At 32.3% G+C, this 230,686-nt stretch carries 188 protein-coding genes, 1 tRNA gene and 3 pseudogenes (2 of these 192 running past the window's edge); 77 read left to right on the forward strand and 115 right to left on the reverse strand.

Annotation, left to right across the window (positions count from 1 at the left end; genetic code table 11):
• The 7 genes from RG22_RS06710 to RG22_RS06740 form a co-directional block, all read right to left on the reverse strand.
• A protein-coding gene (locus tag RG22_RS06710) for a TonB-dependent receptor (RefSeq protein WP_034041931.1) crosses the window boundary here: on the reverse strand, positions 1–2,096 show its 5' portion. It extends 94 nt beyond the left edge of the window; only the first 2,096 of its 2,190 coding nucleotides appear in the window; its start codon is at positions 2,094–2,096; its stop codon lies beyond the left edge, outside the window.
• A gap of 292 nt (positions 2,097–2,388) precedes the next feature.
• Positions 2,389–2,796: an alternative ribosome rescue aminoacyl-tRNA hydrolase ArfB gene (arfB, locus tag RG22_RS06715; protein ID WP_034041933.1), complete on the reverse strand. Its 408-nt coding sequence runs from the start codon at positions 2,794–2,796 to the stop codon at positions 2,389–2,391.
• The gene (locus RG22_RS06720) at positions 2,796–4,916 is read right to left on the reverse strand and encodes a DUF4301 family protein (protein ID WP_034041935.1); all 2,121 of its coding nucleotides are present in this window, start codon (positions 4,914–4,916) and stop codon (positions 2,796–2,798) included. Before RG22_RS06720 ends, arfB begins: the two co-directional genes overlap by 1 nt.
• The gene (gene pnuC, locus RG22_RS06725) at positions 4,877–5,509 is read right to left on the reverse strand and encodes a nicotinamide riboside transporter PnuC (RefSeq protein WP_034041937.1); all 633 of its coding nucleotides are present in this window, start codon (positions 5,507–5,509) and stop codon (positions 4,877–4,879) included. The genes RG22_RS06720 and pnuC overlap by 40 nt, the downstream gene beginning before the upstream one ends.
• Positions 5,493–5,753, reverse strand: a complete 261-nt coding sequence (locus RG22_RS06730; RefSeq protein ID WP_034041939.1) for a thiamine-binding protein — start codon at positions 5,751–5,753, stop codon at positions 5,493–5,495. Before RG22_RS06730 ends, pnuC begins: the two co-directional genes overlap by 17 nt.
• A 10-nt stretch (positions 5,754–5,763) precedes the next feature.
• Positions 5,764–6,540, reverse strand: coding sequence for a phosphoglycerol geranylgeranyltransferase (locus tag RG22_RS06735; protein WP_052143667.1), 777 nt, complete (start codon positions 6,538–6,540; stop codon positions 5,764–5,766).
• A gap of 57 nt (positions 6,541–6,597) precedes the next feature.
• Positions 6,598–7,224, reverse strand: coding sequence for a 4'-phosphopantetheinyl transferase family protein (locus RG22_RS06740; RefSeq protein WP_034041941.1), 627 nt, complete (start codon positions 7,222–7,224; stop codon positions 6,598–6,600).
• Positions 7,225–7,354: 130 nt separating this feature from the next.
• Between RG22_RS06740 and ahcY the strand changes: the two genes are divergently transcribed.
• Together ahcY and RG22_RS06750 are read left to right on the forward strand one after the other, a co-directional pair.
• Positions 7,355–8,671, forward strand: coding sequence for an adenosylhomocysteinase (gene ahcY, locus RG22_RS06745; RefSeq protein WP_034041943.1), 1,317 nt, complete (start codon positions 7,355–7,357; stop codon positions 8,669–8,671).
• A gap of 216 nt (positions 8,672–8,887) precedes the next feature.
• Positions 8,888–9,751, forward strand: a complete 864-nt coding sequence (locus tag RG22_RS06750) for a hypothetical protein (RefSeq protein WP_034041945.1) — start codon at positions 8,888–8,890, stop codon at positions 9,749–9,751.
• Here the strand turns inward: RG22_RS06750 and RG22_RS06755 are convergent, their stop codons facing one another.
• Positions 9,752–10,021, reverse strand: a complete 270-nt coding sequence (locus tag RG22_RS06755; protein ID WP_034041947.1) for a hypothetical protein — start codon at positions 10,019–10,021, stop codon at positions 9,752–9,754.
• A gap of 81 nt (positions 10,022–10,102) precedes the next feature.
• Here RG22_RS06755 and RG22_RS06760 point away from each other — a divergent pair, with 81 nt between their 5' ends.
• The gene (locus RG22_RS06760) at positions 10,103–10,576 is read left to right on the forward strand and encodes a DUF1569 domain-containing protein (protein ID WP_034041949.1); all 474 of its coding nucleotides are present in this window, start codon (positions 10,103–10,105) and stop codon (positions 10,574–10,576) included.
• A gap of 56 nt (positions 10,577–10,632) precedes the next feature.
• Here the strand turns inward: RG22_RS06760 and rpmA are convergent, their stop codons facing one another.
• The 4 genes from rpmA to RG22_RS06780 form a co-directional block, all read right to left on the reverse strand.
• Entirely contained in the window at positions 10,633–10,893 is a 261-nt protein-coding gene (gene rpmA, locus RG22_RS06765; protein ID WP_034041951.1) for a 50S ribosomal protein L27, read from the reverse strand.
• Positions 10,894–10,920: 27 nt separating this feature from the next.
• Complete coding sequence (gene rplU / locus RG22_RS06770) at positions 10,921–11,457, reverse strand: 50S ribosomal protein L21 (RefSeq protein ID WP_034041953.1); 537 nt, start codon at positions 11,455–11,457, stop codon at positions 10,921–10,923.
• Positions 11,458–11,532: 75 nt separating this feature from the next.
• The gene (locus RG22_RS06775; protein WP_034041954.1) at positions 11,533–11,985 is read right to left on the reverse strand and encodes a DUF4199 domain-containing protein; all 453 of its coding nucleotides are present in this window, start codon (positions 11,983–11,985) and stop codon (positions 11,533–11,535) included.
• A 248-nt stretch (positions 11,986–12,233) separates the two neighbouring features.
• Positions 12,234–13,112 carry a DMT family transporter gene (locus RG22_RS06780; protein ID WP_034041955.1) on the reverse strand — a complete coding sequence of 293 codons (879 nt, stop codon included), beginning with the start codon at positions 13,110–13,112 and terminating at the stop codon, positions 12,234–12,236.
• A 152-nt stretch (positions 13,113–13,264) separates the two neighbouring features.
• Between RG22_RS06780 and RG22_RS06785 the strand changes: the two genes are divergently transcribed.
• Positions 13,265–13,765, forward strand: a complete 501-nt coding sequence (locus RG22_RS06785) for a heavy-metal-associated domain-containing protein (RefSeq protein WP_034041956.1) — start codon at positions 13,265–13,267, stop codon at positions 13,763–13,765.
• 52 nt (positions 13,766–13,817) lie between these two features.
• Here RG22_RS06785 and gldD read toward each other — a convergent pair whose 3' ends face one another.
• The 4 genes from gldD to mutY all read right to left on the reverse strand — a co-directional run bounded on the left by gldD (position 13,818) and on the right by mutY (position 17,430).
• On the reverse strand, positions 13,818–14,399 hold the full coding sequence (gene gldD, locus RG22_RS06790) for a gliding motility lipoprotein GldD (RefSeq protein WP_034041957.1): 582 nt from the start codon (positions 14,397–14,399) through the stop codon (positions 13,818–13,820).
• Positions 14,399–15,703 (reverse strand): gliding motility-associated protein GldE, encoded by a 1,305-nt coding sequence (locus RG22_RS06795; RefSeq protein ID WP_034041958.1) that lies wholly within the window; start codon positions 15,701–15,703, stop codon positions 14,399–14,401. Before RG22_RS06795 ends, gldD begins: the two co-directional genes overlap by 1 nt.
• Positions 15,704–15,730: 27 nt before the next feature.
• Positions 15,731–16,177: a single-stranded DNA-binding protein gene (locus RG22_RS06800; RefSeq protein ID WP_034041959.1), complete on the reverse strand. Its 447-nt coding sequence runs from the start codon at positions 16,175–16,177 to the stop codon at positions 15,731–15,733.
• A gap of 212 nt (positions 16,178–16,389) precedes the next feature.
• Entirely contained in the window at positions 16,390–17,430 is a 1,041-nt protein-coding gene (gene mutY / locus RG22_RS06805) for an A/G-specific adenine glycosylase (RefSeq protein WP_034041960.1), read from the reverse strand.
• Positions 17,431–17,572: 142 nt separating this feature from the next.
• On the opposite strand from mutY, the gene RG22_RS06810 reads away from it, so the two are divergent.
• From RG22_RS06810 to dcm, 3 genes are all read left to right on the forward strand, one after another.
• Positions 17,573–17,863: an HU family DNA-binding protein gene (locus RG22_RS06810; protein WP_019386001.1), complete on the forward strand. Its 291-nt coding sequence runs from the start codon at positions 17,573–17,575 to the stop codon at positions 17,861–17,863.
• A gap of 406 nt (positions 17,864–18,269) precedes the next feature.
• Complete coding sequence (locus RG22_RS06815; protein WP_034041961.1) at positions 18,270–19,817, forward strand: Rne/Rng family ribonuclease; 1,548 nt, start codon at positions 18,270–18,272, stop codon at positions 19,815–19,817.
• A 328-nt stretch (positions 19,818–20,145) separates the two neighbouring features.
• The gene (dcm, locus tag RG22_RS06820) at positions 20,146–21,420 is read left to right on the forward strand and encodes a DNA (cytosine-5-)-methyltransferase (RefSeq protein WP_034045831.1); all 1,275 of its coding nucleotides are present in this window, start codon (positions 20,146–20,148) and stop codon (positions 21,418–21,420) included.
• Here dcm and RG22_RS06825 read toward each other — a convergent pair.
• The 4 genes from RG22_RS06825 to RG22_RS06840 all read right to left on the reverse strand — a co-directional run bounded on the left by RG22_RS06825 (position 21,366) and on the right by RG22_RS06840 (position 25,338).
• On the reverse strand, positions 21,366–22,076 hold the full coding sequence (locus RG22_RS06825; RefSeq protein WP_034041963.1) for a PmeII family type II restriction endonuclease: 711 nt from the start codon (positions 22,074–22,076) through the stop codon (positions 21,366–21,368). The genes dcm and RG22_RS06825 overlap by 55 nt on opposite strands.
• 40 nt (positions 22,077–22,116) lie before the next feature.
• Positions 22,117–23,154, reverse strand: a complete 1,038-nt coding sequence (locus tag RG22_RS06830) for an aldo/keto reductase (protein ID WP_034045833.1) — start codon at positions 23,152–23,154, stop codon at positions 22,117–22,119.
• Positions 23,155–23,585: 431 nt separating this feature from the next.
• Complete coding sequence (locus RG22_RS06835) at positions 23,586–24,545, reverse strand: OmpA family protein (RefSeq protein ID WP_034041965.1); 960 nt, start codon at positions 24,543–24,545, stop codon at positions 23,586–23,588.
• 31 nt (positions 24,546–24,576) lie between these two features.
• A complete protein-coding gene (locus RG22_RS06840) occupies positions 24,577–25,338 on the reverse strand; it encodes an exodeoxyribonuclease III (protein ID WP_034041966.1) in 762 nt (253 codons plus the stop codon).
• Positions 25,339–25,521: 183 nt separating this feature from the next.
• On the opposite strand from RG22_RS06840, the gene RG22_RS06845 reads away from it, so the two are divergent.
• Positions 25,522–28,920, forward strand: a complete 3,399-nt coding sequence (locus RG22_RS06845) for a hypothetical protein (RefSeq protein ID WP_034041968.1) — start codon at positions 25,522–25,524, stop codon at positions 28,918–28,920.
• 86 nt (positions 28,921–29,006) lie between these two features.
• Here RG22_RS06845 and RG22_RS06850 read toward each other — a convergent pair whose 3' ends face one another.
• From RG22_RS06850 to RG22_RS06875, 6 genes are all read right to left on the reverse strand, one after another.
• The gene (locus RG22_RS06850; protein WP_034041970.1) at positions 29,007–29,747 is read right to left on the reverse strand and encodes a succinate dehydrogenase/fumarate reductase iron-sulfur subunit; all 741 of its coding nucleotides are present in this window, start codon (positions 29,745–29,747) and stop codon (positions 29,007–29,009) included.
• Positions 29,748–29,844: 97 nt separating this feature from the next.
• On the reverse strand, positions 29,845–30,147 hold the full coding sequence (locus RG22_RS06855; protein WP_052143668.1) for a four helix bundle protein: 303 nt from the start codon (positions 30,145–30,147) through the stop codon (positions 29,845–29,847).
• Positions 30,148–30,173: 26 nt separating this feature from the next.
• A complete protein-coding gene (locus tag RG22_RS06860) occupies positions 30,174–32,186 on the reverse strand; it encodes a fumarate reductase/succinate dehydrogenase flavoprotein subunit (RefSeq protein WP_034041972.1) in 2,013 nt (670 codons plus the stop codon).
• 14 nt (positions 32,187–32,200) lie between these two features.
• Positions 32,201–32,860 (reverse strand): succinate dehydrogenase cytochrome b subunit, encoded by a 660-nt coding sequence (locus RG22_RS06865; protein WP_034041973.1) that lies wholly within the window; start codon positions 32,858–32,860, stop codon positions 32,201–32,203.
• 106 nt (positions 32,861–32,966) lie between these two features.
• Positions 32,967–35,810, reverse strand: a complete 2,844-nt coding sequence (locus RG22_RS06870; RefSeq protein WP_034041976.1) for a WD40/YVTN/BNR-like repeat-containing protein — start codon at positions 35,808–35,810, stop codon at positions 32,967–32,969.
• 147 nt (positions 35,811–35,957) lie between these two features.
• Positions 35,958–37,826 carry a T9SS type A sorting domain-containing protein gene (locus tag RG22_RS06875; protein WP_081997688.1) on the reverse strand — a complete coding sequence of 623 codons (1,869 nt, stop codon included), beginning with the start codon at positions 37,824–37,826 and terminating at the stop codon, positions 35,958–35,960.
• A gap of 178 nt (positions 37,827–38,004) precedes the next feature.
• Between RG22_RS06875 and RG22_RS06880 the strand changes: the two genes are divergently transcribed.
• A complete protein-coding gene (locus RG22_RS06880) occupies positions 38,005–39,297 on the forward strand; it encodes an aminopeptidase P family protein (protein ID WP_034041980.1) in 1,293 nt (430 codons plus the stop codon).
• Positions 39,298–39,363: 66 nt separating this feature from the next.
• On the opposite strand, the gene RG22_RS06885 is transcribed toward RG22_RS06880, so the two are convergent.
• The gene (locus RG22_RS06885) at positions 39,364–40,686 is read right to left on the reverse strand and encodes an aspartate kinase (RefSeq protein WP_034045835.1); all 1,323 of its coding nucleotides are present in this window, start codon (positions 40,684–40,686) and stop codon (positions 39,364–39,366) included.
• 100 nt (positions 40,687–40,786) lie between these two features.
• Between RG22_RS06885 and RG22_RS06890 the strand changes: the two genes are divergently transcribed.
• A complete protein-coding gene (locus RG22_RS06890) occupies positions 40,787–41,443 on the forward strand; it encodes a hypothetical protein (protein WP_034041982.1) in 657 nt (218 codons plus the stop codon).
• A gap of 59 nt (positions 41,444–41,502) precedes the next feature.
• Here the strand turns inward: RG22_RS06890 and RG22_RS06895 are convergent, their stop codons facing one another.
• From RG22_RS06895 to brnQ, 4 genes are all read right to left on the reverse strand, one after another.
• On the reverse strand, positions 41,503–41,886 hold the full coding sequence (locus RG22_RS06895; RefSeq protein ID WP_034041983.1) for a cupredoxin domain-containing protein: 384 nt from the start codon (positions 41,884–41,886) through the stop codon (positions 41,503–41,505).
• 31 nt (positions 41,887–41,917) lie between these two features.
• On the reverse strand, positions 41,918–42,478 hold the full coding sequence (locus tag RG22_RS06900) for a carboxymuconolactone decarboxylase family protein (protein ID WP_034041985.1): 561 nt from the start codon (positions 42,476–42,478) through the stop codon (positions 41,918–41,920).
• Between the two features lie 219 nt (positions 42,479–42,697).
• Entirely contained in the window at positions 42,698–43,546 is an 849-nt protein-coding gene (locus tag RG22_RS06905) for a helix-turn-helix domain-containing protein (RefSeq protein ID WP_034041987.1), read from the reverse strand.
• A gap of 8 nt (positions 43,547–43,554) precedes the next feature.
• Entirely contained in the window at positions 43,555–44,841 is a 1,287-nt protein-coding gene (gene brnQ / locus RG22_RS06910; RefSeq protein WP_034041988.1) for a branched-chain amino acid transport system II carrier protein, read from the reverse strand.
• Positions 44,842–44,875: 34 nt separating this feature from the next.
• Here brnQ and RG22_RS06915 point away from each other — a divergent pair, with 34 nt between their 5' ends.
• The 3 genes from RG22_RS06915 to RG22_RS06925 all read left to right on the forward strand — a co-directional run bounded on the left by RG22_RS06915 (position 44,876) and on the right by RG22_RS06925 (position 46,402).
• Positions 44,876–45,652 carry an alpha/beta fold hydrolase gene (locus RG22_RS06915; protein ID WP_034041990.1) on the forward strand — a complete coding sequence of 259 codons (777 nt, stop codon included), beginning with the start codon at positions 44,876–44,878 and terminating at the stop codon, positions 45,650–45,652.
• A gap of 152 nt (positions 45,653–45,804) precedes the next feature.
• Positions 45,805–46,071, forward strand: coding sequence for a hypothetical protein (locus RG22_RS06920; protein ID WP_034041991.1), 267 nt, complete (start codon positions 45,805–45,807; stop codon positions 46,069–46,071).
• Positions 46,072–46,153: 82 nt separating this feature from the next.
• Positions 46,154–46,402, forward strand: a complete 249-nt coding sequence (locus tag RG22_RS06925; protein WP_034041993.1) for a hypothetical protein — start codon at positions 46,154–46,156, stop codon at positions 46,400–46,402.
• Here RG22_RS06925 and thiL read toward each other — a convergent pair.
• A complete protein-coding gene (gene thiL / locus RG22_RS06930) occupies positions 46,392–47,438 on the reverse strand; it encodes a thiamine-phosphate kinase (protein ID WP_034041995.1) in 1,047 nt (348 codons plus the stop codon). The genes RG22_RS06925 and thiL overlap by 11 nt on opposite strands.
• Positions 47,439–47,725: 287 nt before the next feature.
• On the opposite strand from thiL, the gene RG22_RS06935 reads away from it, so the two are divergent.
• The 14 genes from RG22_RS06935 (at position 47,726) to RG22_RS07000 (ending at position 60,433) form a co-directional block, all read left to right on the forward strand.
• Positions 47,726–48,988 carry a choice-of-anchor B family protein gene (locus tag RG22_RS06935; RefSeq protein WP_034041997.1) on the forward strand — a complete coding sequence of 421 codons (1,263 nt, stop codon included), beginning with the start codon at positions 47,726–47,728 and terminating at the stop codon, positions 48,986–48,988.
• Positions 48,989–49,002: 14 nt separating this feature from the next.
• Positions 49,003–50,346, forward strand: coding sequence for a hypothetical protein (locus tag RG22_RS06940; protein ID WP_052143669.1), 1,344 nt, complete (start codon positions 49,003–49,005; stop codon positions 50,344–50,346).
• Entirely contained in the window at positions 50,347–51,111 is a 765-nt protein-coding gene (locus tag RG22_RS06945) for an MbnP family protein (protein ID WP_034041999.1), read from the forward strand.
• 72 nt (positions 51,112–51,183) lie between these two features.
• Positions 51,184–52,182 carry a cytochrome-c peroxidase gene (locus RG22_RS06950; RefSeq protein ID WP_034042001.1) on the forward strand — a complete coding sequence of 333 codons (999 nt, stop codon included), beginning with the start codon at positions 51,184–51,186 and terminating at the stop codon, positions 52,180–52,182.
• A gap of 139 nt (positions 52,183–52,321) precedes the next feature.
• Positions 52,322–52,651 carry a HesB/IscA family protein gene (locus tag RG22_RS06955; RefSeq protein ID WP_034042003.1) on the forward strand — a complete coding sequence of 110 codons (330 nt, stop codon included), beginning with the start codon at positions 52,322–52,324 and terminating at the stop codon, positions 52,649–52,651.
• A gap of 18 nt (positions 52,652–52,669) precedes the next feature.
• Positions 52,670–54,118, forward strand: a complete 1,449-nt coding sequence (gene sufB / locus RG22_RS06960) for a Fe-S cluster assembly protein SufB (RefSeq protein WP_034042004.1) — start codon at positions 52,670–52,672, stop codon at positions 54,116–54,118.
• A gap of 10 nt (positions 54,119–54,128) precedes the next feature.
• Positions 54,129–54,551, forward strand: coding sequence for a hypothetical protein (locus RG22_RS06965; RefSeq protein ID WP_034042005.1), 423 nt, complete (start codon positions 54,129–54,131; stop codon positions 54,549–54,551).
• Positions 54,552–54,553: 2 nt separating this feature from the next.
• The gene (gene sufC, locus RG22_RS06970; protein ID WP_034042006.1) at positions 54,554–55,306 is read left to right on the forward strand and encodes a Fe-S cluster assembly ATPase SufC; all 753 of its coding nucleotides are present in this window, start codon (positions 54,554–54,556) and stop codon (positions 55,304–55,306) included.
• Between the two features lie 143 nt (positions 55,307–55,449).
• Complete coding sequence (gene sufD, locus RG22_RS06975) at positions 55,450–56,763, forward strand: Fe-S cluster assembly protein SufD (protein WP_034042007.1); 1,314 nt, start codon at positions 55,450–55,452, stop codon at positions 56,761–56,763.
• A 91-nt stretch (positions 56,764–56,854) separates the two neighbouring features.
• On the forward strand, positions 56,855–58,069 hold the full coding sequence (locus RG22_RS06980; protein ID WP_034042008.1) for an aminotransferase class V-fold PLP-dependent enzyme: 1,215 nt from the start codon (positions 56,855–56,857) through the stop codon (positions 58,067–58,069).
• 34 nt (positions 58,070–58,103) lie between these two features.
• On the forward strand, positions 58,104–58,526 hold the full coding sequence (locus RG22_RS06985; protein ID WP_034042009.1) for a SufE family protein: 423 nt from the start codon (positions 58,104–58,106) through the stop codon (positions 58,524–58,526).
• A 1-nt stretch (position 58,527) separates the two neighbouring features.
• Positions 58,528–58,854, forward strand: coding sequence for an SUF system Fe-S cluster assembly protein (locus tag RG22_RS06990; RefSeq protein ID WP_034042010.1), 327 nt, complete (start codon positions 58,528–58,530; stop codon positions 58,852–58,854).
• Between the two features lie 71 nt (positions 58,855–58,925).
• The gene (locus RG22_RS06995) at positions 58,926–59,432 is read left to right on the forward strand and encodes a DUF2480 family protein (protein WP_034042012.1); all 507 of its coding nucleotides are present in this window, start codon (positions 58,926–58,928) and stop codon (positions 59,430–59,432) included.
• Positions 59,433–59,503: 71 nt separating this feature from the next.
• The gene (locus tag RG22_RS07000) at positions 59,504–60,433 is read left to right on the forward strand and encodes a DUF3078 domain-containing protein (RefSeq protein ID WP_034042013.1); all 930 of its coding nucleotides are present in this window, start codon (positions 59,504–59,506) and stop codon (positions 60,431–60,433) included.
• A gap of 63 nt (positions 60,434–60,496) precedes the next feature.
• Here RG22_RS07000 and RG22_RS07005 read toward each other — a convergent pair whose 3' ends face one another.
• Both RG22_RS07005 and hflX read right to left on the reverse strand, forming a co-directional pair.
• Complete coding sequence (locus tag RG22_RS07005; protein ID WP_244462121.1) at positions 60,497–62,737, reverse strand: penicillin-binding protein 1A; 2,241 nt, start codon at positions 62,735–62,737, stop codon at positions 60,497–60,499.
• Positions 62,738–62,807: 70 nt separating this feature from the next.
• Positions 62,808–64,019 (reverse strand): GTPase HflX, encoded by a 1,212-nt coding sequence (gene hflX, locus RG22_RS07010; protein WP_034042015.1) that lies wholly within the window; start codon positions 64,017–64,019, stop codon positions 62,808–62,810.
• Between the two features lie 62 nt (positions 64,020–64,081).
• On the opposite strand from hflX, the gene RG22_RS07015 reads away from it, so the two are divergent.
• On the forward strand, positions 64,082–65,050 hold the full coding sequence (locus tag RG22_RS07015) for an endonuclease/exonuclease/phosphatase family protein (protein WP_034042016.1): 969 nt from the start codon (positions 64,082–64,084) through the stop codon (positions 65,048–65,050).
• On the opposite strand, the gene RG22_RS07020 is transcribed toward RG22_RS07015, so the two are convergent.
• The 3 genes from RG22_RS07020 to RG22_RS07030 all read right to left on the reverse strand — a co-directional run bounded on the left by RG22_RS07020 (position 65,051) and on the right by RG22_RS07030 (position 69,772).
• Positions 65,051–65,428, reverse strand: a complete 378-nt coding sequence (locus tag RG22_RS07020) for a hypothetical protein (protein WP_034042018.1) — start codon at positions 65,426–65,428, stop codon at positions 65,051–65,053. It lies immediately after the preceding gene.
• A gap of 43 nt (positions 65,429–65,471) precedes the next feature.
• Positions 65,472–66,908, reverse strand: coding sequence for a DUF5689 domain-containing protein (locus tag RG22_RS07025; protein ID WP_034045839.1), 1,437 nt, complete (start codon positions 66,906–66,908; stop codon positions 65,472–65,474).
• Between the two features lie 62 nt (positions 66,909–66,970).
• Positions 66,971–69,772, reverse strand: coding sequence for a carboxypeptidase regulatory-like domain-containing protein (locus RG22_RS07030; RefSeq protein WP_034042020.1), 2,802 nt, complete (start codon positions 69,770–69,772; stop codon positions 66,971–66,973).
• Between the two features lie 121 nt (positions 69,773–69,893).
• On the opposite strand from RG22_RS07030, the gene RG22_RS07035 reads away from it, so the two are divergent.
• Positions 69,894–70,946: an endonuclease/exonuclease/phosphatase family protein gene (locus tag RG22_RS07035; RefSeq protein WP_034042022.1), complete on the forward strand. Its 1,053-nt coding sequence runs from the start codon at positions 69,894–69,896 to the stop codon at positions 70,944–70,946.
• 49 nt (positions 70,947–70,995) lie between these two features.
• Here RG22_RS07035 and RG22_RS07040 read toward each other — a convergent pair whose 3' ends face one another.
• The 11 genes from RG22_RS07040 to uvrC all read right to left on the reverse strand — a co-directional run bounded on the left by RG22_RS07040 (position 70,996) and on the right by uvrC (position 86,526).
• The gene (locus RG22_RS07040) at positions 70,996–71,433 is read right to left on the reverse strand and encodes a hypothetical protein (RefSeq protein ID WP_034042023.1); all 438 of its coding nucleotides are present in this window, start codon (positions 71,431–71,433) and stop codon (positions 70,996–70,998) included.
• Between the two features lie 103 nt (positions 71,434–71,536).
• Positions 71,537–74,125, reverse strand: coding sequence for a TonB-dependent receptor (locus tag RG22_RS07045; RefSeq protein ID WP_034042025.1), 2,589 nt, complete (start codon positions 74,123–74,125; stop codon positions 71,537–71,539).
• Between the two features lie 184 nt (positions 74,126–74,309).
• Positions 74,310–75,923, reverse strand: coding sequence for a glucose-6-phosphate isomerase (gene pgi / locus RG22_RS07050; protein ID WP_034042027.1), 1,614 nt, complete (start codon positions 75,921–75,923; stop codon positions 74,310–74,312).
• Position 75,924: 1 nt separating this feature from the next.
• A complete protein-coding gene (locus RG22_RS07055; RefSeq protein ID WP_244462122.1) occupies positions 75,925–77,250 on the reverse strand; it encodes a peptidoglycan DD-metalloendopeptidase family protein in 1,326 nt (441 codons plus the stop codon).
• The gene (locus tag RG22_RS07060; protein WP_034045841.1) at positions 77,208–78,125 is read right to left on the reverse strand and encodes a tryptophan 2,3-dioxygenase family protein; all 918 of its coding nucleotides are present in this window, start codon (positions 78,123–78,125) and stop codon (positions 77,208–77,210) included. Before RG22_RS07060 ends, RG22_RS07055 begins: the two co-directional genes overlap by 43 nt.
• Before the next feature lie 7 nt (positions 78,126–78,132).
• Positions 78,133–78,915, reverse strand: a complete 783-nt coding sequence (locus tag RG22_RS07065; RefSeq protein WP_034042031.1) for a DUF3108 domain-containing protein — start codon at positions 78,913–78,915, stop codon at positions 78,133–78,135.
• Positions 78,916–79,116: 201 nt separating this feature from the next.
• Positions 79,117–80,277: a 4-hydroxyphenylpyruvate dioxygenase gene (gene hppD, locus RG22_RS07070; RefSeq protein ID WP_034042033.1), complete on the reverse strand. Its 1,161-nt coding sequence runs from the start codon at positions 80,275–80,277 to the stop codon at positions 79,117–79,119.
• Positions 80,278–80,474: 197 nt separating this feature from the next.
• Positions 80,475–81,629 carry a homogentisate 1,2-dioxygenase gene (locus RG22_RS07075; protein WP_034042034.1) on the reverse strand — a complete coding sequence of 385 codons (1,155 nt, stop codon included), beginning with the start codon at positions 81,627–81,629 and terminating at the stop codon, positions 80,475–80,477.
• Between the two features lie 211 nt (positions 81,630–81,840).
• Positions 81,841–84,078: a patatin-like phospholipase family protein gene (locus tag RG22_RS07080; RefSeq protein ID WP_081997689.1), complete on the reverse strand. Its 2,238-nt coding sequence runs from the start codon at positions 84,076–84,078 to the stop codon at positions 81,841–81,843.
• Positions 84,079–84,098: 20 nt separating this feature from the next.
• Complete coding sequence (locus RG22_RS07085) at positions 84,099–84,719, reverse strand: hypothetical protein (RefSeq protein ID WP_034042035.1); 621 nt, start codon at positions 84,717–84,719, stop codon at positions 84,099–84,101.
• Positions 84,720–84,732: 13 nt separating this feature from the next.
• Entirely contained in the window at positions 84,733–86,526 is a 1,794-nt protein-coding gene (gene uvrC, locus RG22_RS07090; RefSeq protein ID WP_034045845.1) for an excinuclease ABC subunit UvrC, read from the reverse strand.
• Between the two features lie 92 nt (positions 86,527–86,618).
• Between uvrC and RG22_RS07095 the strand changes: the two genes are divergently transcribed.
• The 4 genes from RG22_RS07095 to RG22_RS07110 are packed head-to-tail and all read left to right on the forward strand — an operon-like array spanning position 86,619 to position 89,437.
• Positions 86,619–87,062, forward strand: a complete 444-nt coding sequence (locus RG22_RS07095; protein WP_034042036.1) for an ATP-dependent zinc protease family protein — start codon at positions 86,619–86,621, stop codon at positions 87,060–87,062.
• The gene (gene rimK, locus RG22_RS07100; RefSeq protein WP_034042037.1) at positions 87,037–87,909 is read left to right on the forward strand and encodes a 30S ribosomal protein S6--L-glutamate ligase; all 873 of its coding nucleotides are present in this window, start codon (positions 87,037–87,039) and stop codon (positions 87,907–87,909) included. The genes RG22_RS07095 and rimK overlap by 26 nt, the downstream gene beginning before the upstream one ends.
• Complete coding sequence (locus RG22_RS07105) at positions 87,910–88,881, forward strand: succinylglutamate desuccinylase/aspartoacylase family protein (protein WP_034042038.1); 972 nt, start codon at positions 87,910–87,912, stop codon at positions 88,879–88,881. It begins immediately after the preceding gene.
• Positions 88,874–89,437, forward strand: coding sequence for a 5-formyltetrahydrofolate cyclo-ligase (locus RG22_RS07110; RefSeq protein ID WP_034042040.1), 564 nt, complete (start codon positions 88,874–88,876; stop codon positions 89,435–89,437). The genes RG22_RS07105 and RG22_RS07110 overlap by 8 nt, the downstream gene beginning before the upstream one ends.
• Here the strand turns inward: RG22_RS07110 and RG22_RS07115 are convergent.
• The 4 genes from RG22_RS07115 to ileS form a co-directional block, all read right to left on the reverse strand.
• On the reverse strand, positions 89,391–91,325 hold the full coding sequence (locus tag RG22_RS07115; RefSeq protein ID WP_052143671.1) for a hypothetical protein: 1,935 nt from the start codon (positions 91,323–91,325) through the stop codon (positions 89,391–89,393). The genes RG22_RS07110 and RG22_RS07115 overlap by 47 nt on opposite strands.
• A 90-nt stretch (positions 91,326–91,415) precedes the next feature.
• Entirely contained in the window at positions 91,416–92,042 is a 627-nt protein-coding gene (locus RG22_RS07120) for a lipoprotein signal peptidase (RefSeq protein ID WP_034042042.1), read from the reverse strand.
• 106 nt (positions 92,043–92,148) lie between these two features.
• The gene (locus tag RG22_RS07125) at positions 92,149–92,526 is read right to left on the reverse strand and encodes a TraR/DksA family transcriptional regulator (RefSeq protein ID WP_034042044.1); all 378 of its coding nucleotides are present in this window, start codon (positions 92,524–92,526) and stop codon (positions 92,149–92,151) included.
• Between the two features lie 3 nt (positions 92,527–92,529).
• A complete protein-coding gene (gene ileS, locus RG22_RS07130) occupies positions 92,530–95,997 on the reverse strand; it encodes an isoleucine--tRNA ligase (RefSeq protein ID WP_034042045.1) in 3,468 nt (1,155 codons plus the stop codon).
• Between the two features lie 173 nt (positions 95,998–96,170).
• On the opposite strand from ileS, the gene RG22_RS07135 reads away from it, so the two are divergent.
• Positions 96,171–96,599 (forward strand): PepSY-like domain-containing protein, encoded by a 429-nt coding sequence (locus RG22_RS07135; protein WP_034042047.1) that lies wholly within the window; start codon positions 96,171–96,173, stop codon positions 96,597–96,599.
• On the opposite strand, the gene radA is transcribed toward RG22_RS07135, so the two are convergent.
• From radA to panC, 5 genes are all read right to left on the reverse strand, one after another.
• The gene (gene radA / locus RG22_RS07140) at positions 96,596–97,954 is read right to left on the reverse strand and encodes a DNA repair protein RadA (RefSeq protein ID WP_034042048.1); all 1,359 of its coding nucleotides are present in this window, start codon (positions 97,952–97,954) and stop codon (positions 96,596–96,598) included. The genes RG22_RS07135 and radA overlap by 4 nt on opposite strands.
• Positions 97,954–99,105 carry an alpha/beta hydrolase gene (locus RG22_RS07145; RefSeq protein WP_034042049.1) on the reverse strand — a complete coding sequence of 384 codons (1,152 nt, stop codon included), beginning with the start codon at positions 99,103–99,105 and terminating at the stop codon, positions 97,954–97,956. The genes radA and RG22_RS07145 overlap by 1 nt, the downstream gene beginning before the upstream one ends.
• A 128-nt stretch (positions 99,106–99,233) precedes the next feature.
• Complete coding sequence (locus tag RG22_RS07150; protein WP_034042050.1) at positions 99,234–100,184, reverse strand: lysylphosphatidylglycerol synthase transmembrane domain-containing protein; 951 nt, start codon at positions 100,182–100,184, stop codon at positions 99,234–99,236.
• 3 nt (positions 100,185–100,187) lie between these two features.
• On the reverse strand, positions 100,188–100,538 hold the full coding sequence (panD, locus tag RG22_RS07155) for an aspartate 1-decarboxylase (protein ID WP_034042051.1): 351 nt from the start codon (positions 100,536–100,538) through the stop codon (positions 100,188–100,190).
• A gap of 13 nt (positions 100,539–100,551) precedes the next feature.
• Positions 100,552–101,403, reverse strand: a complete 852-nt coding sequence (gene panC / locus RG22_RS07160; protein WP_034042052.1) for a pantoate--beta-alanine ligase — start codon at positions 101,401–101,403, stop codon at positions 100,552–100,554.
• 143 nt (positions 101,404–101,546) lie between these two features.
• Between panC and RG22_RS07165 the strand changes: the two genes are divergently transcribed.
• The 12 genes from RG22_RS07165 (at position 101,547) to RG22_RS07220 (ending at position 122,179) form a co-directional block, all read left to right on the forward strand.
• Complete coding sequence (locus RG22_RS07165; protein ID WP_034042053.1) at positions 101,547–102,356, forward strand: glycogen/starch synthase; 810 nt, start codon at positions 101,547–101,549, stop codon at positions 102,354–102,356.
• Between the two features lie 26 nt (positions 102,357–102,382).
• Positions 102,383–104,059: a BamH family beta-barrel-assembly machinery protein gene (locus tag RG22_RS07170; RefSeq protein ID WP_034042055.1), complete on the forward strand. Its 1,677-nt coding sequence runs from the start codon at positions 102,383–102,385 to the stop codon at positions 104,057–104,059.
• 166 nt (positions 104,060–104,225) lie between these two features.
• Positions 104,226–106,073, forward strand: a complete 1,848-nt coding sequence (glmS, locus tag RG22_RS07175; RefSeq protein WP_034042057.1) for a glutamine--fructose-6-phosphate transaminase (isomerizing) — start codon at positions 104,226–104,228, stop codon at positions 106,071–106,073.
• Between the two features lie 228 nt (positions 106,074–106,301).
• A complete protein-coding gene (locus RG22_RS07180; protein WP_034042059.1) occupies positions 106,302–109,085 on the forward strand; it encodes a TonB-dependent receptor in 2,784 nt (927 codons plus the stop codon).
• Between the two features lies 1 nt (position 109,086).
• The gene (locus tag RG22_RS07185) at positions 109,087–110,688 is read left to right on the forward strand and encodes an SGNH/GDSL hydrolase family protein (protein ID WP_244462123.1); all 1,602 of its coding nucleotides are present in this window, start codon (positions 109,087–109,089) and stop codon (positions 110,686–110,688) included.
• A gap of 167 nt (positions 110,689–110,855) precedes the next feature.
• The gene (atpD, locus tag RG22_RS07190; protein ID WP_034042060.1) at positions 110,856–112,364 is read left to right on the forward strand and encodes a F0F1 ATP synthase subunit beta; all 1,509 of its coding nucleotides are present in this window, start codon (positions 110,856–110,858) and stop codon (positions 112,362–112,364) included.
• Between the two features lie 23 nt (positions 112,365–112,387).
• Positions 112,388–112,666 carry a F0F1 ATP synthase subunit delta/epsilon gene (locus RG22_RS07195; protein WP_034042061.1) on the forward strand — a complete coding sequence of 93 codons (279 nt, stop codon included), beginning with the start codon at positions 112,388–112,390 and terminating at the stop codon, positions 112,664–112,666.
• A gap of 243 nt (positions 112,667–112,909) precedes the next feature.
• Positions 112,910–113,479 (forward strand): RNA polymerase sigma-70 factor, encoded by a 570-nt coding sequence (locus RG22_RS07200; protein ID WP_081997690.1) that lies wholly within the window; start codon positions 112,910–112,912, stop codon positions 113,477–113,479.
• A gap of 79 nt (positions 113,480–113,558) precedes the next feature.
• Positions 113,559–114,539: a FecR family protein gene (locus RG22_RS07205; RefSeq protein WP_034042062.1), complete on the forward strand. Its 981-nt coding sequence runs from the start codon at positions 113,559–113,561 to the stop codon at positions 114,537–114,539.
• A gap of 152 nt (positions 114,540–114,691) precedes the next feature.
• Positions 114,692–118,015, forward strand: a complete 3,324-nt coding sequence (locus tag RG22_RS07210) for a SusC/RagA family TonB-linked outer membrane protein (RefSeq protein WP_034042063.1) — start codon at positions 114,692–114,694, stop codon at positions 118,013–118,015.
• Positions 118,016–118,025: 10 nt separating this feature from the next.
• Positions 118,026–119,615, forward strand: a complete 1,590-nt coding sequence (locus RG22_RS07215; protein WP_244462124.1) for a RagB/SusD family nutrient uptake outer membrane protein — start codon at positions 118,026–118,028, stop codon at positions 119,613–119,615.
• A gap of 512 nt (positions 119,616–120,127) precedes the next feature.
• Positions 120,128–122,179, forward strand: coding sequence for a beta-N-acetylhexosaminidase (locus RG22_RS07220; protein WP_034042066.1), 2,052 nt, complete (start codon positions 120,128–120,130; stop codon positions 122,177–122,179).
• Positions 122,180–122,182: 3 nt separating this feature from the next.
• On the opposite strand, the gene RG22_RS07225 is transcribed toward RG22_RS07220, so the two are convergent.
• The 5 genes from RG22_RS07225 to RG22_RS07245 all read right to left on the reverse strand — a co-directional run bounded on the left by RG22_RS07225 (position 122,183) and on the right by RG22_RS07245 (position 129,116).
• On the reverse strand, positions 122,183–125,443 hold the full coding sequence (locus tag RG22_RS07225; protein WP_034042067.1) for a VCBS repeat-containing protein: 3,261 nt from the start codon (positions 125,441–125,443) through the stop codon (positions 122,183–122,185).
• A gap of 84 nt (positions 125,444–125,527) precedes the next feature.
• Entirely contained in the window at positions 125,528–125,968 is a 441-nt protein-coding gene (locus RG22_RS07230; protein ID WP_034042069.1) for a LexA family protein, read from the reverse strand.
• 42 nt (positions 125,969–126,010) lie between these two features.
• A complete protein-coding gene (locus RG22_RS07235; RefSeq protein WP_034042072.1) occupies positions 126,011–127,270 on the reverse strand; it encodes a Y-family DNA polymerase in 1,260 nt (419 codons plus the stop codon).
• A 121-nt stretch (positions 127,271–127,391) separates the two neighbouring features.
• Positions 127,392–127,982, reverse strand: coding sequence for a HupE/UreJ family protein (locus tag RG22_RS07240; protein WP_034042074.1), 591 nt, complete (start codon positions 127,980–127,982; stop codon positions 127,392–127,394).
• 171 nt (positions 127,983–128,153) lie between these two features.
• Positions 128,154–129,116, reverse strand: coding sequence for an NAD-dependent epimerase/dehydratase family protein (locus tag RG22_RS07245; protein WP_034042075.1), 963 nt, complete (start codon positions 129,114–129,116; stop codon positions 128,154–128,156).
• Positions 129,117–129,272: 156 nt separating this feature from the next.
• Here RG22_RS07245 and RG22_RS07250 point away from each other — a divergent pair, with 156 nt between their 5' ends.
• Positions 129,273–129,797, forward strand: coding sequence for a hypothetical protein (locus RG22_RS07250; RefSeq protein WP_156113359.1), 525 nt, complete (start codon positions 129,273–129,275; stop codon positions 129,795–129,797).
• Between the two features lie 89 nt (positions 129,798–129,886).
• Here RG22_RS07250 and RG22_RS07255 read toward each other — a convergent pair whose 3' ends face one another.
• Positions 129,887–130,600: a hypothetical protein gene (locus tag RG22_RS07255; RefSeq protein ID WP_034045851.1), complete on the reverse strand. Its 714-nt coding sequence runs from the start codon at positions 130,598–130,600 to the stop codon at positions 129,887–129,889.
• A 177-nt stretch (positions 130,601–130,777) separates the two neighbouring features.
• Here RG22_RS07255 and RG22_RS07260 point away from each other — a divergent pair, with 177 nt between their 5' ends.
• On the forward strand, positions 130,778–131,245 hold the full coding sequence (locus RG22_RS07260) for a CBS domain-containing protein (protein ID WP_034042078.1): 468 nt from the start codon (positions 130,778–130,780) through the stop codon (positions 131,243–131,245).
• 2 nt (positions 131,246–131,247) lie between these two features.
• Here the strand turns inward: RG22_RS07260 and RG22_RS07265 are convergent, their stop codons facing one another.
• The 4 genes from RG22_RS07265 to RG22_RS07280 form a co-directional block, all read right to left on the reverse strand.
• Positions 131,248–131,928, reverse strand: a complete 681-nt coding sequence (locus tag RG22_RS07265; protein ID WP_034042079.1) for a hypothetical protein — start codon at positions 131,926–131,928, stop codon at positions 131,248–131,250.
• 71 nt (positions 131,929–131,999) lie between these two features.
• Positions 132,000–132,350 carry a hypothetical protein gene (locus RG22_RS07270; protein WP_034042080.1) on the reverse strand — a complete coding sequence of 117 codons (351 nt, stop codon included), beginning with the start codon at positions 132,348–132,350 and terminating at the stop codon, positions 132,000–132,002.
• A gap of 2 nt (positions 132,351–132,352) precedes the next feature.
• Complete coding sequence (locus RG22_RS07275; RefSeq protein WP_034042082.1) at positions 132,353–132,883, reverse strand: GNAT family N-acetyltransferase; 531 nt, start codon at positions 132,881–132,883, stop codon at positions 132,353–132,355.
• A gap of 158 nt (positions 132,884–133,041) precedes the next feature.
• On the reverse strand, positions 133,042–133,578 hold the full coding sequence (locus RG22_RS07280) for a hypothetical protein (RefSeq protein ID WP_156113360.1): 537 nt from the start codon (positions 133,576–133,578) through the stop codon (positions 133,042–133,044).
• Positions 133,579–133,743: 165 nt separating this feature from the next.
• On the opposite strand from RG22_RS07280, the gene RG22_RS07285 reads away from it, so the two are divergent.
• The 3 genes from RG22_RS07285 (at position 133,744) to RG22_RS07295 (ending at position 136,333) form a co-directional block, all read left to right on the forward strand.
• Positions 133,744–134,670, forward strand: coding sequence for an IS1595 family transposase (locus tag RG22_RS07285; protein WP_034042086.1), 927 nt, complete (start codon positions 133,744–133,746; stop codon positions 134,668–134,670).
• Positions 134,663–135,649: a KilA-N domain-containing protein gene (locus tag RG22_RS07290; protein WP_034042088.1), complete on the forward strand. Its 987-nt coding sequence runs from the start codon at positions 134,663–134,665 to the stop codon at positions 135,647–135,649. Before RG22_RS07285 ends, RG22_RS07290 begins: the two co-directional genes overlap by 8 nt.
• A 348-nt stretch (positions 135,650–135,997) precedes the next feature.
• Positions 135,998–136,333, forward strand: coding sequence for a single-stranded DNA-binding protein (locus RG22_RS07295; RefSeq protein WP_034042090.1), 336 nt, complete (start codon positions 135,998–136,000; stop codon positions 136,331–136,333).
• Positions 136,334–136,348: 15 nt separating this feature from the next.
• On the opposite strand, the gene nadB is transcribed toward RG22_RS07295, so the two are convergent.
• Genes nadB through RG22_RS07310 form a run of 3 tightly spaced genes read right to left on the reverse strand, consistent with a single transcriptional unit; the run spans position 136,349 to position 140,732 of the window.
• A complete protein-coding gene (gene nadB, locus RG22_RS07300; RefSeq protein ID WP_034042092.1) occupies positions 136,349–137,941 on the reverse strand; it encodes an L-aspartate oxidase in 1,593 nt (530 codons plus the stop codon).
• A gap of 2 nt (positions 137,942–137,943) precedes the next feature.
• The gene (gene nadA, locus RG22_RS07305) at positions 137,944–138,870 is read right to left on the reverse strand and encodes a quinolinate synthase NadA (protein ID WP_034042094.1); all 927 of its coding nucleotides are present in this window, start codon (positions 138,868–138,870) and stop codon (positions 137,944–137,946) included.
• Positions 138,871–138,926: 56 nt separating this feature from the next.
• The gene (locus tag RG22_RS07310; RefSeq protein WP_034042095.1) at positions 138,927–140,732 is read right to left on the reverse strand and encodes a hypothetical protein; all 1,806 of its coding nucleotides are present in this window, start codon (positions 140,730–140,732) and stop codon (positions 138,927–138,929) included.
• Positions 140,733–140,985: 253 nt separating this feature from the next.
• Between RG22_RS07310 and RG22_RS07315 the strand changes: the two genes are divergently transcribed.
• Positions 140,986–143,577: a phosphoenolpyruvate carboxylase gene (locus RG22_RS07315; RefSeq protein ID WP_034042097.1), complete on the forward strand. Its 2,592-nt coding sequence runs from the start codon at positions 140,986–140,988 to the stop codon at positions 143,575–143,577.
• A 468-nt stretch (positions 143,578–144,045) separates the two neighbouring features.
• Here the strand turns inward: RG22_RS07315 and RG22_RS07320 are convergent, their stop codons facing one another.
• Genes RG22_RS07320 through RG22_RS07330 form a run of 3 tightly spaced genes read right to left on the reverse strand, consistent with a single transcriptional unit; the run spans position 144,046 to position 146,690 of the window.
• Positions 144,046–145,287 (reverse strand): ammonium transporter, encoded by a 1,242-nt coding sequence (locus tag RG22_RS07320; protein ID WP_034042099.1) that lies wholly within the window; start codon positions 145,285–145,287, stop codon positions 144,046–144,048.
• A gap of 24 nt (positions 145,288–145,311) precedes the next feature.
• Entirely contained in the window at positions 145,312–145,650 is a 339-nt protein-coding gene (locus RG22_RS07325; protein WP_034042101.1) for a P-II family nitrogen regulator, read from the reverse strand.
• Positions 145,651–145,709: 59 nt separating this feature from the next.
• Positions 145,710–146,690, reverse strand: coding sequence for an outer membrane beta-barrel protein (locus RG22_RS07330; protein WP_034042103.1), 981 nt, complete (start codon positions 146,688–146,690; stop codon positions 145,710–145,712).
• Positions 146,691–147,149: 459 nt separating this feature from the next.
• On the opposite strand from RG22_RS07330, the gene gltB reads away from it, so the two are divergent.
• The 5 genes from gltB (at position 147,150) to RG22_RS07355 (ending at position 156,057) form a co-directional block, all read left to right on the forward strand.
• Complete coding sequence (gene gltB, locus RG22_RS07335; RefSeq protein WP_244462125.1) at positions 147,150–151,661, forward strand: glutamate synthase large subunit; 4,512 nt, start codon at positions 147,150–147,152, stop codon at positions 151,659–151,661.
• 4 nt (positions 151,662–151,665) lie between these two features.
• On the forward strand, positions 151,666–153,129 hold the full coding sequence (locus tag RG22_RS07340) for a glutamate synthase subunit beta (RefSeq protein WP_034042104.1): 1,464 nt from the start codon (positions 151,666–151,668) through the stop codon (positions 153,127–153,129).
• A 239-nt stretch (positions 153,130–153,368) separates the two neighbouring features.
• Positions 153,369–154,247, forward strand: coding sequence for a hypothetical protein (locus RG22_RS07345; protein WP_034042106.1), 879 nt, complete (start codon positions 153,369–153,371; stop codon positions 154,245–154,247).
• A gap of 29 nt (positions 154,248–154,276) precedes the next feature.
• Positions 154,277–155,224, forward strand: coding sequence for an oxidoreductase family protein (locus RG22_RS07350; RefSeq protein ID WP_034042108.1), 948 nt, complete (start codon positions 154,277–154,279; stop codon positions 155,222–155,224).
• Positions 155,225–155,226: 2 nt separating this feature from the next.
• Complete coding sequence (locus tag RG22_RS07355; RefSeq protein ID WP_034042110.1) at positions 155,227–156,057, forward strand: 3'(2'),5'-bisphosphate nucleotidase CysQ family protein; 831 nt, start codon at positions 155,227–155,229, stop codon at positions 156,055–156,057.
• A gap of 26 nt (positions 156,058–156,083) precedes the next feature.
• On the opposite strand, the gene fbp is transcribed toward RG22_RS07355, so the two are convergent.
• Positions 156,084–157,094, reverse strand: coding sequence for a class 1 fructose-bisphosphatase (fbp, locus tag RG22_RS07360; protein WP_034042112.1), 1,011 nt, complete (start codon positions 157,092–157,094; stop codon positions 156,084–156,086).
• 120 nt (positions 157,095–157,214) lie between these two features.
• Between fbp and RG22_RS07365 the strand changes: the two genes are divergently transcribed.
• The 3 genes from RG22_RS07365 to RG22_RS07375 are packed head-to-tail and all read left to right on the forward strand — an operon-like array spanning position 157,215 to position 160,798.
• Positions 157,215–157,694 carry a GNAT family N-acetyltransferase gene (locus RG22_RS07365; protein ID WP_034042114.1) on the forward strand — a complete coding sequence of 160 codons (480 nt, stop codon included), beginning with the start codon at positions 157,215–157,217 and terminating at the stop codon, positions 157,692–157,694.
• Position 157,695: 1 nt separating this feature from the next.
• Positions 157,696–158,946 carry an aspartate kinase gene (locus tag RG22_RS07370; protein WP_034042116.1) on the forward strand — a complete coding sequence of 417 codons (1,251 nt, stop codon included), beginning with the start codon at positions 157,696–157,698 and terminating at the stop codon, positions 158,944–158,946.
• 22 nt (positions 158,947–158,968) lie between these two features.
• Positions 158,969–160,798, forward strand: coding sequence for a GNAT family N-acyltransferase (locus tag RG22_RS07375; protein WP_034042117.1), 1,830 nt, complete (start codon positions 158,969–158,971; stop codon positions 160,796–160,798).
• Positions 160,799–160,820: 22 nt separating this feature from the next.
• On the opposite strand, the gene RG22_RS07380 is transcribed toward RG22_RS07375, so the two are convergent.
• The 23 genes and pseudogenes from RG22_RS07380 to RG22_RS07490 all read right to left on the reverse strand — a co-directional run bounded on the left by RG22_RS07380 (position 160,821) and on the right by RG22_RS07490 (position 179,021).
• Positions 160,821–162,146 (reverse strand): sulfatase family protein, encoded by a 1,326-nt coding sequence (locus RG22_RS07380; RefSeq protein ID WP_034042118.1) that lies wholly within the window; start codon positions 162,144–162,146, stop codon positions 160,821–160,823.
• Positions 162,147–162,266: 120 nt separating this feature from the next.
• Positions 162,267–162,692 carry an arsenate reductase ArsC gene (locus RG22_RS07385; RefSeq protein WP_034042119.1) on the reverse strand — a complete coding sequence of 142 codons (426 nt, stop codon included), beginning with the start codon at positions 162,690–162,692 and terminating at the stop codon, positions 162,267–162,269.
• Between the two features lie 193 nt (positions 162,693–162,885).
• Positions 162,886–163,383, reverse strand: coding sequence for a DUF6428 family protein (locus RG22_RS07390; RefSeq protein WP_034042120.1), 498 nt, complete (start codon positions 163,381–163,383; stop codon positions 162,886–162,888).
• Positions 163,384–163,481: 98 nt separating this feature from the next.
• Positions 163,482–163,805, reverse strand: coding sequence for an ArsR/SmtB family transcription factor (locus RG22_RS07395; RefSeq protein ID WP_034042121.1), 324 nt, complete (start codon positions 163,803–163,805; stop codon positions 163,482–163,484).
• A 105-nt stretch (positions 163,806–163,910) separates the two neighbouring features.
• Positions 163,911–164,357: a TM2 domain-containing protein gene (locus RG22_RS07400; protein WP_034042123.1), complete on the reverse strand. Its 447-nt coding sequence runs from the start codon at positions 164,355–164,357 to the stop codon at positions 163,911–163,913.
• A gap of 137 nt (positions 164,358–164,494) precedes the next feature.
• Positions 164,495–165,259, reverse strand: coding sequence for a sulfite exporter TauE/SafE family protein (locus RG22_RS07405; protein WP_034042125.1), 765 nt, complete (start codon positions 165,257–165,259; stop codon positions 164,495–164,497).
• Between the two features lie 155 nt (positions 165,260–165,414).
• Positions 165,415–165,801, reverse strand: coding sequence for a VOC family protein (locus RG22_RS07410; protein ID WP_034042127.1), 387 nt, complete (start codon positions 165,799–165,801; stop codon positions 165,415–165,417).
• Entirely contained in the window at positions 165,798–166,262 is a 465-nt protein-coding gene (locus RG22_RS07415; protein WP_034042128.1) for a DUF1801 domain-containing protein, read from the reverse strand. The genes RG22_RS07410 and RG22_RS07415 overlap by 4 nt, the downstream gene beginning before the upstream one ends.
• 5 nt (positions 166,263–166,267) lie before the next feature.
• Positions 166,268–166,729: a DUF4199 domain-containing protein gene (locus tag RG22_RS07420; RefSeq protein WP_034042130.1), complete on the reverse strand. Its 462-nt coding sequence runs from the start codon at positions 166,727–166,729 to the stop codon at positions 166,268–166,270.
• Positions 166,730–166,745: 16 nt separating this feature from the next.
• Entirely contained in the window at positions 166,746–167,117 is a 372-nt protein-coding gene (locus RG22_RS07425; RefSeq protein WP_034042132.1) for a VOC family protein, read from the reverse strand.
• A gap of 81 nt (positions 167,118–167,198) precedes the next feature.
• Positions 167,199–167,609 carry a response regulator transcription factor gene (locus tag RG22_RS18230; protein WP_034042134.1) on the reverse strand — a complete coding sequence of 137 codons (411 nt, stop codon included), beginning with the start codon at positions 167,607–167,609 and terminating at the stop codon, positions 167,199–167,201.
• A 9-nt stretch (positions 167,610–167,618) separates the two neighbouring features.
• Positions 167,619–168,554 carry a 2-hydroxyacid dehydrogenase gene (locus tag RG22_RS07435; RefSeq protein ID WP_034042135.1) on the reverse strand — a complete coding sequence of 312 codons (936 nt, stop codon included), beginning with the start codon at positions 168,552–168,554 and terminating at the stop codon, positions 167,619–167,621.
• Between the two features lie 98 nt (positions 168,555–168,652).
• Positions 168,653–168,802, reverse strand: a pseudogene (locus tag RG22_RS07440) (cupin domain-containing protein); the annotation flags it as partial.
• 115 nt (positions 168,803–168,917) lie between these two features.
• Positions 168,918–170,291 (reverse strand): magnesium transporter, encoded by a 1,374-nt coding sequence (gene mgtE, locus RG22_RS07445; RefSeq protein WP_204244179.1) that lies wholly within the window; start codon positions 170,289–170,291, stop codon positions 168,918–168,920.
• A 38-nt stretch (positions 170,292–170,329) separates the two neighbouring features.
• Positions 170,330–171,127: a 16S rRNA (adenine(1518)-N(6)/adenine(1519)-N(6))-dimethyltransferase RsmA gene (gene rsmA, locus RG22_RS07450; protein WP_034042136.1), complete on the reverse strand. Its 798-nt coding sequence runs from the start codon at positions 171,125–171,127 to the stop codon at positions 170,330–170,332.
• Positions 171,128–171,517: 390 nt separating this feature from the next.
• Complete coding sequence (locus RG22_RS07460; protein WP_034042140.1) at positions 171,518–171,841, reverse strand: DUF4286 family protein; 324 nt, start codon at positions 171,839–171,841, stop codon at positions 171,518–171,520.
• 49 nt (positions 171,842–171,890) lie between these two features.
• The gene (locus RG22_RS07465) at positions 171,891–172,403 is read right to left on the reverse strand and encodes a GNAT family N-acetyltransferase (RefSeq protein WP_034042142.1); all 513 of its coding nucleotides are present in this window, start codon (positions 172,401–172,403) and stop codon (positions 171,891–171,893) included.
• Between the two features lie 3 nt (positions 172,404–172,406).
• Complete coding sequence (locus tag RG22_RS07470) at positions 172,407–174,182, reverse strand: tetratricopeptide repeat protein (protein ID WP_034042144.1); 1,776 nt, start codon at positions 174,180–174,182, stop codon at positions 172,407–172,409.
• 305 nt (positions 174,183–174,487) lie between these two features.
• Positions 174,488–174,613 carry a hypothetical protein gene (locus tag RG22_RS18195; RefSeq protein WP_262507877.1) on the reverse strand — a complete coding sequence of 42 codons (126 nt, stop codon included), beginning with the start codon at positions 174,611–174,613 and terminating at the stop codon, positions 174,488–174,490.
• 176 nt (positions 174,614–174,789) lie between these two features.
• Positions 174,790–176,061: a serine--tRNA ligase gene (gene serS, locus RG22_RS07475; RefSeq protein ID WP_034042146.1), complete on the reverse strand. Its 1,272-nt coding sequence runs from the start codon at positions 176,059–176,061 to the stop codon at positions 174,790–174,792.
• A gap of 148 nt (positions 176,062–176,209) precedes the next feature.
• Positions 176,210–177,520, reverse strand: coding sequence for an HTTM domain-containing protein (locus RG22_RS07480; RefSeq protein ID WP_034042148.1), 1,311 nt, complete (start codon positions 177,518–177,520; stop codon positions 176,210–176,212).
• Positions 177,510–178,445: a bifunctional riboflavin kinase/FAD synthetase gene (locus RG22_RS07485; RefSeq protein WP_034042150.1), complete on the reverse strand. Its 936-nt coding sequence runs from the start codon at positions 178,443–178,445 to the stop codon at positions 177,510–177,512. The genes RG22_RS07480 and RG22_RS07485 overlap by 11 nt, the downstream gene beginning before the upstream one ends.
• A 57-nt stretch (positions 178,446–178,502) precedes the next feature.
• Positions 178,503–179,021, reverse strand: a complete 519-nt coding sequence (locus tag RG22_RS07490; protein ID WP_034042152.1) for a hypothetical protein — start codon at positions 179,019–179,021, stop codon at positions 178,503–178,505.
• 102 nt (positions 179,022–179,123) lie between these two features.
• Between RG22_RS07490 and RG22_RS07495 the strand changes: the two genes are divergently transcribed.
• Positions 179,124–182,183, forward strand: a complete 3,060-nt coding sequence (locus RG22_RS07495; protein WP_034042153.1) for a reprolysin-like metallopeptidase — start codon at positions 179,124–179,126, stop codon at positions 182,181–182,183.
• Between the two features lie 31 nt (positions 182,184–182,214).
• On the opposite strand, the gene pth is transcribed toward RG22_RS07495, so the two are convergent.
• The 3 genes from pth to RG22_RS07510 all read right to left on the reverse strand — a co-directional run bounded on the left by pth (position 182,215) and on the right by RG22_RS07510 (position 184,607).
• The gene (pth, locus tag RG22_RS07500; RefSeq protein WP_034042154.1) at positions 182,215–182,841 is read right to left on the reverse strand and encodes an aminoacyl-tRNA hydrolase; all 627 of its coding nucleotides are present in this window, start codon (positions 182,839–182,841) and stop codon (positions 182,215–182,217) included.
• Between the two features lie 80 nt (positions 182,842–182,921).
• Entirely contained in the window at positions 182,922–183,563 is a 642-nt protein-coding gene (locus RG22_RS07505) for a 50S ribosomal protein L25/general stress protein Ctc (RefSeq protein ID WP_034042155.1), read from the reverse strand.
• Positions 183,564–183,665: 102 nt separating this feature from the next.
• Complete coding sequence (locus RG22_RS07510) at positions 183,666–184,607, reverse strand: ribose-phosphate pyrophosphokinase (protein WP_034042156.1); 942 nt, start codon at positions 184,605–184,607, stop codon at positions 183,666–183,668.
• 146 nt (positions 184,608–184,753) lie between these two features.
• Between RG22_RS07510 and RG22_RS07515 the strand changes: the two genes are divergently transcribed.
• The 9 genes and pseudogenes from RG22_RS07515 to RG22_RS18265 all read left to right on the forward strand — a co-directional run.
• A tRNA-Leu gene (locus RG22_RS07515) sits at positions 184,754–184,835 on the forward strand.
• A gap of 260 nt (positions 184,836–185,095) precedes the next feature.
• Entirely contained in the window at positions 185,096–186,370 is a 1,275-nt protein-coding gene (locus RG22_RS07520) for a site-specific integrase (RefSeq protein ID WP_052143672.1), read from the forward strand.
• A 368-nt stretch (positions 186,371–186,738) separates the two neighbouring features.
• Positions 186,739–187,023 carry a helix-turn-helix domain-containing protein gene (locus tag RG22_RS07525; RefSeq protein WP_034042157.1) on the forward strand — a complete coding sequence of 95 codons (285 nt, stop codon included), beginning with the start codon at positions 186,739–186,741 and terminating at the stop codon, positions 187,021–187,023.
• A gap of 63 nt (positions 187,024–187,086) precedes the next feature.
• The gene (locus tag RG22_RS07530) at positions 187,087–188,295 is read left to right on the forward strand and encodes a primase-helicase family protein (RefSeq protein WP_034045861.1); all 1,209 of its coding nucleotides are present in this window, start codon (positions 187,087–187,089) and stop codon (positions 188,293–188,295) included.
• A gap of 204 nt (positions 188,296–188,499) precedes the next feature.
• Positions 188,500–189,366, forward strand: coding sequence for a toprim domain-containing protein (locus RG22_RS07535; protein ID WP_034042158.1), 867 nt, complete (start codon positions 188,500–188,502; stop codon positions 189,364–189,366).
• Positions 189,338–189,853 (forward strand): mobilization protein MbpA, encoded by a 516-nt coding sequence (gene mbpA, locus RG22_RS18095; RefSeq protein WP_244462127.1) that lies wholly within the window; start codon positions 189,338–189,340, stop codon positions 189,851–189,853. The genes RG22_RS07535 and mbpA overlap by 29 nt, the downstream gene beginning before the upstream one ends.
• Positions 189,850–190,707, forward strand: coding sequence for a relaxase/mobilization nuclease domain-containing protein (locus RG22_RS07545; protein WP_034042159.1), 858 nt, complete (start codon positions 189,850–189,852; stop codon positions 190,705–190,707). Before mbpA ends, RG22_RS07545 begins: the two co-directional genes overlap by 4 nt.
• A 13-nt stretch (positions 190,708–190,720) precedes the next feature.
• Positions 190,721–191,038: a DUF6730 family protein gene (locus RG22_RS07550; protein WP_034042160.1), complete on the forward strand. Its 318-nt coding sequence runs from the start codon at positions 190,721–190,723 to the stop codon at positions 191,036–191,038.
• 115 nt (positions 191,039–191,153) lie between these two features.
• A pseudogene (locus tag RG22_RS18265) lies at positions 191,154–191,587 on the forward strand (transposase); the annotation flags it as partial.
• 95 nt (positions 191,588–191,682) lie between these two features.
• On the opposite strand, the gene RG22_RS07555 reads toward RG22_RS18265, so the two are convergent.
• Complete coding sequence (locus RG22_RS07555; protein ID WP_081997692.1) at positions 191,683–192,180, reverse strand: aldose epimerase family protein; 498 nt, start codon at positions 192,178–192,180, stop codon at positions 191,683–191,685.
• Between the two features lie 103 nt (positions 192,181–192,283).
• On the reverse strand, positions 192,284–194,998 hold the full coding sequence (locus RG22_RS07560) for a glycosyl hydrolase family 28-related protein (protein WP_034042162.1): 2,715 nt from the start codon (positions 194,996–194,998) through the stop codon (positions 192,284–192,286).
• Positions 194,999–195,374: 376 nt separating this feature from the next.
• On the opposite strand from RG22_RS07560, the gene RG22_RS07565 reads away from it, so the two are divergent.
• The 5 genes from RG22_RS07565 to RG22_RS07585 all read left to right on the forward strand — a co-directional run bounded on the left by RG22_RS07565 (position 195,375) and on the right by RG22_RS07585 (position 206,567).
• Positions 195,375–196,787: a sulfatase-like hydrolase/transferase gene (locus RG22_RS07565; protein ID WP_052143674.1), complete on the forward strand. Its 1,413-nt coding sequence runs from the start codon at positions 195,375–195,377 to the stop codon at positions 196,785–196,787.
• Between the two features lie 69 nt (positions 196,788–196,856).
• Positions 196,857–199,301, forward strand: a complete 2,445-nt coding sequence (locus RG22_RS07570; RefSeq protein ID WP_034042164.1) for a DUF4982 domain-containing protein — start codon at positions 196,857–196,859, stop codon at positions 199,299–199,301.
• Positions 199,302–199,666: 365 nt separating this feature from the next.
• Positions 199,667–202,861 (forward strand): SusC/RagA family TonB-linked outer membrane protein, encoded by a 3,195-nt coding sequence (locus RG22_RS07575; protein ID WP_052143675.1) that lies wholly within the window; start codon positions 199,667–199,669, stop codon positions 202,859–202,861.
• A gap of 94 nt (positions 202,862–202,955) precedes the next feature.
• Complete coding sequence (locus tag RG22_RS07580; RefSeq protein ID WP_162183643.1) at positions 202,956–204,338, forward strand: RagB/SusD family nutrient uptake outer membrane protein; 1,383 nt, start codon at positions 202,956–202,958, stop codon at positions 204,336–204,338.
• 228 nt (positions 204,339–204,566) lie between these two features.
• Positions 204,567–206,567, forward strand: coding sequence for an alpha-galactosidase (locus RG22_RS07585; protein ID WP_034042168.1), 2,001 nt, complete (start codon positions 204,567–204,569; stop codon positions 206,565–206,567).
• Positions 206,568–206,613: 46 nt separating this feature from the next.
• Here the strand turns inward: RG22_RS07585 and RG22_RS07590 are convergent, their stop codons facing one another.
• The 7 genes from RG22_RS07590 to RG22_RS07620 form a co-directional block, all read right to left on the reverse strand.
• The gene (locus RG22_RS07590; RefSeq protein ID WP_034042170.1) at positions 206,614–207,831 is read right to left on the reverse strand and encodes a glycosyltransferase WbsX family protein; all 1,218 of its coding nucleotides are present in this window, start codon (positions 207,829–207,831) and stop codon (positions 206,614–206,616) included.
• 28 nt (positions 207,832–207,859) lie between these two features.
• Positions 207,860–210,796, reverse strand: a complete 2,937-nt coding sequence (locus RG22_RS07595; RefSeq protein ID WP_034042172.1) for a sulfatase-like hydrolase/transferase — start codon at positions 210,794–210,796, stop codon at positions 207,860–207,862.
• 42 nt (positions 210,797–210,838) lie between these two features.
• Positions 210,839–212,278, reverse strand: a complete 1,440-nt coding sequence (locus tag RG22_RS07600; protein ID WP_052143676.1) for an arylsulfatase — start codon at positions 212,276–212,278, stop codon at positions 210,839–210,841.
• Between the two features lie 27 nt (positions 212,279–212,305).
• On the reverse strand, positions 212,306–213,739 hold the full coding sequence (locus RG22_RS07605; protein ID WP_262507888.1) for a sulfatase family protein: 1,434 nt from the start codon (positions 213,737–213,739) through the stop codon (positions 212,306–212,308).
• Positions 213,740–213,840: 101 nt separating this feature from the next.
• On the reverse strand, positions 213,841–215,196 hold the full coding sequence (locus tag RG22_RS07610; RefSeq protein ID WP_244462128.1) for a sulfatase-like hydrolase/transferase: 1,356 nt from the start codon (positions 215,194–215,196) through the stop codon (positions 213,841–213,843).
• A 134-nt stretch (positions 215,197–215,330) separates the two neighbouring features.
• Positions 215,331–217,604, reverse strand: a complete 2,274-nt coding sequence (locus tag RG22_RS07615) for a glycoside hydrolase family 3 N-terminal domain-containing protein (RefSeq protein ID WP_034042174.1) — start codon at positions 217,602–217,604, stop codon at positions 215,331–215,333.
• Positions 217,605–217,639: 35 nt separating this feature from the next.
• Positions 217,640–219,595 carry a beta-L-arabinofuranosidase domain-containing protein gene (locus RG22_RS07620; RefSeq protein ID WP_034042175.1) on the reverse strand — a complete coding sequence of 652 codons (1,956 nt, stop codon included), beginning with the start codon at positions 219,593–219,595 and terminating at the stop codon, positions 217,640–217,642.
• Between the two features lie 632 nt (positions 219,596–220,227).
• Between RG22_RS07620 and RG22_RS17255 the strand changes: the two genes are divergently transcribed.
• Positions 220,228–221,013 (forward strand): T9SS type A sorting domain-containing protein, encoded by a 786-nt coding sequence (locus RG22_RS17255; RefSeq protein WP_052143677.1) that lies wholly within the window; start codon positions 220,228–220,230, stop codon positions 221,011–221,013.
• 519 nt (positions 221,014–221,532) lie between these two features.
• Here RG22_RS17255 and RG22_RS07630 read toward each other — a convergent pair.
• The 5 genes from RG22_RS07630 to RG22_RS07650 all read right to left on the reverse strand — a co-directional run bounded on the left by RG22_RS07630 (position 221,533) and on the right by RG22_RS07650 (position 228,977).
• On the reverse strand, positions 221,533–222,939 hold the full coding sequence (locus RG22_RS07630; RefSeq protein ID WP_034042176.1) for a purine-cytosine permease family protein: 1,407 nt from the start codon (positions 222,937–222,939) through the stop codon (positions 221,533–221,535).
• A 36-nt stretch (positions 222,940–222,975) separates the two neighbouring features.
• On the reverse strand, positions 222,976–224,124 hold the full coding sequence (locus RG22_RS07635) for an alpha-hydroxy acid oxidase (RefSeq protein WP_034042178.1): 1,149 nt from the start codon (positions 224,122–224,124) through the stop codon (positions 222,976–222,978).
• Positions 224,125–224,128: 4 nt separating this feature from the next.
• Positions 224,129–225,499: an FGGY-family carbohydrate kinase gene (locus tag RG22_RS07640; RefSeq protein WP_034042180.1), complete on the reverse strand. Its 1,371-nt coding sequence runs from the start codon at positions 225,497–225,499 to the stop codon at positions 224,129–224,131.
• Positions 225,500–225,508: 9 nt separating this feature from the next.
• Positions 225,509–226,789, reverse strand: coding sequence for a sugar isomerase (locus RG22_RS07645; protein ID WP_034042182.1), 1,281 nt, complete (start codon positions 226,787–226,789; stop codon positions 225,509–225,511).
• An 82-nt stretch (positions 226,790–226,871) separates the two neighbouring features.
• Positions 226,872–228,977, reverse strand: a complete 2,106-nt coding sequence (locus RG22_RS07650; protein WP_034042184.1) for a bifunctional rhamnulose-1-phosphate aldolase/short-chain dehydrogenase — start codon at positions 228,975–228,977, stop codon at positions 226,872–226,874.
• Positions 228,978–229,220: 243 nt separating this feature from the next.
• Between RG22_RS07650 and RG22_RS07655 the strand changes: the two genes are divergently transcribed.
• Positions 229,221–230,261 (forward strand): GntR family transcriptional regulator, encoded by a 1,041-nt coding sequence (locus RG22_RS07655; RefSeq protein WP_034045877.1) that lies wholly within the window; start codon positions 229,221–229,223, stop codon positions 230,259–230,261.
• Positions 230,262–230,483: 222 nt separating this feature from the next.
• Here RG22_RS07655 and RG22_RS18320 read toward each other — a convergent pair.
• Positions 230,484–230,686 (reverse strand): annotated as a pseudogene (locus RG22_RS18320) (ParB/RepB/Spo0J family partition protein); it runs 247 nt beyond the window's last position.

Here is a 230,686-nt window from a genome sequence, read left to right on the forward strand (position 1 = left end):
CATGTATCATCATAAGTATAATAATAGCCGTTTGAAATATACTTTTCGTTAAAAATATTATTCACTAAACCAGATAATACTATAGATTGAAATATTGATTTCAGTTTAATCTCATAAGTCACATTAAAATCATTTATAAAATAACTTTCTAATTTTGAGGCTTCAGAATCATTATTACCCATAAATTGTTCGCCAACATATTTACTTAAAAACGACATTTGAAAATTATCTGTCGGTTTAAAAACTAAAGCATTTGCTGCAATCAGCTCTGGGGAAAACGAAATATTAGTCTTTCCTAAATTTTCTAAAACACCATCTTTCTGAAAAAATGTTTCCTTATTTTTATTAGAGCTTAAAGTAATATTTGGCTGTATTGCGAATTGCTCTGAGATTTGTATTGCGGCATCAACCTCTAAACCTAACCTGTAACTATCTCCACTATTCGTTCTTATTGGTGTACCTGTATTATCTATCGCTCCTGTTAAAACTAATTGCTCGTTATATAACATATAATAAGCATTTGTGCTAATTCTGAATTTTTCATTGTTATGTCTCCAACCTAATTCAAAATCGTTTAGCTGTTCTGATTTTATATTTGGATTACTTTCAAAATCGCTACGACTTGGTTCGCGGTTAGCCCTTCCATAAGAAAAATAAAGATTGTTTTTGGCGTCAAATTCATAGGTAATTCCTGCTTTTGGATTGAAAAAATTATATTGCTCATCTACTAATAAATTTATCCTATCTGATGTTAAACCCGTGGTTTTATAATTCACAAAACGCATTTGCAAATCGCCATATAAACTCACTTTATTGTTAAGTCTGTAAGTAGCTTTTGTAAATAAACTAAAATCTTTTTTCTTGCCTTGTCCGTTATAATAATTATCCCCTATTTCAGAATCACTTGCAAAACGTGCCCAAATAATTTCTCCAAAATGATCGCCAATATAACTGCTATATGACAATCCGAAATTCATATCTAAAACATTTTTCTTATAATTTGCTCCTGCATTTACTACATAAAAATTATTATCTAACCAACGGCGACGAATTAAATCGGTTTCATCAATCGTTTCGCCACCAATAGTAATTGGGGTTAAATCGTATTCATCAAAAGGTTCATCTTCTTTATACTGCTCAAAATAACCACGCCCTTTAGTATAATTTAACCCTAAATTAGTAGACCAATTGTTGTTGTAACGTTCGTTCCAATGCAATTGATAATGGTCTTGTTTATAATTATCTACTTCATCTTCATGAAATCGTGTTACTCCATTTTCATCGGTATACATACCTGCAGTGTTAAAAGTTCTATTATTTGCCAAAATATCTAAATCTTCTAAACCATTCCATGATTGATAAGTAATTTCGTGTCCACTAAATGTAATGGCTTTAATTAAAGTATTCTCGTCTACGTAAGATCCTTGAAGGAAATAGGATTTTAAATCTGAAGATGCTCTATCTATATAACCATCTGAATTAATTTTAGATAAACGGCCAGCAATTTCAAAGTGATTATTGATTTTTCCAGTGCTAAATTTTACAGTATGTTTTCTGGTGCTATAACTCCCGAAGGCATTAGAAATCTCGCCATTTGCTTTTTCTGAAACGGCATCGGTAAGCACGTTAATACTAGCACCAAAAGCACCCGAACCATTAGTTGATGTACCAACACCACGTTGTAATTGCAAACTCTCTACAGATGAAGCTAAATCACTTAAATTCACCCAGAATGTCCCTAAAGATTCCGCATCATTATACGGAATTCCGTTAATTGTAATATTGGTAGATTGTGCATTAATACCACGAATACGAATCCCCGTATAACCAACTCCCGCACCAGCATCGGTTGTTGTAACCACAGATGGTAAATAGTTTAGTAAAATAGGAATATCTTGTCCTAAATTACGTTTAGCTAATTGCTTTTTAGTTATATTAGAATGTGTAATTGGCGATGTTGCATTTACCCGAACCGCTTTAACTAAAACTTCGTCTAGTTTTTCTGTTTTAGTAGAATCTTGTTGAGTTTGGTTTTGTTGTGCGTTTGTACTGACTGATAACACTAATAGTGTTAAAAAAAGAAATAAGTTTTTCATTACGATTACATTTAAAATCGAATAAAAAGAGGTAATTATTCTTTATTATTAATAATTATTTTTAGAATTAATATCGAAAGATTGCTACGTCGTTAAAAAACTCCTCGCAATGACGGTAAAAATTCAATTTCCTAAACAGCATTACCTGTTCTAGGTTCAATGGGTATGATCTCAGCCAATAATAGGCACCCCTTTTTTGAGAACGCTGCAAAGGTAAAATGAATTATGGAATTATAAAGACTTCTCGATACAATTTTCAAAAAAAGAAAATTACTCGAAGTGACACTTTTTTTTAATCGATATTAGGTTTTTTACGATTTGCCTTTTTTTCTGAACGATTACGCTTATTTTTTAAACGCTTTTTAATAACAGATTTTGGAATTTTAGTAGGAATTCTTTTTTTAGGAATAATTAAAGACGAAGTTATTATCACTAAAAATCGTTTAATGACTAAGTCCTTGTTTTTATGCTGACTTCTGCTTTCATCACATTTCAAAACAAGCATACCATCTTTGGTTAATCGGTGATGGAGTTTATTTTGTAAGCGCTCTTTTTGCTCTTCATTAAAGACTATAGAATTTGATAAATCGAATTGCAATTCCACCTTTGAAGCCACTTTATTTACATGCTGGCCACCAGCGCCAGAACTCCTAACAGATTTAAATGTTAACTCTTGTAATAGTACTTCTTTATTAAACATTATTTTGTTTGATGCTCTGGCTTTAATAAATCGTTTACGGTTTTTACAGGATTAAATGTTTTTACAGGAATTTCAACAAAAATGCTATTCCAATGCGCCATACTTCCATTCCAAAGCCCAGGTAATTCAAGGGCTTTTATATCTACTCCATTTTGTGTTTTCATGGTTATAAAAGCTGCATCAGAGTCAACAAAATTTAAAAGATTAAACTTTTCACCTTTATAGTTTTTAATTCCGCAAACTAAATCTGTTGGATTAAAATGAGTTGCGTTTTTAACTATTTCTGCTTGTTCAACATTATCAATATCTATTTGAGCAAACTCTACTATTTGCAACGATATTTCACCATGTTTATCTTTAACCCAAAATGGGCCACCACCAGGTTCTCCTTCATTTTTAACCATGCCACAAACACGTATTGGTCGATTTAATTTTTCTTTTAAATACTGTTTCTTTTTTTTCGAAGTTAAATCATCAAAGTCATCGCCAATCGAAACATTCATTTTTTTGGATAGAAACATAGCAATGGTTAGCATATCTGCTTCTGAAACAGTTTCTCTGTCCAATTTATGTAAAAACGAAAAGGCTTGTTCTTGAACCTGAATAAGTACACCAGCAATTAGTTTCTTATAGTTAGATAGTTTTTTGTTCTTATTAAAAACCACAATATTATCGATGTTTTTAATAAAAATAAGGTCGCCGTTTAAATCGTTTAAATTTTCTAATAAAGCACCATGACCCGCAGGCCTGAATAAAATAGAACCATCTTTATTTCGGTAAATATCATTCTGGTTGGTTAATGCTACGGTTTCAGTTTCCTCTTTTTGATAAGAAAAAGACACATTAAAAGATGTGTTTGTTTTTTGTTCTAATTGGTTTTTAATTCTGTTTAATTCTGAACTAAAATACCGATGGTGCTTTTCTGAAACTGTAAAATGAAGATTAGCCTTGTTATTTGATGAAGCGTATAAAGTAGATTCTAATAAATGCTCATAAAAAGCTGTAACTGCTCCTCCTTCGTATTTATGAAATGGCAGCAATCCTTTTGGTAGAAAACTATAGTTTAAAGCCTCTTTACTTAACATGGTTTTTACAAACTCTAAATATGCCTCATCTTCACTTAAATTTTCGAAATTAGGATGTATCGTTTTTGCTTCTAATAAAACCGCATTGTAAAACGGAAACCTCTCTAAACCAGAAATAAATGGCTTTATAAGCGTATCGTTTTGCCTTTTAGCATAATTGTCAATAGTTTCTTTTTTAGGATTGAAATGGTTTAAAAACTGAAATAAAAATTTAAACATACGTGTTGCTGCGCCAGAAGCTGGCACAAACTTTACAATATCAAAATTATTTTGTTTGGTTTCATATAAATTAACGAAATCTTGAATTTCAGTTTCATTATAACGTTCAATACCATTTTCAATATTTGCAGCAGCAATTAAGTTAGAATAAGACATCCCTTTTTTTATACGCTCAGCTTGCGCTATAACTTGAGTAGTAGTTATGCCCTTATTTTCTATATACTGGATATCTTTATCTGAAAACATTAATCTTTGGGGTTTAATAATTTGATCAATATGCTTAATTGCTGTTTCTAATCGTTCTTTTTTACTTCCTTTTAGTAAAACGTATGGTCTGTTATTATCTATTAATGCGTTTTCAAAAGCTTGAAACATCTCTTTTCTGTGTTCTGGCTTATCACGCAAATCATCAGCTTCCCAAGGCGTATCAATATACGTTAAAAAGTATAAATCGTAAGTGTTTTCTAAAGCATATTTTTCAAGGATTGGATTGCATGTTCCTAAATAATACGCTTCAGAATATACTTTGGTTTCCAGCAAATCGGTATCACAAATTAAAACAGAGTCTGTTTTTTTAGCCAACTTGTTTTCTAGTTTTATTTGTCCTTCTGCAATGGGTAATAAATCTTTTGGCTCACAAGTTTTTCGTTCGTTATTCCATTTATCTTGCAAATATTCGCGTGCATATTCTGGTACCCAAACCGAATTATAATAACGTGCTAATTGTCTGGATAGTGTTGTTTTTCCAGTAGATTCTGGACCAAACAAAACTACTTTTATGCAGTTTGAAGGCTCTTGTTTATACTTTTTTTCCATGCTAAATAACCAAATATGGCAATAAATGTAAATCCTAAATATTGAAAACTAGTAAATGTAAATCCTTTATAAAAATACAATGGTATGGAAATAAGATCTCCAATAATCCAAAATATCCAATTTTCAAGTTTTCTTCTTGCCATCAACCACATACCAACAAAAAATATAGCTGTAGTAATGGTATCAACATAAGCCACCCAATTAGTCCATTTATCAAAAGTTTTATAAACCAAGTAAACAAATAATAGTGTTGCTATAAATATAGCTGCGCTTATCTTTTTCTCGTTGAGAGTCATTATAGAAATTGGAGTTACGTGTGTTTCATCAACTTTTCTAGTCCAAACATACCAACCGTAAACACTCATTATGAAATAATAACCATTTATCATCATATCACCTAACAACCCCCATTTAAACAGTAAATACACAAAAATAACGGTACTAATCATGCCCGTTGGAAACACTAAAATATTATTTTGTTTTGAAAACCAAACGGAAAGAAATCCGAAAATGATAGCGATAATTTCTAATGCAATATCTACCGTTCCGTAATCTGAATATTGTCCAAAGAAAAAATCAAAAATGAGGCTCATAATCTTGTCTATCGGATTTCACAATTTTCATATATAATAAACCTTTTTCAATTAATTCAAAAGCCTCCTTTATTTCGGTAGTAAGTAAATGCATCACTTCATCATAATCGCCATAAACCTGAGTGCTTAATGGGTTTTCTGAAATTTTAAGATGTGATGCTCTTAACTTTTTTATAAAATGAATGATTGCTGGTTCAAAATCATTCTGTAAGGGTGTTAATGTTAATTCTACTGATATTCGCATAGTTCTTTTTTTATTTTAAATGAGACTTTTCAGCTACTTTCGAAGCGACATTCGGTTTTTCTTTTAATTCTTCAAAAAACGATTCATCTTCTTCAAAAGCAGTACCAATAACAACTAAATCTGCTCCAGACAAATATGCGTTTTCTAATTGTTGCTTATTTTTTATTCCGCCACCAACTATCAATGGAATGTTTATGTTTTTCTTTACTAGACTAATTATTTCAGAAGTCACAGGACGCGACGCTCCACTTCCTGCTTCTAAATACATAAGCTTCATACCTAATAATTCTCCTGCTGTGGCGGTATCAACTATTTTTTGAATGGCATATCTATCTATAGGCTTTGTTTTTGTTACACGCTCAACCGCTGTTTTTTTACCACTTTCAATTAAAACATATCCTGTAGATATTATTTCTAACTGTGTGTTTTTTAATTTCGAAATAGACTCAACATGCTTGCCTATTAAATAGTCTGGGTTTCTGCCAGATATTAATGATAAAAACAAAAGTCCATCGGCTTTATTTGTTATTTGAGAAACTGCTCCAGGAAATAAAATAACTGGTAATTTAGTGTGCTTTTTAATTTCAAAAACTAATGTTTCAGTCGCTTCAACTTCAACAGTACTACCTCCAACAAAAATATGAGTAGCTATAGATTGATTTACTTTTCCAAAGAAATGAGTAACATCCTTAATATGAAATTTATCAGGGTCGATTAAAACGGCTAATAATTTTTCTTTAGCAGAAATTGATTTTATTATGCTTTGATATATCTTTCTATTTGCCACAAATACACGAATGATTTTCTCTACTCTATTCTCTATTTTCTTTATTCTCTTTTCTTATTAAGCCATAGCATACGCACAAGTAAAACCTTCAAACTCCAAGAAGTGAATATTATATCTGTGTTTTGTAGTTTTATAATCAATCCAAGCAACCGTTTCATCATCCTTAATATTAAACGGAATTACCAAACAGTGTTTTTTAAAACTCAATCCTGGCTTTGCATAAAGTTTATATAACGATTCCTTTACACACCAAATAGTGGTTAGTTTTTTTATGTAATTTTTATCGTTTTTATTCAAATAATCGAACTCGTAATCAATAAATTTATGTGCGATAATATTAATTTTATCACGTTGTTTTTCAATATCTATTCCAATAATTAAATCACTTATTATAACTGCTGAAAAATTAAATGAATGTGTTATAGAAATTTGTTTGCCATCTTTTAAGTGAGGTTTTCCATTCTCATCATAAAATAAATCGGCATCGGTGTATCCAAACTCTTCTAATAATTTCCGGACACTTAAAAACCCACGCTGATGCATCTCACTTTTCATACCCAAAACACGCTCTAAACTATTAGATTTTAAAGTAACAGACTGGAATAAATCGGCATAAGACTCAGAAATCTTCCAGATTTTAACAGTAGTTTGTGAGTTTGGAGTAATGGTTTTATACAGCGGCATTTATTATTCTGAAAGTTATTGATTATCTTTGCACAGTCTAAGACATGTAGCAATTTTTGATAAGCGAATTTAACTATTTTTAAGTGCTAAAACAAAGTTGTTATGCTTTTAAAACAATAAGAAAAATACTATGAGTACAAAAACAATTCCTTACGTAGCAAATAAAGTAAAAGATATATCGCTTGCAGAATGGGGACGAAAAGAAATAGAGTTAGCAGAAGCTGAGATGCCAGGATTAATGAGTTTACGCGAAGAATACGGAGATTCACAACCACTTAAAGGCGCACGTATCGCAGGCTGTTTACATATGACTATACAGACTGCAGTTTTAATTGAAACATTACAAGCTTTGGGAGCTGAAGTAACTTGGAGTTCTTGCAACATATTCTCAACACAAGATCAAGCTGCCGCTGCAATTGCTGCTGCTGGAACTGCGGTTTACGCATGGAAAGATATGACCGAAGAAGAATTTGATTGGTGTATCGAGCAAACCTTATTCTTTGGTGAAGATAGAAAACCACTTAACCTAATTCTTGATGATGGCGGAGATTTAACCAATATGGTTTTAGATAAATACCCAGAATTAGCTGAAGGAATTAAAGGTTTATCTGAAGAAACAACAACAGGAGTTCACAGATTATACGAGCGTGTAAAAAACGGAACCTTACCAATGCCAGCCATTAACGTAAACGATTCTGTTACAAAATCTAAATTCGATAATAAATACGGTTGTAAAGAAAGTGCGGTTGATGCCATTCGTCGTGCTACCGATTTAATGTTAGCGGGAAAACGCGTTACCGTTTGTGGTTATGGTGATGTTGGAAAAGGTACAGCAGCCTCTTTTAAAGGTGCAGGAAGTATAGTAACTGTTACAGAGATTGATCCTATTTGTGCGCTTCAGGCTGCCATGGATGGATTTGAAGTTAAAAAACTAGAAACCGTTGTTGCTAATTCTGACATTGTAATTACCACAACAGGGAATAAAGACATTGTTCGTGCAGAGCATTTTAAGGCTATGAAAGACAAAACCATAGTGTGTAATATTGGTCATTTTGATAACGAAATACAAATGGCATGGTTAAATGATAACTACGGCAATACTAAAAACACTATTAAGCCACAAGTTGATAAATATACTATTGACGGAAAAGATATTATCATACTTGCCGAAGGGCGTTTGGTAAATTTAGGATGCGCCACTGGCCACCCAAGTTTTGTAATGAGTAACTCATTCACAAATCAAACTTTAGCGCAAATCGAGCTTTGGAACAACGCTGATGCTTACCAAAATGATGTATACATGTTACCAAAACATTTAGATGAAAAAGTAGCAAAATTACACTTAGAAAAAATTGGGGTGGAGTTAACCGAATTAAAACCATATCAAGCAGAATATATTGGTGTAACAGTTGGTGGTCCTTATAAGCCAGAGCATTATAGATACTAAATTCCTTTGAAAAAAGGAATCTTATAAAACACAAATCCCAAGCAGCAATGTTTGGGATTTTTTCTTGGGCGTTACCACAAGGGTCGGGCTTTCACTACTCGCTCCCTCCTGTGTCGGGGAGCTCAAACAGACCGTTCAATCCCTAGCACGTAAAAACCTACCTATGAATAAAATTTTTCTTAAATTTATAATCTCAAACCTTGTAAAAAAACTACAATGAAATATTTTATTATAACATTAGTCATAGGTGCTATTTTAACATTGTTGGCATTCTTTTTTGATTTTACAAACAATAAAAATGATAAATATTTTTTAATCTTTATTTCTATTATTTTAGTTCTAAGCGGACTATTTTATTCAATAAAATATGAAGTTTCAAAAGACAAAGACGAAACAGATAAAGTTGCTAAGATTGATACAACACTCGTTAACACTGAAAAATTAAAAACAAAAGCAGATTCTATAATTACTAATTTAAATGAAAGTTTAAAAAAATCTGAATCTATAATTAATAATATAAATGAGCAAAACAGAACATTAAATAGAACTCTGACTCAAACTAAAGAATTTGATAAAAAAGTAAAAGAGCAGCTAAAAATTGATAAAAAAAGATTTGAATCCGAAAAACCCACTGTTGATGTATCTGTAAAATTTGCAGTATATGGAGATTCAGATTTTTATAGAATAAATTATAATTTTAGTAATAGTGGAAAACGAGAAGCTATTGATTTAAAATTATCTGGTGTCATTATTTTAGGGAAAGGTAAAATTATTAATAATCATTTGATTTTAGAGCAGACATCCAACGGTCAATTAAATGTCTCTACCAACTCCTCAAGAAGACTACAAATTTATAGTTCTGAAAAATTCACTAGTACTGATATTAATGAAAAATATGAAGCCGCAATCTTAAAAATAAAATATAACTATTATGATAACTTTACAAAAGGTATTATTCAGGACACCGCGACGTTTGCTTGGTTTGGGAAAAAAGAAAGTGGTCTAGTTTTTCATTACGCCAATGAAGAATGGGCTGAAACTATAAATAAATTCATTGAAGGAAACAATATCGAATTCTAGTCAATCCACCATATCCTCTTCAAAATACCACCATAAACTAGAATCGATTGACTGCTTCATTTTATTAATATCTACATCTTCTTTCAAGAAAACCGTAATATTTTCGGGAACTCGATTTTGCCCAATACTTTCGCTTATTTCAATCATTTCAATCTCATTAAAATGCTCTAAATGCTTTTTAATCTTAGCACCTAGAGATTCATCACTCAAAAAAATCTTAATAGTTTGTTGACTTGGAGAATTTCTAATTTCTGATCTAAACGGTAGCATAATCAATAATTTTAAGTAAAACAATATCCAATAGCCTAAGTTAAGAATTTAATCAATATCTTTTTAAATTAAATTTCAACTATGACAAATAAAAAGATTAAGATTTTAAATGAATTATTATCTGAAATAGAAAAAAACATTCTTTTTAAAGATAAAAAAAGTGATTTGATTTCTACATCCAATATTGGCTGGCAACTGGATCATAGCTTAAAAGTTTTTAATGCTGTTTGCGAATGGACTATAAAATCTAATCCAAAAGAATATGAGCGAAAATTTAATTTTTGGCGTGCAGTTTTACTTCCGATAGGTTATATCCCAAGAGGAAAAGTTAAAGCTCCAAAAATGGTACAGCCACCAAATATTATTTTAGATGAAGATTTACACGCTCAAATACAAACTGCAAAAAACCATATTGACGCTTTAGAAGTTTTACCTAAAACGGCTTATTTCAAGCATTTTATTTTTGGAAAATTATCTAAAAAGCAAACGTTACGATTTTTAGAGATGCATACTAAGCATCATTTAAAAATAGTAAGCGATATATTAAAGGCATAAAAAAACCTTCCTGTTGTTATCCAGAAAGGTTTTAAATATCTAAAAGAAATCATTTCTTAAGCTTCAAAAGGCTCAATAGAAACGTAAGATTTGTTATCTTTTTTCTTTGTAAATTTAACAAGACCATCAACTTGTGCATGCAAAGTATGATCTTTTCCTTGGTAAACGTTTTCACCTGGGTGATGTGTATTACCACGTTGTCTTATGATAATGTTTCCTGCAATGGCAGCTTGTCCACCAAAAATCTTAACACCTAAACGTTTCGATTCTGATTCTCTACCATTCTTAGAACTACCTACTCCTTTTTTATGAGCCATTGTCTTAAGTTTTTATATTGTTAATAATTAGCTTAATGCAGCAATTAAATCAGCCTTTTTCATTGAAGAAATACCTTCAACTCCTTTTGCTTTTGCCATCTCTTTTAATTCAGCAACTGTTAATTTGCTTAAATCTTGAGTTGCTTCAGCTTTTGGCGCTGCAGTTTCAACTTTTGCTTTTGGTTCTGCTTTTTTAACTTCTTTACTTGGAGCTGCTTTCTCAGCTTTAGCTGGGGCTGCCTTTTTTGCTCCTGAAGCAGCAATGCTTTCAATTACAATTTCTGTTAAAGATTGACGGTGACCATTTTTAACACGGTAACCTTTACGTCTTTTCTTTTTGAAAACGATTACTTTATCACCTTTAAGGTGCTTTAAGACTTTAGCACTTACTTGTGCTCCGTCTATAGCTGGGGCGCCTACAGTTATTTTGTCACCATCACCAACCAAAAGAACATTATCGAAAGAAACTTTCTTACCTTCTTCAGTTTGTAAACGGTTAACATAAACTCTTTGGTCTTTTTCAACTTTAAATTGATGCCCTGCTATCTCTACAATTGCGTACATAGCGAATTTTTATTAATTAATTTTGTTCAAAAAATGAGTGCAAATATACATCTAATTAATTAAACCACAAACCATTTATCTGTTTTGAAGAATATTTTTGCTATTTTTAAAAAGTTGCATAACTGTAAGCGTAGAAACTACAGATGTAGCAAACCCCATTACTGCAACGACAAAAGTAATCATACCTATATCCAAATTAAATTGTCCATTAAGTTTTTCAAGTAAATTTGGCAAAAAACCAGGATTAATTTCAGTTGCATAAAACAAGAAAAATAGAGTAAAGAATAAGGTAGCTACAAAGCCTGTTACAATACCCGTTTTAAAGCCTTCACCATAAGAAAAAAGTTCAGCATCTCTAAGCTTTTTTAACCGAACGGCTTCATATATACCAAAAACTGTAATAACAGCATTAAAAAAACTAAAAACCGGATTAGTATGTTTATTAAATAATGCTAAAATTAAAAAGTATGCAATAAGTACTGCGCTAGTAACAAGGCCAAACCGAATAGGAAGTGTTATTGTTTTCATCTGCTTAAATCTTTTAATTATTAAACATTAATTAAAAAATTGAGAGCTTCTGTAAAACTTTATGCCCTCATATTAAAAATTTTATCATGTACTATATATAATTTAGGAAGTTTAAAATAGATTTATGCTAAGTTTCAACATGAAACTCACTTGTAAGGCTCTTAAATTTCGTAAAAAAAATTGATTTAAAATAATTTCTGTCAAAGTATTTTTAAATAAATCACTCATTTTAAACGCCTTAAACAAGATTAACTCTTTCGCCTATGTGATAAATAAACTCCAAACAAAATAACCAAACTAGCTATTATTTGCAATAAACTTAAACTTTCACCATCTAAAACACCCCAAAAAATGGCAACTATTGGCATTAAATAGGTTACAGAAGATGCGAAAACCGGAGTTGCTACATGCACCAACTTATTAAACAAAACTTTTGCAACAGCTGTTCCAAAAAGCGATAAAATAACCAAATAAAACAAGGCCGGCTTAAGATTTGGAGATGCCAAAACTTCAGCCTTAAAAAAACCAGAACTAATAAGTATAACAATAGCTGGTATGATTATAACTACAAAGTTTCCAACTGCTATGGTAAGCGCATGCATATTTTGCAAGTATCTTTTTAAAACATTAACACTGGTAGCGTACGAAACAGTTGCCAGAATTATATAAATAGTATATAAATAATTTTGATTTGAATTAATTGAAGCACCATTTGCTATTAGCAATACAGCGCCTAATAAACCTATGAAAACACCCAATATTTGTCTTTTGGTTGATGTTATTTTAAAAACAATAAACCCAATAATAACCGTATTTAAAGGTACTAATGAATTTAAAATAGACGCTATTGAGCTATCAATTTCGGTTTGTGCATAAGCAAAAAAGAAAACAGGAAAGAAAGTACCTAAAACACCTGTAACACTTACCCATTTCCAATCTTTAGGCTTAATGGTTTTTAACTTATTAAACCCAACTATAAAAAGAAAAAAACCTGTAAATAATATTCTTAAAGAACCTAACTGTACTGGTGTTAATCCTATTAACACTTTTTTCATGAGTATAAAAGAGCTGCCCCAAATTATTGAAAGCGCAAAAAGATACACCCATTTTAAATTGACATTGTTCATTTAATATTTATAAGAATAACAAATTCCACTTTTTAACGCAAAGAAACATCAATATTTAGTAGTTTTGTAACCCATAATGAGCATTTAATTATTTTAGGTTTGAAATATTTTAAATCTCATAGATTAAATTTATTAATTTAAAACATATCTAAATGAAAACATTTAAAAATATTATAGCTATTGCATTAATTACATTTATTGCTTTTAGTTGTAAAAATGAAACAAAACCTGAGGTTAAAACTATTGAAGTTGCTTCAGAAACCTCTAAAAAATTAGACCCGAATGCAACATATGCAAAAGCGGAATTCACTATTGATGGTATGACTTGTCAAATTGGTTGCGCTGCAACTATTCAAAAGAAAATTGCTAAAATGGATGGTGTAAAATCTGCTACAGTAGATTTTGATAGAAAACTAGCTATGGTTGAATATAACGAAGCTAAAGTTACTCCAACATCACTTGAAGAAACCGTAACTAAAGTTGCCGACATTTATAAAGTTAGCGATATGAAAACGGTTGAAGGTTTTTCAACAAAAAAAGCATGCACTGCAGATTGCACAAAACCATGTTGCGCTAATAAAACTGATGCTGAGAAAAAAGCATGTGCTGCCGATTGTAAAAAGGCGTGTTGTGCAGAAAAAGCTGAGGCTTAATTTTTAGAATCATATACTTATCAAAAAAGCTTCTCAAAATTGAGAGGCTTTTTTATTTCCACTCCACAGTTTCCATAATATGCTTAATGTCTTTTTGCAAATAGTTTGCTGCAGGAAGAATGGAATCGTAATTGGGTTTCGCATAGAAATATAACGATCCTGTTAAAAAATGATTAATGCTATCTGTTAAATAAAATTGAGATTGCGAAGCCGCATTACCTTCCACTTCATAAAACATACCGTAGGTTTTTTTTTCTGAGTTTTCGTAAACCGTTTCTAAAATACCATCGGCTTTTATATTGTGTTTTTGCGTAAAATTTTGTGCGTCACGCAAAAAATCTATTAAGTTTTTTTTGTTTCCTTCTACGGCTTTGTAAGTTAAAAAAATAGTACCTTTTAATGATGGGTACTCAATGTTAATTCCATAACTCTCGGTAGTTGCATTAACATCATTCATTTTTAGTTTTGTAGCTAGTAAATTAGTTTCAAATGCAAAAGGAACACTAATATTTGATTTCACATAATTAGCTTTCGGGTAATCTAATCTTAAATAGGCCTTTGGTTTTGGCACATAATCTTCTCTACAAGAAATAGAGAAAACAACTATAAGAAATAAACACAAAAAGTTCTTCATTAAGTAATTGTAAGTTTTACAAGTTTTATCCTTTTCTTATCTAAAGCTTCTATAGTGAAAACGTAATTTTTAAAATTTATTTTACTATTTAACTTTGGGAAGCTTTTAGATATTTCTAAAACAAAACCAGCAACGGTTTCTGCTTCACCTTTATATTCTTCAAAAACAGTATCATCTTCAATTTTAATAACTTTATAAAAATCTTTTAAAGCTGTTTTACCTTCAAATACATAATTATTTTCGTCTAGTTTTGAATACATTAAATCTTCATCATCAAACTCATCACTTATATCACCAACAATTTCTTCAATAATATCTTCTAAAGAGATTAACCCTGAAGTACCTCCATATTCATCAACAACAACTGCCAAGTGCACTTTTTTCTCTTGAAATTCTGCCATTAAATCATCTAACTTTTTATTCTCTGGCACAAAAAAGGGTTCGCGTAATAAGGTTGACCAATCAAATTGTTTTCTATCAATATATGGCAATAAATCCTTTACGTATAGAACACCTTCAATAGTATCAATATTATCCTTATAAACAGGTATTCTAGAATAGCCATTTGCAATTATTTCGGGCATAATTTCAGCATATTTTTGCTCTATATTTAGCGCGAAAATATCAATTCTTGGTCGCATAACTTGTTTAGTGTCGGTATTTCCAAAAGACACTATACCTTGCAATATTTTTTGCTCCTCTTTGGTCGTATCGTCTTCACTTGTAAGCTCTAAAGCTTGTGATAATTGGTCGACACTCAAATTCGATTTTTGCTTGCCTAATTTTTTATGAATAGCCAATGTAACACCACGCATGGGCATACTTATAGGCGTTAATAAGACATCTAAAACCCGCAGTGGGTATGCCATAAACGACACAAATTTTAGCTTATTTCTACTAGCATAGATTTTGGGTAATATTTCGCCAAACAATAAAATAAGAAAGGTTACTATAATAACTTCTAATGTGAATTTTAATACGGGAGATGTAATAGCATCAAACATATTACTGCCCAAATAAGCGAATAAAATAACAATAGCTATGTTTATAAAATTATTTGACACTAATATGGTGGCCAATAATTTTTTAGGACGCTCTAAAAGTTTAGCTATAATTTGTATGCGCTTAGAATTATTCTCTAAACCCTCTTCAATATCGGTTCTTGTAAGAGAAAACAACGCCACTTCGGCACCAGAAATAAGTCCAGAGCAAATTAACAGTAAAAACAACAATGTAAACCCACTAACAACTGAAAAATCAATTGCAATAAGTAATACTATAAAACTCGCGGGATCAGGATCCAATTACCATGGTATTAGTTAAACAATAAATTAAAACGGTAGGTCATCATTTCCTTCACCATTAGACTCATTTTTTTCAGATGGTTTTGTTACAGGGTTTTGAGTAACTGGCTTATTTGCTACGTTATTTTCACTTTCTTTTTTAGTGGATAAAAAAGTGAAATCCGAACAATGAATTTCAGTCGAATATCTATCAGCACCTTTATCGTCTTGCCATTTTCTGGTTTTCAATCTGCCTTCTATATAAACCTTATCGCCTTTGCTTAAATACTTTTCGCAAATTTCAGCCCCTTTATTTCGCACAACAATATTATGCCATTCAGTATTTGTAATGCGCTCATTAGTTTGTTTGCTAGTATAGGTTTCGTTTGTAGCCAATGGAAAACGACCTATACAACCTCCACCTTCAAAATAATGCATTTTTACCTCATCTCCTAAATGCCCAATAAGCATTACTTTATTTAGTGTTCCAGACATAACCTTATCTTTTTAATTTAATGCTACAAAATTACTCTTTTGCAATTGATAAACTTAAAATTAATAAAAAAATATGATTGTTTATAATCATACCACAAAAGAATGTTTGTTTGTGTAAGTAAAAAGCTAAAAACGAACATGCTCTTATTTTAAATTACTGTTGACTAGGTCGTGGCAATTTCAATAGAAACTCAAACACTAGTGAGACTAATTTAAAAATTAAAGGCCTCTATAAAATTACCTATAATAATAGGTACAGGAAAATCATGAACTCTTTCAATTGAAACACCTTCAGCCAAAAGACTATCTACATTTACAATCCAGAATTTAGTATATAAATGCTGATGCGATAATTTATGAATAATAGCATCCTTATTATATAGTACTAATTCAAATGGCATACCTGTTAATAAATCATGTGATTTTATAAGTTCTTTAAACACTTCATAGCTTTGCTCTTTGTTAGTTTCTACTAAAGGAAACTGATATAAATTTTGCCAAATGCCTTTGCCTTCTCGTTTTTCTAATAGGGTTTTTTGGTTTTTTGAAATAAATACCAAAAAATTAAAATGCTTTGTTTTTGCTTTCGCGGATTTAATTTTAACTGGTAATTCTGCTATTCTACTTTTATTAAATGCAATGCATCCTTTGTTTAAAGGACAAGCATTACAATCTGGACTTTTAGGTTTGCATTGCACTGCGCCAAATTCCATAATGGCTTGGTTAAATTCTGCAGGATTTTTTTCATCTATTAATTCTTGAGCTAATGCTTTAAACTGCTTAGCTCCTTTTGATGAATTAATAGGCGTATCCATTCCAAAATATCGTGCCAAAACACGATACACATTACCATCAACCACAGCAGAAACTTCATTAAAACAAATAGATGCCATAGCACTAGCCGTATAATCACCAACGCCTTTTAATTTTAATAAATCTTTATAACTGTTCGGGAAAACACCGTTTAATTCACTAGCAATATATTTCGCAGTAGCGTGTAAGTTTCTGGCACGAGAATAATACCCAAGTCCTTGCCATAACTTTAACACATCACTTTCATTGGCATTAGCTAAATCAAAAACTGTTGGATATTTAGTAACAAACGCTTCATAATAAGGTAGCCCTTGTTTAACTTGTGTTTGTTGTAAAATAATTTCTGATAACCATATATAATAAGGAACTTTCGTTTGCCTCCAAGGCAAATCTCTCTTATTATTTGAATACCAACGTATTACTGCTTTTGTAAATCTCATTATTTAGTTAAATAAAGCAAACAAAAATAAACGTTTATATTCTTAAATTTTAATGAATTAGGTTTGAAATATTGAATATTTAATTCCTATATTTGCATCCCTTTTATAATCTATAATAGTAACTAAAAATAATATATTAAAAATGACGAAGGCTGATTTAGTAGCAAAAATTTCTGAGAAATTAGGAATTGAAAAAGGTGATGTTCAAGCAACTGTTGAAACATTTATGGAAGAAGTAAAAACGTCGCTAGAAAGTGGTGATAATGTTTATTTAAGAGGTTTTGGAAGCTTTATTATTAAAACTAGAGCAGAAAAAACTGGCAGAAATATTTCTAAGAATACAACTATTAAAATACCTGCTCATAATATTCCTGCATTTAAGCCTGCAAAAGTTTTTGTAGAAGGCGTTAAAACAAATGTAGACGTAAAGTAATAAAGAGCATCAAACGAATTATTAATTTAAAAAGACACTATTTATGCCAAGTGGTAAAAAACGTAAAAGACATAAGGTAGCGACGCACAAACGTAAAAAACGTAGACGCGCTAACCGTCACAAAAAGAAAAAATAAACCCAAAAAAGTAGTTAGATTAGCTACTTTTTTCGGTTTTAAAAACAACAAGTTCATTGAAATGAGTTCATTAATTTTTTAGCGTCAAATTTGATGTATTTTGAACTCCACGGATTAAAAATCCTGTGATAAAAAATAATGTATAATCCATCTGTATAATTTGGTTACTGGTTTTTAGTTATTAGTTTTTGGTTGTTATTCTAAAAGAATTCAACTATTAACTTTTAATAATTAACGACTAACTAGAGTGTATGGATAAAAATTAACTAAATGGATAAAGAATTAATCATTCGATCTAGTTCCGACGATGTTGATTTTGCCTTATTAAAAGATGGAAAACTTATTGAATTACAGAAAGATGAAGATAGTAACGACTTCTCGGTAGGTGATGTGTTTATAGCCAAAATCCGAAAAGCTGTTCCTGGACTAAATGCTGCATTTGTTAATGTAGGTTACGAGAAAGATGCTTTTTTGCATTATCACGATTTAGGTCCTAAGCTACCTTCGCTTTTAAAATTCACAAAACGTGTAAGCACAGGTAAACTAAACGATTTTTCTTTAAAAAATTTCCCATTTGAAAAAGATATTGATAAAGATGGCAAAATTGCCGATGTCTTAAAATCAAATCAATCGCTATTAGTACAAATAGTAAAAGAACCTATATCAACTAAAGGTCCTAGAATTAGTTCTGAGCTTTCCATAGCTGGTAGATATATTGTTTTAGTTCCTTTTTCTAACCGCATCTCTATTTCACAAAAAATAGAAGACAAAGAAGAAAAAGACAGATTAAAACGATTGGTTAAAAGTATCACACCGCAAGGTTTTGGTATTATTGTTCGTACGGTAGCACAAGGCAAAAAAGTAGCTGAACTAGATAAAGATTTACAAAACTTGCTTAGTCGTTGGACGGCAATGTGTAAAAAGCTACACAAAGCACATCATCCCAGTAAAGTATTAGGAGAAATGAATAAAGCTTCGTCAATTTTACGAGACATATTTAACGACACCTTTACAGGAATTACTGTTGATGATGAAGAGCTTTACTATCAAATTAAAGATTACGTGCAAGAAATTGCACCAAAAAAAGAATCAATAGTTAAATTGTATCAGTCTAACGTTCCAATTTTTGAAAAATTCGGAATTGAAAGACAAATTAAAACCTCCTTTGGCAAAACCGTTTCTATGGCAAAAGGCGCATATTTGGTAATAGAACATACCGAAGCACTGCATGTTATAGATGTAAACAGCGGAAATAGATCTAACAAAGCAAATAACCAAGAGGATACAGCACTTGAAGTTAATTTAATCGCAGCTACCGAAATGGCACGCCAATTACGATTACGTGATATGGGTGGTATTATAGTAGTCGATTTTATTGATTTAACCAGTGCAGAAAATAGGCAAAAGTTGTTTAATCACCTTCGTGATGAAATGAAGGACGATAGAGCAAAACACAAAATATTGCCTCCAAGTAAATTTGGATTGATACAAATAACAAGACAACGTGTTCGACCAGAAATGAACATTAAAACTCGTGAGGAAAATCCTGATGAGATTATTAATGGCTCTGAGGTAGAAGCTCCAATAGGATTGGTGCAAAAAATAAATCACGATCTTGAAAAGCTATTAAAAAAAGACTATAAAAAGCTGACTTTAAACACACATCCTTTTATAGCAGCCTTCTTAACAAAAGGTTTTCCATCAGTGCGTTCAAAATGGTTTTTGGAGCACAAAAAATGGGTTAAAGTTTTACCAAGAGATGCTTACACATACTTAGAATATCATTTTTTCGATAAAGATGGTAAACAAATTAAATAATTAAAAAACGCCTTACTATTTATTTAGTAAGGCGTTTTTGCTTTATATGCCATTACGAAAGCTTTAGGTTGTGACAATCTCATTCTAATAACAAGGTTTAATTATTATTTAGGCGTTACCTAAATAGGTCGGGCTTTCACTACTCGCTTCCTCCTATCGTCGGCGAGCTCAAACATGCCGTTCTATCCCTTACGCGACTAGCCAGTGAGTCTGGTTTTTCATATCACAATTATTAGTCTTTTTAAAATAAATTTACGATTTAGTTAATTTATTTTGACAGTCCTATTTTTTAAATTAAATTTGTAACCAATGTTTAATGTTTAGTAATGTGGTTATAAAAGAATATTTATCCTTAGCTGAAACAGCAGAACTTGTTGGAAAATGCAAAGAAACTCTCAGAAGATGGGATAACGAAGGCATATTAAAAGCTGTAAGAGAACCCGTTTCTAATTATAGAGTTTATCATAAAGAAGATGTTCAACTTCTACTAGGTAATTTATTAAATACAGTTGACAAAGATGAAGTTTCAAATTTCATAAAGCCTCACAATGATTATTCAGTTTTAGAACTTTTTGCCGGGGCTGGCGGGCTAGCTGTGGGAATGGAACAAGCTGGATTGAAATGCGTCGCTCTGAATGAAATTGATAAATGGGCTTGCCAAACTTTAAAAAAAAATCGACCAAATTGGAATGTATTAGAAGGCGATATTAAAGATTTTTCTTTTAAAGAATATAATGGAAAGGTAGATGTAGTAACTGGTGGTTTTCCTTGTCAAGCATTTAGCTATGCGGGAAAAAAACTCGGACTTAATGATGCCAGAGGCACTTTGTTTTATGAATTTGCAAGAGTAGTACGAGAAGTAAATCCTCCTATTTGTATTGGAGAAAATGTTCGAGGATTATTAAGTCATGAAAAAGGAAAAACCTTAGAAGGAATGATTTCAATACTCGATGAAATTGGATATAATGTTGTTCCTGTAAAAGTTTTAAAAGCAATTAATTATAGAGTTCCACAAAAAAGAGAAAGACTAATTTTGGTTGGTGTTAGAAAAGATATTGATGTTAAATATGAATATCCAAAACCTCATAAAAAGATATACAATTTAGTTGACGCACTTAAAAAAGGAGATTTATATAATTGTAAAGCTCCCAAATCAGAAGGGTCAAAATACCCTGAACATAAAAAAGAAATTCTTGATTTAATTCCTCCTAAAGGGTATTGGAGGGATTTGCCAATAGATATTCAGAAAGAATATATGGGAAAAAGCTTTTATTTAGGTGGAGGAAAAACTGGAATGGCAAGAAGAATTGGTTGGGATGAACCTAGTTTAACTTTAACTTGTAGTCCAGCACAAAAACAAACAGAACGATGTCATCCAGATGAAACGAGACCATTTACTGTTAGAGAATACGCCAGAATTCAAACTTTTCCAGATGAATGGAAATTTATTGGATCTGTTTCTCAGCAATATAAGCAAATAGGAAATGCTGTTCCTTGTAATTTGGGACAAGAAATCGGTTATTCAATTATTAAATTTTTGAATAAACTTTACTTGAAATCAAATAAATCTGAATTTTCGATTTCAATAGCCAACTCAATATAACCTCTTTCAAAAAAATTCTCAGTATCTATATTTAAAATCATAGAATCTAAACTTGCTACTAGTTTTTCATAAAAATCAGAGAACCCTGTTAATCTATGCCAAAATTCAGCACCAATTATTACTGGGTAAGTCTCATCAATTTTCCTGTAATGCTGACTTAATTGTTCTTCACTACCATATAAAACACCCAAAATTAAGTCTGTGTTATTTAGATTCATAGCGTTAGTTCTACCCAAGTTTGCAACCTTTGAGAACTTACGCAATAATGGATTTACATCACCAGAGTTAATAGTATTTGGTCCAGATTTCAATTGACACCACTTTCTCCTATTATCTATTTTATCAATAAATTCAATATCCATTTCTGGTATTAAAGAACCATCTGCTAACCCCAATTCAACAAACATTCTCTGAATTCTTGTTCCAAATGAAGTAGTAATCGACGTCCCTAAAACTCTTGGATAATATAAAGCTTTAGCAATTCCAATTGGAGTGTAGTTATTCTCCAATACTTTAGATAAATATTTAACAATAATTGGATTTATTTTATACGATTTCAATTTAGAATGTTCTTTAAGAACATTCTTTTTATGATTCTCTAGAATATTTTCTCTAAAGTATTTCGTAATAATTTGAAGTAACTCATTTTCATTCATATAACAAATATATGTAGATTATTTTCACCTTACGAAATCTTTAAGGCGCAGGATTAGGAATAGTATCATGCACTTCATTAATCTGTGCTAGTACTTCATCATTCAAAACCACATCAACACTATCAATATTTTCTTTAAGCTGCTCTAAATTAGTAGCACCAATAATATTACTGGTTACAAAAGGCTGTTGAGTTACAAATGCTAAACTCATTTGTGCTAAAGTCATGTTATTATCTTCAGCAATCTTTAAATACTTTTTTGTTGCTTCAGTAGCTTGTGGATTGGTATAACGACCAAATCTTGGGAATAGTTTTAAACGTGCGTTATCTGCTGCTGTCCCTTTTATATACTTTCCAGATAGTACACCAAACGCCATTGGCGAATATGCTAACAAGCCTATATTTTCGCGAATAGATACTTCGGCTAAATCACCTTCAAAGGTTCTGCATAATAACGAATATGGGTTTTGAATGGTTGCCATTCTTGGTAAATTATTTAATTTAGATTCCTCTAAATAACGCATAGTTCCCCAAGCCTTTTCGTTTGAAATACCAACATTTCTAATTTTACCTGCTTTAATTATGCCATCAAGTGTATGTAAAACTTCATTAAAATTATCTTCCCACGCATCATTTGGGTTATGTTTATAATCTCTAACTCCAAAATAATTTGTTTCGCGTTCTGGCCAGTGTAATTGGTATAAATCAATATAATCGGTTTGCAAACGTTTTAAACTATCGTTTACTGCTTCTTTAAGAGCCTCTGGAGCAAAACCATTAGTACGAATATGCGCTGTATAATCACCATTGCCGGCAATTTTTGAGGCTAAAATTACTTTATCTCGATTACCAGTTTTAGCAAACCAATTACCAATAATAGTTTCTGTACTACCATAAGTTTCTGGACTAGCTGGAACCGCATACATTTCGGCAGTATCAAAAAAGTTTACGCCTTGATTTAATGCATAATCCATTTGAGCAAAACCATCGTCTTGAGTATTTTGATTTCCCCATGTCATCGTACCTAAACATATTTTACTAACTTTTATATTGGTATTTGGTAATGTTGTGTATTTCATAAATGCTGTATTTGTCATTCCCGAAAAGTTGGGAATATTTTTAATTGAATTTCAAGGTTTGCTGTGGATTCCTGCCTGTACTTCGACTTCACTCAGTATAAACTCTGGAATGACAACTTAGTTATATTTATAACTATTGGATAAAGATAAAAAACCTTTAAAAGCTATTAAGGGTTTTAAAGGTTTTTTATACGTTAGAGATTGCAGCGGCATCCTTTTTTAAAATAAGGAAAATACTTTATTTAAACCTAAACATTTAACAGATAGCCACGTCCTTCGTCCTCGCTATGACGTAAAAAAGATACAGCGGAAAGCGCGACCCTTGTGGTAACGCCCTAACAAAGAAAATCTTTGTTTAGATTCCCGCCTTCGCGAGAATGACAATTTATCTGAAACTTTTAGGAAAACCCAAAAGAGTGTTTTTGCGAATATTAATTCTCGTTTAACAACTTAGAAAGCTCGTCTAACTTAGGCGTTAAAATAACTTCAATACGTCTGTTTTTAGCTTTCCCTTCTGCGGTATCGTTTGTTGCAATTGGCGCAAACTCACCACGTCCAGCGGCTGTTAAATTCTCGGCATTTATAGATGGGTTTTCTCTAAGAATATTTACAATGGCTGTGGCACGTTTAGTTGACAAATCCCAGTTACCACTTAAGTTTCCGCTCCCCTGGTATGGTGCATTATCGGTATGTCCTTCAATTAAAACAGCAATGTCTGGATTAACGCCTAACACACTACCCAATTGCTGAACTGCTCTACGACCTTCTGCTCCTACTGCCCAACTTCCTGAACTAAACAACAACTTATTTTCCATTGAAACATATACTTTTCCGTCTCGCTGTTCAACAGTTAAACCCTTACCTTCAAAATCGGTTAAGGCTTTTGAAATGGCGTTTTTAAGCGCTGTCATTGCAGCATCTTTTGATGCGATAACACTTTCTAATTCTGCTACGCGATCCGAGCGGTCTTGTAGCTCTCTTTTAAGTTTTGCTAATCGTGCATTCTCTGCGGCTAAAGCTTGTTCTTTGGCTTCTAATTGTGCTAATAATTCTCTATTTTTCTTAGAATTTTCGGCAATTGAAGCAGAACTATTTTTCTCTAAAGCATCATAAGAAGCTTTTAAATTATCTAAATTAGATTTTGTAGCATTGTAATCGGCTTGTAATTTATCGCGTTCTGTAACAGCTTCATTATAGGCTGCTGTTAGTTGCTTTAATTCATTTTCAGCTATGTTTTTCGCGTTTAAAAGTGCTTCATTTTCATCTGAAAGGGTTCTGTTTTCTTGTTTTAAATTAGCATATTTTCCTTCTAATTCTTTATATACTTTTGGCGACACACAGCTTACTAAAAGCACTAAAGTAAATACAGTTAATGTGATTTTTTTTATCATGATTTCAGGTTAAATTTATTTTTGTTAAATATTAATTTTCTATTTCTACTAAAATTGGACAATGATCGCTATGCACTGCATCAGAGAGTATAACGGCTCTTTTAATGTTTTCTTGTAATGGTTGCGAAACCATGGCGTAATCTAATCGCCAACCTTTATTATTAGCTCGCGCATTAGCACGATAACTCCACCAACTATATTGCTGAGATTCTTTATTCAAATATCTAAAAGAATCAATAAATCCATTATTAATAAAGCTTCCTATCCACTCACGTTCCACGGGTAAAAACCCTGAAACACCTTTCATTTTAGGGTTGTGAATATCTATTTCTTCATGGCAAATATTATAATCGCCACAAACAACTATATTAGGAATATCTTTTTTTAGCGTATTTATATAATCTTGAAACATATCCATATACTCCAACTTATGGTTTAGCCGTGCATCGTTTGTACCCGATGGTAAGTATAAACTCATCACAGAAACCCCTCCAAAATCTACTCTTAGGTTTCTGCCTTCAAAATCCATAGACTCAATTCCTGTGCCGTATTCTACATGATTTGGCTCTGTTTTACTTAAAATAGCGACACCGCTATATCCTTTTTTCTGGGCACTAAACCAATAGTTGTATCTATAACCAGCTTTTTCAAACAAACTTAAATCCAACTGTTCTTTCATCGCTTTAATTTCTTGCAGACAAATCACATCTGGATTGGCACTTTTTAACCAATCGATAAAGCCTTTATTAATGGCTGCACGAATACCGTTTACGTTATAGGATATAATTTTCATTAATTTTTTTAATTAAAGTTTTAAAAGATCCCGACCTCTGTCGGGACAATACCCTTTTTTTAAAAAGCGTATTGATTTCAGCTAAAATAAATAATGCGTTACATTTACACTATTATTTATATAAGGAGTTTTAACGAAGCTATTAACAAAATATTTTAAGCGTATTGCAGTTTAAGTATCTAAATGAAGTGTTTACTACCCTTTCTTCTCTTTTTTATTAGTTTTTGCTCATTAGCACAAAACAAAAACTCTAATTACAAGACTAAAAAAGTTGCCGTAAAAGATACCATTAGAATTGACAGTGTTAGTATTAATCCCAATTCGTTTTCGATTAAAGTGAAAGACAACTCGATAATAGATTCCACATATTATATTGTAGATTTTCCAAAAGCCATTTTAACTTTTAAAAAGCCTATTCAAGCAGATTCTATCATTATAAATTATTTAAAATTTCCCGATTTTTTAACCAAAACCTATAAGCAATTAGACGAAAACATTATTGTTAAAAACAACAGTAATGCCCAAATATTATATAAGTTATCGCAACCTAACGAGTCCAAAAATTTTATTCCTTTTGATGGTTTAACCACTTCTGGTAGTATTTCTCGTGGAGTTACTATTGGCAACAACCAAAATTCGGTTTTAAAAAGTGAATTAGATTTACAAATTACAGGAAAATTAAACGATAAAGTATCCTTACGAGCCTCTATACAAGATGCTAACATTCCTTTACAAGAAAGTGGTTATAGCCAACGTTTAGATGAATTCGACCAAGTGTTTATTGAACTGTTTAGCGATAATTGGAACATTCGGGCTGGCGATATTGATTTACTAAATACCGATTCTTACTTTGCTAGTTTTTCAAAACGTGTGCAAGGATTATTGATTAATGCGAAATTAGGAAACGACGATGCACAAACCAACCTATTTGCTGCAGGTGCTTTTGTCCGTGGGCAATTTACCAGAAGCGAATTTAATGCGCAAGAAGGCAACCAAGGCCCATATAAATTACAAGGACAAAATGGCGAATTATTTGTGCTTATTGTTTCGGGTAGCGAAACCGTTTATGTAAATGGTGTTGCTGCAAAACGTGGCGAAAACCATGATTATATTATAGATTATAATGCTGGCGAAATCATTTTCAACTCCACATTTCCTATCACTTCCGAAATGCGAATTACGGTCGATTATCAAGTAAGCGAACGCAATTATTCCCGCTTATTAGCTTATGGAGGAGGGCGTTTTGAAAGTGAGAAACTAAAACTTGGCATTTCGGTATATTCTGAAAATGATGCCAAAAACCAACCTTTGCAACAAAACTTATCGACTGAACAAGTTCAAATATTAGCAAATGCTGGAGATGATAGAGCGCAAATGGTTGCACCATCTGAAGTTTTAGAAGCTTTAAACGAGAATAGAATTCTTTATAAAAAAGAACTCATTAGCGGTGTTGAAGCCTTTATCTTTTCAAATAATCCAGATGATGAATTATATCGTGTTACGTTTACGCGAGTTGGTGAAAATCAAGGTGATTATATTTTAAGTAGTATTAATGCCATCAATAACATTTATGAATATGTTGGTGTTAATCAAGGAAATTACGCCCCTATTGTGCAACTTATTGCACCAACAAAACTTCAAATAGCGGTTATTAATGGAAGCTACAATCCCACCGAAAAAACAGCTATTCATTTTGAAGCGGCTGGCAGTAAAAACGATTTAAACTTGTTTTCTGGTTTAAATGATGATAATAATAATGGATTTGCAGGAAAGCTTAAAATCAATCAAAACATTATTAAAAAAGATAGTCTTTGGAATTTAAATGCTTTTATTGATGGTGACTTTATTCAAAATAATTTTAAAACCATTGAGCGTTTATATAATGCTGAATTTTCTCGTGATTGGAATATTGAAAACCCTTTGGGCAATCAACAATTTACAAAAACAGGATTGCAATTGATTTATCTAAAAAAAGGACTTGTAAATTATCAGTTTGAACATTTAGAATTCTCTGAAAACTTTAATGGAAATAGACATGTTACCTATATGAATTTACTTCTTAATAAATTCAATATTAATTCTAATTCAAGTTTTTTAAAAGCGACATCTAACGTAAACATTTCAACATTTTTAAGGTCTTACAATACCATTACTTACGGGATGCAAAACAGTTGGATAGGTACTAAGTTAGCCATTGAAAATAACGAGCAAAAAGATATCTCTACCCAAATTTTAACCCCTTTAAGTCAAAAATTCAAATCGTATGAATTGTTTTTTGGCGTTGGTGATAGTACCAAAGTTTTTGCTGAAATTGGATATAAAAATAGAGTAAACGACAGCGTCAGAAATAACGAATTGCAAAAAGTAAATACATCTAATACATTTTATTTAGATTCAAAACTTATTCAAAACACCAATACAAATCTGTCGCTTTACGCAAATTACAGAACATTGAGAAGTGAAGACGATACGATTGACGACGAGCAGTCTATAAACTCTAGATTACAATTCAATCAAAAGCTCTTCAAACAAATATTATTATGGAATACCGTTTTTGAAACCAATTCTGGAACCTTACCGCAACAAGATTTTACTTATGTGGAAGTTGAAACTGGACAAGGCAATTATACTTGGATTGATTATAACACCAATGGTATTCAAGAGTTAGAGGAATTTGAAATTGCTCAATTTCAAGATCAAGGTAAATACATTCGTGTGTTGCTGCCAAATCGTATTTATATAAAAACGCACCAAAATAGGTTGAGTCAAACGGTGACTATTAATCCATCCCAATGGTCGGTTAGCGACAATAAATCACGGAAATTTTGGTCGCATTTTTATAATCAAACCAGTTATTTAATAGATAGAAAAATTAAGCGCGAAGGCAATAGTTTCAATCTCAATCCTTTTGAAAATGATGCAGATAATCAATTGGGCTTACAATTAAACTTTAGAAATGTATTATTTTTTAATCGCGGAAAACAGCGTTACACAACATCGTATACCTATTTATCAAACCAATCTCGGAATGTTTTATCTGTTGGTTTTATTGCCAATAGCTTAAAAAGTCATCAGTTTAATTTTAACCATAAAATTGAAGAAAGCTGGCTACTATCATTTCAATCTGCTTTTGATAAAAATGAAAGCATCAGTGAGAATTTTACAAGCAAAAATTACAATTTTGATGAAACGCTTTTCAATCCTAAAATCTCTTATTTATTTAATGATAATTCGCGTTTCGATATCTTTTATCAACACACAAAAAAAGAGAATACTGTTGGTGGTTTAGAATCTTTAAAACAGCATAAATATGGTGTCTCGTTTGCCTTTTCAAATAAAGATAAAAATGCTATAAATGGGGAGTTTAATTATTTTTCTAATGCTTTTAACGGAAATGCAAATACACCTGTTTCTTATCAAATGCTAGAGGGTTTACAACCGGGAAAAAACTTTACATGGAGTTTGTTAGCACAAAAAAAACTGACTGCTTTTTTAGATTTGAATTTAAACTACTTCGGCAGAAAAACAGAAACTAGTAAAACGATTCATACGGGAACCATTCAATTAAGAGCTTATTTTTAAACCATAAAAAAACTCCTAAAAATGAATTATTTAGGAGTTTTTATTTCTATAATGAGATGCTGAATCAAGTTCAGCATGACAAAGTATTATATATTAGCCTTCATCAATTCTCTATTCATTCGAGCGATGTTATCTAACGAAATCCCTTTAGGGCATTCAATCTCACATGCTCCTGTATTAGTACAGTTTCCAAAACCTTCTAAATCCATTTGAGCCACCATGTTTTTAACACGATCGGCAGCTTCAATTTGTCCTTGTGGCAATAATGCATATTGAGATACTTTTGCACCAACAAATAACATAGCTGATGAATTTTTACAAGTAGCTACACATGCCCCACAACCAATACAAGTTGCAGCATCCATAGCTTCATCGGCTGAGTGCTTAGAAATTGGAATAGAATTCGCATCTTGTGTGTTTCCTGATGTATTTACAGAAATATAACCCCCAGCCTGTTGAATCCTTTCAAACGCCATTCTATCTACAACTAAATCTTTAATTACAGGAAACGCTGCTGCTCTAAATGGCTCGATAGTAATCGTATCCCCATCTTTAAACATACGCATATGTAATTGACACGTAGTAATGCCTCTATCTGGTCCGTGAGCTTCGCCGTTTATATACATGGAGCACATTCCACAAATACCTTCACGACAATCGTGATCGAATGCTACGGGTTCTTCGCCTGCGTTTACTAATTGTTCATTCAAAACATCCATCATTTCTAAGAAAGACATATGCTCTGAAATATCAGTAACTTTATAATCGACCATTTGACCCTTTGCATTTGAGTCTTTTTGTCTCCAAATTTTAAGTGTTAGATTCATTGTTTTAGTTTATTAGCCAAAAGTCATTAGGCAAAAGCTATTTGTCTATTGATTTAATGAAGGCATTTAACATTTTACTCTCTTCGGTTATTAAACCTTAAATTTTATTAAAACTTTCTGTTGAAATAAAATCTAATTCCTTTGCTATTATTATTTGAGTTTCTAGTTCTAGTAAAGAGCCTCTTGAATATTTTAAAAATTGAATATAATTTTTAGTATAATTTCGACCCCAACCTTCAGCTATATTTGATGATATAGAAACAGACGAACGTTTAATTTGATTCTGTAATCCATACAATTCCTCATTTGGAATTTCTTTACATACTAAATAAGTTTCTTTAACAATTTCAATACCTTTTTGCCAAATCAACAAATCTTTATATGATTTTACTTTAGTCATCTTATTGCTTTTGCCTAATGGCTATACTACTTATAACTCCTCTGCTTCAACTCAATATCTTTAAATTCTAATTCTTCTTTATGTAAAACCGCTTCAGCAGGCTCTCCTTTATATTCCCATGCTGCTACAAAAGCAAAGTCTTTATCATTACGTTTTGCTTCTCCTTTTTGTGGTCCAGATTCTTCTGCAGACTCTTCTCTAAAATGGCCGCCACAAGACTCTTCGCGCATTAAAGCATCTTTGGCAAATAATTCTCCAAGCTCTAAGAAATCGGCAACACGACCTGCTTTTTCAAGTTCTGGATTCATTTCATTTGCCGTTCCTGGAACTGAAACTTCTTTCCAGAATTCTTCTCGAATCGCTTTAATTTCAGCCATAGCCTCTTTTAAACCTGTTGCATTTCTAGACATTCCTGCCTTATCCCACATTACTTTTCCTAACTTCTTATGGAAATAATCTACAGATTTTGTTCCTTTATTATTTACAAAGAAATTAATTCTATCGCTTACTTCTTTTTCTGCTTCATCAAATTCCTTAGTATCCGTTGGAATTTTTCCTGTTCGAATATCATCGGATAAATAATCTCCAATAGTATACGGTAATACAAAATAACCATCGGCTAAACCTTGCATTAAAGCAGATGCACCTAAGCGGTTAGCTCCATGATCTGAGAAATTTGCTTCCCCAATACAGTAACAACCAGGAATAGTTGTCATTAAATTATAATCAACCCAAACACCTCCCATAGTATAATGTACCGCTGGATAAATCATCATTGGTGTTTTGTATGGATTTTGATCTACAATCTTCTCATACATTTGGAATAGGTTACCATACTTAGCTTCTACTATAGCTTGACCTAATTCGTATATTTTTTCGGCAGATGCATTCTCTATATTATGAATTTTAGCTTGTTCTTTTCCATAACGTTCAAAAGCTGCAGCAAAATCTAAATACACCGCTTCCCCAGTAGCATTAACACCATAACCCGCATCGCAGCGTTCTTTTGCTGCACGAGATGCTACATCACGAGGCACTAAATTTCCAAAAGCTGGATAACGGCGTTCTAAGTAATAATCACGTTCGTCTTCAGATAAATCGGTTGGCTTTTTGCGACCTTCACGGATTGCCATAACATCTTCCATATTTTTAGGCACCCAAATACGTCCATCGTTACGAAGTGATTCAGACATCAATGTTAATTTAGACTGATAATCTCCACTTCGAGGAATACATGTTGGGTGAATCTGTGTATAACAAGGGTTTGCGAAATACGCTCCTTTTTTATGAATTTTCCAAGCTGCAGTAGCGTTAGAACCCATTGCGTTTGTCGATAAGAAATAAACATTTCCGTACCCGCCAGAACCCACAACTACGGCGTGAGCCGAATGTCTTTCTATTTCGCCAGTAATTAAATTACGTGCAATAATTCCACGTGCTTTTCCATCAACAATAACAACATCAAGCATTTCGTGACGGTTAAACATTTCTATTTTACCACGAGCAATCTGACGGTTCATAGCTGAATATGCACCTAATAATAATTGTTGTCCTGTTTGACCTTTGGCGTAAAATGTTCTTGAAACTAATACACCACCAAACGAACGGTTATCTAATAATCCGCCATAATCACGTGCAAAAGGAACACCTTGAGCTACGCATTGATCTATAATATTAGCTGAAACTTCGGCTAAACGATACACATTAGCTTCACGCGAACGGTAATCGCCACCTTTTACAGTATCGTAAAATAATCTATGAGTTGAATCGCCGTCACCTTGATAATTTTTTGCTGCATTTATTCCGCCTTGAGCGGCAATAGAGTGTGCACGACGCGGAGAATCTTGATAAGCAAATGCCTTTACGTTATACCCTAACTCAGCTAACGTTGCAGCTGCTGAACCACCAGCTAAACCTGTACCAACAACAATAACATCGATATGACGTTTATTGGCAGGATTTACAAGGTCAATTTTATTTTTATAATCTGTCCATTTATCTTTAATTGGACCTTTTGGTACTTTTGAATCTAAAGCCATAATATTTTTTTAGATTAATGGTTAAGATGATGGAAAAGTGCAATAATTATAAATCCTAAAGGAATAATAATCGAATATGCCTTACCTATATTTTGAAGCGTTTTTTTACGCCCAACCGTTGAACCCATAGATTGAAAAGCTGAGGTAAACCCATGTGCCAAATGCAAGCCTAACAACACAAAAGAAACCACATAAGCAGCAACTCTCCAGGCAGGAACAAACTTTTCTTGTAACTCGTGAAAATATCGTGTTGGCTCTTCTGGTTGAACATTAACGTATTTTACATTGATTTCATGAACCCAAAAATCAGCAAAATGTAAAACAAGAAAAGCTAAAATAACCAATCCGCTATAAATCATATTCCTACTCATCCAAGTAGAATTTGCAGCACCGTTATTTCTAGCATAACTTACACCGTTTGCTTTTTTGTTTTTTAATTCTAATATGAATCCCATAACAAAATGAAATACCACACCAAAAATTAAAACGGGTTGTAAAGCAAATTGAATTAATGGGTTTGTGCCCATGAAATGGGATAATTCATTAAACAAATCTTCACTAAAAAGTGATGTAATATTTACTGCTAAATGAATAATTAAGAAAAACATAAGGAAGAACGCAGAAAGCGCCATGGCTACTTTTCTTCCAATCGAAGATTTAAAAAATCCGCTCATTATTATGAAGTTATTTATATAGTTACAAAGGTACTTTACAATAAAGTTATAGACAAAAAGTTACGCCTTTAAAATTTGTATTTAGAACCATTTTAATTTAGAAACTTTATTTTATTTGAATAATTGATTTTTCTGAACCAATTCTAACACCATATTCGCCTTTTGGCAAGTAATATTTACCATTTTCGGCTTTATTAATTTTAACACTTGTATTCTCTTTCATTAATGATTTTTGTGCTTTTTCAGAAATGGTTAAATCGTATTCAATAGTATTGAATCCTTTCTCTGCATTTACTTTTATTACATTTAGTTCTGAGTTATTTTCAGATAAGATTTTAATGGTTTGCTCTCCAGTTTTATTTGCATAAAAACTAATATCAATTGAAGGCTCAAAAACCTTAGACCAGGCACTAAAACTACTTCCCCAACGTAAAGAATGCTTAACATCTTCAACGTCAAAAAGCACAATAGATTGATTCATTTTTGATGCATTCATTTTTTGTAAATGTTTAATATTGGTTTTGTAAATGCTTCTCCCGTGTGTTCCTAAAAGTAAATCGTTAGCTTTAGGCTGAATAACCAAATCGTGAACCGCAACACTTGGTAATCCTTTGCTAAAAACGTCCCATTTTTCACCTTTATTAAAAGATACGTATGCGCCATTATCTGTTCCTACATATAAAATATTCTCGTTTTTAGGATCTTCTTTAATCACGTTTACTGGTGATAATGGAATATTTGAACTAATATTTTTCCACGTATTCCCGTAATCATCACTCATATAAACATACACCGAAAAATTATCCCAACGATATCCGTTTAAAGTCACATAAACACGTTCTTTTTTATGCTGCGATGCGATAACGCGTGTTACCCACAAATCCTTTGGCAATTCGTTTGAAATATTCTCCCAACTACCACCAGCGTTTTTAGTGACATAAATTAATCCATCATCGCTTCCTGTATAAATTAACCCAAATTGAAAAGGCGATTCGCTAATGGTTGTTAATGTGCCATAAGCAACATTTCCTGCTTTCCCTCCATTGGTTAAATCGTTACTAATGGCAGTCCAATCATCTCCCTGATTCATAGAACGCATCAATTTATTTCCACCTAAATATAAAATATCTTGATTATGAGGCGACAATAAAATAGGGGTTTGCCAATTAAATCGATACGGATTTTCTCCTAATTCATGTTTTGGTTGAATATATTTTTGTGCTTTAGTTTCTCGATTGATTCTAAAATAATTTCCGAATTGATACCCTGTATAAACAATATTTGAGTTTCTGCTATCAATTTGAATATGCATCCCATCGCCTCCCATAATACTCTCCCAAGGGTTCTGACCACTTTGTTGCCAACGTTTATTAACACCAGCATTATGAGCACCAACCCAAACGCCATTATCTTGTAAACCGCCATAAACATTATATGGTGTTTCGTTATCTACATTTATGGCATAAAATTGACCTACAGAGGTTACATTTAATTTTTCCCAACTCTCGCCATCGTCATAGCTCATATTTAAACCCCCATCATTTCCGTTAATTAAATGTCCTGATTTTTCTGGATTTACCCAAAGCGCTTGATGATCTGCATGTACGTTTTCTTTACTGATGGATGCAAATGTTTTTCCGCCATCTTTAGATTTTAAAATAGGCACCCCCATAATGTAAATACCATCTTTATTTTGAAGGTCAACTCGTATTTCTCCAAAATAATAGCCATAACTATAATACAAATCGTCAATATAGTTTTCGTGTGTTTTTTGCCATGTTTTACCACCATCAATACTTTTATAAACCTCAGCTCCAATTACAGGTGTGTCGAAAAGCATAGTGTTGGCATCTTCTAAGTATTTAGCCAAATCGATTGGTTTTACGTTGCCGCTTCTTACCATTTGTTTTACATTTTCGGCACGATATTTTTCTTGAAATCCGTTAGTTTTTAAAAACCCATTGAGCTTTTTATCTTCAAGGTTTAAAAAAGATTCAACGGTCATGGTTTTAAAATCTTCTTTAGTTAAGCCTTTTTTATCTTCTTCTTTATTTTCTGAAGCCCTTCTAAATTGACTGTCGTGTAAAGCATAAATTATGTTTTCGTTAAAAACAGCTAAACCAATTCTACCAACACCATCGCCAGTAGGAAATCCACTTTTTGGAGTAGATACTTTAGTCCAAGTATTACCAGCATCTGTACTTTTATAAATTGCTGAATTATTTCCACTTCCATTAAAATTCCATGCTTTTCTGTCTTTTGTCCACGATGAAGCAAACATCACATTGTAATTATTTGGCGCATATTGCACATCAATAATACCACTTACGTCATCAACAAAAAGGTTTTGTTTCCAGGTCTTTCCTCCATCAGTAGTTTTATAAATACCACGCTCTTTATTTGGCGAATATAAATGACCTGTTACACCAATTACAACTTCATCAGGGTTATAGGGATTAATAAGAATTCGACCAATGTGATGAGAATCTGGTAACCCAACATTTACCCAAGTTTTTCCATTATCAGAAGATTTCAAAATCCCAATTCCAGCATAACTAGAACGCGATGAATTGTTTTCTCCAGTACCAACCCAAATGGTTCTCGTTTTCCAGTCTACGGCAATATCTCCAACGTTTTGAGTGTTTGAAGTGTCTAAAATTGGCTCAAATGTAGAACCATTATTGGTTGTATGCCAAACACCACCAGAAGCATAACCAACATAAAATTCTGTTGGATTATTAGGGTTTACATCTAAATCTACAACCCTGCCGCTCATTATTGTTGGCCCTATATTATCAAAGGATACGTTTTTAACTAATGAGTTTTGAGCGAGTTCTTGTTTTTGTTGAATCGCTTTTTTCAAAACTTTTACAGATGTTGATGCTTGTTGGCTAAAGCCAAAACAAGAACAGAAAAGGAAGCAAATAATAAGGTGTTTTTGAAGTCTCATATTGATTGATTTTATTGTGATGAAAATTAACTATTCTTAATGTTCTAGCAAAATTTAACTATTCATTTTATTTAAACCTTATAATTTAGTCATAAAAAAAGCCTGTAAAACTGACTCCACAGGCTTTCATATTATTTATCGATTTACTTAATCTAATACTATCTTTTTCGTAATCACTGCAGAATCGGAATGAATATTTACAAAATAAATGCCTTTTGATGCACTTGGTATTTTAATGGTTTTTGTTTTTGAAGTGTTTGAAATATCATGTTCAGAAATCAACCTACCACTAACATCATAAATAACCGCTTTTTGCAAATTAATATATGACGCATTGTTGATATAAAATTGGTCTTTTGCTGGGTTGGGGTATAAGTTAATAGCCGCATTAAGTTCATCTTCTTCAACGCTTAAATTACAAATAGAAGAATCTGTCATTAATGTCTGACTGCAGGCAACTAAAGAAGTGCTTCTGCTATGAACATCATTTGCGCCTGCTATATTATTTGCTGTAAATACACGTTGTTGCTCACCATTAGAAATTGCATAGTGCATTACATCGTCCATATTATCACCGTCAATAACAAGATCATTAGTATGTCCCAACTGATGCCCATGTCCTAGTTCATGCAATGCTACACTTTCAAAATCATACTCTGTGAATGCTGGCAAACCCGCACCAAAGTGCCAGTTAGTTTCATCATCAAAAACAATATCCAATTCTACTACATGCCAATTCCAACTAGATGCATTGCCAAAAGCACCACATCCAGAATACCAACTAGAACACCTTCCTAAAACCCCATCAGGTAAATCATCTGCAGGCACTGCATTGTTATCAAATTTAACCACATTAATCCCATCTGAAGCTACAACATCTGCTCCTGTAGCAGAACCACTTACAGTCCAGTTCACTTTAGTTTCGCAACGCCATTTGTCTAGTGCACTTTCAAAATCTACTTTGGCTCCAGGAAATTCTGAATCGTTAAAGAAGTCTGTTTGCATTGACCATGTATAGCCTCCAACCACATTATCATTTATATGCCTAGTTTGGTATGCATAATCTCCTAGTGGACCATTAGGTCCTGCAGGATTTTGCCCTGTTTCATCATCTGGATCAAAAGTTACATTGAGTTGTGCATAAGTAATTGTTAAAGATGATGCAGATACGCCTGTAGTAGTATCATCATGTGTAATTAAAATTGAACCTGTTCCTGCTCCAGATGGAACTTCAACTGTAATTTGAGTGTCTCCCCAAGATTGCACTTGACTATCTAAAGCATTAACGAAGGTAGCTCCACCATCATCTGCATTACTAAACCCAACTTTCCCTTGTGTACCACCAAAACCAGACCCATTGATTGTTAACAAAAACCCTGTCCCAGCCGTAGCCGTAGTAGGAGTAAAAGTTATAGAAGCTGGGGGTAAGAAAACGTTAGATTTATTCGATTTAGAGAAATTATTTGTTTTAAACTCCAATACTTCTATGTAATCAGATTTTGTGTAATTCATTATTTCATTATAAAACGAATTTGAAATTCCTTTCTTTTTACTAAAAGGATTTACAGCGACATCTTCATATAAATTATACTTATAAAATCCTTGTAACGAACTATATGTTCTATATTTTTTATTTGATGATTTAGCTTCTAATTCTGAGGGAATATTATTATCGTATAAAGTAAATATTCCAATGTCTCCTCTTCTTAACTCTAAACTAGGAGAAACTATTAATGCCTTATCTCCAATTGTGCCACCAATAGTAATAACCTCAACAGTTTCGGATTGTTCTCCTTTAAAAACTTTATATATCTCAACTGTATTTCTCGTATATATGTTGTGATGGTTATCATCCCAAAATGATTTTTTTGCTATAACTTTCCCCTCGACAACCAAACTCGAGTTGTCAATTTGTTGCTCTAAAGGTATTTCTTTAAGCATCTTTTGAGCAAGTAAACTTTCAGTTAAAATCAAACTGAATAATAATGCCATTATTAACGTAATTTTCTTCATCATTTTATGTATTAGTGTTAATGTAAAAAATTGAAAGACTAAATATTTAACTCTTACAACTAAGGCTATGTACTCTTTGATAGTTTTTCAAAAAAAATCTGAGGGATTACCAAATATAATAAATTATACCTAATGATTTGCTTAGAATTATTACATTTATCCCATAAATTCTATATCAATTATGAAATATCATCCTATTAATTCTAAGCTCTTTATAAGAAACAGAAAAAATTTTGCTTCGAACATGAAGCCTAATAGTTTAGCTGTTTTTAATTCAAACGACATCTATCCAATAAGCGCAGATAGCACCATGCCTTTCGAGCAACATCGCGATATTTTTTATTTAAGTGGTGTAGATCAAGAAGAAAGCATCTTAGTTTTATTTCCAGATTGCCCAAAAGAAAGTCATCGTGAAATTCTATTTTTAAAAGAAACTAACGAACATATTGCTGTTTGGGAAGGCGAAAAGCTAACCAAAGAAAAAGCGTTTGAAACCTCAGGAATTAAAACTGTTTACTGGTTACAAGACCTAGAAAAAATTATGTTTGAACTTATGACGCAATGCGATACCGTTTATATAAATACTAACGAGCATTATAGAGCAAATGTTGAAACCGAAACTCGCGAAGATCGTTTTACAAAATGGTTAAAAGATAAATATCCTGCACATGCGGTAGCCAAAAGCAACCCTATTTTACAACGCTTACGCTCAGTTAAAGATCAAATAGAAATTGATTTATTGCAACAAGCTTGTAATATTACCGAAAAAGGATTCCGTCGTATTTTAAACTTTGTAAAACCTGGAGTTTGGGAGTATAATATTGAAGCAGAATTTATGCATGAGTTTTTAAATAATCGCTCAAAAGGATTTGCTTATACACCAATTGTCGCTTCTGGAAACAATGCTAATGTATTACATTATGTTGAAAATAACCAACAATGTAAAACAGGCGATTTAATTTTATTAGATGTTGGAGCTGAATATGCTAACTATTCTAGTGATATGACTCGAACTATTCCCGTTTCTGGTAAGTTTTCTGTAAGACAAAAAGCTGTTTATAATGCTGTTAATCACGTAAAAAATGAAGCAACTAAAATGCTTGTTCCTGGAACTATTTGGGCAGATTACCATGTTGAAGTTGGTAAATTAATGACCTCTGAATTATTAAGTTTAGGTTTACTTGATAAAGCCGATGTACAAAACGAAGACCCAAACTGGCCTGCTTACAAAAAATATTTTATGCACGGTACCAGCCACCACATGGGATTAGACACACATGATTATGGTATTTTAACAGAACCTATGCAAGCTAATATGGTATTTACTGTGGAACCAGGTATTTATATTCCAAAAGAAGGTTTTGGCATTCGATTAGAAGATGATGTTGTTATTCAAAACAATGGAGAGCCTTTTAATTTAATGCGAAATATTCCTATTGAAGCAGATGAGATTGAAGACTTAATGAACTCATAAAAACAAATGAGGGTCGTTAATAAACGACCCTCAAAATACAACACTAAAACTGCAATTTACATATATTTATACTGTGACTAACTCAAATAAATAATTGTTTAGTTTTCTTAGTGTTTTAACTTTATCGTCAGCATTTATTAATAGAGAGATATTATTTTTACTTCCACCGTAAGAAATCATTCTTATTTTTACATCTTTTAAAATTTTAAATAACTTGTAAGTATACTCATGATTTACAACTGAATGCCCTACTAAACAAACAATGCTTTGGTTTTTATCAACCTCAATCAATGCAAATTTTTCGAGTTCAGCAACTATTTTATCTAAATTTCTATCATCATCAATGGTAAGTGAAACGGCAACTTCAGATGTTGTAATCATATCAATAGACGTTTCATAAACCTCAAAAACTTCAAAGACTTTCTTTAAAAACCCATGTGCTTGAAGCATGCGCCCAGATTTAATTTTAATAGCCGTAATATTATCTTTAGCAGCAATGGCTTTAATACCATTTTCTGATGTAATACTAGAAATTAATGTACCATGAGCCTCAGGGTTCATCGTATTTTTTAAGCTTACTGGTATGTTGTATTCTCTAACTGGTGTAACGGTTTGCGGATGTAATATTTTTGCTCCAAAATAGGCTAATTCTGCAGCTTCATCATAAGACAAATTTGAAATTGGTTTGGTGTTTTCAACGTGCCTAGGGTCGTTGTTATGCATCCCATCAATATCTGTCCAAATTTGTACTTCTTCAGCTTTTATCACAGCACCTATTATTGTTGCTGTATAATCGCTACCTCCACGTTGTAAGTTCGATATTTTATCATCAACATCTAAACAAATAAAACCTTGTGTTATATAAACATCTGAAGTTTCGGCAGTATTAAAAACAGTTTCAAAATGTTTTTTTATATAAGGCAAATCAGGTTCTTTAGCAGTATCAATTCGCATAAAATTTAAGGCTGGCAATATTGCAGAACGAATGCCTTCTTGTTTTAAATAGCAGTTGAATATATAGGTTGAAAGCAATTCCCCTTGAGCTAAAATTGTATTTTCTAATATGTTTGAAAACGGTTTGTAAGTTGAGTTTATTAACAAACTAAAAATATCTGAAACATAATTTTTTGTTTCATTATTTAAAGTTTTATCTATTAAAAGCTCATCAATTGTTAGACTGTAAATTTCATGAAGCTTGTGTATTTTATTAATGGCCTCATTTGAGTTTTCATCTTTAATATGGTTTGCAATAGCAACCAGCTCATTTGTGGTTCCTGACATAGCCGATAAAACAACAATTTTCTTATTGCCATCATTAATGATATTCTTAACGTTTGTAATGTTTTTTACAGACCCAACCGATGTACCACCAAACTTTAATACTTTCATTCTTATTGATTTAATCAATGTAAAATTATAACTCATTTCTTCAATAAAGATATTTTTACAAAAAAACGTTTACATTTGCACAAATTGTTATATAATTAACATGAAAACTGTATCAAACTGTGTAGAAGACATACTAATTTCGCAGCCTTATTTAGAAGAAGCTTTATCTAGAAACATCATAAATTTTAGTGCTTTGGCTATAGAGCTTACAAAACCAATTAGCGAAATGCTTAAAAAAGAAGTTAAACCAGGTGCGGTTATGATGGCATTAAGACGTTATAATCCCCCAGTAACATTATCTAATTCTGCAAAAATGAAACGTGTGCTTCAGAATTTAGGTGATATAACGGTCCGTTCAAACTTAACAGACTTTACTGTAAAAAATTCGAATACTTTAATACACAATCATGCCAAAGTATTAGAGAAGATAGATGATGAATCTAAATTATTTTACACCTTTACCAGAGGTATTCACGAGAGTAATATGATTATTTCTAGTAGTTTAAAAGGTTATATTACTACACATTTAAAACACGAAACATTTCTTGCTGTACAAGATAATTTATCGGCAATAACCATAAATTTACCACAAGACAACTCGAAAATTGCAGGATTATATTATCATTTTTTTAAGCGATTAGCATGGGAAGGTGTTGTGCTTTACGAAGTAATTTCTACCACAAACGAGTTTACCATTTTGGTTGAAGATGAATATGTTGACAAAGCTTTTACAGCAATTAAAAGGGTGAAAAATTAGAAAAGGCACTCAAAAAAATGAGCGCCTTTTCAACTACTAATCAATCACCATCAAACCACTTATTTTACAACCAAAGTATATTCTGGAGTTTTATTAAACGGACAGAAATACTTGTACGTTCCTTTTTTAAGTCTTACCTCTTTTGAAGATTCTGTTTTACCATGCTTCACCATTTGAGAAACATAAGCATCAGCAATATGGTTTTCGGGTTTAGATCCATCTTTACCATCTTCAATTAATACCAACCCCACTTCTGGTGCTGCATTGTTATTTGTTACATTAAACACATATGTCCCTTCGGTAAGTGTTAATGCTTTTTGTGTAAACTCACCTTTTGTTTGTTCAAAAGATACCATTTTAACAACTGCCTTATTCATTTTGTCTTGTGCAGTAGCTGTTAATGTAAAGGCTACTAAAAATAATCCTACTATTAAATTTTTCATTTTGATTCTGTTTTGGTTTTTATTTAAATATTTAGTTTGATGTTACTGTAAATTTTCCAGCTTCAACACTTGGGAAATCCACTTCTGTTTCAGCTATATGATTTACATAATTTGTTAATGTATTTGATACTACATTTAAAATAATTTCTAAAATGTCGCCATCATTATAACCAGCTTCTTTTACTGCTTGAATAGCTTCCGAAGAAACTTGACCTCTATTTTTTGTTACTGTTTGAGCAAATTGTAAGCCTGCTTGGGTTTTAGCATCTGTTGCAATTCCTTGCCTGTTTTGCTCTGTTTCCTCAATAGTTAAACCATTCATTTTTCCAATGGTTGTATGAGCAGATAAGCAATAATTACATGCGTTTTCTTCTGCAATTGCTAATGCTAATTGCTCTCTAAATTTGTTGTTAAAGTTTCCGCTTTCAGTTAACTCACCCAAACTCAAATAGGTTTGTAATGTTGCAGGTGAGTTTCCAAATACTTTAATTAAGTTTGGGATAAAACCTAATTTATTTTGAACTGCGTTAAATAATTCTTTTGATTTTCCTGTAGTTGTTTCTGGATTTAATGTTTCAATTCTTGTACTCATAATTTCTACTCTTTAATTATTATTAACTTATTTATTTGTGTTTTTGCATTCGCATAATTGTCTTTCTGGGTAATTGTCATCATATTCTTGATAACCCCAACAATTAGGACATTGCATATTTTCTGTTAGATTCATAATTGTTTCTTTATAATTACAATGCAAATATGCAACAGGGAGTAAGGCGAAAAAATGGACAAAAGTTCCTAATGCTTGGACAGACTAGTTTTTTTGGTCTTTTTTAAACTGAAGTGGTGATTTTGAGGTCGCTTTTTTGAAAAATCTGGTAAAATAAGCCGAATCGTTAAAGCCTAAACCGTAAGCAATTTGCTTTACAGAATTGTTAGAATAAATTAGTTGGCGCTGCGCTTCTAATACAATTCTGTTTTTTATAAAATAGCTTGGTGTTTGTGAGCCTATTTTTTGAAAGTGTTTAGTAAGAGATTTTGGGGAAAGACCTAAACGATTTGCATAATCTGTAACAGAATGCAGCGTTTTAAAATTCTGCTCTACTAATAGACTGAAATCTTTAAAGAGTTTTGTTTCGTCATTATTTTTTATAATATGATGCTCCTTTTTTATGCGAACAGAATGAATTATAAATTGTTTTAAATATGCTTGAAGCATATCGTATTGTGCAGTTACATCCTCTTTTTTAAATTCGTCAATCAAGCTTTCTAAAATAAAATTAAGTTTACTTGTATCGCTTTCACAAGGTTTTATAAAAGGTGTTTCGTATACGTTATTAAAAAGTATACCATTACAAGCCACTTCTTTATCATGCGCTTGAATACAATAGAAATCGCGAACAAAAGTTAGTTTATATGCTTCTTTTATTTTTTCAGATTCAACTGAAAACACTTGCCCTGGAGATAAAAAGAAAAGTACATTATCATCAAAAGCATAACTTTCAAAATCTATATTATAAACACCTTTTCCATCTTTAATCCAATAGATATTATAGGCATCTATTTGTTCAGGATTATTAAATACACAAGCTTTTTCAAATTGAATAACGCTTAGAGAAAATATATCTTTATAAGAATAGATTGAAATATCTTGAACTGCCATACATCAAATTAATTAGATGTAGCTTTAGTCGTAAAAGTTTTAATATTTAACACTAAAAATGTAATTAATGCTGGAAGTATCCAACCCAAATTTTGGCTAGCTAAAGGAATTACACTTTTAACATATTCTAGATGAGTTGAATTAATAATGAATCCTAAAAAATCTGGAATGCTAAAAATAAAAGTGGTTAAAACAACACCTCTAAAAACTAGTTTTGATGCCAATTTTTCTGGAATAACATTCAATAAAATAAGTACAATACACAATGGATAAATAAACATTAAAGCAGGTAGCGCTACATCTATAATATACTTAACTTGCATTTGCCCAACTAATATCCCAACTAAACAACATATAATAGTTGTAATTAAATAAGCCTTTTGAGATTCCTTAAAATAGGTCTTAAAAAAATCTGCAATACTTACAATAATAGCAACAGCTGTAGTAAAACAAGCCAAAGCAACTAACACACTTAAAAATGTAGACCCAACATTTCCTAAAGTTTTTGTAGCCAAACCAGAAAGGAGATTGGTTCTAGAAATACCGCTATCAAATTGCCCATTATAAAACGCTCCAATGGTAATTAAACCTGCATAAATAACAAATAGCCCTGTCATTGCTATAAGTCCAGATTTTGCAACCATCTTTCTTTTTTCAATAAAAGATAACTTGTTTTTAGAGTTGTTTATTGAAACCAATACAACACCCCCCATAATCATACCCGCCATAGCATCATATGTTTGGTAGCCTTCCAACAATCCACTTATTATAGGGAGTTCAAAACTTGAAGGACTCATAGTTGTTTCAGCAGAAAAAACACCAACAACAATAATCGCCAATACTATTAAAACAATTATGGGCGTTAAATATTTACCAAGAATGCTTAATGCTTTGTTCCGATTCATCACAAAAATAAATGCTAATACAAAATAAACAATGCTAGTAAGTAATGCGCTTGTATCAAAAAAAGGTGCAATCGCCATTTCATGAGTCACAGCCGCTGTTCTAGGGCAAGGTAGCGCAATGGTAATGGCATACATGCAAAAGCAAAAAATTAAACTAAAAAGCGGAGATACTTTTTTACCAAAATCAAACATGGTGCCTTGTAATCTGGCATGTGCAAAAATTGCCAATAACGGAATTATAGTTGCCGATGTAATAAAACCCAAAGCAACCAACCACCAATCTGCACCTGAATTAAACCCTAATAACGGTGGCAAAATTAAATTTCCTGCGCCAAAAAATCCAGCAAATAATGCAAAGCCAAATACAAAGGTTTCTTTAGTTTTATTCATGGCATGGTTTATATTTGTCTAATATAGTTTAAAAATGATTTTAGAGTACAAAGGCATCAATATTTTTTATACCGATGAAGGCAAAGGGCAAGCCATTGTTTTGCTTCACGGTTTTTTAGAAAACTCAAATATGTGGCATGATTTTCTGCCAGAATTAACTAAAAAAAACAGAGTTATTTGTATTGATTTATTGGGGCATGGGCAAACAGGTTGCATAGGCTATATACATTCCATGGAACTTATGTCTGAAGCCGTTGAGACCGTTTTAAATCATTTAAAAATTAAACAATCTACTTTTATTGGGCATTCTATGGGTGGTTATGTAGCACTCTCTTTCGCGGAAAAAAATCCAGATGCCATCATAGGTTTATACTTGATGAATTCTACTGCCGAAGAAGATTCAAAAGAAAAAAAAGAAAATAGAGATAGAGCCATTATAACAGTAAAACAAAACCATAAAACATTTATTAGAATAGCAATTAATAATTTATTTAGACCAAAAAACAGAGCTATATTTATTAATGAAATAAAGCAAATAGTTGCTGAAGCTTTACAAACACCTTTACAGGGCATTATTGCTGCTTTAGAAGGCATGAAAATTAGACCGAATAGAGAAGCTGTTTTAAGCTCAAACAAATTTAAGGTAATGATGATAATCAGTAAAAAAGATCCTGTTTTAAATTACAATTCATTGGTATTACAAGCAAAAAAAGCGCGTATAAAAGTAGTAGAATTTCCTGATGGACATATGTGCCATATTGAGAATAAAGACGAATTCTTACATAATATTATGCGTTTCATCGAAAATTAATATCGTTTTGTCGTTTTTATTGATTATTTTCCCTATGTTTATTGTCCCTAAATTTTTAACGCATGAAATGAGCCATAATAATATCTTGATTTCATCCAAGATGTTTAAAGGCGAATTACATCTGACGGAAAAAACCAATAAAATTTAAACAGATGAAAAAAACTACAAGCAAACCTACTTTTATCCCAAAAATGTATTGCAATCTTTTTGGACATGATTATCAAGTCTCTAAAAAAGTAACCTACCATGTTAAAGAATATACTTGCAGACATTGCAAAAAAGAGTTAACAACAAATAGCAACGGCAACTTAACTGAACTTACTCCTAAGTTTAAAGAAATAAATGACATTTTAAGTCGTATACATGCTTCAAGAATGCAACGTTTAAAGAAGAAATCATTCGCTTCGTCGATTTATTAACATCTTGTTGATAACTTTAATGACTTTTTAATACATTTAGTGTCTCTCCTAAAGAAGTAGTAATTATTAATAGTTAAAGTTTATGAAAAACATTCATTGCAAAATGTTTGGGCATGATTTAGAAGTAGCACGAGAGGTTACATATCATGTTAAAGAATATACCTGTAAAAATTGTAGAAAAGAATTTACAACTAGTAGTAATGGTAATTTAACAGAACTCACTTCCAAGTATAAAGAGATAAATAAAGTTTTAGAATATATTCACAAGAAACGTATTTCTAAAATTAATCGCCAAAAGATTAATCCTAATTTACTCGTCTTTAAGCATTAAAATTTTTCCACCCTTGCGCCTTTATTGGTATTTTTGTTTCGGCTCTAGTAATTAAATGTATACCTGCGCTTTCTTCTTTTATATGACCAATTATTGAAAAATTTGGATTCGCTTTAATCTTCGGATAATCCTCCTGAGATATCGTAAATAACAACTCATAATCTTCACCTCCATTTAAAGCAACTGTAGTACTATCAATATTAAATTCTTCGCAAGTAGAAATGACCTGAGGATCTAATGGGATTTTTTCTTCATACAAATCGCAACCCACTTTACTCTGCTTACAAATATGAATAATTTCAGATGACAAACCATCGCTAATATCAATCATTGATGAAGGTTTCAAATTCATATCGCTTAATAGTTTAACAATATCTTTTCTAGCTTCAGGTTTTAATTGACGCTCAATAATATAAGAATAAGGTTCTAAATCTGGTTGATTATTAGGGTTTACTTTATACACTTCTTTTTCGCGTTCTAAAACTTGTAACCCCATATATGCAGCACCCAAATCGCCCGAAACTACAAGTAAATCATTTGGCTTAGCACCGTTTCTGTACACCTCATCATTATTTTCAACTTCACCGATAGCAGTGACAGAAATTAATAATCCCTTAGTCGAAGATGTTGTATCTCCACCTATAACATCTACATTATAAATATTAGCTGCAGTATCAATTCCAGCATACAAATCTTCTAGAGCTTCAAGCGGAAACCTGTTAGACACCGCAATAGATACTGTAATTTGTGTAGCCATAGCATTCATAGCAAACACATCAGATAAATTAACAATTACAGCCTTGTACCCCAAATGTTTAAGCGGCATATAACTTAAATCGAAATGCACGCCTTCAACAAGTAAATCGGTGGTAACAACAATCTTATTATTTTTAACTTCTAAAACCGCTGCATCATCACCAATACCTTTAATGGTCGATTTATGTTTAATTTTAAAATTTTTAGTTAAATGTTCAATAAGTGCAAACTCGCCTAAATCACTTAATTGTGTGCTTTGTTGATTTTTATCTTCTATCATGCTGCAAAAGTAAGAAGCTATTTTTATTAATCAGCATGCTTTTAATATTATAACATTAAAAAGAAGTCATTTTTTCAAGGTTAGAGCATTCAATTTTAACATTAAAATCGATGAGTTGTCAGTCTTTTTAACTAATATTAAACTAACTTTGTTTTTAATATTATTTGCCTAAATTATTATTTATTAGATTTTTAAGATTATAATATATCCTAAAAATAGTTTGTTTTAATATAATGCTATGATATTAAAATAGATATTGAAAAAGAATAATTAAAAAATTTCAAAATATGAACTTGCCTATAAAAAGTACTAATGTTCTAAGAATTTTAATTTTAGGATGCTTTTTGTTCTCAACTACTTTTTCTTGTGATAATGAAGGTGTCAAGTCTGTTGAAGAAACAGATAACGGAGCTATGTCTCCGTGCGAAAATGGTTTTGCAGGCGTTTACCCTTGTAAGGATTACGATTTAATGGCGCATTTACCAATAAATACCTTTGGTGCTTTAGAAGGAAATGATTCTTGGGGTTGGACAGATCCTTCTACGGGTAATGAGTATGTGTTATTAGCCACGGATACAAACGTTGCTTTTATTGATATTACTGAAGCTACAAACCCGATTTACTTAGGCAATGTCCCAACAGAAACCGTTGCTAATTCTTGGCGTGATGTTAAAGTATATAAAGACCATGCCTTTATAGTTGCCGATAATGTTGGTGCTCATGGTATGCAAGTGTTTGATTTAACACGTTTACGCAATGTTGAAAATCCCCCTGAAACGTTTACTACTGATGCGGTTTATACCGGAGTTGGAAGCTGCCATAATATAGTAATTAACGAGGAAGAAGGTTTCGCTTATTTAGTAGGCTGTAACACCTATAGTGGTGGTCCAAACTTTGTTGATATTTCTGATCCGAAAGACCCTGTTGCTGCCGGTGGTTATTCAGCAAATGGTTACTCGCACGATGCACAAGTAATAACATATAATGGTCCTGATACTGATTACACAGGAAAACAAATTTACATAGGCAGTAATGGTAGTACTTCTGGCACAAATAAAGTTGTAATTCTTGATGTTTCAGACAAAGCAAATCCACAATTTATTTCAGATATAACGTATTCAAATTCTGGTTATACGCATCAAGGTTGGTTTACTGAAGACCAACAGTATTTCATTTTAGGAGATGAACTTGATGAACAATTTTTTGGAAACAATACAAAAACATTAGTTTTCGATTTTAATGATTTAGATAATCCTACATTATCTTCTACTTATTTTGGCCCAACATTAGCAATAGACCATAACGGTTATGTAAAAGGAAACACATACTATTTAGCTAATTATAGAGCCGGATTACGAATACTGGATATTACCAATATTGCCGCATCATCAAATGCCATGACCGAAGTTGGTTATTTTGATACTTTTCCATCAAATGATAGCGCAAATTTTAATGGTGTTTGGAATGTATATCCTTATTTCGAAAGCGGAAATATTGTTATTAGCGATATTGAAGGCGGTTTATTTATCGTTAGAAAAAGCGGCACATAATACTATACTATTTCATGCTGAAAAAACCCCTTAAAATATTATGCTTTTTTATCCTTACTTTCTTTTTTGCAAACTGTTCAAAAAACGAAAATGACACAAAAGAAATAATTCCTTTTCAACCTGAAATAGAATTTATAAAATCCTATGGTGGCTCTAAAAATGAAAGCGCAAAAGCAATTGTTAAAACTCCAGATAATGGCTATGCAGTTTTTGGATATACACAAAGTGATGATGGCGATGTTACTAATAAACAAAACGGTTTGTTTGATTATTGGCTACTTAAATTTGATACTGCCAACAACCTACAATGGCAAAAAACATTTGGAGGAAGTGATGACGATAGAGGCACAGATATTATTCAAACAGTAGATGGTGGATTTGCCATTTTTGGTTTCAGCCAAAGTGCAGATGGTGATGTAACCGAAAATGCTGGAGCTAGTGATTTTTGGATTTTAAAATTAGATGATTCAGGTAATATTTCATGGCAAAAATCTTTTGGCTTTTCTGGTGCTGATGATGGCATTTCAATAATACAAACCAATGATAATGGCTTCCTCATAACTGGCGCTTTAGATGTCACTGCTTCTGGGGGCTTAGGCAATAGTAAGTCTTTTGCTAAAAAACACGCAGGTGGCGATTATTGGGCTATTAAACTTAACGCTAATGGCAGCAAACAATGGAGCAAATTTTATGGTGGCACATTTACAGATACCCCCTACGATGTTATTCAAACTAACGATAATGGTTATATTTTAGTAGGCTCTTCAGATAGTAATGATGTCGATATATCAAACAATAAAGGCTCTTACGATTTTTGGGTGATTAAAATATCTGAAACGGGAACTTTAATCTGGGAGAAATCATTTGGAGGCACAGAAATTGATGAAGCTAGGAGTATTACAAATTCAAATGACGGCAATTATATTATAGTTGGAGATACTAGAAGCAATAATTTGGACGTTTCTGAAAACCAAGGTGCAGCCGATTTATGGGTGATTAAAATATCACCATTAGGCAATATAATTTGGGAGAAAACTTTTGGAGGCACCAGTTTTGATGTGGCTCGATCTATCTCAAAAACCCAAAACAATGGGTTCTTAATTTCAGGAAGTTCAAGAAGCAGCGATGGAGATGTTACAAATAACAATGGACAGAATGATGCTTGGATATTAAAAATAGATGCTGATGCAAATTTAGAATGGCAAAAAACTATTGGAGGGAGTGCCATTGATTTCGCTTATGATGCAGTCGAGCTAAACGATAAATCTATAATAGTTGTTGGAGAAACTAACAGTTCGGATATTGATATTCCAGAAAATAAAGGGTTTACCGATGTATTGATTTTTAAAATAAAATAAATGAAAAAATTAGTCTCGATAGTGTTTACTTATTTGCTTATCACATCTTGTAGCAAAGATAATGACGACGTAGCAACCCAAGTCAATACAACTTTCAATTTCACTCATAATTGGGATGGAACATCAGTTTCAAATACAGATTTTAACACCATTCAATATACCAATGCAAATGGAGAACAATTAAGCATTACTAAACTTCGGTATTTAATTTCAAAAATTACCTTTCAAAAATCAAACGGAGAAAAAACCATATTAGATGGTTACCATTTAATTGATGTTACTAACAATTCAAATCTAGAGTTTATTTCAACTTCTACAATTCCTTCGGGAAATTATAGTAACGTATATTTTACCTTTGGATTTGATAACGACGCAAATTATAACAATTACCAAGATTTGAATTCAGCCTCATGGAGTGTTCCAGCAATGCTTGGTGGCGGTTATCATTTTATGCAATTAGAAGGTAAGTTTATCGATAACACCACAACCGAAACAGGTTATACTTATCATACCATTAAAGCGGTTGACAACTCAAAAACACCACAAAAATTTCAAGACACCTTTTTTAAAGTTGATTTAGGTGCGGTTACCATTACAAATAATGCCACTTTTAATATTGAAATGAATATTGCCGAATGGTTTAAAACCCCAAACACTTGGGATTTGAATGCTTTAAACAACATACTAATGCCTAATTTTAATGCCCAAGTTATGATGTTTGAAAACGGACAAAATGTATTTAGTTTAAAATCTGTTACACAATAATTTTTGCAAAAATGGATAATACATATTAGCTGTATATTTATTTTCATCTGCTCGTCTTGTTCAAATGAAAGTATGGAAACCTATATGGCAACGCCAAGTCCGTTACAAATTCCTCGATTATTTGAAGACAATATTTTAAACCCAGTAATTCCAACAAATAATCCACAAACTGTTGAAGGTATAGCTCTAGGAAAAAAATTATTTTTCGATCCTATTTTATCCGCAGATAACACCCAAGCCTGTGCCGATTGTCATACTCCTGAAAATGCTTTTTCTGACGCCGACAGATTTAGCGATGGAATCGATGGTATTCGTGGAAACAGAAACTCGATGTCCTTATTTAATTTAGCATGGAATTATGATGAAAAATTCTTTTGGGATGGTAGTTCCTTTAGTTTAGAACATCAAGCTTTTGTGCCTGTTTCAGACCCTATTGAAATGAAAAGTTCTTGGATTCAATTAGAAACCGAACTTCAGCAACATCCAGAATACCCAAATTTATTTCAACAAGCTTTCGGCACTTCAAAAATCGACTCTACCCTAGTTACAAAAGCTATTGCTCAATTTGAGCGCACTTTAATTTCATCCAATTCAAAATTCGATAAATATCTTTTAGGCGAAGTAACATTAACTCCACAAGAAATCAACGGTTTTAATGTGTTTATGGATGAAGCTAAAGGTGACTGTTTCCATTGTCATGGCAGCGACAAAAACCCGCTTTGGACAGATAATATTTTTCATAACAACGGTTTAGATGCCACTATCACAGATTTAGGCTTAGGTAAAGTAACGGGCGATCCAGCAGATAATGGTAAATTCAAGTCGCCTTCTTTACGCAATCTTGCGTTTACGGCACCCTACATGCATGATGGCAGATTCGAAACACTAGATGATGTTATAAATCATTACAGTGAAGGTTTACAAAACTCTCCAACTATCGATCCTTTAATGAAAAAAGTGGCTCAAGGCGGCGTGCAATTATCAGACCAAGATAAAGCCGATTTAAAAGCCTTTTTACTATCACTTTCTGATTATGAGTTTATAAGCAATCCAAACTTCTTAAATCAATAAAAAAAACCTATAAAACTATATACTAATATAATGTTAGGTTATATGGTAATCCATGACTTATATTGTATATTTGCACTCTATTTAGAAAGTGTCTTAATAAAAAACACTATTAAAGTATTCTAAATCTAATAAAAAAAATATGATAAAAGTTTCTGAAACAGCTAAGAAAAAAGTTATTGAATTAATGACTGACGATGGCTATAACCCAACCGAAGACTTTGTGCGTGTTGGAGTTAAAAGTGGTGGTTGTTCTGGCTTATCTTACGATTTAAAGTTTGATAAAGAAAACCAAGAAGAAGATAAAGTTTTTGAAGACAATGGCGTGAAGATTATTGTTGACAAGAAAAGTTTCTTGTACTTAATAGGCACTACCCTAGAATATTCGGGAGGATTAAACGGAACGGGGTTCGTGTTTAATAACCCTAACGCAAACCGCACTTGTGGTTGTGGCGAATCATTTTCATTATAATAAATTTAAGAAAGCATTATGTCGAAGTATACAGAAGATGACTTACGCGAAGAGCTAAAAACTAAAGAATACGAATACGGCTTTTATACCGATATTGAATCTGATACATTCCCTAATGGTTTAAATGAAGATATTGTACGCGCTATTTCTAAAAAGAAAGACGAACCACAATGGATGACCGATTGGAGATTAGAAGCCTTTCGAGTTTGGAAAGAGATGACCGAACCAGATTGGGCAAATGTTAATTATGTAAAACCAGACTTTCAAGGTATTTCATATTATTCAGCACCAAATAGTAAACCTAAATACGATAGTTTAGATGAAGTTGATCCAGAATTATTGGCAACATTTGCAAAACTAGGTATCTCAATTGACGAACAAAAAAAATTGGCTAATGTCGCTATGGATGTTGTTGTTGATTCGGTTTCAGTAGCAACAACATTTAAGAAAACACTAGGTGAAAAAGGTATTATTTTTATGAGCATTTCTGAGGCTATTAAAGAACATCCAGAACTTGTAAAAAAATATTTAGGAACTGTAGTACCTCAAAAAGATAATTTTTATGCCGCATTAAATTCTGCTGTTTTTAGTGATGGCTCTTTCTGTTACATTCCAAAAGGTGTACGTTGCCCAATGGAACTATCAACCTATTTTAGAATTAATCAAGCAGGAACAGGTCAGTTTGAAAGAACTCTGGTAATTGCTGATGAAGGCAGTTATGTAAGTTACCTTGAAGGTTGTACAGCACCAAGTAGAGATGAAAACCAGTTACACGCAGCAGTTGTTGAGTTGATTGCTTTAGATGATGCTGAAATAAAGTATTCAACAGTACAAAACTGGTATCCAGGAAATGCTGAAGGAAAAGGTGGTGTTTACAACTTTGTAACCAAACGTGGTTTATGTGAGAAAAATGCAAAAATATCTTGGACACAGGTTGAAACTGGCTCTGCAGTAACTTGGAAATACCCATCATGTATTTTAAAAGGTGATAATTCAGTTGGAGAATTTTACTCCATCGCAGTAACAAACAATTATCAGAAAGCCGATACGGGAACGAAAATGATTCATTTGGGCAAAAACACTAAATCGACTATTATATCAAAGGGAATTTCAGCAGGAAAATCTCAAAATAGCTATCGTGGTTTAGTTCAAATAAATTCTAGAGCAGAAAATGCACGTAACTTTTCGCAATGCGATAGTTTACTAATGGGGAATGAGTGTGGGGCACATACCTTCCCATATATAGAAGCAAAAAATAAATCGGCAAAAATAGAGCACGAAGCAACCACTAGTAAAATTGGTGAAGACCAAATTTTTTATTGTAATCAACGAGGCATAGATACTGAAAAAGCCATCGCTTTAATTGTAAATGGTTTTAGTAAAGAGGTTTTAAATAAACTCCCAATGGAATTTGCAGTTGAAGCTCAAAAATTACTAGAAATTAGTTTAGAAGGAAGTGTTGGATAAATTAATAAAAATGAAAAAAGTATTAACTGTTATTTTATGTCTTTCAGCATTTTTAAGCTGTAAAAAAGAAATTAAAAATCAAGAAAGAGAGAAATCTATTGTAACTGAAAATTCGGAACAAACAGCAAAACAAAGTGATGGATTAACACTTTTAAAAGGCGAGTTTGTGTATTATGCTGATGCTGCAGTTTTACAAACACATGCTGAAATTTATGGTGTAATTCTTAACGATAAAGTTGACGAGTTAAACGATAAGGCGAAATCATTTAAAAAAAGACCAACAGACTTTGTTTTAGTTGAGGTTCGCGGAAAAATCACTCAAAAACCCAAAGGAGAAGAAGGTTGGGATAATCAAGTAGAAATAAAAGAAATATTGAGTGTAAAGCCTGCTTCAAATGAAAAAAATAACGTTGTAAAATTAGGAAAAGAATAATTATGTTAAAGATAAACAACTTACACGCAAGTGTTGAAGACAAAGCTATATTAAGAGGCATTAACCTAGAAGTAAAACCAGGAGAAGTACATGCTATAATGGGGCCAAATGGTTCTGGAAAAAGCACATTAGCATCAGTTATCGCAGGAAAAGAAGAGTACGAAGTTGATAAAGGTGAAATCATTTTACTAAACGAAAACATCGACGATCTTTCTGCAGAAGAACGCGCACACAAAGGTATTTTTCTTTCGTTTCAATATCCTGTAGAAATTCCTGGAGTTTCTGTTACTAATTTTATTAAAACCGCTATTAACGAAACACGAAAAGCTAAAGGTTTAGAAGACATGCCTGCAAAAGACATGTTAAAACTTATTCGTGAAAAAGCAGATTTATTAGAAATTGACAGGAAATTTTTATCACGTTCGCTAAACGAAGGGTTTTCTGGTGGTGAGAAAAAACGAAACGAAATTTTTCAAATGGCTATGTTAGAACCAAAATTGGCGATACTTGATGAAACCGATTCGGGATTAGACATTGATGCTTTGCGTATTGTAGCAAATGGTGTAAACAAACTTAAAAGTAAAGATAATGCCGTAATTGTTATAACGCATTATCAACGTTTATTAGATTATATCGTTCCAGATTTTGTGCATGTTTTACATGAAGGTCGTATTGTAAAATCCGGATCTAAAGAACTAGCGCATGAGCTTGAAGAAAAAGGATACGACTGGATTAAAGAAGAAGTTGGCGCGTAGCGCAAGTAAACAATATTCAGTCACAGTTGGCAGTCTGCTCACTCATAACTGAACACTCAAAAAGTTTAAAAAATAGTAAACAGTTTCTTGTTTGGTTCTTAATTATTTGAATACTGAACACTATGACTGAAAACTGAACAAACATGGATTTAAAAGAAAAATTAGTATCATCCTTTCTAGTATTTGAAGACCAAGCAGATGTTGACACTTATGTGCATGATGTTAGAAATGATGCCATAAAAATATTTGAAGAAAAAGGTTTCCCTACCAAAAAAGAAGAAGCCTGGAAATACACATCTTTAAACAAAATATTAAAAGAAGATTACAGTGTATTCCCTAAACAGGAAAACACTATCGATTATAATGACATAAAGAAATATTTTATACATGATATAGACAGTTATAAAGTCGTTTTTATCGATGGTAAATATTCTTCGCACTTATCGCAAACTACGCACGATAGTATAGATGTTTGTTTAATGTCTTCTGCGTTATCAAAACCAAAATATCGTTTAATCATTGAAAATTACTTTAATAAAGCGGCAACAAAAGATAGCTTATCGTCATTAAATACAGCATTTTCTCAAGAAGGTGCTTACATTCATATTCCAAAGAATAAGCTGGTAGAAAAACCAATTCAAATTATTCATTTATCAACAGGAAATGAAGCTGCTACTTTATTGCAGCCTCGCAACTTAATAGTAGTTGATGAGAATTCGCATGTGCAAATTATAGAACGTCACCAAAGTTTAACTAGTAATCCTGTTTTAACCAATAGCGTTACCGAAATTTTTGCAAACAAACGCGCTATTGTAGATTACTATAAAGTACAAAACGATAATGCTAACGCATCGTTAATAGACAATACATTTATTAAACAAAAACGTGAAAGTGTTGCATCTGTACACACCTTTGCTTTTGGAGGCAAATTAACACGTAACAATCTTAATTTCTATCAAGAAGGCGAGCGAATAGATTCTATTCTTAAAGGAGTTACTATTATTGGCGATAAACAACATGTGGATCACAATACATTAGTACATCATATAGAACCAAATTGTGAAAGCCATCAAGATTATAAAGGTGTTTTTGGCGAAAACTCAACTGGTGTTTTTAACGGTAAAATTATTGTTGAAAAAGAAGCACAAAAAACCAATGCCTTTCAATCTAATAACAATATTTTAATTAGCGATAAAGCCACTATAAATACCAAACCACAGCTAGAAATTTTTGCTGATGATGTAAAATGTTCGCACGGTTGTACTATTGGTCAGCTTGACGAAAGCGCTATGTTTTATATGCGTTCTCGAGGTATTCCAGAAAAAGAAGCCAAAGCTCTTTTAATGTATGCTTTTTGCAATAACGTATTAAGTTCGGTTAAAATTCCAGAAATAAAACAACGTATAACCAAAATAATCGCCAATAAATTAGGGGTTAATATTGGGTTCGATTTATAAATTTTATTGAAGCTATTTCCCGCTATCCACTGTATCTTTTTCTCGTACCTCAAAAAAGGATGCCGTTTCTATCGGGGCTAAACATAAAGTAATGTTCAACATAAACGATATAAGACAAGACTTCCCGATACTTTCTAGAAAAGTAAACGGAAAACCTTTGGTCTATTTTGATAATGCAGCAACATCACAAACCCCACAACAGGTCATCGATGTTATTGTAGATTATTATTCAAATTACAACGCCAATATTCATCGTGGTGTACACACTTTAAGTCAAGAAGCAACCGATTTATACGAGCAAGCACGCTTAAAAATACAAGCCCATTTTAATGCAAAATTTTCACACGAAATCATACTAACATCTGGAACTACGCATAGTATTAATTTAGTGGCAAACGGATTTTCATCACTCTTAAAAAAAGGAGACGAGATTATCGTTTCGGCTTTAGAGCATCATAGTAATATTGTGCCATGGCAAATGCTTTGCGAACGTACAGGAGCTGTTTTAAGAGTTATCCCCATGAACGACGATGGCGAACTTATCATGTCGGAATTTGACAAATTGCTTTCAAAAAATACAAAACTTGTTTTTGTAAATCATATTTCAAACGCCTTAGGAACTATAAACCCTATTGAATATATTATTGAAAAAGCACACCAAGTTGGAGCGGCTGTTTTAATAGATGGTGCACAAGCCTGCCCGCACGTAAAACCAGATGTTCAAAAATTAGATGTCGATTTTTATGTTGCTTCAGCACATAAAATGTGTGGACCAACAGGAGTTGGTATCCTTTACGGGAAAGAAGAATGGTTAAACAAATTACCACCCTATCAAGGTGGTGGAGAAATGATTGCCGAAGTTACATTTGAGAAAACTACTTACGCGAGTTTACCACATAAATTTGAAGCAGGCACACCAAATATTTGTGGTGGTATAGCCTTTGGAGCAGCTATCGATTATATGAACACTATTGGTTTCGATACTATTGAAAAATACGAGCATGAATTGTTAATTTATGCTACAGAAAAACTTCTAGAAATTGAAGGTTTAAAAATCTACGGCACATCAAAAAATAAAACATCGGTTATTTCATTCAATTTAGAAAGTATTCATCCTTATGATGTGGGCACTATTTTAGATAAATTGGGAATTGCCGTTCGTACAGGTCATCATTGTGCGCAACCTATCATGGATTTTTATAAGATTCCTGGAACTATTCGAGCTTCTTTTGCATTTTATAATACTAAAGAAGAAATTGACGTTTTAGTTGAAGGTGTTAAAAAGGCTAAAATGATGTTGTCTTAATTTCTTATTGTATTTTTGTTTAAAACTTGTTACTGTGACTATTGAAAATATTCAAAACGAAATAATAGACGAATTCTCAATGTTTGAAGATTGGGAAGAGCGTTATCAATATATGATCGATTTAGGGAAAGATTTACCTTTAATTGACGAACAATATAAAACCGAAAGCAACATTATAAAAGGTTGTCAAAGTAAAGTTTGGGTACATGCCGAAATGAACGACGATAAAATTACATTTACTGCCGATAGCGATGCCATAATTACAAAAGGTATTATCGCTATTTTAATTCGTGTGTTTTCAAATCAAAACCCAAAAGACATTATTGATGCCGATACCAATTTTATTGATAAAATTGGTTTAAAAGAACATTTGTCGCCAACACGTGCAAATGGCTTAGTAAGTATGGTAAAGCAACTTAAAATGTACGCTATTGCGTACCAAACACAATTAAATTAAGATGAGCGATACAACAATAGACACCAACGCTTTAGGCGAAAAAATAGTAAACGTTTTAAAAACCATTTACGATCCAGAAATACCAGTAGATATTTACGAACTAGGATTAATTTACGATGTATTTGTAAACGAAGATTACGACGTTAAAATATTAATGACACTTACAACGCCTAATTGTCCTGTAGCCGAAACATTACCACTAGAAGTTGAAGAAAAAGTAAAATCTTTAAACGACGTGAAAAGTGCCGAAGTTGAAATCACTTTCGACCCACCGTGGACTCAAGATTTAATGAGCGAAGAAGCGAAGTTGGAATTGGGAATGCTGTAAATTCAGCCGACAATATTCAGTCTTCAGTCGCAGTTTCAGCTCAACAACAAACAACCTAACACATTACTTTTTTGAAAGACGAAATAATAAATCGCGTAGCGAATAGTAAATTAATAACCGTAAATCTTGAGGATTATTATCCAGAAGGGAAACGTGTACTTTTTGATATTAAAGATTGGTTATTTGAAGGTTTTGTGTTGCGTGAAAAAGAATTTAGACAAAAAGCCTCAGAACACGATTGGTCACAATATAAGGGTAACTATATAGCGTTAACTTGTAGTACCGATGCTATTGTTCCTGCTTGGGCTTTCATGCTGTTAAGTATTCATTTAGAACATTTTACAAAAAAAACGATTATCGGAAATCTTGATGTTTTAGAAACTTCTATTTATCAAGATGTCATTAATACGCTCGATGTTTTAGAATATACAGATAAACTCATTATTATTAAAGGTTGTTCAAAAAAACCTGTACCACAAAACGCTTATATTATGCTGGCAACTAAACTAAAACCAGTTGTTAAATCTATTATGTATGGCGAAGCTTGTTCTTCGGTTCCTCTATATAAAAACAAATAAATTTTACTGTGACTAAATTGTATATAAGTGTCTAATATTTATATTTGCAAAAATTTTAACTAAAAACTAAAATGAAAAAGACGTTATTATTATTTACTTTTTTTATCGGATTAATTTCAATAAATGCGCAAACTTTAGAAGAATTAAAAGCTACACAAGCTGCAAAAAAAGATTCAATTGCAGCCATTCAAGGACGTGTTAATGCAATTCAAGGTCAAATAGACGCATTACCAGGCTGGAAAAAAGGGGCATTTGGTACTATTGGCGGAAGTATTTCTAGCTTTAAAAATTGGTTTGCTCAAGGCACACCAAATAACAACTCAGGAAACATTGGGTTTACTGTTAATGCATATGCAAATCTTAACCAAGATAAATTCTTTTGGAGAAATGCAGGAAATATAAATCTGTCTTGGGTTAAATTAGATGATAAAGACGACCCAACAGATAGCGATAAGTTTAGAGAAGCTACTGATGTTTTCAATATCAATTCTTTATATGGACGTAAGCTAAGTGAAAAATTTGCTATTTCTGGTTTAGGTGAATACAGAACCACTATTTTAAGCAACTTTAACGACCCTGGCTTTTTAGATTTAGGTGTTGGGGCGACTTGGACACCAGTTAAAGATTTAGTAGTTGTGATTCACCCATTAAACTACAACTTTGTGTTTAGTAGTAATTCAGTAATAGATTTTCAATCGTCTTTAGGAGCAAAAATTCTTGTTGATTATACTAGACAAATTGATGCTGTAAGTTTTAAAACTAACTTATCGATGTTTCAAAGTTATAAATCTGGAGATTTGTCAAACTGGACATGGACCAACTCTTTTGGATACACTCTATGGAAAATGATTGGTGTTGGTTTTGATTTAGGTTTAAGACAGAATAAGCAAGAAGCTTTTAACTATCAACAAAGTCAACCAGGAAGCACTAATGCGCAATTAAAAAATACTGACAATAAATTACAATCGTATTGGATGTTTGGGCTTAATTACAAGTTCTAAAAGCATAGAAAATATATTTACTAAAAAATGCGTTTCCTTTTTTAAGAAGCGCATTTTTTATAGCTATTCATTGTCCTCTTTAAATTTCTTCTTCTTACTTTTTCTTCCAAAAAGCCTTTTTAAAAACCCATCCCGTTTTTCTGGATTACAATCTAAATCGTTAATAACCTCTTGCGAAAAGCTTTCAAAATTACTTTTTGTAATGTCATCAAAATGAGCATCAGCATTCAACTTCTGATAAAATTTAGCGAAAATTGGTAATGCAGAATTAGCACCTTGCCCAATTCCTGTAGATTTGAAGCCAATGCTATGGTTGTCATTCCCAACCCAAGTAACAGTTACCAAGTTTGGAGTGATACCAACAAACCACCCATCTTTATTATTTTGCGTGGTACCTGTTTTTCCAGCAATCTTGTTTTTAAGATAGTATGTTGAGCGTAATCTAGAGGCTGTCCCGCTATTAACAGTAGATTGCATAATTTTCAACAATACCTGTCTTGTATAATTACTGTAGGCAGGTGTTTCCATAATCTGTGGTTCAAAACTCGCAATGGTACGCCCTTCTTTATCTTCAATTTTGGTAATGGCATACGGCGTTACACCTTTACTATTGTTCACATAACTGGCATAGGCACCTGTAAGTTCTCTTAAATTTATTTCTGCTACGCCTAAAGCTAACGAAGGTTGTTTAGGAAGTTCTTTGGAGATGCCTAATTTTTCAGCTTGTTCTATCACATTTTCAATACCCACTTTATTTAAAACTTTTACGGCTATGGTGTTGATTGAATTACTCAAAGCCTTTTCTAAATTATAATTTAAATGTGGATCTTCTTCTTTTCCTCCAGAATTGGTTGGCGTCCAATTATCAAAATCAGTATAAGTGACTTCTTTCAATGAAAAATAAGTGCACGGTTTCATGCCGTTTTCAATAGCCGCCGTATAAACGAAAGGTTTAAAGGTAGAACCAACTTGACGTTCGCTTTGCGACACATGGTCGTATTTAAAATACCGATAATCAATACCACCAATATAGGCTTTTATGGCACCTGTTTGAGGTTCAATAGTAAGCATTCCAGTGTTTAAAAATTTTAAATAGTACTGTAAACTATCTATGGCCGAAATATTTTGAATGATATCACCCGTCCAGTTAAACAATTCCGTTTTTCGTTTTATTGAAAGAGAATCCAATATTTGAACTTCTGTTAATCCTGCTTTTTGATAGGATTTATATTTAGGAAGATTTTTAATAGCAGTTTGAATAATGGTTTTATTTGAATTCCACGGTGCTGTTTTTCCAAAAGATTTTTCGTGAATACTTTGCAAATCCGTGAGATGTTCTTGCATTGCTTTTTCTGCAAGGAATTGCATGGTTGAATCTAATGTAGTATGAACAATCAAACCATCTCTATATAAATCATAAAAGCTCCCATCTGGTTTTTTGATAGAATCCAAAATGGCTGTTAATTCCTTTTTTACTTGAGTACGAAAATAAGGTGCCAAACCCACATCATGATTAAAGGACTTGTAATCTAAAACAACATTTTTATTTTTAAGAACATCTACAGAATCTTGCGAAATATAACCGTATTTAAGCATTTGCTGAAACACAACATTCCGTCGTGATTGGCTACGTTCTAAATTAATTCTTGGATTGAAATAGGTGGTTGCTTTTAAAGTACCAACCAAAGTAGCTGCTTCGGAACAGGTTAATTCTGAAGCTGGTTTATTGAAAAATTTTCGCGCAGCACTTTCAATACCATAAGTATTATCCGGAAACGGAACGGTATTAAAATATAACGTCAAGATTTCGTTTTTAGAGTATAACTCTTCAATACGTTTGGCAATAATTGACTCCTTAAGTTTATTGATTAGCATACTGAACATAAAATAATCTTTACGCCCGAATAAATTTTTGGCTAATTGAAGTGTAATGGTGCTTCCGCCACCGGCTGATTTATCTCGAAGAATAATGCTTTTAACAAACACGCGCATTAAACTCACATTATCGATTCCGTCGTGTTCGTAAAAACGCACATCTTCGGTTGCTACAAGTGCGTCAATTAAGTGTTGCGGAAAATCATGAAACTCTAAAGGTTGCCTATCGTAAATATAATATTTACCAATTAAAGCACCGTCTTTATCCAGCACTTGGGTGGCTTCTTCTTGTTTAATAGAACTCAGTTCGATTGTATTGGGCAGTTTGCCAAAAGCACCGAGATAAATACTTATATAAAGGACAACAAAAAAGGCAATAATAGAAGCAAAACCAATCAAGCTCCATTTTACCCATTTATTTTTTAACATTTTTGAAATCCACTTCATAATTGAAAATCCCGATACATTACATTTGGAGTATTATTCAAAATAGTATATATTAATTATCTTCTTCATAATCGGGATAAAGAAAATGATTATAAGGAAAACGTGTCACGTGAATTTCTCGAACTTCATCATAAACACGTTTTTTAAAATCTTCTAAATTCTGTTTATTTAGTGCAGAGATAAATAAGGCGTTATTGCCTACTTTGTTCATCCAAGTTTTTTTCCACTCTTCTAAACTGTAATGTGCTTCGGTTCTTTCGGCAATTAAATCGGTATCATCAAAAGGTTCAGCCTCGTAAGCATCTATCTTGTTAAACACCATAATAATTGGTTTGTCACCACTTTTTATTTCGCCCAAAATTTTCTCTACAGAAGCGATATGTTCTTCAAAATTAGGGTGTGAAATATCTACAACGTGAAGTAATAAATCGGCTTCTCTAACCTCATCTAAAGTGCTTTTAAAGCTATCAACTAACTGTGTTGGTAGTTTTCTTATAAACCCAACGGTATCGCTTAATAAAAAAGGTAAATTTTGAATAACTACTTTTCTAACGGTAGTATCAAGTGTTGCAAATAGCTTATTTTCAGCAAATACGTCACTCTTACTAATCACATTCATTAAAGTCGATTTCCCAACGTTGGTATAGCCAACAAGAGCTACACGTACCATTTTACCACGATTTCCCCGTTGTACCGCCATTTGTTTATCGATAGTTTTTATGCGTTCTTTTAGTAAAGCGATTTTATCGCGCACAATACGTCTATCAGTCTCAATTTCAGTCTCTCCTGGCCCACGCATTCCAATACCTCCTTTTTGTCGCTCAAGATGTGTCCACATCCCTCTTAATCGAGGCAATAAATATTCACATTGTGCTAATTCTACTTGCGTTCTAGCATAACTTGTTTGGGCGCGTTGTGCAAAAATATCGAGGATTAAATTTGTTCGGTCTAATACTTTACAATTAAGAATTTTACTAATATTTCGTTCTTGCGCTGCAGACAATTCGTCATCAAAAATAGCGGTACCGATATCATTCTCTTCAATAAAAATGCGCACATCTTCCATCTTACCAGTTCCTATAAAGGTTTTAGGATTTGGCATTTCCATTTTTTGAGTAAAGCGTTTTATAGCATATCCACCAGCAGTAAAGGTTAAAAACTCAAGTTCATCTAAATATTCTTTAGACTTTTCTTCGTTTTGGTCTTTAGTAATAACACCTATTAAAACAGCTCTTTCTAAGTTAAGATCTTTCTCTTCTATCATATTGCAAAGTTACGTAATTGCTGTGATTTTAATTTTAATATTTTTAACCCTATTTTTGATGTATGACTGACACTTTTGAAGACATTCCCATAAGACATAATATGCAAACTATTGCCTTTTATAATCTTGAAAATTTATTTGATTTAAACAACAACAAACATACAAACGATAATGATTTTTTACCAACATCAGTTAAAAAATGGACATCAAAGCGCTACAATAATAAGCTTAGAAAATTAGGGTTTGCTATTTCGAATATTGGACGAAAGGAAACAGGGAAACATCCTGCTATTGTTGGATTATGCGAAGTTGAAAATGCTAAAGTTATTGAAGATTTGTTAGCTTCAAAATATTTAGAAAGCCACAATTATAGTTATGTGCATTACGACTCTTTAGACGAACGAGGTATTGATGTGGCTTTACTTTACGATGTTAATATGTTTGAAGTTTCTAATTCTGAAACGTTTACTATTAGCCTAATAGATGATGATGGCTTGCCAGATTATACCCGAGATATTTTGTTAGTTTATGGCTTGCTTGACGGCGAAAAAGTTCATGTTATTGTCAATCATTGGTCATCGAGACGAGAAGGCGAAAAAGAAACAGAATTTAAACGGATGGCATCTTCAAATAAAGTAGGCGAAATTATAACCGCTTTACGATTAGAAAATGATAATGCCAAAATTATTGTCATTGGTGATTTTAATGACGACCCACATAGTAATAGTATTAAGCAGTTAGTTAACGGTTTTAATTTATTTAACCCAATGGAAACATTGCGTTCTTTTACACGAGGGACAACAAAACATAATAGGCAATGGAACTTATTTGATCAAGTTTTGATTTCGACAAACTTTTTTAAAACCTCTGATAATTTCTTTGAATATTATACTGCCAATATTTTTGATGAAGATTTTTTAAAACTTTTTAATGGCAAGTTTAAAGGCTCTCCTTTTAGAACTTATATTGGTAAAAGATATCAAGGTGGTTATAGCGATCATTTTCCTGTGTATGTTGTTTTAAAGAAGTAGTTATACAGCTTGAAACATAACATAAGCCAAACCTAAAGCAACAAAGGGCAAAGTCCAAAGTAGCCAAATATTAGTCTGTGGTTTTTTCTTTTTAACCATTTTTGCGTTTATCATCATACGTTTTTTACCTGTGTATTGTATCCAGTTTTTAAAATGAATCCCAATAGATCCCATAATAAATAATATCCACGCACTTGTACTCGACATCGTATCAGTATGCATTTGATTAAAAAAAGCTGCGAAAAAACAACCCAACAAGAACACTAAACTTATTTGAAGTACAGATACATAAACTAACGCAATGCTATTTGCTTTTTGCCTATATCGCTTTTTATAAAACGAAAATATGGAATAGTAAAATTGATCGAAAACCGTCATTTGGCGAATTTAATGTTTTCTTAATGACTTTCTACTATTTTAATTACTCTTCATAATCCACACTAATATCATCCAATTCATAAACCCCATCAAAAGTATCTTGTCCGCTTCCCGTGTATTTGAATGCGATATGCATAGTGCCCGTTGCACAGGATAAATCGACACTTCCAGAATTAAACCATGGCACAAACGAATCGGTATCTTTCACCACATAAGCCGCAGATAATACACCCCAAGTTGCTGTGGTAATATTAGCTTCATTTCCATCCCAATCAAGCGAATACAGCACCTCCATAAAACTACTATCTGCTAAACTATTTGATGTTTTAAAACGCAATGTTATACCTTCATGCGCATCTAAATTTATAGGTGGGGTTATTAACCAACCAATGCTACTATCATCTCCAGAACTAGCGGGTTGAAACCTCGCAGAACGCCCCAAAGAGGCATTTGATGATGTTGACGAATACCCTTCCCAAGCTACTGTACCTGCTTCAATATAATTTGTCCAACCAACAATTTCTATGGGTTTATTGTTTTTTTGAGGCTCAAAATCTTCCATAAATAAATTTCCTGTCCCTACCGTTGCTGCTAAACCACAAGTTAATTCCATAGGATCGCAACGTTCTGTACTTTCAAAATTAACAGCCTCAGAACTATTAATGATTATCACGCTAAAATCGTCTCTAAAATCTCTACTAAATATTCCTGTTACACTTCCTTTTCCTTGTGGTACAATAAGCGATTTAAAGTCTGAAAACGTACTGGTTTGCATAATCATAGAAATACCCGAATCACAACTTTCTAATAATCGGAATCCGTCAAACTCATCAAAAGATTCACTGGCGTAAGTAGCTCCTAATTCAAACCTATTTAATTGCATGTTTTCTAACTGAATTAAGGTGTTTTCATCAGCTTCAGTTAAATCTGCTAAACCAACAATTTTGGGTGATATTTCGGCAACTTCATTACTTCTAATAACAATCTCTTTATATTCCGAAGCTTGAATCTGTTTTACATCAACCGCATCGCCTTTTCCAATGGTAATAACACCACTAGTTTCACCAATGGTTAATCCGTTCATTTTTACATACACTTTTTGACCAAATTGATAGGTATCTGATAAACTACTTACATTTATATCTACCTTAAAACCGAGTCTGGGGTCATTATCGGGGTTATTATCATCTGTTTTATTTTGAATAATGAGTTCTTCAAAAAAGTTCCCCGATTTATCTGATGACACCACATAGCCTTCAATATAAACATCATCATTTATTATTACTGTTGTGTTGCCACCATTTACAGCTTGTTCATAAAGCGATTTAATAGCTTTAAACGTGGTGATTTTTTCTTGCGGAATATCAGGATTTGTTATTGAAATATCCGGCACACCATAATCGTCGTCTTTTACACAAGACGCTACAGTCAAAAACATCAATATAAAACCAAATACTGTTTTGTTAATATTATTCTTCATCCTTTTTATTTTTAGATTCATTTAGGTTTCGACTGCGCTCAACCTGACAAATCGTTTGCGTTTTAAAACCTTAAATTCAAATTTAAAAAATACGTTGTCCCTCTTCCATACCAGTATTTTGGACCAAAAACTGGAGTTTCCAATGCTTTATCATCACGCAGTTCTCTAAAATTGGCATTTCTACCTTGTTCAAAACCACCTGTTTTATATACTTCATCTAAAAGATTATTAACGCTTGCAAAAAGCCCAACGTAATATTTGCCTATTTTCCATGATTTCCCGCCTACTAAATTCACCACCATATAATCATCAAAACGTTCTTGCTTTAAAAGTGTTCTTGCTAAATCTTCATCATAATCGTTAAAAACATTGCCATCAAAATCGGTTGTAAAGTTTGATGAGCGTGTTAGCGGACTCACATCAATATACGTATTTGAGAAAAAATTTGCCGTGGCACCAAACCACCAAAAATCAGGGTCTCGATACTCAAATCCTACCGAATACGCATTTTGCGGACCAGAAGCTAACTTATAATTCTTTAATTTTGATTGTCCAAAATCTTTAAACCCATCAACAAACCCAGCAGCTATAGCATCGGCATCAGGTTCTGTGGACAAAAACAAATTGGGGTTATTATCATAAGTAAACTGCCCTACAGCAGCAGCGCCTTTTAATTTAATAGTTGATGTCACTTGAGCTTCAACACCAATTTCGGCTCCTAAATGTTTTTTATTTATACCCTGTAAAATTTCCTGTACAAATGCGGTATTATCGCCACCAATACCATCGGCAAAAAAGAATGAAATTTCACTAGCATCAGTAATTTTTGCAAAATATCCTGTTAATTTTGCTTTCACTATAGAAGAACGAAAAATATAGCTCGCATCTACAGAAGCTACTTTTTCTTCTAAGATATTAGGTACTACATTATGATTTTCTCTAGAATTTGAAAAAGTATTTTGAATTGATGGTGCTCTCGAGATATATCCTGCATTAACATCAAACACATGTTTACCTGTTAGCTTATAAGTAGCGCCTGCTTTAGCTCCAAATCCTGTAAATGTAAGCTGTTCGCCTTTACCAAAAGAATTATCTGGGAAACCTCCGTTTTGGTAAATACCTTCTCTTTGGTATTGCGTATTTTTTATACTCCCTGAAACATAAAAATCTAGTGTTTTATAATTAAATTGAGCTTGTGCATAAGCACTTAATTCATTAGCAAAAATGTTGTAATGGTATTTAAATTTATCCCCTTCAGATACCATTCGATTTGGATTTAACAAATCGTTTTGAGCCTCATTTATTTCAGTGGCAAACCCATCAATATCTAAATAGGTTTGTGCGCCTAAGAGATCTAAAACCTCAGCAAAATTCTCGGACTTTAAGCTTTTAAAATTAATACCTGCGTTTATCAGAATGTGGTCGTTAATTTCGGTGTTTAAAATAGAATTTATGGTTAATTGTGAGTCATCCACCCGGTCTTCATAAAGTGCATAAATAGCATTTCCTCCATTTTGAGCATTATTAATATTAGCACTATACATGGCATTCCAATTGATTTGACCTTCATTTTGAAATGTTTTTAAAGCATTGTATGCAAATTGCAAATCATTTGGAAAATTACGTTCAAAATAACTGGGTAATTTTTGATAATACGTAGGGCTTGGGTTTGCACCACCACCTTGCGGAAACCCATTAACCAAATCGGTGCCATTATAATCCAATCGGCTGTTGCCTAATTTTCCAAATTGGTAGCCAATGTTTGTATTTATAGCTGTTTTACTATTCAAATCCCAATAATGATTTAACATCACAATAGCTTCGTTCACCTCCTTAATTCTAGAATTTCGTTTTTCACCGTTTTGCCAACCCCAATATTCATTGTATTTAATATCTTTTAAATCGTAAATTTCTTGGGTGTTAGGTGACGATTTGCCACGTCTGTTTGGCGTGTAAATAGCAGTTACATTCAAACTATGTGCATCATTAATTTTCTTTTCCGCGGAAGCGAAAAATGAATTAGAATTATAGCTTGTTGCATCTTGATAGCCTTCATTACCCCAGCGCCTCCCAATAGAAATAGTATATGCCCAATTGTTTTTTAATAGGCCAGAAGCATAGGTTGCCATGACCCTATTGGTATAACTTCGGTTAGATGACGAGTATGTTATTCTACCTCCAGGTCTTGCTTCGGAAGCTCTTACATTAATATTTGTTGTACCCAAAATACCTCCAAAATTATAGTTTGATGGTCTTAAACCCCATGTAAGCTCTTGATTTCTTAACACATCATTAATTCCTCCCCAATTACTCCATTGCGGTCTTCCGTTGTAAATTTTATTCATTTCTATACCATTAATGAGTATAGATCCATTTTTAGAATCTAAGCCCCTAACCCGAAAAAACGAGGAGCTAAATTCAAACGCTGCAGTACGTTGAAATACATCTAGTGACGATGCCAATAATCCCGAAATATTATCTGCACCACTCGTGTCGTCGTTTAACTCATCATCAGAAAGTGTTATTGTAAATAGGTTTCGTGAAGCGGTATCCACTTCCAAAGTCATATCTGTGATATTCACCGTTTGGTTTTCATTTACAACTATCGGGTAACGCTTTGTAATATATCCCGTTTTAGAAATCCTTAAAATTTGTTCACCTAAAGGCACATTATTATTAAATATAAATTCGCCTAATAAACTTGTTTGTGTAGTTTGATTTGTTTCTTCAATGGTAATCGTTACTTCAGGTATGGGATCAAAAGAAATACCATCCACAACACTCCCCTTAATAATAGTTTGTTGCGAAAAAGCAGTTAAAATTGAAAAAAATCCGAATAAAAAAATGAGGGTTATTCTATTCATAATTATCTTTAAGACACCAATAATAAGAAAAAGTAACTATTTGTTTTTAAATTTTTTACATCGCCATAATAACTTTGGCTTAGGTTTTGTATTATTACAAAGCAACTAGTTAGTTATTAAAATGAATATTATACGTCTTGGATTTTCAGTTTTATTTTTAAGCATTTTTACTATTGTAAATGCTCAAGAAAAGAAATTTAAAATTCACACCATAGCCTTTTACAATTTAGAAAATTTATTTGACACTATAAATGACCCTAATAAATTCGATGAATTTAGCCCGATAATGGAGATAAAAACGAATCGTGCCGAAGCCTATAAAAAGAAAGTAAAAAACATGTCTCGGGTTATTGCTGATATTGGATTTGATGTTACAAAAAACACGCCAGCGATTATAGGAGTTTCTGAAGTTGAAAACAAAGAGGTGTTAGAAGATGTTGTTAACGACTCACTACTTAGAGATAAAAATTATGGTATTGTACATTTTGATTCGCCCGATGCTCGTGGAATAGATGTGGCTCTACTTTATCAGAAAAAAATATTTACGCCTTTAAATACCAGCACTCATGGATTGAAAATTTATGATGACCAAAACCAAAAAAGAATTTACACCCGCGACCAATTATTAGTAAGTGGTAAACTTGAAGATGATTTTGTTCATATCATTGTAAACCATTGGCCATCAAGACGAGGTGGAGAAGCTAGGAGCAGGCCTAAACGTATTGCAGCTGCAAAATTAAACAAGCGTATTGTTGATTCACTTCAATCGATAGACCCATACGTTAAGATTTTTATTATGGGCGATTTAAACGACAACCCAACAAATTCAAGTGTTAAAGAGGTACTAAAAGCAAAAAAAGATAAAAATAAAGTGGGTTTAAAAGGTATTTATAATCCTATGGAAAGTTTTTATGCAAATGGTGTTGGTACTAATGCTTATAGAGATAATTGGAATTTATTCGATCAAATTATGATTTCAAAACCTTTATTGGAAAAAGATTTTTCATCATTTAGGTTTTATAGAGCAGGTATCTTTAACAAACCTTATTTAATTCATAATAAAGGAAGATATAAAGGCTATCCTTTTAGAAGTTTTTCTAATGGAAACTTTACAGATGGCTTTAGCGACCATTTCCCTGTTTATTTATACTTAATCAAGGAGGTTATTGACTAAAAAAAGCCACAAATCGTTTTTGTAGCTTTTTAGTTTTTATCAATCTGTATTAACTCATCCACGTACTCCATGGAATTCTCGATAAAAATAAAACTAAAGCAATAGTGTAAAAAATTGCTATGGTTTTTAATTTTGAAGCAGATGTTAGTTTCTTTTTATGCTTTGAATACCCAATAGTAATTAAAGCAATTGCTATAATGTTTACAAAAGGATGCTCTACAAGATATAAGCGTGCTATTGAATTGCTCATAACTTTCCCTCCTAATTCACTCCAAAGTTCAAATCTTGGAGACACAAAATATAACAGCAACCCAATTAATAATTGAATGTGCGATACAATTAAAGTAAAAAGCGATATTCTGAAATCTTTAGCAGTATATTCTTTATCACCAAATGTTTTAAATAAGGCATTACCTACTGCAATAATTAAAACTATTAAAACAAGGTAAGCCCAATAAGAATGTAAATTTAATATAGTATTATACATAATTTATGTTTGAAAATTTTATTATAGCAAATGTAATAATAAAAGCCATAAAAAAAACCGCTTCGTATGAAGCGGTTTTTTAGGACTAGTCAATCTTAAAAAATTAAAAATTGAAACGCATACTAAAATTCCATGTTCTTCCGTAACCAAATCTTACACGATTTTCAACATTAACACCATTCCAAGCTACATCTCCTGTATCAACATGCTTATTCTCATCAGAATATTCTAAATAAACTTCGCTAAATACATTATTGACGTTTAAGCGAAATTGTATTGAATTCTGGTCATTTTCACCTACTAACCATTTGTATGATAATCCTGCATCTACAGTATCAAATGATGGTAACTCAATAGAACCTCTATTATTAGCAGTTGAAAACTCACTTCCACCATAATTAGCATTACCATATAGCTTATCATATTGATTCCAATTAGCATCCACTTTAAATCTTGGTAAAATTTCATATTTAGCACCAATACCAGCTGTAAATTGAGCTGCATTACCAACTTTCGCGCCATCAATATAACTAGTGTCACCAGTAGTTGTTGTACCACCTCCTTCTACAGTTTCAGTAAGCGTTACATTACCATCATATTGCCAATCACCAATTGATAAAAATCCTTGAAGCTGAAATTTATCTGTTAAACGTGTAAATATTTCTAATTCTCCACCATAGTGCACTTGCTTAATAGCACTTGTAGAGTAAAATACATCTGCAATATTATCATTATCTGTATCTTCAGAATCATAATCAATTCTGTTATCCCATATTGTATAGTATAAGTTTGCATTTACAGAAACTTTATCTCCTAGAAATTTATATCCAGCTTCAATTCCAGTTATATTTTGGTTTTCGTCACTTAACGGATTTAGTTGGTTAGAAGCTCTGTCGTCTATAAATAAATCACTGTGGTAAGGTTGACGAGAATAATATCCTGTATTTAAGAATACAGTATTATTATTATTAATTTGGTATGCTCCACCTAACTTAACATTGAACCCAGGGTTATTAACTTTTTCAGACACTTGTCCTTTACCTTCTACTGAAGAATTTCCATATTCTGTTCTTACATGTGATTGCGTAGAGGCTGACCCTTGGAAATAAGCAGAGAATTTATCTTTATTATATTCTAATTGACCAAATACACCTAAATAGTTAATGTCTTCTTCATAATCATAATAAGGGTGTAAACGTTGCCCATGGTCATCATTTGTATTAAATAAAACATTCCAAGGATTAATTCCTCCAAAGGCTTCAGTTATTTCATAACTACCTCCATTATAAGTGCTAGAATCACTAACAGAATCAACAGAGAAAAATTCGTTTACACTTCTAAAGTGAATCCCGTTATATAAACGCACATCTGCTCCTATGTTAAAACTTAAGTTTTCATTTAATTCGTTATTATAATTAGTTACTAAACCATACCAGTTGTGGTTATTATTTGAACCTCTAGCATAAGTTGCAACACCAGTGTTTCTATCAAACTGTGACTGAACAAAAGCACCTCTACCTAAAGAACCGTATAAAACAGTTGATAAAGATGATTTTTCATTTATATCCCAATCCCAGTTTAAATTCATCACTGGTTTATGATATATATTACGTCCGCCAGGGTAAACACCAGAATTTAAATTATTTGGGCTATCTACACCTGTTGCGTTCCAAGAATTATAACGTCTTCCTCTACCTTCTGCTAAAAAATCTTCTAAATCTGCATTTCCCGCAGCTGCATGCCATTGTGGTGCACCAGTTAACATTAAATTTAAAAGATGGTTATCATTTATTTTATAACCAAAAGATAAGAAATACGTTTGACCCTGACCTTCAGTATGGTCTACATATCCATCACCTCTCCAATGTCCAAACATTGCTGTTACTGCTAATCCATTATCCATTAAACCTGTAGAGTAGGAAGCAGTTGATTTCGTGAAACCATCATTTCCTATCATTTGCTGTACAAATCCACCTTGTGTTTTATCTAGTGTTTTAGTAACGATATTTACCGTACCACCAACAGAAGATATTGCCAATTTAGAAGATCCTAAACCACGTTGTACTTGAACAGCTTGCGCTACATCTAATACACCTGACCAGTTCGACCAGTACATTTTACCATCTTCCATACCATTAATCGGCTGACCATTAAGTAAGAATGCTGTATTAGTTTGATCAAAACCTCTTAAAAATAATTGTCCGTCTCCAAATCCACCACGTTGTGTAGTATGTACTGAAGGTGTTGACTTTAGAAGTTCAGGCAAATCAGAATTACCCGCTTTTTCTTGAATTTGGGTTGCTTTAATAGTAGACACAGCAATTGGTGTTTTTCTACCTTCAGCTAAATCTATAACTCCAGACCCGATGATTACTATTTCTTCTAATGAATTATCTGGTGTTAGCTTAACATTTCCCAAATCAACATCTCCATTAAATGATAAAGTTACAGAAGCATAACCTAGATAAGAAATTACAACTTGACCAGAAGACGCTTGAGTTGTTAAAGTAAACTTGCCGTTAAAATCTGTAGAGGCTCCATTTGTTGTTCCTTTTTCAACAATATTCGCACCTGGTAGTGGCGAATTAAGTTCGGCATCATTAACTGTACCTGTTATAGTACTTTGTGCCGTAATAACTGTAGAAAATAAAAATGCCACAGCTAGCATAAAAAATTGAGTAGTTTTTTTCATAATTTAATTAATTATATTGAAATTAGTCAGTGCAAAAATAAGCATAATATTACATTAAATATTATGCACGCATAAAATAAATGTTAACAAAAAAAAAAAACAGTGAAATATCGAATGTTAATAATATCAATATTTCACTGCCTTTTACAATTATTTTAAATAACTATACACAAGAGAGTTACAATTATCCTTTATAATAATTCAATAAATTATTTGTAGAAGAATCGTGATTATTAACAGAAGTGCTGTTAAATTCTTGTAAAATTTTACTTGCCAATTGCTTTCCTAACTCCACCCCAAACTGATCGTAGCTAAAAATATTCCAAATAATACCTTGAACGAATATTTTATGCTCGTACATGGCAATAAGTTTTCCTAAACTTTCGGGCGTTAGTTTATTTATAAAAATAGTATTTGTTGGTTTATTTCCTTTAAATACCTTAAACGGAATTATTGATTTTTCAGTGCCTTCAGCTATAACTTCAACCTCAGTTTTGCCATTTAAAAGTGCTTCGGTTTGTGCTAAAAAATTAGATGTCAATTTATCTTGATGGTCTTGATTGCCGTGTAATGATTTTACAAACCCGATAAAATCTGCTGGAATTAATTTTGTGCCTTGATGAATAAGTTGAAAAAAGGCGTGTTGCGAATTGGTTCCTGGCTCTCCCCAAATTAAAGTTCCTGTTTCGTAATCTATTGGGTTTCCATTTCTATCAACACTTTTTCCATTACTTTCCATAATACCTTGTTGCAAATAGGTTGCAAACTGATTTAGGTATTGCGAATAGCCTATTACAGCTTCACTTTCAGCTTTAAAAAAGTTATTATACCATACACTTATTAATGCTAAAACTACTGGGATATTGGTTTTAAAATCTTCAGTTTTAAAATGCTCATCCATTTTGTTGGCACCTTTTAATAAGCTATCAAAATTAGTATAACCTACTGCTAAACTTATAGACAAACCTACTGCACTCCATAAAGAAAAACGACCACCAACCCAATCCCACATGGGGAATATATTGTTTTTGTCTATACCAAAATTTTTAACGCTTTCTATATTTGTAGATACTGCAACAAAGTGTTTTGCAATAGCATCTTCTGTAGCCGATTTTAAAAACCATTTTTTAAGCGTGTTTGCATTTGATAAGGTTTCTTGCGTTGTAAACGTTTTTGAAACCACCACAAAAAGCGTAGTTTCTGGATTAAGTTTTTTAATCACTTCGTTTACATGATCGCCATCTACATTACTTACAAAATGTGTAGTTAAATGATTTTTGTAATACTGCAACGATTCAACAACCATAGCTGGCCCTAAGTCCGATCCACCAATACCAATATTTACTATATCGGTAAACGATTTTCCTGTAAATCCTTTTCTTTCACCATTTACAACTTCATTTGTAAATGTTTCAATTTTTTGTTTTACCTGATATATTTCTGGCATTACATTTACACCATCAACATAAAACTCTGCATCTTTAGGTGCTCGTAAAGCAGTATGTAAAACAGCTCTTCCTTCGGTTTTATTTATTTTTTCACCTGAAAACTGACTCTCAATAGCCTCTTTTAATTTAACCTCGCTGGCTAGTTCTAATAAATATTTAAATGTTTCTTCAGTTATTCTATTTTTAGAAAAATCAACATAAAAGTCATCCCATTTAATGGTAAATTTATTTGCTCGTTCACTGTCTTGAGCAAACAAATCTTTCATGTGCGAATTATTAATTTTATTATAATGTTCTTGAAGCTTTTTCCAAGAGTTTGTTGTTGTTGGATTTATATTTGGTAACGGCATGTTATGAATTTGCTTGAATGATTAGGGTTTGATCTGGCTGTTCCTCAATAATTTCAGGTTCAAAAAGAATATTATCTAATTGATATTTTATAGGTTTTATAAAATCTAAATATTTGAATTTTAACGAATCTGAAATTGGTTTAGCTTCAGGAAGTTTTTGTTTAAAAGGATCGACTTGCTTTCCGTTTTTCCAGAATCGATAACACACGTGTGGGCCACCAGTATTTCCTGTCATACCTACTAACCCAATAACGTCACCTTGTTTTACAAAATCACCTACTTTTACTAAACGTTTACTCATGTGTAAATACTGAGTTTCGTAAGTTGCATTATGCCTAATTTTAACATATTTTCCATTACCACCTCTTCTTCTTGATTCGGTTACCGTTCCGTTTGCTGTTGCCATAATTGGCGTACCAATGGCTGCTGCAAAATCGGTGCCTTTATGCGGACGCACTTTATAACCATAAACAGCAATGCGTCTTTTTAAATTATATCTTGAAGAAATACGTTTAAATTTAACTGGTGCTTTTAAAAAGGCGCGACGTAAATTTTTAGCCTCTTCATTAAAATAATCAATAATACCTTTTGTAGAATCAGTTTCAAACTCAAAAGCATAAAAAGGCTCGTTATTATGCTCAAAATAGGCTGCTTTAATATTGTGAACACCTGTATAAATAGTATCGTCAATATACTTATCAGTGTAAATTACTTTAAAACGATCTCCTTTTTGTAGACGTCTAAAATCTATAGTCCACGCATAAATCTCATCGGCCATTTTATAAGCTAATCTCGGACTTAAACCTTGTTCTTCTAAAGTTTCAGAAATATTACTAGTAATAACACCTGTTGCTGTTTTTTCAACATACTTAATAGGTTTTCTGCTTTTAAAAGCGTGAATAGAGTCTTTAAAATTTATAACGACATACTCTTCTTTTGAAGGCTGATAAATAAATGTTTCTGGTAATTCTAAAGAATCTTTAGAACACAATAATGTATAAGGTTTTCCTTGTTGAAAGGATCTAATAATATCGAAAGTATCTTTGGCTTTTTCTGCTATATGAAATATTTTAGGGTAGCCAACTTTGTTTCGTTCTAAAATTTCTCCAAAACTTTCGCCTTTTCTTACCGTATCTCTTTTAACTATATAGTCGTTTAGGTTAAAACCAAACTCCAAAACTTCTTTTGGTTTTTCTACAATGGCAATTTCTTCCTGCGATACTGGTGTCGGCTCTGGTTTGTCTTTTTTGCAAGCAACAATGATTATTGCTAAAACTGCCAATATTAAATATTTGTTCCCCATTCTTGTAATTCTTTTTCTGTCCATAATTCTGGAAAAAATATTCTTTTTTGATATTTTGGATGCATATATTTTACCCATTCACTTCCGCCTGTGGCTTCGGCAGTTTCGCCGCCTATATTTAAATAATGATTTGCTGTATTATAATGCGCCATAACCCATTTTATATTTACCGTATAATCATAATGACGCATCGCTTTTATTAAATTTTCATCTTCTTTAACTGCTTTTGGAAGCTCTCTAAATTTTGACAATAAATTATGTGTATTGTAAAACTTAGTAAATCTAATAAACTCTTCTTTATATTTTTCTTCAAATGCTGTTAAGGTGTAACTTTTTTTACCTGTTTTATAATCTTTTCCTGCAGCTTGCCAATATAAATGCTCGAAAGCATGCTCGTAAGATGTGTTTCTATCAATAGATTTTCTAAACCTGTTATCTATAAGATTAATAAGTTCTGTAGATGCAAATTCTATTTTTCTGTATTGTGCACTTTGAAATCCGCTTGCAGGTGTTAAGGTTGTTCTAAATTTATTGTACTGATCGATATCCATTCCATCTTTCATAATATTAAAAGACGATGTAAGCATATCAAAATAACGACTTATACGCATTAATTTTGAAGTGAATAATTCGGCATCAACGGCATCATGTTTTGCTACTTGCTCAATTTCACCAAGTATCATTTTAAACAACAATTCGTTTATTTGATGATACATAATAAATACCATCTCGTCTGGCAAGGTCGTGCGTTGTATTTGCAGATTTAATAAGGCATCGGTTTGAATATAATCCCAATAATTTATGGGTTTACTGTATAAAAGACCTTCTAAATGAATATCTAAATCTTGGTCTATTGCCTTGTATTTTTCTTTAAGTTGATTGGTTATATTATTACTCAAAATTTCTTTAATTTTCAACAACTATTTTAAAAGGGTGTTTTAATCCTTTAAAAGCCTCAAGGTCTGCTCTTAACGACCCAACAGCTAAATCTGCCTTAATGCGTAAAGGTACTTTATTTTTGTCTTTTGACACCCAAAGCGTTAAACTTTCTTCTTCTTTAAAAACGCGTCCTGCCATAACATAAGGCCTAAATTTTAAAGCTTCAATTTTTCCAAAATCTGTACTAATGGTTTCTTCTCCTAAATATTGCAATTTAAAACCATAGGTTTCTTCATCAAAAAACATATCAACTTTAAATTCATCGCCTACTTTTAATGTTCTAATATCTATATTATTACGTAAATAATAATAAGTTGACACCATATCTTGGATATTAGGTTTGGTATCTATAATCGTTTTTTTCTTGTGTTTTTTATCATTAACGTGAGCTTTATTGTTTTTTTGGTCAAACTCTATTTCAATATCTTTAGTATGCCCGCCTTCATCTATATTTCTAACAAACTTATAAGGCTTGATGGTTTGTTTATCAAAATAGCTTTCATATCTGTCTTTAACTTTAAAAAACCATTTTATCATACCTGTAGTCCATCCTTTACCAACTACATGATACACGTCTTTATTATTTAATTTAGAATCTTTAACAGTAAGTGTTGCATTTCCTGCTTTTAAAAAGCCACTGTAACTCATCTTGAATTTAAACCATTCGCCATCGCCAAATGCAGACTCTTGCTGAGGATAAGCCATTTGAATTGTGCTTAATGTAAGTAATATAAGTAGTAGTTTTTTCATGCTTTATTGGGTCATAGATAATGTAACTCCTTGAGTTTGCATTTATTGTTGTACACAAGAAATTACAATTACTGTTCCAAAAATATAAAAATTCTTCATACAGCCTGTTATTATAAGAAGCTCTTAACGTTTTTTTGTTACATCAAACAAAAAAACTCCATCTAAAAAATGATGGAGTTTTGAAAATATAAATAGTATTTACTAAAGCGTTCCTCTATTAGCTTGCTCCCTTTCAATAGACTCAAAAAGTGCTTTAAAGTTTCCTGCACCAAAGCCTCGTGCACCCATACGTTGGATTATTTCGAAAAACAAGGTTGGCCTGTCTTCCACAGGTTTTGTAAATATTTGTAACAAATACCCTTCCTCGTCGGCATCAATCATAATTCCTAAACTTTTAAGTGTTTCAATATCTTCTCGTAATTCATGACTATATTCTTCTAACCTGCCAGGAACGGCTTTATAATAGGTTTCTGGGGGTGTAGACAAGAACTCAATTCCTCTAGCTCTTAATTGAGATACTGTACTAATAATATCGTCTGTAGCTACAGCAATATGTTGTACACCAGCACCTTCGTAAAAATCTAAATATTCTTCTATTTGCGAACGTTTTTTACCTTTTGCTGGTTCGTTAATTGGGAATTTTATACGTCCGTTACCATTACTCATCACTTTACTCATAAGGGCTGAGTATTCGGTATGTATTTGTGTATCATCAAACGATAAAAAATTTTCAAATCCCATAACATCTTCGTACCATTTTACCCAAGTATTCATTTGTCCCCAACCTACATTTCCAACCATATGGTCAATGTATTTTAAACCCGTCGCAGTTGGATTATAATCTGATTTCCACTCACGGAAACCTGGTAAAAAAGCACCGTTATAATTTTTGCGTTCTACAAAAATGTGGACAGTTTCTCCATAGGTATAAATACCTGCACGAATTACTTCTCCGTGTTCATCTTTTTCTACAACAGGCTCCATGTACGATTTGGCTCCACGACTTGTAGTTTCTTGATATGCTTTTCTAGCATCTTCAACCCATAGTGCAACTACTTTCACACCATCGCCATGTTTTACAATGTGTTCGTTTATTTTAGATTTACTATTTAATGGCGTTGTTAAAACCAAGCGTATTTTGTCTTGCTTTAGTACATAACTCACTGAGTCTTTAGAACCTGTTTCTAAACCTTTATATGCATAAGATTGAAATCCAAATGCCGTTTTGTAAAAATGTGCTGCTTGTTTTGCATTACCTACATAGAATTCTACATAGTCTGTTCCTAAAAGCGGCAAAAAATCTTGTGCGCCTTCAAATATTTTTTCTAAACCGTAGTTTACTGATTTTATGTCTTTACTCATTTTCTTAAAGTTTATTTGTTTATGAGTTTAATTGTTTATTTGTAAAGTTAAAATTCACCTCTAACCTCTAGCCCTGATTGAAGTGGCATCCTTTTGGTTCGCTCAAAAAACCAAAAGATATAGCGGAAAGCAGGAAATAGCTTCTAATAATTATTTTAATGAACGTTTTTAAAAGACCTCTTTGGGGATTTAGGGGTTTACAACCATGATTTATGATAATCGTCATCGGCAATTTTCATCGCTTCTTCAGTAACCATTAATGGTTTAAACGTATCTACCATAACTGCGAGTTCATCGGTTTTTGTTTTGCCAATGCTTCGCTCTGTTGCCCCTGGGTGCGGACCGTGTGGAATTCCCGCTGGATGCAGTGAGATATGACCTTCTTCAACATCGTTTCTGCTCATAAAATCGCCATCAACATAATACAAAACCTCATCACTATCAATATTACTATGATTGTAAGGTGCAGGTATAGATTGCGGATGGTAATCGTACAAACGCGGTACAAAACTACACACTACAAAAGCATCGGTTTCAAAAGTTTGATGCACTGGTGGCGGTTGATGAATACGCCCTGTGATAGGCTCGAAATCGTGAATTGAAAAGGCATAGGGGTAGTTGTATCCGTCGTAACCCACAACATCAAACGGATGTGAGGCATAAACCATTTCTATAATATCGTCTTGTTTTTTAACTTTAATTAAAAAATCTCCAGATTCGTTATAAGTTTCAAGTTCTTGTGGTTGACGAATATCACGCTCGCAAAATGGCGAATGTTCTAATAATTGTCCAAACCAATTTCGGTAACGTTTTGGGGTGTAAATTGGTCGGCGAGACTCGACAATAAACAGTCTATTATCTTCGGTATCGAAATCTATTTTATAAATAATTCCTCTAGGAATTAGCAAGTAATCGCCATATTTGAAATCGAGATTTCCTAACATAGTCCTCAATTTACCTGTGCCTTTATGGATGAAAATAAGCTCGTCGGCATCGGTATTTTTATAAAAATAATCTTGTGTTAATTGTTTTGGTGCTGCCAAAATTATAGCACAATCGCTGTTTATTAAAACCACTTTTCGACTTTCTAAAAAATCGTTTTCTGGTTTTACTTGAAACCCTTTTAAACGATATGATTTTAAATTGTTCTTTAATGCAATTTTTGGTGCTACGCTGTATTGGTTTTTTATTGCTTTTACCTGCGTAGGGCGTTGCTCGTGATAACTGTTTGTTGACATACCATCAAAACCAATAGTACCAAACAATTGTTCGTAATATAAACTACCATCCGGTTTTCTGAATTGAATATGACGCTTATGCGGAATATTTCCTAATTTATGATAAAAAGGCATATTTTTATGTATTAATTTTTGAATATAAAAAGTAAAAAAGTTGTAAAACTTTAATTTTCAATTGTATATAAAGATACAAAAAATGCTTGCTTATTCAGGATTTCTCTTGATAAGGTAGTGAAGAAATGATAATAAATCTGCCCAAAATGGTGTCATAACTTTACAAATATCGTAAAAAAATAAAGACTTTCTAAAAAGAATAAAAATGACTTTAAAACCAAAAGCCTACATTAAAAAACCAAACGCTTTGTTTTGCTTCGGGTGAATAACTAAACTTACCTTGAATAGGTCCAATAAAAGTATTAATAGCATAACCTAACGCATAACCGCGATAGTCTGGAAGTGTAAACCATTCTCCGCTTTCAAAAATATCATCATCAACATTCGCCCAATTTGCTTCGGCTGTTACATGATGGTTTTTAAAAACCTCGTAATCGGCACTTAAAGAAGCTTTAACGTAACTATTACCTGTTAGAGAGACAAAATCGTAACCCATAAACGGAATAAAATTATTAACCAAATTATTACCATAACCACCAAGAGCAAAATCTAGGGCTTGGGTTGATTTGTCGCCTAATTTAAAACCACCACCTGCTCTTAAATTTAGTGCTAATTTATCTGTAACACTAAAGGCGTAACCCATATCTGCTTTAGCTATTGAAAAATCTTTAAATTCGGCATTAAAACCCGAAGCTAGTAAATACATGTGTAAATCGCCATTAAAATACACACCGCGTTTTGGAAAGTGTTTGTTATCGTAAGTATCTAACTTTAAGCCTGCAAAAACGCTAAAATAATCTGTATTTTCAAATACAAACTCATTATTATTTGTTGTTACTGTTTCAGATTTTATCTCAAGACGTTTATGTTCTGCACCAACACTAAATGCAAAATCTTTTTTTATTAGGGTTTGTAAATAAAATTGATTGGTTTGATCTTGAAAATCGATATCAATTTTATTTAGTCCTGTTGTTGCTATTTGATCATCATCAAAAAATAATTGGGCATTTACGTTTTTATGAAATTGATTAAATCTAGACCGAATACCAATACTCCAATAAAAACCTTTATCTATTAAGTACTCAAAATTATAACGCACATTATCTCCAAAAACCAAATCTAAAGACGCTATGTCGTTATCAAAAAGCAATCTTTTTTTAGTGACATTAACTAATGCTGCGCTTTTATATAAACCATCATAATGTACACCTAATTTTAAAAACGTTGTTATATTGGTTTCTTTAACAGTCGCAGTTAAATCATACCCATCACTATATTGAGATTTACTAAATTGATATTGAAACGAATCAAAATTATTGGTTGCCACTAAGTTATTAACGCCTTTGTAGAAATCTTCAAAATCTATCTTTTCATTCAATTTTAATCTAAGCTTTCCTAAAACATAAGCACGTGTGTATTTTTTGTTTCCGTTTAGTATAACTGAATTAATCCTTATAGAATCTTGTGTGTGTAAACTAATTTTAAACTTTGGTTTATCCTTATCATATTTGAATAAATCCTCTAGGGCATCCATTTTTTTATAAGCAGCCGTTTTGCCTCTTTTTATAATTTTTTCACCTTCGCTAAAAGACACCACGGTAAAATCTGTAATATCTGGCTTTATGTAAATATCAGTCTTTTTAGACTTTAATTTCATGTCTTTAATCGTCCTAAAGTTGTTAATTTGCAGCAACACATCAGGCGCAGAAGTCAATTCTTCTCTATTAGCTAAACCATCTTGAACATCAACACCAATAATAATATCCATACCTTTTGCCTTAAGTTCATCGATAGGGTAATTGTTAGCCACACCACCATCAATTAACACCTGATTGTTTATTATTACGGGCTGAAATAAAGATGGAAACGCACCACTTGCCATTATAGATTGCGTTAAACTTCCTTGATCTAGCATTACTGCTTCTCCAGTTTCTACATTAGTACCAATACAGAAAAATGGTATAGGCAACTTACTAAAATCGTTAATATCGCTTACATGCAATGTTAATTTAGAAAGCAAACTGTAGGTGTTTTGTCCTCTTGAAAGTGCCGATGGCAGTTTAATTTTCAACTTATCAAAAGGCAATGTTATGGCGTATTTTTCTGAGTTGTCTCGTTCGTATAATGCTTTAGACGACCTTGGCAAATCGTCACTTATAATTTTATCAAAATCTACTTTTTTAAAGATGGAATCTAATTGATTTCCTGAATAACCCGATGCGTATAGTGAGCCAATAATAGCCCCCATACTTGTACCAGCAACATAGTCTATTTTAACACCTAAACTGTCAATAACTTTAAGCACACCAATATGAGCTAGCCCTTTTGCACCACCACCACTTAACACTAAACCGACTTTTACATCGTGTGGGTTTTTGTCTTCATTTTGCGCTTTCGCGGAAAGTGAAGCTATTAAGAATAGGGTTAATATGATTGTTTTTTTGTTCAAATTATAATTGGTAAATTTTTTTAATTACACAAACTTCTATCTACGTATGTTTTATTTCCTTTTGAGTTGATATAATAACATCCTCCTCTTGGCCCTCTTATGTATGTTCTATAACTCTTTCTAGTAGCTGATTTGTACGAATTACTTCTTTTAGTTCTTTTTAAAGACGAAGTATAATTAGAAGATGAGCCATTTTTTTGTTGGTTGAGCTTTAATTCTATTTTTTTTGATTGAATATAATTGGATATTAAATCATCCTTCTTAAACCACACTTCATTAATATATCCACAGAGAGAATTTTGGCAAATTTCAAAATATCCATTCTTATAATCTAAAATAATTACTTTTCTATCTTCTTCAAAAACAGTTATAATATCAGAGAAAACATTTGAATCTTTTTTTAATTTAGCTCCTTCCAAAGCAATTCCTGTAAAAGTAGTATCATTTATTTTTTTAAAAAATTTTTCAGACTCTATTTTTGCTATTTTCAGATTAATAACTCTAATAGAATCCGTTAAATTTTCAATCTTAAGTTTGATTAGTTTTTTTTTATTTTCCATATCAGACAAGTCCTTTTCTACCTGTGAATGAATTAAAACAGGTATCAAAAAAATTAAACCTAATAGAATATTCTTTTTCATTTATTAACTAAAATTACTTCCCATGATAATAATTATAAACTTTCTCTGCTCTCGACACACCAACTACAACCTCTAATTCATCCAACTTTGCATTAGCAACTCGTTTAGCCGATTTAAAATGCTTTAATAACTCTACAACCGTTTTTTCTCCAACTCCTGGAATAGTTTCAAGCTCTGTATTTAACGCGGTTTTACTACGTTTATTTCTATGGTGCTCGATACCAAAACGATGCGCTTCGTTACGCAGTTGCTGTATAATTTTTAGGGTTTCGCTTTTTTTATCTAAATATAAGGGAATTGGATCATCTGGATAGAATAATTCTTCTAAACGTTTTGCAATGCCTATAATGGCTATTTTCCCTCTTAAATTTAAAGCATCTAAACTTTTTAATGATGACGATAATTGCCCCTTTCCACCATCAATAATAATAAGTTGTGGCAATGGCTGTTTTTCATCTAACAAACGTTTATATCTGCGATAAACCACTTCTTCCATTGATGCAAAATCATCTGGCCCTTCAACCGTTTTTATATTAAAATGCCGGTAATCTTTTTTACTGGGTTTTCCATTTTTAAACACTACACAAGCAGCTACAGGATGTGTGCCTTGTATGTTACTATTATCGAAACATTCAATATGTCGCGGTTCTTCAGAAAGTCGTAAATCTGCTTTCATCTGCGCCATAATACGGTTTACATGCCTATCGGGATCTACAATTTTATCCTGTTTAAAACGCTCCATTCTAAAATACTTCGCGTTACGAAGCGATAAATCTAAAATGTGTTTTTTATCACCTAATTTAGGAACGGTTACTTTAACATCATCGCCTAAACTCACTTTAAAAGGCACATAAATTTCTTTAGATTTAGAATGAAAACGTTGCCGTATTTCGGTAATCGCCAATTCTAACAATTGTAAATCAGTTTCGTCTAACTTCTTTTTAATCTCTAAGGTATGTGATCGAATGATAGATCCGTATGATAATTGTAAAAAATTAACGTAACCATAACTTTCGTCGCTCATAATAGAAAACACATCAACATTACTAATTTTAGGGTTTACAATGGTAGATTTTGCTTGGTAGTTTTCTAATACTTCTATTTTTTCTTTTATTTTTTGCGCGTCTTCAAATTGCATCGCTTCAGCACATTCCTTCATTTGCACTCTAAATTGCTGTAACGAGTCTTTAAAATTTCCTTTTAAAATCTCACGTATCGCTTTTATGTTTTGGTTGTATTCCGCTTCGGTTTCTAAACCTTCGCAAGCACCTTTACAGTTTCCTAAATGGTATTCTAAACACACTTTATATTTACCGGTTTGTATTTTCTCTTCGGATAAATGATAATTGCAGGTTCTTAAATTATACAGTCCTTTTATTAAATCTAATAAGGTGTGTACTGTTTTCATACTAGTATAAGGTCCAAAATATTCGCCACCGTCTTTAAACACACGTCGTGTAGAAAACACTCTAGGGAAACGCTCCTTTTTTATGCAAATCCATGGGTACGATTTGTCGTCTTTCAACAACACATTGTATCGTGGTTTATGCTTTTTTATCAGATTATTTTCAAGCAATAACGCATCGGTTTCAGTTTCAACAACAATGTGTTTTATGCTTGAAATTTTTTTTACTAATACTTTGGTTTTACCATTTTCGTGTGTTTTGGTAAAATATGAGGAGACTCTTTTTTTTAAATTTTTTGCTTTTCCAACATAAATAATCGTATCATCAGCATCAAAATACTGATATACCCCAGGGGCATTTGGTAAGGTTTTTAATGCTATTTCAAGGGTAGGTTTACTCATTATACCAAAGGTAGTAATTCCTATTAAAAAGAAACCTTTTAGATACAGTTTATCATTATCTTGCACAACTTATTCCTTTCTATAAAATAAGAATGAAAAAAATAATTGGTCGTACAGACAAAATAGACTTTCCTGAATTGAATCTTTTCGAAATTGACGTAAAGATTGATTCTGGAGCATATACCTCTGCCATACATTGCTCAGAAATTATTGAAGAAAATAATATCTTAAGGTGTGTGTTTGAAAGCAAAGGTCACCCCAATTTTAGCAGTAAAAATATTTCCTTTAAAAACTATACTTATACTGATGTAAAAAGTAGTAATGGCCATAAAGAGAATCGTTATAAAATTAAAACAAAAGCCATATTTTTTGGTAAAACGTATACAATTAATTTAACTTTAAGTACGAGAGACGATATGAAATTCCCTGTACTAATAGGTCGCCAATTTTTAAGTAAAAAATTCCTTATTGATGTTGATATTGAAAACCAATCTTTTAAAAGCAAACTAAATGAACATAGTAATACTATCGCGTAACGCTAGCCTATACTCTACAAAACGCCTTATTGATGAAGCAGAAAGTAGAGGTCATGAGGTTGAAGTGATTGATCCCTTAAAGTGCGATATTATTATAGAGCGCGAAAAACCTACTATTTTTTATAAAGATCGTTATCTAGATTATGTAGATGCTGTTATTCCGAGAATTGGAGCATCAATTACCTTTTATGGTTGTGCTGTAGTAAGGCAGTTTGAAGAAATGGGTGTTTTTACAATTGCATCTTCAGACTCTATTTCAAGATCAAGAGACAAATTAAGAAGTTTACAGCGTTTAAGCAAAGCCGGAATAGGTATGCCAAAAACAGTATTTACTAATTATTCTAGAGATGTTGAAGAAGTAGTAGAACATGTTGGAGGTACCCCAGTAATTATTAAATTACTAGAAGGCACTCAAGGTTTAGGTGTTGTTTTAGCCGAAACAAAAAATGCTGCCGAATCTGTTTTAGAAGCTTTTAATGGTTTGCAAGCACGGGTTATTGTACAAGAATATATAAAAGAAGCTAAGGGTGCAGACTTAAGAGCTTTAATAGTAGATGGGCAAGTTGTTGGAGCTATGAAGCGTCAAGGAAAAGAAGGAGAGTTCCGTTCTAATTTACACCGTGGTGGTTCGGCAAATATTATTAAATTAGACGCAGACGAATTAAAAGTGGCCATGAATGCAGCTAAAGTATTAAAACTACCTGTTTGTGGTGTAGATATGTTGCAATCGGCACGCGGACCATTACTTTTAGAAGTCAATTCTACTCCTGGTTTAGAAGGTATTGAAACCGCAACAGGCAAAAATATTGCCAGAGCCATTATTACTTTTATTGAGCGTAATAGATAAATGAGCAAAAAAGATGTTTTAGAAATATTAGGTGTTAAAGTAGCTCTTGGCGAAAGTGCTACTGTTACTTTTGAGGTTGCAAAGTTACATACTCGCAATACCCTAGATGTTCCTATAATTATTGAACGTTCTAAAAAACCAGGGCCTACAGTATTAATCACCGCTGGCATACATGGTGATGAAGTTAATGGGGTAGAAATAGTGCGCCAAATTATAGCCAAAGGCATTAACAAGTCCAAACGAGGTACTATTATTTGTGTCCCAACTATTAATGTTTTTGGGTTTTTAAATATGGATCGACTATTTCCAGATGGTCGCGATCTTAATCGTGTTTTTCCTGGAAGCATCGATGGTTCTTTAGCAAGTAGGGTCGCTCATTTTGTAATGTCTGAAATTGTACCTCATGCCGATTTTGTAATGGATTTTCATACGGGAGGTGCAGACCGATTTAATGCAGCACAAATACGTATTGTTAACAACGACACAAGACTCACAGAATTAGCACATATTTTTGGTGCCCCATTTATTTTTTATTCTGAAAACTTAAATAAGTCCTTCAGAAATGCCTGCCATAAAGTTGGTGTTCCTATGCTTTTATTTGAAGGCGGAAAATCCTTTAATATACATAACACTATTACAAATACTGGTGTTAATGGTGTTAAACGCGTTTTACATCATTTAGGAATGTTAAATACTAAATTTAAAGTATCTAAACCAAAAAAAGAAGCTGTAGTTATTAGTAAAAGTAAATGGCTAAGAGCTAAATTTTCTGGTATGTTTAAAGTAACAGTAGCTATTAACGCTTTTGTTGAAAAAGGTGATGTGTTAGGAAATATTACAGATCCTTACGGGAGTTTTAACCATTTTGTAAAAGCACCAAATGCAGGTTATATTTTTAATGTGAACGAATCTCCTATTATTTATCAAGGTGATGCTATTTTTCATATTACTACAAAGCTTGAAAATGAATAAATCTGAAATACGTAAAAAATACAAGTCATTACGAAACCATTTATCTTTAAAAGATATTGATGAGAAAAGTTTAGTTATTTCAAATCAATTATTAAAATTAGATATTTGGGATAAATCGTTCTATCATATTTTTTTATCTATTGAAGCACACAAAGAAATTAATACCGATTATATTTTAAATATTCTAGCAGGAAAAGATAAAAATATTGTTGTTTCTAAATGTAATTTTAAAAACACCTCATTAATCAACTACTTATTAACAGACAGTACAATAATTAAAAAAAGTGCTTGGGGTATTCCTGAACCTGTTAATGGTATTGAAATTGACGACAATAAAATAGATGTAGTTTTCGTACCACTTTTAGCGTTCGATAAACAAGGAAATCGTGTAGGTTACGGCAAAGGGTTTTATGATAATTTTTTAGCCAACTGTAAACCAGAAACTATTAAAATAGGGTTGTCTTTTTTTGATTTTGAATATAAAATTGAAGGTGTTTACGAAGGTGATATTAAATTAGATTATTGTGTGACGCCAAACAAGGTTTATACGTTTTAATTATACAACTCTCACAATATGTTTTTCTAAGGTATTCATCTTCTAATAACTGAAATGTTACACCTCCATCTTCAACAGCATTAAACAACTTACAAAAACGTTTTTTATTCATATTTATAGCGTTAAGCATAATAGTTCTATAATCAGAATCTTGTGTTAACTCTTTATTTGTTAGTGTTAAGTTTAAATAATAGAACAGTAAATCTTCATCAATTTCAATACTCTTTACTTTATTTTCCAGTAATTTAAGAGCCATATCAATGTTTGCGTAATAACTAAAAAACTGAGCTAAACTTAAATAATCGTAATCTGATAATGGGAAATTTTTATAGTTATTATTTATATAAGTAACCGATTTATCTTTATTGGCATAATCTCTTTCACGCATTAAATTTTCAGCTTTAATAATATGAAAATTCACCATCATTCTAGAAATAAGGGCGCTATCTATTCCATAATTTTTTAAAGCATTAATTTGAGTTTTCAACTTTGCTTCATTAATATCAATAGCCTTAAAACGCCATAATCTTATTTTAATAGCTGCTATATTATACTTTACTTCTCCGTTTTTCGGTACTAATTTTTCAAGTGTTTGCAATTCGTTGTAAACAATTAAAGCTTGTCTAACATTCAGCACATATTTAATTACCGAATTTTTATTCAATATTTTTACATACTTAGCCTGTTGAGGTATTTGCATTTTTTGTAAAAAATCTGGTGCAATCTCTTTGTTCTTTAACTTTCTAAAAATTGAATTTTGAATGTTGTTTGCATCACTTAATTGTTCTTCACTAATTGCTGAATTAAATTTAGACAACAACTCATCAGCAGACATGGTTTTATATTTGTCTTTCTTTTCTAATTCTAATTCTAAAACTGCCTTTCTGTGATGTTTCAAAATAGGTTCAATATCTTTTGAAAGCGTCCCAACAAGTTTTTCTTTAATTTGGTATTTAGCTAAATTAATTAAGCTTTCGTGTTTAGTTCCTTTAATATCGTTTAAAAACTCAACCCAATTTTCAGAAGATGAAACCTCCGTTTTTATAGTAGGCTTTTGAAATGTTTGTAAAGCGGCTACAATACTATTTGCACGTTGCTCTTGTAATTCAATGTTTCTCTCTAAACTACCTTCTACAGACGAATACGCTTTAATATTTATTGTTTTAATATTAAAATCTGTTAATTTCAATGAGTCGTAAATAGGTTTAATATCTTCTTGAAAATATTCAGATTTATTTTTTTCAAAAGGGATTTTAAACTTTAATGTTTTATTCCTAAGAATGTAACCTTCTTTAGCCGTGGATTTTATTTTTTTTGAATCATACGTTAAAGAATCTAAGTACATGCCCATATCTAACAAATCCCATGGGTAAGATTCCAAATCGTAAATCGTATAATACCTACATAAATTTTTGTCATTTAAAAATAAAATATTGTATTCTAATTCCTTTGTTGTTAAAGTTTCAGATATTCTTCCAACATGGACACGATACTTGTTTTGCCCATTAGGTTTTAATCCGCTTCTTAATTTCGAGCCATAAATAGGTTTTAAAAGTAGCCCTTTAATTTGAGATTTTTTTTTCGGTTCTAATTCACAACTATATCTATCTTTATCAACAACATCAACGGCTAGTCCATCGCCAGAATTCTTAAATAACTGATTAAACCAATTTTTATCGTTTATATAAAAATATAAGTTAGTCCCTTCCCGTTTAACTGAAAATTTTACTTCTTTTGGTTTTTGTTGGAATAACTGAAAACACTTTTGGCATTTTTGATTGCGTTCGTTTTCGGTTTTAGGAAAAACAATATCGTAAGTGTTTTGGGCTAAAACAGTAGTTGAACTGGATAATAAAAATGTGATTAAAAAAAGAAGTTTTATTTTCATTATTTGAGGAGTTACAAGGGTATTTTATTAAAGACTAAATATAGGAAATCCACTTTAAGTAGAAAAATACTTACTTGCAAATAATTTGTTTTATGCTTCCTTCTTCTGAAAAGCCTTTTTATTAAAAACAATAAGCATAATAAATCCTGTGCTTATTGCCATATCGGCGATGTTAAAAACAGGCTCGAAAAACGTAAAATAATCACCACCAAAAAAAGGCAACCACTCTGGCAAATATCCTTTCCATAAAGGGAAGTAAAGCATATCTACTACTTTGCCGTGTAAAAGAGTATCATAGCCTCCAGCTTCTGGTAAAAATGTAGCGACTTGGCTATAGCTATCATCAAACAAAACGCCATAAAAAACGGAGTCTATAATATTGCCTAAAGCACCTGCAAAAATTAAAGCAATGGCTAATATTAAAACTTTAGGACTTTTCTTTTTTGTAACATCATACAACCAATAGCCTATCCCGAAAATGGCAACAACTCTAAATAAAGTTAAGGCTACTTTGGCGGTTCTATCGTCTATAAAAGATACAAAATCGCTAATTTTTGTACCCCATGCCATACCATCATTTTCAATAAAATATATTTTAAACCATTTAAAAACTTCAACATTATCTTGAAGTGCAAAATGGGTTTTTATATAAACTTTACTAATCTGGTCGATAAGTAAAATTATTATGATAAGAAAAATGGATTTTTTTAGTGACATAAAGTGTAATGGAGACCTTTCGACTGCGCTCAAGGTGACAATTGGTTTTCAAACAAAAAACGTCTCGACACAAAAGCGAGACGTTTTATTTATAATATAATGCAAATTACTGCATGTTTTTAGCTTCAATACTCAATGTAGCATGAGGTACTAATTTTAAACGTTCTTTGTTAATTAATTTACCCGTAACTCTACAAACACCGTAAGTTTTATTTTCAATACGTATTAATGCATTTTTTAAATCACGAATAAATTTTTCTTGACGAATAGCTAATTGCGAGTTAGATTCTTTACTCATTACTGCACTACCTTCATCAAAAGCTTTAAAGGTTGGCGACGTATCTTCAGTTCCATTATTATGGTCGTTCATATACGCACTTTTAATAAGCTCTAAATCATGCTTTGCCTTTTCTATTTTCTCTGTTATTAAGGCTTTAAATTCGGCTAAATCAGCATCTGAATATCTTACAGTATTTTCTGCCATGTTTTAATGTTTTTTAATAAATAATTTGGTATTTACATCATCAAAAGCAATTTCTATACCATTATTTACTTGTTCTATAATTTCTAATTCTTCAGTTAATGTTTCTGTTTTAATATATTCAATATTGTGCTTTACAGCATTTTCAATATTAGTATCTTTTTGAAGTGTTACATCAATTCTATCTGTAACTTCAAACCCAGAATCTTTACGTAAATTTTGTATACGATTTATCAATTCTCTTGCAATACCCTCTTTTTTCAAATCATCAGTCAGTGTTACATCTAAAGCTACTGTTAAAGCACCTTCGTTTGCAACTAACCAACCTTCAATATCTTGCGATATAATTTCTACATCTGTGCGTTCTAAAGTAATCTTTTTTCCATTAACTTCTACATCCAAATTACCATTTTGTTCTATTTTGTTAATATCTTCTGCTGTAAAGTTAATTACTTCATTAGCAATGGCTTTCATATCCTTCCCAAAACGCGGTCCTAAAGTTTTAAAATTAGGTTTTATCTGTTTTACTAAAATATCTGAAGCATCTTCTAGAAGTTCTATTTCTTTCACATTTACTTCATGTTTTATAAGCTCAGAAACTGCTAAAATTTCTTCTTTTTGTTGCACGCTATCAACTGGAATCATGATTTTTTGAAGCGGCTGACGTACTTTTATCTTTTCCTTAGCTCTTAACGACAACACTAATGATGATATTGTTTGAGCAGCTTCCATTTTTCGTTCTAAGCTTTTATCTACAAAAGATGCATCAAAAACCGGAAAATCTGCTAAATGCACACTTTCAAAAGTTTCTTTTTTAGTCACCGAATTCAAATCGAGATACAAGCGATCCATGAAGAAAGGAGCAATTGGCGCACTCAATTTGGCAATGGTTTCCATACAAGTGTAAAGCGTTTGATATGCTGATATTTTATCTTGTTGATAATCACCTTTCCAGAAACGTCTTCTACTTAAACGTACAAACCAGTTGCTTACATAATCTTGTGTAAAATTTGAAATCGCTCTCGCTGCTTTGGTTGGCTCGTATTCTGAATAAAACGCATCTACTTTTTGAATCAATGTATGTAATTCGGAAAGAATCCAACGGTCTATTTCTGGTCTTTCGGGCAAAGGGATATTAGCTTCAGAATACGTGAAATTATCTAAATTTGTATACAATTGAAAGAATGAATAGGTATTATAAAGTGTTCCGAAAAACTTACGCTTTACTTCTTCAATACCGTCAACATCAAACTTTAAATTATCCCATGGATTTGCATTCATAATCATATACCACCGTGTTGCATCTGCACCATAAGTTGACAAGGTGTCGAAAGGGTCTACGGCGTTTCCTAAACGCTTCGACATTTTTTGCCCGTTTTTATCTAACACTAATCCGTTAGACACTACATTTTTATAGGCTACAGAATCGAAAACCATAGTTCCGATAGCATGAAGTGTATAAAACCATCCTCGTGTTTGATCGACACCTTCTGCAATAAAATCGGCAGGAAAAGCTCTTTTGTCAACCTGAACTTGTTTCAGGTCCTCATCATGAGATTCCGAAACAAGTTCGGAATGACGAGAGCCATCAATAAGCTCTCTATTTTCAAATGGATAATGCCATTGGGCATAAGGCATAGATCCAGAATCGAACCAAACATCAATTAAATCGCTTTCGCGGAACATTTTTTGACCAGTTGGCGATACTAAAACAACATCATCTACAATGTTTTTATGCAAATCGATTTTAGCATAGTTTTCTTCAGAGTTGTTTCCAATTTCAAAATCTGCAAAAATATCGGCTTTTAAAACCCCTGCTGAAACTGCTTTTTGCATTTCAACTTTCAGTTCTTCAACAGATCCGATACAAATTTCTTCTTTACCATCTTCGGTTCTCCAAATTGGCAACGGAATACCCCAATACCTTGAACGCGATAAGTTCCAATCATTTGCATTTGCTAACCAATTACCAAACCGTCCTTCACCTGTACTTTTTGGTTTCCAATTAATGGTTTTATTTAGTTCATGCATTCTATCCTTAACATCAGTCACTTTTATAAACCAAGAATCTAATGGATAATATAAAATAGGTTTATCAGTACGCCAACAATTTGGATAACTGTGTTTATATTTTTCAACCTTAAAGGCTTTATTTTCTGTTTTTAATTGAATAGCTAACTCTACATCGACCGAACGCTCTGGAGCTTCACCATCATTATAATACTCGTTCTTTACATATTTACCAGCATATTCACCCATTTCTGGACGAAAACGGCCCTGTAAATCTACCAACGGTACTAAATTGTCATTTTCATCTTTTACCAACATGGGTGGTACTTCTGGCGTAGCTTGCTTTGCCACTAAAGCATCATCGGCTCCAAAAGTTGGTGCGGTGTGTACTATACCTGTACCATCTTCTGTGGTTACAAAATCTCCAGAAATAACCCGAAATGCATGTTCTGGATTATCGTTTGGTAATGAATAAGGTAAAAGTTGTTCGTATGTGATGCCTACTAAATCTTTGCCTGTGAATTCTTTTACAACGTAAAACGGAATTTTTTTATCTCCAGATGTATAGTTTAGTAATTCTGATTTGTCTTCAACTTGTTTAAACTTTCCTGCAAATTGTTTAGCTACCAAAAGTTTAGCCAAAACAACTTTTATAGGCTCAAAAGTATATTGATTATAAGTTTCAACCAACACATAATCAATCTTTGCACCAACGGTTAAAGCGGTATTACTTGGCAGCGTCCAAGGTGTGGTTGTCCAAGCTAAAAAATGAATATCGCCTTCATTTTGCAAAAAGTCAGGCAGCGATTCTAATTTAGCTTTAAACTGTGCCACAACCGTTGTATCTGTAACATCTTGATACGTTCCTGGTTGGTTTAACTCATGCGAGCTTAACCCTGTTCCTGCTTTTGGCGAATAGGGCTGAATGGTATACCCTTTATACAATAAATTTTTACTGTAAATTTGCTTTAATAACCACCAAACCGATTCCATGTATTTTGGTTCGTAAGTAATATATGGGTCGTTCATATCTACCCAATAGCCCATTTTTTCAGTTAAATCATTCCAAACATCTGTATAACGCATTACGGCTTTACGGCAAGCCGCATTATAATCTTCAACCGAAATGGTTTTACCAATATCTTCTTTGGTAATTCCTAATTCTTTTTCAACACCTAATTCAATAGGTAAACCATGCGTGTCCCAACCTGCTTTGCGCTTCACTTGGTAACCTTTCATGGTTTTGTATCGCGGAAAAATATCTTTAATAGCACGCGCTAAAACGTGATGCACACCTGGAAGTCCGTTTGCAGACGGCGGACCTTCATAAAACACATAAGGTGTTGCACCTTCACGGGTAGAAACACTTTTTTCAAAGATGTTATTTTCTTGCCAATACTGTAGTATGTCGTTTGCTACATTTGGTAAGTCAAGTCCTTTATATTCAGGAAATTTAGCGCTCATTTACTCTCTTTTGTATAAGGATGCGAATTTAAGGAATTTTGATAAAATAGCACTGTTTTTAATATAAAACGTATGCATTTTGTTTGAGTTAATAATCATCGGAAATCCGTTAATCAAATACACTAATTAATTTTATCTTCGTATAATACAAATTAATTCTAAAAATATATCTTATGAAAAATATATCATTACTTGTTATAGTAATCTGTTTTACTTTAACTTTTAGCTGTAATCAAACTGTAAATAGTCAAGCTCCAGATGCTGTTAAAAAAACATTTCAAGCAAAATATCCAGGTGAAAATGATCCGGATTGGCATAAAGATTCGCATGGTAATTATGAATCGCATTTTAAAATTGATGGCATAAAATATAGAGCTGATTTTAAACCAAATGGCATGTGGATAGAAACTGAAAGCAGCATTGATAAAAAAGATTTACCAAAGCCTATTAGAGATAAAATTGAAAAAGACTATGATGGTAAAATCACTGAGATTGAAAAAGTTCAGCATCACTCAAAAGGTCTTTTCTATGATGTAGAATTTAAACAAAAAGGAAAGAATAAAGATATTGAATTTAAGGCAGACGGTACCGTTATAAATTAAACAATCATATCTACCAAATCCTCAATTTTAGAAATTAGTTGAATTTTAATAACCGTATTTTTAAGTGAAATTTTATTGTATTTAGATACGAAAATAGTTGAAAACCCTAATTTTTCAGCTTCTAAAATCCGTTGCTCGACGCGTTGTACGGGGCGAATTTCTCCAGATAATCCAACCTCGGCAGCAAAACAAAAATCTTTTTGTAGTGCCACGTCTTCATTTGATGATAAAATAGATGCCACAACTGCTAAATCTATCGCGGGATCATCAACCGTAATACCACCAGTAATATTTAAAAAGACATCTTTTGCACCGAGTCTAAAACCTGCACGTTTTTCTAAAACGGCCAACAACATATTGAGGCGTTTCGCATTGAATCCAGTAGCGCTTCGCTGTGGTGTACCATAAACGGCGGTACTTACCAGAGCCTGAACTTCAATCATTAACGGACGCATACCTTCTAAAGTAGCAGCTATAGCGTTTCCACTTAATTCTTCGTCTTTTTTAGAAATTAAAATTTCTGATGGATTAGAAACTTCTCGTAATCCAGAACCTTGCATTTCGTAAATTCCTAATTCATTGGTTGAGCCAAAACGGTTTTTATGGGCGCGTAAAATTCTAAACACATGATTTCGGTCGCCTTCAAATTGTAAAACCGTATCGACCATGTGCTCTAAAATTTTTGGACCAGCAATGTTTCCGTCTTTTGTAATGTGTCCAATTAACAGCACTGGCGTTGCTGTTTCTTTTGCAAACTTAATAAGCTCGGTTGTACATTCTTTTATTTGTGAAATACTTCCAGATGACGATTCTATATAATCGCTATGTAATGTTTGAATAGAATCAATAATAACAATATCTGGTTCTAAAGCTTCAATTTGTTTGAAGATATTTTGAGTCTTTGTTTCCGTTAAAATGTAACAATTGTTGTTATTTGGATTGATGCGTTCTGCACGCATTTTTATTTGTTTCTGACTTTCTTCACCTGAAACATACAAGGTTTTGTAAGGTAACTTTAATGAAATTTGGAGTAGCAAAGTACTCTTTCCTATTCCGGGTTCGCCACCTAAAAGTGTTAGAGACCCCGGAACGATTCCACCACCTAAAACGCGATTAAATTCGGCATCAAACGTATCTAATCTAGCTTCTTTAGAACTATCAATTTCGTTGATTCTTAAAGGAACTGAGACTCGTTTTACAGTTGATGTTGGCGATTTCCAATCGCTTTTTTCTGGTTTTTGAATAACCTCTTCAACAATAGTATTCCACTCTTTACAGGCGGTACATTGCCCCTGCCATTTCGCATATTGATTGCCACAACTCTGGCAGAAAAAAGTAGTTTTAACTTTTGCCATTAATATCCGAAATCTGATTTAATTAAATCGGCTTTTTCTAGCATTAAATCTTTTGTAATACCTGCTATTTCATCTAACATATAAGCCGATTGATAGGTGCGCATGGCTTTTTTAGGTTCGCCAGTTTCTTCATAAAAACGTGCTAAATAATAGTTTCCTAATAAAGTTTCGGGATATTCTTTTCGGGCTATTTTCCCTAAAACTTCAAAATGTTCAAACTGTTCTGTTTTTTCAATGGCTGCCGAAATAGCCTTAAAATCGTTAATTAGAATTTGCTTTTCAATGCCAAACAGTTCATTAATGGTTTTGTATTTTTCTTCAAGATATTCAACAGGAGACGTGTCTAGCTTTAGTATAACCTCTTTATATTCTTTTTTACTAATAGGCTGAAACACATAAAAAATACTCTCTATTGCTTTTGGCAAAGCATGTGCTGGCACTGAATAATGGGATACATCTTCAAAGCTATCAAAATTATAAAATACATTTTTAGTTTCCAAAGCAGATATGTCTGCATTTAAAGCATTTGTCATCTTTTTTATGGACGATGCATCGTTGGTTGTATTTGCTAAATAATAAAATATTTTAGATTCAATCTTACCTAATTGCTCTGGAATATAATCGAGCATATTAGGTGCTAATTCTGGACTAATAACCACATAGCCTTGAAATATTGGCTGCTGCTTTAATAAAAAATAATTAATGAAATTTGCGGTTTCTCCATGTCCAACGGCGACTCTAAAATTTTCAGTTCTGTAAGCTTTTTCTATATACGGAATTAATTCCATACCTATAAATTCGTAAAAAGCAGCACCAGTTTCAATAGGTAGTGAGTTTTGTTCAGAATACATGCAATCATCAAATCGTTTATCAAATTGATTAACACCAACTACAATAGCTTCTGGCATATCTTCCCAATACGAGTAATAATCTACGTTTCCTGCAACTACTTCAAATAAATAATCGCCATCTAAAACAATAAATAATGGATATTTTTTATCTTGATTATTATTGTAACCTCTTGGTAGCTGTATTTTAAGTTCGCGTGTCTCTCCTAATTTTGAAGACTCAAAAGTTTCGTATTTAACTTGAGCATCAATAGTATGTAAAGTGCAAAATAATAGTAATAAAAAAATGATTGGTTGTTTCATTTTAAAATGATTTGAGATTTAATATGGGCAAGGTAAGAAATTAAGTGAAAGTTTAAAAAAGCTATTCTTAGTACTTTTAGAAAAAACTCAAATCGATATTTTGAAATTTTTTAATCTTTTTTTAAAGCCTACCTTCTATTATAGATAGGTAAATAAATTAATGATAGACCACCAAAAACAATAATCATAATGGTTTGAGATGCCCACATAATCCAGCCAAATGCAATGCTTGGTTCTTCAGCAATTCCAAAAATTGAAAATGCTGCATAAATAGCTAACGGATACGAGCCAATGCCCCCATTGGTAGCTGCAATACTAAAACTCGCTGCTATAAAACCAATTAATATGGCTGCAAAAGGAATATTACTAGTTTCTTCGAGTGAAAAAGACGTGACATAAAACATGAGTATGTACATACCCCAAATGAATAAAGTATGGAAAATAAATGCCCACTTTTTTTTCATTTTAAAAATACTCAGTGCGCCTTCAATAAGTCCGTTTACAAACGCTTTAATTTTTAATGCTATTTTAGAACGACTTCGCCTTATATATGTAAAAAACACTATCATTAAAACAACAAATCCAACTAATGCCATAGTGATTTTTATGGGATCAAATTTTTCAATTAAAAAACTATAGATAAAGTCAAATTCAAGAAAAAGCGTAATGGTTATAATACCTAGCATTACAAGCATATCTGCAATGCGTTCTGCCACAATGGTACCAAAACCTTTTTCGAAAGGCACATCTTCATAATTTGTGAGTAACGATGCTCTAGCAACTTCGCCTGCTCTGGGAATAGTATAATTAATTAAATAAGTAACAAAAACTGCCATAATACTATTACCCAATTTAATTTTATAACCCATAGGTTCTAATTGAAAACGCCAACGGTAAGCACGTGACAAATGACTTAAAAGCCCTAAAAACATTCCTAAAACAATCCAAGTATAATTGGCGTTTTTGGCGTAAACCAATAACTCTTCGACAGAAACTTTAGACAGTGAATACCAAACCAAAAAAACTCCCAATAATAATGGGAGTAATGTTTTTAGTATATTTTTTGTCTTTTGATTCAAAGTTTATTTTAACAAGTTTGTGGCTTCATCTGGAAATACCAATGATGGCTTAAACACTTTTGCTTCTTCAATATCCATAAAAGCATAAGTGATTAAAATAAGTGTATCGCCAACAGATACTTTTCTAGCGGCAGCTCCATTTAATGTGATTTCTCCACTATTTCTTGGTCCAGGAATACAATAAGTTTCTAAACGTTCACCGTTATCGTTATTTACAATCTGAACTTTTTCGCCTTGTATAATGTTGGCTGCATCCATTAAATCTTCGTCAATGGTTATACTGCCTATATAGTTGAGTTCTGCACCTGTGCATTTTACTCTGTGAATTTTAGATTTTACGACTTGAATTTGCATGCTGCAAAGATAATTAATTTAATGCGATATTATCAATCAATCTAATATCGTCTGCATATACGGCTATAAACGCTCTATACGCTTTTTTGTTTGATTTTCTTGTTACTGTTTTTAAGGTTTTTGTGTCTGCTATAATAAAATATTCTAATTTTAATAACTCGTGTTTAGCAAACTCATTTTCAACCCATCTCGAAACTTTAATAGCACTTTTTGTGCCAAATTTTTCTTTGGCAGCTTTTAAAGTTTTGTAGATAAATGGGGCTGCTTTTTTGTACTCAGGCTTTAGTCGTATATTGCGAGAACTCATTGCTAAACCACTGGTTTCTCGATGAATTGGACAACCTATAATTTTAAGAGGTATATTATGCTTTTCAACTAACTTTTTAATGATTGTTAATTGCTGAAAATCCTTTTCTCCAAAATATGCACGATGCGGTTTTACAATCTCGAAAAAACGTTTTACAATAGTACCAACGCCATCAAAATGTCCGTTTCTAAATCTCCCTTCCATTTCAAACTCTAAACCATCAAAATCGAAACTTTGCGATACAGTATTGCCTTCGTAAATATCTTCAACGGCTGGAGCATAAACTAAAATTTTATCTTTTGAGACTGTTTTTAATAAGGCTACATCATCATCTAGAGTTCTTGGATATTTTTTAAGATCGTCTTTATTATCAAACTGTGTAGGATTTACAAAAATGCTTACCACAACCCTATCGTTCTCATTTAAAGCTTTTTTAACCAAAGCCAAATGTCCTTCGTGTAAAGCACCCATGGTTGGCACTAAACCTACGGAGAGTTGTTTCGCTTTTAATTCATCAACCTCAGCTGAAATTTGCATTTTTTGTGAAAAAATCTTCATTATTTAATAAAAAATTAACGCTTGCAAACTTAATATTTTACTGGCAATTCGCATAAAATTTTGTACTTTTGCGTGTTTTTTATTTTGAATTCTCAAAAAGCTATTCATTTATATAGCTACAAAAAGACAACAAAAACTAACATATGAAAGATAAGAGGATATTATATGTATCATCTGAAGTAGTGCCTTATTTGCCAGAGACTGAAATTTCATCTATGTCTTTTGAAGCTCCCAGATTGGTAAATCAACAAGGTGGTCAAATAAGAATTTTCATGCCTCGATATGGCAATATTAATGAGAGAAGGCATCAACTACACGAAGTTATAAGATTATCTGGTATAAATTTGGTTATTAATGATTTAGATATGCCGCTTATTATTAAAGTAGCCTCTATACCAAAAGAACGTATACAGGTTTATTTTATTGATAATGATGAGTATTTTAAACGCAAAGCAACACTTACCGACGAAAATGGTGAATTGTTTTCTGATAACGACGAACGTGCAATTTTCTTTGCAAAAGGTGTTATAGAAACCGTTAAAAAATTAAACTGGTCGCCAGATGTTATTCATGTTCATGGTTGGTTGGCTTCGTTACTGCCTTTATATTTAAAAGAGTATTATAAAGACGAACCATTGTTTAACGAAAGTAAAATTGTTACTTCTATATACAATCAAAGTTTTGATGGTGCGTTAAACAAAGACATGATTAATAAAATTAAGTTTGATAATATAGATGATAATGCTATTAAAACGCTTGAAGAACCCTCTTATAATAACTTAATGAAAGTTGCTATTGACTATTCTGATGCATTAATAGTAGGGTCTGAAAATATACCTGAAACATTAGAATTGTATTTAAAATCATCAGACAAACCTATTTTAGAATACAAAAGTAAAGATGAATTTGGTGAAGCTTACACAGAATTTTTTAATACAAAAGTTTGTAGCTAACCTCACATTTCATTTAAAACATATATATGAAAAAGATATTTAAAGCCCTTAAATTCTCCAGCACCTTTCTATTAGTTATGGCAGTATTTATTGCCTGCGACAAAGACTTTAACACCATTGAAAGTGATGTTTTAGGAAAAGACAATGCTAACTTTAATACTGATAATTTAAATCTTCAAATTTTAGCATACAATAAAAAATTAGATTCTTTGCAAATTAACGGTTTATCATCAAACTTGTTTGGAGTCTTTAACGACCCTGCTTATGGGCAAACCACAGCAAGCATTATAACGCAAATAACACCAAACGTATTTAACCCTAATTTTGGAGACAATCCCGCAATAGATTCTGTGGTCTTAAAAATACCATACTTTAACAAAGTAAGTGCAGACTCACCAGACGACAACGGAAATGAAGTATATACTATTAAAGATTCACTATATGGTGGTTCTCCAATAAAGTTAACAGTTTACAGAAACAATTACTTTTTAAGGGATTTTAATCCAAATTCAGAGTTTAATGAAACTCAAAATTATTTTTCTAATGCTAGTAGCACAACAAACTCAGCTCTTGATGGTAGTAGTGTTATAAATTTTGAAAATCATAAAAGTGATATTATCTATGAGCTAGAACAGTATGTTCCAAGTAGTAAAACCATAGTTTTAAAAACCACAGAAGGAGATCAAGACGTTTTCGATAGGCAAACGCCAGCTTTAAGGGTTCATTTAGATAAAGACTACTGGAAAACTATAATTTTTGATAAAGAAGATGATCCTGTATTAAGTAATGCTAATAATTTTAAAGATTATTTTAGAGGCTTATATTTTAAAGCCGAAGCTATTGATGGCAAAGGAAACATGACATTTTTTAATTTAGGCACTGCTAACATTACTATATATTACTCAAAAGATTCATCTATTGATGGAAACAGAGATCAAGATACTTACACTCTAAATATTACTGGCAATAGATTAAATACTTTTATAAATGATTATAGTATAACCTTATCAAATGGAGACAAAACCTTAGGTGATGAAAGGCTATATTTAAAAGGAGCTGAAGGATCTATGGCTGTTATTGATTTATTTAATGGAATGGTTGATAGTGATAATAATGGATCTAAAGATATGCCCGCTTTAGATTACTTTAAAAAAACCTATAGACAATTAGACGAAAATGGTGATTATTTACCTAAAATTAATGGTAACTTTCCGCTTAAAAAATTAATTAATGAAGCGCAACTTGTTATTTATGAAGATGAAACAGCTTCTAATGGTGGTAATTCTGATTATCATAAATACGACAGAATTTATGCTTACGATATAAAAAACAACATCCCAACTATCGATTATAGTTTTGATCCTACTGAAAATCCTTCAGATCCATTTAATTCTAAAATTATAAATCTAGGGCAACGCATAACAGACGATAACGGTGTGTCTAAATATAAAATACGCCTTACCGAACATCTTAACAATATTTTACTAAAAGATTCGACTAATACAAAGTTAGGACTCATTTTATCTACTAATGTTAATTTAACCAACAGTTTTAAGATTTTAGAAAGTGAAGATGAAGTAACTCAAATCCCTTCAACAACTTTATTAACGCCAAGAGGAACCATTTTATATGGAAATCATCAGAACGTTCCTGAGAACAAAAAACTGAGACTTGAAATATTTTTTACAGAACCTAATTTATAAATTCATTTTATAAGCGTTTCTTATATATAAAACCCTTGTTTTATTTAATATCGATGAATTTCATCGTAAAAAATATCAACTTCATGTACTATTTTTGCATTGGTTGATATTTTTTTTACATATTTGCTCCACATAAAATTAAAAACCCAAATTAAATATATTACTTATGTGTGGAATTGTTGGATATATAGGACATCGAGAAGCTTACCCAATTATTATTGAAGGTCTTAAGCGTTTAGAGTATAGAGGCTACGATAGTGCTGGTATAGCATTATTTGATGGTACCGATCTTAAAATCTCTAAAACCAAAGGAAAAGTATCAGACTTAGAAGAACGAGCAGAAAAAGAAATCACTAAAAACGGCAATTTAGGAATTGGTCATACAAGATGGGCAACCCACGGTGTACCTAACGATGTAAATTCACATCCTCATGCTTCAAATTCAGGCGATTTAGCCATCATTCATAACGGTATTATTGAAAATTACGATTCACTTAAAAAAGAATTAATTTCTAGAGGTTACACTTTTCAATCAGATACAGATACAGAAGTTTTAATCAATTTAATTGAAGACGTAAAAAAGAAAGAAAACGTAAAACTTGGTAAAGCCGTTCAAATTGCATTAAATCAGGTAATTGGTGCTTATGCTATTGCGGTTTTCGATAAAAACAAACCCGGTGAAGTTGTTATTGCTCGTTTAGGAAGCCCATTAGCTGTTGGTATTGGTGAAGATGAGTTTTTCATTGCAAGTGATGCTTCTCCTTTTATAGAATATACTAAGAATGCTATTTATTTAGAAGATGAAGAAATGGCAATTATTAGACTTGGAAAAGAAATAAAAATTAGAAAAATTAAAGATGATTCGTTAGTTGCTCCTTATATACAAGAGCTTCAAATGAATCTTGAGCAAATAGAAAAAGGGGGTTACGAGCATTTTATGCTAAAGGAAATTCACGAACAACCAAGAGCAATACGAGACACATATAGAGGTAGACTATTAAGAGACGAAGCCATAATAAAAATGGCAGGTGTTGAAGATAATATGAAAAAGTTTTTAAACGCTAATCGTATTATTATTGTAGCATGTGGTACATCGTGGCACGCAGGATTGGTTGCTGAATATATTTTTGAAGAATTTTCTAGAATTCCTGTTGAAGTTGAATATGCTTCTGAGTTTCGTTATAGAAATCCAGTAATAAACGAAAATGATGTTGTTATTGCTATTTCACAATCTGGAGAAACTGCCGATACATTGGCTGCAATTAAATTAGCAAAATCTAAAGGCGCTTTTGTATTTGGTGTTTGTAACGTAGTTGGATCTTCCATTGCCAGAGAAACCCACGCAGGTGCTTATACACATGCAGGTCCAGAAATTGGAGTGGCATCAACCAAAGCATTTACAACACAAATAACAGTATTAACTTTAATAGCATTGCGTTTAGCTAGAGCCAAAGGCACGATGTCAAGTTCAACTTTTAGAATGTATCTACAAGAATTAGAATTGATTCCACAAAAAGTAGAGCAATTATTAAAAGTAGATGAACACGTAAAAGACATTGCTAAAGAATATTTACTCTCTACCAATTGTTTATATTTAGGAAGAGGCTATAATTTCCCCGTGGCACTAGAAGGCGCTTTAAAGCTAAAAGAAATCTCTTATATTCATGCTGAAGGCTATCCAGCTGCCGAAATGAAACATGGCCCAATAGCTTTAATTGATGATAGAATGCCTGTAATTGTTATTGCAACCAGCAAAGGACATTATGAAAAAGTAGTCAGTAATATTCAAGAAATCAAATCAAGAAAAGGTAAAATTATCGCTGTAGTAACTGAAGGCGATACTGCTGTAAAAGAAATTGCAGATCACGTCATTGAAATTCCAGATTCTGAGGAAGCCTTTTCGCCATTACTAACAACCATACCATTACAACTGTTATCTTATCACATTGCAGTAATGCGTAATTGTAATGTAGACCAACCACGTAACTTAGCAAAATCTGTCACTGTAGAATAAGTTTTAGCCTTCCTATAGAATGATTAATACCTCTTATATATTATAAAACATATAAGAGGTATTCTAGTTATTTCTCAATTAAACCCACTCTTTTTTACTTATTACTTAAATTTTCATAGTCTTTTTTGTTAAAATTTACTATGCGTGCATAACTTTTTCTATTTTTGTATGGAAATAACGACATATCTATTTATATTGCTGAACAATAAATTAAACTAATTCTTATAAATGAAAACTATTCTTCCTTTTTTACTGTTGTTATTTTGTGGATTGTCATATTCTCAAACAACAATAATCTCTGGAACAGTTGTTGACGATAGTGGTCAACCTCTTCCAGGAGCAAACATCATTGTTGAAGGCACTTCCACAGGAACTGTAACAGATTTTGATGGTGTTTTTAACTTAACCGTAAACCAAAATCCTCCTTTTTCTGTACAAGCAAGTATGATTGGTTTTGAAACAACTGCTACTGAAGTTACTACAAACAATCAAGTGTTAAACTTCATTCTTAACGAAGGCACAGCATTAGATGAAGTTGTAATTTCTGCGTCAAGAACGCCAGAGCGTATTTTCGAATCGCCTGTAACGGTGGAACGTTTCGGACTTAAAGAAATTAAAAATACAGCTTCAGCTGATTTTTATGGTGGATTAGAAAACTTAAAAGGTGTTGATGTAAACACAAACAGTTTAACATTCCAGTCAGTAAACACCAGAGGTTTTGCAACATTTGCCAATAATCGTTTTATGCAATTGGTTGATGGTATGGATAACTCTACACCAGCATTAAACTTCCCAATAGGAAATTTAGTTGGTATGACAGAAACAGATGTTTTAAGTGTCGAGATTTTGCCAGGAGCGTCATCAGCACTTTATGGTGCCAATGCTTTTAATGGTATTTTATTTATGCGTAGTAAAAATCCTTTTGACCATCCAGGAATTAGCGCCTCATTTAAAGGAGGAATTACATCTCAAGAAGCAGCTGGTGATAACCAATATGTAGATTACAGTATTAGAGCTGCTCATAAGTTTAGCGAAAAATTTGCCGCCAAAGTTAATTTTGGGTACTTAAAAGGAACTGATTGGGCTGCAAATAGTATTGAAGACCAAGATATGGATGGTGGTACAAGAGCTACAAACATAAACTACAATGGGCTTAATGTATATGGCGACGAAGTATCAAGAAATTTAAAAGGTGTTGCTGCTTTACTAGAACAAGCCATTAATCCAGCTACGGGACAACCCTTTTTGCCATCAGGAGCTAATGCATTAACCCCTTCTGTAAATATTAGTAGAACTGGATACAATGAGCAAGATTTAACCGATTATGAAGCTAAAAGTGTTAAAGCAGATTGGGGCTTATACTTTAGGCCATGGGAAAACGATTTTGAAATATCTTATGTAGGTAAAGTAGGAACTGGTACCACGCTATATCAAGGCTTAAATAGATATAATATTGAAAACTTTTTTCAAGAACAACATAAAATAGAATTACGTAACGACAACTTCTTTTTAAGAGGTTATGTAGTTGCTGATAGTGCTGGAGATTCTTACGACATGGTTTTCACAGGTATTAATATTAATAGAACTTGGAAACCAGATTTAAATTGGTTTGCAGAATATGCTGGAACTTATGTTCTAACAACGCTTGGTGGCGGAACAAATGATCAAGCTCATGCTGCTGCAAGAGTTCAGGCAGAATCTGGGCGTTTTTTACCTGGCACTCCAGAATTTGAAGCCGCATTTAACAGAAGTATAAATGATCCCGATTTAAGAACAGGATCTAAATTTCAAGATGCTTCTAAATATTATCACTCAGATGCAAATTACAACTTTAGTCATTTAATTGATTTTGCAGAGATTCAAGTAGGTGGATCTTACAGACAATATAATTTAAATTCTTTTGGAACCATTTATACAGATTTTGATGGTCCTATAGATTATTCGGAATATGGTATTTATACTCAAATCCAAAAAAGCTTAGAATTAAGTGAAACTTTAGATTTAAAGCTTACGGGTTCTGTTCGTTATGATAAATCTGAATTTTTTGATGGTTTCTTCTCACCAAGAATTTCAGCAGGTTTAACTGTAAATAGAAATCATAATATTAGAGCTTCTGTTCAAACCGGATTTAGAAATCCAACAACTCAAGATTTATTTATTGGGTTAGATGCTAATCGTGCTATACTAGTTGGTTCTGCACCTGAAAATCTAGACAGATATTCTAGAGATTATCCTGCAAATGACGGAAATACTTATACTCAAACTGGTGCTGCTGCATACAATAACTCTTATTCTGAAAATTCTGTAATAGCGTATGAAGCTTCAGGAAATCTTAACGATTTGGTAGTTTCAAATCCAGATATAGTAAAACCTGAGCAAGTTACTTCAGCAGAAGTTGGTTATAGAGGGAAGCTTGATAAACTTATTGTAGATTTTAGCGCTTATTACAACAGCTATAAAGATTTTATTTCTCAACAGTATGTGGTTTCACCATTATATGGAACCGTTGGTGAAACTTCTGGAGAAGGTGCTATTAATAACCGTGATTATATCACTTATAATGCATATACAAACTCTAAAGCCAATGTAAATTCTTATGGAGCTTCTCTTGGACTGTCTATTAAAGTACTTGGGAATTTTGATTTAGGAGGAAGTTACACCTATAGTAAATTAGATTTTGATCAAGCTGCATTTCCAGACTTTGTAACAAACTTTAATACACCTGAGCATAAATTTAAAGCCTCTTTTGGTAACACAAACTTGTTTAAAAACTTTGGCTTTAATATTAATTACAGATTTAGTGATGACTACTTCTGGGAAAACACATTTGCCACAGGTTTAGTACCAGAATATCATGTGCTAGACGCACAAATAAACTTAAGAGTTCCAAGTTTTAAATCGACTTTTAAAGTCGGTGGAACAAACCTTTTAGGTGATGAGTATTTCTCAGCTGTAGGAACTGGTCATATTGGATCGATGTATTATATCTCTTGGACTATTAATAATTTATAAAATGAAAACTATTATGAATACTAAATATATATGGCTATTAATAATCCTAATTGGGTTTTCAGCTTGTAACGAACCTGAAGATGTTTTAGAAGGCACAAGTGCTGAGCTAGAAGAAGTTGTAGAGTTGCCTACACTTACATCAGGATCAGCAGACTTTTCAAAATATGTGGCAGTTGGAGCTTCATTTACCGCAGGCTTTACAGATAGTGCATTATTTAAAGCTGCTCAAGAAAATTCATTTCCAAATATTTTAGCCAAACAATTTTCAAATGCTGGTGGTGGTTCTTTTACACAACCGCTTATGAATGACAACATTGGAGGAATTGCTGTTGGAGGTGTACAAATCCCAGGATCCTCTACTGGCCCAAGATTAGTTTTTGGCGGTGCTGGTCCTGTTCCATTATCTTCTATAATAGGTCCAGTTACATCTACTACAGATTTACTAGTTAATAATCCATCAGGCTCTTTTAATAATATGGGAGTACCTGGTGCTAAAAGCTTTCATTTATTATTTGATGGCTATGGCAATATTGCCAATTTAGGTGTAAGTGCGAATCCTTATTTTGTAAGAATGGCATCTAGCCCAAGTGCAACTATGCTAGGTGATGCAATGGCGCAAAACCCAACATTTTTCACCTTATCTGAAATGGGTGGTAACGATGTATTAGGCTACGCACTTTCTGGTGGCGACGGTTCAAGTACAATAACACCTTCTGCTGGTCCTCCAGGAGTTGGTTTCGATCAAACCTTCGGATTTTTAGTAACAACCTTAACATCTGGCGGCGCCAAAGGCGTTGTTACAAACGTGCCATATGTAACAGATTTACCACACTTTACAACCGTACCAAATAATGCGCTAGAAATTGATGCCGCAACAGCAGGTCAACTAACAGGCTTCTTTCAAGCAGTTGCAGGGATATTTACTCAAGTATTAATTGCTCAAATGGTTCCCCCAGCACAAGCTCAGGCTATTGCTAGCCAATACGCCATACCGTTTAGTGAAGGAAAAAACAGATGGATTATAGATGTACCTGTTACCCCTACAAATCCATTAGGTTTCAGACAAATGACTGAAGATGAATTGCTTGTTTTAACTATAGATCAAGATGCATTGGCTCAAGGTTATGGGTCGGTAGCTTTATCTAATGAAGTACTTCAAGTTCTAGGTTTATTACAAGCTGGCGGCACACCAACGCCACAACAAGGCGCTTTGGTTATTGGAGCGGTTAATGGTATTGATGATGGAGATGCTTTAGATAGTGACGAACTTGCAGAAATAAAAAACGCAACAGATGCTTATAATGCAACTATAGCTGCGGTAGCAAACTCTAACGAAAACATTGTTTTAGTCGATTTAAACAGCATTTTAGGTGAAGCTTCAACAACTGGTATTAAATCTGGAGACTTTACTTTAACTACCAATTTGGTTACTGGTGGCGCTATTGGATTAGACGGTATTCATCTAACTGCTAGAGGATATGCTGTAATGGCAAATGAATTTTTAAAAGCTATAGATCAAGCTTTTGGGTCTAATTTTGAAGCTTCTGGTAATCTAGTAAATGCTGGTGATTACCCAACTAACTATCATCCAACGCTGCAATAAACAATATAAAAAATATGATTGCAAAACACCTTCTGCCTGAAGGTGTTTTTTTATTCCAAAAAACCTGTAAAAACAACTTTCATTTTAAATTAAAAAATATATCTTTGCACGCGAAAACTTGAAGTGTTTTCATAGAATTAAAACGCATAATATTAAACACATAAGTAATGTCTAAAGTTACAGGTAAAGTTGCACAAATCGTAGGTCCAGTTATCGATGTTGAATTCGGTACTGATGCTGAACTTCCAAGAATTTATGATTCATTAGAAATTAAAAGACCTGATGGTTCTATTTTAGTACTAGAGGTACAATCTCACATTGGTGAAGATACCGTTCGTACTATTGCTATGGATTCATCAGATGGTTTAAGTAGAGGAACTGAAGTTACTGCTACTGGAGCCCCAATACAAATGCCAATTGGTGATGATGTATATGGTCGTCTTTTTAATGTAATTGGAGATGCTATTGATGGTCTTGGAGATTTACCTAAAGCTGGTGAAGCTGGTTTACCAATTCACAGACAAGCGCCAAAATTTGAAGATTTATCAACGTCTACTGAAGTTTTATTCACTGGTATTAAAGTAATCGATTTAATTGAACCTTATGCAAAAGGTGGTAAAATTGGATTATTTGGTGGTGCTGGTGTAGGTAAAACAGTATTAATTCAAGAGTTGATTAACAATATCGCAAAAGGTCACGGTGGACTTTCAGTATTTGCTGGAGTTGGAGAAAGAACTCGTGAAGGAAATGATCTTTTAAGAGAGATGTTAGAATCTGGAATTATCAAATACGGTGATGACTTTATGCATTCTATGGAAGAAGGCGGATGGGATTTATCTAAAGTTGATAAAGCTGGAATGAAAGAATCGAAAGCAACTTTCGTATTCGGACAAATGAATGAGCCTCCTGGAGCTCGTGCTCGTGTAGCATTATCTGGTTTGACTATTGCTGAATATTTCCGTGATGGTGCTGGTGAAGGACAAGGAAAAGATGTATTATTCTTCGTAGATAATATCTTCCGTTTTACACAAGCTGGTTCTGAGGTATCTGCATTATTAGGGCGTATGCCTTCTGCGGTAGGTTACCAACCAACCTTAGCAACAGAGATGGGTGCGATGCAAGAGCGTATTACGTCAACTAAAAGAGGCTCTATTACATCTGTACAAGCGGTATACGTACCTGCGGATGATTTAACGGATCCTGCTCCTGCTACAACCTTTGCTCACTTAGATGCAACTACAGTATTATCTCGTAAAATTGCCGAGTTAGGTATTTATCCTGCGGTAGATCCATTAGATTCTACATCAAGAATTTTAACTGCTGATATTTTAGGACAAGAGCATTATGCTTGTGCACAACGTGTAAAAGAGTTATTACAACGTTATAAAGAATTACAAGATATTATTGCCATTTTAGGTATGGAGGAATTATCTGAAGAAGATAAATTAGCTGTAGGTAGGGCAAGACGTGTACAACGTTTCTTATCTCAACCTTTCCACGTAGCAGAACAATTTACTGGTATTCCTGGTGTATTAGTTGATATTAAAGAAACTATTAAAGGTTTTAATATGATTATGGATGGTGAATTAGATCGCTTACCAGAAGCAGCATTTAACCTTAAAGGAACTATTGAAGAAGCTATTGAAGCTGGAGATAAAATGTTAGCTGAAGCTTAAACCAATTATCAATTTTAAAAACTATGTATTTAGAAATTGTATCACCTGAAGCTACTTTATTTAGCGGAGAAGTCACTAGTATTGCTGTCCCTGGAGTTAACGGTGATTTTGAAATGTTAAAAAATCACGCTCCTATTGTATCTTTATTGAAAGAAGGGTTTGTGAAAATTTCAGGAAATATTGAGGTGCATGAAGACGTTCAAGATAAATTTACTAAAGGTGATAAAGGAACAACTTTGTTAAAGATAAATTCTGGAACTTTAGAAATGAAAGATAATAAAGTGATTGTCTTAGCAGATTAAATGCAAAACATATATGTTCTATAAAAAACGCGAAGTTAATACTTTGCGTTTTTTTATTTCCATTATTTAATCACAATCTTAATATTTGCATTTATCTATTTTTAAGATATAAAGAGCCCTTCATGAATTTCAGTTTAAATCTTTTATTTATTTAACAAAAATATTATATTATTATATCAATATTTTATTTTTTATAAAACATTCGCGAAAAAAAATGTAGTTTTATAAAAATTTACTGATTTAATGAATAGCACTTCTCATGTAAATACTAAAGAATTTATTACTCGATTAAATAATGGAGACGTTCTTGCTTTTGAAGTATTGTTTAAATTATATCGATCAAAACTTTTATATATAGCAATCCAATACATTTCGAATAAAGAAGACGCTGAAGAAATAATTCAAAATGTATTCGTCAAGGTTTGGTCTAAAAAAAATATCCAAACCAATATTAATGGTTATTTATATCGTATAACAAAAAATGCTTGTTTAGATCATTTAAGATCAAAAAAACAGCAACTACACCTCGACAATAATTTATCCCAGCTGGAAGCCTCAATTAATTACACAGCATTATCTGATGATTCTGCCTCTTTAATTATAGAAAAAGAATTGAATGAAGCTATTTTAAATTCTATTGATTTACTCCCTCCTAAATGTAAAGATGTTTTTGTAAAGAGTCGTATTGAGGGTCTTAAACATAAAGAAATTTCTACTGAAATGAATATATCAACCAATACAGTTGAAAATCATATTTCAAAAGCTCTTAAGCACTTAAAAGTATCTCTAAGAGAGTTTTTACCTTTTTTATAAAAAATAAATTTTTCAAAAAAAACTAATTTCGACTAGTGGATAGCTATAACCTATTACGTCTTATATATAACAGCGCATTATGAATAAAAAACAAATTATAAAATACATACAAAATGATATGAATTCTATCGAAAGGAGAAAAACGATAGAATGGATAAGGAAAAGCCCTGAAAATCAAAAAATGTATAACATATTGAAGGCCGAATATATCGCTTCTACATTTATAGATATTCCTAATAATAATAATGATTTCTTTTTTGAAAGACTTAAAAACAATATTAAAAAAAGAAAATTTAGTAAAATAGTTTACGCTACTGCCTCATTAGTTATTTTGTTTGCTTTTTTATGGAATTTTCAATCTATAAAAAATACAGATAACATATCACCTCAAGAAATCTCAAACACAAATAATCTTAGTAAATTATTAGAAGTTAGCTTTATAACTGAAAGAGGTGATAAAAAAGAAATATACCTTCCAGATGGCTCTAAAATTGTTTTAAATGCAGATAGCGAACTAAGCTACCCAAAAGAATTTAATGACAGTATTAGAGAGGTAACACTAGTAGGTGAAGCTTTTTTTGATATTAAAAGAGACATTAATAAGCCTTTTATTGTTAATACTAATAGTATTAAAATACGTGTTTTAGGAACATCATTTAACGTAAAGTCATACTCAAATGATAAAAAAGTAGAAACCACATTAGTTACAGGTAAGGTCGAATTAATAAAAGATAAAGGAACTCCAATAATATTAGCCCCTTCTCAAAAAGCAGTTTTTCATAAAATAGAAAACACGTTAGAGATTGAAGAGGTTAAATCTCTAGATGTTGTTGCATGGAAAGATGGAACTTTAATTTTTGATAAAACCCCGTTACAAGAAGTGGTTACTGATTTAGAAAGAAAATATAATACTAAAATAATTATTAACTCTAAAACCCTCTTAAACTATGAATACACTGGTACATTTGACAACTTAAGTGTTGAGGATGTTCTTAAACTTTTAACAATATCATCTCCAATTACATACACAATTGATGATGATAAAATAATACTAGAGTAAGCTAATTTTATATAAACAATAAAAGAGAATGCTATAACATTCCCTTTTATGATTAAAATTATCACTCTAGTAAGTAATAACTAATAAAACTAAACAAAATTATGAAAAAAACGGACACAAAAGTCTTGTCAAAAAAAATTCTTTTCCGAATTATGAAAATTTACACACTTTTGCTTTTTGTGACTATGGCTGAACTCTTTGCTGTAAATGCAAATGGACAGAATGTAACTATTAATGTAAGTAATACTGAATTAAAATCTGTTTTCAATAAAATTGAAAGTTTAACAGAATTTAACTTCTTTTACAATAATAGTTTAATCGATGTCTCAAAAAGAGTATCACTAAATGTTAATAATCAAGATTTAAACCAAGTTCTTGTAAACTTATTTGAAAAAACCAATATAGATTACAGACTTTTAAAAAATCAAATTGTATTATTTCCAAAAAATGACACAGCAATAATTAAAGTTATTGAAGACCTAATAAAAGCTGAAAGCTCTGAAAGGGAATTTGAAACTTTAATTAAAAATGTACTTCAAAACGAAATAAAAGGTAAAATTACTGGTACAGACGGAATTCCACTTATTGGAGTAAATATTATAATTCAAAATACTACTACTGGGGCACAATCAGATTTTGATGGAAATTTTTCTATTCAAGCTAACAAAGGAGATGTTTTAGAATTTTCTTATTTAGGAATGAAAACCCAAACTATAACTGTTGAAGATTCTAATATAGTTAATGTTATTATGGAAGAAGATGCAGAAAGTTTAAGCGAAATAGTTGTAACAGCATTAGGTATTAAAAAATCCAGAAAGTCATTAACTTATGCCGCACAAGATATTAATGCAGATGAGTTAAATAAGGCAAAACAAACAAACCCAATTAATAGTCTATCGGGTAAAGTTTCAGGAGTATCTATTACTCGTAGTGCTTCAGGTGCTGGTGGGTCTGTTAAAGTAACTTTAAGAGGAAATTCTTCAATTGGAAACAATCAACCATTATATGTTGTAGACGGTGTTCCTTTATCTAACCCTTCATCTAGCCAACCAGGGGATACTTTTGGTGATATTAACGGGGGTAATAGAGACGGTGGAGACGCATTAGCTTTAATAAATCCAGATGACATTGAATCCCTAACAGTACTTAAAGGGGCTTCTGCTTCTGCCTTATATGGTAGTGCTGGTCTTAATGGAGTTATATTAATTACTACAAAAAAAGGGCGCTCAGGCAGTTTTATAGTAGATTTTTCTTCAAACCTAACTGTTGATAGTGTTGCTTATGCCATGGATTTTAATGATGAAGCACAAAGTAATATTGATGACTTTTTAGATTCTGGAGTTACAAATATTAACTCTTTGTCAGTTTCTGGAGGAACCGAAACTGCTCAAACCTATTTTTCTTATAGTAATACTTTTGCAGATGGTGTATTGCCAACAAATAAATTAAAGCAACATACTTTTAATGTAAGAGAAACTGCAAAACTATTTGATGGTAAGTTAAATGTTAATGCTAGTGTTATGGCATCTACACAAAACATAAAAAATAGACCAATTTCTGGTTTGTACTTTAATCCATTAGTTGGTGCTTACGCTTTTGAATCTGCTACAGAAATATTATCAGACTATTCTAACTTTGAAGCTTTAGATCCTAATAGAAATATTATGGCGCAAAGATGGTTTAGAGGGACTTCGGATATTGAACAAAATCCATACTGGGTAATAAACCGTAATGCTTCAGAAGACAATAGTAAAAAAATGGTTGCGTCTTTAAGTTTAGATTTTAAGATTAACGATTGGCTATCTCTACAAACTAGAGGGACTTATGACAAGTCATTATTCAATTTTGAAAGAAGAATTTATGCAACTACTGAAGCTACCTTAGCGCCTGCTAATGGAAGATATGTAGTATTTGAAAATGATTATACACAATATTATGGTGATATAATAGCAAACATTAATACGCAAATTAATGAAGGCACTTCAATTAATGCCATTGTAGGAACAAGTACAACACGTACAACTACTGAAAACTTTACAGGAGACTCTGGAACTAATGGAGGCTTGCAATATGCAAATGTCTTTTCATTTCAAAACTTTAATGGTAACCCTTCAGTAAACTTTAACCAAAATTCATTAGAAACAAGAGTGAATTCATTATTCGCAAGTGTTACAGTTGGCTTTAATGACAAATTTTTTGTTGATTTAACAGCAAGAAATGATTGGACATCTACATTACCAGCAGAAAACAATTCATTCTTTTATCCTTCTGTAGGTGTAACAGGTGTTTTAAGTGAGTTATTAGAGTTACCAGAAAATGTATCTTTTGCTAAAGTAAGAGCTTCTTATGCTGAAGTTGGTAATGGTTTTGCAGCGGATCAAATATCACCCAACAATACTATTGTTTTTGGTGGTGGTGGTGTAAACTCAACAGATCCAATTAAACCTTTCCCAGGTTCTACTCCAAAGCCAGAAAGACAAAAATCTTTCGAGATTGGTACTGAGTGGAAATTTAACAATAACAAATTTGGTATTGATTTAGGATATTATAACACTAAAACTACAGATCAGTATTATGCATTCTCTACTTCTGTTTCTATTATAGGTGCACCTCAAGCATATTTGAATTCTGGAGAAATTTCTAATAAAGGTATAGAGGCATCAATCTATGCAATCCCTGTTCAAAAAGAAAATCTTAAATGGACAACGACTGTAAACTTTGCCTCTAATAAAAATAAAATTGAAAAAATCTATAATGGACAAGTGTTAGAAGGCTTAATAGAACCTGAGTTCTTTACGCTTTCTGGTAAAGGTGTAAATACTTTCGGTTCTTATTTAGTTGAAGGCGGTTCTTTTGGTGATATCTATGCACAAGTTGTTAGTAGAAATGCTGATGGGCTTCCAATTATTGAAAGTGATGCCGTTATAGCTAATAACAATAATACAGTTGATGGTTTAACCAAAGTAGGTAATGCAAATCCTGATTTTACATTAGGATGGAACAACTCATTTGAGTTTAAAAACATTACTGTAGATTTCTTAATTGATGGAAAATTTGGTGGCGAAACCATGAGTATGACAGAAGCTATCGTTGAAGGATTTAGTAACAATTCTGCTAGAGAAACTGCAAATGGTTCAGTAAGTGTTCAAGCTGATGGATCAGTTTCTACTTTAACAGCTCAAGAATACTATGGTAAAGTAGGTGGAAGAAATGGTTTTACAGGAGAATATATCTATAGTGCAACAAATGTTAGATTAGCAGAGTTTGCATTAGGTTATAACTTTAACCTTGCAGAAAACTCATTTTTCACAAGAGTAAAAGCTTCTTTAGTAGGAAACAATTTATTATTCTTCTACAAAGATGCGCCACATGACCCTAATGTATCCTTAAGTACTGGGAATGCATTACAGGGGGTAGATGTTTTAGGTCTTCCTTCAACAAGAAGCATAGGATTAAACCTTAATTTAACATTCTAAAAAAAATAAAATGATGAAAAATATTAGTAAAATATTAGTATGTTTAACTGTATTGGGACTAGTCGGTACGTCTTGTAGTGATTTAGAACAATTCAATGTAAACGAAAGAAATATTACACAAGAACAGTTGGAAGTAGATTTTCAGCATGTAGGCTCTAAATACAGACCTATCTTTGAAAGTATCTATCAATATAACCCAGCATGGTCATACCAGCTTCAGCAAAACCTAAATGCCGATGTGTATTCAGGATATTTAACACCTCCAAGACCTTTTGTGGCAGGAGCAAATAATACCACTTATAGTTTAATAAGTGGTTGGAATAACTTTATTTGGAGTGTGCCTTATTCTAATGTAATGAATAATGTTGATGCAATAAGTAAGTTAACTGCTAGTGAATTTCCTACATTGCACGGTGTTGCATTAATATTAAAAGTAGAAGCAATGCACCGCGTATCTGATGTTTTTGGGCCAATTGTGTATACAAATTTTGGTGACTTAGCGAACGCAGGTATTTATGATTCTCAACAAGAGGCTTATAACACATTTTTCGCAGATTTAGATACTGCCATTGCAAATCTTATGGCAGATATAGATAGCCCTAGATTTGTCGCTTTCGATTTGTCTTATGGAGGGAATTATACCAATTGGGTAAAATTAGCTAATTCATTACGTTTACGTTTAGCAATTAGAATCTCAAAAGTTGATCCTGCAAAAGCAAAAACAGAAGGAGAAAAAGCATTATCTCAATCTTTAGGATTAATGGAAACAAATGCAGATGGTTTTTTTGTAAATAGCTCTTTAGATCATCCTCTTTCCGTTATAGATAATTCATGGGGAGACATTAGAGGAAATGCTTCAATGGAGTCTATTTTAGTAGGGTATAATGATAATAGAGCAGGAAGCTATTTTGATGCGCCAACGAGTGTTGCTGGTTCAATGAAAGGTATTCGTGGTGGATTACCATTATTACCTGGTTATGGAGACGAGCTTGAACAAAAAGCAGCCTATATTGGTTTTTCTGCAATTAATGACAATATTCATACGTCTTCAGTACAATTAATGACTACAGCTGAGGTTTATTTCTTAAAAGCAGAAGCAGCTTTAAGAGGATGGAATGGAGCAGGTGATGCTCAAGTTAATTATGAAATGGGAATTTCAACGTCGTTTGAACAACACGGAGCAAGTGGTGCTGCAGCTTATATAGCTGATAACAGCTCTACTCCTGCAGATTATGTAGACCCTGTTAATCCTACTAATAATATAGCTGCAATGAGTAATATTACTATTGCTTGGAATGCTGCAGATGACAATGAAACTAAACTAGAAAAGATAATTACTCAAAAATGGATTGCCATGTTCCCAGAAGGGCAAGAAGCTTGGAGTGAATTTAGACGTACTGGATACCCTAAAATTTTTCCAGTAGTAAGCAATCAAAGTGGAGGTGTTGTTGACACAAATATTCAAATTAGAAGAATTCCATTTGTTGATAGCGAATTATCTACAAACCCTGAAGGTGTTTCTGGAGCAGTCTCTAAACTTGGAGGTCCTGATAATGCCGGCACACGTCTTTGGTGGGATACTGGTGCATCGAATTTTTAAATAATCAAGTAGTTTTTATATTGAATTAAGTTTTGTTAATTTCTAAAAAGAGGAACTTAAGTTCCTCTTTTTTTAACAACAATTATTCTAAACTATATAACGCTCATATTTTATGAAATTTTACACTATTATTTTAAGCAGTCTATTATATCTAACTTCTTGTAAAAAAAATCAATTACAAAAGAATAATGACTCTTTAAAAATCAAAGATTTATCAAGAGCAAGTTTTATCTAGATTATTAATGATACACATTTTTCATTTTTCAATCAAGAACATAATAGCACTCAAAATTTTTATGGAGGTGCTGGCACATAAACTCTTAAAGGCAATACATATGTTGAAACCTTAAGTTATACTTCTATTAAAACTATAAAAATCACGAATTTCCTTTTACAATTCAAATTAAAGGAGATACGCTTATTCATTCTGGTTTAGAAATTGTAAAAGAAGCAGATATAAATCGAGAAATAACTGAAAAACACATTAAGCTTAAAAATAACGTCGTACTATAATGAAAACGAATAACTCTATTTTATTTATATTATTATTTATATTATTAAAAGGCAATGCACAAGATTTAAATAGCACCCTTTATTTAATGCCATGGCCAAAAGAAATAAAAGAGACCTCGAGTAAATTTAATATTGATAGAAACATCTCCATTTCAATTTCAGGAAATAATCAAGATCGAGTTCATAATGCCTCAATTAACTTTTTAAGAAGACTTTCAAATAGAACAGGAATATTTTTAAATCAAGGTTTCCCTCTAGTTGATAATGCTGCTGCAAATATTAAAATAATTTTTGATAAAAATGCAGATTTATCTATAGAGGATGACGAATCCTATACTCTCAACGTTTATCAAAACAACATTCTACTAAATGCTATTACAGATATAGGAGCTATTAGAGGTTTAGAAACATTACTTCAACTTACTAACTTTAATGAAAATGGATATTATTTTGAAGGTGTTTCTATAAAAGATTCTCCTAGATTTGTATGGAGAGGCTTAATGATAGATGTTGCTAGACATTTTCAGCCTATTGAAGTGTTAAAAAGAAATTTAGATGCTATGGCATCTGTAAAAATGAATGTTTTTCATTGGCATCTAACAGATGATCAGGGTTTTAGAGTAGAATCAAAAATTTACCCAAAACTTCATAAAATTGGTGGAGATGGGTTGTATTATACACAAGAACAAATAAAAGATATTGTTAATTATGCTTCCAACTTAGGAATTAGAGTTATTCCCGAATTTGATGTTCCCGGTCATGCAACAGCAATATTGGCAGCATATCCAGAATTTGGTAGTGTTGATGGAGCTAAATATAGTGTTGAGCGTAATTCGGGGGTTTTCGATCCAACATTAAACCCAATAAAAGATGAGACTTACACTTTCTTAGAGAACCTATTCTCTGAGATGGCACCTTTATTTCCAGACGAATATTTTCATATTGGAGGCGATGAAAACGAAGGCAAACACTGGAATGAAAATGAAGATATCCAAGTATTTAAAAAGGAGCATGGTTTAAAAACTAATCATGATTTACAAACCTATTTTAATATTAAACTTGAAAGAATATTAAATAAATTAGGAAAAAAACTTATGGGGTGGGATGAAATTATGACTCCCAATATGCCTACAACTGCAGTAATTCATTCTTGGCGTGGAGAAAAAGAAGGATTCCCAAAAGGAGGCACATTAATAGACGCAACAAAAAATGGCTATAGCACAGTGCTTTCTGCAGGGTTTTATATAGATAGAATGTTATCTGTAGAACATCATTACACCTCAGAGCCTATTGGAGATGTTAAACTTACTAAAGAAGAACGAGCAAGAATTCTTGGAGGCGAAGCTACTATGTGGAGCGAATTAGTAACTCCTTTTACTATTGATTCTAGAATTTGGCCTAGAACTGCAGCTATTGCAGAACGACTTTGGTCTAAAAAAGAAGTAAACAATATTGAAAATATGAAGTATCGTTTAAAAGAAGTTAGTTTTAGACTAGAAGAACTAGGGATGACACATATAAAGAATAGTGATGTTATTTTAAGAGGAATGACTAATAACCAAGATATCTCTTCTTTAAAAATTTTAAGGAATATTTGCGAACCTCTTAAAATATATTCAAGAAACAAAGGCGGAACAGAATATCAAACTTACTCGCCATTCACATTATTTGCAGATGCCTGTATTAATGATGCTGAAGATGCTGTTATGTTTAATACTGAAGTTATAAAATATTTAAATGCACCTAATAAAAAAAGCTTAGATATTCTATTATCGCATTTAAATATTTGGAATAAAAATCATAATGCCTTTTCTCAAATAAAAGACAATCCTAATGTGAAAATTCTAGAAGAATTGTCTAAAAATCTATCTGAGGTATCACAGATATTAATACCTACATTTTCAAACAAAAAAATATCGAGAGATACATTTACTTCTCTTCAAGAAAACATTAAAATTCTTAGCAAACCTTTTTCTGATACAGAGCTAGCAATACTAAATTCTTTAAACAAGTTAGTAGAATATAGTAAAACAAACTACTTGGTTAATTAAATACTATTCTACTTTAAGAATACTTAAAGCTCCATCTTTATTTAATGAAATAAGATGGAGTTTTTTATTAATTTCAATACTTTCTATTGATGTAGTCTCCTTACTCGTTAAACTTTCCTTTGATTTTACTAAAGATAAATCGGTATTTAAAACATACCCTCTAGAAGCATCATAACGTATAGTTTCTACTTCTGCTCCATAATTATTACCAATTCCTAAAACTTCAATTTCAGAATCTTTATCAATATCTAAAAACTCAAAATCTAGTGTAGGTCCAAATTGTGCTTTATTAGGAAGCTTTTTAAAATCAAAATTTCCACCTCCATTATTTTGAATATAAAATGAGTTAAAACTTGTTGCTTTTAGATGCAATGCGTTTTCTATATTTTCTTTGCCATAAACATCTAAAATGGTAGAGTTTGCAAATGCGTTATACGTGGGTATTCTTTCTTTTAAAAAAGGGGTTTGTTGTGTTGAACATTCTTTACCCCTTACAGGAAAAAGCTCGCCTTGGTATTCTTTGCTCAAAGCAATATCATAACTTTTGTTGTCATCAAAATAATTAGCATATATATGAAGTGGCTTTTTTTCTGTTGGATGAAATTTATTGTTATCACCATAATTCCCAACAAAATAATCTTCGTCTCCATCATTATCATAATCAATAGCTTTTATAGTTTGAAACCACCCTATTATATTATTTGATGGCAACTCTACTTTAATAAAAACACCTTCATTATTATTAAAAACGGTTATGGGCATCCACTCACCTACAACTAATAAATCACTATCTCCATCTTTATCATAATCAGAAAACAAAGCGTCATTAATTAATCCTAATTGTTGTAATTCAGCACCTTTTTTTAAAGTAACATTTACAAATGTTCCATTTTTATTTTCTAATAAATACGATTCTGGAGCTATCGGGTATTTTCCTGAAACCACTCTGCCTCCAACAAATAAATCTAAATCGCCATCATTATCAAAATCGTTAGTAGCAATAGCTTTTGTAATGGTTAACATTTTGGGTAACTTTCCTTTTGAGAAATTCCCTTTTCCGTCATTAATATATAATCTATCTTGTAATAAACTACTTTTTTCTGGTAAACTATAATTTCCCGTAGCTATATATAAATCTAAATCGCCATCGTTATCTGCATCAAAAAACAAGGCATTATTATCATTATATTTTTTATCTGCATCAAATACTCTTTTACTTGATTGTATAAATTTTCCTGATGTATTTTGAATATATAATGCCGCTGAAAAACCTTGTGTATTACCAATAAAAATATCGTCTAGCCCATCATTATTTACATCTGCAACTGCTAATGCATTATCAATAGTCGATTGCTTTTGCGGTAATAATATTTGCAAATCGTAATCGTTAAAATCAACAGATTTGTGTATATAATTAATACCTAAATTTGATGCATTAACAGTTTTAAATATCAAAGGTTTTTCTTGCTTATAAATTGCTTTTTTTTCGGCTTTATAATATGATAAGTTTACATGTTTATTTGCTTCAACTTGCATTAAAACCTGCGATTTATTATCATTCCAAACAACTTTTAAACTATCAATAATTTTAGAATTTCCTAAACCAAAAATTAAATTATAACTTACTGATGATTGATAGCCTCTGCTGGGATAAATTTCTTTTATTTGTTGTGTTCCGTTAGTATAAACTTTAACCTTAGCACCAATAGCGTTTTTGTTTTCATCATTCCCTTTTAACGATACTTTTATATAGTTAGCCTTAGTCTTATTTCTGTATATAGATGCTTTTTCAGACTGATTATTAACAACCAAATCAAGATCACCATCGTTATCTAAATCTACATAAGCAGCACCATTAGAATTAACTTTTTCATCTAATCCAAAATCTTTGGAAACATCTTTAAATGTATAATCAGCATTATTAGTAAACATGTAATTTGACAACTTAGTTGAAGGCATCATAGCAATAGCCTCTTCTAAAGTTACCTTTTTATGATTCATAATATTCTGGCGCATTTTAGTTCTAAAATCCTGATTTGACAAATCGTTTTCAATACCATTTGTTATAAAGATATCATTAAACCCATCGTTGTTAAAGTCTGCAATTAGTGGCGCCCAACTCCAATCTGTTTTTGCGATTCCTGAAAGCTGACCGATTTCACTAAAAGACCCTTCACCATTATTAAGCTGCAACATATTAGACATATACTGATGATGATACCCAGATTTTACCATTAAGTTAAAATTTTCTGTACTCATGGTTGCCATATTTTCTTTTCCTCGTTTTCTATCGGCAGCCATCATATCTAAAACTAAAAGGTCTGGTAATAAATCATTATTTATATCTGCAAAATCAGATCCCATACTGTTAGTCGAAATATGCTTAAAATAAGTTTTACTTGCATCTGTAAATGTACCATCATGATTATTGATATATAAAAAATCTGGTTCTAAAAAGTCGTTAGCTACATAAACATCTGGCCAATCATCATTATTAAAATCGCCTATTGAAGCGCTTAATCCCCAGGCTTTATTTGCTATTTTAGATTGTTCTGTAACATTAACAAATTTGCCGTTATCATTTCTAAATAAATGATCGGAGTCTTCTTGTGTTAATTGTTTTTGTAATGTGGGATTAATAATTATGTTATTCTGAAAATCAATTCGATGATTTACTAAGTACATATCTAAATCGTCATCTTTATCATAATCAAAAAAATAAGCTTGTGTAGAAAAACCATGTTGATCTAATCCATACTTTTTTGCTTCTTCTTTAAACGTATTGTTTTTTTGATTTATAAAAAGTTTGTTTTGTCTTAGTCTAGAATCTTTTATAGATCCTGATTTACAAACATACATATCTAACCAACCATCGTTATTAATATCGACCATTGTTACTCCTGTAGACCAACCATCATTATCTTTTACATTTGCTTTCTCTGTAATATCTTCAAAAACAAAATCCCCTTTGTTTAAATACAGTTTATTAGACTCTTGGTTTGATACAAAATAAATATCTTCCAACCCATCGTTATTAATATCTCCAACGGCTACGCCTCCACCATTGTAAATGTATGAATAGTTTAAAAAGTTGAAATATAAATTTTCGGTGACTTTATTTTGAAAACTCACATTAGAATGCGACTCAGGAATGGAAGTAAAAACGGTAGTTTCATCACCTTTAAAAGGCGAGGTATTATCATCTTTTTTACAGTTAAAATAAAATGATAGTATTAATATGAAAATTAGAGTTTTTAAGCGCATTCGTTGCTTTTTGAATAGCTTTAAAAATAAGAATATTTTGGCAAATTTATATCAAAAAGATAAGATTAAAATAGATATTAAAGACTATACTTTTTTAATCACATTAGTTACAATACCCCAAATTAAAAAATTATTCTCTTCAGTAATATTAATTATTGGATAATCTGGATTTTCTGGTTGTAACCATACTTCATTATTCGAAACACGTAAACGCTTTACCGTAAACTCGCCATCTAAAAAGCACACCGCAATTTTATTATTTGTTGGCTCTAAGCTTCTATCAATAACCAGCAAATCATTATCTTCTAACCCTGCACCAATCATAGATTGTCCGCTTACTCGCGCATAAAAAGTAGCCTCTTTGTTTTTAACTAACTCTTCGTCTAATGATAAACGCTGTTCTTTAAAATCGTCAGCTGGCGACGGAAAACCTGCCGAAATTCCTGCATCAAATAATTGTGCTGCTGCACCCTCGACAGTTTCTGGAGTAAAGAAGGTTAAACTTCCTAATTTATGTGCTATCATAATTCTTAATTTAATTTGTTGTTGTGAGGAATAAAATAATATTTATTTCACAACTATAATATCGTTAATGTTTGTTGTATATCTTGGTGACAATCGCTCTTGACGCATTTTCCACGTACGTTTTAAATCTTGATTTGCTATTTTAATTTTATAATCGCCATACTTCGTGTTAAGATCATCAATGGCATGCATTAAATATTTGTGTTTTGGGTTTTCGTACTCGAACATATTAAGCTGAAAATTATCAGTTGGCACCAACCCAGAAACAATAACACCTGCGCGCTTATATTTAATGCCGTTTTTAAAAATGGAAGTTACTGCTTTTACTGCCTGATTACTAATAATTAAAGAGGAATTGGTTGGATATGGTAAGCTTACTACAGTACTGCCTCTATGTTGTTCTGAGTCTTTTTTGTGCCTATCGCTACTTAGTATAACAATAATAATATGACAACTAGAACCTTGTTTTCGTAATTTTTCGGCACAACTCGTTGCAAAGGTTGAAATGCGTTCTTTTATATAATTTATATCATCGTATGTATAATCAAAACTACGTGTTGTTGCTATGGCACGTTTTGTTTTAAGTTCGTCTAGTTTTAAAGTTGGAATGCCTTCTAAATCCCGTTTTAATCGTGATTCGATAATAGAGAAATTTTTACTAATCCAATCATCAGGAAGTTGCGTAAAATCAAAAGCCGTTTTACAACCTTTAACTTTTAAACGCTTGGTTAAACCTCGTCCTATTCCCCAAACGTCTTCAATTTTAATCCATTTTAAAGCTTTTATCCGTTTTTCTTCAGTGTCAATTATATAAACACCATTGGTTTCTTTTGGGAATTTTCGCGCTACTTTATTAGCTACTTTACTCAATGCTTTGGTTGGTGCTATACCAACACAGGTAGGAATACCTGTCCATTTTAAAATGCGTTTTCTTATTTGATTTCCGTAGTCATCGTAATTATAATCTTCTTTAAAGCTTCTAAATTCTAAAAAAGATTCATCTATACTGTACAGCTCAACATCTGGCGTAAACTGTTTTAAAATAGACATCACACGACTACTCATATCACCATATAATGGGTAGTTTGAGGATAACACAGAAATGCCATTGGTTTTACAAAAGGTTTCCCATTTAAAAATAGGCGCTCCCATCGGTAAATTCAACGCTTTTGCTTCGTCACTTCGTGAGATTACACAACCATCGTTATTAGATAGAATAGCGACTGGTTTTCCTTTTAAATTAGGGTTAAAAACACGTTCACAAGAAGCATAGAAATTATTACAATCTACTAGTGCAAACATAATTGTAAAGATACAAGAAAAATTGTCTTTTAAAACCTGACAGGTCTTTGTATATTTAGATTGTGCAAAAAAATTGAATAGTGAAAGCCCGATCCCTTTTCGGGGTAACGCCCAAAAATATTTATGCTAAAAAGTCGCTATTTAGCAGCATAGGTATTACCAATCCTACAACAATAGCCGATATGATCATAATCCAATCACGCTTGGTAAACCTAAATATGGTTTGCACAACGTAGCTTAAAAACAGTACGATAAATACAATAATAACTTGGGCAAGTTCGATACCTAAGGCAAATTCTAGTAATAAAACAAGTTTATTATCGGTAGCACCTAATAACATTTTAAATTCGCGTGCAAAGCCTAAACCGTGTACTAAACCAAAAAATAATGAGGTTAAAAATAGTATACCTATTTTTTCTTTTTGTGCACCTTTACCAGCTGTAAACACATTATATAATGCCACAATTAAAATAGTAATGGGTATTAAAAACTCAACAACCTGACCATTAACACTAACCACATTATAGGCTGCTAAAACAAGTGATAGGGTGTGCCCCAATGTGAATATAGAAACGAGTAACAATACACGTTTCCAGTCTTTAAAAACATACGGAATAGTGAGCACTATTAAAAACAAAACGTGGTCGTAAGCATTAATATCGAGTACGTGATTAATGCCGTATTTTACGTTAAATAAAAAATTATCGAACATATTAATTAAGATTTAGGGTTATTCAAATATACAAATAAAACCCATTGTGCTTTTTAATTTATTTGTTTAAGCTTAATATCTGCTCAAACAAACTTCAGTAAAAAAAATTTATTCTCGATACTAATTTCACTCATAAAGATTAGTGAAATTCTCTCGAATTGACAAACTTTCTTATTTTACAGTGGTATTGTATTTTTTTTCTAATTGAAATAGCATTTTTTTAGTAATGTCTTCAAGAGAAAAAGTATATTTCCAATTCCAACCTTCTCTTGCCTCTTCGTCGTTTATGCTTTTTGGCCAACTGTCTGCAATGGCTTGTCTATAATCTGGTGTATAGCTTATTTCAAATTCTGGAATATGCTGTTTTATTGATGCCGCAACTTCTTTTGGCGTAAAACTTATTGCTGCTAAATTGTAGGAAGACCTTATTTTTACAACATCATTATCTGCGCTCATAATATCTATGGTGGCTTTAATGGCATCATCCATAAACATCATAGGCAGTTTGGTGTTTTCTGTTAAAAAACAATCGTACTTTTTATCGATAACTGCTTTATGATAAATATCTACTGCATAATCTGTTGTACCACCACCGGGTTGTGTTTTCCAACTAATAATTCCTGGATAACGTAAACTCCTTACATCTACTCCATATTTTTGATTGTAATATTCGCACCAACGCTCCCCGACTTGTTTTGTAATACCATAAACGGTTGTAGGTTCCATGGTTGTATATTGTGGTGTGCTTTCGGTTGGTGTTGATGGACCGAAAACTGCAATGCTGGAAGGCCAAAATATCTGTTTTATAAACTTTGCTTTTGCTAAATTTAATACATGAAATAAAGAATTCATATTCAAATCCCAGGCTTTCATAGGGAATTTTTCTCCTGTGGCACTTAATATAGCCGCCATTAAATAAATAGTGTCTATATTATATTTTTCTACACACCCCTTAATACTGGCATAATCTTGAGCATCAACAATTTCAAAAAATCCGGAGTTAACAATATCTAAATTACTATAGCTTATATCGCTTGCAATAACATTTTCATCGCCATAAATGCTTCTAAGCTTAAATGTTAATTCGGAACCTATTTGTCCGCAAGCACCAATAATTAAAATTTTTGGGTTCATTTAAAACACTGTTTATTAAGAATAAATCAAAAATAATAAGATTTGATTGATAATAATTCATTTTAAATGTGAAAATTTTTTAATTAGACGTTTGATTATTTTACTTAAAACAAACTATTCCTATATCTTTGTATAGCATCCAAAACATGTAGCCGTATGAACATTAAATTTTTGAGTATTATAAGTATTTTTATAATAATGACTTCATGTAAAAAAGCTGAAGAAAATAACGCTTTAGATACTGCTACCCCTAAGAACACTAATCAACAATTATCTGAAAGCGACATATCAAAACTTAATTATCTTGATTTTGGTTTAGATGAAAAAACAGAACGCGTTATTGAAAACTGGCAAGAATATTATCAGCTTCAAGACGTAGTAAACAATGTGAAAAAAGGTGATTTAGGTTTTTTTAAAAATAATGAAGAAATCATTAAAACACTTTTAACAGATTTAAAAAAGAATATTCCAGCACCTGTAAATACATCTGCTACTTTAGCTAGAATACAGGTTTTAGAAACTAAAATTTATAAATTAGAAAGCCTATCGAATCTAGATACAACAACTAAAGATGAGCTTAATTCTACTATAAAAGAATTTTTAGTTTCTATCTCTAACTTAAACTTTCAAATGAATAAAAAACTGGAAAAAGACAGTCAAAATATTCAAAAACCACAATAAAACTAAAATCTAGCAATCACAAATTCTTTCAAATAAAGAAGCACAGTTTCTAAATTTAGAAACTGTGCTTCTTTTATAATTTTTTATTCCTAATTTTTTGGTTGTGTAGCAGCCTGCGTTAGCGCTTGCTTTTGTCTTAATAATTCAGTTTTTGTTAACTGTATTAAATTAAAATTAGGTGCTGTTTTTAGAGTGGCATCTAAAATATCTACTGCCTTATCAATATTTGCATTTTTATCTTGGTTATAGACAACTAAAGCGTTTAAATACATAAAAGCAGCTTTTAAAGACACTTGATAAGGTTGCTGTGTTTCGTAAAACGCTTTTGTCATATCATCTTTAGCATTAGCAATGCCATAAGTAATATGTTTAGAAGCTTCTGTAAATTTTTGAGTTTGCAAGCTTAATTCTGCTAACTCATAAGCAATAAGTGCATTTGGATTTCTTTTAAATAATTCCTCAAAATGACCAATAGCTAATGCTGGTCTTTTAACCGATTTTAAAGACAATGCTTTAACCTCAACTGCAATATCGGAATCTCCAACATTTTTTTCAACACCAATAGTATTCAATGCCTGTATATACTTGCCTTCACTCATATAAACATAAGCTAAAGTGTCTTTCCTTGCCACAGATGGCGACAACACATTTAAATGTGTCATAGCGCTAATCATACCTTGCATATCGCCTTGAGCCCTCATTTGTTTATAATAAGCCTCATAATGTTTTATTAAATCTGGGTTGCTTTGTGCATTCATTTGAAAACAACCAACTAATAAAACCAACATTAAAAATCGTTTCATCTTTGTTTTTTTAAATTTTGCTAAAACTATAAAAATTAACACTTAATACCTTAAAAGAATGCAAATTATTTTAATAATTATACGATGCTGGATTTAAATCTACTTATAAGTAGTTCTTCTCCTTTAGGAAAACTCAAAAAAATTAAGTACATTTAAGATTACTAAATTTTATTTATTATGGGAATTAAAAGTTTTCAAGGCGCAAGAAGGCAACAAGCTAATACAACAGACACGACACCATTAAAGGTTAGTGATTATATGACAACGAATTTGATTACGTTTACCCCAGACCAAACGATTGAAAGTGTGATGCAATCGTTAATTAAAAACAGGATTTCTGGTGGACCTGTAGTTAATGACAAAAATGAATTGATTGGTATTATTTCTGAAGGTGATTGTATTAAGCAAATTAGTGAAAGTCGATACTACAACATGCCAATGCAAGATAAAACCATTGAAAAACATATGGCTTTAAATGTTGAAACTATAGATGGAAATATGAATATTTTTGATGCTGCCAATAAGTTTTTACAAGCAAAAAGACGTCGTTTTCCTATTGTTGAAAATGGTAAACTAGTTGGTCAAATAAGTCAGAAAGATGTACTTAAAGCTGCTATGGCTTTAAAAGGGCAAAATTGGAAATAAACTTATCTGCTATTATTTAAATGATTAGATGCTTTTGGGTGATCAGTAATAATCAGTTTTTGCTTATCATTACTTTCTAAAGCTACAATTTTAGAATAGGAATATTCTGGAATTGGCTCGCTCAACGTTTTACATTTTACAATTCCGGCTACCGTAACCTTTTCTCCAACTTCAATAATACCTTCTTTATAACGTAATTGTTTATTAAAGCCAAAAAAGTTAGTACTATCTATATTATATGCTTTAAGTAAAGCTTCAAATTCTGGTGTTGGGTCGCTAAAAGTACCAGATGATACTTTTTTATCAATCACTAAATGACTTATAAAATTTTTAGGGTTTACACTTGGTTTTATAATTGCATAGCTTCCGTTTTGTTCAATAAAAAAATCTTGTATTCGTAGCTCGTTTACTATGGTTTTCCAATGCGAACTCTTGCCGCTACTTACCCTTTTTTCAATTTTAATAGTATAAAAAATACATTTTCTTTTACTTAAAGGCGCAATTAAAGGCTCTTTAACATGTAGGGCTTTCCCATAAACTTTAATAAACTCATTTGTTTTTAAACTCGCTATGGCTTTTTGTCTCGTTTTAGAAAGTTTTCTTAATATAATTTGTTTGGGATTAAAATAATACACACAAAAAGCAATAATTACAACAACTATAATAATTATAATAGAGAGCATAGGTTAAATAAAAGGTTCGTTAAAAGTTAGTTTACACTTAATTAGTAATACTTTTTTAAAAAAGTTACAGTTTAATTCTCTCTTTTCACCAAAGCATAATAATCACCTTCAAGAGGTAAATAGCCTTGGTTGTAAACAAAATAATAAATAGTACCTGCTTTTGTAGTATATATACTTGTAAAGTAATTAAAATCAAATCCTTTTTCAATAAGTTTTGCTCGCGAGGCCTTTGTTTTTTGATCTGGATTTAGGGCTTCTAAAATTCTATAATTTTTACGAAGCCTATTATTGGTGTTTCTAATTAAGTTTTTGTGGTCTTTGTTAATATTGTTGTTATAGGCATTTCTACATCCATCACTACAGAATTTTTTATCGATTCTGCCAATAATTTTATCACCACATTCTGGACATTTCTTTTCCATAATTATTCGTTTTGAATTTTATACCAACGCAAGTTTAATTGCTCTTGTTCAAAATAAAAATCTTCAATATAATGCAATCCAATTTTTAAAAGTGCATGGTGCGACGCTTGATTTCCTATTTCAGTTGTAGCATATAATTCTGGTAATTTTAAAACATTAAAAGCATAATTAACTGCTGCTTTTCCAGATTCGGTTGCATAACCTTTTCTCCAATATTTTGGTATAAGTCTGTAACCAACATCGTAATATTTAGTAAAGCCATTCATATTATATTCTGTATTTAATCGTACTCCAGACCAGCCAATAAAATTGCCTGAAGACTTTTCAATAGCAGCAAACCTGCCAATACCGCGTTCTTTATATTGATTGAAAACACTATCGAGTATTTTTTGAGATTCTTCAATAGTTTTAACTGGTTTGTTTCCTAAATATTTATGAACTTCAGGATTAGAATCTAACTCAAACATACCATCTAAATCAGTTTGTCTTAATTCTCTTAAAATTAATCTTTCGGTTTCAATGTTGAATTTCATTTTTAATTGGATCTTGTTATATAGATGCCAATATAAGGGATTTATATACCTGTTTACACCGTTTTCGGGCTTTCCGAAAATCAATTCAATTTACGGAATTATTTTATTTTGGAAAGGAGGAGGTGTTTTAGATGAGTAATTTAGAACTTATTTTAACCCTAATTTATACTATCCAATTTTGTTGCGGTGTCAGTTTGGCTATTGTGCATGTCTTTTGTTCCAGCTTCAGCATCAGGAGAATTGGTTTGTTCATGTTGTTGACTTTCATTCCTGTATTCGGGTACTATTTCGTTTGGCTGTGGCTTAAAGTAATTGGGGAATACAATAGGAATAACTATTGATAACAGGGCTATAAAAAGAGATGCAAAAGCTAAATAGGTAGCGTTCATTGAAGACCTTCTTGTTCTTTTAACAATATATCTATTTAGCGCATCGCCTTTTATGTATGATTTGGATGCATTATACTGTTTATAATCCCTATACGTTATTTTATTCAAGTAATAATTTGAATTGCTTGCTGTATTCAAACCTAAAATTTTTGGCTCTACTTTATTATTATAAAAATTTGAATAGAACCATATCACAAAGTTAATTTCAAAATCTTCGTTGCTAATATCTATTTTTAACTTCTCCACAACTTCATCAAAAGAAATGCCCTTCTCATTAGAATTATAGCCCATTTCGAGTGTTTTCATATAAACACTATTCTCGATGTCCTTTTGAGTTAGCTTTTCAATTAACTTTTTAAAACTAATTTTCATAACGATTCAAAATAATTAAAATATTAGTTCTTTTTTACACCAAATATTTGTTTATTGTGTAAATAACTACTATATTTGAATATCTAAATAACCAATCAGATGTTCAATAAAGAAGTAAAATCAATAATAGACTTAATACAAGCGTTCCCAACAGAACAAGCTTGTATAGACCATTTAGAGTTATTGCGTTGGAACGGAAACGTTGTAAGTCCTTTTGATGCTACTTCTAAAGTATATAACTGTAAAGGAAACAAATATAAATGTAAAAATACAGGAAAATACTTCAATGTTAAGACCAATACCATTTTTGATAATACTAAAATGGAATTACAAAAGTGGTTTATGGCTATTTGGTTGGTTACTTCACATAAAAAAGGCATTTCATCTTTACAATTAGGTCGTGATTTAGGGATTACTCAAAAATCAGCGTGGTTTATGCTACAACGTATTAGAAACTGTTTTGGATTGAATGAAGATAACAACGATAAGTTACAAGGAGAAGTTGAAATTGACGAAACTTATGTAGGTGGTAAAAACGGAAACAGAAGCACAAAGATTAGAGCTGACAAATCAGAAGCAACAAAAGAACATTACAAAAAATCGGCCGTTTTAGGGATGGTTGAACGTGGTGGCGATGTTAGAGCAATGCATGTTGTAGATGCTACGGAATTATCTTTAATACCGCCAATAGTAAACAACATATCGTATGATGCTACTATTTATTCAGATGAATTAAAGGCTTACAATAAATTAGAGCGTGTTTACGACCATAAAACAGTAAAACATGGTAGAGGTGAATACGTGAGAGGTAGAGTATCTACAAACTCAATAGAGAGTTTTTGGGCGTTGTTAAAGCGTGGTATTTATGGTATTTATCATTTCACATCTAAAAAACATTTACAGTTTTATGTTGATGAATTTGTATTTAGATACAATACTAGAAAATCTTCTGAAAGTGATAGATTTAATTTACTTTTGTGTAATATAGAGAATAGAATAACTTATAAAGAATTGATTAGTGAGTAAGGTAAAAAAAATAGTAGTTGAGGGAATTCCTGTTTCTTTAACTGAAATTGGAAATGAAGATTATATCTGCTTAACAGATATGATTAAGGCAAAAGACGGAGATTTCTTTACAAGTGATTGGTTAAGAAACGTTAACACTCTTGAATACCTTTCAGCTTGGGAGACAATGAATAACCCAGATTTTAATTATGGCGAATACGCCCTAATTAGACAGTCTTCTGGCACTAACACATTTAAAATCAGCGTTAAAGAATGGGTTTTAAAAACTAATTCTATCGGTATTACAGCGCAAGCTGGAAGATATGGAGGAACTTATGCTCACAAAGATATAGCGTTTAATTTTGGAATGTGGATAAGCCCAATGTTCCAGCTTTACATAGTTAAAGAGTATCAAAGGTTAAAAACCATTGAAAATGACACTCTTAATTTAGAATGGGATATAAAGAGAGTTTTAAGCAAGGTTAACTACCACCTACACACTGATGCAATACTAAAGCATATAATACCAAAATCAACACTTCCAGATAGTAAAAAAGGAATTGAATACGCGAAAGAAGCGGACTTATTAAATTTAGCTTTGTTTGGATGTACAGCAAGAGAATGGAGAGATGCAAATCCTGCTCACGCAAAAAACAAATTAAATGTTAGAGATTTTGCAAGTATACATGAGTTGAATGTAATGTCTAATTTACAGTCTTTCAATGCAGAAATGATAAAAAAAGATGTTTCTAAATCGGCTAGATATAAAATTTTATTAAAGGCAGCGCAAGAACAATTAGAGCAGCTCAAAAAGATAGATATATTAAAGGCTGTTAGGAGACAAAATGATACTACTTACATTGAAGCTAAAGAAAAAACAGGCGAGGAATTAGAACAGGAAACTTCAAAAAACATATTAGATAAAAATAAAAAGGCTTTATCTGACTTCAATAAAAAATTAAAACAAGGATTGAATTACAATCCTAAAGACGAAAAATAATAACGTTCATTGAAAAGTAAGAACCTAATTAGACTTTACAAGTCGGCAAGACGCTCAATCTTGGATTACTGCTGAATTAGTGGCGGTCGATAGAGAGGATTAGACAACTTACATACTTCAAAAAAAGCACTATTTCTAAGTGCGAAATTAAACTTTACTTTCTGGTGTAAACTTATATATAGTTCCCCAATATAAGAAAAAATTATTCGTTTACAAACGACTACAAGCATTTACAAACGATTTTAAGTAAGTAATAACCGAATAACTTTTGGAAGGCATCGCATATTTGCCCTGTCGAAACATAAGAACTCGATAGTATTAACTGTTTAACGATTAAAATTTAAAATTATGAACACACTTAGAAACAGAGTACAGTTGATTGGTAACTTAGGAAACGATCCAGAAATCATCAATCTAGAATCAGGGAAAACATTAGCCAAATTTAATATTGCTACCAACGAAAGCTACACCAATAATAAAGGTGAAAAAATTACAGACACGCAATGGCATAATGTAGTTGCTTGGGGAAAAACGGCTCAAATAATTGAAAAATATGTAACCAAAGGAAAAGAAGTTGCTATTGAAGGTAAATTAACATCACGTAGTTACGACGATAAAGAAGGCAACAAGCGCTATATAACAGAGGTAGTTTGTAGCGAATTATTGATGCTTGGAAAACAATAAACTAACTTATTAGTATTAAGTGAAGCTTCTATTTTTAATAGAAGTTTCACTATTTTTTACATTATCGACATTAAAATATCCTCCTTTATTTTCTTTTCTATCTAAAGATTGATTAATTATTAAATGCGCTACATTTATCATGTTTCTTAATTCGCAAAGCGATGTAGAAATTTTTGATGCTTTATAAAAATCTTCAACCTCATTATAAATTAAATCGAGATGTGTAATGGCTTTAGTTAATCTGCTATTGCTACGAACTATCCCTACATAATCTCGCATTAAAGCTTGTAATTGGCGTAAATTATGCTGAATTAAAACATACTCTTTTGGGTTACTAGTACCTTCATCATTCCAATTAGGAATATTCAAATCTATAGACTCATTGTTAGCCTTACTAAGGTATTTAAAAATATTATGAGCATATACTAAAGCTTCTAATAACGAATTTGACGCCAGCCTATTAGCTCCATGAAGTCCCGTTCTTGTACATTCGCCACAGGCAAATAAATTTGGGACAGACGTTTTTCCATCTTTATCAACATCAATGCCTCCACATAAATAGTGTGATGCTGGCACTACTGGAATCCAATCGGTTTCAATATTAATATTATGCTTTTTACATTTTTTATAAATATTAGGGAAGTGTTTTTTAAACGCCATCATATCTAAATGTGTACAATCTAAAAACACATGAGTATCTCCTGTTTTCTTTAATTCGTTATCTATACTTTGCGATACAATATCTCTGGAGGCAAGTTCAGCTCGCTCATCATAATTTGGCATAAAACGTTCTCCTGCTTTATTACGCAAATAAGCTCCAAAACCTCTTACGGCTTCAGATATTAAAAATGACGATTTACCATCTGCATGAAATAAAGCTGTAGGATGAAATTGTACAAATTCCATATCTAAGATCTTTGCTTTTGCTCTGTACGCCATCGCAATACCATCGCCAGTTGCAATTACAGGATTTGTTGTATGCCCATAAACCCAACCTATTCCACCGGAAGCCAATAATGTACTATCTGCTTTTATAGTAAAAATTGTTTCCGTTTTTTGGTCTAAAACATAAGCGCCATAACATGCATCTTTATTTGGTTTTTTATGTGTTAAATGATGATTTGTAATTAAATCTATAGCAAAATGATGCGGTAAAATAGTAATATTTTGTAGTTGATGCACTCGGGTTAATAAAGCACGCTCAATTTCTGCTCCTGTAATATCTTTATGATGCACTACACGATATTCTGAATGCCCACCTTCTTTTCCTAAATCTAAATTTCCGCTCGTATCAAAATCAAAATTAGTACCCCAAGCCATAAGTTCTTCTAGGCGTTTTGGCCCTTCTTTTACAACCATTTCAACAACAGATGCATCACAAAGTCCGTCACCAGCAATTAAGGTGTCTTTAATATGTTTTTTGAAAGAATCTTTTTTAGCATTTAGAACAACTGCAACACCTCCTTGAGCATATTTTGTGTTGGATTCATCTTCGCTAGCTTTAGTGATTATGGTTATTGTTCGATCTGGAAATTTTTCAGCAATTTTAACCGAAAATGTTAAACCTGCTATACCCGAACCAATAACTAAATAATTTGTAGTCATCATAGTTATTTTGATAACTCTAACATACGTTCTATAGGTAATAGCGCACGCTCAATAATAGCTTTATCAACTTCAATTTGTGGCGATTCGTTAAGTAAACAATCGTATAGTTTTTGAAGTGTATTCATTTTCATAAAATGACACTCACTACAAGCACAAGTATTATCTTCTTTCGCAGGTGCAGGAATTAATTCTGTGTTAGGCATTTCTTCTTGCATTTTATGTAAAATACCAGCTTCTGTTGCCACAATAAATTTTTGATCTTGATGTGTTTTTACATAATTAATCATACCCGAAGTAGAGCCTATATAAGTGGCTGTATTTAAAATATGCTCTTCAGATTCTGGATGTGCAATAATTTTATAATCAGGGTGTTTTTTATGAAGCTCTATTAATTTATCCATTGAAAATGCTTCGTGCACTATACAACTACCATCCCAAAGCAACATATCTCGCCCCGTTTCTTTAATGATGTAAGCGCCTAAATTTTTATCGGGTGCAAAAATAATTGGGGTTTCTTTTGGAATAGATTCTACAATTTTTAATGCGTTTGAAGAAGTACAAACAATATCGCTTAACGCTTTTATCTCTGCCGAACAATTTACATAGGTAATCACTACATGATTGGGATGAGCTTTAGTAAACTTCTCGAAAGCTTCTGGCGGACAAGAATCTGCCAACGAACAGCCTGCGTTTAAATCGGGCAACACAACTGTTTTATTTGGACTTAATATTTTTGCTGTTTCTGCCATAAAATGCACACCAGCAAAAACAATAACCTCAGCATCGGTTTCGGCTGCTTTTTGCGACAAACCTAGACTATCTCCCACATAGTCGGCTATATCTTGTATTTCTGGAACTTGATAATAATGTGCAAGAATTACTGCATTCTTTTCTTTTTTTAATCGATTTATTTCTTTTACTAAGTCCATTTAATTCTATTAATTTTCAATATTCTACAAATATCTTAATTAACTTTTTATTAAACTTAAACAACTGACAACTTTTTAATTTCTAAATGAATCTCATTTAAAGTTAATTCGCTTTTTTCTAATTCATTTAAAGCGGTTGTTTTAATGTCTTCAAACACGTCCTTTAAGCTTTTAAATAAGTTTTGATAATATAAAACGCCTGCTTTCATATTATTAGTAAAAGTTAAAAGATATTTTTCTTCTTTTTTATTAAAAGACTCTTTGGCTTCGTCTAACTTATTTTTTAAGAAGTCAATATAAATGTGCAACTCTTTAACAAATAAGTTTGGACGATCGTTTCTGCTTATCATATTAGCTCTTCCGTAAATATGATCGGTCATGTCTTTTAAACTCATAATTTTAGAATAATATGCCATATTTGGTCCTGGGCAAATGGAGACACCTTCGCCTTCAACTTTAGTGTCCAAGTTATATTTTAATAAAGCAGATGTACCTAAACCAACACAAGTACAAGATTTTTCGATAATTTTATGGTACTGATTTTCATACGCTTCTTCAGAAAGCTGTTGTTCTTTTAAAGCTTTTATTTTTAAATGTTGATACTCTCTAGATGCTGTACAAATACCAGTCTCTTTAAATTCTTTATTAAGCGCTACAAACTTTTTAGGGCACGAACTCCCTGGTCTTCCTTTATCAATTAAAACCTGTCTTTCAGTATCTTTAGTATTATCTTTAAGATTATTAAATGGCACTCCTAAAGGCGAAATATCGCTTAGATACAAATCTTCTTCTTTAGCTTCTGCTAATTTGCTTAAAGTTTTTTCATCAACGGTTGTGGCTTCTGGCACAAGTAAAAAAGGTGATCCCCAGCCTATGGAATCTAAATTATAATGATCTAACAAAAACTCATGCTCTTCCTCTGTTCCAACACCTCCTTGAGCTGAAATTTGTATTTGTAATGATGTTTTAGGAACAACTCGTCCTTGATTTTGCAATTCTTGATTAAGTAATTCTTGAATTGATGTTTTTAAATCTTCCCGTTTTTCTTTAAACTCTGCTAAAACAGGGCCTAAAAGATAGCCGTCTGTTGCAAAAGCATGTCCACCACAATTTAATCCAGATTCTATTCTATATTCAGAAACCCACAAGCCTTTTTTTGCTAAAAATTTACCTTGTATTAATGCCGATCTATAATCGCTAACTTTTAAAATAATTTTCTTTTTAAACACCCCATTTTCATCAGGAAAAAAATCATTAAACTGAGACATGTAACTATACAATCTTGGGTTCATTCCAGCAGAAAACACAACAGAAGAATTAAGTTTACTATTAGCAAAACCCCTTAAAGCAGCATGGGCATCGTTATATTCTGTGGGTAGTTTTTCACTATTTTTATAATTGTCCTTATCTACTTTGGTCATTATATTCACATCTATACTGCCGATTGATAAATTGCTAGTTACCCAATTTTTAATGTCTGAAAAATTAAATTCCTTAGACGTTATTTTTTTAAATTCAGTCTTTATTTTAGAACCATCTGGTAACATATTAATGTAGGCTAATAAATCGTCACTTTTTTCAGCGGTTAACTGTTTTAATGATTCAAACTTTTTATCAGCTAAATCGTTTATTAAATTTAGATACGAGGTAATTCTTTTTGCTCTAAAATCGTCTATTTTATCTGTAATCTCAGTATAAGGTATTTTAAATTTTTCGCTGTACATTTTTCTTAATTTCTCTAATAGAATGTCGTCTACTAAAGAGATTACCGAATCCATACCGTACTGCGCCACTTTTAAGGGTGTGTCTATTGTAAAACCAATTCCCATTACAGGAATATGAAACGAATGTGCTTTTTTCATACTTGCTTTGTTAATCGTCAAATATATTCTGTTCAACCAGTATAGAACATGACATATATCATATTCTAAATAATGAATAAATCAAAATCGTTTCTTCAATACCATTAGAAAGATACATGGATCGTGTCTGTTTTTTTTAATTATTCTTAATTAGAATCTATCAAACTATAAAAATTGATAAAACTTACACGCGCCTATGCTGTTTCATTAAAGCTTTAGTATTTTTACAGTTAATTTTCATTAGATTGATATTATGTCTGTAGAACCAAAATTAGTCCGATTTAAACAAAACGTATTGTCAAAATTCCAAATATATAATAGTATATTTATGACATTGCCTTTTGATTCTATTACAAAAACAGGAGTGTTACTTCCTTTATTTCATGAAACTTGTAAAAAAGGATTTGCAAATGAAGACGACCCAACAACCATTGTAGATACCTTCTTTAAAAAATACCAAGCACGTAGAAACAAACAAAGTCAAATAAATTTATTGTTCCGTTTTATTCAATATATTGAAAGGCAAGTCGTTTTGTTTGATGCTATTGAAGATGCCGCATTCCCTATTGTAAATAATATGGAAGGTATTGGTACTTTGAGAAACCTTAAAGGAGCCGCAATTGCAGAAAACAAATTAGAGGATTTACAAGCTTATCTTGAAGAATTTAAAGTTCGTATTGTTTTAACAGCGCATCCAACGCAATTTTATCCTGGTTCGGTTTTAGGAATTATTACCGATTTAACTGAAGCCATAAAAGACAACAATCTTTCTGAAATTAATAACTTATTTGCGCAATTAGGAAAAACACCGTTTTTTAAACGTGAAAAACCAACACCATACGACGAAGCAAAAAGTTTAATATGGTACTTAGAAAATGTTTTTTACACATCGTTTGGCGAAATTTATAATTACATCCAACAAAACATTTATGATGATGGCAAAAAACATAACGAAATTATAAATATTGGCTTTTGGCCTGGTGGAGACCGAGACGGAAACCCATTTGTAAAACCAAAAACGACAATTAAAGTTGCTAATAAATTAAAAAAAGCGATTCTTAAAAAATACTATGGGGATCTTAAAGATTTAAGACGTAAACTTACTTTTAAAGGTGTTGAAGAACGGATTATTAAGTTAGAAACTATCTTATACAATTATAGCATCAATTTAAAAACCAAAAAAACTATTTCTTCAAAAGAACTTATAAAAGAGCTATTGAGCATAAGAAACCTTATTATTAAAGAACACCAATCGTTATACGTTAGCGAAATTAACAACTTAATAAATAGAATTCATCTATTTGGATACCATTTTGCTACTTTAGATATTAGACAAGATAGTAGAATTCATCACAGTGTTTTCACCACAGTTATAGATCATTTAATTGAAAACGAAAGCGATGCTTTCCCTAAAAACTATAATGAGTTATCTGAAAAAGATCAAATAAAAATATTATCTGAAGTCGATGGCGAATCGATAGATATTGATGCTTTTGAAGATGAAATGGTGTATAATACTTTAAAAACTATTGAAACTATAAAAGACATTCAAACTACCAATGGCGAACAAGGAGCAAATCGATATATTATAAGTAACAACCAAACAGCTTTAAATGTTATGCAGCTCTTTGCAATGCTTAAAATAGTAGCTTTTAAAGATAAACTAACTGTTGACGTTGTGCCTCTTTTTGAGACCATTACCGATTTAGAAAATGCGCCAGCTGTTATGGAGGAGCTATACACAAATCCTGCTTATATGTCTCATTTAAAAAGTCGAGGAAATAAACAAACTATTATGCTTGGGTTTTCAGATGGCACAAAAGATGGTGGTTATTTAATGGCAAACTGGGGTATTTTTAAAGCCAAAGAATTGCTAACAGAAATATCTAGAAAGTATGACATTACGGCTATATTTTTTGATGGTCGCGGCGGACCACCTGCTAGAGGTGGCGGAAAAACACATCAATTTTACTCGTCTTTAGGCCCAACTATTGAAGATAAAGAAGTGCAACTTACCATACAAGGGCAAACTATAAGCTCTAATTTTGGCACGTTAGACTCATCACAATATAATTTAGAACAGCTTATTAGTTCTGGTATTATTAACCGTATTGGAAAGGATAGACAAGAAATGTCTGCCGACAATAAATTAGTTATGACTGATTTGGCTGAAACTAGTTATCAAACATATAAAAACTTTAAAAATCATCCGATGTTTATTCCGTATTTAGAGCGCATGAGTACTTTAAAATACTATGCAAAAACAAATATTGGAAGCAGACCATCAAAAAGAGGGACTTCAGATAAGTTAGTATTTGCAGATTTAAGAGCTATTCCTTTTGTGGGTTCATGGAGTCAATTAAAACAAAATGTCCCTGGTTTTTTTGGTGTTGGTACGGCGCTTAAAAAATATGAAGATGCTGGCGAGTTTAATAAAGTAGTACAACTATATAACAACTCAAAATTCTTTAAAACCTTACTAGAAAATAGTATGATGTCTTTGACTAAATCGTTTTTCGATTTAACAAAATACATGTCTAAAGATGAAGAATTTGGCGGTTTTTGGAATATTATTCACGATGAATACACTACCACTAAAAGATTACTTTTAAAACTTACAGGATATAAAACATTAATGGAAAATGAACCTTCTGGAAAAGCATCTATTGAAGTTAGAGAATCGATTGTTCTACCGTTGTTAACCATACAACAGTATGCACTTAAAAAAATTCAGGAATTAGAAAAAGCAGGTGTTAGCGATGATAATGAAGAAAAGAAAATTTTCGAAAAAATAGTAACACGTTCGCTTTTTGGAAATATTAATGCAAGTAGGAATTCGGCTTAACGGTTATGTAAAATGTAAATCGACTAAGTAGGTTTTCGATAGAAAATTTAAACATACTGTCTCAGTAATTAACAATACAAATTCATTTTTTAATTTCCAGGTAACACCATAAAAATCGCGGTTTTGTAACCGCGATTTTTTCATTTTTAAAATTAGGTTTTAAAAATTATCAATTTTTTACATCTATTGTTTTTATTTGTTTTTCAGAATACAAATAATCCTATTTAGATTTCTTTAACCTCTTTTCTTCTTTTTTTTCTTTTGGAGTTTTAGTAGGTTCTTTTTTAACGTTCTTTTTTGAATCTTTCCCTTTTGCCATGATATTTTCTTTTTTAAATGTTTATTAGGTTTAAATGTAAGCAATAAATCATATACGGTTTTAAGTTTAAATTTGATAATAATCAGAAAGCAAAAAAAAAGGTCTCACATAAAGTCAGACCTTTTTTCAATACTTCTACCCCCAATAGTTTAATGCTCATTCAATCTAAAATCTGGATAAGCATCCATACCATGTTCATGTGCATCTAAACCTTCTAATTCTTCTCTTTCAGAAACTCTTATTCCCATTGTTTTCTTCAATACTATAAAGATTATAAAAGAGGAAATGATACAAATAGCAGCATAAGAAACCACGCCAATTAATTGACTAACAAATTGACTCCAACCTGCTAATGCTCCAAATATTCCAACTGCTAATGTTCCCCAAATACCACAAATTAAGTGTACTGCTATGGCACCAACAGGATCATCTAGTTTCAATCTATCAATACAACTCACTGCAAATACTATAATAGCTCCTGCAATAGCACCAATTAAAATAGCATTGGTCGGACTCATTTGGTCTGCACCTGCAGTAATAGCAACTAGCCCACCTAGAATACCGTTTAAAAACATAGTTAAGTCTAAATTTTTATGACAAATTGTTGATACTAACATAGCTACTACACCTCCAGCAGCCGCTGCTAAACAAGTTGTTACTAATGTTAAAGATGTTAAACTAGGATCTGCAGATAGCACAGAACCACCGTTAAACCCAAACCAACCTAACCAAAGTATTATTACACCAGCAGTTGCTAAAGGAATATTATGCCCAGGAATGGCTTGTGGTTTTCCGTTTTTAAATTTACCAATTCTAGACCCTAATAACCAAACGGCTACTAATGCTGCCCAACCACCAACGGAATGCACTAATGTAGAACCTGCAAAATCGTAAAAGGGTGTCTCTAATGTTTGCAAAAATCCACCGCCCCATTTCCATGATCCAGCAATTGGATATATAAATCCAACATATACAATTGTGAAAATCATAAATGGTAAAATTTTCATACGTTCTGCTACTGCTCCAGAAACAATGGTTGCTGCTGTTGCTGCAAACATGCCTTGAAATAAGAAATCTGTCCAATAGGTATAGCCTTGATTATAACCTAAATCTAAAGTTCCTGTATTAGTAAGTGGAGAATCTAACCCAAATCCGGCAAATCCAAATATTCCCCAATCACCAGATTCAAACCCTGGATACATTAAGTTAAAGCCAACCAAACAGTATAAAAGCAGTCCAACTGTAATGATAAAAATATTTTTAAAAAGTATGTTTAATGTGTTTTTTTGTCTTGTTAATCCTATTTCTAAAAATGCAAAACCTAAGTGCATAAAGAAAACGAGTGCTGTACAGATCATCATCCATACATTATTTATTGTAAGTAATTCCATAATATTTTTATTGTTTGATGATTATTATCTTAAAGTATCTCCGCCTTTTTCTCCTGTTCGTATTCTGTAGCATTCCTTGACATCGGAAACAAATATTTTTCCGTCTCCTACATCACCTGTTCTTGCTGCTTTTAAAATGGTTTGAACGGTTATTTCTTCAAAATCATCATTTACAACAATTGCTAAATGCCTCCGTTGTATATCACTTGTACTATAAGACACGCCTCTGTATACATGCCCTTCTTTTTCATTCCCTAACCCTGTTACATCCCAGTAAGAGAAAAAATTCACACCAACTTCGTGCAAGGCATCTCTAACTGCACTATACTTGGATTTTCTAATAATTGCTTCAATTTTTTTCATGATTAAATGCTTGTTTTTTTCATTTCCTCGTAGGAGGAAATCTCATATTATTTATTATATTAAAATGTATAGATAGCGGCTAATGTAAATGATGCTAAACTGCTAGTAGGTTCGAAATCTGCATTCCAATACACATCATCAGAATGACTATCTAATCTTAATTCAGGCTTAATTATTAAATCTTCAACCGTATAACTTCCTGTTAATGTTACAGCAAAAACACTAGGCTCATCAACCAAAACACCATCATTTAACCAATTAAAATATTCGCCCCTTAAACCAATTGAGAAATCATCAGAAGTCATTAATTGTGGATATAGAGCAACACCATAAAATCCATTTCCGTCATTACTTGCATAAGCACCATTAAGGCCTAAGAAAAATGAGTCTGTAAGATCTACACCTCCTGTATAATCTATCTCAAAACCTAATCCAGCCTTGTCATATAATAAATTAAGAAATTGACCAGAAACTCCTAATTGAGCTCCAACAGCGTAACTACCATCAGGATTAAATTCAGTAACATCGGTTTGATTCATTAATCCTAACATTAAGCTAATATCGTCGCTAAATGTAAAATCTACTTTAATTCCTGTATGCGAAAAAGGACCATTAGAAAATAGATACGACGTGCTGTAGTTAAAATTTACAGCAGGCGCAATAACTTCGTAGCCTAAAAAAGTATTAAACTTACCCATGGTTAATTTTACCGATTCGCTTAAATTCAAATAAGCATAAATTTGATTAAGCACTGTTGCACTTGCTGCCTCACCTCGTGGGCCAAAAACTAAATCGGCAACAAAACCAACTTTTTTCCCCTCATAAGAAGCAATAAGATTTGCCATGCCTAATGAAAACCCTGGAGAATCTGCAAACGATGTTCCTGGAGATACATAACTATCATCATTAGGAGCATTTAAATTTGCGCTATAAAACGCATCTACACTACCATTAAAGGCAAACTTCTTTTTATTAGCTTCTTCTTGAGCAAATAATACAGTTGCAAAAAAAAGCATTGAAAGTGTTGTAATTCTTTTCATAATGTTCAATTTTTAGTTATTAGTCCCTTATTTTTTATCTTAGAACAATTCAAAACTATATAAAAAATATTTTAACCCTTTAAAAAATAGGGTCAATAGCTTAATTTTTATATATTTTAATATTTTAACCCTATTTTTTTATGGGTATTATGTTTTTTAACTATATTTTTAATATTTTCACAATCTATTTTTTGAATTATTATTAGCTTTTTTCTTTTTAATTGATTTTATTTTTATTAAAATGAATATTTGTTATCATTAATTCATAGGTCTATATTTATTATTAAATATTATGGATTGAATATTTATTAAAATATTTTTGTTTAATTGATATATAGTTAGTTTTCCATTGGCTAAATTTTCAAAATCGGAATAATGATTCACCCCATATTGTTATTCAAACTCTAGTGCATATCTTAGCTTATTAACTCACGTTTTTTAACTTAAAATTTGCTGATTATGCTGAAGAAACAAGGACTCTATTTACCTGAATTTGAACATGAAAATTGTGGTGCAGGTTTTATATGTAATCTTAAGGGAGAAAAAACCAATCAAATTATACACGATGCTTTAGAGATTTTAGTAAAACTAGAGCACAGAGGTGGTGTAAGTGCTGATGGAAAAACAGGTGATGGCGCTGGACTTTTAATTGATATACCGCACGCCTATTTTCAAAGAGTTTGCGATTTTAAAATACCAGTTCAAGGAAAATATGCAGTCGGTATGGTGTTTTTACCAAAAAACGTCAACCAATATAAATTCTGTAAAGATACTTTCGAAAAAGAAATAGTTGCACAAGGGCTTTCCGTTTTAGGATGGAGACAAGTTCCTGTGGATTCTTCTCATTTAGGCGAAATCGCATTAGCATCAGAACCTAATATTGAGCAACTTTTTATTGAAAAAACAAATGATATTTCTGAAGATGTATTCAAAGCAAAACTATACGCAGCTCGTAAAATAACAGAGCATATCATTGCAGGCTCTAAAATGTCTCAAGTATCGTATTTCTACGTGTCAAGTTTATCGACTACCACATTAATTTATAAAGGCATAATTATGCCTGAAGACATTGGTCCTTACTATAAAGACTTACAAGAAACAGATTTAGTTACGCGATTGGCTTTGGTGCATCAGCGTTTTTCTACTAACACCATGCCCACATGGGAATTAGCACAACCGTTTAGGTTTATGTGTCAAAACGGAGAAATAAATACACTTCGTGGTAATGTGAGTAGAATGCGTGTTCGCGAAGAAATCATGAAAAGTGAGGTTTTCGGTCCTCAAATTGATAAATTATTCCCAATAATATTACCAGGAAAATCAGATTCTGCATCTATGGATATGGTTGTAGAATTACTAACACACACTGGCCGTTCGCTACCAGAAGTCATGATGATGATGATTCCTGAAGCTTGGGAAAAACACAAAACCATGTCGCCAGAACGTAAAGCATTTTACGAATATAATGCCTGTATTATGGAACCTTGGGATGGACCAGCATCAGTACCATTTACAGATGGCAATTATATTGGTGCTTTACTAGATAGAAATGGACTGAGACCTTCAAGATACACAGTTACCAAAAGCGGTAAATTGATTATGTCGTCTGAAATTGGTGTGGTAGACATTGCCCCAGAAGATGTTGAAAGCCATGGCCGTTTAGAACCAGGAAAAATGTTTTTGGTAGACATGAACGAAGGTCGCATTATAAATGATGAAGAAATAAAAAGTAAAATTGTTTCAGAAAGACCTTATCAAGAATGGTTAGATAAAACTAGACTGCACTTAAAAGATATTCCTTATAACAATGAAACATGTCCGATAGAAACCATAGACATTAAAACAAGACAGCGCTTGTTTAACTATACATTTGAAGACATTCAAGAAGTTATCACACCAATGGCTGTTGTTGGTAAAGAAGCCTTAGGGTCTATGGGTATAGATACGCCTTTAGCTGTTTTATCAGATAAACCTCAACTTATTTCAAACTATTTCAAACAACTATTCGCACAGGTTACCAATCCGCCTTTAGATGGTATTCGCGAAGAAATTGTAACAGACATAAGCTTATCTCTTGGTAAAGACAGAAACATATTCAGCATTACCGAAAGACAATGTAGAAAACTAAAAATTCAAAATCCTGTAATTTCTAATGCCGATTTAGAAAAAATAAGATGCATTTCGGTTGAAAGTTTTAAAGCCGAAACCATAGAAATGCTATATCCAAAAGCAAAAGGGCTTAACGGACTTGAAGATGCTTTAGATAATATTATCGTTCAAATTGAAAAGGCTCTTGATAGAAAAACAAATATTATCATTTTATCAGATAGAGGTGTTAATAAAAAGTTAGCTCCTATTCCGTGTTTACTAGCATGTTCGTATGTAAACCATCAAATGAATCGTTTACGTAAGCGTTCTTACTTCGATATTATTATTGAATCTGCAGAACCTCGCGAACCACATCATTTTGCTACTTTATTTGGTTATGGCGCAAGTGCCGTTAATCCTTATATGGTGAATGAAATTATTAGAATGCAAGTAAAAGAAGGCTTTATTGAAGGTATGGACGAGCAAAAAGCCGTTGATAATTTCAACAAAGCCATTGGAAAAGGCATCTTAAAAATAATGAACAAAATAGGAATCTCAACACTGCATTCGTACAGAGGTTCTCAAATTTTTGAAATTGTAGGTTTCAATTCTCAATTTGTTGAAAAATATTTCCCTTACACTGCTTCAAGAATTGAAGGCATTGGATTATATGAAATTGAAAAAGAAATTAACGAACGCTACAAATATGCCTATCCAGATAAATTAATAGATAAACGTTTAGGCTTAAATATAGGTGGCGATTATAGGTGGAGACGCAATGGCGAACGTCACATGTTTAACCCAACAACCGTTGCAAAACTGCAACAAGCGGTGAGGCTGAGCGATCAAGCAAGTTATAATGTTTACGCAAAAGCCATCAATGAGCAGTCTGAAAATTTAATGACCATTCGTGGTTTATTTGAATTTGATAATTTAGACCCAATTCCTTTAGATGAAGTTGAGCCTTGGACAGAAATCGTAAAACGATTTAAAACAGGAGCCATGTCTTACGGGTCTATTTCTAGAGAGGCACACGAAAATTTAGCCATTGCCATGAATCGTATTGGAGGAAAATCCAATTCTGGCGAAGGTGGCGAAGACAGAAAACGTTTTCAACCAGACGTTAATGGAGACAGCCGAAACTCTGCAATAAAGCAAGTGGCTTCTGGTCGTTTTGGAGTGACTTCGCATTACTTAACCAATGCCAAAGAGATTCAAATTAAAATGGCTCAAGGTGCAAAACCTGGAGAAGGTGGTCAATTACCTGGAGAAAAAGTATTACCGTGGATTGCCGCAGCACGTAACTCAACACCATTTGTAGGGTTAATTTCTCCACCACCACACCACGATATTTATTCCATTGAAGATTTAGCGCAATTAATTTACGATTTAAAAAATGCCAATCGCGAAGCACGAATTAATGTAAAGTTAGTGTCGGAAGTTGGAGTTGGCACTATTGCAGCTGGTGTTGCAAAAGCAAAAGCAGATGTGGTTTTAATAGCTGGTTACGATGGTGGTACAGGAGCATCACCACTTACCTCTTTAAAACATGCAGGCCTTCCTTGGGAACTTGGTTTAGCCGAAGCCCAACAAACACTAGTTTTAAATAAACTAAGAAGCAGAATTGTTGTAGAATGTGACGGACAATTAAAAACCGGACGCGATGTTGCTATTGCAACATTATTAGGCGCCGAAGAATTTGGTTTCGCCACAGCACCATTAGTAGCATCAGGTTGTATTATGATGCGTAAATGCCACTTAAATACCTGTCCTGTTGGTATCGCTACTCAAGATAAAGAGTTGCGTAAAAACTTTAAAGGTACGCCAGAACACGTTATTAATTTCTTCTATTATATCGCTGAAGAGTTAAGAGGCATTATGGCACAATTAGGGTTTAGAACCATGGATGAAATGATTGGTCAAACTCATAAAATAAACGCCAATAAAGCTATTACACATTATAAAGCAAAAGGCTTAGATTTATCTTCAATCTTACACAGACCTGCAATTTATAGTGAATTGGATGTAAAAAATTCTGAAAAGCAAGATCATGTTTTAGATGATGTTATGGATTTTCAAATTTTGAAAGATTCTCATCGCGCGCTTTACAGAAAAGAAAAAATGACATTAGCCTACCCAATCAATAATACTAATAGAACGGTTGGTGCTATAGTTAGTAACGAGATTTCTAAAAAATACGGACACCTTGGGTTGCCTGAAGATACATTAAATATTAATTTTAATGGTTCCGCAGGACAAAGTTTCGGAGCTTTTGGAGCACACGGATTAACTTTTAAATTAGAAGGAAATACTAACGATTATTTAGGAAAAGGATTGTCTGGAGCTAAACTAATCGTGAAGAAACCAGCAAAAGCAACCTTTATAGCAGAAAACAACATCATTGTTGGTAACGTTTGTCTGTTTGGTGCTGTTGAAGGTGAAGCTTACATCAATGGAATTGCTGGCGAACGTTTTGCAGTACGTAACTCTGGCGCAACAGCAGTAGTTGAAGGTGTTGGAGATCATTGTTGCGAATATATGACTGGTGGAAAAGTAATTGTTTTAGGTAAAACAGGACGAAATTTTGCTGCTGGAATGAGTGGTGGAATTGCTTATGTTTACGATCCTGAAAACAAATTCACTAACGGACTGTGTAATACTGAAACTATTGAATTTGAAGATATTTTAGCAGAAGATGCTAATGATTTAAAAAGATTAATTGAGAATCATGTAGGTTACACTGGTAGTAATAGAGGTAAAGAAATATTAGCAAATTGGGAATCTAGTTTGAATCATTTTGTTAGAGTGATGCCTACTGAATACAAACGCGCATTAAAACGCTTGGAGACAGAAGAACAAATGGTTGAAGAATTAACAGCATAATACAATGGGAAAAGTAACAGGTTTTAAAGAGTTTGAAAGACAAGATGAAATATACACCCCTGTAAAGGATCGTGTAAAACACTATAAGGAATTTACAGTACCTCTTTCAGAAGATGAACAAACAAAGCAAGGGTCTCGCTGTATGGATTGTGGCATTCCGTTTTGCCATAGTGGTTGCCCATTAGGGAATTTAATTCCAGATTTTAATCACATGGTACATCAAGGTGAGTGGCAAAAAGCTTCTTGGATATTGCATTCCACAAATAATTTTCCAGAATTTACAGGAAGATTATGTCCTGCACCATGCGAACAAGCTTGTGTTTTAGGCATTATAGAAGACCCTATTTCTATAGAAAATATCGAAAAAAATATTGTTGAGCGTGCTTTTGCAGCAGGTTGGATAAAACCACAACCTCCAAAAGTTAGAACCGGAAAAACCATTGCCATTGTAGGCTCTGGACCAGCTGGTTTAGCAGCAGCCCAACAATTAAATAGAGCGGGACACACCGTTACTGTTTTTGAACGCGATGATGAAATTGGCGGATTATTACGTTACGGCATTCCAAACTTTAAAATGGAAAAAGGTATTATTGATAGACGTGTAGCCATTTTAGAAGCTGAGGGTATTACCTTTAAAACCAATGTAAATGTTGGAGTTAATTATGATGTAAAAGAATTAAGAGCTTTTGATTCCATAGTTTTATGTGGTGGTGCAACAGAACGACGTAGCTTACCTACTCCAGGTATTGATGCCGATGGCGTTGTACAAGCCATGGATTTTTTAACACAGCAAACCAAAGTTTTATTTGGAAAAAAAGTAGAAAATCAAGTATTAGCAACCGATAAAAACGTAATTGTTATTGGAGGAGGCGATACAGGTTCAGATTGTGTGGGGACATCAAATCGTCAAGGAGCAAAATCGGTGGTGAATTTCGAAATCATGCCAAAACCACCAGGATATCGATCACCTACTACACCTTGGCCTTATTGGCCTTTACAGTTAAAAACTTCTTCTTCTCATAAAGAAGGTGTAGAGCGTAATTGGTTAATAAACACCAAAGAATTTATAACCGATAAAAACGGAAAACTTACTGCTCTAAAAACTATAAATGTAGAATGGGAAATGATTCCAGGAGAACGCCCTAAACTTATAGAAATTGAAGGCACAGAAAAAACATGGCCTTGTGATTTAGCATTATTAGCTTTAGGTTTTACAGGACCAGAAAGCACTTTAGCTGATAAGCTTGGAATTAAGACTGATGCGCGTTCTAATTACAAAGCAGAATACGGAAAATACCAAACCAATATACCAAACATATTTACTGCTGGTGATATGCGTCGTGGACAATCCTTAATTGTTTGGGCTATTTCTGAAGGTAGAGAAGCTGCTCGACAAGTTGATATTTATTTAATGGGGAAATCTGATTTACCTACTAAAAATGCAGATGGAGATTTGGTTGGGGTTTAGTTATATTTATAATTTCCTAATATTAAGAAAGAGACTGACCAAAATAATTGTTTTTGTTAGTCTCTTTCTAGTTTTAGCTTTGTTTCAAAAGAAGTACCGCTGGTAATAGCGGTGTTGCAACACAATTAAAAAGATTTTCTCTGTAAAAATAAGTAGGAGTTTTGGGTGTACTTGTTAACAGCAAGTTTTAGTCAAAGTTATTTTGGTATCAAAAATAATAGACTACGTCATTTCGACGAATGGAGAAATCATATAATTTAGCAGAAAACGAAGAATACTTTACTAGAATGAAACATATTAGACCAAAACCAATAAAATCAATACAAACATCTTTTAATTTTGAAAATGTTTCGTATGATGACATGCCTGAAGCAAGTAAAAAAGTTGCTAATGAATATCTTAAATCTGATTCTTATGACGATTCTCATGATTTAGCTGTACATACGTCTAATAAAAAACTTGTATTCGGATTTGATTATTTGTACAAAGGAAAAAGAAAGTTCATTCCAGAGCTAGACCCATGCTTGATATACTTTTCAAACGCTCAAATGTTTTCTAAAATGATTTATCAATACAAAAAAGAACTCTTAAACAAATCTTCTGAGATTGGTAATTTAGGGAAGAATGAAGAACAGCAAACAATAGATGATACAATAAAACAATTTGAAACTTTCTTTCAATTTGCATCCAACTATATAATAATGTTAAGTTCATCTTTAGAAGCTTTCTTAAACAAAACAATACCAATTAGTGAAATTTATATTACTAAAAATGGTGATGAAAAAGATATTGAATGGATTCGCAAAAGCAGTATAGAATTTAAAATGTCAAAAATAATCCCGAAATGTACTAGAAAAGATTTTGAAAAAGAGTATCCAAACAAATATGATTCAATTCTAAAAATAAAAAACTTTAGAAATGATTTGATACATCTAAACCCTAAAACAGAAATCACTAATACAAAATATAAAGAGTTTTATAGAAAAGTAATTGATTTCGAATATAGTTCGTCAATATACTTAATCAGAGATTATATGAATTTTCATGAAGATGGTTTGATTGAAGAATGCCCATGTGGAGATGATATTTTTTTTGACATCATTAAGATTAAAAAATAAAAACCACATTTCCCTACCTTTGCCTCCCTATGAACAGCCATTTCAAATCAATAATTCTTCAAAGCACTGGTGCATCATCTTTATCTGAAAAAGAACTCATTCAAGAATTATGGAGTGGCTATGGTAAAATTATTCGTGTTGCATTAGAAAACACTTCTACAGAAAGTGTTGTTGTTAAACATGTGCAATTGCCTAGAAACCATAATCATCCAAGAGGATGGAATACAGATATTGGGCATCAAAGAAAATTGAAATCGTATCAAGTAGAAACTACGTGGTATGAGCAATATAGCAAATATAGTATGGCACGTTTACCAAAATGTTTTGCTATTGAAAATAAAGATGATGAAACACTTATAGTACTCGAAGATTTAAATAAAGTTGGTTTTTCATTGCGAAAACAAAATGTAGATTGGAAAGATATTGACAAATGCTTAGAGTGGTTGGCTCAATTTCATGCGAGTTATTTAGGCGAGATCCCTAACGGAATTTGGGAGGTTGGTACCTATTGGCATTTGGAAACTAGACCTCAAGAATTAGAGGTTTTAGAAGACACCCAATTAAAAAACGCTGCTGCTGCCATTAGCAACAAATTGAATAATTGTAACTTTAAAACCTTTGTACATGGCGATGCAAAATTGGCAAACTTTTGTTTTTCTGAAAACGGACAAGTTGCCGGCGTAGATTTTCAATATGTAGGCGGTGGCTGTGGCATAAAAGATGTTGCCTATTTTATTGGAAGTTGCCTTAATGAAAGTGATTGTGAACGTTTAGAATCAAAACTATTAGACACCTATTTTACACACTTAGAAAAAGCCCTTGGCAAAAAAAATGAAGCACTTGAAAAAGAATGGCGATCTTTATATTATGTGGCTTGGGCAGATTTTCATCGATTTTTAAAAGGCTGGAGCCCTGGCCATTGGAAAATTAATAGTTATAGCGAACGCATAACGGCTAAAGTCATTAAAAACCTATAATAATGGATTTAAATCATTTAGCAAATATAGCCATTGAAGCGGCACTTTCTGCTGGAAAAATTATTCAGAAACATCTAAATGATAACCTTATTGTAGAGCAAAAAGAAGGTGGTTCTAATTATGCTTCTCAGGTAGTGACAAAAGTAGATCGTGAATGTGAACATATTATTTTATCGCATTTAATACCCACTTGTAAAGTGTTTGATATAGGCTTATTATCAGAAGAAACAGATGATGATAAAAGCCGATTTGAAAAAAATTTCTTTTGGTGTATAGACCCTTTAGATGGTACACTAGCATTTATTAATAAACAACCTGGATTTTCTGTATCTATTGCTTTAGTTGCTAAAGATGGAACGCCTGTAATTGGCGTTGTGTTTAATCCTAGCACTGAAACACTATATCATGCTATAAAAGGAAAGGGCGCTTATAAAAATAGAAGTCCTTGGCATATTAAAAACACGAATGACTATTTAACTTACGTGACCGATAAAAAATTAAAAGACACTCCTAAGTCTTCTAAAATACAAAGCATACTTAACACACATAAAACCAATTTAGAATTAAAAGACATTAAAGAAATTTCAGGAGCAGGCGCAGTACTAAATGTCATTTTAGTTTTAGAAAACGGGCCTGCATGTTTTTTAAAACTACCTAAAGATGACCTAGGAGGAGGCAGTATTTGGGACTTTGCAGCCACAGCTTGTATTTACCACGAACTGGGGTTACTGGCAACAAACTTTAAAGGTGAACTATTAGATTTAAATAAAAAAGATGGTGCTTTTATGAATCATCAAGGGGTTTATTATTCCAATTTAAAAAAACGTGAATGACTACCAGTATTCAATAATATAAAAGATTACTGTTCCGCCTTACGCATAAACTCCTCACATTTTTCTACCATGTTTTTACTGCCACAAACAAATGGTACACGTTGGTGCAACTCGGTTGGCACCACATCCATAGTTCGTGTAAACCCATCACTAGATTTTCCATTAGCTTGCTCTGCTAAAAAAGCCATAGGATTACATTCATATAACAAACGTAGTTTTCCATTAGGATTTTTTGAGCTTTGTGGATATAAATAAATACCGCCTTTAATCATATTTCTGTGAAAATCAGAAACCAAAGATCCTATATATCTCGATGTATACGGTCTGTCTTCTTCTTCTTGTTGACAATATTTAATATAATTTTTTATACCCTGAGGGAAGTGAATATAGTTCCCTTCATTTACAGAATAAATATTGCCATCTTCGGGAAATTGCATATCCGGATGTGATAAATAAAATGATCCTATAGCTGGGTTTAATGTAAATCCATTTACACCGTCACCAGTGGTATAAACAAGCATCGTAGATGTCCCATAAACCACATAACCTGCTGCTACTTGTTGGCTTCCTTTTTGAAGGAAATCTGCTAAAGTAACTGGAGTTCCAACTGGAGTTACCCGTCTATAAACAGAAAAGATAGTTCCTACGGAAACATTAACATCGATATTCGATGAGCCATCTAATGGGTCAATTAAAACAATATATTTATTCTGATTATTTTCATCTTGACTATTAATCGAAATAAAGTCATCTTCCTCCTCACTTGCAATCCCACAAACAATATTTCTTTTAGTTAGTGTTTGTATAAATTTTTCATTCGCATAAACATCTAGTTTTTGTTGATCTTCACCTTGAATATTTGTATCGCCTGCAGCACCAATTATATCAACCAATCCTGCTTTATTAACTTCATGGTTTACAACCTTTGCTGCCAATCGAATAGAATTAATAAGTCGAGATAATTCGCCCGAACTATACTTAAACGACGTTTGATTTTCAATAATAAACTCACCTAAAGTTTGATTTTTTCTAGACATGAAAACGTTTTTTTGTTTGTGCAAATATCTGTTAATTTTTAACTAACTACAACGTTTTCGTAAAAGATTAATGTGTTTAAATATTTAACTTTAAACTATATTTGATATTATTTTAAAAATATGAAATATAATATAAGAAACGCTAACAAGAATGATATGGCAGAAGTTCTTGAATTAATAAAAGAACTAGCTCATTTCGAAAAAGAAGCTGATGCTGTTGAAGTTACTGTTGAAGATTTACAAAGAGATGGTTATGGAGAAAATCCCAGATTTCATTGCTTTGTTGCAGAAGTAGATTCAAAAATAGAAGGCATTGCTTTAGTATACAACCGCTACTCCACATGGAAAGGAAGGGTTTTACACCTTGAAGATTTAGTGGTAAGCAAAAAAATGAGAGGTGCTGGCATAGGTACTGCTCTTTTAGATGAAGTTGTTAAATATGGGTACCATTTGGGTGTAAAACGCATTAATTGGGAAGTGTTAGATTGGAACGAACCAGCCATTACTCTCTACGAAAAAAAAGGTGCTGATGTAAAACGCGATTGGGATGTGGTGCATTTAAATGAAATGGGGATTAAAAATTATGTAGCAAACCTATAATATGCAAGTATTCAAATTTGGTGGTGCATCGGTTAAGGACGCAAATGGTGTAAAAAACTTAGCGACGGTGTTACAAAAAGTGGGGTATAAAAATACTTTAATTGTAGTTTCGGCAATGGGAAAAACCACCAACGCTATCGAGCTTGTTTTAAAAAATTATTTTGAAAATAAAGCTGAATTACAAAGTTCGCTACAGGAGGTTAAAAAATTTCATAATGAAATTTTATTAGATTTATTTGATAATGAAAATCATCCAGTCTTTAAAAAAATAACAACACTTTTTGGTGAATTAACTAGTTTTTTTAAAACCAATAAATCACCTGATTACAACTTTGTTTACGATCAAACCATTGGTTATGGCGAACTCATTTCGACCACTATTATAAGCGAATACTTAAACACAATTGGCATAAAAAACAATTGGATAGATGTACGCAATCAAATAAAAACCGATAATTATTACAGGCGAGCGAATGTGAATTGGGACGACACACAACGCTTAATAACCTCACAATTCAACAAAAATGTTTTAAATATTACACAAGGTTTTTTAGGAAGTGATTCCAATAATTTTACAACTACCCTTGGAAGAGAAGGAAGCGACTATACCGCAGCCATTTATGCTTATTGTTTAAATGCCGAAAGCGTTACCATATGGAAAGATGTTCCGGGGGTTTTAAATGCAGATCCGCGTTATTTTGAAAATGCACAATTACTTAATAAAATATCGTATCGAGAGGCTATAGAATTGGCTTTTTACGGTGCCTCAGTTATTCACCCAAAAACATTACAACCTCTACAAGGAAAAGAAATTCCGCTTTATGTTAAATCCTTTTTAAATCCTGATAAAATAGGTACAATGGTTGGTAAAAACACCACTTTAAAACCTATGATTCCTTGCTTTATTGTTAAGAAAAACCAAGTCCTTATTTCTTTATCATCTTTAGATTTTTCATATATCGTAGAAGACAATATTAGCGCTATTTTTAAGTTATTACACCAATATAAAATGAAGGTAGATGTTATTCAAAATTCAGCCATCAGTTTTTCAGTTTGTGTAGATAATATTTATAACAATCTCGATAAATTATTACATCATTTAAAAGCAAAATTTAAAGTAACTTGCAACGAAAATGTATCACTTTACACAATTCGTCATTATAATGACAATGCCATAAAGCAAATTGAAACTGGTAAAACCGTGTTATTAAAACAATTAACACAAGAAACAATTCAAGTAGTAACTAAATAGTTTATTTAGTACATTTACACTCATGACCAAACAACAAGATACTGGACTTGTAACCGCCAAAGAAGTAGCCAAAGCCATACAATTAGACAAATATGGTTTTATAGGTACTTTTATTGGTTGGCTTTTAATGAAAGTTCTTAAAATATCTACACTTAATAAATTTTACAATAGAAATAAGCACCTAAAAGACATCGAGTTTTTGGATAGCATATTAAATGAATTTCAAATAAAGTTTGAAATCCCAGAAGAAGACTTAAAACGACTTCCTAAAGATGGTGCTTATATTACAATTTCTAATCATCCGCTTGGAGGTATTGATGGAATTTTACTTTTAAAATTGATGCTAGAGCAACGCAAAGATTTTAAAATCATAGCCAACTTTTTACTACATCGAATTGAGCCGATGAAACCTTACATTATGCCTGTAAATCCTTTTGAAGATAGGAAAGATGTAAAATCTAGTATTGCTGGTTTTAAAAACTCTATTCTGCATTTAAGAGAAGGCCATCCGCTTGGGGTATTTCCTGCAGGAGAAGTTTCAACTTATCGAGATGGTAAGTTAGTAGTTGATAAACCATGGGAAGAAGCAGCTATGAAACTTATCAAAAAAGCTGAAGTCCCTGTAGTTCCCATTTATTTTCATGCTAAAAACAGTAAGTTATTTTATAAGCTTTCTAAAATTAGTGATACGTTTAGAACCGCAAAGTTACCCTCAGAAGTTTTAACACAGAAAAGGCGTGTTATTAAAGTTAGAATAGGGAAGCCTATTTCTGTAAACGACCAAAAAGAACACACAACACTTAATGAATTTACGGATTTTTTAAGACGAAAAACCTATATGCTTTCCAATGCTTTTGAGGATAAATCGAAAATATTAGATAATATTTCGTCAACACTTAAAGTACCAAAAGCACCTAAAAAAATTGTAACTCCTGTTAATTCAGAAATCATGATTTCTGAAGTTGAAGCACTTAAAAAAGAAGATTGCAAACTACTTACTAGTAAAAATTACGAAGTGTATTTAGCGCCTGCTAAAAGTATACCTAACATATTAAGAGAAATTGGGCGTTTACGAGAAATCACCTTTCGGGAAGTGGGTGAAGGCACCAATGAATCTATCGATTTAGATGGTTTTGACACCTATTACCACCACATGTTTTTATGGGATAACGAAAACAATTTAATAGCCGGTGCCTATAGAATGGGATTGGGTTCTCAAATCTTTGAACGTTATGGAATTGATGGTTTTTATTTACAAGACTTGTTTCGGTTTGAACCCGAATTATATAAAATGATGAGCCAATCCATAGAAATGGGACGCGCTTTTATTATAAAGGAATACCAGCAAAAACCAATGCCTTTATTTTTACTTTGGAAAGGTATTGTGCATACCACCTTACGCTATCCAGAACACAAATTTTTAATTGGTGGTGTAAGTATCAGTAATCAGTTTTCAAATTTCTCAAAATCATTGATGATTGAATTTATGAAATCACATTATTACGACCCTTATATTGCACAATATGTGCATCCAAAAAAGGAATTTAAGGTGAAATTAAAAGATGCCGATAAAGAGTTTGTATTTGATGAAACCGAAGCCGATTTAAATAAATTCGACAAAATTATTGATGAGGTCGAACCAGGAGCATTACGCTTACCTGTACTCCTTAAAAAGTACATAAAACAAAATGCACGATTAGTAGCTTTTAATGTTGACCCATTATTTAATAATGCTGTTGACGGACTTATGTACATTAAAATTGCAGACTTGCCCGAAAGCACGGTACGACCTGTTATGGAGGAGTTTCAAGCAGAGTTGGAGCGCAAGTTTGTTGAGAATAATGGTGGTTAGCTAAATCTTATTCTAACCCGTTTTAATTTGAAAACTGCACATCAAAATCTAATATTTGTTGCTTTAATTTTTTAACAAGTTCAGGATTTTTATTTGCAACATTAACTTGCTCTTCTATATCATTTTCCAAATTATAAAGAGCTACTTGAAATTCACCCTCTTTTTCTAAATTCCAACCTAGACTTTTTAAGATGTGTAATTTCCATTTTCCATGACGCACAGCTTCTAATTCGCCATTTCTACCGTAAAAATAAAGTGATCGTTCCCCTAAGCTTATAGCTTTAGGATACATTAAAAATTCTAAAATATTATCGCCATCTAAATCCTTTGATTCATTAAAATTAGCATTACAAATACTGACAAAAGTTGGAAACAAATCCAATGTAGTTACCATTTCTGAACTTACAATACCTGATGGAATTTTATTTGGCCATGTAATAATTCCAGGAACCCGTTGTCCGCCTTCCCATGTTTGCGCTTTATGCCCCTTTAAAGGATTAGCCGAACCTATTTCTGGACCATTATCCGAAGTAAAAACAATTATAGTGTTTTCATAAATGCCTGCTTCCTTTAAAGCTTTAACGATTTCGCCAGCACTCCAATCGAGTTCCATAATAACATCTCCATATAAACCCAGTTTACTTTTACCTAAAAACTGCTCTGAAGCATATAATGGAGTGTGAGGCATATTATGTGCTAAATACATAAAAAAGGGTTGGTCTTTTTTTCTATTCTTTATTTGTTGAACCGCTTCTTCTGTATACATTTTAGTTAAATATCTTTGATCTAAACCTTTGTCTATTAATTTTTTATTTCTATAAAACGGTAAAGGTGGTGACTGATAATCTATATGAGAATAATAATAATTATCCATATCATTAGAGTAAGGCACACCATAAAACTCATCAAAGCCTTGATTATTGGGCATATACTTTTCTTTATGTCCTAAATGCCATTTCCCAATACAAGACGTTGTATAGCCATTATCTTTGAGTAACTCTGCCAAAGTATATTCTTTAGGGTCTAAACCTTCTTCAGAAAAAGGAGAAAGTACACCTTTGTGTAAATTAACACGCTTAGGATATTTACCTGTAAGTAATCCTGCCCTAGAAGGCGTACAAACTGTTGCTGGCACATAAAAATCTGTAAACTTAATACCGTCGTTGGCTAAGGCATCAAAATTAGGTGTTTCAAAACCTACAGCTCCATAAGAACCTGTGTCTGCATATCCTTGGTCGTCTGTAAAAAAGATAATGATATTTGGTTTATCATTATTTACTTTTTCTTGGCAAGCATTTAGCAGTATTCCTAATAGAAAAACATTTAAAGCAAAAGTTAAAGTTTTCATTTATTAAAATAAAGTTTATAACAATACTACTTAAAAAAAGAATTATAAACAAAAAGCTCTATTTGTTCTATTTTGAAAAAATTTCAAATAGAATGTACGTGAAAATTTATAAAAGTGTGATTAAACTAAATTATACTCCTCTACAAAATCCTTAAAATACCCCTTAATTTCTTCTCGTGCTTTTAAAAACGCTGCATGCTTTTCTGCTTCAGTTCCAATAACTTTTGATGGATCGAAAAAATTATGATGCAATCTCGTTGCATTTTTACTTGGGATATACGGACAGTTTTCATTGGCATGATCGCAAACCGTAATAATATAATCGAAATCTACATCAGCATATTCATCTACATGATTTGAAGTGTGATGATCAATATTTAATCCATCTTCTTTCATAATAGCTAAAGCTCCAGGATTTAATCCGTGGGTTTCAATACCTGCACTATATACTTTTACCGTGCTGTTATCTAAAAAATGATTTAAATATCCATGTGCCATTTGGCTTCGGCATGAATTTCCTGTGCATAATACTAGAATGTTTTTCATTTAAAAAGTCTTCTTTTTATTTCCGCAAAGGCAGAAATTTTTTTTTAATTTAACTTTATTTATTTTGTCGCTAATACACGAATCAACTATTTAGAGCTTAATAGAAATCAACGTCAAACTGAACTCGTTTCTGTTTCTTATAATACTAATTATAGGATGAGATTCTGAAATAAATTCAGAATGACGAAATTATTTAACAACAATTTCCATCAGGCGTACAACATGGCTCATCGTTAGCTAAAACTAATTCTTTTTCTTCAGATACTCCGCAAGTTCTTTTAGCTTTGCAATCTGTTTTTTCAATGGCTAATTTAACTATTAAGTCATTACCTCGTATTTCAAAATCGTTAACAAATAGTTGGGCTGTATTAAACGTAGCGTTGCTATATTCAAATTTCACCTCAGCATCTAAAATATAAGATTTCATAGTGCCAACTTTTTTAAGAATAGCCATGGCTTTGTAAACCGACATGTATTCTGTTTTACCAATCTCATTTGGGCTTTCCCAAAGTTGAATAATGGTCTCTTTCCATGCATCGGTTTGTGAGCCACAGTCAACTGAATCTATTGAAACATGTTTTACTTCGGTTATATGATAATTAGCACCAACTAATTTATTTGGCGCATATTCAAACAATAAATATTTGTCTTTGTTTTGTTCTAAAACGGTAAATAATTCTTGTGTTTTCATAATAAATCTATTTAATTATTTTATAATTGAAAATATATTTGATGATGTATTAAAAGGCCTTTCGACTGCGCTCAAGGTGACATCTTCATAAAATTTAATTAACAACAGTTTAATTTTGTGGTATTAAAGAATGCATTTAATTGCTTTTGTAAAGCAGTCCATCGCTCTATATTAATACAATAGCACATACTTTTACCTTCAACCTCTCCCTTAAGCAATCCAATGCTTTTTAGTTCTTTTAAGTGTTGAGAGATTGTGGCTTGCGCTAAACCTATTTCTTCAACTAAATCGTTACAAATACATGCATTCTGATTGCTTATATATTGTAAAATAGCCACACGAGCAGGATGCCCAAGTACTTTAAAAAGTTGCGCTAAGTCGTTTTGTTGTTCAGTAAATATTTGTGATTTTGTAATTCCCATAACAATACATTTTAATATTGCAATATTACGATGTTAAATTAAATTAAAAAAGCCAAAATGTATTTATTTTGGCTTTCTGTATTTTATATATTGACTTTCAAAGGATTAAAACCAAGGTTTTTTACCAACTTGATAGGTGTTATAAAATTCTTCGTCAGATTTTGTAAGATAGATGATACCTTCAATTAGTCCAACAATTCCAGCTAAACTAGCTCCAATACCGCAGGTAATAAATCCTAAAACTAATGTTATAACTAAAAGAATAATACCTTCTTTATTATAACCTAGAATAAACTTGTGGATACCTAAAGAACCTAGTAGAATAGCTAAAACACCAGCTAACACTTTTTTGTTTTCGCCTGAAGCGAAAGTTTCTTTGGCACTTTCGGTAAATTCTGAAGCTGTTTCTTTAGCTTCATTAGCAAACTCTTTTGCTTTTTCTTTCGCTTCTTCGGCAAATTCACCTGCTTTATCGGCAGCTTTTTTTGCACCTTCTTTAGCATCGCCTAACATATCGTTTAGGTCATCACTTAAATTTTTTTCGTCAGACATATTATTTAATATTTTGGTTTGATTATAAAATTAATAAAAATGTTTAATAAAATCTAAATTACATTGGCTTTAGATTGATATTCAACTAATAAGTCTATAAACAACAGTTATTGTTACAAACACTTATAAATAATAAACTACCTAAATAACATAACAATACCGCCTATAGCCGTAACAATTAAAATAAACCGCCTATAATTTATATTTGAAATTAATTTCACAATGTATGCTCCTAAGAAAAAGCCCAAAATAACAGCAGGAATTAATACCGAATTTAAAACTAAAGATTCTGGAGTAACCGTTTTCCAAATAAAAATATGAAAAGGTAGTTTAAACACATTTATAATAAAAAATAACCATGCAGCAGTACCTATAAATTCATTCTTAGGAAAACGCATGGCTAAAAAATAAATATTAGAAATTGGGCCTGCTAAATTACCAATCATTGTAGTAAAGCCTGCTAAAAACCCTGTGCCAATAGAAAATAATTTATGGGTTGGTACTTTGGTTGATTTTCTGTTTTCTGTATAAAACATAATAATAACAGAAGCAATAATTATTATTGCCATTAGTTTTTTAAAAATGTCTTCGGAAATATCGTTTCCAACCCAAACACCTACTAAAACACCAACAATCATAAATGGTATTAGTTTTTTTACAATGTTCCATTGAGCGTGCCTATTATAATAAATTACCGCAAAAACATCTGCCACAATAAGCATAGGAAGCAATATACCTGTTGATGCTTTTTCGCCAAAAACGAAAGCAAGAACGACTACAATAATGATTCCTATACCTTTAATTCCTGATTTAGATAAACCCAATAAAAAAACTGCAAAACCAATGGCCATCCATTGCAATGCAGTTAAATGATAAGATTGAAGAATTTCTAGATAAGTCAATATAGCTTAAATAATAAAAAGGCAAATTACGGGAATTTTTCAAATTCTACATAAAGATTCTCGATTTCACTTCGACTTCACTCAGTGACCACGCGGGAATGACAATTTCATTTGAAATCTCTTCACTAAAAAAGCTAAGAGAAATTTTTTATCATTTACAAAAAAGCACTATCTATTGGCTCCCAAAGTTCTATTTTATTACCATCGTTATCTAAAATCCAACCAAATTTTCCATATTCAAACTCCTGCATTTCCCCAACAATAGTTACGCCCTCATCTTTTAAAACTTTTAATAATTCCTCTAAATTCTCAACTCTATAGTTAAACATAAAGTCTTTTTTTGATGGCTCATAATATTTTGTGTCTTCTGGAAATGCACTCCATTGTGTTGTACAATCTTTTCCGTCTTTATCCTTCCACTTAAAGGTACAGCCGTAATCATCGGTATTAAAACCTAGATGTTTTTTATACCAATCTTTAGTTTTGCTTGGGTTTTTTGTTTTAAAAAATAGTCCTCCAATTCCTGTTACTCTATTTTTCATTTTTTTCTGTTTTTAATCGCATTTTCATAAATCTCAATCCATTCTTCTGTGCTTATTTTTGCGGTTAATTCGCCTATAAGCTCAAAAGGAATATCATTCATTTTTTTTAATCTAATGCAACTCTTACCTATATCTAATTTGTACTTACAGCGTTTCGCATACTCAGTTGTAAACCAATCATAGATTTCTTTTTTAGCGTAAATAACCATACTATAAACAGCTATAAAGTTTTTTTGTGATGCTAAATTCATAAACGGTAAAGGCAAACTCATATCGCAATGATATCCACTTGGGTATACCGAATGTGGTATGACATAACCCAACATACCATAACTCATTTGCTCTTCTACGCCTTTAGGAAGGTTACTTAAAATTTTCTGCCTTAATTTTTCAATAACCTCTTTTCTGTCTTTCGGAAGTTCATCTAAATATTGTTGTGGCGTGCTCGCTTTTGATTGCATGATTCTTAATTTTTACGTTGAAGTATTAATCCTGATATTAAAGAAATAATAAATCCTATTACAGTTACTAAAGCAAGCATAAATAAAGCTCCCATTCCACTTGTCATTTCAATAACCTCATCACCTCTTCCTTCATCAATTAGCATTTGCGCATAGTCTTTAAAGAAATTGGGGTTTAAAAAAGTAGTATATATATAATCTGCAATTCCTATACCTATTCCTACCAATAATGATATTAGCAGACCAATTATTATAGCTTTACCCAATGAAATAACACCTTGATTAATATTATCTCGGTAATGCTTTATTCCAAAATAAATGAATGATAAAGAAATGAATATCGAAATGTAACCTAATATTTCAAGAACACTGAAACTTAAATTTTTTGCAAATGCTAAGTGAGATAAAAAGATAACAAATCCTGTTATTGCTCCAAAAAGACCGTATTTAATTATTGTAGATTTCATTTTTGTCTATATTAGTTTATACATGCTGATCGATAAGAATGGTATTCCCATCGGGATCAAACAACACGAGACTTGCAGGACCATCACTATTTTCATCGGCTTCTCTTTCTAGCTTTATTGATTTAGATTTTAAATGCTTTTGAATATCGCGAACATCGGTAAAATCATCTAATTTATTTGCGCTTTCATCCCAACCTGGATTAAAGGTTAAAATATTTTGCTCAAACATCCCTTGAAAAAGACTAATTAATGCATTGCCATTTTTCATGATTAAATAATTCATTTCAATAGCGCCTGCAAAAACACTAAACCCAAGATTTTCGTAAAATGCTTTTGATTCATTTAAGTCTTTTACACTTAAGCTTACAGAAAATGCTCCTAATTCCATATGATTCTATTTTAAAAGATTAATAACACCTATAAAAGTAGTTTAAGTCTCTTCTTTAGAGCTCATACTAAAGTACGAATTTTAAATAATTTGTAGATTTTTTGCTATCTGCAACGCCTGAGTGCGACGTTTGGCATTTAATTTAACTAGCAAATTTGAAACATGTGTTTTTATGGTACTTTCTGAAAGAAATAATTTATCGGCTATTTCTTGGTTTGATAATCCGAGAGAAATGTGTTGTAAAACTTCATATTCTCGATTGGTAATTCCTAAATCATCAATTTTTTTATGATTGATTTCTATCGAAACTTTGTTGTGTTTTTGAAGACTTTTTTTATTAATATAAATGCCTATAAAAAAGAAAACAATAGCAATAATAGCAACTATTATTTCTGTTTTTAAATCCCCTGAAACGATGGCGTATTTACCAATTTGAAACAATAGCAACAAAGCTAAAATTAGAAGCGCGAATACTAAAACGGTTTTCTTCATAAGCGAAAGTTAACAAAATTTCGCTTTAATTTTATCTACAATAGTTTGTGCTAACTTTTCTTTGCTTTCAACAGTCCAACCCGCAACATGGGGCGTTAATAAAATATTTTCGGCTTGTATTAAATATTGAAATGCCTCTGGCATAGTTGAAGAAAATAAGTTTTCGAATGATGCTTTTTCGTATTCTAAAACATCTAATCCAGCACCTAAAACTTTACCAGATTGTAATGCCGAAACCAAATGGTTAGTCACCACACTTTTACCGCGTGCCGTATTAATTAACCAAAACGATTTTGCAAATTGATTGATAAAAGTGTCATTAACCATGTTAGTGGTTAAAGGTGTTTCTGGCGTGTGCAAACTTAAAACATCTACTTTTTGTTGTAGTTCTTTTAATGAAACCTGTTTCGCATTCTCATCTCCAACCTGGTCTTTAATATCATAACATAAAACAGTTACATCAAAACCACGTAACTTTTTTGCAAAAGCTTTTCCCATATTGCCATAACCAATAAGTCCAACTGTTTTTCCATCGAGTTCTAAACCACGATTTTCTTCACGCAACCATTTGCCAGCTCTAACTTCTTTATTCGCTTTATTTAATTTATTAAATAGTGAGAGTAGCATTGCCAAACTATGTTCGCCAACTGCATTACTGTTGCCTTCTGGTGCTGCAATTAGTGTAATTCCCTTTTGCTCGGCGTAATCGCAATCTATGTTTTCTAAGCCTGCACCAACGCGTCCTATAAATTTTAAGTTAGTTGCGGCATCTAAAAAAGTTTTGTCTATTGAAAAACGACTGCGAATAATGAATCCGTCGTATTTATGAATTTTGGCTTTAATGTCTTCTTTTGAAGCTGTGTAATCTTCATCGTTTGTAAATCCTAAATCGTTTAGTTGATTTATTAATAATTCGTGATTGGTATCGAGATGTAGAATTTTCATAAGGTTGAGACACTTCGACTGCGCTCAGTGTGACATATTAGTTATTAATTCAAAGATATAATTAATGGGATACTGAAACAAGTTCAGCATGACGAAAGTTATATTTTTGGATATTGTGCATATGTCTTTTCGTGTTGTATGTTTCCTGTATGTGCCGTATTTAGTTTTTCGAATAATAGCACATGTACTTCTTCTCCATTTTTTGTACAAGGATTATGTTCGACTCCTTTAGGCATTCGACTTAGCTCAATGCAAGAGTTTTGCGTTAGGGATTGAACGGTATGTTTGAGCTCGCTGACCATAGGAGGCAGCGAGTAGTGAAAGCCCGCCTCCTTTTTTGGGTAACGCCCAAATGAAAAAGAACTAAATGCCTAATATCATTTTTGCTATCATGAAATATAGAAGAATACCTAATATATCGTTGCTTGTAGTAATAAATGGGCCTGTGGCTATAGCAGGATCAATGCCTTTTTTATTTAAAAATAATGGCACAAATGTACCTATTAAACCTGCAACTATAATTACGGCAACTAACGACACTGAGATTGCTAATGCTAAATCAATTTTTGATTCGTAAACCCACACAAAAAAGAAAAGAAAAACAGCCAAAATAAAACCATTAAGTGCCGCTAAAAGCATTTCTTTAATAAGTCTGCTATTAACACTTCCCTTTACATCGTCATTAGCTAAACCTTGAACTATAATAGCACTGGATTGCACACCCACATTTCCTGCCATAGCTGCAATTAACGGTGTGAAAAAGAATAATTTAAAAGCATCTCCTGTAAAAGATTCTTCGAAACCACCCATAATTAAAAAGGCTCCAATACCTCCAATAAGCCCTAAAAACAGCCATGGAATACGTGCTCTAGTAAGTTGTAAAATACTATCATCGGCTTCTACTCCTTGTGTAATACCTGCTGCCAATTGGTAGTCTTTATCGGCTTCTTCTCTTAATACGTCTACGATGTCATCAATGGTGATTCTGCCTAAAAGAATATGGTTGTCGTCTAACACTGGAATCGCTTCCAAATCGTATTTTGCCATAATTTTAGCAACATCTTCTACATCGTCATGAACATTAACATAATCTACATTAACTTTAACTAAGTCTGCTATTTTTTGGTCGCTTTTAGCAACAATTAAATCTTTTAATGATAGACGACCAATAAGCTTTTCTTCCTTATTTACTACATAAATAGAATGTACTCTTGTTACTTCTTTGGCTTGTCCACGAATTCTACGCATACAACCTGCAACAGTCCAAGTTTCGTAAACTTTAACCAGCTCTTTTGCCATAAGTCCACCGGCAGTATCTTCATCATAAGCTAAAAGTTCTTGAATCTCAGATTTATGCTCTTCATCTTCAATTTGAGAAATAACCGCTTCCTGTCGTTCTTCTGAAAGTTCGGAAATAATATCTGCGGCATCATCGGTATCTAACTCCTCTACTTCTTCGGCAATTTCTTTTGCTGATAGATTTTTTAAAACCTTTTCTCGATTATCTTCATCGAGCTCCATTAATATTTCTGAAGTGGTTTCAGAATCTAATAGTTTAATAACATACACCGCTTCTTCCAGATTTAACTCATCTAGAATTTCGGCTATATCGGCATGATGAAACTCATTAAGAAGTGTACGGAGTTCCTTATCGTTATTAACTTCAATAAGTTGCTCTACTTGCTTTACAAGCTCTTTTGTTAGTTCGAATTGTATGTTTTCTTTTTCTTCGGACATAAGACACTTCGACTGCGCTCAGTGTGACAATTAATGGATTATAAAATATCGTTTTCAATTAATTGCGTAAGCTCGATAAAGGCTTCTACACTTAATTGTTCTGGTCGTTTGCCAAATATAACATTTGCTTTTAAATTATCGGATAAATTGAATGTTTTTAAACTGTTCCGAAGTGTTTTTCTCCGTTGTTGAAAGGCTGTTTTTACTGTTTTAAACAATAGTTTTTCGTCGCATGGTAAGGTGTAATTTTCTTTTCTAGTAAGTCTTAAAACACCTGATTCTACTTTTGGTGGTGGATTAAAGACCGAAGGTGGTACCGTAAATAAATACTCTGCATTATAAAAAACTTGTGTTAAAACAGATAGAATACCATAAACTTTACTGCCTTCTTTTGAGCAAATACGTTGCGCTACTTCTTTTTGAAACATGCCTGAAAATTCTGGAATTTGATCGCGCATTTCTAAAGCTTTAAAAACGATTTGCGTTGAGATATTGTATGGGAAGTTACCAATAATAGCAAATGGTTCGCCTTTAAAAACATCGTTTAAATCGTACTTTAAAAAATCTTTTTCTATAATTCTTGGCGCAAGGTTTAAGTAGTTGGCTTGTAAATAATCTACCGATTCGGTATCAATTTCTATAACATAGGTTTCAATATCCTTTTTAAGTAAATACTTGGTTAGCACACCCATCCCTGGGCCAATTTCTAGAACTTTTTTGTAATTTTTTAGAACTAAGGTATCAGCAATTTTTTGTGCGACAGACTCATCATTTAAAAAATGTTGTCCTAAATGTTTTTTTGCTTTTACTTGATGTTGATTTGGTTTGTATGCCACAGATAAATGAATATTAAGTTACTATCAGCAAAAAGGCTTTTCGACTGTATCCTAGATAATAATCTTAGGTATATAGAAAACTGACAACAATTATTCTTTGTTGTTTTTATATTTTAAATTCTAAAAAGTTAAAACATTTGCCCATTTTAAAAGAAACATAATTAGAAGCGTAATTCCGGTACTAGTGTATATCGTACCTTGCCAATAAAAAAGTCTAGTTCCCCATTGATTCCATAATTTTTTACCATATTCCTTTTTGAAATGACCACTAGTTAGCCTCCAAAAAAGGAAAGTAATTATTAAAAAAAGTGATATTGCTATTACCCAAATATTTTCCATTAGTGTAATTTTTAGTCTATTACATTTTTAATAATTGTCAACAAAGCTAAGCTATTTAAAATTCACAGTATATTCATCTACAATTTGAAGCTCGGTTCTGAATGCGAGCATTTTATCTGCGAATTTTTTCAGTCCTTCAATTCTCATTTTTTCGGCATCTTCTCGATAATAAGCATCTAAAGCTTCGCGTGAGTACGAACGGTATTGAATAGAATAGGTTTGTCCGCCCATATCTTCTTCTACCAAAACCTTGGTTAGTGTTACCTTTTCAAATTTCCCTGTGCCTAACACTTGCGGAATGTGTTCTTTAATCCATGTGAGCCATTCTTCGTGAATGCTTTCGTCTATGTTTACAGTTACGTTGTATATAATCATGTAGTGAAAATATTATGAGATTTCTGGCTATGCTAGAAATGACAAAAATTTATAATGCTTTTGCAAATAACAGGAGTTCTTTGTCTTCTTCAAAGGGATTTATTCTTTTTTCGAAAACCAAACCTAGTTTTTCTAATAATTTAATTGAATTATGATTATCTGGGTTAGTAATCGCGACTACTTTTTTAAGCTTGAATTCTGATTTGGCAAGCTTCATAATTTCAACGGATACTTCGAATCCAAATCCTTTGCCTTCATATTCTGGAAGAAAACCAAAACCTATATCAACATCATCTAATTCGTCTCTTTTTATGAGTCCTACTGTTCCAATTGTTTTATTATTTTCTGCTTTTAATAATACTTTATAAAACCCAAAACCATTGTCTTTATAACTTTTTAAGTGACTATTTTTTATAGCTTCTTCGGCATCTTTTACAGACCTGATGTTTCTATCTCCAATGTACTTTAACCAATGTGGGGTGTTCATCAACTCTAGAAAAAAAGGAGCATCTTTTAATGTGACTTTTGATATTATTAATCTTTCTGTTTCAACTATTATCATAATTTAATTTATAGCATCGCCACGCAACGCTCTGTATTTTTTTCGTGCTTCAACAAAGTAAATACTATCCACGTGATTAAAAATAATTTGCTCGTATAAGGCTTTTGCTTTTTCGGGTTCATTCAAATACTGTTCATAAATATGGGCTAATTTATAATAGGCATCGTCCACTAAAATACCATCTCCGTAATTGGCAATTATTAATTCGTAATTGGTTTGCGCTTTTTCAAATTGCGCTTTTTCTTCAAATAACTGTGCTTGTTTAAATAAGGCTTGTGCTACTATGGGTTCGGTTTTATGATTTTCTAAAATAGTGTTTAAAACCAAAATTGCTTCATCATCTTTATTTTGAAATGCCAATAAATCGGCTTTAGAATATAGTTTTAATGCTGTTTGTAAAGAGTCTTCGTATTTATTGTCTGTAATTAATAATTTTAAATCGAGAGCATCATTGGCTATGAGTTGCGAGGTTGAAGCTTTTAAAATTTTAAGCTGAGATTCTGCCCACTTAAAATCGCCTTTAAAATAACTCGTTTTGGCGACTTTATAACGTGCTTCTTGAGAAAGTGTACTGTTTTTTAAGTTGCGTTGTATTTGCGTGTAATAAATTAAGGCTTTATTAAATTTTTCTTGAAGTACTAAAATATCGCCCAATTCTAGTTTAACTTCTGCTTTTTCAAATTCGGTTAATGGTAATTTTAAGGTGTTTTCTAAAAAATCAATAGCGTCATTCGTTTCATTATTATAAAATGCTAAAAAATGTGCATAAGCTACTTGTAATTTTAGGGTTTGCGGAAAGATGCCAAATTCTTTAAACAACTCTAAATATTTATTGTTTATAGCTTTATAATTATCTGACGAACTTGCTTTAGTTTCAAGCTGTAAAAGATTGTAATGTGCATACAATTGGGTTTCTAAATCTTGAGCTGTTTCAATTAAAAATTTGAAGATTTCTTCGGCAACTTTATTATGGTTTTCATTTACAGTAATATTAGCCAACTCTTCAATTCTACTCAAACTTTCTGGCTGTCTGCTAAAAATAGCCTTCTCTTGTATAAATGCTTTTTTAAAATCTTTTTGCTGAATAAATAGCCAACTCAACATTTCATTCCAAAGTAGATTGGGCTCTTGTTGCATTTTTTTTAGCAGCACTTTTTTGAATAAAATATTGTTTTCATTCGTGCTGTTTTCACTTATAAAATCATTAATAAACCGTTTAATATTATTTAAAGACACTGGGGTTTTTTCTGCAAATTCAATATAGCTAACAAACATTTTTTCAACATTTCCTTGTTCTCCATAAATTTTAGCAAGCTGAAACTTAAAATTTAATTCAGGTTTTAAAACCATGGCTTTTTCGTAAACCGTAATGGTTTCATTTAATAAGGTGTGATTTTGAAAACTTCGCGCCACAGAAAACGCATTATTAACATTTTCATCTAAACTATTTATGGCTTTTTGGTAATATAAATTTGCGTTTTCTAAATCGTTTTTAAGTTGGTAATTATAGCCTAACTCAACCAAAAAAGCAGGGTATTTAATTCTGTTTATTAATCTTAAAAGAAACACTTCAGCTTCGTTATACTGCTCTAATTGCTGATGAGTAGTAACAAGTTGATTTATATAATTTATGTTTGAAGACGATTTTGCGTATAGTTTCTTATACTCATAAAGTGCTTTTTCAAAATCTCCTTTATTAAAATAGTCTTTTGCTACAGCATCATCTTGTGAAAATGTATTTGTGCAAAAAAACAGACATAAGATAAAAAGAATCCTCATCTTGTAAAGATAACAAATGTACTTATTAGAAATTGTTGAACTTATCTTAAATTTTTGATGAGATTCTGATTTTCATCGGGATTAATTCAACTAACTACCTATTGTTCTTTTAAAACCTTCATAAATTAGAATTTCATTAAAAAAATGCCCGAATTTTTATTCGGGCACTAACCAACCAACAATATCTTTTCTATTAACAACCGTTAATTTAAAAACAATATTACACAAGATTGGGGACAGTCTTAAAATTCTCAATACATGAGAATGACTATTTTAATAAAGAAAATTAAGTTTTTAATAAATACTTATTTATTTACTACTACTGCAGTGGCATTATTTTCAATTTTAGATATTTCGAAATCTGAAAATAAGACCTTGCCTGCAACTAAAACTAATGCAATTAAAAGCACTAAGCGTTTAATATTTTTCATGGTAGGTTAAGTTTACGCGTTTGGTTGGAGCTAACTTCTAAAATATATTTTGAATTGCAAAAGAAATTGAAACAAAATCGTTGAATAGCGTTTATTTTTTGCACTTCATCGATTTTAAAGAATTACAAAACCAATATTTGTAAGTTTTAGGCTTCTTTTTAAAATTTATAATTCAACTAATCAATAATTGAAAAACCAGTATAAGATTGCAATACTTCCGGGATTACAATACCATCTTTAGTTTGATAATTTTCTAAGATGCCTGCAAGTACTCTTGGTAATGCTAAAGCACTTCCGTTTAGTGTATGTGCTAATTCGTTTTTACCATCACTATTTTTAAAACGTAATTTTAAACGATTGGCTTGAAAGGTCTCAAAATTAGAAATAGAAGATATTTCTAACCATCTATCTTGTGCTGTAGAAAACACTTCAAAATCGTAAGTTAATGCAGATGTAAACCCTAAATCGCCACCACAAAGTCTTAAAATTCTATATGGTAATTTTAGCTCCTGCAAAATGGTCTTTACATGGTTTACCATGCCATCTAAAGCTTCGTAAGATTTTGTTGGGTGTTCTACTCTTAAAATTTCAACTTTATCAAACTGATGTAATCTGTTTAACCCTCTTACATGCGCACCGTAACTTCCTGCTTCGCGACGAAAACACGGTGTATATCCTGTAATGCTTACAGGTAATTCACTTTCACTTAAAACCACATCTCTAAAAATATTGGTTCCAGGCACTTCGGCAGTTGGTATTAAATACAAATTATCTTCGGTAACATGATACATTTGCCCTTCTTTATCTGGTAATTGACCTGTACCAAAGCCTGAAGCTTCGTTAACTAAATGTGGTAATTGATATTCAGTATAACCTGCTGCAGTATTTTTATCTAAAAAATAAGTTATTAAAGCGCGTTGTAATCTGGCACCTTTGCCTTTATAAACGGGAAATCCTGCACCAGTAATTTTATTACCAAGTTCAAAATCTATTATGTCGTATTTCTTGGCTAATTCCCAATGAGGTAGAGCTTCATCATGCAAAACGGGAATATTACCTTCTTTGAAAACTTCTTCGTTATCTTCATCTGTATTTCCAGAAGGAACAATTTCGTTTGGCACATTGGGTATTTTATATAATAACTCATTTAATGCTTCAGTTTTATTATTAAGTGATTCATTAAGCTCTTTTGATTTATCTTTTAATTCGCTCGTTTTTTCTTTTAAAGCATTGGCTTTTTGCGCTTCGCCAGATTTGTATAAGTTCCCAATTTCTTTTGATAATGCATTCGATTCAGCCAAAGTGTTATCCAATTCGGTTTGAATACGTTTTCTGTCTTCATCAAAAAGAATAACCTCATCAATCATTTTTGAAGCGTCAATATTTCTTTTTGCTAATCGTGCAATTACCAAATCTTTGTTTTCTCTAATAAAAGGGACTTGTAACATAAGTAAAAAATTTAAGCGACAAATTTAATGAATTACATATAGAGTAAAGCGATATTTTTGACCTAAAAGTATTTAGAAACTGACTTGATTATTAGGTCTTGATTACACTTCGACTGCGCGCTCAGTGTGACATCTTTATATTTGAATCTTATTTTGAAGGTAAAATCCAATCGTTGTGTTTAAAATAATTCCAAGACACATGAGCTAAATCAACATCTGGATTTATAAGTTGTTTATGCGGTTTCCCGTTAACACTTACTTTACAATTTACATAAACCGAAACATTTTGCCCAGCCTTTTTAAATTGCTTTTTTAAATGTTGCGAAAATTGCCAAATAGCATCTGGTTTTGTACTTACTACTCGTTTTTGTTTTAGAGTTAAATAATCGTCTAAATTAATAATGTAGCTATTGCCTGTTTCCTTATTTTCAACTCTATAAGTTGCAGTTCCACTTTTAGCTCTAAGCATCATGCGCCACGACAACCTATGACCTTCTTCTGTCCAAAGCACACTGTCTTTTATAAAATGATGCCGTAATGGTAACCCTATTTGAATCAAAAAATATATTAAAAATAGTGCAATTAATGGAGTTTTATATTTTGGAACAATACCTTCATCTAATTCATAAAAAACTTTCTTTTTTAAAAATAACTGTTGAATGGTTTTAGGGTTGAAAAAAAACACGGTAAAAGCCAATGCCAAATACGGAAAAATGCCTATTTGAAACACAAATGAGTTAAATAAATGAAAAAATATAGCTGTAATAAACGCCCATTTTCTAGTTGGTTTAAACAGTAACAACGGAATGATTAAACCATCAAAAAAAATGCCTCCATAAGCCAAAACATAATGCACCCATTTTTGTTGAAGCAACTCGCCAACTAAAATATAGTTTTGTTTGCTTTTCATAAGTATTTCCATAACATTAGCGTTTAACCAATCTGGATACAATTTTGCTACTGAAGCATAGGTGTAAACAATGAATAATTGAAGCACAAAAACGAAATTACACCACTGTGGCATAGCGTAACTTTTAAGTTTTGGGTTTAGTTTTACATCTATTGAAGCATACCTATTTGCAGGCATAAAAACCATAATACTACTTATAAGCATTAATAAATAGTAGTGATTATTATACGATGATTTTTGCATGAAATACGTAGCAGACCACATAATTGTAAAGGCAATAATACTTAATCTGTATTTGTAACCTAACATAATGCATAAAGAAAATATGCCCATAATTACATAATACAAATACATACCATTACCTGGTAAGGGTTGCAACCACTCGAAACCTATAAACGAAAATGTAAATTCTGGGTCGATAAAAACACGTTTTACCCAACCCGTATAAATAGCACCAACTGATTCTAAAAAACAAAGAATACCAAAAAAAACTCTAAAAACTATTAATGCAGAATTATCAATATGTTTAAATAACCATTTATTTAGCATGATGTTTTGCGATGTATGCTAGTGCAGCTTCTTTATCTTTTACTAATTGATTTTTTAAGGCTTCAATTGAATCAAATTTTTTCTCATCGCGAATACGCTCATGCAAATCTATTTGAATGGTTTTGTTGTAAATATCTTTATTAAAATTAAAAAAATGAACTTCGATACTTTGGGTATTTCCATCAACAGTTGGATTTACACCAATATTTAACATCCCAAATATTTTTACATCATTAATTATCGAACTCACTATATAAGATCCATATTTAGGTATTAATTTATAATCTTCTTCAACCTTTATATTAGCAGTAGAAAAACCTAATTGTCTGCCTAATCCTTTCCCTTTAACTATAGCTCCAGTAATCATAAAAGCATAGCCTAAAAACATATTAGCTCTAGCAATATCGCCGTCGTTTAAAGCCTTTCTTATTTTGGTAGAACTTACTGCAACATCGTTAATATCTTGAGCCGAAATTTCTTCAACTTCAAAATTATAGGTGTTTCCAAAGCGTTTTAAATCTTCAATATCGGCGTTTCGGTTTCTACCAAATCTGTGGTCGTAACCAATAATTACTTTTTTAGCATGTAATTTATCAACCAGAATTTGCTTAACGAAATCTTCGGCTGAAAGCCTTGAAAATTCTTTAGTAAATTTTTTAATTAGCAAGTAATCTAAACCTAATGCGTCTAATATCGCGTGGCGTTCATCAATAGTATTTATTAATTTTATTGACGAATCTTTTTGCAAAACCATTCGCGGATGCGGAAAAAAAGTGAGAATTACAGATTTTAATCCTTCTAATTTCCCAGCATTAATTAATCGTTTAACAATCTTTTGATGTCCAATATGTACACCATCAAAAGTGCCAATAGTTACTACTGTTGGTTTATCTGGTAGAGTATTTAAGTTACGCTTTGTTTTCAAGCTTTTAATTTTACACAAAACTAGGTATAATGTAGTTTATAACAAACCTAAAATTCTCTATTGTAATATAATAATTTGATTTATTTCGTTTATAATTTGAGGAACTTCTTCAATCTTGAAATTTAAACTAATTTTAAGATTTTCATTATCTACTTTTACTACTGATAATTTTCCTTGATTAATTTTATAATATCCTGTTTGCCCTTTACAATAACACCATCTTGCAAAAAACAATTTTTCATTTTGTAAATTAGTTGTTTCTATCTCTAAGTTTACAGGATTTAACTCCATAAAAACCTCTTCTCTATAGCCTCCATCAACATAATTAGGGTTTTCATTCTTTTTGTACTCAAACTTTAAAACTAAATAATTGCCATTTGACATTTCTGGATAACTCATCCCCAAGTTATCCGTTTTAATTTGTAGGGTTTTATTTTTATAAACTTCTAAAGAACAAACACCATTTTCTGGACAGTTAACAATACTAACACCCTTAGTGTTTATTGGTTTTATTTTGTTTTTTGCCTTACATGAAACTAAACAAATTACCAGATATAATCCATATAAATACTTCATAAACAAATATATGTTATTTTAAAATGATAGCTTAATTTTTGTAATTTATACTTTAACGGAGTATTTTTAGCAGACTATATTAAAACTCCATCTTTAATTATTATGAAATATTTTTACATAAAAAACTATTTATACCTACTTCTGTTTTCATTTTTTTTAACAAGTCTTTCCGCTCAAAATAATAAAGCGTTTTGGACTAAGGTAACTAATGAAGAAGCCTCAATAGGTAAAAAAGGTATTAGAAAAACAGAACCTTTAAAGTCTGTTTACTATCAATTAGACATAAATAAATTAAAAACTGCTTTAAGTAGTGCTCCAAAACGTAGTGTTAAAAATGAAGTATCAAATCTTATTATTCAAATTCCGAATAGCGAAGGTCATTTTGATAATTTTGAAGTAAAAGAATCTTCTGTTCTAGAACCTGACTATCAAGAAAAATATCCAGAGTTAAGAACTTATATAGGTCAAAACATAAAAAATCCATCATCTATAATTAGTTTTAGCGTTACTCCAAAAGGGTTTCATGGCATGGTCCTTTCTTCAAAAACTGGTACTCAATTTATAGATCCTTATACACAAAACAATACTTATATAGTTTATAACAAAGGCGATTTGCCTAGACTAAAAGAAGCCTTTAAATGTTATTTACCAGACGATGCAACTGTTGCAAGAGAAATAAGTAAAAAATCAAAATCTTTTAAAAATGCCAATGATAGTAAATTAAGAACCTTTAGATTAGCATTAGCCTCAACTATTGAATACTCCAAATATCACTGGGAGGCAGCAGGCTTAACAGATGGAGATACTGAAGCCGCAAAAAAAGCGGCAGTATTAGCTGCCATGGTAGTAACCATGAATCGTGTTAACTCTATTTTTCAAAGAGATTTGGCAATTAAAATGACCTTAGTAGACAATAGTAGTATTATTTTTATTGATACAGATAACTTTACTAACAACGATGCAAATCAATTAATTGATGAAAGTCAAAGTGAAATTAATAGCATTATAGGAGCAGCTAATTATGACATTGGGCATACGTTTAGTACAGGCGGCGGCGGATTAGCATCATTAAATTCTCCTTGTGTTGATAATAGAAAAGCTAGTGGGATTACTGGGTCTTCTAACCCTGTTGGAGACGCTTACGATATTGACTATGTAGCCCATGAAATGGGGCATCAGTTTGGTGCGCCTCATACATTTAATGGAAATGCTAGCAATTGTTCAGGTGGAAATAGAACCGCATCTAATGCATATGAACCTGGGAGTGGCACTACTATAATGGCTTACGCAGGAATTTGTTCTCCTCAAAACGTGCAACTTCAAAGCGATACCTATTTTCATCAAAAAAGTATTCAAATGATTTGGGATAATATTACTACTGGTTTAAGTACTTGTGGCACTGAAACTATATTAACCAATAATGCACCTGTTGCTAATGCAGGTCCCGATTATACAATTCCTATTTCTACGGCATATAAGCTCGTAGGAAGCTCAACAGATCCCGATGGCACTACAGGACATACTTACACGTGGGAACAATATGATCTTGGGTCATCTGGTATTCCTGAAGAAACAAATACAGCTGGACCATTGGTTCGTTCATTTGAAGGGACTACAGAGCCAATTAGAAACATTCCTAGCTTTCTAGATTATTTAATTACAAATGGGTCTACTACTTGGGAAAAATTACCATCAGTTAACAGAACGCTTAATTTTGCACTTACAGTAAGAGATAATGATGTTATGGGAACAAATGGTGGTGGACAAACGGATGTAGATTTTGTGCAAATATTTATAAATAGTACTGACCCATTTGCAGTAATAAACCCTATTTCATGGACACAGGGTACTACACAAACTATTGAATGGGTAGTTGGTCAATCAGCTAATGTCGCTACTATTAATTGTCAAAGTGTAGATATTAAATTATCAACTGATGGTGGAGCTACTTTCCCTACTGTTATAGCATCAAATACACCTAACGATGGGGCCTTTTCATATGTGGTTCCAGCAATTGCAGATACATCAACAGCAAGAATATTAATTGAAGCTGCTGATAACATTTTTTATGATATTAGCGATTTCGAGTTTACTATATCTGCCAACCCAGATTTTTTTATTGCTAATGAAACATTAGCCCCTATTTCCTGTGATGATGTAACTGCCACCTATACTTTTGATTACGTTACCGCAAATGGTTTTTCAGAAAACACCACATTTAGTGCTTCAGGAAATCCTGGAGCCTCAACAGTTTCGTTTTCACCAACCAGTAGGACAACTTCTGGTCCTGTAACCATGACCATCTCTAATTTAGATGCTGTATCTCAAAATAATTATACGCTAACCATAACAGGGACGCCAACTGTTTCTTCTTCTAAAAATAAAAATGTAGCTTTTCCTTTTTTTAATAGTAATTGCGTTTCAATAGCAAATATAGATTACGCTACAAGTAGTACACTAGTAGAATTTAACACCATTAGCAATGCAACAGGTAAAGGAGATGATGGCTCTAATCCGCTTATCGATGGTTATAGTGATTATACAAGTATTACTACAGATGTAAACAGAAATAGTTCGTATGATTTAACTGTAAATGTTAATACAGATGGTGGCTTTGGTACAACAACTAAAGTTTGGGTTGATTGGAATCAAAACTGTAGTTTTGATGATGTAGGCGAAGAGTATAATTTAGGTGATGCACTTAATGTAATAGATGGAGCAACTGGTAACTCTCCGCTTTCAGTTACAATTCCACCTGATGCTATTTTAGGAAGCACTTTAATGCGAGTTTCAACTAAATTTGAAGGTGATTTTGGTGGAGAAGTTCCAACTGCTTGCGAAAATGGGTTTGACGGAGAAGTTGAAGATTACACGATTAATGTACAAGCTTCTTTAGCGGTTGAAGAATTTGGTTTTGAAAATTTTACGGTTTTCCCTAACCCAAATAAAGGCGAGTTTACCATAAAATTAAATAGCTCGTTATCTAGCAATATTAATGTAGGAGTTTATGATTTAAGAGGAAGAGCTATTTATAAAAACAAATATAAAGATGCTGGTGATTTTAATGAAAAAATAAACTTAAACCATGTACAATCTGGAATGTATATTTTAACGGTAAAAGATGATAAACGAAAATCTACTAAAAAAATAATTATTGAATAAATAAAAAAGGGAAGATTAAATCTTCTCTTTTTTATTTTCCGTTAAAAGTATTCATAGTATTATTTATACCTGCCAATACAAAAGATTTTATTAGCTCTACAGACTTGTTTAATCGTTCTGTTAGCTTCTCATTTTCATCTTCTGTCCATTCCCCTAAAACATAATCTACTTGTCTTCCTTTACTAAAAGTATCACTTATTCCAAATCTAAAACGGTTATATTTTGTAGTGTTTAGTTTATCTTGAATATCTTTTAATCCATTATGTCCACCATCGCTTCCTTTAGTTTTTAAACGGATACTTCCAAAAGGTAAATTCAAATCGTCCGTAATAACTAGTACATTTTCTAAAGGAATTTTTTCTTTTATTAACCAATATTGAACCGCTTTTCCGCTTAAATTCATATAAGTGTTTGGTTTTAAAAATATAAATGTTCGCCCTTTTAATTTATATGTGGTAATGTCTCCTAATTTTTGAGTCTCAAAAACCAAGTTTTCTTTATTAGCAAAATAATCTAAAACTTTAAAACCAATGTTGTGTCTAGTATTTTGATACTTTTCTCCTATATTACCTAAACCAACTATTAAATACTTCTTCATATAATCTGTATCTTTTATATGTTCTTTCTTTTTAAATAATTTGATTAAAAATTGACACATAAAAGTTTAGTTTGTGTAAAAATAAAAAAGCATCCTGAATAAAACAGGATGCTTTTTATATTAAATTTAGAATAAACTATCTATTCTTGAGCTGTAGCCTCTTCTGCTGGTGCGTCAGTACTTGCTCCTTCTGCACCTTCTTCTACTTCTTCTTCATCTTCTTCATCAACAATAGCTACTCTAGATGTACTCACTCGACATACAACAGTATTATCGTTATGTAAAAAAGTATAATCTTCGCTTGGTAAATCGCCAACTGCTACTTTATCACCAATTTTTAAAGGTGTAATATCGATTTCTATAAAATCTGGTAGGTTTGCAGGAAGTGCTTTAATACGTAATTTTCTGTTGGTTCTTCTTAAAACACCACCGTTTTTAACTCCTCTTGAATTACCAACAAGTTGTACAGGAATATTTAAAGCAATTTCTTTATCTTCAAATAATTGATAGAAATCCACGTGTAAAATTCTGTCTGTTACAGGGTGAAATTGAATGTCTTGCATTACCGCGTTTAAAGTTTCACCGCTATCTAAATTAATCACAACTGTATGCGCATTAGGCGTGTATACAAGTTTAGAGAAAGCTAATTCTGGTGCAGAGAAATGCACTGGTTTATCTCCTCCGTATAATACGCAAGGAACCTGACCAGCATTACGTAAAGCTTTCGTTGCTTTTTTGCCTACGCTTTCTCTTTGAGATCCGTTGATTGTAATTGATTTCATTTGTTTATTTATATAATTTAATTAATATTCTTTTTTAGGTTCAACTACAAATTTATGGTAGTTGAGCATTTCGACTTCGCTCAATGCAAGCCTAAGCCAAAACTACATTACAAATTGAGAACTAATTGATTTGTTATGATGTACTTTATGCATAACATTTGCGAATAATTCTGCACAACTCAAAACTCTTACTTTATTACTTTTTTGTGTTAAAGGAATTGAATCTGTTACTATTAATTCTTCTAATTTTGAGTTATCTAATTTTTTATAGGCATCACCAGACAAAATAGGATGTGTACAAATGGCTCTTACACTTAATGCGCCTCTTTCCATCATTAAATCTGCTGCTTTTGTTAATGTCCCTGCTGTATCAACCATATCATCAACCAAAACCACATTTTTACCTTCTACATTACCAATCAATTCCATATGAGAAATCACATTAGCTTTTGCCCGCTGCTTATAACATATTACCACATCGCTTTCTAAAGCTTTAGAATAAGCATAAGCTCTTTTGGAGCCGCCCATATCTGGCGAAGCAATAGTTAAATTTGGCAGGTTTAAGTTTTTTAAATAAGGCAAGAAAATAGTAGAAGCAAATAAATGATCTACAGGTTTTTCAAAAAAGCCTTGAATTTGATCTGCATGCAAATCCATAGTAATAATACGAGTCGCACCTGCTGCTTCTAACATTTTTGCTACTAATTTTGCAGCAATAGGGACTCTAGGTTTATCTTTTCTGTCTTGTCTTGCCCAACCAAAATATGGCATTACTGCTGTAATATGTCTTGCAGATGCACGTTTTGCAGCATCAATCATTAGCAATAGTTCCATTAAATTTTCAGAACTAGGATTTGTAGATCCTATAATAAAAATTCGTGTTCCTCTTATTGACTCCTCATAAGATGGCTGAAACTCACCATCGCTATATGTTGAAGTAATTACATTTCCTAAACTTGCCCCATATGCAGTTGCAATATTTTTAGCAAGTTCTGTACTTTGTGTACAAGAAAAAATTTTAGCTTCTGTTATAACGTTTGGCATGGATAACTAGTTGTTTTATAGCGCAAAACAGCACCTTATTTTTATCGAGGTGCAAATTTATACATTTATTTTAACCTAAAAAGTATATTGACTAGTATTTTTATGCTTAATATCGAAAAAAACTATATTTTTGCTGTCCAAAATAAGCTCAAGTGGCGGAATTGGTAGACGCGCTGGATTCAAAATCCAGTGACTTCGGTCGTGTGGGTTCGATTCCCACCTTGAGTACTTTTTATGTATCAAATGAATGCAAAAAACCTGTAAATATATGATTTACAGGTTTTTGCGTTTTTTACGATATTAAATAAAACCATTTAATACTATATAAAAAGGGACTTATTCGGTGTCACTTCAAAAATAAAAAAATGGGTCACCAGATTAACACAAATAGCTACATATAATATTGATTTTCAATGTGTTAAAAAATTTTATGTTTATATATTTTTTTGTAATTTCAAACCAAATTTTTAACAAAAACGGTATAAAAGGTGTCCCATTCGCTCAAACTTTTAATATATATTAAAAAAAGCAAATTAGATAATTTGGGAAAAGCACCCATTTATGCAAGAATTACCATAGACCAACAAAGGGCTGAATTGAGTATGTGTCGCAAAATCGAACCAAGTCAGTGGAGTAATGACACGGGTTTAGCGAAGGGAAGCTCGAAAGAAATTCAAGAATTAAATAGGTTTATTGCTTCAATTAAAAGTAAAATTTTTATATGTCAGCAACGATTAATTGAAAAAGGAGAAGTGATATCTGCAATCAAACTTCGTGATAATTACTTAGGAAAAGACAAAGAAAGTAAAATGCTATTAGAGACTTTTCAAGAGCATAATGACCAAATTGAAAAACTAATTGGAATAGATTTCGCTCCAAACACATTAATCCGCTACAAGACAACTAAGAATCATATTCAAAAATATATTTTTAAACAATATAAGGTAAAAGACATCCCTCTTATAAAAGTAGATATTCTATTTATTAATAATCTTGAATATTATTTAAAGACAATACAAAAATGTAGTCATAATACTTCCTATAAATACGTATCAAATTTGAAAAAAATTATACGTATCGCATATACAAATGGCTGGATTAAAACATATCCTTTTTTGCATTACAAATCTCGATTTAAAATTGTGGATCGTGAATTTCTTACAGAAAAAGAAATTCAATCAATTATTGATAAGGATTTTAAAATTGAAAGACTTAATCAGGTTAAGGATATTTTCATTTTTAGCTGCTTTACTGGACTAGCTTATTCAGACGTAAAAAGTCTATCAAAAAGCGATATTGTGATAGGTATAGATGGTGAGCGCTGGATTAAAATAAAAAGAACAAAGACAAAGACTCAAAGTAATATACCAATACTTCCACAGGCTGAAACTATAATTCGTAAATATTCCAATAATCCAGACATGTTGAATTTAGACAGGATTTTTCCTGTAGCAAGCAATCAAAAAACGAATGCTTATTTAAAAGAAATTGCTAACATATGTAAAATTAGTAAGAATCTTACTTTTCACTTAGCACGTCATACCTTTGCTACCACAATAACATTGACAAATGGCGTATCGATAGAATCAGTAAGTAAAATGCTTGGTCACAAATCTTTGAGAACTACTCAACACTATGCCAAAATTTTAGATAAAAAAGTAAGTGAGGATATGAATACTTTAAGGGCAAAAATGAGTATTGGGAAACAAAAAGAATATAAACCCAAATGCTACTCAATGAGTTATCCTTTTAGCATAAAATAACAACTGTTTAATATATTTCTAACTTAAAAATTTTAATTTCTTCACATATCTGCGTTTCCAAGTCCCAACTTTTTCCAGAATACTTTATTTGCATTGTTAATAACCTTAAATACACCTCAAAGTGGGTGTTTTTTAAACATTAAGATTGATGCCATTTGTAACTATTTAACTTCAAAAATTAATTCAGAATAAAAAACTAATAAAATTTATTTATTTTTAGTTTAATTTACTGTATGTCAATTATTTGTGAATAACTTATATGTTTTTTTAATCCTTATAGCACCTCCATTTTATACTTTTATTTCCATAATCCCATAAGGGAAAACAAAAGCGCTTTTGTTCATTTTAGTAATCTAAAAACAATAGAAATGGACAATTTATTGATTCTTGAACGATTGGATCGTTTAGAAAAACTATTAGTAGGTCATAAAGAAGTACTAACCTTTGACGAAGCCTGCGACTATACAGGTATATCCAGAAGCTACCTCTATAAACTGACGGCTTCAGGGAAAATTCCACATTCCAAACCCAACGGTAAAATGCTCTTTTTTGAGAAAAAAAAGCTAGTAGAATGGCTACTTCAAAATAAGCGCAAATCCAAACAAGATATTGAATCCGAAGTTTTGGCCAATACGTCGTGCAATAGACCATAGGTTATATAATCCGCCATCCTTTTTAATCACACCTTAACTAAGTTGGGTGTTAAAACAATTCTTATGAAAAAAACACCATATATCCGTGTGGGAACCTCCTATTACAAATTAGTGAAAGCGCCAACTATTGCAGGCCACTTTAATGAAGTCTTGGTGCATTGGAATATGGAAACCATTAAACAAGACCACGGCAAAGACTATTTAAGTAAAATCCCGAAATACGATGGGTTTACCTGTATTCCAAGTCATGTGAATTTCAAACAAGAATATCTTGGGTTTTACAATATTTATTCACCCTTGGGTAAGTTACCTTCAGAGGGAGATATCTCAAAATCCTTAAAATTCGGAAAACACATTTTCGGAAAACATTTCGAGTTGGGTTTGGATTATTTACAGCTGCTGTATCTAAAACCCATTCAAGTGTTACCCATTTTGTGCCTAGTTTCTAAAGAACGCTCTACAGGAAAAAGTACATTTCTTAAGTGGCTCAAGGAAATATTTGACAACAACATGACCTATTTGACCAACGACAGTTTTAGCAGCCAGTTCAATGCCGATTGGGCAAACAAGCTTCTAATCTGTATAGACGAAGTGCTTTTTAATAAAGAAGAGCTTACCGAACGTATCAAATACTTAAGCACCACCAATATCAATAAGTTAGAGGCTAAGGGCAAAGACAAACGCGAGGTTGAATTCTTTGGAAAGTTTATTCTTTGCAGCAATAATGAAGAAAACTTTATAAAAATAGATGCCAATGAAACCCGGTTTTGGGTTATAAAAGTGCCCGTGCTGGAAAAAGAGGACACTCATTTTTTGGAGAATCTCATTAAAGAAATTCCTGCATTTATGCATTTTTTGGCAAATAGGAAATTGAACTCCAAACATTTGACTCGAATGTGGTTTTCTGCACAACAAATAAAAACTAAGGCTTTAACAAGGTTGGTGCAAAACAATCGCAATCGGGTTGAAAAGGAACTGGCAAGCATTTTATTGGGCGTGATTGAAAAGTTTGATTTGGAAGCTGTGGATTTATGTCCAATGGACGCTTTATTGGCGCTCAATAAAACCCGAGTAAAAACAGACTTAACTCAGCTGCGAAAATTACTGAAAACGGATTGGAAATTAACCAACCAGGAGAACTCAAACAAATACCAAAAATTTGTGATTTGGTCGGACGGAGATATGACCTTGGTAGATGCGAAAGGACGATATTTTACCATAGAAAAGGATTTCTTGACCAAAAATTTTGATGATACGATGACAGAATCGTAGAACCCTATTGTTTATAAGGGCTAAAGCTGTCATCAAACTGTCATCATTCTGTCATCAAAAAAATAATGATGACAGATTTAAGCTGAAAAAACGCTAGAATGATGACGTGATGACAAAATGATGACAAGTTAAATTCAGTGGCACAAAGACTTTAGAAGGGGTTGTCATCATATCATCAAAAATTTACAAAACACACATTGGCTTATGAAAAGAAAAATAAATTGTGAAACAACCCGTAATTTTTCAGTGGAAAAAGCACTGAAAAAATTAGGGCACTTTCCCCAAAAGGCAACGGAAAAAGAAGCATGGTTTCTAAGTCCTTTCAGGTCAGAAACACAAGCCTCTTTTAAAGTCTCTAAAACTAAAAACCGGTGGTACGATCATGGCGCGGGTATTGGCGGAAATGTCATTGATTTGGTATGTCAGATTTTGAAATGTTCCATCAAAGAAGCTTTATCGTTTTTAAATAATAATTCTTTGTTTTTTTCTTTTCAACAGCAGCAAATTTTTAGCAAAACAGAAACAGAGATTAGCATTATTAAAGTTCAAGACATCACCCATCCAGCATTGATTCAATATCTAAATTCTAGACGTATTTCGCTTTCAATAGCAAAAATATATTGTAAAGAAATTTGGTATACCTGCAAAGACAAACAATTTTTTGCCATTGGATTAAAGAATAACAAAAGCGGTTGGGAGTTGCGGAATAAGCTTTTTAAAAATAGCAGCAGTCCAAAACATTATACGTATTTCCAAAACGACAAAAAGCAATTAATCATTTTGGAAGGCATGTTTGATTTATTGTCGTTCGCCATTAGAAATAAAACCCTTTTAGAAACCTCAGATATTCTAGTTTTAAACTCTATCGCTTTTATAAAAAATATTGAAAAACTGATTCCTAAATATGAAGCAGTAAACCTCTATTTGGATAATGACGAAGCTGGAAAAAGTGCTGTAAATTATTTGATTGAAAACCATAAAAACGTTATCGACCAAAGTGATAATTATAAACATCATAAAGATTTAAACGCCCTATTATGTTATGAAAAAAGAAAAGGAATTAGATTTTAAACCATCAGATGAACCGAAGCAGTCTTTAAAGATTCCTGCCGATGTACTTCATAATTCGGATAGCATAGCATTGGATTTGGAAATGAATGCTTCTGAAACTAAAATGGTTGTTAGTAGGAATTCAAGATGTGTGTCTGTGGACACATTCTTGTTTGCTCCCCTTGGTCGCAAAGAAAAACAAGTGTTTAAGGGGAAAGGTGAGTTCGTTAAGTTTCGATGTTCTGTTTATGAAAAGAAGCTTTTAAAAGTAAAAGCACAAAGCTGCGGATTGACTTTGAGTGAATATATCAGACGAACCGTATTTGAACAAACCATCACAGAACGTTTTTCTGAAGAACATATTGAGATTTATAAAATGCTGATTAAATACCACAACAATTTTAAGTCTATTGGTAATATGTATAGAAAACGAAACCCTAAACTTACCAAGGAAGTTTATGATTTAGCAAACGAAATAAAAACACATCTTAAAAAGTTTCAAAAATGATCGGTAAAGGGAAAAGTATATCACATACCAAAGCATCGATGTCTTACGGATGGAATCAGGAAAAGGATGCAGAAATTGTGCTAAAGGAATTTCTACATGGAGATTCCCCAGTTGAAATCACACAAGAGTTTAAAATGCTCCAGGATCAAAACTACCATTGTAAAAAGAATACCCTGTCTTTTGTTATTAGCCCAACAATTGAGGATGGCAAAAGCCTAAACAAAAAGGAATTGGAAGCCATCACAAGACAATTTATAAAAGAGATGCAATTAAAAGACCGACAAGCTATAGCCTTTGTACATCAGGACAAAGACCACAAACACATTCACTTATATGTGAATCGCATAGATTTTAAGGGCGTAGCCTATAATGATAGCTTTATTGGCAAACGTAGTCAACAAGCAGCAGAAAAAGTAGCAAAACAGATGGGGCTCACTACAGTTAGGCAAGTACAATTTGAAAAGGAATTTAACTTACGGGAAATACGAACAGAAATTAAACGGCGTCATGATTTAACCATGAAGCAGTTTAAGCCAAAATCCTTTGATGCTTATATCAAAGATATGCAGGTAAATGGAGTAAAAGTAATCCCAACAATAAACAACCAAAATAAGTTACAAGGCTTTCGGTTTGAATTTGATGGACATAATTTAAAAGGGAGTGAAGTACATCGCAACATGTCACTTGGGAATATTGGAAAACAAATGTCAGGAATAAATGGAGCAAGTATATTGAAAGGAAACAAAGCAAGTATTAATCTAGCGGAGAAAGTAGTCGACTTGACACCAAACTTAGCCTTGAAAATAACGAAGTTCATTATTAAAAAAGCAATCGATAAGGGTGTCGGTTATTAAATACTCAAGCATCATGACAAAACTAGAAGAATTAACAGCACTATTAGTCAATGAAATCAATGATTTTAAAATCGAGGTGGAAAAACTGGAGAACATCAAAAATCAAATAAACAACACAAAAATTAAAATGGATTTGATCGAGTATAAAAGTATCATTGAAGCACATCAAAAAGATATGTCATTACATTTAGAATCAATAAATCGTTTTGAAAGGCGTTTTGAAAATCAAATAAAACAGGCTAAAATCTATCCTGTTTGGGCGGTTGTTGTGTTTATTGTCAGTATTTTGTTTGGGGTGATTTCCGTCGTATATGTTTTACTTGATAAATAGTGAAACCTTATAATATTTTAGACATTTCTGAAAACCGAAATAATATTAGCTTCGACTTACTATATTAGACTGGACATTATGTTGCGAGATTTAGAGTTAGATAAATTAACTTTGAATCATAAGAAATCACAGTTTGTTCCTTAAGCAAAAGGCAGTAGAATTAAGCTTTGCAAGAGGCAATGTAAAACAAGTATGTGAAGAATTAGATGTTCCCTATTCTGCATTACATCGTTGACGAAAAGAATCAAATACATACGGAAAGAATAATTTTCCAGGTTGAGGGAAGCCAAAATTGACAGATAAGCAAAAAGAAATAGCAGAATTAAAAAAGTAATTAAAGGATGTTTCTTTAGAGAATGAGATATTAAAAAAGGTGGTGAGCATCTTCTCCAAGAGCGATAAGTAAAATTTAGGCTTATAAAACACCATAAGTTCAAGTTTACAGTCGAGAAGATTTGTGAAGTTTTAAAAGTCAGCACAAGTGGTGGCTATTACAATTGGATAAAGGCTAAGGTTTCAAAACTTTGGTTATATAACCAGAAACCGTCAGGTTAAGTAGTGGCTAGTACGGTTAATTCCATAAAAAAACCAGCACCTCCATTGTCCAAGATGCTGGTTAAAAACTAAAACAACTAACTCAAATACTAATTTTTAGATTCGTTTACAGTACTAAACTTATATACACATGTTGATATATATATATCATTTGGTTTTAAAATAGTACTTGGAAAATCGCTCTGATTTGGAGAGTTTGGAAAATGCTGACTTTCAAGACAGAACGCACTACGAAATATATAAGGTTTGTTACTTTTCCCAATAATCTTTCCATTTAAAAAATTCCCTCCATAAAATTGCAATCCAGGTTCATTAGTAAACACTTCCAAAACTCTTCCGCTATTTGGCTCAACAGCTTTGGCGGCAAACACTAATCCATCTTCTCTTTTTGGGAAATCATTCAAAACAAAATTATGATCATACCCTTTTCCATAAGACAATTGTTCATTTGGTAAATCAATATGTTTATTTATTGGTTTACCATTTCTAAAATCAAAAGGTGTAGTATCAACTTTACGTGTTTCTCCAGTTGGAATTAAGGTTGAGTTTTTTAATATTTCTTTTTTGCTTCTAGTTATACAAGAAATTAAAAAATATCAAAACTGTATATGTTATTTTTTTAACCATTATTCCTTTTTTAAAGTAACTATATTAACTTTTTCAAAAAGAACTTAATTATTGTTATAACATTTATTTTTTAATAATTTTAAATATTCTTGACCTATTATTAATATAAACAGTTACTAGGTATAAACCCGAGTTCACATTATTTAAATTTGCAGTTGCGCTTTTATCATTCACTAATTTGTGGAAAACTTTTTTACCTAATAAATCGACAACTGATATACTATCAATAGTATTTACTTTAGATGTAATATTTAAATAATTTTTAGTAGGGTTTGGAAATAATATAACTGTATCCAAATCAATGGCATTTTCGCTAATAGATAATGGACTTACTTGTCTACTTTTAAACAATGAAAGAAACCCTTGGGCAGTTACAGTATTAATGGTATTGTCTGGAGCTATTTCTTTCACAAAACACCATGAGTCTTGATTTAATTCAGTATTATTGGGCAATAAACCAACACCTCTCCTTCCCATCGATGTAACAGTAATATCAAAAGAATTATCGCTAACTTCTATTAGACCTCTACCTTGAGCTGTTTGACTAGTCCCTTCATGGCCATAAAGAGAAATATTGTTAGAATTCTTGATAAAAAGCCACACAGGAACAAGATTAGGGTCGTTATCTTTAATTACATTCATCATGTGCTCTGGAATACTTCCCATTTCGGATTTTATCCCATAAACATTTACATTGGATGCATTTATAATTTCCCACAAAGCTCCACTAACCGGCATATCATGTTGGCAATGATAAGGATAAAAACTAAGTTTTTGGGAAGTTCCATCAATCAACATTTTTCTACTTTCTGGATGTGAAACTAGATTTCCATTGGTATCTGTATAAGAATTATTGGCGGTAGAATTGTTACAGTTTCCTGCGTTAACTTGACATGGCGGATATGATCCTGCCTGCGTTATACCATACCATTTACCTCCTCCATTGTTAGAAATAACATGGACTTTCCTATCTCCAAAAGGGCCATACGTATTTTGTGTAAAAACATCTTTGTAAATTGAATTCTCTCCAGACTGCCAGTCAATACTATACACATGATTTTCAAACTCGGGAACTATACCGTTGTAATTACCAGTACTAGATACTGGTGGGATAATAATCTTAAAGTCTGCAATCACTGGAGTTGCATCTGTATAGTTTTGTGATTTTATAACGGCACTATTTTGTGACGGATTAGACCAACCACTAGCATCTAAAACCGAATTATATCTTGACACCCCAAATAATCTCGTATTCTTTTTAAGAGTAATAGTTCCATCAATTTTATAATACCCTAAGCGCTCAATACCTCCAGAATCATAAAGTTCCCCAGCCGGTAAAAAAACAACTCCGTTATCTCCTGCTGAGTCTATAGCATTTTGAATATTCTCCGTGTCATTTACATCATCGTTAGGGTTTGCTCCATAATCAGCAACAGATACGACATTAGCTCCTTCTGGGTTTAGCAACCCAATAGCATATAAATGTTTTGAAATTAAATCTGAAGGAGGTTCTTCTTCATTTGAAACAATAACATTCTCGTCGGGAGTATATAAATAGTTAGCAATATCCATTGTAGAATCATAAGGGTTATTTGCATAAAAAAGATTATTAGTATTTTGCCCTTGTAATAACTGCCCCTTTTCGCCAAACAATCCAGCCGTAAATGAGTATTCATTTATTAATGACCATGTTGAAGGGTTAGAAACTTTTAATTCGCCTAATGATGCTGGGGTGTCTATATGAGTAGTATACGCATGTACTTTTGTACTTCCTTTAACATAAATATTCTTTAGATATATAGAACGGTCAGTATTCTCAATAATAGCATCTGTACTAACTCCAGAAATATCTATTTTTCCATCAATTAAAAAAATATGAGAACCTGAATCATGACTAGAATTAGAATATGCAAGTTTTCCACCATTTATATGAGAGATAACACCTCCATCACTACTACTTATATCAAAACCTACAACACCAAAAGGCACATAATTAGTCACCGCAATTGGAGATATTGTTTGATCTCTTAATTTTAAACCAACCACTAATGTTGAGCCGCCTCTACTACTTCTTAAATAAATCCCATGGCTACCACCTATGACTTCTACATTATAGGTATAACCACCTGAACCATTTAAATTGTAGAACCCCGCAAAACTATCGTTTGCTAGTATGGTTACCTCCTGGGCAGAACAGCCTTCTGCCCCTTGTTGGTCAATGCCAACAGCACCAGGATTATTAGTTCCCAAATCGATAGTAAGGTTGTGAATAGAAGTGTTCCACGATCTACTATCATCTCTACTGTTTGGGTCGGAATTTTTTCTTCTAAATAATTTGAAAACAGAGAAAGGATCATTTACATTAACTGTATTCGCAGCTGATAAATTATCTTGAAGTTTAATAACAGGTTTTTCATTGCCACAATAAGACCCCACAAGTTTATGCCCATAGCGGGTCATGTTATTATTTTCATTATTAAAATTATTTCCACCAATGTATAAATCTTGCTCTATAATTAATGTACTTGATACTAAATAAGTACCAGGGTGAAAATAAACTGCTTTTCGACTACTGTTTGAGGCAATAATTGCCGCTTGTATAGCAACAGTGTCATCTGTAAAACCATCTCCAACAGCTCCATGTGCTCTTACTGTCTCATAACCCATGTCATTTAATTGTTCATCTGTTTTCAAATTACAATTACTAGATCCTAACTGCGCATTAACGGAAAAACAAAAGAGAATAAAAAAAAGTAATACTAATTTAATTTTTTTCATGATAATAAAGAATAAGTTAAATATTCATTTTAAATAGTTTAGTTGAAAACCTAAATTCATATATTAAAATAATTAATGATTTAGCTTATTTTTATACTGCACTTATGGTCACTTAAAGTTTAAAGGGCTATAGCCTTTCATTTTCTCTGTTAAACAACTAAAACGGAAACAAGATTATCAAATAAAAAACAAGTTTGTATCCTGTACTGTGCTGTAGAAAATTTAAAATCAGCATAGCACAGGATACTACTCTATTATATGTTTATTATAATTGCCAAGACAAAAGATTGCAAATCAATTCATGGCATTTACAGAAAAAAAAATTTAATGCGGTTTAGTACACAAACAATTTTTTAATCTCCATAAAAAACATAAAATGAAATTAATTTTACAAACATTTTTAATAGGGTTAGGGTTCTTAACATTGATAGTGTTTTTTTATAAACCGAGCAATTCAGATGATTCTAACCGTTTAATAAATAATATTTATAAGAAACCAAACATCGTTATAATATTTTTAGATGATGCTGGTTGGGCAGATTTTGAACCCTTCGATAAATCCATAAGCTATACACCAAATATGAGCCTATTGGCAAAAGAGGCTAGAACATACAATAATTTTTATGTTCCACAAGCAGTCTGTTCTGCATCTAGAGCAGCATTATTGACTGGTTGTTATCCTGGTCATACAAAAATCTTTGGAGCTTTAAAGCCTAAAGAAAAAGGGCTTGACACTAAGTTCCCAACCTTTGGTGAGATTTTTAAATCAAAAGGTTATAAAACAGCAATGTTTGGTAAATGGCATCTTGGAGATACTGAAGAAACTAGACCATGGAATCGTGGTTTCGATGAGACCGCAGGATTGCTTTACTCCCATGACATGTGGAAGCATCATCCTGATGATCCAAAAACTTGGGGAAAGTATCCATTACAATTTTGGGAAAATAGTAACATACTTATTGAAAACATGGAGAAAGAAGATCAAAAAAGTCTAACAAAAAGATATACTGACTATGCTGTTGATTTTATTAAACGCAACAAGAATGAACCTTTCTTACTATATATACCGCACAATATGCCTCATGTCCCGCTTTTTGTTGGCAAAGATTTTGAAGGAAAGTCTGGTGTAGGTATGTATGGAGATATTATCATGGAATTAGACTGGTCTATCGGACAAATAAATCAAGCTTTAAAAGATAATGGAATTGATGAAAACACAATTTTCATAGTAACTTCTGACAATGGCCCATGGCTTTCTTATGGCAACCATAGCGGCAGAACCCCCTTTAGAGAAGGCAAAACCACATCATTTGATGGAGGTATAAAGTCAGGTTTAATAATAAAATACCCCCAAATGATAAAAGGAGGCGATTTTTCAAACTCAACTTTCTTTTCCATAGATATCTTACCTACCATAAGCGAACTTGCAGGTATATCCCTTGATAACAATTCAATAGATGGTAAAAGTATGGTAGGTTTATTAAGTGGAAAATCGAATTTTGAAAACCCACATCAGTATTATGCTATAAGCAATCTAACAAATTTGGAAGCTGTAATAAGTGGAGATGGCAAGTGGAAACTACATACTAATCATCCATATAGGAACTTGATAAAAAAGGGAAACGATGGCGAAACTGGTGTTTACAAAGAAAAAGAATTGGAAATATCGCTTTTTGATTTAAAGAATGATCCTTTTGAAAGATTTAATGTTAAAGATAAATATCCTGAAATATATAATAAACTTATGGATAACTACAAGGAACATTATGAGAAATTCTACTACAAATAAATTTAAAAAGTATTGTTTTTTTGCAAAATATCTAAAATAATTCCATCCATATTTTAGCATAAACTTAAAATGAAAAAAAATTACATTTTATACCTAGCAACAATTATTCTAAGTATCAATACTATTGTATTTGGGCAAACAAGAAAAGTTAGAACGGTAAAGGAATTGGATGAAAATTGGAAATTCCAAAAAGGAGATTTTGAAAAGGCTCATCAAATTAATTTTGATGATTCAAAATGGGAAACCGTTACAGTACCGCACGATTGGGCAATTTATGGGCCTTTTGATAAGGAAATAGACATCCAAAGAGTTGCCATAGAGCAAAATGGGGAAACAGTCCCAACAGAAAAAACGGGTAGAACGGGTGCTTTGCCACACATTGGTACAGCTTGGTACAGAAATAAATTTAGTATCCCTGAATTCACAAAAGATAAAAAAGTTATTCTGCTTTTTGAAGGCGCTATGAGCGAACCACAAGTTTATCTTAATGGTGAAAAAGTGGGCGAATGGGCTTATGGTTATAGTTATTTTTATTTTGATGTGACAGATTTTGTAAACGCCGATGAAAACACATTAGCCGTAAAATTACATAATGAACCCTATGCATCACGTTGGTATCCTGGTGCGGGATTATATAGAAAGGTATCAGTAATAGTTAAAAACAAAGAAAGTATCAACCAATGGGGAACATTTATCACAACACCTTTTATAAGCAAAGATTTAGCAAAAGTCAATATCAAGACAAAAATAACAGGAGAAAATACTTCGCTTATAACCACCATTTTTGATGCTGAAGGGAACAAAATCAACTCAAATACATCAACAACTAAGTTTGTTAACGAATTCGACCAAAACATAAAGGTTGACAATCCAAAATTATGGAGTCCAGAATCCCCTTATTTATACAAGGCTGTTTCAAAATTATTCGTAGGAGATGAGTTGAAAGATGAAGTCACTACACGTTTTGGAATAAGGGATATAAAATATGATGCAGAAAACGGGTTTAGTCTAAATGGAAAAGTAACAAAATTTAAAGGCGTTTGTTTGCATCACGATTTAGGTCCACTGGGAACAGCAGTTAATAAGGCAGCATTAAAACGACAACTAATCATTTTAAAAGATATGGGTGCCAATGCGGTACGTAGCGCGCACAATATGCCATCGCTAGAGCAGTTAGAACTTTGTGATGAAATGGGGCTTTTATTTTTAGCAGAAAGCTTTGACGAATGGAAAAAACCAAAAGTAAAAAATGGCTATAATCGTTTTTTTGATGACTATGCAGAAAAAGACATTGTGAATTTGGTTCATGCTACAAGAAACCACCCAAGTATTGTTATGTGGAGCGCTGGGAACGAAGTACCTGATCAATGGGGTGATGAAGGCGTAAAACGTGCCAAATGGATACAAGAAATTTTCCATCGGGAAGACCCAACGCGTCCAGTAACAGTTGGTATGGATCAAGTTGAGGCGGTTATGGAATCTGGCTTTGGAGCTTTGTTGGACGTTCCTGGGCTAAACTACAGAGTGCATTTATATGAAGATGCTTTTAAAAAATTCCCACAAGGATTTCTTTTGGGCTCAGAAACAGCTTCAACTGTTAGTTCAAGAGGTGTTTATAAATTTCCAGTAGAAAAAGCGTCCATGAAAACGTATGATGATTTTCAATCATCCTCTTACGATTTAGAGTATTGCAGTTGGTCAAATTTACCAGATGATGATTTTGTGTTGCAAGATGATAAGCCTTGGGTAATTGGAGAGTTTGTTTGGACAGGTTTTGATTATTTAGGAGAGCCTACGCCTTATGATGAGATGTGGCCTTCACGTAGTTCGTATTTTGGAATTTCCGACTTAGCAGGATTGCCAAAAGACCGTTTTTATTTATACAGAAGCAGATGGAATACAGAAGATGAAACGCTTCATATTTTGCCTCATTGGAATTGGGAAGGTCGTGAGGGCGAAACAACCCCTATTTTTGTGTACACCAATTATGATTCTGCTGAACTTTTCATTAATGGCAAAAGTATGGGAGTTCAAAAAAAGAACAATTCAACGCCACAAAACAGATACCGCCTCATGTGGATGGATGTAAAATACGAACCAGGAACCGTAAAAGTTGTAGCGTTTGATAAAGATGGAAAACCTGTCGCACAAAAAGAAATTAAAACAGCAGGAAAACCTTATAAAATAGTGTTGAACCCCGATAGAAAAACTATTAAAGCAGATGGAAAAGATTTGTCTTATGTTGAGGTTTCCATGGTTGATAAAAATGGCATTCCCTGTCCGACTGCGACCAATCAATTAAATTTTAAAGTATCTGGTAAAGGAAAATACAGAGCGGCTTGTAATGGTGACGCCACGTCTTTAGAACTATTTCATTTACCCACCATGAAACTCTTTAGCGGGAAATTGGTAGTATTGGTACAATCTACAAAAGAAGTAGGAGAAATGGAACTCATAGTTTCAGGAAAAAGTCTTAAGCCTGCTTCAATAAAATTTAAAACAAAATTCAAATAGTTAATGATAATTTCGATAAAATTTTTTATAATAATTCAAAATCCATAAAAGAGCTATCATCTATGTTTACATACCTTACTTCAACAAAAAGCTTCTCAACTCGACTTAAATAAATTATTTATAGTTTCAAAACCAGCCCATTAAAAAGGTACTAATAATGTAAATGTAATTGTTAATTAGAATCTTACAGCACAGTACAGGATACTTCATCTCCAACTATTCTTTAATATTGTTTTGTAAATAATCTATCAATATAGTCGATACGGCTTAAGTATAATTATAAATCGACGTAAATGGCAGATTTTTTATTATTATCGTAATACTGCGATATTTTATCAACTAACTTAAAACAAAAACTTAAAATTATGAATGAAATTGTCTACCCTAATCCAATTAAGGATAAACACACTTTCCCTTTAGGCTCTCTACTAGTTGTAAGAATACTTCTAGTACTTATTGGATTCGGTTTGGGTTCGGTCTATGCAAGTCCAAAAATTAATATAGAACCAGTAGAATTAGTACAACAAGGATTTGCTGTTTCTGGAAATATATCCGATAGCAATGGACAACCATTACCAGGAGCTAGTATTATTGAAAAGGGGACCTCAAATGGAGTGACTACTGATTTTGATGGTAATTTTACTATTACAGTTTCAAGCAATAACGCAACATTAGTTATATCTTATATAGGATACGCAACAAAAGAGATTCCAGTAAACAATCAAGCAAAATTATCTATTCTACTTCAAGAGGATACTTCAAAACTAGACGAGGTAGTGGTTATTGGATATGGTACTTCTCGCAAAAGTGATTTAACAGGTGCTGTAGCTTCTGTAAATGTTGATGATGTAGAAAAAATACCTACATCATCGATTACTCAAAATTTAGCTGGTAGAGTATCTGGCGTTAATGTGACATCAAATTCTGGTGCACCTGGTGCAGGTGTAACAATAAGAATTAGAGGAACTAATTCATTACAAGGTAATAATGACCCTTTATTTGTTATTGATGGTATTCCAGTAGAATCATCACCAGAGCAAAACGGTGATTTTTCAGCTGATGCCTTATCAGGTATCAATCCAGAAGACATTGAGTCTATGGAAATACTAAAAGACGCTTCTGCTGTAGCTATATATGGTTCTCGAGGTGCTAATGGTGTAGTACTAATAACCACAAAATCTGGGAAATCTGGGAAAACCAAAGTAAAAATCAACCAGTATTACGGTATACAAAGAGAAATGAGGCAATACGATGTACTTAGCCCTGGTGAGTTTGCAAGATTTAGAAATATTGCCATACTAAACGCTAATAATAGCCAGAATGGATTTGTCCCATATTCTCCAGAAGAAATTGCTGATTTTGATGCAGGTATAGCTGGAACTAATTGGAGAGATGAAATTATTAGAGAAGCTGAAATAAGAGATACTCAGCTTAACGTCTCTGGCGGAAGTGAAAACCTTACCTATTTTTTCTCTTTAGGAAATTTTAAGCAAGATGGTCTTATTAGAGGTTCTGGTTTTAACCGCTATTCAACTAAACTATCAATAGATGGCAACATTAGTGAGAAATTAAGATTTGGAACTGATTTCACCTTTAGCCAGTCAGAATATGAAGGTGCTTTTGGTAATAGTAGTATTAATAGTTATAGTGGAGGTTATATAGATGCTTATTCACCACCACCTACATTCCCTGTTAAAGATGAAAATGGTGACTATATCTCAGAAAATCCTTTTTCTACTTTTCCTTTTCCTAATCCTGTCGAAAATGCTTTAGAAATTGTAAGAGATCAAACTAATCTAAATTTTTTGGGAAATGTTTTTTTAGAATATGATCTTACAAATTCCTTAAAAATCAAACAAATAGTTGGTGTTAATTACACTTCTAATAATGTAAGGCAATATCTACCAAGTTTTTCTCAACGAAGTCAATTTAAAGGTGAAGCCCGTCAAGCTCATTCTCTAAATAGAAACATACTCAGTACAACAACTCTAAGTTTTGATAAAAAGGTTGATAAACACAGATTTAATGGAGTACTTGGATATGAGATTCAAACTAGAGAAAACCAAAATTTTAACGGAACTTCAAGAGACTTCGCTAACGATGAGACTGGATACTACAGCTTAGAAAGTGGAAAAGAGCTTTTTTCTCTGAACTCTGCATACATTGATCAAGGATTGCAATCTTATTTAGGACGTTTCAATTACAATTATCACAATCGTTATTTTTTAACACTTACAGGCAGATATGATGGCTCATCAAAATTTCAAGGTAATAACAAATACAGTTTTTTCCCTTCTGCAGCCTTAGCATGGAGAATTTCCAACGAAAAGTTTCTTAAAAATTCAAAGACCATTAACAATTTAAAACTTCGTGGTAGTTATGGACAAACAGGAAGTCAAGCTATTGATCCCTACCGTACTTTAGCGGTAATTCAAGCAAATACTTTTGGGACTGTAGATGGTAACGGCACCACACTATCTTATAGTCCTAGTAGAATACCAAGTTCTAATTTAAAATGGGAGACAACTGAGCAATTTGATGCTGGTATTGATATTGGCTTATTATCAGGTAAAATAAATTTAACAATAGACTATTTTTACAAAACAACCACAGACTTATTACTCGATTTCCCATTACCAATTACATCTGGATTTAGTAGCGTATTAAAAAATTCTGGTTCAATAAGAAACAAAGGGTTAGAATTCTCATTAAATACTATTAACTTTAACAAAGAGGACTTTTCATGGGATACAAATTTTAATATAAGTTTTATCGACAATGAAATTTTAGATTTAGGAGGCAGGCCTTTTTTAATTAGAGCTCCAGAAGTTCCAAGAGCTTTTGGAACCAATTCATTTAATGTTGGTATTACAAGAGTTGGTCAACCACTTGGGGACTTCTTTGTTTTAGAAAACGATGGTATCATTATGAATCAGGATGAACTTGATGCTGCTGCACAATATGGAACTATTGATATAGGTACTAAAAGATATGTGGACCAAAATGAAGATGGTATGATTAATGCAGAAGACCGTATAGTAGCAGGAAACGCTCAACCCGATTTTACAGGTGGTTTAGTTAATAATTTAAAATACAAACAGTTCGACTTAAGTTTCTTTTGGGAATTTACTTACGGAGGGGATGTATTGAATGTAACCCGTTACTATTTAGAAAGGCCCACAGCGGCTACTAATGTAACAAGATCATATTATAACAATTTTTTTGGAAGCCCTAATCCAAATTCTTCCAATACATACTGGAAGCCAGACACAGGAAGCTCCCAACTTTCAATAGATGATAGTTATATAGAAGACGGATCTTATGCCAGATTAAAAAATATAACCTTAGGGTATTCCTTACCAAAAGATTTGCTAAAAAAAATAAATATGTCCAGATTGAGAATATACGTCAATGCAAATAACCTTTGGACAATAACTAATTATACAGGACTAGACCCAAATACAAATGTTTTTGGAGGTAATGAATATGGAGTTGGCATAGATTACAGTGCTTATCCAACCCCCACTACAATGACATTAGGTGTAAATTTAGAATTTTAAAAAATAAATTATGAAAAATTATAATTATAATACTTTACCAATAAAATACGTTTTACTTTTCCTAACTTTCATTTTTATTTCTTGTGAAGATATAGTGGAAGAAGACCCTAAAGGATTACTTAGTTCAAGTAATTTTTGGAATAATGAAGTTAATGCAATTGGTGCCATAAATGCTGTATACACAAAACCTTTAGAGATGCCTGCTGCAGTACATGGGTGGAATTTTTGGTTTGAAAGTGCGGGAGGAGACTTTGGTTGCTTAGATACCCATGGTACTGGTATGGCTAATGGTACTTGGTCTGTATCAATTAATAGGGTTTATAATATGTGGAGGGCTAGTTATGAACCTATTAGTTTAGCAAATTTTGTACTTTCCAACATAAAGACAGCTACCAACATAGACCCCAATTTACAGTTGAGAATAGAAGGAGAAGCAAGTTTTTTACGTGCTTTTCACTATTTTAATTTAGTACGGAATTTTGGAGATGTTCCACTAATTTTAAAACAGACTGAAGGAGATGATGACTTTTTGGTAACCCGTACCCCTGTCTCTCAGGTTTATGATGCCATTATAAGTGATCTAACCCTTGCGATAGACCAATTACCTCTAAAAAGTGAGTACAGTGAAGAAGATTTAGGTAGAGCATCTAAAGGTGCTGCGCAAGCAATGTTAGCTAAAGTATACCTTACACTAGGGGATTATCAAAAAACTGTAGATCTCACTAATGAGGTTATGCTGTCAAGCGTGTATAGCCTTGAGCCCGATTTTAAGGATATTTTCACAGCTGAAAGGGATAATGGTTCAGAATGGTTGTTTTCATATGCAACCAGTGGAGAATCTGAATTCAGCACACATCAATTGGCTCAATTTGGTTTTCCAAATAATTTAGGGAAATTTGGATTTACTAGAGCCTTTGGGAATATCTGGGTTAAACAACCCCTTTTGGATATATATGACCAAGTGAATGATACACGATTTACTGATATGATTTGGAAGGAATACGTTGATCCTATTACTGGAGAAGTGGTAGCCTTTAGGAAAGGTACTGGGTACTATAGTAAAAAATATGATGACATCGAGTTTTCAAAAGATATGCTTTTTACAAGAATAAACTATCCAATATTAAGATATTCTGATGTACTATTAATGTATGCTGAGGCTCTAAATGAAGTTTCACCTTTAAACGATGATGCTTTCAATAAATTAAATATGGTTAGAAACAGGGCTAATCTTGGAGATATCACCATAGCCGAACTCGATTCACAACAAGCTTTCACTAATGAAGTTCTTGATGAAAGAAGGCGTGAATTTGTCAACGAAAACCAAAGAGTATTTGATTTGAAGAGACGTGGATTGTTCTTGGATTTTGTTCAACAACTACCATATTCACAATTTTCAGAGGAAGACGTACTTTACCCAATTCCACAAGCTGAAATTGATGCAAATCCAAATTTAACTCAAAACCCAGGATACTAGGGTAAAAACTCTACATGTAGTTTAGTTTATTTGACGAAATAATTTCGTCCTAAAGTGCCGCCTGAAAAGGCGGTACTTATTTATTAAATATAACGTACTAAATCTATTTTATTAGTAAATTGTGTCACAGCCTTATTTAATTTTTTATTAAACCCATACTAAATGCGTCATTTAAATAAAATATTACTAAATATTCTCTTGCTCACATTCTACACTAATGTGAATGCAATGCAAACAACTCTTCCGATTATAGATGTTCAATTAGGAGATGCTAAAGTAACTTCAAATGGACAAAAACTTATTGTATCAACAAATAAATTTCAAAGAGTTTGGGAATGGTCCGGTTATGGGTTTATAACATCTAGCCTAAAAAATCTTGAATCTAACAAAGAATGGTGTAAAGAACAGCATCAATTTAAAGCAGATTGGAGTTTACCTGGACTAATAGATAATAACACACCTTGTAAAATAGATGCATTAACAGCAAAAATAAGTAATGACGATGGCTACACCTCCAAGCATATTGAACTTGTAGCACAAATAACTTACGAAACAAATATTTCTATTAAATACATTATTTGGGTATATCCTGAAGCACCTGGTTTAAGAACTCAGCTAAAAATAAAGGCCTTACAAGGAATGAATAGGGATTTAGCCATTAATGAAGAACCTAGAGGTGATTATTTACCAATCAACTGGAAAAATATAGATCGAAAAGTTGTGGGTTATTACAACCACACCCAAGAAAGAAATGCAGCTAATCTTAAAATCTTGAAAGAGGAGATAATTACTGGCACGGTCTTACAACCCGAAAACTATAACTGGGCTAGTATTTTTAGTGCTATGAATGATGAAAGTGGGGTAGTTTTCATTAAAGAGTCTCATAAATGTGTTAACCAATTTGGGCTAGATACTGGGAGCTTTGTAGTAGACTCAAAAGGCCTCACTACAACAGGTTGGGGCTTAAAGGTTACAGATTTAACAAATGAGTGGCGTTCTGCATGGGCCAATTGGTGTTTAGTTTATACTGGAAAACAAATTAACATGCAAAAACAAATAAAACGATTTGACCGCATGCGTTATCCTATAAATAAAGAGCTTGATATTTATATATTGGCCAATACATGGGGAAGCAACAACCGCATGGAAGCTTCGACTGAAGAAAATGTCTTGAAAGAAATTGAAGTTCAGTCTGAACTTGGAATAGATGTTCAACAAATAGATGACGGTTGGCAAAACCCTAAAGATATACCAGCAATGTCAACTGTTACTTGGAAACCAGATAAAACAAGATATCCAAACGGATGGAAAAATGTTGTCTCACTTGCCAAATCAAAAAATTTAAAATTAGGTGTTTGGTTCTCTTTAGGGAGTTTAAACGATGAATTTTTGTCAAAATATGGGCATAATTGGGCAGCCAATCTTGAAGATCTAAAACAAGCCTATGATGATGGTAGATTTACATATTACAAGTTTGATATGATTAATCTACATAATTATGATGAGCTTGAGCATATAATGAAATTATCGCGTAATTTTGTAGATTATACGAATCGTACGGTTAGAATTAATTGGGACGTTACAGAAAATGAACCAAGAACAGGCTATTTTTTTGGAAGAGAATATGGCAATATTTACCTAGCAAATCGCACAACTAAACTTAACAGCGAAACAGGTTATGTACCTTACCTCATGCTCAGAGACGCTTGGCATGTATCAAAATTTTTAAACCTTAACAAATTTCAAATATCGGTACAAAATATTGAACGAACGGATAAGAAAAGAAGTGACGCACATCTACATAATAATAAATATGTTACCGCCATAGCACTCATGGGCAGTCCACTTTTCTTTCAGGAAACACATTACTATACCCCAGAAGCCCGAAAGGAAATAAAAGCCCTCCTAGCAGTCTACAAAAAATATCGAAAAGAAATGTTTGAAGGTTATGTATTCCCTATAGGAGATGAGCCAGATGACAGAAGTTGGACAGGTTTCCAAAATCATCTTGAAGATGGTTCTGGGTTTTTAATGATTTTTAGAGAACTTAATAATTCTCAAAATAGAAAAAAGTTAAATCTTAATTTTTGTTATGGAAAGAAAATAGAAATTAAAAATTTAATATCTGGAGAAAAACAAATTATGACATGTGATGCTAATGGAGGGTTAGAATTTATTATAGAAAATTCTGCCGATTTTTTATTCCTTTCATATAAAATTATAGACTAGTTTAATTAACACTAAATCATTATTTAATGAGATACATGTATAAAAACTAATAATTTTCATAAGAATTATAGGAATTTTCCATTACTTCCTTTACTTTTTCTAAATATTGATACCCATATTTTCTATCAGGTAATAAATAACCACCTTCAATCCACTCATTCCATGAAAAAATTGTAATTAGTTTTTCCTGTTGAAAATGCTCATCACAGTATTCTTTGGCCTCCTGTAAAAATGCACCAAAACTTTCTGGTGATTTGTTGTAACGAATTACATGTTCTTCTCCTTTATGAGGGAATCTTGGTGTATCGTCCCAGCCAATTGAAACATTTGGGAAAAAAGGAATTTCAATATTATTATTCCATTGATTCCTAAAATCAATGGCTTTACTAGCCCATTTTATATAATCAAGCTCCTTTTTACCTCCCCAGTTATATTGAGTAAGGCTATTGATTTTAAGGGCTTTTATTGTTTTCAATCTATCTTCATTTGGTGAGCCAACAGAAATTAATTGAATATGCACATCTGGATAACCTGCCTTCTTTACTTCATCCCTAAAATACTGTAACGCAGAAATAGTCTTTTCTAAACTTCCAAAACCTTCAATTAAGTTATTTATATCAAAAATGGAAAAAACCGGTTTGCCTTCCATTTTTAAATAGTTTGGCTTTTCAAAATATTTATCTATGACTCTTTTTACTATAATTTTAAAATTTTTGAAATCGACAGCTCCATCCCACAATAAACTATCATCATCTTTGTATTTATGTACATTCCAATAATTTCTTTTAACATCATGGTTAGCCCACATAAGATAAAAATTCATTTTCTCATGATTTTTAGCTTTTAAAAACCCATCATCCAAACTACTTTCCAAAAATGGTCCTTCATCAAACCAATACCAGTCAAAAATAAAGGTATTAATGCCATGGTCTGTGGCTGCGTCAATCCATTTCTCCATTACTTTAGAGTCATTATCCATCTCATAACCCCATAAAGGAACTTTTGGTTGGTAGTGTCCTTCAAACCTAGCATTACCTTTTTTTATTATTTCCCATTCCCCTGTACCTTCTGGCCAAAGCATATCGCCAAAGCGTTCATCATGATGATTGGAAGGCCACACATAAGCCGCTACATTGTAATCTGTAGCCTTTTCTTTTTTCACAACATTGCCAACATCTTGCCTTCTTGCTTGTTTAGAACAGGATATTAACAAGGCAATTGTAAAGAATAACACTTGTAATTTTATATCTTTCAAATTAAACATGGTTCTATTTTATATAATTATTACTTATTTAAAATGAATTGGTTATAATTTCTATTTGATGTTTACCCGCTTCCAATCTAATAGAACTAAAAATAGTATTTACTTTTTTTCCATTGTGAATTAATTCTTCTTTGGATTTTAAGTCTATTCCAAATTCAGCTACCATATTTCCGGGAATTTCGATATTAAAAATTTGCAATCTGGGGTTTTCGTATAAATATTCAGCTTTAATGGAGCCTTTTATTGTGGGCACTTTAATACTACTATTTTTTAGGTTTCCCATTTTTGGGTTTATATTGGCAACACCAAAACCTGGAGTTTTAGGTTGAATTCCCCAAAGGCGTCTTGAAACAATATTAGTAGGCACGATTTTTAACGTACTACTATTAATAAGCACATCTAAAGCCCTATCTTGTTCTCTATTTTTGTATAAAGCATCTATTAAATATTGAGACTTATAAATATCATCAGCTACATTTATGTTTACTAAATCTGATAAATATTCCTGGGGCAGAATATCAAATGCTGAAGCCAATATATAGGCGTTAAGAGACATTTCATCTTTTTTTGCGCTACTACCTTTATTATTGGTTATTTTTTTGTTTAAGGCCATTTTTGCCTTTAAAGCAAGTACCTCAAACTCTAATTTTTCTTGTGGCTTTCCTAGAATTGAGGCAAACTCGGACATGATTTTCATATTTTGGTGAAAAAGAATATTAATCACATTTATATCTATGTTATTTATATCTTTTTTAACCAAATCTTCACATCTTTTTTTAAAGCCAGTATTATATAAAAATTCTGGGGTTAATTTTCCTTTTGCTAATAGACCATTTTCATCAGTAAGCCGGTATAGTGTTTTTGGCTTAATTTTGTCATAATATTTCTTTATCAATTCTGCATTTCCGGTATACGTATAATCGGCATGAAGCATAAGTGCTAAATACAATTGCGATTCTATATTTAATCCAGGATTTACAATTAATTTTTCTATGTGCTCTCTTGCAACTGCATACTCTTTATCTGTTGCATAGTGACTTAACTGAATAGAATAGGCATATGCTCCATTAAAAAGACCAATATTACAATCTTCATTTACATAATTTTCGCCATTAAATGCAATAGTTTTTATTGATGATTTTGACGAATTCCAAACTTTATTTAAAATAATATCTGAACTTTTAAAATTACTAGTGTTATTGTCCCAATAGGCTTGATGAGAGAGTTGTGAGATATTCTTTTCTGCATTGCTTATGGTGAAAGACTGCATTTTGGAATAGTCTGTAAGGCGATTTTCTTGATCCCATATACGCACCTTCCAATAATATGTCGCTCCATTTTTTAAAGATTCACCTCCATGCTCCACTTCTGATGATGAACTTGACCGGATTTGGCCACTATCCCAAACATCACCAATATTGTTCATTGAATTCTCTTTAGAAGAAGATACTAATATTTGATATCCTAATTGTATTATATCGCTACACGGAACAACCCAACCATATTCAGGTTTTGAATCAAATATCGTTACTCCATCGGTATTTCTTATACACTCTACAACCAAATCACTTGGCCCAGATGAATAAACATCGGAATATTTTAATATAAGTTCGTTAGTTTTTTCCCTAAAAGATTTTAATTTATCAGAGTACTTCTTCTTTTTGGCTAGGTTGTTTATTTCTTTAGGATCATCTTTTAGGTAATATAGTTCTTCTACAGACTTGTTATTAACATATCTAAAATATTTCCATTCTTTAGTTCGTAATCCTTCACTAGGAGGAATGTGGTCAAACTCCCATATATGCTCTATAAGTACTGTATCGCGGTCAAAATTTTTAGTTTTGTTTGACACAATTGGCATTAAACTTTTTCCTTGCCATGTTTTAGGCTTTTTTAACCCAGCCAAATCTAAGATAGTAGCAGGCACATCAATATTTAACGCCATGATATCGCTATCTTTTTGATTTTTTTGCCGTGGATCAAAAACTATCAAAGGCACTCTAATGGAATTATCATACAATAGCCATTTACCGGCTAATTGGCGTTCTCCCATAAAATAGCCATTATCACCCATAAGAATAATAACAGTATTTTTATCAATCCCCTTTTTTTTGAGTTCTTCTCGTATTTTGAAAATTTCCCTGTCAATTCCAGAAATCATTCTATAATACCCTTTGATACTATGCTGATATTTTTCTTCAGTTTGGTAACGCCACTCCCATCTTAATCTATTAAAACCATTGCGCACAAACTCAGGTTGCGCCTCGAAGTATTTATCTTCTGCAAGCTCTGGTCCCGGCATATGGGTTTTTTGTAATAAAGAGTCTGACTCTCTCTGCCAAAAATATTGTTCTTTTGCAGCATCATGGGCATGAGGCGCACTAAAACTTAACGATAAGCAAAACGGTATATCTGTTTCTGCCTTTGCAATAAAATCAATAGCTTTTTGCCCAGTATACCTGGTAAGATGTACGGTATCTTTTTGTAGGACTTTATAATAATAACCTCTTCTATCTTTAAACGAATTATTCCTATCATAAGACTCATAAGCATCAAATTGTTTATCCAAACCATCATACCTCACGCCATATTTACCATAAAAACCAGTATAATACCCATTATCCTTCAAGATTTTCGGGTAAGAATCTATCATGTAAGATTCCCTAATATTCCCTGTTTGAAAATTAAAACGATGTGTCCTTTCATGCAGTCCTGTCAAGATACTGGCTCTACTGGCTGTACATATAGGCGTTGTAACCATTGCGTTTTGAAAATAAACGCCTTCTTTAGCCAATTTGTCCATTTCAGGAGTATAAATAAGTTTATTACCTACATAGCCTAAAGCATCAAAACGCTGATCATCTGTAAGTATAAATATAATGTTGGGGTTATCCGTTTTAACTTTTTCTTGAGCCTTTAACTGGAAAACACAAAAGAGTATAAAAGCAGGTATAATAATTCTCATTTATTTAAACTATTTATTTTTAACTATTATTTTGAAACAAAACTAGTTCTCTCCGGGCATGGGAAATATTTCTGAAAAGGTATGGGCGTCCTTCAATAATCTTGTCATTTCGTTGGTTTGCTCCGGATATTTATCAGCCACATTGTTTTCTTCTACCAAGTCCTCTTCTAGATTATAAAGTTCTATAGTAGATTCAGGATTTTTTTCCATATTTCTGCGGACAGCCTTCCATTTTCCTTTACGCAAAGCAACCTTATATCCACCTTTTGGAAACTCCCAATAAAGATATTCATGCTCTTTTTGTTTTTTGCCAAACAATGTAGGCAAATAGGATATTCCATCTATATTGCTGGGAGTTTTAACATTTGCTATTTCGCATACAGTAGGTAGAAAATCCCAAAAAGCACTTATAAGATCACTTTCTGTATTTATCTTAATTTTTTCTGGCCAACGAGCAATAAAAGGCACTCGTATGCCGCCTTCGTATAAATCTCTTTTACCGCCTTTTAATGGGCCGTTGCTATCAAGGAATTCCGTAGGCTCCTCTCCTTGGATAGGACCATTATCACTCGTAAAGATTACCAATGTATTTTCATCAAGCCCTTGTTCCTTTAGCTTGTTAAATATCTCCCCTATTCCCTTATCCATTCGTGTAATCATTGAGGCGTAAGCCTTGGTTTCCCGAGACCAAGTTTCTTTTTCATACGGTTCAAGGTCTGGAACTTCCATAAGAAAACCCTCTGGGGCTTCATCATTAACGTGTGGTATGGTTATTGGCAAATAAAGAAAAAATGGGCGATCTCGATCTTTTTCCAAAAACTTCAAAGTTTCCTTGGTGAAGAGGTCATGGGAATAATCGACCTGTTCTTCGGAGTGGCTGCCCAAACCTTTATGCCAAGCGGTACTGTCTTGATAGACCACTTTGTTGTTCAGCATTTCTTTTTTATCATTTCTAAGAAGGTATTCGGGGTAATAATTATGGGCTAAAACCTGGTCTAGATACCCATAGTAACTATCAAATCCTTGTTTTAGAGGATTTCCAGAAGTGTTTTGGTTACCGAGCCCCCATTTACCAATTAAGGCTGTTTCGTATCCTGCTCTCTTAAGTAGTTCGGCGATTGTAATGGCATCATCACTCAACGGTACTTGTCCATAGGGCTCTACTTGAAGATTGCCTCTAACATCAGCTGTTCCCATATGCCTTCCTGTCATCAAAGCACAACGAGAGGGTGCGCAAACTGTGTTTCCAGCATAATGTTGCGTAAAACGCATCCCCTCCTTTGCCATTTTATCCAAATTTGGGGTTAGGATATACTTTTGGCCAAAAGGGCCTATATCAGCATATCCCAAATCGTCTGCCAATATAAAAATGATATTTGGCTTTGTGTTTGTTATTGGTTTATTTTCAACATTCTTATTGCCAGCCTTTTTGCAAGCAAAAACTAAAACCACACAACTAAATAAAAGTATATTTTTTTTCATAATAAATAAACCAAATACTATTTGTCTCTAATTTTTGATTTCTAAAGACTCGTTATATAGGTTCATAAATTTTTTATATCCAATTTCCTCTCCTGCAACCATTCTTTCATAATCCTCTGGTCGGTCTTTTTTTATCCATTCAATAACCTTAGGCCCAATATAATTTACAGGTTCTAAAATATTTGACTTAGAAGTCATGGCTTGATCAAAATATTTTGTTTCATTTTGTAATTTTTTAAGCACATCTTGGTAATCAGGATTAAAAGCTAGATTATTTAACTGATAAGGGTCGTTCTTTAAATTATACAATTCTTCACTGGGTTTGGTAGGCTCAAAAAATGGTTTTTGATTTCCATCTAGCTTAGATTCCTGGTATAGTTTACGCATTACGTGAACACTTGGTCTAAAAAACTCCAAATAAGCTTGGTGTGCATCATAAGGGACTTCAGGCATGTCATTTCTTATATATGACCACTCTTTGGATACCACTGCTCTGGATTTTTCTTCCACTTCATCCCATAAGTCTCTGGCACCATAGATGTATTCTCTATGGAAATCTTTTGAAAACATTGGCTTTCCTGTCATGTAATCGGGTGGATTTATACCAGCAAAATCTAATATAGTTGCGGTTATATCGGTTGCACTAACCAAATCATTTCTAATTTCCCTTCCTTTAAATTTAGCTGGGTAATATACAATTAATGGAATTCGCAAACCAGGATCATACAAATATCCTTTACCTCTAATATTACAACGCCCATTATCTCCAATAAAAATTACTATTGTGTTGTCAATCAATCCTTTTTCCTCCAATTCTTTAAAAATCATTCCTACTTCATTGTCCATATATTCAATTTGATCAAGGTATTTAGCCCAGTCCAACTTAACTTTTGGATGATCTGCCATGTAAGGTGGCATTATTACTTCTTCAGGGTTTATTGGGTGTTTTGACTGTTCTCTGATCTCGTCCCACCAATCCCCACGATGGGTAACTTTTAACTGAATTTGAGCAAAAAATGGTTCGTCTACTTTTTCAAAAGTATCGTACTTATCAAATAGACCAAATTGTTCTTTGCCGTCCCAGAGCCCTATGGGTTCATGCTTAAAGTTTACATCTATTTTCCGCCCTTTCATCAGTACAGAATGATGCCCTAAAATTGTTGTGTATCCTGCATCACGCAATAATTTAGTAAATGGCTTATAATCTGGTGATAAAACAACATTTCTATTACTACGATGGTGCTGTGTATTTGTTTTAACTTGGTGGGTTCCTATCATCATAGCTGAGCGGCTAGGGGAGCAAATAGGACTCGTTACGAAAGCATTATCAAATCGAATGCCTTCCTCCGCCATTTTATTTAAAAATGGGGTTTTTACATTTGGCATTCCATAGCATTCTAGGTCCGTACTTATATCTTCGGCCATTAACCAAATAATATTTGGTTGTTTTGGTGTATCCAAATTTACCTCAGCAATTCCTCTATCTTTTGTTGGTTTACAAGCAATTAAAATTATGCAAGTAGTTAAGATTGGTAGGATTCTATTAAACATATCAAATATTATTAATTTTCAAAAACACCTCCAGAAAACTGATAATGTTCATTTTTAACACTTTCTCTTTTCAATAGCATGTTTGCCTTTTCAACTATTTTTTTATTTGAACCTGAAATATCATTTTCTTCATTTATATCATTTGATAAATCATATAATTCCGTGTGAAAATTATTTCCATATCTCACCGCTTTCCAATCACCAAATCTAATGGCCTGCCTAAACCCTTGTACCGCTTGCCCTTCTTGGATTTCCCAATATAGAAAATCATGTTCTACCTGCTCTCTACCAAATAATTCTGGCAAAAATGAAATTCCATCAGTTTTGTTAGGTATTTCGGAATTGGTTAACTCAGCTAACGTCGGCATAACATCATAAAAAGTTGCTTGATGATTGGATATTGTGCTTTCTTTAATTTTACCTTTCCAATAAGCAATCATTGGCACCCTAACTCCTCCTTCATAAACATCACGCTTAAAACCTTTTAGTTTGCCTGAGCTGTTAAAGAATTTATAACTATGATGGTTTTCACTAGTCGGGCCATTATCGCTGGTGAATATAATTAAGGTGTTTTCTAACTCTCCACTAGTATTTAACTTATCAAAAAGTCTTTTTATTTGAGTATCCAGCATGGTTATTCTAGCTGCATGGCGTCTTTCAATTTCTGGCCATTCCTCTATCTTTTCTATATACAAATCCGTTTTACTCAAGAAAAATTCATGTGCATGAGGCGTTCTATAAGACATATACAGGAAAAACGGTTTGTCATTATCTTTTTCATCCAGATAATCCAAGGCAAAATCCGTTCTAAACTCGTCTAAACATTTATAATTGTTATAGTTATAAAACACGGAATCTTGATTATTGTTTACCCAATGTACTCTTTCGTCTATTTCATTTCCATTTACATCTTGTCCCCACTGTTCCTGTACTGCATAATCAAACCCTCTACCTTTTGCCCAAGTCGATTCATCTTCCGGAACCCCTAAATGCCACTTACCTATCATAGCTGTTTGATATCCGTTTGACTGAAGCATTTCTCCCAATGTTTTTTCTGTTTTTTTCAGTGGAACTCTATCCCATTTACCATTAATATGTCCTTGATTGCCTCTAATACTTAAGTGACCTGTATGCAACCCGGTCATTAGGGACGCTCGTGAAGGCGAACATACCGAAGTACCCGCATAAAAATCGGTAAATTTCATCCCTATTGATGCAAGACTATCTAAAAAGGGAGTTTTTATGGTTTTTTGTCCATAAGATCCTAATTCTCCATACCCCATGTCATCGGTTAGTAAAAATACAATATTAGGCCTATCTCCATTATATCTTTCTTTCGTATTACTTACCTGTTCCTGTTTGGTCAACTCATTGCATCCAACTAAATTTAATACAAATATTAAAAACCCAAACAACAGAGATATTTTATTTACTGTACTAGTTATTAGATAATTATATTTTTTTTCTTTCATATTTAATATATTCTTTTGGTATTTAAAATCTAATATCTTGAAACCGCATTGAGCTTATCAATAAAAAAAGTAAATTCCCCGTTTTCAACTTCCCAAACCATATCTTTATTCAGTAATGCCAAAGACTCATAGGGTATTTCAAAAAAAACTTGTTTAGATTCATTAGCATTAAGGTACGTTCTTTGAAACGCCAAAAGCGATTTTACAGGTGTTGTTACTGAAGAAAAATTATCTCTAAAAAAAAGTAAAACGGTTTCATCAATTGGCAAATAACCATTATTTTTTACTTCAACATTTATCTTGATCAACTTATTTTTTTCTATATTTTCTGGAACAGATAAATTACTAAAAACAACATTAGAATAGTTTAGCCCATAACCAAACCCGTATAAAGCTCCTGTTTCCTCGTCATTATATGTTCTGTAATATGAGGAAGGGCGATGGTTATAAAAAACAGGTAATTGTCCAGAACTTCGAGGAAATGAAATAGGCAACTTTCCAGAAGGATTATATTTCCCTAAAAGAATATCCGAAACTGCTGTACCACTAAATGCACCTGTCTCCCATGCCACTAAAACACCGGGAATATTCTCTTTTATCCATGGTATAGCGGTTGGTTTTCCTATGACCAAAATAACAATAACAGGCTTTCCAGAAGCATGGGCTGCCTTAACCAAGTCAAGCTGGCGGCCAAATAATGACACGTCTGCTCGATCAGAATTTTCTCCATTTGTCCTACTGTTCCAATAAGTCCTAAAAGAATTATCGCCTACTACTACTATTGATACATCAGCTTCAGATGCTTTATACTTTACTTTATCGATATCTTCGTCCGAGATACTTCTATGATCTTCACATTCATAATAGGTTACGTTTGAATTTTTAAAACCATTACGAACACCTTCAAGAATAGTTACAACATTATCATCCGGCTGTTTTCCAGCCCAGTCGCCCAATAAGGTTTGATTATTTGCATTTGGTCCAGTAATAAAAATATTCTTATACTTTTTTGTATCAAGAGGTAAAATATTTCCTTTATTTTCTAAAAGAACCATCGATTCTAAAGCTGCCTTATAGGCAAGATCTCTGGATTCTTCATCAAATAATTTTTTTTCGTTTTCTTCATCAACTAATACCTTTTCAAATAAACCTAATTCAAATTTTGATGTCAAAATAGCTTTAACAGCTTGATCTACTCGACTTAAGTCTATAATTCCTTTTTCAACATTCTTTACCACATATTCATGAAATCCAGGACCATGCATATTCATATCTAATCCTGCATTTACCGAAAGTGAAGCAGCCTGTTCAAGATTTTCAGCTACTTTATGTAGAGTTTGAAGTCTAAATACATCTTTCCAGTCACTTACAACAAAACCATCAAAATCCCATTCATTTCTCAAAATATCTGTCAATAGATAGTCATTTGCATGACATGGTACGCCATTAAGGTCATGATGGGCCGCCATAACAGTTTTGGCGCCTGCTTTTATGGATTTTTCATAAGGTGGTAACCAAATTTCCTTCATGGCCCTTTGGGATGCATCCATTGGTGTAAAGTTTAAACCTCGGGATGGTTGACTACCTGCTATAAAATGTTTTAAACAGGAAAGTACGCCTTCATTTTTTAGATTTTCTTGATAACCTTCTACCATTGCCTTACCCATTTCTCCTACCAGAAGAGGGTCTTCGCCAAATGTTTCTCCTGTTCTGCCCCAACGGGCATCTTTGGCAACATCCACATTAGGCGAAAATGTCCAATGATATCCCGTCAATCTCATTTCCTTGGCAGTAGCCCGAGCTATATTTTTGACTAATTCTTTATTAAAAGAACTAGCTAATGCTAATGGCGTAGGATAAACTGTTGCACCAGAATAGAGAGCATGCCCATGTATTGCATCTTCACCAATTAGCAAAGGTATTTTTAGCCGTGATTCAGCAGCAAGTTTTTGAAGATAATTTGCCTCATCAAGGCCTTTAACTAAAAGAAATGAGCCTATCTCTCCTTTTTTTATTTTTTCCTTAATATCGGCAATTTTCAGACCGGGATAAAATTCATTATCACTATTAACATTCTCAATATCGTCAAGTTGTGCAACACCACTAACACCTTGAATATGTTTAAATGCTACATATTGGGTCATTTGTCCAACTTTTTCTTCCAACGTCATTCTGCTAATTAAATCATCTACACGTTGATTTATGGTTAAATCAGGGTTTAGATATGGTTGTGAGCATACAGTTTTTATTGTAATTACAATTAATAAAAATGCTATCCTTATAGAGTTCTTATTATAATTCATTATTAAATCCAATACTAATTTTAAAATAACCAAATTTATTTATTGGTTTGTAGCCATACCCTTTGATCGGTGGTCACTCTATTTTTAATCATTTCTTGCCAAGCTGTGGGATCGGTTGGTTTTTCATATTCCCTACCTGTTGAAGCGTAGTCACAAACCTTGAATGACTTTCCATCTTCAGTTTTTCCAGAAAATTCTAGCCAAACTTTATCGCTTTTTTTGTCATTAGGTAACAATGATAACTGAACGTCATTAGTAAAAAAAAGTGGTGTATCCAATGATTCTTTTCCTTCTAAAATACTACTGCGAGCTAACACTACCGGACCCCACATTAGGGCTTTGTATTTTTCGTTTTTAGATATTCCAATGATTCTAGAAGAAACATCAATTATAATTTTAATATCGTCTCCATTTCTCCAGGTTTTACTTACACTAACATTGTTTTCATCATCTATAACAAAATCTTTTTCTTGACCATTTATTATAACATGAAATTCTTTAGACCATTCAGGACGACGAAAAGACAGTTTACCTTCAAATTCCTTTTTTGTTTCCAGTTTAATGGAAACATCTCCATTTTTTGGGTACTCAGTAAATATTTCCAAGGTTATAGGTTTTCCATTTGCTAAATCAACTTCATAAGAACCTGGAATATATAGATTTACAAGAACTTCATTATTTGTTTTTGAAGGCATTACAGCAACTTGTCCTAATTGTAGCATTCCTCGGGGCACGTTTGCAACGCAACATTGGTGATAATTGGTAAAAGCATGAAGCGGAGATACTAAATGTGGCTCATTTAAACCTAATCGCCTAACACCCCAATCTCCTTGAAGATTAAAGGAACCAATAAGTACATTGTAAGTTAAACGCTCTATTTCGTCAGCATAAGATTGGTCTCCTGTAAGTGCCAATAACTTTGCTGACAACCGTTCCCAATAAACAACATCACAAGGTTCATTGAGTCCTGCAGGCTCGTTGGATGCACCAACAAGTTTGTCATGATAACCTATACCACCTGTAATAACTCTCTCGTTCTCTTGTATTGCTTTATAAATATTCTTGGAAGCTTTTAGATATTCAGGTTTATTTACAACTTGATACAAATCTACTAAACCTTCAACGCATGAAATAAATTCGTAGGCTTTGGTCCATTTGCCTTTTTCTGGGAACCATTCATGAACAGGCACTCCGGTAAGTCCTTTTTCGACTATAGCTGGGGGATTCCCAGGCTCTGATTCCCAATTAGCAACAATATATTCAGCAAAATCAAGATATTTAACTTCACCTGTTTCTACATATAATTTTACTAATGGCGTAAGTATCGAAGAACTAGGAAGTCCATAAAAATTACCTGTATCAACAATTTGAACTTTGTCTGGCCCAACTTCAGTCATCAATTGGTCCATCATTCCTTGTGCGGCTTTCAATATATTTGGATCTTTTAAAAGCTCATAAGCTTCTACTAGACCCCAAAGCGTATATTTTCTATTCCATACGTTCCATACATCTCCTTCAACATAAGCCGAGTTTTTATAACTTCCTATATATCCGTTTTCATCTTGAGTTGCAATAAGACGTTCTGTTTCTCTTTTTATTGTTTGCTTAATATTTTCGTCACCCGAATAACGATAAGCAGCTATTGCAGACAAAATCCATTTCCCCCAGAATTCACCTTGCCAAAGACCTCGGCCTTCGTGGAATTGGTCATCCATTCTAATTTCAAAGGCCTTAGTCGCTTCTGCGGCAATTTCGGTTGCGGCAAAATTAGACGCTATTCTTTTATCAATGACTTTTGACAACTCATCTCCAACCTTTCCTTTCATACTTACATTTTCAAGATTAGCATAGGAAAATTTATCTTGAACTTTTAAGATATTTGTTTCACTTTTTGAAAAGGTTGTTTTAGAGTCTTTATTATTTTCCTTACATCCAGTCAGAATAAACAGTGAAAACATTAATAAAATAAGGTTTCGTTTTAAAACATACATAGTTAATTGGTTTTTATAAAATTAGCAAAAGCTTTGTGCAATTATTTTTATCGTGTCTAATTTCTTTTTCTTTTCAAAATTATACTTAAAATGAGTGTTAATTTAATATTCTTAAAAAATAGTTGTTAACTAAAGCTTTGAGACCCATAAACCTCTAATTATTAAAAAAACAAATATTTTTATTAAAACTTAGAGAACAAGAATAATAAACATATAGAGAAAAAGTATCCTGTGCTGTGCTGTACAACATCAATGATTAAATTGGTTTCGTTTATGTTTAAAGAGAAGATCGATTTAATTTAAGGTTTAAGATATCCCAACCCAATAATTGTAAAATTTTAAATTATTTAATATGTTACTTAAAATGACATTTAATTAGGTTTAATGGTTCTAGATTAATTTTTGTAGCTACAGATTTCATGATTTTATATCCTTCCAAGTATAGTAACCCGTTTTATTGGAAGTTTACAGCACAGTACAGGATACATTACTTTTCTCAATTTCCTATTATTGTTTAACAATTAACTTTATTACTAGTGATACAGCATAAGTTTAATCTATAATTGAAAGAATTCTTATAGATTTCAATAACATTGATGTATAGTATGGTTATTTAAACTAACTAAAAAATTATGAAAAAAATTTACATTTTAACCTTTACGATTTTTATTTCGACTATTTCTTTTGGGCAAGAAATGGTTACCAACGGAAGCTTTGAAACTTGGAATGCTGGTATGGCAGATAATTGGGTTATAGGTAGTCAAGGATCAGCTGCACAAATTATAGAAGAAACAAGTATAGTACACTCAGGTTCAAGCTCAATGAAAATGGACACTGCAGGATTAGGAAATGTATTTGTTTCACAAGATTTTACTGGCATACAACCAGGGGAATCTTACACCCTTACTTTATGGTATTATGTTGAAACGGCTAAAGGTACTGGTGAGACTGTTAGAATTAATTGTGTTTGGCTTAATGGAACTACAATTGATTATACTAATGGAACACTTTTTAGAGTATATCTTCCAGAAGATGAAGGTATTTGGCAAAAGTTTGAAGTTGAACTTACAGGGCCTGCTAATGTTGATGGTTTCCGATTTGATGTTAGAACATATAATGGCGGATCCGCTTTTTGGGATGATTTTTCTTTTGTTGATAATAACACACTTGCAACAACAAAAAAAGAAATTGAAGATTTTAGCATGCACCCAAATCCAACAGTAACAGGTTTTGTAAATATTAAAAGTAAAAGCAACGCTACTTTAACTGTTGATGTTTATGACATTTTAGGAAAACAAGTTTTAAAAAATATCGTTAAAAATAACACATTAGATGTTTCATCTTTAAATGCTGGACTCTATATAATGAGAGTATCTCAAGACGATGCTTCAATCACAAAAAAATTAGTGATTAACTAATTTAAAACATATACTTTTTAGTTAGTTACATATAACTCTATAATTGCTTTTGTACCTTTGCTTTGGGATTGATTATTGGGTTTGTGAGGATATAATTATTTGCCAATACTTATTTCCCAATAGCCTCTTGTACCATCTTTTTTTTAAATATCCCTCTTCATAGCATTAATATGTTTACCAACAGCTATTCATTGACGCCTAAAACTTCAGCTATTTTACCATCTTCTTTAACTACATAAGTCATTCTTAAAAAGTTTTCAGAGAAACTAAAGCTTCCTTTCCATAGTAATTAAAATACGGAATCAACTCTTTGTCTTTTGGAACAGAAAAGCCTTCAAAAAATTCCCGCTTGCTTAAACTTTCTGAAGATAATTGCCAAAAAAACAGATCTATGTGTCAAACCTTCAGGATTACTCTAGTATTCAGCTTTTAGGTTTTCTATTTCAATATTAGTTTACTCTTCAAACAGCTTAATGCTATTACGAATAATAAAAAAATATAGCAGATAAAAACGCTAAATCATGATAGATGAAAATATTTACTAAAAATTAAAAATAGAACTCCACATAACAACCATGCAGGCAGTGTTACAAACGATAGAAATACACCAAATTGAACGGATATAAAATAGAATATACCAAAACTTAATGCCCAAGCCAATAGAACAGATTTATTAAACCTGATGTTTGCTTGTTCAGCATAATTTTTAATTACTCCATACTTTTTGGCAAAGAAATGTTCAAACACAATTACGGCTCCAACAGGTGCTAAAATAAATCCATAAAGGGCAACAAAATCTAATAGTTGCATTGCAAAAGCAGGAAATAACCCAGCTATAGTTGCAATTGTACCAGCAATAATAGTAACCCAAAACGTTGACGTTTTTGGCATAATAGCTTGAAAAGCTAAACCTGCTCTATAAATGGTTGGGTTAGCGGTTGTCCAACCAGCTAAAACCACAACTAAAATTCCAAAGATACCAATAGTATTATAAGCCATAGGCCCTGGTGCTACTGAGGGAGCTCCACCACTAGACACAATAGCTTGTGCTTCAGGCGATTTTAAATAAACAGCATACATTAAACATGCAGCTATCCACGCCATGTAATGACCTACGTACATTCCTGCTGCGGTTGTCCAGCCAGAACTTGCTTTTTTAGCAAAGCGGAAAACAGATAAATCTGACATCCCAATATGCATAGCTCCGTTAGCAAACCACGACCAAATCATAACATGCCAAAATGTATATTTTATTTGTCCAGGAAATGGTTCAGAACCTTCTCCCCAAATATTCCAAAAGTCTGAAAAACTACTTACACCTAATTGATTTAATGCCACAATTCCACAAATTAAAAACCCAAGAACAATTACTGGTGACATCCAATTGGCTGCTTTCGATACCATATCATAACCACGGGCAGCAATTATAGATATTACAGCTCCAATGGCTAGCACAATAAGAATCCAAGTAATACCATTTGGGAGTGTATCGGTAAGTTTTGGCATTGGCATATCAAAAGGAATACCAACAGCAGTGGCTGATACGGTTATCATAGCTCCTGCTAAAAAACAAAACAGAATACCATTTGCTAAATTGTAACCAACAACTAACTTTTTACCACAAATTTTTTCCAATTGGTAATAAAGTGTTAATCTATTTTTAACGGCAATTTCAGCAGCTAAAAAACGCCAAGATAAAACAGCCAATAGGTTTCCTAACAGTAGCCCAATAATTAAATCGAAAGCGCTTACACCTGTTGTTAAAAATAGGGGGCCAATAACAAACTCGGTTCCTGCAGCATGTTCGCCTGCATACATACCAAGAAAACTTTTCCAGCTTTTAAGTTTTGATTCAGGAACTGGCGTTCTTTCAAATTCACCTCCTGCGATATCTTCTATTTCTTCTTCTATATTAAATTGGCTCATGGTTTAGTTGGTTTTTAAATTATTGTTATGGAAATCTTATTTGATTAAATGGTTAGTAAAATCTGTTGTTTTTTCGCAACAAAGTTGTTCCATAACCTGTTGTAATTCTGTTTTTAATAATGAAACGGTGTGGTTTCCTCCTTTTTTTCCTAAAGCTGAAACGCCGTACATAAACGAACGTCCCATAAAAGTGAATTTAGCCCCACTTGCCATAGCTCTAGCAACATCAGGACCAGAACGGATACCACTATCCATCATTACTTCAATTTGATCACCGTATTTTTCAGCAATAGTTGACAAAGGTTTTATAGTTGACTGTCCAGCATCTAATTGTCTACCACCATGATTTGACACAATAATACCATCCAAGCCTAAACGTATAACCTCTTCAGCATCATATTCAGATGCAACGCCTTTTATTACCAATTTGCCTTTCCACATATCTCTTATTGGTTTTATTTTTTCTTCGTTTAATCGGCCACTAAACGTTTGATCCATGAATTTACCAAGTTGTTTTAAGTCTAACCCCTTTGGCATGTAAGGTTTTAAGGTTTCAAAATTGGGTTGTCCATATTTTAAAGTTTCAAACGCCCAATGAGGTTTACCTAAAATTTGCAGAATATTTTTTATAGACATTTTTGGAGGCATTGCCAGCCCATTTCTTATATCCCTTGGTCTAAAACCAAATGTTGGTACATCGCACAAAATAACCAAAACAGGACATTCTGCTGCGGCTGCTCGATTTATAATATCATCGCGCAATCTGTCTTCAGCTGGGTGATACAATTGAAACCAAGCTTTACCTTCGGTTAATTCGCTAGCACGTTCAATACTCATAGTAGTTACGGTGCTTAAAATAAAAGGGATGTTATGTTCAAAGGCGGCTTTTGCTAGTATTTCTGGTGAATTGGGCCACATTAAACCTTGTAACCCAACAGGTGCAATTCCAAATGGTGCATCATATTCTATACCAAATAAACTGGTTTTAAGTGATGAGCCTTTATGGTTTCTTAAATAGTTTGGTTTTAATTGTACTTCTCTTAATTCAGATGTGTTTCTGTGTAAATTAACATCTTCATTACAGCCACCATCCAAATACTCAAAAGCAAACTTTGGAATTTTTGTTTGTGCCTTATTTCTTAAATCATCAATCGATGGATAACGTGTGTCAAACTTTATTGCCATAATATTATTTTATTATGAATGGGACATGTTTTTTTAACGAATAATTCTTTTTTAGAAACTTTGAGTTCAACTTTTTATCAGAAATACAAATTGCAGCACCTAAAGCAGACCCTAGTGAAGAATCTGTAGTTCTCAATTTCTTATCTCTAAAATAATGCGATAACAGTTTGATATAAAGATCATTATCACTAAAACCACCATCAACATATAAGCGGTTAATGTCATCATCACCAATAACTTCTTTTATGTTTTTTATTTGTAGTAATACTAACTCAAGCATAAGTTGATGATAGGCATGTTCAAATTTATCATAAGGTATTTTTGTTTCCTCGGGCATTTCTGAATCTGTAATGCTTTCCCATTTAAACATATGTTCAAAATCTTGAAGAATCTCAAAATAGGTGTCATAATCAAACTTTACATGTCTGTGATACTCTTCAGACACCCCATAAAGTTTATCTAATTTTTTTACTTGTAATTTATACTCATTACCCAAAAATAAACGTGTTGCTTTTACGGGTTTTCCGTTTATCCTCATGTAATTTATAGAATCCTTATCTTCAGTATTTTCAGCAATTGGCCTATCAGTAAAAGGATTTAAGGCAATACTCCAAGTTCCTGTGGAAACTAAAACAAATTTTTTCTTTATGCTTCTAACATAGGGCAAAAGCGCAGATGAACTATCGTGAATACCTACCCCAATTTTAATACGCTTACCATTATAATTCATATTAATACTTGTTTCGGTTGAAACTATGGTGGGTAAAATTTGGTGCAAATTTTCTTTATAAACCCAAGTGTGATAATCTTTCTTTGTATAATCCCAAAGTGCCGTGTGGCAACCTATACTTGTATATTCACTTAAAGGAATACCCGTGAAAATGTAACTTAAGTATTGTGGTAAATGTAAAGAGTACTTAATTTTTTTAAATGTTTCTGGTTTGGCATGTTTTATCCAGTACAGCTGTAAACCAGAGTTTAAAAGACTTAAATCAAAACAGCCTGTAGTTTTTAAGAAGTCTTTTCTTGGTCCATATTCTTCTACAAAGGAATCAATAACACTTTTATCAATTGGTTTTGTATAATTATATAATGGCGTTAAAACATCGCCATTTTCATCTAAATGCACAAAACTTGCCCCGTATGACGAAAAGTTTATGGCTTGTACATTAAATTCTGAAGCTTCAAGAATATTAGCAAAAACACTTTTTAGCCATTTTTGTAGCTCAGGCAAATTTTCGGTTGGGTAACCATCTTCGTCCTTAATTTCTTCAAAAGAAATATATTCTTTATAAACTTCTTTGTAATCTTTATCAAAGAGGAAGAATTTTTTATTGGTTTTACCAATATCAAAAACAGCAGTTACATCTATCATAAAAAGCGATTATAATCCTGTGGCTACCGTATTTTTACCACGTTCATTAATTAGTTCGTTTCTAACATTTAAAGTTCTGTAGGCATTTATGGGGTTTAGCGCTCCTCCAGCATCTAAACGTGCTTTTTCCAGCAACGGGCGAACATCGGTTCTATACGCATCTTGTAAAATCTCTTGGCATTTCACAACATCGTTATTTTGTTGAGCATCTTTCAAATCATCTTGATTAATCAAAAGTGCTTTTGCATAGGCTTCTTGTATAGCTTCAAGTGATTGAATTAAATCTTCTAAAGGATCTTTTACATTATGGCTAGCATCTATCATCCACGCTAAATCTGGATTTTGTGGATTGTTTTGCATACCGTAAACCAATTCATTGAAAATTAAGAATAAGGCATAAGGCTTAATGCTTCCAACGGTTAAATCGTCATCACCATATTTACTATCATTAAAATGAAAACCACCTAACTTACCCTTAAGCATTAAAATGGAAACAATTTGCTCGATATTGCTATTAGGTAAATGGTGCCCTAAATCGACCAGCGAATATGCTTTTTCTCCACATGCATTTGCCAACATAAACGATGTTCCCCAATCTTGAATTACTGTGCTATAGAAGTTTGGCTCGTAAGGTTTGTATTCAATAAGCATGCTCCAATCGTTTGGCAAACCTTTGTATATTTCTTTTAAACTGTTTTCGGTATGTTGAAGTGCGGTTTGAAAATTATTCTGCCCAGGAAAACACGAACCATCTGCCAACCAAACGGTTAAGCTTTTTGAACCTAGTTTATTCCCAATATTTATAACATCTAGATTATGTTGAATAGCTTGTTCTCTAACAGCTTTACTTGTATTACTTAAAGAACCATATTTATAAGATTCTTTTGCGTTTTTTTGATCTTGAAATGTGTTGGAGTTAACCGCATCGAACTTTATATTTAAGCTATTGGCTAATTCTTTAATAGCGTTGTAATCATCAGGAACATCCCAAGGAATATGAAGCGAAACAGCACCAGCTGTTTGTGTTAAACTATGAAGGATTCCAATATCTTGAATTTTTTGTTCTAAGTTTGAAGGCTCTCCGTAGAATGAAAAACGCCCAAAACGTGTTCCCCCAGCACCTAATGCCCAACTTGGTATGGCTACTTGAAAATCTTTTAACTTAGAAATGATATTATTTACGTCAACTCCTTTACTTGTTAGCACATCTGAAAGAAAATCAAAATGGCTTTGATGCGCTTTAAGGTGCGTACTGTTTATATCTTGAATTTGACCGTTATCTATTTTCATATATTACTTTTTATAAAAAAACTCCCATATATACTTTAATATGCTATGGAAGTTTTTAACTAAACAAACTAACTCAATAATTTTATCTTACAAATGCATTGGCCATACCACCATCTACATTTATAATGTTTCCAGTTGTTTTATCTAAAATGGCAACTAAAGAGAATACACCATTAGCAATATCTTCTGGATATATGATTTCGTTTAATAAATTTCTTTTTGCATAATGTGCCGGTAGTTCTTCAACTGATATACCATAGGCTTTCGCACGACCTTCAGCCCAATCACCTTCCCAAATTTTACTGCCTACTATAACCCCATCAGGATTCACTACATTTACTCGTATTTTATCCGAAGCCAATTCTACAGCCAATAAACGGGACATATGTTGTTGGGCAGCCTTAGCTGTACCATAGCCTACATTATTTGGTCCGGAAACCAATCCGTTTTTACTGGCAATACTTATAAAGTTACCACCTAAATTTTGCTTACGCATGATTTCAACACCTGCTTTAGCCAATTCAAACTGACCTTTGACCAATACATTTTGTAAAATGTCCCAATCTTTTTCGGTAGTTTCTTCAATAGGTTTTGAAATTGCCAAACCAGCACTGTGAACAATGATGTCTATCCCCCCAAATTCAACACATGCTTTTTTATAAGCATTTATAATAGATTTGTTGCTAGTAACATCACAAACAGCATAGGTTGAAACATCACGTTTGTATGTTGCATTGGCTTCTTTTAAACTATCTTCATTAATATCTGTTAACACAACGTTGGCTCCTTCAGCTGCTAATTTATCGGCAATTGCTTTACCAATTCCACCACCACCACCAGTAACCAAAGCTACTTTACGTGATAATGGTTGCTCTTTTGGCATACGTTGTAATTTAGCTTCCTCCAATAACCAATATTCAATGTCAAACGCTTCTTGCCTTGGCAAAGATGTATATTCAGTAATGGCTTCTGCACCACGCATGACGTTAATTGCATTGATGTAAAACTCACTTGCCACACGTGTTGTTTGTTTGTTTTTTGCAAAACTGAACATGCCAACTCCAGGGTAAATAATGATTACGGGGTTTGGATCACGCATTGCAGGACTATTATCTCTTTTACAAGTATTATAGTAGTCTGCATATTCTTTTCTGTATTGTTCGAAAGCAGGTTCTAATTTAGCAAGTACAGCATCGGCATCTGATAAATCTTCTTTAGGATCTAATGTTAATACTAAAGGCTGAATTTTTGTACGTAAGAAGTGGTCTGGACAAGACGTTCCCATTGGCGCTAAACGTTCTAAATCATTACTGTTGATGTATTCCATCACCACATCTCTATCGTCAAAATGTCCAATCATTCTATTTTCAGAAGAGCATAAACCCCTTAATAAGGGCATTAATTGTGCTGCTTTTTCTAAACGTTCTTCTTTTGGAAGACTTTTTACTTTTTGTCCACCAAAAACTTCACCTTGTTCTTTTATTTTCTTTTCAATGTATTCAGAAGCCATTTCAATAACTTCTAAACTATTCATGTAACATTCGTAAGACGTATCTCCCCAAGTAAATAAACCGTGGCTTCCTAAAACAATACCTCTAATTCCAGGGTTATCGTTCAAACATTTTTCAAGTTGAAGTCCTAAATCAAAACCTGGACGTTGCCAAGGCACCCATCCCATACTATCACCCCAAATTTCTTTGGTTACCTTTTCACTATCTTTTGCCGCAGCAACGGCAATAAGTGCATCTGGATGCAAATGATCAATATGTGCAAATGGTAATAACCCGTGAAGTGGCGTATCAATTGAAGGTGCTTTACTATCTAAATCATAAATACAATGGTTGAAAAGACCGACCATTCTATCTTCATCATCTAAACCTCCATAAACATTTTTCAAATCACGTAATCTGCCAGTATATAAACCGGCAATTCCCGAACGTGTTAATGTGCCAATATCTCCTCCTGAGCCTTTAACCCACATAACTTCAACATTCTCGTTTGTTAAGGGGTCTTTTTCAATGGTTTTACAACTTGTATTACCTCCGCCGTAATTGGTTATTCTTAAATCTGCTCCTAATATATTCGAGCGGTACAAAAATAAAGCTACTTGGTCATCACCTAAATCGTTAGCTTTCTTTTCATCCCATAGATAGTCTACGTAATTAAACTTTTTTGTTAGTGTATTCATTAGTGTCATTAAAATATTACATGCTAATGTATATTAAGATTAGTAAGTTTCTATCCTGTACTATCCCGCTTAATTCAAAATAAAATATGTTCTTGTAAAATACTATAAAAATTTGTATCAGCTTAAATTTTGAATCGTAATTTTATTTCTTTTACTTTGCGAAAACAGTAGTCTATGGCGTTTTTATTATATTAAATATGTAAACGTCTTTTTTTAATTCAATAAAAAAACAGGTATATGCAAATGTTGAAATTTATTGTAATTGATGAGAATTCAAGGGTGCCTAAATACCAACAAATCGTAGATTCTATAATTCATAATATTTCAATAGGCAATTTAACCATTGACCAAAAAATTCCATCAATAAATCTGTTGAGCGAAGAGTTTTATCTATCGAGAGATACAGTTGAAAAGGCTTATAATATACTAAAAGAACGAAACATTATCTCTTCCATTAGGGGAAAAGGGTACTATATAACACGTACAAAATTAATATCAAAAGTCAATATTTTGTTTCTTGTCAATAAGCTCAGTTCCTATAAAATGCGCACCTATAATTCGTTTATTGATAGTATTGGCGCCAACTCCCATACAGATTTACATATTTACCACTGCGATGAGAGTTTGTTTTTAAATTTATTGGATAAAAACAAATCGGCTTATGACTATTATGTAATTATGCCCCATTTTAAGACTGATGATTTAAAACATGTTAGTTTTACAGATGACGTAATTAAAGCCATTAAAAAAATACCCCTAGATAAATTAGTTGTACTCGATAACATTAAACTTGATGTTGAAGGTGAAGTGGTTGAAATTTATCAAGACTTTGAAAATGATATTTACACTGCTTTAAAAGAAGGGCTTCCAAAAATTAAAAAATATGAAAAACTTATTCTGGTTTATCCTGATAAATCGGTTTACCCATACCCAAGGAGAATTTTACACGGTTTTAGAAAATTTTGTGTAGAATTCAATTTAGATTTTGAAATTTTAGATAGAGTCTATGAAGACATTATCTTAAAAAAAGGAGATTTATTTATTACCATTGAAGAATCAGATTTGGTAAATTTAGTAAAGCAGATTAGGGAAGATGAATTCTTATTAGGAAAAGAAATAGGAATTATATCATACAACGATACCCCTTTAAAGGATTTATTGGGCATTACCGTAATTTCAACCGATTTTAAGATGATGGGAGAAACCGCTGCCAGTATGATTTTAAATAAGAAAAAAGGTAAAGTAAAGGTTGATTTCAACTTTATTGATAGGGCATCAATTTAGCCAGTTCTTTAAAATATTTAGTGAAGAGATTTCAGTATCATTTTTTGGTAGTATTAGGATTTTTAGGGCATAAATCTTTAAAAACAACACAGCATTATACCAAAATTTTAGACAAAAAAGTAAGTGATGATATGCAAGCATTGAAAAATAAATTTAAACTCAAAGAAGAAAAAAATAATACCGTTGTTAAATTATACCTTTTCTATTATTCTTAAATTATTCCTAGAGATTAATATTTGTATACTTTATTCTAATTGTGGCATTGTATATACATGTAGGTTCTACATCCTGTCGTTGCAGGTTTTCGATAATCTGGACTTCCAGAACATTGGAATCCGTATATGCTTTTACGATACACGGAATGGTATTTTTATCCGCCAATTTACTGGCACGGTACCGACGTTCACCCATAACGATGATAAAGT

This window comes from Wocania ichthyoenteri Th78 (assembly GCF_000789235.1).
In the GTDB taxonomy this organism is placed as follows: Bacteria; Bacteroidota; Bacteroidia; order Flavobacteriales; family Flavobacteriaceae; genus Wocania_A; species Wocania_A ichthyoenteri.

What these genes read in the sequence shown, in the direction of transcription:
- arfB (WP_034041933.1), bottom strand. Translation starts at nt 2,796, where the DNA reads ATGTTTAATAAAGAAGTACTATTACAAGAGTTAACATTTAAATCTGTT.
- RG22_RS06720 (WP_034041935.1), bottom strand. Translation starts at nt 4,916, where the DNA reads ATGGAAAAAAAGTATAAACAAGAGCCTTCAAACTGCATAAAAGTAGTT.
- pnuC (WP_034041937.1), bottom strand. Translation starts at nt 5,509, where the DNA reads ATGAGCCTCATTTTTGATTTTTTCTTTGGACAATATTCAGATTACGGA.
- RG22_RS06730 (WP_034041939.1), bottom strand. Translation starts at nt 5,753, where the DNA reads ATGCGAATATCAGTAGAATTAACATTAACACCCTTACAGAATGATTTT.
- RG22_RS06740 (WP_034041941.1), bottom strand. Translation starts at nt 7,224, where the DNA reads ATGCCGCTGTATAAAACCATTACTCCAAACTCACAAACTACTGTTAAA.
- ahcY (WP_034041943.1), top strand. Translation starts at nt 7,355, where the DNA reads ATGAGTACAAAAACAATTCCTTACGTAGCAAATAAAGTAAAAGATATA.
- RG22_RS06750 (WP_034041945.1), top strand. Translation starts at nt 8,888, where the DNA reads ATGAAATATTTTATTATAACATTAGTCATAGGTGCTATTTTAACATTG.
- RG22_RS06755 (WP_034041947.1), bottom strand. Translation starts at nt 10,021, where the DNA reads ATGCTACCGTTTAGATCAGAAATTAGAAATTCTCCAAGTCAACAAACT.
- RG22_RS06760 (WP_034041949.1), top strand. Translation starts at nt 10,103, where the DNA reads ATGACAAATAAAAAGATTAAGATTTTAAATGAATTATTATCTGAAATA.
- rpmA (WP_034041951.1), bottom strand. Translation starts at nt 10,893, where the DNA reads ATGGCTCATAAAAAAGGAGTAGGTAGTTCTAAGAATGGTAGAGAATCA.
- rplU (WP_034041953.1), bottom strand. Translation starts at nt 11,457, where the DNA reads ATGTACGCAATTGTAGAGATAGCAGGGCATCAATTTAAAGTTGAAAAA.
- RG22_RS06775 (WP_034041954.1), bottom strand. Translation starts at nt 11,985, where the DNA reads ATGAAAACAATAACACTTCCTATTCGGTTTGGCCTTGTTACTAGCGCA.
- RG22_RS06780 (WP_034041955.1), bottom strand. Translation starts at nt 13,112, where the DNA reads ATGAACAATGTCAATTTAAAATGGGTGTATCTTTTTGCGCTTTCAATA.
- RG22_RS06785 (WP_034041956.1), top strand. Translation starts at nt 13,265, where the DNA reads ATGAAAACATTTAAAAATATTATAGCTATTGCATTAATTACATTTATT.
- gldD (WP_034041957.1), bottom strand. Translation starts at nt 14,399, where the DNA reads ATGAAGAACTTTTTGTGTTTATTTCTTATAGTTGTTTTCTCTATTTCT.
- RG22_RS06800 (WP_034041959.1), bottom strand. Translation starts at nt 16,177, where the DNA reads ATGTCTGGAACACTAAATAAAGTAATGCTTATTGGGCATTTAGGAGAT.
- mutY (WP_034041960.1), bottom strand. Translation starts at nt 17,430, where the DNA reads ATGAGATTTACAAAAGCAGTAATACGTTGGTATTCAAATAATAAGAGA.
- RG22_RS06810 (WP_019386001.1), top strand. Translation starts at nt 17,573, where the DNA reads ATGACGAAGGCTGATTTAGTAGCAAAAATTTCTGAGAAATTAGGAATT.
- RG22_RS06815 (WP_034041961.1), top strand. Translation starts at nt 18,270, where the DNA reads ATGGATAAAGAATTAATCATTCGATCTAGTTCCGACGATGTTGATTTT.
- RG22_RS06825 (WP_034041963.1), bottom strand. Translation starts at nt 22,076, where the DNA reads ATGAATGAAAATGAGTTACTTCAAATTATTACGAAATACTTTAGAGAA.
- RG22_RS06830 (WP_034045833.1), bottom strand. Translation starts at nt 23,154, where the DNA reads ATGAAATACACAACATTACCAAATACCAATATAAAAGTTAGTAAAATA.
- RG22_RS06835 (WP_034041965.1), bottom strand. Translation starts at nt 24,545, where the DNA reads ATGATAAAAAAAATCACATTAACTGTATTTACTTTAGTGCTTTTAGTA.
- RG22_RS06840 (WP_034041966.1), bottom strand. Translation starts at nt 25,338, where the DNA reads ATGAAAATTATATCCTATAACGTAAACGGTATTCGTGCAGCCATTAAT.
- RG22_RS06845 (WP_034041968.1), top strand. Translation starts at nt 25,522, where the DNA reads ATGAAGTGTTTACTACCCTTTCTTCTCTTTTTTATTAGTTTTTGCTCA.
- RG22_RS06850 (WP_034041970.1), bottom strand. Translation starts at nt 29,747, where the DNA reads ATGAATCTAACACTTAAAATTTGGAGACAAAAAGACTCAAATGCAAAG.
- RG22_RS06855 (WP_052143668.1), bottom strand. Translation starts at nt 30,147, where the DNA reads ATGACTAAAGTAAAATCATATAAAGATTTGTTGATTTGGCAAAAAGGT.
- RG22_RS06860 (WP_034041972.1), bottom strand. Translation starts at nt 32,186, where the DNA reads ATGGCTTTAGATTCAAAAGTACCAAAAGGTCCAATTAAAGATAAATGG.
- RG22_RS06865 (WP_034041973.1), bottom strand. Translation starts at nt 32,860, where the DNA reads ATGAGCGGATTTTTTAAATCTTCGATTGGAAGAAAAGTAGCCATGGCG.
- RG22_RS06870 (WP_034041976.1), bottom strand. Translation starts at nt 35,810, where the DNA reads ATGAGACTTCAAAAACACCTTATTATTTGCTTCCTTTTCTGTTCTTGT.
- RG22_RS06875 (WP_081997688.1), bottom strand. Translation starts at nt 37,826, where the DNA reads ATGATGAAGAAAATTACGTTAATAATGGCATTATTATTCAGTTTGATT.
- RG22_RS06880 (WP_034041980.1), top strand. Translation starts at nt 38,005, where the DNA reads ATGAAATATCATCCTATTAATTCTAAGCTCTTTATAAGAAACAGAAAA.
- RG22_RS06885 (WP_034045835.1), bottom strand. Translation starts at nt 40,686, where the DNA reads ATGAAAGTATTAAAGTTTGGTGGTACATCGGTTGGGTCTGTAAAAAAC.
- RG22_RS06890 (WP_034041982.1), top strand. Translation starts at nt 40,787, where the DNA reads ATGAAAACTGTATCAAACTGTGTAGAAGACATACTAATTTCGCAGCCT.
- RG22_RS06895 (WP_034041983.1), bottom strand. Translation starts at nt 41,886, where the DNA reads ATGAAAAATTTAATAGTAGGATTATTTTTAGTAGCCTTTACATTAACA.
- RG22_RS06900 (WP_034041985.1), bottom strand. Translation starts at nt 42,478, where the DNA reads ATGAGTACAAGAATTGAAACATTAAATCCAGAAACAACTACAGGAAAA.
- RG22_RS06905 (WP_034041987.1), bottom strand. Translation starts at nt 43,546, where the DNA reads ATGGCAGTTCAAGATATTTCAATCTATTCTTATAAAGATATATTTTCT.
- brnQ (WP_034041988.1), bottom strand. Translation starts at nt 44,841, where the DNA reads ATGAATAAAACTAAAGAAACCTTTGTATTTGGCTTTGCATTATTTGCT.
- RG22_RS06915 (WP_034041990.1), top strand. Translation starts at nt 44,876, where the DNA reads ATGATTTTAGAGTACAAAGGCATCAATATTTTTTATACCGATGAAGGC.
- RG22_RS06920 (WP_034041991.1), top strand. Translation starts at nt 45,805, where the DNA reads ATGAAAAAAACTACAAGCAAACCTACTTTTATCCCAAAAATGTATTGC.
- RG22_RS06925 (WP_034041993.1), top strand. Translation starts at nt 46,154, where the DNA reads ATGAAAAACATTCATTGCAAAATGTTTGGGCATGATTTAGAAGTAGCA.
- thiL (WP_034041995.1), bottom strand. Translation starts at nt 47,438, where the DNA reads ATGATAGAAGATAAAAATCAACAAAGCACACAATTAAGTGATTTAGGC.
- RG22_RS06935 (WP_034041997.1), top strand. Translation starts at nt 47,726, where the DNA reads ATGAACTTGCCTATAAAAAGTACTAATGTTCTAAGAATTTTAATTTTA.
- RG22_RS06940 (WP_052143669.1), top strand. Translation starts at nt 49,003, where the DNA reads ATGCTGAAAAAACCCCTTAAAATATTATGCTTTTTTATCCTTACTTTC.
- RG22_RS06945 (WP_034041999.1), top strand. Translation starts at nt 50,347, where the DNA reads ATGAAAAAATTAGTCTCGATAGTGTTTACTTATTTGCTTATCACATCT.
- RG22_RS06950 (WP_034042001.1), top strand. Translation starts at nt 51,184, where the DNA reads ATGGAAACCTATATGGCAACGCCAAGTCCGTTACAAATTCCTCGATTA.
- RG22_RS06955 (WP_034042003.1), top strand. Translation starts at nt 52,322, where the DNA reads ATGATAAAAGTTTCTGAAACAGCTAAGAAAAAAGTTATTGAATTAATG.
- sufB (WP_034042004.1), top strand. Translation starts at nt 52,670, where the DNA reads ATGTCGAAGTATACAGAAGATGACTTACGCGAAGAGCTAAAAACTAAA.
- RG22_RS06965 (WP_034042005.1), top strand. Translation starts at nt 54,129, where the DNA reads ATGAAAAAAGTATTAACTGTTATTTTATGTCTTTCAGCATTTTTAAGC.
- sufC (WP_034042006.1), top strand. Translation starts at nt 54,554, where the DNA reads ATGTTAAAGATAAACAACTTACACGCAAGTGTTGAAGACAAAGCTATA.
- sufD (WP_034042007.1), top strand. Translation starts at nt 55,450, where the DNA reads ATGGATTTAAAAGAAAAATTAGTATCATCCTTTCTAGTATTTGAAGAC.
- RG22_RS06980 (WP_034042008.1), top strand. Translation starts at nt 56,855, where the DNA reads ATGTTCAACATAAACGATATAAGACAAGACTTCCCGATACTTTCTAGA.
- RG22_RS06990 (WP_034042010.1), top strand. Translation starts at nt 58,528, where the DNA reads ATGAGCGATACAACAATAGACACCAACGCTTTAGGCGAAAAAATAGTA.
- RG22_RS07000 (WP_034042013.1), top strand. Translation starts at nt 59,504, where the DNA reads ATGAAAAAGACGTTATTATTATTTACTTTTTTTATCGGATTAATTTCA.
- RG22_RS07005 (WP_244462121.1), bottom strand. Translation starts at nt 62,737, where the DNA reads ATGTTAAAAAATAAATGGGTAAAATGGAGCTTGATTGGTTTTGCTTCT.
- hflX (WP_034042015.1), bottom strand. Translation starts at nt 64,019, where the DNA reads ATGATAGAAGAGAAAGATCTTAACTTAGAAAGAGCTGTTTTAATAGGT.
- RG22_RS07015 (WP_034042016.1), top strand. Translation starts at nt 64,082, where the DNA reads ATGACTGACACTTTTGAAGACATTCCCATAAGACATAATATGCAAACT.
- RG22_RS07020 (WP_034042018.1), bottom strand. Translation starts at nt 65,428, where the DNA reads ATGACGGTTTTCGATCAATTTTACTATTCCATATTTTCGTTTTATAAA.
- RG22_RS07025 (WP_034045839.1), bottom strand. Translation starts at nt 66,908, where the DNA reads ATGAAGAATAATATTAACAAAACAGTATTTGGTTTTATATTGATGTTT.
- RG22_RS07030 (WP_034042020.1), bottom strand. Translation starts at nt 69,772, where the DNA reads ATGAATAGAATAACCCTCATTTTTTTATTCGGATTTTTTTCAATTTTA.
- RG22_RS07035 (WP_034042022.1), top strand. Translation starts at nt 69,894, where the DNA reads ATGAATATTATACGTCTTGGATTTTCAGTTTTATTTTTAAGCATTTTT.
- RG22_RS07040 (WP_034042023.1), bottom strand. Translation starts at nt 71,433, where the DNA reads ATGTATAATACTATATTAAATTTACATTCTTATTGGGCTTACCTTGTT.
- RG22_RS07045 (WP_034042025.1), bottom strand. Translation starts at nt 74,125, where the DNA reads ATGAAAAAAACTACTCAATTTTTTATGCTAGCTGTGGCATTTTTATTT.
- pgi (WP_034042027.1), bottom strand. Translation starts at nt 75,923, where the DNA reads ATGCCGTTACCAAATATAAATCCAACAACAACAAACTCTTGGAAAAAG.
- RG22_RS07055 (WP_244462122.1), bottom strand. Translation starts at nt 77,250, where the DNA reads ATGGACAGAAAAAGAATTACAAGAATGGGGAACAAATATTTAATATTG.
- RG22_RS07065 (WP_034042031.1), bottom strand. Translation starts at nt 78,915, where the DNA reads ATGAAAAAACTACTACTTATATTACTTACATTAAGCACAATTCAAATG.
- hppD (WP_034042033.1), bottom strand. Translation starts at nt 80,277, where the DNA reads ATGAGTAAAGACATAAAATCAGTAAACTACGGTTTAGAAAAAATATTT.
- RG22_RS07075 (WP_034042034.1), bottom strand. Translation starts at nt 81,629, where the DNA reads ATGCCTTTTTATCATAAATTAGGAAATATTCCGCATAAGCGTCATATT.
- RG22_RS07085 (WP_034042035.1), bottom strand. Translation starts at nt 84,719, where the DNA reads ATGAAAAAGAATATTCTATTAGGTTTAATTTTTTTGATACCTGTTTTA.
- uvrC (WP_034045845.1), bottom strand. Translation starts at nt 86,526, where the DNA reads ATGAGTAAACCTACCCTTGAAATAGCATTAAAAACCTTACCAAATGCC.
- RG22_RS07095 (WP_034042036.1), top strand. Translation starts at nt 86,619, where the DNA reads ATGAAAAAAATAATTGGTCGTACAGACAAAATAGACTTTCCTGAATTG.
- rimK (WP_034042037.1), top strand. Translation starts at nt 87,037, where the DNA reads ATGAACATAGTAATACTATCGCGTAACGCTAGCCTATACTCTACAAAA.
- RG22_RS07105 (WP_034042038.1), top strand. Translation starts at nt 87,910, where the DNA reads ATGAGCAAAAAAGATGTTTTAGAAATATTAGGTGTTAAAGTAGCTCTT.
- RG22_RS07110 (WP_034042040.1), top strand. Translation starts at nt 88,874, where the DNA reads ATGAATAAATCTGAAATACGTAAAAAATACAAGTCATTACGAAACCAT.
- RG22_RS07115 (WP_052143671.1), bottom strand. Translation starts at nt 91,325, where the DNA reads ATGAAAATAAAACTTCTTTTTTTAATCACATTTTTATTATCCAGTTCA.
- RG22_RS07120 (WP_034042042.1), bottom strand. Translation starts at nt 92,042, where the DNA reads ATGTCACTAAAAAAATCCATTTTTCTTATCATAATAATTTTACTTATC.
- RG22_RS07125 (WP_034042044.1), bottom strand. Translation starts at nt 92,526, where the DNA reads ATGGCAGAAAATACTGTAAGATATTCAGATGCTGATTTAGCCGAATTT.
- ileS (WP_034042045.1), bottom strand. Translation starts at nt 95,997, where the DNA reads ATGAGCGCTAAATTTCCTGAATATAAAGGACTTGACTTACCAAATGTA.
- RG22_RS07135 (WP_034042047.1), top strand. Translation starts at nt 96,171, where the DNA reads ATGAAAAATATATCATTACTTGTTATAGTAATCTGTTTTACTTTAACT.
- radA (WP_034042048.1), bottom strand. Translation starts at nt 97,954, where the DNA reads ATGGCAAAAGTTAAAACTACTTTTTTCTGCCAGAGTTGTGGCAATCAA.
- RG22_RS07145 (WP_034042049.1), bottom strand. Translation starts at nt 99,105, where the DNA reads ATGAAACAACCAATCATTTTTTTATTACTATTATTTTGCACTTTACAT.
- panD (WP_034042051.1), bottom strand. Translation starts at nt 100,538, where the DNA reads ATGCAAATTCAAGTCGTAAAATCTAAAATTCACAGAGTAAAATGCACA.
- panC (WP_034042052.1), bottom strand. Translation starts at nt 101,403, where the DNA reads ATGAAGATTTTTTCACAAAAAATGCAAATTTCAGCTGAGGTTGATGAA.
- RG22_RS07165 (WP_034042053.1), top strand. Translation starts at nt 101,547, where the DNA reads ATGAAAGATAAGAGGATATTATATGTATCATCTGAAGTAGTGCCTTAT.
- RG22_RS07170 (WP_034042055.1), top strand. Translation starts at nt 102,383, where the DNA reads ATGAAAAAGATATTTAAAGCCCTTAAATTCTCCAGCACCTTTCTATTA.
- glmS (WP_034042057.1), top strand. Translation starts at nt 104,226, where the DNA reads ATGTGTGGAATTGTTGGATATATAGGACATCGAGAAGCTTACCCAATT.
- RG22_RS07180 (WP_034042059.1), top strand. Translation starts at nt 106,302, where the DNA reads ATGAAAACTATTCTTCCTTTTTTACTGTTGTTATTTTGTGGATTGTCA.
- RG22_RS07185 (WP_244462123.1), top strand. Translation starts at nt 109,087, where the DNA reads ATGAAAACTATTATGAATACTAAATATATATGGCTATTAATAATCCTA.
- atpD (WP_034042060.1), top strand. Translation starts at nt 110,856, where the DNA reads ATGTCTAAAGTTACAGGTAAAGTTGCACAAATCGTAGGTCCAGTTATC.
- RG22_RS07195 (WP_034042061.1), top strand. Translation starts at nt 112,388, where the DNA reads ATGTATTTAGAAATTGTATCACCTGAAGCTACTTTATTTAGCGGAGAA.
- RG22_RS07200 (WP_081997690.1), top strand. Translation starts at nt 112,910, where the DNA reads ATGAATAGCACTTCTCATGTAAATACTAAAGAATTTATTACTCGATTA.
- RG22_RS07205 (WP_034042062.1), top strand. Translation starts at nt 113,559, where the DNA reads ATGAATAAAAAACAAATTATAAAATACATACAAAATGATATGAATTCT.
- RG22_RS07210 (WP_034042063.1), top strand. Translation starts at nt 114,692, where the DNA reads ATGAAAATTTACACACTTTTGCTTTTTGTGACTATGGCTGAACTCTTT.
- RG22_RS07215 (WP_244462124.1), top strand. Translation starts at nt 118,026, where the DNA reads ATGATGAAAAATATTAGTAAAATATTAGTATGTTTAACTGTATTGGGA.
- RG22_RS07220 (WP_034042066.1), top strand. Translation starts at nt 120,128, where the DNA reads ATGAAAACGAATAACTCTATTTTATTTATATTATTATTTATATTATTA.
- RG22_RS07225 (WP_034042067.1), bottom strand. Translation starts at nt 125,443, where the DNA reads ATGCGCTTAAAAACTCTAATTTTCATATTAATACTATCATTTTATTTT.
- RG22_RS07230 (WP_034042069.1), bottom strand. Translation starts at nt 125,968, where the DNA reads ATGATAGCACATAAATTAGGAAGTTTAACCTTCTTTACTCCAGAAACT.
- RG22_RS07235 (WP_034042072.1), bottom strand. Translation starts at nt 127,270, where the DNA reads ATGTTTGCACTAGTAGATTGTAATAATTTCTATGCTTCTTGTGAACGT.
- RG22_RS07240 (WP_034042074.1), bottom strand. Translation starts at nt 127,982, where the DNA reads ATGTTCGATAATTTTTTATTTAACGTAAAATACGGCATTAATCACGTA.
- RG22_RS07245 (WP_034042075.1), bottom strand. Translation starts at nt 129,116, where the DNA reads ATGAACCCAAAAATTTTAATTATTGGTGCTTGCGGACAAATAGGTTCC.
- RG22_RS07250 (WP_156113359.1), top strand. Translation starts at nt 129,273, where the DNA reads ATGAACATTAAATTTTTGAGTATTATAAGTATTTTTATAATAATGACT.
- RG22_RS07255 (WP_034045851.1), bottom strand. Translation starts at nt 130,600, where the DNA reads ATGAAACGATTTTTAATGTTGGTTTTATTAGTTGGTTGTTTTCAAATG.
- RG22_RS07260 (WP_034042078.1), top strand. Translation starts at nt 130,778, where the DNA reads ATGGGAATTAAAAGTTTTCAAGGCGCAAGAAGGCAACAAGCTAATACA.
- RG22_RS07265 (WP_034042079.1), bottom strand. Translation starts at nt 131,928, where the DNA reads ATGCTCTCTATTATAATTATTATAGTTGTTGTAATTATTGCTTTTTGT.
- RG22_RS07270 (WP_034042080.1), bottom strand. Translation starts at nt 132,350, where the DNA reads ATGGAAAAGAAATGTCCAGAATGTGGTGATAAAATTATTGGCAGAATC.
- RG22_RS07275 (WP_034042082.1), bottom strand. Translation starts at nt 132,883, where the DNA reads ATGAAATTCAACATTGAAACCGAAAGATTAATTTTAAGAGAATTAAGA.
- RG22_RS07280 (WP_156113360.1), bottom strand. Translation starts at nt 133,578, where the DNA reads ATGAAAACACTCGAAATGGGCTATAATTCTAATGAGAAGGGCATTTCT.
- RG22_RS07285 (WP_034042086.1), top strand. Translation starts at nt 133,744, where the DNA reads ATGTTCAATAAAGAAGTAAAATCAATAATAGACTTAATACAAGCGTTC.
- RG22_RS07295 (WP_034042090.1), top strand. Translation starts at nt 135,998, where the DNA reads ATGAACACACTTAGAAACAGAGTACAGTTGATTGGTAACTTAGGAAAC.
- nadB (WP_034042092.1), bottom strand. Translation starts at nt 137,941, where the DNA reads ATGATGACTACAAATTATTTAGTTATTGGTTCGGGTATAGCAGGTTTA.
- nadA (WP_034042094.1), bottom strand. Translation starts at nt 138,870, where the DNA reads ATGGACTTAGTAAAAGAAATAAATCGATTAAAAAAAGAAAAGAATGCA.
- RG22_RS07310 (WP_034042095.1), bottom strand. Translation starts at nt 140,732, where the DNA reads ATGAAAAAAGCACATTCGTTTCATATTCCTGTAATGGGAATTGGTTTT.
- RG22_RS07315 (WP_034042097.1), top strand. Translation starts at nt 140,986, where the DNA reads ATGTCTGTAGAACCAAAATTAGTCCGATTTAAACAAAACGTATTGTCA.
- RG22_RS07320 (WP_034042099.1), bottom strand. Translation starts at nt 145,287, where the DNA reads ATGGAATTACTTACAATAAATAATGTATGGATGATGATCTGTACAGCA.
- RG22_RS07325 (WP_034042101.1), bottom strand. Translation starts at nt 145,650, where the DNA reads ATGAAAAAAATTGAAGCAATTATTAGAAAATCCAAGTATAGTGCAGTT.
- RG22_RS07330 (WP_034042103.1), bottom strand. Translation starts at nt 146,690, where the DNA reads ATGAAAAGAATTACAACACTTTCAATGCTTTTTTTTGCAACTGTATTA.
- gltB (WP_244462125.1), top strand. Translation starts at nt 147,150, where the DNA reads ATGCTGAAGAAACAAGGACTCTATTTACCTGAATTTGAACATGAAAAT.
- RG22_RS07340 (WP_034042104.1), top strand. Translation starts at nt 151,666, where the DNA reads ATGGGAAAAGTAACAGGTTTTAAAGAGTTTGAAAGACAAGATGAAATA.
- RG22_RS07345 (WP_034042106.1), top strand. Translation starts at nt 153,369, where the DNA reads ATGGAGAAATCATATAATTTAGCAGAAAACGAAGAATACTTTACTAGA.
- RG22_RS07350 (WP_034042108.1), top strand. Translation starts at nt 154,277, where the DNA reads ATGAACAGCCATTTCAAATCAATAATTCTTCAAAGCACTGGTGCATCA.
- RG22_RS07355 (WP_034042110.1), top strand. Translation starts at nt 155,227, where the DNA reads ATGGATTTAAATCATTTAGCAAATATAGCCATTGAAGCGGCACTTTCT.
- fbp (WP_034042112.1), bottom strand. Translation starts at nt 157,094, where the DNA reads ATGTCTAGAAAAAATCAAACTTTAGGTGAGTTTATTATTGAAAATCAA.
- RG22_RS07365 (WP_034042114.1), top strand. Translation starts at nt 157,215, where the DNA reads ATGAAATATAATATAAGAAACGCTAACAAGAATGATATGGCAGAAGTT.
- RG22_RS07370 (WP_034042116.1), top strand. Translation starts at nt 157,696, where the DNA reads ATGCAAGTATTCAAATTTGGTGGTGCATCGGTTAAGGACGCAAATGGT.
- RG22_RS07375 (WP_034042117.1), top strand. Translation starts at nt 158,969, where the DNA reads ATGACCAAACAACAAGATACTGGACTTGTAACCGCCAAAGAAGTAGCC.
- RG22_RS07380 (WP_034042118.1), bottom strand. Translation starts at nt 162,146, where the DNA reads ATGAAAACTTTAACTTTTGCTTTAAATGTTTTTCTATTAGGAATACTG.
- RG22_RS07385 (WP_034042119.1), bottom strand. Translation starts at nt 162,692, where the DNA reads ATGAAAAACATTCTAGTATTATGCACAGGAAATTCATGCCGAAGCCAA.
- RG22_RS07390 (WP_034042120.1), bottom strand. Translation starts at nt 163,383, where the DNA reads ATGAAAACACAAGAATTATTTACCGTTTTAGAACAAAACAAAGACAAA.
- RG22_RS07395 (WP_034042121.1), bottom strand. Translation starts at nt 163,805, where the DNA reads ATGGGAATTACAAAATCACAAATATTTACTGAACAACAAAACGACTTA.
- RG22_RS07400 (WP_034042123.1), bottom strand. Translation starts at nt 164,357, where the DNA reads ATGTCTGACGAAAAAAATTTAAGTGATGACCTAAACGATATGTTAGGC.
- RG22_RS07410 (WP_034042127.1), bottom strand. Translation starts at nt 165,801, where the DNA reads ATGAAAAATAGAGTAACAGGAATTGGAGGACTATTTTTTAAAACAAAA.
- RG22_RS07415 (WP_034042128.1), bottom strand. Translation starts at nt 166,262, where the DNA reads ATGCAATCAAAAGCGAGCACGCCACAACAATATTTAGATGAACTTCCG.
- RG22_RS07420 (WP_034042130.1), bottom strand. Translation starts at nt 166,729, where the DNA reads ATGAAATCTACAATAATTAAATACGGTCTTTTTGGAGCAATAACAGGA.
- RG22_RS07425 (WP_034042132.1), bottom strand. Translation starts at nt 167,117, where the DNA reads ATGGAATTAGGAGCATTTTCTGTAAGCTTAAGTGTAAAAGACTTAAAT.
- RG22_RS18230 (WP_034042134.1), bottom strand. Translation starts at nt 167,609, where the DNA reads ATGAAGAAAACCGTTTTAGTATTCGCGCTTCTAATTTTAGCTTTGTTG.
- RG22_RS07435 (WP_034042135.1), bottom strand. Translation starts at nt 168,554, where the DNA reads ATGAAAATTCTACATCTCGATACCAATCACGAATTATTAATAAATCAA.
- mgtE (WP_204244179.1), bottom strand. Translation starts at nt 170,291, where the DNA reads ATGTCCGAAGAAAAAGAAAACATACAATTCGAACTAACAAAAGAGCTT.
- RG22_RS07460 (WP_034042140.1), bottom strand. Translation starts at nt 171,841, where the DNA reads ATGATTATATACAACGTAACTGTAAACATAGACGAAAGCATTCACGAA.
- RG22_RS07465 (WP_034042142.1), bottom strand. Translation starts at nt 172,403, where the DNA reads ATGATAATAGTTGAAACAGAAAGATTAATAATATCAAAAGTCACATTA.
- RG22_RS07470 (WP_034042144.1), bottom strand. Translation starts at nt 174,182, where the DNA reads ATGAGGATTCTTTTTATCTTATGTCTGTTTTTTTGCACAAATACATTT.
- RG22_RS18195 (WP_262507877.1), bottom strand. Translation starts at nt 174,613, where the DNA reads ATGAAAAATATTAAACGCTTAGTGCTTTTAATTGCATTAGTTTTAGTT.
- serS (WP_034042146.1), bottom strand. Translation starts at nt 176,061, where the DNA reads ATGTTACAAGTCCCTTTTATTAGAGAAAACAAAGATTTGGTAATTGCA.
- RG22_RS07480 (WP_034042148.1), bottom strand. Translation starts at nt 177,520, where the DNA reads ATGCTAAATAAATGGTTATTTAAACATATTGATAATTCTGCATTAATA.
- RG22_RS07490 (WP_034042152.1), bottom strand. Translation starts at nt 179,021, where the DNA reads ATGAAGTATTTATATGGATTATATCTGGTAATTTGTTTAGTTTCATGT.
- RG22_RS07495 (WP_034042153.1), top strand. Translation starts at nt 179,124, where the DNA reads ATGAAATATTTTTACATAAAAAACTATTTATACCTACTTCTGTTTTCA.
- pth (WP_034042154.1), bottom strand. Translation starts at nt 182,841, where the DNA reads ATGTGTCAATTTTTAATCAAATTATTTAAAAAGAAAGAACATATAAAA.
- RG22_RS07505 (WP_034042155.1), bottom strand. Translation starts at nt 183,563, where the DNA reads ATGAAATCAATTACAATCAACGGATCTCAAAGAGAAAGCGTAGGCAAA.
- RG22_RS07510 (WP_034042156.1), bottom strand. Translation starts at nt 184,607, where the DNA reads ATGCCAAACGTTATAACAGAAGCTAAAATTTTTTCTTGTACACAAAGT.
- RG22_RS07525 (WP_034042157.1), top strand. Translation starts at nt 186,739, where the DNA reads ATGGACAATTTATTGATTCTTGAACGATTGGATCGTTTAGAAAAACTA.
- RG22_RS07530 (WP_034045861.1), top strand. Translation starts at nt 187,087, where the DNA reads ATGAAAAAAACACCATATATCCGTGTGGGAACCTCCTATTACAAATTA.
- RG22_RS07535 (WP_034042158.1), top strand. Translation starts at nt 188,500, where the DNA reads ATGAAAAGAAAAATAAATTGTGAAACAACCCGTAATTTTTCAGTGGAA.
- mbpA (WP_244462127.1), top strand. Translation starts at nt 189,338, where the DNA reads ATGAAAAAAGAAAAGGAATTAGATTTTAAACCATCAGATGAACCGAAG.
- RG22_RS07545 (WP_034042159.1), top strand. Translation starts at nt 189,850, where the DNA reads ATGATCGGTAAAGGGAAAAGTATATCACATACCAAAGCATCGATGTCT.
- RG22_RS07550 (WP_034042160.1), top strand. Translation starts at nt 190,721, where the DNA reads ATGACAAAACTAGAAGAATTAACAGCACTATTAGTCAATGAAATCAAT.
- RG22_RS07560 (WP_034042162.1), bottom strand. Translation starts at nt 194,998, where the DNA reads ATGAAAAAAATTAAATTAGTATTACTTTTTTTTATTCTCTTTTGTTTT.
- RG22_RS07565 (WP_052143674.1), top strand. Translation starts at nt 195,375, where the DNA reads ATGAAATTAATTTTACAAACATTTTTAATAGGGTTAGGGTTCTTAACA.
- RG22_RS07570 (WP_034042164.1), top strand. Translation starts at nt 196,857, where the DNA reads ATGAAAAAAAATTACATTTTATACCTAGCAACAATTATTCTAAGTATC.
- RG22_RS07575 (WP_052143675.1), top strand. Translation starts at nt 199,667, where the DNA reads ATGAATGAAATTGTCTACCCTAATCCAATTAAGGATAAACACACTTTC.
- RG22_RS07585 (WP_034042168.1), top strand. Translation starts at nt 204,567, where the DNA reads ATGCAAACAACTCTTCCGATTATAGATGTTCAATTAGGAGATGCTAAA.
- RG22_RS07590 (WP_034042170.1), bottom strand. Translation starts at nt 207,831, where the DNA reads ATGTTTAATTTGAAAGATATAAAATTACAAGTGTTATTCTTTACAATT.
- RG22_RS07595 (WP_034042172.1), bottom strand. Translation starts at nt 210,796, where the DNA reads ATGAGAATTATTATACCTGCTTTTATACTCTTTTGTGTTTTCCAGTTA.
- RG22_RS07600 (WP_052143676.1), bottom strand. Translation starts at nt 212,278, where the DNA reads ATGAAAAAAAATATACTTTTATTTAGTTGTGTGGTTTTAGTTTTTGCT.
- RG22_RS07615 (WP_034042174.1), bottom strand. Translation starts at nt 217,604, where the DNA reads ATGAATTATAATAAGAACTCTATAAGGATAGCATTTTTATTAATTGTA.
- RG22_RS07620 (WP_034042175.1), bottom strand. Translation starts at nt 219,595, where the DNA reads ATGTATGTTTTAAAACGAAACCTTATTTTATTAATGTTTTCACTGTTT.
- RG22_RS17255 (WP_052143677.1), top strand. Translation starts at nt 220,228, where the DNA reads ATGAAAAAAATTTACATTTTAACCTTTACGATTTTTATTTCGACTATT.
- RG22_RS07630 (WP_034042176.1), bottom strand. Translation starts at nt 222,939, where the DNA reads ATGAGCCAATTTAATATAGAAGAAGAAATAGAAGATATCGCAGGAGGT.
- RG22_RS07635 (WP_034042178.1), bottom strand. Translation starts at nt 224,124, where the DNA reads ATGGCAATAAAGTTTGACACACGTTATCCATCGATTGATGATTTAAGA.
- RG22_RS07640 (WP_034042180.1), bottom strand. Translation starts at nt 225,499, where the DNA reads ATGATAGATGTAACTGCTGTTTTTGATATTGGTAAAACCAATAAAAAA.
- RG22_RS07645 (WP_034042182.1), bottom strand. Translation starts at nt 226,789, where the DNA reads ATGAAAATAGATAACGGTCAAATTCAAGATATAAACAGTACGCACCTT.
- RG22_RS07650 (WP_034042184.1), bottom strand. Translation starts at nt 228,977, where the DNA reads ATGAATACACTAACAAAAAAGTTTAATTACGTAGACTATCTATGGGAT.
- RG22_RS07655 (WP_034045877.1), top strand. Translation starts at nt 229,221, where the DNA reads ATGTTGAAATTTATTGTAATTGATGAGAATTCAAGGGTGCCTAAATAC.